We start from the raw sequence: 230686 nt of genomic DNA, 5'->3' as shown, positions 1-230686 counted from the left end.
GCAGGTAGTCAGTGCCTCCACGATCAATGAATATCCGGAAGAGCTGCTGAATTATGGAAAAGAAGTATTCGAGAGCCAGATTAAGACATATGCAGATTATTCCAGCCAGACGATTGATGAGTATATTGAGGCGCAGGGTGTCAGCAAGGAGGACTATGAGGCTCAGAAAGAGGCATATGGGCAGAATGTTGCCGCTCAGATGCTTGTCATGAAGGCGATTGCTGACAAAGAAGGCTTCAGCACAGATGACGATGAGTATAAAGAGGCTTTGGATAGATATCTGGAGCAGTACAGCATGACGGAGGATGAGCTTTACAAGCAGTATGGAGAAGAGAGCGTATACCAGTCTATTATGCTTCAGAGAGTAACCGACTTTATTGTAGATAATGCCAAGATTAAAGAAGTTGCTGCAGATGCAGGATCAGATTCAGAACAGGCAGATGACGGTGCAGCAGATGAGGGCGCTGAGGAAACACCGGAAGCTACGGAAGAAGCAGCCGAATAAGATGTACAGACAACCGTGTCGTGGAGAGAATCCATGACGCGGTTTTTTGTTCATCTAAGTACAAATACAGCATAAAATAGTAATAGTGCACAAAGAATTGTAAAAAGCAAGGAAAATTACCTGAATATTGACTGAACAATTTGCGTGTGCTAAGATATAGATACAGAATTATTGCGGAGGAACTTATTGAGTATCTGAAAGGAGGATGAATATGGGAAAACAGAGCGACAGTTTAGAGGGAAGAAAGAAACGGATTCGCGATGTGATAGAGCTGAGGGAGCCTGACCGCGTGCCGTTTGCGCCGAAGATCGGAAATTACTACGCCAGAGGCTATGGAATTTCCATGTATGATGCAATGAAAGATATCAGAAATGTTGCACCGGGCGTCATGGGATTTCTGGATGATTACGCACCCGATCTTGCATGGGCACCCGTTATGTATCCGACAGATCCGCCGGAGCTGATGGGCAGTACGTATTTGAAATGCCCGGGGCCTGAGAGCGGGCTGAAGTTGGATGCATCGTTTCAGATTCATGACAAATGCTATCTGATGGACGACGAATACCCGGAATTTCTGCACGATCCGAGCCACTTTTTTATGACGAAAGTATATCCCAGGAAATTTGCGGGATTAGCGGGGCTGTCAAAGATCAGCTTTAACAATCCTGTGGAATATGCGCTGTATATCGGACTGGCATCCTTTGCAGATCCGGAAGTGCAGTCGGCGCTGCAGACACTGATGCGGGGCGGGGAAGCGGCAGCCAAATGGTTTGGCGGTCTGAACCAGATCGTAGGTGCGATTGCGGCGAGAGGATTCCCGCTGGGGGCGGCGGGCGCGCAGACATGTCCGTTTGATATGTTCGGTGATAATATCCGCGGATTCATGAATACGGTAAACGATATCTACGATAATCCGGATGAGCTGCTGGCGGCACTGGAGTACATGACGCCTCTCTGCGTGGAAGGTGCCGTTGCTTCTGCGAAAGCCGCAAATCTTGAGTTTATGTTTATTCCGCTGCATGCAGGAATCGACGCATTTATGAGCCCCGACAATTACCGGAAGTTTTACTGGCCGGGTCTGAAGGCATTGATCATGGCGCTCATCGATATCGGTGTGACACCGTACGTATTCTGCGAGGGTGCATACAATCACCGGCTGGATATCATAGCGGATGTTCCGAAGGGGAAAGTAATCTACATGTTCGAGGATGTAGACCTGGCGGAGGCGAAACGTATTGTGGGACAGACTTCGTGTATCTGCGGAAATGTACCCACACCGCTGCTGGCTTACGGCAGCAGAGAACGTGTGATAGAGGAAACCAAGAAGGTCATGGACATCGGGGCTCCGGGAGGCGGATTCATCATGGACTGTTCCATCGTGCTGGATGAGGCGAAAAAGGAGAATATGGATGCCTGGGCGGAGACGACCTGGGAAATTGGAAAATACTAGTCAGTTTCTGGAACAAAGTATAAAAAACTGGCCTTCAGCATGGTCTGAAGGTCAGTTTTTTGGGCGTGTATTATAACATTTTAATCATTTCTGCGGTTACTCAGAAGCACCAGCCGCAGCAGCTGAAGGATCGCAGAAGCTGCACTGGCTACATATGTGAGAGCGGCCGCGGAGAGTACTTTCCGTGTCATGGACAGTTCTTCGTTCTGGAGCATGCCGGTCTCGCCCAAGACAGCCAGTGCGCGGCTTGACGCGTTAAATTCCACGGGCAAAGTCACGATCTGAAACAATACAGCCAGAGAAAAGGCCACGATGCCGATATTGATCAGAAGGTTGGAAGTCTGGTTGTTGAACAAAAAACCAATGATAATCAGAGGCCATGCAATCGTCGAACCGAAATTAGCGACAGGGACCAGTGCACTTCTCAGGCTCAGCGGGGCATACCCTTTCGCGTGCTGTACAGCATGCCCGCACTCATGCGCTGCTACGCCGATCGCTGCGACGGACGGAGAACTGTATGTGGAATCAGACAGGCGCAGTACTTTGGAACGCGGGTCATAGTGATCGGTCAGATTTCCAGAGACATGTTCGACGCGCACATCATGGATACCTGAATAATAGAGAATACGCTGTGCCGCCTCACTTCCGGTCAATCCCGAAGCGCTCCGGACCCGCTGATACCTGGAGTAGGTGGAACGCACCTTGCCGGAGGCGAGAAGACAGAGGACAGCTCCGATGATCACTAAAAAATACGTTGGGTCAAAATAAAATGGATAAAACATATCACATCATCCTTCTTCCTTATATTATTGATAAAATATTTTCTTTCTGTGATTTCGATTATATACTATCTGTTACCAAAAGCCCAGCAATTCATTCTTTTTTCACATTTTCCAGGCGATAAAGTGAAAAGAGGATCCGCTGGCGAACCATCGGATGTTCCAACGGAACTTTTATGATGTCCAGAATCTTCTCCATGCGGTATTTTAAGGTGTTGCGGTGCAAAAAAAGCATCTGTGCCGTCCTGACTGAGTTCTGTTCACACAACAGATAAGTATACAGTGTGTGGCAGTAGTCAGAGTGGTTGTGCATATCGTAGTCCCGAAGGCCGGACACTGGCTTATATTCCGGCAGACTGTCCCCTGCAAGATGAACCAGATGCGCCATGAAATAGTCTTCATACAAAAAGAGGCGGCAGTCAGATATGCCGAGACTCCTGTGCTGAAGCGTAAACAGTATCTGCTGATAATAGAGGGACATATCTGTGAAATTTGAAAATGATTCGCTGAGCGAGGCATAGCGGTTTAAAAGCTTCAGAAAATGATGCAGGTGTTCGAGCAGTGCACTGTATTTGCGGGCGGGTTCATTGTAAACGACAATCAGGTAATCATCATATAAAAAGGCCTGGGCATTCCAGCCGTCGGTCAGAAGAGTGATGGCATTTCGCTTCAGTGCGTCTTCATCGTCAGGCATAAATACACCCAGCAGCCGGTAATCTCCTGTGAGCTGCCAGCCGAGCGGTTTAAGCTGATTTTTGATCAGTTTGGTATCGCGGAGCGTACTCTCCAGGATATCAATCATGAAGTGTTCATGATAAAGGGTACTCATCGTCAGGTAGTTATTATCCTCGTAAATGGCTGCGGAGACCAGGTTGCCAAGGTAATCGGCTATCTCAAGGTCACACTGATTCAGATGGCGGTAGGTCTGGATAATAAAAAAATGACCGTGGACTTTTCCTTTATAGCGGATGGCTTTACTGATAAATTTGCTGGTGAAGCTTTTTGTGTCTGCGTAGATGGCAGGAATGGCGTTATGCAGCATTTCGAGTTCCCCCGTCTCTACAAGATCCATCATGACATTAAAGGGCAGATAACCGTATCGCAGCTGATAGCGCCAGATGACGCTGAATTCTTCAAGATCCTGGCTCACCTGAGCCAGCATCTTGAAGCTGGGATCGGCAAAGTACATCGGGTTTTCTTCGACGGTTTGCGTAATATGCAGGATTTCCTGCAGGCTTTGATTCTTGAGGATCGCTTCCGTTACCTCCTGGCTCCAGCGGTCATAGCGGTAAAAAATGGCGAGCAGGTCATTCAGTATCTGGCTGCGTGAATAACTGGCTGGAAAAAGAAGACACGGGTAAGCCAGATCCTCTGGCGGTGCGTCATCAAACAGGATGAGGCGTGTCGAAAGAGGCAGTGCGCTCTTCTTCAGTTCTTCCCGGGAACAATCCATGATATACAGGGTGTCACGTGCGGGTATCCAGATGGATTCCGGCTTCAGTCTGACGGAAGAACAGAGGGGATTGTCGTTGTCCGGGAGATTGAGACTGACAACATCGTAATGTTTTTTGAGCTGCAGATATAAAAACTTCATGGACAGGTCCATCGGTGTATTCCTCCTGTAATTAATTGTGCATTAAGCATAAAAATGAAAGTGCAATTATGATAGTTTGCGCCGTTGAAAAATGAAGGGAATCCGTATATCCTTGTAAAAGAGAGGACTCTTGAACGTTAAACTTAATTGTACAGTTGCGACAATGTGCTATGTCAAAGTGTAACATGAAGTCGTATCTGTATGCAAGAAACAGGGGGTGTAAACTTGAAAAAAATCAATACGAGTATCAAAAGGTTCTGGGGAACCAGTGAACTTGGTTTCTCCTTCATGGCAACGATGGAGACATCCTTTTTCATCCTGTTCCTGACGGATGTCGCAAGGCTTCCGCTTGCGATGGTAGCTGTGATCACCGGATTTTCGGGAATTGCGGATGCGGTGACGGCGGTGCTCGCCGGTGCAATCATCGACAAGACAACATTTAAAAATGGTAAATACAGGCCGTGGCTGATCTACTGCCCTCCGGTTGTAGTTATTTTCTTCATTTTAATGTTTACTAAGATAGGAACGAATTTATCGGCGGCTATTATATGCAGTATCGGCTATATTGTGAGTCACGGCGTATGGAATATCGCATGGACTGCGAACCGTGCGATGATCGGAAGTCTTTCTGACGATGCGAAAGAACGTGCATTCCTTTCCGGTAGAATTGCAGCAGGTTCAAGCGGCGGTAAGATTATCGCTTCTTATCTGGTTCCGGTGCTGACTACAGCATTTCTCGGACTGTTCATGGGAGCGGGCGAGAGCTGGGGCTACACCATTACGGCAGCGATTGCATCACTGGTATTTCTGGTTACATATTTTGTACATTATCAGATCACAAAAGGTTATGACCGTCCGGAAGAATATGCCGGTGTCAGTAAAAAAAGTGTTACCTTGCTGGATATGTTAAAAGCGATCGTCACAAATCCTCAGCTATTGATTCTGCTGCTGGCAGATGCACTGCGTCTGATCGGTTTCTATATGATCGCGGCATGTGCAGCATATTATACGAAGATTGTACTGGAGAATCCATCGGCGACCTCGATTATCCTGGTAATCTTCAATGCAGGTACTCTTGTGGGTTCCCTGATGTCAAAACAAATCGTGGCAAAACTGGGCACCAAAAAGGCATCTATCCTTGGGACCGGCGGTCTTGCAGTCTTTCTGGTACTGCTGTACTTCCTGCCGAGTTCACAGGCGCTTGTATTTGTCATTCTGTTCGTAGCGCAGACGATTTTCGGTGTTGCCTATGGACTTACCACGAGTATGTACTCCATGTGCGGTACAGACAGCGAATACCGGACCGGAAAGGACACGAAAGGCATTATTATGGCATGTTCATCGCTTGCGATTAAGATTGCGATTGCACTGCGTGGAATCGTTATCTCCGCGGCACTTGCGGCGATTGCCTATGATCCGGATGCGGCTGTCACAGCTTCCGCTCAGGGCGGAATCAAAATGGTATTTCTCATCATTCCGGCAGTATTTTCGATCGCATCCGTTGTGATGTTCCTGCTTTACAGGATCAAGGACAGCGATATCGAAAAGATGGAACAGGAAATCGCGAAACGCAGAGCATAGAGTTAGGAGGCGTTGTTTATGTATACACCAAAAGAAAACTTCATCCGTACTGTCAATAAAGATAATCCTGACCGGCTGGTCAATGACTATGAGGCATTTGCGGTGATCCGAAATGATCCGATTACGGATCTGGACCGCGGTATCCGAATCCAGGGGCAGGAAATCAAAGACATCTACGGTACGACAATCATCTGGCCGGAAAATCAGCCGGGCGGGATGCCGCATGTGACGGAAGAAAATAAAGTGATCAAAGACATCACGAACTGGAGAAACGAATTGAAACTGCCAGACTATGCGGCGATGGATCTGGACTGGACACTGAACGCGGAAATGGTGGCACAGGTTGACCGAAATGAAAAGCTGGTGACCAGCATTATGGCGACAGGTCTCTTTGAACGACTTCATTTCCTTATGGGGTTCGAAGATACCCTGATCAATCTTCTGGAAGAGCCGGAGGCTATGCATGATCTTCTTGATGCACTTCTGGAAGTGCGTATGACGTATGTGAGACTGCTGATCGAAAATATGAAGCCGGAAGTGATCATCCATCATGACGACTGGGGAACAAAACACAGTCTGTTTGTCAACTATGATACCTGGTGCGAATTCTTCAAAGAGCGCTACCGCAAACTGTACGGTTATCTGCGGGAGCAGGGAGTGACGGTGATTCATCATGCTGACTGCTACTGCGCAAATATCGTAAAAGATATGGCTGAAATCGGTGTTCAGATCTGGCAGGGAGTGATCCCGGATAATGATCTGTGTGTCCTCCAGAAAGAGCTGGATGGCTCCATGATTCTGATGGGCGGCATCAATGCAGAGATTGACCGTTCAGACTGGACAGAAGAGAGCGTGCGCCGCGAAGTGCGCCGCGCCTGCGACACGTATGCACCCGGTGGTTCCTTTATCCCCTGCCTGACATACGGCGGACCGGGAAGCATCTATCCGGGAGTGATAGAAACAATCCGTGATGAGATTGCACAGTATAACAAGGAACATTATCATATCTAAGGCTTGCCATGCAGCATGCATTTTTTGCACAGGAGTGCTCCTGTGCGGTTCCGGAAGACGAGTATTAGTATTCCGTCCGTCCGGAACAATACCCTCCAGACCCCGAAGCATTTTCTTCGGGGTCTATTTGTTTTCAGCTTGTTTTTTATAGAAATCACACAATATTTTCAGGAAAAAAGCGTTTGTGTGACTGACTTGTGACGTCGCATGATTATAATTCAAGTATATAGTAAACTTAGTGTACAGTGACCCTGGCCGAATCTGAATAAGGAGAGAGGAATATAGATATATGAAGAAGAAAATGAATCCGAAGAAAATTGCAGTAGTCGGAGCTGCAGTCCTCATCGCAGGAATGGCGACAGCAGGGATCGTAGCAGCCCCGAGATATTCAACAACAGCCGTTACCAGGATGAATACGAACGATATGGGCATCGAGCTTAATGCAGAAGAGCATGTCAAGAAAGCTATGCCCGGCGACGAATTCGCTTACCCGGTTACCGTAACGAATACGGGAGATTATATTTCATATCTGAGGGTGCGGATAAATAAAAGCTGGTATAATGGGGAAGAAAAGATGCCTGACGGCGATGTTTCATACATTATGCTGAAGAAGGACGGACAGGAAATTAAATCAGGAACAGGCAGCGACTGGATCATACAGGCGGATGATAATGGGGAAGATGTTTACTTCTATTATAGAACTCCGGTAGATGCGCACGAAGAAACTACAGAGTTAATGGATGCATATACGATCGCAAATATTTCTAATAGCGAACAGGACACTTATGCAGGGAAAAAAGTACGTATTGATGTGGATACTGAAGAAGTTCAGGTTCCTAAGCTGGAGAGCGGGGCGGTTGATACAGAGAAAGCGGCGGACGCGATTATGTCTGAGTGGGGTCTTGGTGTAGACATTGATGCGTCAAGCGGAACGATCGTATCGATAGAAGAGGAGTAGAGGAGGTTAATTATGAGAAAGAAAATAACAGCAATTCTTACAATGCTGACCCTGCTGCTGTCTATGAATACAATTGTTTTCGCAGAAGACTTTAACGTAAGCTATGAAGGAGATGCTGAAAAATTTATATTTGTTGATGGAAACAGCAGTATCTTCGAGAATTTTAAAGATATTGCTCCAGGTGAGGTAAGAACTCAGAAAATCACGCTCACGAACAATGACAGTGAGAGGATGCGGTTCTTCATGAAGACAACAGCTACCGACGAGCTGGGCGATGCCGATGCGGTATTCATCATTACCATCTCGCGTGACGGGACAGAACTTTACAGCGGTACGATTCAGGGACTCAGGGAACTGAGTAGCGGTGCGATGGAAGACAGCCTGATGCTGGCTGATCTCTCTAAAGGAGAATCGGCAAATGTAGAGATGACACTTGAGGTCGATGAGACACTTCCAAGCGATGTGGGGTATGAAAATCAGCAGACAGATATTCAATTCATTTTTGCGGTAGATAATCCGCCGGAAAATGAAGGCACGACGACAACCGAAACAAAAAAAGGGGAAGATAAAACAGTTTACAAAAAGGGAGCGACTACTGTTCAGCGTGTAGTCTCCAACATTGCATCAAAAGTCAAGACGGGAGATACAACGACACTTGGCTTATATGCGGGTATCCTGGTGCTGGGAGCAGCAGTTATCATCGGACTGGTTGTCTATCGGAAACGGAAAGGCAGTAAGGAGGAATAGAGATGAAAAAAATGAAAAAAATCATTGCCGCGTCGATCAGCCTCTGCCTGATGTTTATGATGTGTCTGGCGAGTGTGGAAGCTGCCGCATCCTACGAAGTGGTGTTCAGGGCAGGGTCACATGGTACGTTCAATACAGCAGGTGCAGAAACGGATGGCCTGGTATCAGCGGAGGGCGATAAAGTTGTTTACGAACTGGGCTTGAATGATCCGGGCAGTAAAGTTGGTGCACGAGCTGCTTCTCTGGATATTGCAGTAGATGAAGGATACATATTTTCGGGATGGGAAATTGATCTTAACACACCGGTAACAGAGAAAACGACATACGTAGCAAAATATAGAAGAATAGCCGACGGTATTGAGTACACGGTGCGTTACATGGATGATGAAGGAAATGATGTTTCCTCGCCGATAGTTGGAATAACGAATGCAGGAACCGAGATTCCTTTATATGCGAGAGAAGTAGAAGGATATGCGCTGCAGAGTGCTCCGAGCGCAAGAGTGACTGTTACAGAAGACGGACAGGAAATTATCTTCCTGTACACCTCTACGGCAGAAGATATAACAAATACCGTTACGATTCCGGGAATAACGACAACTGTGACAGTGCCGGGCGGTACAACAACAGTAACAGTACCGGGAGCGACCGCCACAACAGGAACTACTGGTACGGCAGGAACCGGAACCACCGGCACAACGGGAACAACAGACACAGCAGGAACCGGAACTACTGATACAACCGGAACCACAGATACAGCCGGGACAACAAATGAAGGAACTGGCACGGATGAAGGCACAACGACGATTCCGGATGAAGATGTACCATTAGCAGAAAATCCGCAGGGAGCTGATGAAGGCGGCGATGACACGACAACGATTCAGGATGAAGAGGTTCCTCTTGCGGATAAGCCTTCGGAGGACGACAGCAGAATTTCACCTGTGGTATATGGACTGGGCGGAGCCGGAATTGTATGTCTGATCGGAGCGGCAGCATTGATATATCTGAAGAAAAAGAATAAATTGTTTTAGAAATTCATGACGCTTATTGTACTGCAGCCTGCCTGGAATTACTGCTTGCATCCTTGCGCTGGTTATTATATATTATTATAGAGAGAGTATGTTGATGAAGCAGTAAATAAGGGGTCTTACTGAAATGGGAAAAACAACGATTCAGGTTACGATGTTTGGCGGATTCCAGATGACTGGTCCGAAAGGGGTTCTGGATGATGATATTATACGTTCGGATCAGATTACAAAATTATTAACGTACATACTGTTGAATCATAAAAAGAACATAACGATACAGGAATTGGGTGATGCGCTCTGGGACGATGATGAGAGTGACAACCGCGCCGGTGCATTGAAAAATCTGATGTACCGGCTGCGCAACACCCTGAAGAAGAACCTTGGCGAGGAGGATTACATTCTAACAGGAAGAGGAACATACTACTGGAACCCGGATATACCGATCTGGCTCGACTGTGAAGAATTTGACTCCTGGTATACAAAGGGAAAGATGGCATCCGGCGAGGAACAGATGGAATGTTACCAAAATGCAGTGCAGATGTATAAAGGCACACTTCTTCCCAAAATGTCTTTGGAACACTGGACAATATCGTTATCGACATACTATCATTCCCATTATCTGAGCCTGGTAAAAATCGTTGCTGAGATTCATTATAAAAACAAACAGTATGAAGAGATGGAAGCGGCCTGTAAAAGGGCTATTTCTTTGGATTCTCTTGACGAAGAGCTTCATTATCTGATGATCCAGTCACTGGAGGCGCAGGGTAAGAACAAACTTGCCCTGGAACACTATTCCAAGGCTGTGGATATTCTGTATGAGAATCTGGGTGTGAGACCATCCAGAAAACTGCAGGAGGCGTATGAAAGACTTCTGAAGGAGACAAATGAGCAGGAGCTTGATCTCGGAACCATACAGCAGGACCTTTTGGAGGCAAGCAGGCCGGAGGGAGTTTTTGTCTGCGAATATGGTATTTTCCGTGAGATTTACCGGCTTCAGGCACGGCAGGCACAGCGTTTTGGCATGTCTGTCTATGTGGCGCTTGTCACGCTGGAACCGCCGGGGAAACTGGAGCCCGGAAGTGAGGAATATCTGCTTTCTTTAAAAAAAGGGATGGAACATCTTGGAGTTACGCTCAGGTGCCTTCGTGCAGGGGATGTTGCATCGAAATACAGCGGGGCACAGTATGTGATTCTGCTTCCGACCTGTACCTATGAGACTGGAAAAATGGTGATCGAACGCCTGCTGACCAGGTTTTTTGATACCCAAAAGTGGAGCCGTTACAGCGTTCACTACAGTTTAAGTGAAATTGGAATGGCAGGTATGACGGTTTAGAGAGGAGAATGACGAGTGGAGCCGAGGCAGGACTATATGTTGAATTCTCTGCGTGTATGCATTGACCGATACGATGATGTGAAGATGGGAGGGCGTGCATATTCTCCTCTGCAGAGCGAAGTGATAGAGTTTGAGGACTTTATGGAGATGATTGCGCAGGCGGATAAGCTTTTCGATGAAAAAGGGTACCCGCAGTCTTACCAGAACAAAAGAATGTTTGACGGTGAAAGCCAACGTTCCTCTTTTGTGATGAAACCGCCGGTTTTAAGAGAGACAGAAGATATTATCGGACAACAGGGGAAAATTGGAACATTTGATATCCTGATCGTCAGCAGAAGGCATGCGACGTGGCAGGGAATCTTAAAAGACAAGAAGGGAAATATGATCGGAAATTTTGAAGATATTCTTCAGATCATTTCCTGCATGGAAAAATACAGATCTTAAGATAACAGGAGCTTTTTTTATGAGCTTCTGTTTTTTTATTTGAGAATTCAGGATATTGTGACCGCTCTGTGACTTGGGCTTGCTATAGTATAAACATAAACTGAGTGTATAGGATGCTTATGTCGTCCTGGAGATCATAGATAGCAGAAGTTGAAGGAGGATTACCAATGAAATGGAAAACAAGTAAGAGATGGATGGCCTTGATCTTAAGTTTGCTGATGGTACTTTCCGCTATACCGCTCGATGTATTCGGAAGTGCAGAAGAAGCGGCGGATGTTGAGACTATTCCCGAAGAAATTACGGAGGAAGCTGTAGAAGAACCTGTGGAAGCACCTGCAGAGGAACCGGCAGCGGTGCCATCTGCTGAAGAAGAAACGGTAATTCAGGGAGCGGATACGGCGATAGTAGATAATGACGAGTCTCCCTATTCTGCGGAGGAGCCTCAGGTCCTGGAAAGTGTTGAGGAGACAGAGGGTCCTGTTACAGGTCAGACGAATTATACATTTGAAAATGATGTTATGTCCGTACAGCTTCAGCTGGCACAGGAAGACGCTCTTCCTGAGGGAGTGCAGCTTCAGGTAACGCCGATTGACGATTATGTGATCGATGAAAATACGTCTGATGAAGTTAGAGCATTGAAAGCCAAGTATGATGATATTGTTAACCTTCTGAAGGATGTAAAAGATGAAGATGGTAATCCGGTAGACGGGTTTTATGCATATCATGCGGAACTGATCAGTAATGGGGAAGTTTATCAGCCGCAGGGCGAAGTCAATATGCTGATGACTTACAAAGAGGCTGCTCTTCCGGAGGCTTTCAAAGGTGAATCCAAGTTGAGAGCAATGAATGTGAAAATGCTCCAGTACACAACGGCACAGGATGAGGCCGGAAACATGATTACCGTACTGGATGACAGAGAAGAGCATCTTACAGCGTTTAACTTTGCGGATAATACAAAGGGTTCAGTAAGTGAATATGGATTTAATGCCTATAATCTTTCTGATTTTGTGATCGCATGGACCGGGCAGGATCAGACAACGGAATTTACATGTACGGATGACAATCAGGAAGTTACAGTAACAGCAACATTATCTCAGCCCGGAATTTTGCCGAGGGGTGTTGAGCTGAAAGCCACGAAAGTAGTCGATGAGAATGAACTTGCAGCAGTCGAGAGCATGATGGCAGACCAGACGGAGGAAGACAAAGAACTTGCAGGCTTTGTTACATATGACATTCGCTTTGAAAAAGACGGTGTGGAAGTAGAGCCGACTGGAGAAGTCAATGTTTCCCTTCAGTTTAATGAGACAGCGAAACCGGAAACCACAGATGGTGAGGTAACAGAACTTCCAGACGATGCTTCAGCAGATGATATCGAGGTTTACCACCTGAAAGAAAGTGCTGACACGAATGAAATCGAAGTGCAGAAGCTGGACAATGCAGTTGTTGAAACAGTCGGTAATGCAGAGGTTAGCAAAACGGAATTCGCAACAGACAGTTTCTCGTACTTTGTGATTAAATGGAGCAGCAATACAAAATATGTATACTGTGTGGATGAAGAGGGCAATACGATAGGCGAAAACATTTCTCTTGGAAGCCTTTCGGTAACGAACGATTCTGATGATGGTACTAACATAAGCTCCCTGGCAAATGAAATTGACGGATACACTTTCCTAAGGGCTTACAAAGCATCCAGCGCTTCCAGTTCAAGTAAATCGGAAGTAGTAAAGCTGTATTATAAGAGCAGCGGCAAAAACAAAGGATTTTATTATAAGACCAGCAATTATAGCAGCTGGACTCGTTTCGGCAGTAATGATAATCTGTATTTCGAATATCGGGCAGAAGGGGCGGTTAAGGAATACTGTTCAGAAGAAATTATTAAATTTTCCGAGAGCAATCAGAGAGTTCAGATCTTTGGTTCTAAAGATGATGTCAATTCCGGAGGAACAGAAATCAGATTTTATGTTTTTGTCGATGATACGAATAAAGGGTATTATACCAGGCGGTTTCAAGACTCAGATGTTGCATTTTATGTAAATCCTTCAGCCGGATACTCTCTGGAAAGCATTCAGTTAAACAGTAAAAAGGATTTGAGTGGAGTGGGTCGTGGAACATACGCCAATCAGAATCCTAACGATACAATCAATCTTTCTGATGTTCGGGGAATTCAGATAAACCTCAAATCGAAGGAAGCAAATGTATCTAAAATTGATACCGTAGACGGAAGAGCAGACGGAATCAGCATGGGACTGTATAACTACAGCAGTGCAATCAACAGCCCATCTGTTGCTGCTGACGGGTTTTATTTCCATAACAATGTTGGCGGTGTAGATGGACCTAATAATGCAGGGACTGCCACCTATACACATACCAGCAACCAGCGTGTGCATCAGGAATATTTGAAGAATAATTTGAGTGAGAACGGATATCCGCTGTTGACGAGCGGGGATTCCCTGGAGTATCTGTTTGAATCGGGCACGGCGGTTACAGCTTATAATGGTTTAAGCGGTCTGTTCCAAAAGGATGAGAATGGTTATTATTACTACGACAGCAGTAATCACCACGCACAGCTGAATCAAGAAAATAACTGGCTAGATGTTTACAATGCAAGACTGTCACCGCTTCAGAGCTCATTTAATTACGGGAACTTTTTACCGTTTAATAGTCTGCCGGCTACCGCACGCGACAATACATTATCGTCAGTGGATGGAGGCAGGGCGGCGACTGACTACTGGTTCGGCATGAACATCGGTATGAACTTCTATCAGCCTAAGAATGGTGAAATCAATGGCGAAGACATGGTATTTGATTTCAGGGGTGATGATGATGTATGGGTATTTATTGACGGCATCAAGGTGCTTGACCTCGGCGGTATCCATGACAAAAAAGAAGGAAGCATCAACTTTAAGACTGGTGTTGTTAAAGCGGAAGGTATTGACGATACGACAATTGCAGCGCGTTATGAAGCTGCCTACAGGGAAGCAAATCCAAGAGCAAATCAGGCCAAAGTGACGGAATATCTGGATGGCATCTTTAACAAGGACAGAGACGGAAGCTATACTTCTTTTAAGAACTTCAGTTCTCACAGTATGGAATTTTTCTATCTGGAACGAGGAGGCGGAGCTGCAAACTGTAAGATCAGTTTCAATATGAGACCGCTTCCCACAGATTCGGTTACTGTCAGCAAAGAGATATCTAACTATGACGATGGTGCCTACAGTGATGTGGAATTTGCATTTAAACTGTATGCAGAGACAGAAGCCGGAAACGGCAGTTTTGAGGCAGTAATGCCGGGAACCGAGTATACTCTGCGAAAAGCTGATGACACAACAGAAATAAAAACAGTTGACGGCGACGGAACATTTAAACTGAGACATGGTGAACAGGCCCAGTTTAGCGGAATGACGCAAGGCCAGAAGTATTATGTGGAAGAAGTCGGTCTCAGCAGCGAAGCTTATGATGAAGTTGTGATTGAATCTGCCGGAATTGTAAACCAGGATGGCGACAGTGTAGTCGGAGAGGATCAGACTACAATTAGAAGTGAAGAGCTTACAATCGGAACAGACACAATCGTAAACTTCAAGAACAGATGTGCAGCCACGAATATGAAACATCTTTTAATTCAAAAGACTGTGGCTGGCGGTGTTACAGACGATACTTATACGATGCGGGTTACTCTTGGCGGTGAGCTGTACAGAGGAACTTACAAAGTAGGTGCGACTTATGATGCGGCGCTTGCAGGAGAGTCTCTCACAACAAATAATGGAAGGATCAGCCTGAAGTCCGGCCAGATTGCAGTAATTATTGGTAATGCAGCAGTCAGCGCCGGAGGTGAAACCACTCGTGGAATTCCATCGGGAACTTCATTCAAGGTGGAGGAGATCAATCTGGACCCGGATAATTATCTGGCGCCGGAATTCACAGTAGTCAACAGTGTCTCTTATACGGCAGACTCAATTTCCAGCCAAAATGGATATGATGGATATGCATCAGGCGTAATTAATATTAATAAAAATGCAAAAGCAGTGGTAACCAATAAAACTTCCTCCGTTGATCTTTCTTTTGTAAAAACGGACAGTGGGGATAACATTCTCCCGGGAGCGACCTTTACACTGACGAACAGCAGCAATACTGTGATCGGGACAGAAACTTCAGGTAGAAATGGTATGGTGACGTTCTCTGGCGTTTCTACCGGGACATATACGTTGACTGAGACTCAGTCTCCGGATGGCTATGTTACGCCAGACAGTGTATGGACAGTAACAATTGCGGTTGAAGATGATGGAACAGGCAGTGTTTATCTGAAAGATGCCGAAGGCAATGAAGTTGGAAAGCTGGATGTTTCGGGAGAGGAGTTTTATCAAATCCATAACTTTACAGAAGATGAATATCTGGAAAAGAATCTGGATTATGATAAACAGGTAGAACTTCTGGACTGGAATGAAAGAACGTATGGAATTACATTATCCGCAACTTCGAAGATAACAGAACAGGTGAAAACAACACCGTACGATATCGTGTTGGTTCTGGATGCATCAGGAAGTATGGACAATAACTTTTATACATTTACCCCATATTCGGGAAGCGGTACTCCCACCAGTGGAAGCTATTATGTGAAAACGACCAGCGGTATCTATCAACAGGCATCCCGGGATAAAAACAGAAACCAGTATTACTATTATGATACTGCATCCGAGCGAAATATTTATGTGACGAATGCACAGTTGTATAGCCGCAGCTACGGCGGTGATAAAAAAAATGATGCATTAGAAAATGCAGCAACACTGTTCCTCGATATGGTCAGGGAAAGCAGTCCGGACAGCCGGATGGGAGTGGTATATTTTGCAGGAAGTGCGACAACAAAGAGAAGCGACGGAAATGAGCTGCTCAGAGTTGGCAACGATTCTTCGTATACTACATTAAACAGCTGGGTGAACAATGTGCCTAAGAGTGGAGCCACCAATGCGTCCGCAGGAATGGGAAATGCAAAGGCCATTTATGATGGTACGAAAAACCGGGAGACGGTTGACCAGGTAGAGGGAAGAAAGAATCTTGTGATTTTCCTAACAGATGGTGTTCCTACTACGGGCAATACTTTTAATAATGACGTGGCAAGCGGTGCTGTTGCAAATGCTCGCGCGATCAAGACAACTCATAATGCTACAATTTATTCACTGGGAATATTTGACTCGGCTAATACATCCGGTCAAATCAGCAGCGGCAGCATAAAGCAGATTGATGATTACATGACGGGTGTAGCGAGCAGTTCTGACTATTATATGACGGCAGACAGTGTGGAATCTCTGGAAAACCTGTTTGAAAGTATTGGATCAAGCCTTGGCAAGACGATAACAGCGGATATTGTGGATACCATCGATAAACGTTTTGAACTTGCTGAGGGAGAAGAAGCAAGACTCACAGCAGCAGGAGTGACAGTGACACATAATGCAGACGGATCAACAACGCTTACCTGGCCGAATGCGGCAATTCAGGCGGCTAAGGGAGAAGAACCGGGTTGGAAGAGCGGAGAGACTCCGATCGTTATCCGGGCAAAGGATGGGTATATTGGCGGGAATGACGTGACTACTAACGGTTCTGATTCCAGGATTGACAGCGAAATTGGTACGGTATATTTTGAACAGCCGACGGTCAATGTAAAAGCAGAACTTAAAATCAACAATGCTGAAACAACCATTTTCCTGGGAGACACGGTTCCGACAGATGAGGCCATTCTTAAGCGGCTGTTTGACAGCGGCTACACGATAGGAAGAGACGGCGGTGAGCTGAAGGCGTCTGACTTTGTAAAAGAGTGGTATAAAGATGAAGCATGCAGCCAGCCGGTTACGCTGGAAGACATGGCTCGGATTGCTCCGACGGACACGCAGAAATTCTATCTGAAGGTCACCTACGATGCCGGAGCACCGACAGAGGAGAGTACAGGACGTACTGATGGCAACATTGCCGGAGGTGATGACCATATTGTCACAGCTGTGAACAGCGATACGAAGAACTATAAAGACAAAGAGTATGGCGTTTATACGGTCTATGTGGTGGACGGTCAGCTGACGATTACCAAAAAGATTGATGAGCAGTACACACATATTAAACCGATCAACGCAAATCAGAGTTTTGTTTTCAAAATTCAGAAATATGCGGTGAATGCAGACGGCAGCAGGGGCGACCTGGTAAACACATTCTATGAAGTGATCAACTTCAATGCAAACGAGAGCGGTACCGAGAAGACAAAGACAATTTCCGGATTGTCCAAAGGGTATTACACAGTGACGGAAGAGACCGAGTGGTCAGCCAAGTATGATCTGGTTTCCCAGGTGGACAATTTCGAAGAAAACACGGACGAATGTGTAGATCTTTATATCGGAAAGAAGTTAGAATCTTCTAATGATAAGCTGAGTTTCTACGGAGTTGGAAATACTGAAGAAAATGAGAAGCATGCAAACGTTCTTGTAGCGTCAACGGAGTTTACGAACAACGTTGACAGAGAGTGGAAATGGCTCAGTGACACGGCTGCAGCGGTAAACAAATTTAATCAGTAATTTTTGGAAAAGATGCAGTGAAAACTGCATCTTTTCTTATATAAATCAAAACATTGTGACCGGAGTGTGACTTGCGATTGATATAGTATCAATATAAGATAAAAAGTTTGCACGGAAATGGAAGGGCAGAGTGATGAAAAAGATATATAAAGCAGTTACAACCATTTTACTTGTGGCGTTGATTGCGTTAGTGGCGGCGTTGTTTCTGCCAAGGGTATTTGGCCTTCAGCCGCTGGCGGTACTGAGCGGCAGTATGGAGCCGACATACCATGTGGGGAGCCTGATCTACGTACAGGACGTGGATCCCGCGGATATTGAGGTGGGTGATCCGATGACATATACGATAGGTGAGGGGACCATGGTCACTCACCGTGTGGTAGAAAAAGACGAGGAGAATCAGACATTTCAAACCAAGGGTGATGCCAATGAAAATGTGGACGGCGGGGCAGTCGCATATTCGGAAGTGGTTGGAAGACCGGCATTCAGTATTCCGCTTTTAGGGTATGTTGCTGTATATGCCGCTACAAGAACCGGGATGATCATCATGATAACGGCAATTCTGGTGGTGTTGATTCTGACATTCCTGCCGGATATGCTGATGGGCAAGGATGAAAAAGAAGACGGAGGTGCAAAATGAGGCAAATGAGTAAGAAAGGTAAAATTGTAATCGCCGGGGTTTTAGGCCTGCTGGTGATTGCCATAGTCGGAACAACAATTGCGATGCTGCAGAAGAAAACGGATCCGGTTCAGAATGATTTCGCCGGAGCAGCTGTCAATATCGGAGTCATAGAGAATGGCAAAGATACACCTCTGGAAGACGGTGATAACACCAATATTTACGATTCGATTGTAAAGGACCAGCCGGTCGGAAAAGAAGTCAGCATTAAAAATATCGACAGTGCGGAATATCCGACAACTGATACGTTTGTAAGGGTCAGGCTGGTTCCGATTTTCAGAAATGAAGCAGGCGAGACAGTTCCGGCTGATATGAGTAAAGTTTCATACACATACGGTGATGACGGTAACTGGAAAAAGGAAGAAACTGCGGGCGGAGAAACTTACTATTACTATACCAGGGCGCTGGCTCCGGATGATGTGTCCGGTATGCTCATTACATCTGTGACTTATACCGGAGAGGTACCGGAAGGCACTACATTTGAACTGCAGGTTCTCACAGAAGGCATTGCGGCAAATCAAAAAGATTCTTTAAGTGCATGGGGATTATCTAATTTCAATGGTTTAGAGGCATTAGTATAGCGGAAGAAATAAATCAGAAAAAATCGGGAATACCTGTTGATGTGACTGAGTTGTGACTTGCATCATTCATAATATACTTATAGCATTGATGATTCGGAAAAACATGGAAAGGAAGGGGAAATATGGTTGATAAAAATAGAAAAGCAAAAGTTATCACGGCGCTTGCGGTTGTAGCTGCTTTGGGAATCGGTGGTACACTGGCTTACCTGCACCAGGTTACAGAGACGGCGACTAACGTGTTTGCTTCTGATAAAAGTATTAATCTGGAGCTGAGAGAACCTGACTGGGATGGATATGAATTTGGAGAAGAAGGCTTTCAGTACGGAGCAGGAGTGGATGAGGCCGATAAAGATAACATGGATTTGGGCTTTAATCTGGCGCAGAGGTATACACCGGGAACAGATATTCCGAAGGACCCGCAGGTTAAAAACACAAGTAAAGACGAACCGATTTATACAGCTCTGAAGGTCCAGTATTTTAAAGTGGATGGAAGTACTGAAACACAGGTAACATATGATGAATTCAAAACTGCTTATCTGAAGGAAACAGGAATTGTATTTGATAAGACTGCATGGATAAAGATTGATGATGGTACAGGAATGGATCAGATCTATATGTATGGCAGCGGTGAGGGAGCTGCAGAACTGGCTGTTAACGGAATTACAACCCCGGCATTATTTGGAGAGGTTCCATTAAGCCTGGATCTGGAAGCGGATGAGGACGGACTGTTACCGAAATTCAATATCAAAGTTACTGCTTATGCAATTCAGTCTACAAATGTGGATGCGGCGGATGCAGATGACATGTTGTTAAACTTTATCAACGGTTAAAGCTAAAAATGAATTAAAAAAGGAAGCTTTTTTAAGATACATGCAAAACGGACAGAAAATATAAGACGCAATGACTTTTAAATTTATAATCAAATGGAGGAGAGATACTATGGCAAACAAAAAAAGAATCGCTACAACAATCGGTGCAATGGCACTTACGGCTGTTCTGGCAGTTGGGGGAACACTGGCTTATCTGTCAAGCGTGACGGAGACGGAAACGAACGTATTTACGAGTTCGAAATCCATTACGACGGAGTTGACTGAGGAGTTTGATCCTGAAGTGGCTGGCAGCTATACACCGGGTCAGGTAATTACGAAAGCACCGACAATGTCAAACACCAGTACTTCTAATGAGTCTATCTGGGTTGCAGTATCACTTGACTATACAAATGGTGCAGACAGCATAACTTATGAAGAATTTAAACAGTATGCAGAGCTTCAGGGACTGGATACAACAGGTTGGGAAAAAATCGGTACAGCAGCTGATGGTCAGGAATTATATGCATTTAAAACCACATTGGCGCCAGGCAAGAGTACCAGTGCAATCTTCTCATCTGTAAAAGTAAATGCAGGTATTCAGAAAGTATGGAAATACGGCACAGAAGGTAAAATTGTTTACACAATGGACGGAGAGGGTAACTTGATCGATGTAAAAGACAGCACCACCTTAGTTGATGAAACCCAGTATTACGATGAAAAAGGAAATCCGATGGATCCTAAGGACGCAGTTGCAGGACTTCCGACATATACAATTGAAGTAAAGGGTTACGCGGTTCAGGCGTCTGATGTGAATTATGATCTTGCGAAAACCGAACTTACGAAACTTGCAAATACTGCTTTGGGCGTTACTTTCCAGTAAGCAATCAATCATAAAGGAGATTAAATTATGGCAAACAAAAAATTAAGAAATACCCTGATTGCTCTGTCACTGGTAGCGGTTGTGGGCATCGGCGGAACGTTAGCATATCTGACGCACATTACAAATACAGAAACTAACACTTTCACAATGGGTAAGGGCATCACCGGTGAAACAGATGAGCCGAAATGGGATGAAAAAGAAGCTCAGAATTTCACACCAGGTAAAGTGATTGCAAAAGACCCGTTGATCAGAAACCTTTCTGATGAAAGCACAGACCCGGTATTTGCAGCGGCGACGATCCAGTATCAGGTTAAGAATGAAACGGGAGAGTGGGTTGACACTACATACGCTGAGTTAGATAAATTTATTAACGTGAAAATTATTACTGGTGAGGATAATGAGAACAAACCAATTTATGGTGATGGATTTAATACCACTGATTGGACGATGGCAAAAGATAATACGATTGCTTACTACACAAAGGAAAAAGTTGCACCGAACGGCGGTGAAACTACCAGAATCTTTGATGCAGTAGAAATCGATCAGCTGGCACTGACACCGGATCAGATCGAATCTGCGATTGATACCGGAGCAATTACACAGTTTGACATTACAAAATACGAAGTAAAAGATGAAGACGGAAACGTTACAAAGTACACATACAAAGATTACAAGATGCAGGATTTCCAGATCGTCATCACCGGTTATCTTGTACAGGGATCTTCTGAATTTACAACCTGCCAGCAAGCAATGCAGACAGCATTCCCAAGCATTTTTAACTAAAATATGATAACTCTCAGGCGCCTTGCAAAGGCGCCTGACAGAAGAAAAGGAGACAAATATGAGTAAGAAGAAAAAAATAGCGCTGCTTGTAACCTCACTTGCGCTGATTGCTACATTACTGATCGGCGGAACACTGGCTTATTTTACTGATTCGGATGATGCAACGAACGTTATCACACTCGGTAAAGTTGATGGTGAGCTGGATGAGCCATTATGGGATGATAATAATCCGGAGAGTGAAATCGGAAATGTAGTACCGGGTGATAAGATTGTGAAAGATCCAACACTTACGTTGGCTTCTGATTCTGAAGATGCGTATGCCAGATTTTTAGTAACCTATTCCGGAGATCTTACAGAGTCACAGTTTGAAGAACTTAAATTCTTGAAAATAACAGGAACAGATAGTGACGGAAATGAAACGACAGAAGAAGTTAATTTAACTGCAGGCGGATATTTCTACGTACAGGATATATTATCTGCTGGTGGTTCTTACAAATTGTTTGATTATGTAGTGATCCCTAATACATGGGGCAATAATATGGCAGAAAAGACATTCAACATTAACGTAGTTGTAGAGCTGATTCAGGCTGACAACTTTACACCGGGCACAGATGCCAACGGCAATATCGACAGCTGGGGCACTGTTACGATTGAGAAGTATAATGGCTGATCATCAGTAAATTTATAGGAGTCCAAAACTATGAGCGAAAAAGTACACATGACCGAATTTAAAGGCCAGTCTTTTCTGATAAAGATTAAGAGCACGCAAAATCATACGTGGCAGGGAACGGTGCAGTGGATTGAAGAGAACAAAACCATACCGTTTCGAAGCGCACTGGAGCTGCTGCGGCTGTTGGATTCCGCTGTGGGTACCGATAAAGAAGACGAATAATCCTATAAAAAAGAACCGAAAGTCGAAAAACTTTCGGTTCTTTTTCTAATGTTCTTTATTCTTATACGCGGATAGCTTATAATAAAAGGTAACAGTTCAGGGCGACGGGGAAATTGGTGCAGAAAGCCGCGTCGTCCTGAGCAGTTACAATAAAAAATAGAAACCGCCGTTCCAGAAGAAGAGGGGGAGATGCCCATGAAAGCATATCAGTTAAAGGTTGCAATTAAGAATTCGAAGCCGCCCATCTGGCGGAGAGTCGTTGTGCCGGCGGGAATTACATTTTCTCAGTTCAGCATTATCTTGAATCAGACAATGGGATGGTCTGGATATCATCTGTTTCGTTTTGAAATGCGAAGTTCCTTTGCCATGATTCAGGAGGGCGACGAAGAGTTTACGGAATTTATGCTGTGGAATGACGAGTATTGTCTGGATGCTTCAAAGACGTATATAGATACATTGATTGAGCAGGAGGACTGGTTTACCTATTATTATGATTTTGGGGACGACTGGAGGCATAAGATTACAGTGGAGGCAGTGCTTCCGGACTATGAGAAGAGTGCTCCGTGTGTACTGAAATACAAGGGCAACTGCCCGATCGAAGACAGCGGCGGCCTGAACGGTTATTACGATTATCTTGAAATTATGAGCGACCCGCATCATCCGCATCATGATGAGACGCGGGAGTGGGCCCTGGAGCAGGGGTATGAAGAATATGATATGGACGCCGTCAACAAAGAGTTCAAGGCTAACTTCCATGTTGTCTATGGAGAGGGAGAAAACAGACTCCAGGAGGAGATATACGAGGCGATGGCTGAGGGAGAGACCGGATTGATGGTGACACGGAATCCAGAGGCCGCCAGTCTCCGCAAACCGGACTGGAATCATCAGGAGGAATCCCTTGCGGATATATTCGAATGCTATCAGACGCGTGATATTCTGGATATCGCACGGATACATGGGATGGGGGAAGATCTGCCGAAAGGCCGGGATGACCTGATTGCCTGCACGGTTTCCCATATTCTCAAACCAGAGGTGATGCGCCGTTTTTTTCTGTGTCTACGTGACGATGAGATATCGGAGTATGAGGAGGCGATTGCAGCAAAGGGTCCATACGAGGCGGAGGATCCGGATGTATTCGAACGTCTGCAGTGTGCCGGATACTGCGGCATTCTGGAAGGTGACTACGTGATGGTGCCGGATGATGCGGCGGCAGCTTACCGCATTCTGAAAGATGAAGGAGCCTTAAAAGGGCGTTCCCGCAGAAGTTTCCTGTATGACTGTCTGGAGGCTGCCGGCTATCTGTACGGCGTAGCGGAGCTGGGCGCTATTGTGAGGATCTATAACCAGAACTGCGGCGACCGGATTTCTGAGCAGGATATAATAGATGCCTGTGAACAGCTGCCGAAGGGTTACAAAAATTTTGTACTGTCAGGCGGGCTCTATATTCAGATGCCTTTGTATACGGATGCCACATATAAAAAGCTGTGGGAGATACAGGATGGAAAAGAATACTATATTCCCAGCAGGGAAGAGATATTCGATATCGTGGTGCATGGCTATCTGCCGCAGGGTGATGGAATACGCAAATTTGCAGAATATCTGGTGAGTGAAAAGGAACTTCCGGGCATCGATGCGGAGTTTATCGGAGCGAGGGTGCAGTGGGAGATCTGCTCAGGCTGCAGTGTACGGGAGATCTTTGATTTTATTGAGGAACATGGGGTTGAGATTGAGAGCAATGAGGAATTACAGGAACTTGCAGATGTTCTGATGCTGTTATGGAATGACACCAGAATGATTGTGAACAGAGGGGCTAAACCGGGTGAACTGTTAAAAGGCAGGAGCAGAGAGATGAAGAATTCATCCGGGGGCAAGATTGTGGATTTCAGGGACTGGAAAGGAGATCGGCATGACAACTGATAATTGTCTTGGCAGTATGCAGGGGTACAACTGTATTATGATTTTCAATGCAGAGCGTACAAAACTTCTGATGTGCAAAAGGACGGAAGATCCTTACAGGGGGCTTTATAACCTTGTAGGAGGTAAGATAGAAACCGGGGAGGATGGCTTTTGTGCAGCTTACCGAGAACTGCGGGAAGAGACGGGAATTGAGCGGGAACAGACGGAGCTGTTTCATATGATGGATTTCACATACTACAATCAACTGAATTATGTGGAGGTATATGTGGGCATCCTGAAAGAAAATGTGGATGTCCGAAGTGAAAAGCATCCTCTCGTGTGGATGGAACTGGATGAGGATTTTTTTGACGAAGATAAATTTGCCGGCGAGGGGAATATCGGCCATATGCTGGAACAGGTCAGGCGGTTTGGCGTGGGAATGGAAGACAGAAACGCGGTTGTGTACAGCGACTGATGTGAAATGAAACATGGCGGAAGGGATGTGATGATTTCCCTCCGCTATGTTTTTTATCAGGCTTTCTTTCTGACAAACTGTAAAATAAAGTGTATGATAAACGGTATGCCGACTGCTATCAGGGTTGCGTATCCGAGATAGGAATACCCCACCTTTACGAGCGGCAGCAGGCCGAACTGTGCGATCGCGAATGCGAGCAGTGTGAACAGCAGAGATGCAAGCGTGCTGCGCTTCATGCGTCTGGTGCGAGCCGTATCCCTGGACTCGTTTTTCTCCAGCTGTCTGACCACACGTGTCACGATGCCGGCGATCATGTTGACACCGGTGGATACCGAACCCAGAATGATCAGGATGGAGATGATCGGAGTCAGTACTTTGGCGCCCACGCCGCTGTTCACGAAAAGAAGCATCGGTACGGAGGCTTCCGCAAGCCCGTCGTTAAATGCGATTGCAAGCATTCCGACGATCGAGAGCATGATAGTCGCGGTATTGACCACGAACATATAGATCATGGAACGCGTCACCTGCTTCTCCTCGGATAGGGGTTCCACGTGCTGGTACATCAGCCCGATGGATGCCAGCTGGAACAGTGCATACACGACGGCGCTCCACAGAGCGCTGCCGAAGCTGCCGCTTTCTTTGGACGCGACAGGGACGAGTCCCGAGGCCAGCTGACCGAATGCGTCACAGATACTGTCCCACTGTGCGATGATATTCGGGACAAGCACCACGAGAAGTCCGATAATGATGATGACTGAAAGTGTGGAAGCACATTTTCTGACGATAGCGGTACCGAACATGGCGACGAGAAAAATAAAAATTCCGATCACCAGTGTACAGAGCCAATAGGGGATGCCGGTCAGTGTGTTGAGTGTTGAGCCTCCGGTAGCGAATGCCACAGCAGGAGCCAGAAAGATCAGCATCAGATAGACGATTTCGTACAGGTTAGAGAATACCGGACTCAGTTTTCCGTAGAAATGGTTGGAAAAGCTGCGGTAGTCATAGGTACGGTTACGGAACGCGTAGCGAAGCCCATACCAGAAAAACAGCGACAGCAGAAGCTGTGCGAGAATCGGCATGAAGACGCCCCAGAGACCGTAATTGATAAAATACTGGTAAAGCTGTGCACCGGAGGCGAAACCGCCGCCGAACTGTGTGGTAAATGCTACGAATGCGATGCCGACAGCAAGCGGCATCCTGTCTTTGCTTATCATAAGGTGTCCTCCCTCTTGGGAAGCTGCGCGATGGCAGCCCCGTATCTTATTATTTGTATTCAATGATCTTGCCTGGATTCAGTATCAGCCTGTCGTCGAATGCCAGTTTGACGGACTGGTACAGCTGATACATCCGGCTGCCGACAAAGTCTTCGAGAAATTCCAGGCGTCCGCTGCCGATCCCGTGTTCTCCCGACAGCTGTCCTCCGAGCTCCTTACTCTTGGCATACAGCTCTTTCAGGCAGGACCTGGTATTGGATTTCCACTCCTCATCCGAGAGATTGTTGCGCAGCATTTCAGTGTGGATGTTGCCGTCACCGGCATGGCCGCAGACGATGACCCGGATCTTGTATTTCCTGCCGATGTCCTGCGCTGCCCTGACGAAGTCCGCGATACGCGCACGCGGCACGACCACGTCACACTCCTCCTGAGCGTCGCTGTCGGCCTTCATCCCCTCAAGGATAGCGGCACGGGCAGACCATACGGAGCCGATGCGCTCCGGTGAATCGCAGATCTTGACGTCGATGGCATTCATTTCCATCGCGATCTCACACGCCATTTCACAGGCGGCGTCAACCTCATCGACGGAAGAGCCGTCGTACATCACGATCAGGAAGTCAGAACCCTCCTGTACCGGGAACGGTTTGTTCAGGCGCCTGTCCACGATGTCCGTCAGCTCCCGTTCCAGAAATTCGATGGCGGTGGGGACGTAGGGCGTCTGCAGAAGTTTCGGGACGGTTTCGATACACGGTTTGATGGACGAAAATGTCATGACAAGCGTGCGTGTGGAGTTTGGTGCCGGTATCAGGCGAAGCGTTACCTTTGTCACAATGCACAGCGTCCCTTCAGAGCCGATGATCAGATCTTTGATATCATATCCGGTTGTATTCTTCGCCACATTCGATGAAAACTCTACGATGGAGCCGTCCGGAAGTACTGCCTCGACACAGCGCACATAATCCCGGGTGACGCCGTAGCGCACGGCCCTCATGCCGCCGGCATTGGTGATGACGGTACCGCCGATTGAAGCTGTACGCTCTCCCGGATCCGGAGGATAGAAAAGGCCGGCCGCTGCTGCCTTATCGGCAACATCGGTGAGCAGAGCGCCGGATTCGGCGGTGATCGTCAGGTTTTGTGTGTCTGCATCTTCGATGTGATTCATGCGCATCAGCGAGAGCATGATGCCGCCGTATCTGCAGGTTGCACCACCCGCCAGACCGGTTCCGGCGCCCCTTGCGGTCACCGGAATGTTGTGTTCATAGGCATACGCCATTACGGCTGATATTTCTTCTTTTGAGATGGCTTCAATGTAGATATCCGGCTGGTAGCATCCGTACTCCGGCATTTCGTCATGGTAGTATTCTGTGGGGATTTCATCTCCGATGCAGACACGGTCGCGCGACACCGCACGGATCAGATGTGCCATGTCTTCTTCGGTTATTTTGTGATAGGGATACGGCATGGTCAGGCCTCCTTTCCTGCGCGAATCTGCGCGGTCAGTGACGGGATGACTTCGTACAGGTCATCGACGATACAGTAGTTGGCGACACTGAAGATCTGAGCTTCCGGGTCGCTGTTGATGGCGACGATACATTCAGAACCGTTCATGCAGGAGGTGAACTGGATTGCTCCTGATACGCCGCAGGTGATTATCAGTTTCGGTTTTACTGTCCGCCCCGAGAGGCCGATCTGGTGTGTGCTGTCGCCGTATCCCGCCTCCACCATCGGACGTGTGAAGCAGAGCTGTCCGCCTAGCAGGGCGGCCAGTTCCCGAAGCATCCCGAGGTCTTTATCACTTTTTACGCCGCGTCCGGCAACGACAAGGACTTCCTCCTCCTCGATGGATTTCGTTCTTCTGATGGTACTGCGCTCGGTGACTGTGATGCGTGAGCGGACCATGGCATCCGTCACCTCGCAGTGTATGATGTTTCCTGTGGGATACGGCGTTTTTTCTGCCCGGTCCATGACTTTGTAGCGCACCGTGGCAAACTGCGGACGGGACTGGCTGATCAGGATCTGAGCCATGATGTTTCCTCCGAACGCGGGGCGGATCTGAACCAGGTCAGAATCGTCCCGCATCTCGAGCTGCGTGCAGTCGGCAGTCAGTCCGGTGTGGAAGCGCGTGGAAAGGCGCGGCGCAAGGGACCGCCCGAGTGCCGTAGCACCGATCAACACGACGGATGGTTTAGTGGATGCGATGCAGTCGGCGAACGCATCCGTGTAGCAGTCGGTCTTAAATGCGGAAAGCCCTTCGTGCTCGTATACGTAGATGTTATGTACTCCATAGGACAACAGTTTTTCAGCATTTTCCGTGGTCCCCGGGCCTCCCAGCAGAATGCAGTTCACATGATAGCCAACGCGCCCGGCAAGTTTTCCGGCTTCTCCGATCAGCTCATAGGCGACGGGATGAATGCCGCATTCCTCCTGTTCCGCGTAGATTAAAATATCCCGCCATTCCTTTTTATTCACGGTACCGGCTTTCTGTTCAAAACGGATCGCCTGCTGCGGACAGCATTTGATGCAGACGCCGCACATCCGGCAGGTTTCACCGACCCGGATGCCGGAGGCCTCCATGGTGAGCGCCTGGAAGGGACAGCTTCTGATGCATTCCTCGCACAGATCACACCGTGCGGCGTTAAAAGTTAGCAGATCCATATGCGCTCCTTTCTAAATTAAATATTTTTTCTTTCTCAGCAGATCATACAGCTGCCTGGATTTCTGAGCAGCGTCTCCGGCGATATAAACCTGTTTCTCTGCCCCTGGTGGTGCAAAGATCCGCTCCACGGTCGTAGGAGAACCCACGAGTCCATAGCGTGTCAGATCTTTGTCTGGCATATCGTCGAAGGACAGGTATCTGACCGGCCGGTCAGCGGTGGCCTTTTTCAGGCGGTAGGATGGCAGACGGGGTACGAAGATATCTTTATCCACGGTGATCAGACACGGATAATTCATGGAAGAAACCTGTGTAATACTGAACAGATCCTGACGGACGGATATGGTTTTCTCTGATACATAGCAGATCTCGCTGACCCATGCAGTGTGCGGGATTCCGAGGTGTTCTGCAATAGCAGGCCCGATCTGAGCAGTGTCTCCGTCCGTTGTCTGCCTTCCGCAGATGATCAGGTCGTAGCCTCCGAGCGCGTGAATTCCCTGGGCCAGAGTGTAGGAAGTGGCGAGTACATCAGAACCCGCAAACTTCTTGTCTGACAGAATAACAGCGTCGTCAGCGCCCATGGAATAGGCGTCTTTCATCATCTGTTCTGCCTGAGGAGGTCCCATGGTCACGACAGTCACCGTTCCGCCGGCCTGTTCTTTCAGACGGAGAGCAGTCTCCAGTGCGAACAGATCGTAAGGGTTCGTCTTGGTCTGCGACCCGAGTCTTTTCAACGTGCCGTTTTCAGGATCAACCTCCACTTCACTGGTTGCCGGCACCTGCTTGATACATACAATTATTTTCATGCTGTGTCCTCTCTTCTTTGCTTTAAAGCTTTAGTGCATTGAATAACAAGATTATAGCATAAGTAAGGAGAGATGTCACTTGCAATTGTCATTAGGGAAGCGCTATAAAAGGCATGGCTGATAAACAAAAAAATTCCGCTCAACTGTGTGAGCGGAATATTCTCTGAATGGTTTATAATAATTCTCTTTCTGCCGCAGCCAGTATTTTTTCGACTTCAGCTGTGATCTCGGGTTTCGTTTCCGGAACTTCGTCGTTCTGGATCAATTCGAGTGCGCGGTCAGCGGCGCGTTCGGTCAGCGGGATTTCTCCGCACTTGATCCAGTCTGCCCATACACTGTCAAAGCCGATAGACGGCTGGAATACCTCTCCGTGGAGGTGATCGATGGTGTGCTCCTGTTCGAGGAAGGTTTCCCCGTCGTTGATCACGTACTCCAGTGACTCAAAGCCGAGTTCTTCCTCCGTGATTGTAAATGGTTTCTTGGCTTTGCGGATCATGGCGATGATCTCGTTGTCCAGTACGAGCTGGCTTAAGGAACAGCACATTACGCTTGCGGTGCTTCCGAAACCTGTGATCAGGGTTGCACCCGCAAGTCCGGGCAGCATTGCATTGATCATCTTTTCGTAGCCCGCCTGTTCGTCCATTGCACAGCTTGTGCAGGAAAGACCATAGACGTCTGACAGGAAACCGCAGTGGTTTGCGAGCTGTACTGCCAGGGCACTGGAGATGCCGGTCTCAGGCAGGCCGAGGATGCTCTGGCTGTTCTTCATATTTGCAAAGAATGTTCTGGAGCCGTAGAACAGCACGCAGTCCGGATTCATAAGATAAGAAACGCAGGCAAATGCCAGGATCTCCGCGTGTGCCTGTGCGACCGTTCCGGCAACGGACAGCGGAGAAGTCAGTCCGCCCATCGGTGCAGCCAGTATGCTGACCGGGATACCGGCACGCACGATGTGGCTCATGGTGTCAGTGATTTCTTTTGGCAGGAACAACGGTGATTCCGGGGAGATGCCCACCATACCGATCGGATTGTCTGCCAGTGAGCTGCCTCCGTAGACTTTGAAAAGTTCTGCAATATATTTTGCGTTGCTGGCGACAGAGATCCCGGGTCCGTAAATCGGCTTATGGGAATATTTCAGCATCGTGGCCGTCTGTTTCAGCTGAGTGACTGCGGAGGGGATTTCACTCGGATAAACCAGGGCGCACGGAAGATCCAGCTCAGGAAGCTGATTCATCACGCGGATGGTATCAATCAGGTCTGTGAGCATTCCGTTGCGGCGTTTTCCAGTCTTCATATCCGCGATCCAAGGCGCTCCTCCGGTACTGTGTACGAATGTTTTTCCGATTTCCATCTCTTTTTTCATGCCGGTCACAGCCGAGGTCATGGTTACACGGCCTTTCTGTGCTTTCAGCATGTCTCCGATTAATGTATCTGTAAAGAGGATGCGGTCGCCGTTCTCGGTACAGCCATGCTCACAGAGTAATTTCCGGATCATGGGATCCTCAACGCGCATACCGAGTTTTTTCAGTATTCCCATACCATACTGATGCAGCTTTTCAATCTGTTCTTCACTGACATAATTTAACTGTGGTACAAAGTTCATAAATAGCCCTCCAGGAATTTGTTTGTTTTTACAAGAATCATGTGCGAAATGAAAATGATCTTGTGCATAATCACGTCTTTCATTTAAATTCATGATATCCCGTTAAATGCATTTTGTCAACAGGGTTGTGAAAAAATGTAAAACATTTTCATTTATATAAAAAAGTGATTAATTTATTGAGAATGCATTTATTTTTATACTGTTATGGTGTATAATAGACAAAAAGTAACACGATCACAAATACAGGAAGGGGGGAAAACAGTGGGCAATCTTGACAGAATTGGAAGCAGTATCCGGAGCCTGCGAAAATCCAGGAAAATGACACTGCAGAAACTGGCGAAGGAGACTGGATTGTCTACCGGTTATCTGAGCAACATTGAAAGAAACATAACCAGCCCGACGCTGATGAATATACAGAAGATATGCGAGGTATTTCACAGTTCACTGGGGGACCTGCTGGAGCGAAACGCCGAAGAAAAAATTATTATCCGCAGAGAAGACCGTGATATCACGATCGATGAAGAGCACAGCATGCGCATCGAGATGATCGATTTCGGTATTGAGCATGCAAGTTTTCTGGTTACAGAACTGCCGCCGATGTCAGAGACCAGCGGTGAGTGGTGGACACATGAGTTCGGAGAGGTCGGAACAGTGATAAACGGGGAACTTACCATTGATATTGATGGAGAAGTGTTTGAGCTGAAGACCGGTGACAGTGTATATGTGAAAGCGCATACGAGGCACTGCTATTATAATAAAAGCGAGACAGATCCAAGCGTGTCCTACTGGTCCCGGATATGGGATATTAAGGAAGAAGATTAAAAGGAAATGCCATTCGGCTGTGAGAGAAATCTCACAGCCTTTTTTGTGCAGTTTTTATAAGAATTCATTTTCTTTTGAAATAAATTGACTTTACACGTTCAAAATTATATAATTTTATTATAAATTATTTGTACGTGAAAAAGTAAATAAAAATTTCACAAAAGTATATGGGAGGTATTTATGGAACGGGCAATGGAAAAAATTAAAACGAAACCAGTGGTAGGATTGGAAGTCTTTGTGTTTCTGGCATTGTTTGCGGGGGTTTTTGTGTATCTGGGCAGTCAGATGGGGGCGGTCAACATGATTAACACCATGATGAATACCGGGTATCAGCTTCTGATCGATACGGTATTGTATATCATGGCGATTGCAGTGCTGGCGGGGGCGATATCGGGGCTTTTTACAGAATTCGGGGTCGTGGCGCTGATCAATAAAATCCTTTCTCCGCTGATGAAACCGCTGTACGGACTTCCGGGAGCCAGCATCATCGGTGTGCTTGCAACGTATCTGTCCGATAATCCTGCGATTCTGACGCTTGCAGACCAGAGCGGATTTCGCCGGTATTTTAAAAAATATCAGCTTCCTGCGCTCACCAATATCGGTACGGCATTCGGTATGGGACTGATTATCACCACGTTCATGATCGGAATCAAGAATCCCGGGGGAGGAACCTTTATCCTTCCGGCGCTGATAGGGAATCTTGGGGCTGTCGTGGGAAGCATTATCAGTGTCCGCATCATGCTGATCTTTACGTCTAAGCTTTTTGGAAAACAGGAAATGTGTGATTGTTCTGTCAATGGACAGACGCTGATGGCGGATGAGAGGGAAGTGCGCCCGGGCTCCATCGGCAACCGTGTGCTCGGAGCGATCCTGGACGGAGGAAAGGCAGGAGTGGAAATGGGAGTTGCCATCATTCCGGGCGTAATCATCATCTGTACACTGGTATTGATGCTCACGAACGGACCTGCCGCTTCCGGCGTGTATACGGGAGCGGCTTATGAAGGCGTGGCACTGCTGCCGGCGATCGGGGATAAGCTGCAGTTTATTCTGGAACCGCTGTTTGGATTCACGAATTCCATGTGCGTAGCGGTTCCGGTTACAGCTCTTGGCGCAGCAGGAGCCGCCATCGGTCTGGTGCCTAAGATGGTGCAGGATGGGATTGCAACAGGAAATGATATCGCGGTGTTTACGGCGATGTGTATGTGCTGGAGCGGCTATCTCAGTACACATGTCGCGATGATGGATTCGCTCGGATGTAAAAAACTGACCGGAAAAGCCATTTTCAGTCATACGATCGGAGGCCTGTGCGCAGGTGTTGCTGCGCATTGGTTTTATCAGTTATTCATGATGATTTTTTGAAAAATCATAAAATAGATATAAAAACGGTTGATAAAAACTAAAAAACATGATAAAGTAATTAACAAGAATCATGTGTGTGAAAAAAATTAATAAAATTTAATAAGGAGAAAAATATGGATGTATTAAGAGTGAGACAGTTAAAAGCCTGTGAAATTCTGAAAAAATCCGGATACGATAAAGCGATCATAGGAGACCCCATGTCGATCAACTATCTGACAGGGATACATATCATTCCTTACGAGAGATATTATGGGCTGGTGCTGGATGCCGGAACTCAGGAACTCACCATGGTTAATCCGAGCGTGGACACGGGGTGTATGAAGGGTGCCGTTCCGGAAAAAACGTATCTGGATGAAGACGGTCCTGCGGATACGATACGTGAGGTTGTGGGGGAATGCACGGTACTTGCGGTGGACAAAAAGTATTTTTCCATGCGGATCGGGGAGATCTTCCATTCGCTGGATTGTCAGATTGAAGATCTGGGAGACTGCATTGCACAGCTTCGGATGTTTAAGGATGAAACAGAGATAGAGACGATGCAGTTTGCAGCGAAGATCGTCGACGAAGCTGTCGCCTATGTATCTGATAAGATCAGACCGGGGATGACAGAGAAAGAACTGAATATGATGCTGTATACATATATGGCTTCCTATCCTGGATTTATCACGGATGAATTCATCATTCTGGTACTGGCAGCTGCAAACTCCGCAAACCCGCACGGTGTCAGCGGTGATTATGCATTTCAGGAGGGGGACATTGTATTGATGGACTTCTGTGCATACTACAACTATTACTGGTCAGATATCACACGCTGTCTGTTTGTGGGGAAGGTCGGAAATCCAAAGCTTGCGGAGATCTATGACATTGTACTCAGGGCAAACCTGACGGCTATCGAGTCAGTGAAGCCGGGTGTAAAGGCATCGGATGTTGACAGGGCGGCAAGAGATGTGATCACAAATGCCGGATACGGCGAATTATTCCTGCACAGGACGGGTCATGGACTGGGACTCGACGTCCACGAGGAGCCGTACATTACATCCGCCAGTGATCTGGTGCTGGAGGAAGGGATGACGTTTACGATTGAACCGGGTATTTACATAGAAGGCGTAGGCGGTGTGAGGATCGAGGATGATATTCTTGTGACGAAGGATGGCTGCCGGACGCTGACGTTAAGAACGAAGAAGCTGGAAGACCAGATCGTGAGGTACTGATACATGATCGAGAGGGAGCAAAGGGAAAGAGCAAAAGTGATTGGGAGGAAGCTATGGGACAAGTAACTACGGGAAGTAAACTGAAAAAGAATATGCCGACACTGATAATTCTTATCATATCGGGGGCATTGATTTATGCACTGCCTTATTTCAGAAGCTATTATTATGATGCGTTTGTGGAGTGCTTTGGAATTACGAATACGCAGATGGGCGCGCTGGGAAGTGCGTTCGGCGGGTTCAGTGTGTTTGCATATTTCCTCGGCGGTTTCTGTGCGGACCGCTGGCCGGCAAGACATCTGATGACCATTTCGCTGGTGACGACAGGCATCTGCGGATTTGTACTGCTGTTATTTCCGCCGTATCCTGTGGTGTTTGCGATACACTGTATCTGGGGAATTACGTCTATTTTGACATTCTGGAGTGCACTCGTAAAGGCAATCCGTTCCCTGGCGAATTCTGATGAGCAGGGAAAGGCGTTCGGATTTTTTGAAGGCGGACGCGGAATCGTTAACATGGTGCAGTCTGCCATTGTACTGGCACTGTTTGGATACCTCGCGAAAGTCAGTACGGATAAGACGGCTCTTTCGGCGGTCATTATCATTTATTCGGTGATCTGTGTTCTCCTCGGTATTCTGGTTTTCTTTATGTTTAAAGAGCCGGCGCGTTCGGAGGGAGAAGAAGGACCGAAGAAACTTTTCGATATGAAGATTCTGAAACGTGTGGCAAAAATGCCGACGACCTGGCTGCAGATATTAATTATTTTCTGCTCTTATGCCATGATCATCAGTTATTTTTATATCACACCGTATGCGACTTCCGTGTTCGGAACATCCGCCGTTATCGCTGCGGCGCTTGGATATTTCTCACAGTACTGCCGCCCGGTCGGATGCTTTGCATCGGGGATTTTTGCGGATAAATTTGGCTCTTCCAAGATCCTGTCCATCTCCTACGTGGTCATGATCATCGGCATTTTCGGTATTATCTTTACACCGGGACAGCCGTCTATGATCTGGATGCTGCTGGTATTTATCGCGGCGATTTATGCATCGATGTATGCGATTCAGTCCATGCATTTTGCAATCATGGAAGAGGGAAACTATCCGCTGGAGATCACGGGTACGGCAACTGCTATTATCACACCAATCGGTTACAGCGCGGAGTTCTTCATGCCGGTCATCGGCGGTATGTGCCTGGACCGCTGAGCAGGTGCGATGGGATACAAAGTATTCTTTGGTATCCTGGCAGGACTCGCCATCGTGGGTCTGATCGCAAGTATCGCATGGATGGGACTTACGAAAGAAAAGAGAATGAAGATTCAGGCGGAGAAAAGAAGCAGAAAAGCATAATGAATTATGGATCAGTATGATAAGTTTGTATTGGATACCGCGGTAAAAGCGGGGAGGATCCTGCTGGCATCCGGGGCGGAAATATATCGTGTGGAGGAAACCATAAAAAGGATTTCCCGGTATTACGGAATGGACGCCAGCAGTTCCTTTGTGCTCAGCAGCGGGATTTTTCTCACTGCTGAGAATCAGCAGAATGAGATTTATGCCCAGGTGAAACATATTCCACTTGCAGGTGTGCAGCTGTGCAAGGTCGCAGAGGTCAACAAATTGTCCAGAGAGATTGAAGAGGGACGGTGGACGGTGGAAGAAGCCTGGGTGCACCTGGAAGAGATTGAGCACATGGCAGGAAAACGTGCGTATACCAGGATGGCGGCCTCCGGTCTGGGAGCCGCCTGTTTCTGCTATGTAGCGGGAGGAAACATCTGGGACAGCCTGGCGGCGTTTGCAGCCGGTCTGCTGCTGTATGTGTTCATCCTCTGGGCGGAAAAACGGGAACGTCCTATGTCTAAGATTGTACTCAACATCGCAGGCGGTTTTCTGGCGACATTTTTATCTGTTGTTTTGTACAAGATCGGGCTGGGCAGCAACCTGAGTGCGATTGTTATAGGGGCCATCATGCCGCTGCTGCCCGGGGTATCCTTTGTTACATCGATCAGAGAGCTGGCGGATTCCAATTATATTGCAGGATCTGTCAGGATGCTGGACACGCTGATCGTGACGTGCGGCATCGCCATAGGGGTAGGTCTCGTCTATATCCTGTATCACAGGCTGACAGGAGGGATCATGCTATGATCATGACCGTGTTGTTTCAGTTTATTGCCGCCTGTTTCGGGACGGTCGCTTTTTCAATCATGTTTTATGTGCCGAGAGAGTATTACCTGTACTGCGGGCTGATCGGCGGGGGCGGCTGGGTAATCTGCTGGAGTATCGTGAATTATCTGAATTTTTCGAATATTACGGGGACTTTTATAGCCACTGCTTGTGTGGTGTTTTTGTCGAGAGTCTGCGGAACCGCACTGAAATGTCCGGCGACTCTGTTTATGCTCTCGGGGATCTTTCCGCTGGTGCCCGGAGTAGGGATCTACTGGACGGTGTATTCGATGATCATGGGCGATATGCAGGAGTGCTCCCGGTACGGGCGGCAGACGTTATGCCTTGCGGCAGCAATCGTCCTTGGCATTATCTTTGTGTTTGAGATTCCGCAGAAGGCGATCGCCAGGATTGCGGGCGTATTCAGAGGGAAAAGAAAGAGAAGATGAACGAATGGGGCTGCCGCGGTTCAATACAGGGACCGCGGCGGTCCTTTTGTGTCTGAGCGGTCTGGAAACTGGTGGAGAAAAGAACCTGAGGGTGATAATATAGAGATAGCCGATAACAGTCAGAACAGGTGAGAGAAAGGAAGTGTCGGATCTATGAAACTGAATATCATTTTGGGAGATATCACGGAGATGGCGAGTGATGCGATTGTAAATGCTGCGAATACGTCTCTCCTCGGCGGGGGAGGTGTGGATGGAGCGATCCACCGTGCGGCGGGCCCGGAGCTTTTAAAAGAATGCAGGGCCCTGAACGGGTGTGAGACGGGAAAGGCGAAACTTACCGGGGGTTACCGCCTTTTGGCAAAGTATATCATACATACGCCGGGACCGGTATGGCGCGGAGGGAATCACCGGGAGAAGGAGCTACTGGAGAGCTGTTACAAAAGCTGTCTTTCGCTGGCGTCGGAGTACGGGTGCAGAAGCATAGCATTTCCATCGATCAGCACGGGGATATACGGATTTCCTCTGGCAAAAGCGGCCGAAATCGCGGTGCGGGTGATCCTGGAATACTGTGCGCTGCATCCGAGACCGGAACAGGTGACGATGGTCTGCTTTGATGAGGGGACGAAACAGTGGTATGAGGCAGCATTAAGGGAATGGGAAAAAGAGATCGGTCTATCGGGAGTAGAAAATGCCAGGCAGCTTGGCGGCTACCGGTGTGCCGGCGGAAAGAAGATCAGAGACGGTGTGCTGCTGAGAAGCGGGAAACTGTCTGGCGCGACACAGGAGGACATCCGGCTGCTTACCCGGAAGTATCGTCTGACAAAAGTGATAGACCTGCGAATGTCAGACGAATGCAGGGAGGCGCCGGACCCCGATATTCCTGGAGTGGAGTATATCCCCATTGGTCTGATGCAGGAAGACAGGAATGACCATGAAGTGAATGAGATGACCGGCATGTACACAAGAGATCCTGCCCAGGCGGTGCTGCAGATGGCACTTTCCGGTCTGATGGATGGAAATATGTATCTGGGACTTGCCTTTGATCCGTACTCGCAGGAGGGTTTTAAAAAGTTTTTTCAGGTTCTTTTAAATCATGAGGATGGTGCAGTTCTGTTTCACTGTACCGGAGGAAAAGACCGCGCCGGGACTGCGGCGGTGCTGCTGCTGTCGGCACTGGGTGCGGATCGAGAGGTGATACTCAGAGATTTTGCACTGACGAATATTGTAGAGAGTGACAGGATCGCGGGTATTATGAAGGAAGCACGAAAACATACAGATGATCGGAATGTACTCGGTATGGTGCGGTCTCTGGCAGGGGTGAACCCTGAATATATGGAACGCATGCTGGACGCGGTTCTGGAACGCTATGGTTCGATAGAGCAGTATCTGCTGGAAGCATTTGCGCTGGGAACGGAAGAGATACAGCGGCTCAGGGAACATTACCTGGAGGAGTGACAGCCATGATAGAAAAGTCTTCTGTTGACAAAAGAAGACTATTGTGATAGTCTGAAATAAAGAAAAGACTATCGCAATAGTCTGGAAAGGAGGCTTTATGGATGTAAAGCTATTTGACTCCGAATTGAAGGTGATGGAGGTACTCTGGGAGCGGGGGAGACTATCTGCCAGGGACATTGTTTCCGTACTGTCAGAGCGTATTGGGTGGAACAAAAACACAACGTATACCGTTATCAAAAAATGTATTGAAAAAGGTGCAGTTCGGCGGGAGGAACCCGGATTCATGTGCAGCCCGCTTGTCACGAGGGACGAAGTTCAGCAAAGTGAGACAGAGCAGCTGATTGACAAGATGTTCGGCGGTTCCAGTGAACTGTTTTTCTCTGCATTTTTAAAAAATCAGGGCATATCTGAGGAGGAAGCCAGGAAGCTTGCCAGAATGATAAAGGAGGCGAAGTAGGATGCTGCATTTTAGAATGGATATGCCTCTGTATTTGATGGCATTTTATGGAAGTATCATGATTTTGGCGGTCCTTCTGATTCGGGTGCTGTTTAAAAAGCGTCTGCCTCAGTTCGTGTTTCCTGTTCTCTGGGGGCTCGTGCTGGTTCGCCTTTTGATCCCATTTTCCCTGTCCAGCCCGATCAGTGCGCCTGTTTTGGAGCTGCAGATGCCATACACAGAAAGCGAAGCGATTGCAGTGGAGGACAGCGTGGGGACCCGAACGGATGTTTCAAATGCAACAGAGTATAGTGTGGCTGAGGGAACAGGACCGTTTTCTTTCAGCTTGCGGCAGCTTCTTGTGGTTCTCTTTTGGGCGGGTATGGCGGCGACGGCGGGAGTGTTGATTTATCAGAAAAGAAGCTGTTCCCAAAAGCTGAAGAACAGTCTGCTGGTGGAGCACAATGAGACAATCAATGCAATTCTCCGCGGGATGGAGATGGGTGATGTGCTGGTGTTTACCAATGACGGGATAGCATCGCCCCTGGTATGCGGCATCCTGAATCAGCGAATCTACCTGCCCACAGGAATGGACTTTGGCAATACCGTTATGCTGCGCCATATTCTTACGCATGAGACGATGCATATCAGGCGTCGGGACAACTGGGTGAAGACCGTTATGCTGGCCGCCGTCTGTGTGAACTGGTACAATCCGCTGGTGTGGGTCATGGCGAAATACCTTTCAGCTGATCTGGAAGCGGCATGTGATGCCGCAGTGCTGGGGACAATGGACGCCGAAGAACGGCAGGGTTATGCATATAGCCTGCTTGCCATGGCAGTTACAGGAAACAGAACAGCACTGCTCTACAGTGCATTTTCCAAAACAGAGGTAGAGCGGCGGATCAAGAGTATTCTGCGTTATAAGAAAGCTACGGTCTTCACACTGGCAGCTGCTGTCTGCCTGCTTCTCTGTACGACTGCAGTATTTGCGACTGTAGGGCAGGCACCGTTTTCCTCATATCTTAGCAGTTATTGTGCAAGTTCGGACTGCCGGTGGGGAGTGGAGGCACAAATTTCAAGGGATATCGTTCTGGGGGAGAATGCCCGTAAACGAGCGGACCGCGTGATTTTAGATGTTTTGAAGACGGACAGTTCAAACGACCCTGATATCATAGCAAGCCGGGTACGGGAGAAGCTTTCCGGAGAATTTGGCGTGGAAAAAGCTGCGTTTAAGCTTACCGTGAACCTGTTTCTGAATGATAAAGAGCTCGAGGAAGAGTATAAAGGACACGGAATTACAAAGGACAGTTCCGGGATGTATCTCTACAATGGAGAGACCGTGCGCGTCTATACCGATGAGATGATCGGGTCTGTACAGACCAGAGATGAGGGGACTGTGGATATCGATGTGATCCGGGACCGCATGGGACAGATCACATCGGTTGCAGCTCTTCACAGGGGAGACAGTGAGTTTGACCGGCGCACGAAAGAACGTGAGCAGGCAAGCGATTACTGGGATGGCAATACGGCAGAGGAGGGCGGTACTGCAGTGGTACAGGAGACTGTGGCAGATACGGAATTTACGGATTAAATAAACCGGACAGGGGTTCTTAACAGAAAGTACGCCTGTCCGGTTCATTTGATTAGAAATTAAATTCGTCTTCCCAGTTAAAATCAGCGGAGTCCTCGACACTGCGCGGCCAGTGGCGGCACCAGTCGGGAAGGCCCGGATTCTCTATCCGGTCGAGACTCGGCGTATATGGCTTGATGTCGAGCACCGGACTTCCGTCTTCGGCGTCAATGTAAGCAATCTGAATACGCGCCTGCTCTTCGTCGATATGAATGACCTCTGCGGCAGACAGGGCAATGGGATTCGGACGTACGGGTGACCTTGTGGCAAAGATGCCCATCACATCAGGCGATTGCCTGTACGGCTTTGGCGCTTCCAGCATGCGGCGCAGCTCTTTCTTATCGCAGTGACTGAACCACCAGAGTACATTGATGTGGCTGAATCCCTCAAGCGCCTGAAGAGCAGGGCGGTATGAGGGAGCCAGATCAATGAAAAAACCTTCCTCATCCATATGAACCTCTCCGATCGGGTATACCTTATATTCTTCCATGTGTTTTTTCCTCCCATGTGTGATTGATATATCCAGCGTATACCCTGACACTGTGTGAGAGTCAACAAGAATCTTATGATTTTGTATGATCCTTCAGCGGAATCTGTAATTCGACCAGGTAATGTTCCGGGTTTTCCTCATTCCACGGACCGCGGTGGACGATCTGACGGCTCGTCCCAAGCATTTGAAACTGACTGTTTTCCTGAAGCCACTGTGCAAACGTAAGATATGCGCCTGCGATATTACTGAATGGACCGTATACCATGGTGCTCGCCATGCAGGGGACTGCTTCGGTATTCCGAAAGAGAAACCCATCTTTGGAGTCTTCCATACGTGATACGAGCGCGCACAGCTCAACATCCACATCCGTTTCTTTGTATTCTGCGTCGTGATAGATGGAAAATGTATCACCGGTTATCTGGATATGGCGGCTGGCCGCAAACGCGGACATCTCTTTCCAGAGCCGGCCTTCTGCATAATAGTCGGGAATAATCTTCCGAAGAGAGAGTACCTGACAGCTGGGAACGGACTTGATCGTGATGCTGCAGGGCATATCGCTTTTTTCCTGCATAAGATCCGCCAGGGCAAGTTCGATCCTGGAAATTTTCTGCTGCTGTTCCTGAATGTTTTGTTCAAGTTGGATGCGTTTGTTCTCGAGCAGCTGTATGACTTTGCCGTCATCCCAGCTGTTCAGGGATTCTGTGATTTCGGCGACGTTAAAACCGCTGTCTCGCAGGAAAACTATGCGGTTGAGCCGGGGAATCTGATCGACGGAATACAGGCGGTATCCCGTATAGGGATCCACCTGCGCAGGCTTCAGAAGATTATTTTCGTCGTAATACCGCAGCATTCTTATAGACACTTGTGTCAGTTTTGAAAATTCACCGATTTTGAACATGGGACCTCCGTGTTTTATTCGTCCCACCCGTCGGTGAGCCTTACATGAACGGAAATGTTCCGTACGATATCGCCGTCCTTCAGCGGGATATCGGTGATATCGGTAACTGCGGGAAGCTGTCCGTCAAACTCTGACAGCTCCACGTAGATCCAGTCATAAGCGGCGCTGTTTGCATTCTCAATGCAGTCTTCCAGGGTATCGCCTTCGGCGCGGCACATCTCCAGGTCCGGAAAAACAGCGGTAAAACGCCCTGTCTCTGTCTTGTGAAAAATAGCGGGATATATAAAATTCATGAGAAATCTCCTTTGAAAAGTTATAGTAATCATATGATAATGTCTGAAAGAAGTATACAATGTCAGAGGGAGAATTGTAAAGAAAGTGCGGGAAGAAAAAGATGGAAAACCTATTGACCCTCACGCTGCGTCATACGTTATGATGGACATATCAGGAACAGGAGGAAGCAGTGATGAAGACTGTAAAAGAAGTAGCGAAACTGACAGGTATCAGCGTGCGTACGCTGCACTATTATGATGAGATCGGCTTATTGAAACCGACACAAACAAGTGAGGCGGGATACCGGCTTTATGACGATAAGGCACTGGAAGTTTTGCAGCAGATACTGTTTTTCAGGGAATTTGATATGCCGCTTGGGGATATCAAATCCATCATGGAAGATCCTGAACTTGACAGAGATCAGTTATTAAACAGTCAGAGAGAGATGCTGGTATTAAAAAAGGAAAGACTCGAGCGTATCATTGCCAGCATTGACGGGATTCTGAAAGGAGATCATAAGATGGATTTTGAGGTTTTCAGTAAAACAGATATTGAAGAAATGTACAGCACAATGGTTAAAAACATGTCGGAAGAACAAAAAGATATTTTTGTCAGGCAGTATGGGAGCATGGAGGGATTTCAGAAACATTTTATGGAACAGGCGTCGGGTGAGCAGGCACAGAAAAATTTTGCCAAAGTCGTGGAGTGGTACGGGGATAAAGACAGTGCGCTGAAGGCCGCAGAGAACCCGGACAATCCTAAAATCATGGAGGCATACGGACAGAGGCTTGAAAATATCACAAAAAAGCTGGCAGCAAAATCTGGGACCGATGTAAATTCCTTTGAAGTAAGGGAGATTGCAGGGGAGATGGATTTTGTTTCCAGACAGCTTTATCAGATGAAAGATGTGTCGGCATTTATGCTGGATATGGCGCGAAAGTATCAAACTGACAGGGAGTTTCAGATGCGAATGGATGAGATCTACGGTGCGGGGGCCACGGAGTACATCGGACGTGCACTGGAGGCGTTTTATAACCGCTAATTTAGATAGCTTTAAAACAAGAGATTATTGGGGTAAACCGACATAACCGTCTGAGCCCCCGCATACACTGTAAAAACAGCGTCTTCGGGGGCTTATCCTTGAAAGATTATATAGAAGAACGGGCAGTGGAAATTGCCAATTATATTATTGAAACAAAAGCAACTGTGAGGCAGACAGCAAAGAGATTTGGAATCAGCAAGAGTACGGTACATAAAGATGTTACGGATCGGCTGCTGCAGATTAACCCGGGACTTGCGCAGGAAGCAAGAAAAGTGTTGGATATCAATAAACAGGAGAGGCATATTCGTGGAGGACTTGCCACGAAGGAAAAGTACCTCCACAAGACTCAGGCGCCCATTTAGGGCGCTTTTTTTTCGAGCAAAAGATCCGCGTATGTTAGTAAACATATATTGTCAAACCTATCAGGCGAGAAACGAAATTTTAAAAGAAGAAGCCTCAAACCAAACATCTGTCGAATTAGATATAAATAAAAAGGTAAAAGATGGCTATATTTAATTTGTAGTATATGATATACTTTTTGCAGAAAAGGGCGATAAGATGAATATAAAAGAGATTAGCTTTGGAAACTTCAAGTCATGATATAATACTTCATTTGAAACCGGAAAAGTGAATGTATTTGTATGTGCTCTTCATGCTCTGCCTTGCCATGCATCCACAGGCTCCATCTATATTTGCCATGGACAGCTTTGATCATGCTTTGAATCCACGATTGGCTAAAAAAATCACACAGGTTTTCTGTGAAGAGGCTATAAAGAATAACAAGCATGTTTTTTTGACAACCATGAAGATTACTCCACTGAAAGCAACGGGGTATCTAATACTCGTGGCAGTTGTTTCAGAATGGGGCGATGAAGAGAACTTTCTTGAATTAAATGTGGCGGCAAGTTATGCGGAAAGGAAGATTATATGACACTTAAAAACAAGTTAAACATAACTGATTCAGCGGAACTAGCCCGGCAGGAAGAAAAATTAAGTAAGAAAAGAGCAGTTGAGTTATTTGAAAATGGTTATTTAGACAAACTGGAACCGGGGACGCTTGAGGCGCTTTGTGAAATTCATAAATATTTATTTCAAGATGTTTATGATCATGCGGGGAAAATCCGTGATGTAAACATAGCAAAAGGTAATTTTAGATTTGCTCCGGTCATGTATTTGGAGGCGGCATTAGAGAATGTTGAAAAAATGCCACAGTCTACATTTGATGGAATCATTGAAAAATATGTTGAGATGAATGTAGCGCATCCATTCAGAGAAGGAAACGGGCGAAGTACAAGGATCTGGTTGGATCAAATCTTAAAAAAAGAATTAAATTTCATAATAGACTGGAGTAGGGTTGACAAGGAGGACTATTTGCTTGCTATGGAGCGAAGTCCAATCAAAGATATTGAGATTAAGTATATTTTAAAACAGGCACTGACAGATCAGATCAATAATCGTGAGATTTATATGAAAGGCATTGATCACAGTTACTATTATGAGGGTTATACGGTCTACAGAGCCGAAGATTTGTAAATATGTTTGTTATAAGTAAAGATGAGGAGCACTTTGTTCTTCATCTTTTTTTTACACAAAAGACGCTTCAGGCGGATCGCGCTGCAGTGGTGTGGAATTATGTCGTAAAATGATATTTCTTGAAATAACGGGCATGAGGCGAAAGAAAGTTATAAAACAATAAAAATATATAAAAAATCTCAATATAAACGATAAAAAATAGACAAAGTTGACAAAATATGAAAAATATGGTATTGTTAGATAAATTAGAAGTGAGAACTACATATTGAGTGCCAATTACGTGCAAAAATATTAAGTGTCTTGGTTTTTCTGGCTGACGTGAAAAACTAAGCACTTTTTTCTTTTCTGAAAATGTGTACAGGAGGGTGCTGTGAATAACTATTATGTAAAGTCAAGAATTTATACGGACAAGTCGGGATTAAGGGAAGTATTAAAGCAAGCAGGGCGTGCATTTATTGTCACAGACCGCTTTATGTATGAGAGCGGTAAGGTGAGTTACCTGACAGAGCCGCTGGAGGAGATGGGGATTGCTTATCAGGTTTTTTCGGAGGTGAAGCCCGATCCGGACATAGCGACCGTGACGAAAGGCATATCCATCATGCTGGATTTTCATCCACAGATACTGCTGGCGTTGGGCGGGGGATCGGCGATCGACGCAGCCAAGGCGATGAACTACCTGGCAGCACGTCAGGGACTCGCCGAAAAATGCCTGTTCGTGGCGATACCGACGACCAGCGGGACAGGATCCGAGGTGAGTAAATTTTCTGTGATCAGCGATCCGGAAAAATCGGCGAAATATCCGCTGGTGGACGATGACATGCTGCCCGACGCAGCCATATTGGATGCGGAGCTTGTGAGGTCTGTTCCGCCGGCTGTGACGGCGGATACGGGGATCGATGTGCTGACGCATGCGATCGAGGCGTTTGTGTCGACAGAGGCCAACGATTTTACCGACGCTGCAGCGGAGAAAGCGATCAAGCTGGTCAGGAGCAATCTGCTCAGAGTCTATCACGAGCCGGACAACCTGGAGGCAAGACAGAAGATGCATCATGCATCGTGTCTTGCAGGCATGGCCTTCAGCAATGCAGGACTGGGGCTGAACCACAGTATGGCACATACGCTGGGTGCTCACTTTCACATTCCGCATGGACGGGCAAACGGTATACTGCTGCCTTATGTGATGGCGTTTAACGCGGGATGCCTCGATAAACTGACGGCCGCTGCCAGGCGGTACGCGGTCATTGCCAGACTGGTGAAAATTGACGGCCCGAGTATCAGGCAGAGCGCGTTCAGCGTCGTGCGGTCGACGAAACAGATGATCCGCCGGCTGGGGATTCCGGAGAGCATCAAAGCTGCGGGGATTGAAAAGGAGGATTTTGAGCGGGTGCTGGATGATATGGCTGAGGCGGCGTATAAGGACAGCTGCACGAGGACTAATCCAAGGACATGTTCGAAAGAAGAGATCCGGGAACTGTTCATGAGGGTCTACACGGGAAAACTGAACTGAGATGCGATAACAGAAAGAGGCGACGGTTATGTTTGATGGTAAGAAAGAGCGTATCATACAGGAATTTGTGCCGGGCAAGCAGGTGACACTGGCTCATGTGATTCCACACCCGGTAAAAGAGCTGTATGCAAAAATGGGACTTATCGATGCCAGCGGTGCCATCGGGATCTTTACGATCACACCGAGTGAGGCGGCAATTATCGCCGCAGACGTAGCGAGCAAGGCGGCGGGGATAAAAATTGGATTTGTGGACAGGTTTAATGGTTCACTGATTATTACGGGAGAGGTTTCGGAGGTGGAGGCGGCGCTGCAGGATGTGATGAAAGTGCTCTGTGACGTGATGGGATTTGCCCCCGCACCTGTAACCCGTTCATAGAGGAAGGCAAAATGACAGCAAAAAAAAGGATTATCCTGATCGGGCGGTCGATGGCAGGTAAGACGACGCTGTGCCAGTATATCAATCAGGAAGATTTGAAGTATCACAAAACACAGACCATAGAGATCATTAACGACAACATCATCGACACACCGGGAGAGTATCTCGAGAGGACTCACCTCAGGGGGGCGCTGATTGTGACGGCGGCGGATGCCGATCTGATCGTTCTGGTCCAGCAGGCGGATGAGGAGGGAACGATGTTTCCGCCGGGATACTCCAGCACATTTGCCAAGCCCTGTATCGGTGTTGTCACGAAGAATGACCTTGCGACTCCGGAACAGGTGGAGGATGCAAAACAGTATCTTCAGATGGCGGGAGCGCGGGACATCTTCGTGACCAGCAGCTATGACGGGACCGGTTTTGAGGAGCTGATACGGTTTTTTAAGGGGGAAGAGAAAGAGTAGGGTTACATAAGGGAGGCGATTCCCATGCGGGAGACAATTTTAAGTGTTGGAATAGATATCGGAACTTCGACCACGCAGCTGATCTTCAGCAGGCTGACCATTGAGAACAGGGCCAGCAGTTACATGGTGCCCCGCATCAGCATTGTGGAAAAGGAAGTGACTTACCGCAGCCGGATTTATTTTACGCCGCTTCTGTCCCAGACGGAGATTGATGCGGCCAGAGTGAAAGAGATCATTCAGATGGAATACCAAAATGCCGGCATGAAGCCGGAGGATCTGCATACAGGGGCAGTCATCATCACCGGCGAGACTGCCAGGAAGCAGAACGCCAACAGTGTTCTGAACTCTCTGAGTGATATGGCGGGCGACTTCGTGGTTGCCACTGCCGGGCCGGACCTGGAGGCTGTACTTTCTGCCAGAGGCGCCGGTACGGATCAGTTGTCAGAGGAACATCGGGAGGTGATAGCCAATGTGGATATTGGAGGAGGAACCAGTAACATAGCGCTGTTCCAGAAGGGAAAACTAAAAGGCACCTGCTGCCTGGATATCGGGGGACGGCTGATCAGGATTGAGGGCGGAAAGATCCGTTATATCTTTCCCGGAATTTTAAGACTGGCGGAAGCGTATGAGATTCCCCTCCGGGAGGGGGATACGGCGGATGAACGGATCCTGTACCGTATCTGTGAGCGGATGGCGGAACAGCTTGCCATGGCGCTGCACTTGAGTCCGGCTGACCGCGTACACCGGGGACTTTATACCAATCAGGGAAACATGCTGCCGGATACGCCGGGGATCATGGCGCTTACCTATTCCGGCGGAGTCGCCAGCTGCATTTATGAGGATGAGCCGAAAGACGTATTCCAGTATGGGGATATCGGCGTACTGCTGGCAAGGGCAGTGAGGCAAAACAGGGCGCTGCAGGCAGTCAGGCGGTATCCGGCCGCCGAGACGATCCGGGCGACGGTGGTCGGCGCAGGCACACACACAACAAATGTTAGCGGCAGTACCATCAGCTATACAAGCGGAAAGCTGCCGATTAAAAACATTCCGGTTCTGAAGGTTCCGGCGGAGGAGGAACGGGAACCGGCAGGGTTTCAGGATACCATTCGAAAAAAGCTGCCTCTTTATGGGACGGATGGTGTGCTGGGACAGGTTGCCATCGTTTTTTCCGGCGATTATCATACCACGTTTGCACAGATTCAGGAACTTGCCCGCTGCATAGCGCAGGGGGCGGAGGAGATCATCAAGGGTCCCCATCCGCTGATTCTGGTGATAGAGAATGATATCGCCAAGGCACTCGGAAATGCGCTGAACGTACTTCTTGAAAACGGGAAGGACATCATCTGCATTGACGGGATATACGCGAATGACGGCGACTACATTGACATCGGGGAACCCGTAGCCATGGGGCGCGTGGTTCCGGTCGTGACCAAAACCTTAATATTTAACTCATGAAAAAGGAGGGTGAAAGGATTGATATTAAAGACAAAATTATTTGGCAGGGTATATGAATTTAAATCTCTTCGCGAAGTCATGGCAAAAGCCAATGAAGAAAAGTCCGGCGATAAGCTGGCAGGAATTGCCGCAGAATCTGCAGAGGAAAGAGTAGCTGCGAAAGTTGTGCTTTCACATATCACATTGGAAGACCTCCGCAACAATCCGGCAGTTCCCTATGAGGAGGATGAGGTGACCAGGATCATCCAGGATTCCGTCAACGAGACCATCTACGGGGAGATCAAGAACAAGACGGTAGCCGAGTTCCGCGAGTGGATCCTGGATACAGAGACCACGGGAGATATGGTCCGCAGGGCATCCAGGGGCATCACCAGTGAGATGGTGGCAGCTGTCTGCAAATTGATGAGCAATCTGGATCTGATCTATGCAGCGAAGAAGATCAGGGTATCGGCACACTGCAACACAACGATCGGTCTGCCGGGAACATTTTCCTCACGTCTGCAGCCCAACCATACGACAGATGATCCGAAAGGCATCATGGCATCCGTAATGGAAGGCTTAAGTCTTGGCTGCGGTGACGCGGTGATCGGACTGAATCCGGTGGATGACTCGGTGGAAAGTGTTGCAAGAATCCTGAGAAACTTTGACGAGTTCAAAAACGAGTGGGATGTGCCGACACAGATCTGTGTACTCGCACATGTCACCACGCAGATGGAGGCGGCTGACAGGCTGGGGGCTCCGATCGATCTGATGTTCCAGTCCATCGCGGGATCTCAGATGGGAAATGAGGCATTCGGACTGACGGCATCCATGCTGGATGAGGGACGTGATATGATGCTTCACAAAGGCACCAGCACGGGTCCGAACGTGATGTACTTTGAGACGGGGCAGGGTTCTGAGCTGTCATCCGAGGCACATAACGGCTGGGATCAGGTGACCATGGAAGCAAGATGTTATGGATTTGCCAAACGGTATCAGCCATTCCTGGTTAACACGGTCGTAGGATTTATCGGACCCGAGTATCTGTATGATTCCAAGCAGGTAATCCGTGCAGGCCTTGAGGATCATTTCATGGGCAAGCTGACAGGCATCCCGATGGGCTGTGATGCATGTTATACGAATCATATGAAGGCTGACCAGAATGATATCGAGAACCTGGCGACTCTGCTGGTGGCGGCAGGCTGCAACTACGTCATGGGTGTGCCGCAGGGCGACGACTGTATGCTGATGTACCAGTGTACCGGTTACCATGAAGCAGCAGGACTCCGCGAAGTATTCGGACTTCGTCCGATTAAAGAATTCGATGCGTGGCTGGAAAAGATGGGATTCTCCGAGAATGGAAAACTGACGCCGCTGGCAGGCGATGCATCCGTATTTTTGAGCAAATAGGAGGTGGAAAGTTTGGTTAATGAAAAGGATTTGAGAAGTATTATTGAACAGGTTTTGGTGGAAATGAATCTGAATCAAACGGACGGTTCCCCTGCAGCTGCAGCAAAATCTTCCGATGCCGGCGCACCTGTGATTGAAGAAGGCTGTATTCCGGACGTGACGGAAGTAGATATCAAAATGCAGTATCTCGTTGAACATCCGGTGAACGGGGAGGCATACTACGACCTGAAACAGTACGCTCCCTGCCGCCTGGGAATCGGAAAGGCAGGCGCCCGCTATAAGACGGATCCGGTCCTTCAGTTTCGGGCAGCTCATTCGGCGGCGCAGGACGCAGTGTTCTCAGACGTTGACCAGGATTTCATCGATAACATGGGACTGTTCACAGTGCAGACGTGCTGTGACAACAAAGATACATATCTGACGAGGCCGGACCTCGGAAGAAGACTGAATGACGAAGCGGTGCAGACCATCAAAGAAAAATGCAGGATGAACCCGAAGGTTCAGATCTACGTGTCAGACGGACTGAGTTCAGCGGCTGTTGCGGCAAACATCGGGGATGTGCTGCCGGCGATCCAGCAGGGACTTAAGAGCGCGGGGATCGAGTGCGGAACCCCGTTTTTCGTAAAATACGGGCGTGTAGGGGCGATGGATCAGATCTCGGAGATCACCGGAGCGGAAGTGACCTGTGTGCTGATCGGAGAACGGCCGGGACTGATCACGGCAAAGTCCATGTCCGCATATATTGCCTACAGGGCAACGGTCGGAATGCCTGAGGCCAGGAGAACGGTAGTTTCCAATATTCACAAGGACGGCACGATTCCGGCTGAGGCAGGGGCACATATCGCCGATATTATAAAGAAAATTTTGGAGATGAAAGCCAGCGGAACTGATCTGAAACTCTAAGTACGATAGGAGGGAATCAAATGAAACGAGATCCAATCAAAGCGAATGTACTTGCAACCAAAATCATATCGAATGTCAGCCCGGATATGGCGAAGGAACTGAATCTGGCGCCGGACCAGAAATCCGTGGCTCTGATCACCTCGAACTGTGATGATGTTACGTATACGGCTCTTGATGAGGCAACCAAGAAGGCGGACGTAAAGGTCGTCTATGCAAAAAGCTTCTACGGGGGCGCTGACAATGCCAACACGAAGCTGGCGGGTGAGATCATCGGCATTCTGGCAGGACCGAATCCGGCGGAAGTGAGAAGCGGACTGGAAGCCTGCGTGGATGTGATTGAAAATGAGGCTCATTTTGTCTCTGCTAACGAAGACGACACCATCGTCTATTATGCACACTGTATCTCCCGCACCGGCTCTTATCTGTCTGATGGAGCAGGAATCGCGGAAGGCGAAGCGCTGGCTTATCTGATCGCGCCTCCTCTTGAGGCTATGTACGGGGTTGATGCGGCTCTGAAGGCGGCTGACGTAAGAATGTGCGTACTGTACGCGCCCCCGTCAGAGACAAACTTCGGCGGCGCGCTGCTCACGGGCAGCCAGTCTGCATGCAAAGCGGCCTGTGATGCATTTGCCCAGGCAGTGGAATTCGTAGCGGAAAATCCAAAAGAGTAGAGCAGGCGGCATCGTGATAGCAGCGGAGGTACTATATGAAAGCATTGGGAATGATCGAAGTATATGGCTACCTTGCAGCGGTGGAAGCTTTGGATAGTGCGCTTAAGGCGGCAAATGTGTCTCTGACGGATGTCGTAAAGGTGAGAGGCGGACTGGTGACGGTCATGGTCGAGGGTGATGTGGGCGCGGTGAAGGCGGCTGTCGATGCATCGGCGGCTGCAGCGGGCCGTGTGGGTACTGTCGTATCGGTACACGTGATCCCGCGTCCCGCAAAAGATGTCGGCAGGATGATTTCAAAGGCAGGCAGTGACAGCAAAGCTTCGGTTGAGACCGGACAGGTGCAGGCGGAGGCGGCGGAAGTCATCGAGGATGCCAGAGTCACCCAATCGCCGGAAATCGTCAATGAACCGGAAGCGGGACAGCTGGAGGAACAGCAGCCTGCCGGGGTGGAGGACGACGGGCAGGAATTAAGCCCCGAGAAGCTGCAGAAGATGACGGTTGACGCTCTTCGCAGACTCGCCAGGGAGCTGGAAGTTACCAATATGACATCACCGGAGATCCGTTTTGCCAAGAAACAGGAACTGATTCAAAAGATATTGGAATTTGTGAGACAGGAGAATTAAAATATGCAGTTATACGATAAAGATCTTTTGTCAGTGCAGGAAGTACGCGAGCTTGTGGAAAAAGCCAAGGCTGCCCAGAATGAATTGTGTACAAAGAATCAGAAAGAGGTAGACGCGATCGTAAAATCAATCGCGTATGCCGGCGTGCGGAATGCAAAGCGCCTGGCCAGGATGGCCCGCGAAGAAACGGGATTCGGCGTGGAAGCTGATAAAATCATTAAAAATGTATTCGCCAGCAACGGCGTATATGAACATATCAAAGACATGAAGACCATAGGTGAAATAGGCAGGGATGAGGAACGAAAGGTGCGGACTCTGGCAGTTCCGGTCGGCGTGATCGCCGGGCTGATACCGTCCACCAACCCGACGTCGACGGCATTGTACAAGGCTGAGATTGCGGTCAAGGCTGGAAATGCCATCGTATTTTCCCCACATCCAAATGCCAGGAACTGTATCCTGGAGACGGTGAAGGTGATCCGCCAGGCGATTGCGGAGATGGGCGGCAATGAGGATCTCGTATCCTGCATTACCATTCCTACCGTGCAGGCCACCGACAATCTGATGCGCCACCCGGACATTGCGATGATCCTGGCGACGGGCGGATCGGCCATGGTACGGGCGGCATATTCATCGGGCACACCGGCGATCGGAGTAGGCCCCGGAAACGGACCCGCCTACATAGAGAAGACGGCTGACCTGCCGCTGGCAGTCAAACGGATCATGGACTCCAAGACGTTCGACAACGGCACGATCTGTGCATCGGAGCAGTCTGTCGTCTGCGATGAGGGTATGGAGGAAGCAGTCCGAAACGAGATGGAACGGCAGGGGGCGTATTTCCTGGACAGTGAACAGATCAGGAAACTGGGAACTTTTATCCTCCGTGCCAACGGTACCATGAATCCGATGATCGTGGGAAAAAACGCGGCAGTGATCGCAGAGATGGCGGATATCACGATTCCGGAGGGAACCAGGGTCCTGGTAGCCAGGGAAGATGGTATTGGCAGAGGACACCCTTATTCCAATGAAAAACTGGCGCCGATTCTCGCATTTTACACGGCACCGTCCTATGTGGAGATCTGTGAGCTCTGTCAGGAGATCCTTCACTATGAGGGAGCGGGGCATACTTTCTCCATCCACACGAAGGATGACGGTATGGTCGAATATTTTGCAAAGCGGATTCCGGCATCCAGGATCGTAGTAAATACACCGAGTGCGCTGGGCGGCATCGGCGGAACCACGGGTCTGATGCCGGCGCTGACATTGGGCTGCGGCGCTGTCGGCGGAAGTGCCACATCGGAAAATGTAGGTCCGGAGAATCTGCTGAACCTGCGCTATGTGGCGGAGGGCATTCAGGAGATTGAAGATGTACAGGCGAGCCTGCCTGACTGTTCCGAGGGTGTCTGCAGGCCGCAGAGTTATGAAGATATTGATATTGATGCAGTAGTGAGCGAGATTATCAAGCGGCTTCGCTTGGCTTAACAGAAGGAGGAATTGATTATGGCAGCAATGCAGGCATTGGGAATGATAGAGACAAAAGGACTTGTAGCGTCCATCGAGGCAGCGGATGCGATGGTAAAGGCGGCCAACGTGACTTTGATCGGAAAAGAGCATGTGGGCGGCGGACTGGTGACGGTCATGGTGCGCGGTGATGTGGGAGCTGTCAAGGCGGCAACTGACGCGGGGGCAGCAGCAGCAGAGCGCGTAGGGGAACTGATATCCGTCCATGTGATCCCGAGACCGCATGATGAAGTGGAGTCCATCCTTCCGCATTTAGAATAACGACTTTTAAAAGGAGGAATTGATTATGGCAGTTATGCAGGCATTAGGAATGATAGAGACCAGGGGCCTTGTGGCATCTATTGAAGCGGCAGATGCGATGGTAAAGGCGGCCAACGTGACGCTGATCGGGAAAGAACACGTGGGAGGCGGTCTGGTAACGGTAATGGTGCGCGGTGATGTGGGAGCCGTCAAGGCAGCTACAGATGCAGGAGCGGCTGCGGCAGAGCGCGTGGGTGAACTGATATCCATCCATGTGATTCCGAGACCGCATGATGAAGTGGAAGCAATTCTGCCATCTCTGTCCAGATAACCGCGGGCTGGCCGCCGGACAGAAGAGAGCCCGGCGGCAGGCGGTGTGGAATGATAAGGAGGTGGCTTCGCAAAAATGAAAGTCATAACAGAAGCAATACTGCGCGACGAACTGAGGGCATCCCGGCCGGAGGTCTATACGGTTCCGGAAGGGAAGATTCTCTCACCGGCTGCCAGAGAATATCTGCAGCAGTGCAGGATCAGGATTGACAGCGGAGCCGGGAAAAAAACGCAGAAAGAAAAGGTGCAGATTACGGCTTCGGAAGTGCCGCCAATGCCGGAGGTAACTGTGCAGGCACAGGAAAAGCCGAAGTTCGTGGATGATGCCACGGGAGCATTTTATTACGAGAAGCCGGAGCATATGACGCACCTGCACGGAAATGTGCTGGTGCCTAAGGACAACAAACGAATTGTATTCCGGGGAAAACTGGACAGCCTGGAGGCAGTGTTCGTGCTGAATCAGACACTGATTAAGGAGGCAGGCGGGGACCAGGAAGTGATCGATGATCTGGAAGACATTCTGAACGGACTTCGTGAGATGATGCGCTGTGACGTGCTGAATGAGCCGTTTATCAGGGACAGCATCATAGGCCTGACTCATAAAGAGCTGAGGGAGCGTTCGCATAACCCTGCAAAATTTTATGGTATCAGGCAGATGATCCTGCCCAGTTATGCTCTGGGGAAAACGTATGCACTGCTGAATCAGCTCCGGACGGCAGTCAGGGAAACGGAGGTCGCCGCAGTGTCGGCATACTACAACGGCAAAACGTATGAGCACAGGGATATTATCCAGGAACTGAACCGTATGTCCAGTGCCATGCATATTGTCATGTGCAAATATCTCGCTGCACACAGCAGAGAATAGGGGGGCGACGGATGGAACAGCTTGTTGACAAAGTTGTGGATACCATCATCAGAGCCGGACTGGTGGAGGTTGAGGTCTCGGCCCGGCACGTCCACCTGACGGAACAGGACATGGAAGTCCTGTTCGGGAAAGGAGCGGTACTCCATGAAAAGAGGCCGCTGTCTCAGAAGGGACAGTTTCTGTGTGAGGAGCGTGTGAATCTCGTGGGACCGAGAGGCAGAAAAGAGCGTGTGGCCGTGCTGGGACCTGAGAGAAAAGAGACCCAGGTGGAATTGTCGGTGAGTGACTGCGTGGCGCTGGGAATCAAGGCTCCCGTCAGAGAGTCGGGGAATCTGGACGGCGCCGCCCCGGTCATCATCGAAGGGCCGAAAGGAGTGCTGCATGCGGAACATGCAGTGATCGTGGCACACAATCATATTCATGTGCCGGATGATGTGGCGCGAAAGCTGAAGCTGCAGGACAGGGAACGGGTCAGTGTCCAGATCCTGAGCCAGAGACCGGTCACGTTTGATAATGTGATTATCCGTGTCAGCAGCCAGTTCCGGTTTAAGATGCACATCGATTTTGATGAGGCAAATGCGGCTACAATCAGCGGGTTTACGCTGGGGAAGATATTGCCCGGTGAAAAAGTCAGGTAAGGAGCAGATAGGATGGACATAAAACGTGTTGAGGAATTGATGAAACGGGTGGAGGAATCCGAACGGGAGACATTTCGGCCGGTGGGAGAGAAACTGAAGGTTGGAGTGGATCTGGGGACGGCATATATCGTTATCGTAGTGCTGGACGAGGAGAACAATCCCGTCGCCTGTGAAAAGCAGGCGGCAGATGTCCTGAGGGACGGTGTGGTGATAGATTATGCGGGCGCACTGCAGACGGTGAAGCAGCTGAAGGAAAAGCTGGAGAAGCGGCTGGGAACGGAACTGCAAAACTGTGCCATCGCCATGCCGGCAGGCACCGAGAGCAGCATCAGGACGCATCAGTATGTGGCGGAGGGCGCCGGTTTTGAGGTGACCGGGGTGCTGGATGAGCCGTCTGCAGCGAATGCCGTGTATCAGATCGAAGACGGTGTGATCGTGGATATCGGCGGCGGGACCACAGGGCTTGCCATACTGCAGGGCGGGAAAGTCGTTCAGATCGAGGACGAACCCACCGGAGGGACTCATCTGACGCTGGTGCTTGCGGGGAATTACCACATTCCGTTTTCAGAGGCCGAGGTCATCAAGCAGGATTACAAAAGACATCGTGAAATTCTGCCCGTCCTCAAGGCGGTGGTGGAGAAAATAGCGACCATAATCAAACGTTATGTAAATACAGATGTGATCGATACGATTTATCTCTGCGGCGGTACGTGCTGCCTGACAGGAATTGAAGAAATTATTGAGAAAGAAACCAGAATCAAGACAATAAAACCGGAAAATCCGTTTCTGGTGACTCCGACAGGAATCGCCATGAACTGCAGAGTGTGACTGCAAAACATTTTGAGTATCGCAGATCTAAAATTAAGAGAAAGGAGGAGAGTACGTGGATATCGATGCTTTAATCAATGCAATATATGACAAAGTACAGGAGCGGATCACCGCTCAGGAAAGCAGCGGTGCCTGTGAGACGGACGGCTGCAATCATGAAAAACCAAAGTTTTTGATTCTGGCAGACGCTCACGGAGACATTTGCCATCAGGCTCTGGAGTGCCCGATGTTAGGCAGATATTATCAGATGGAATGCGCACTGCTGATGGACTGCCGCTGTGAGATCACAGATTATGAAGCGGTCCTGGCATATACAATGACCAATGAAAATCTGGGAAAGATCGCATGCGGAATCATCGACAGCGATTACACCAGGCTGTTTTCACAGGCATTGCTGGCGGGCAGAAAGATCTTTGTCCCGGAGGAGGAAATCGAGCTGTTTGGCTACAGGGAAACGGCGCCGGAAGCCTACTATGCAAAAATGGAAGCCAATGTAAAACTGCTGCGGGACAGCGGCGTCATCATCGCTCCGAACCGTGAACTGCAGGCATGTATCCTGGACGGAAAAACTCCATCTTCGGAACCGTCATATTCGCCTGAGAAACCCGGGCAGGAAGGAAGGGAGTTCGTGATCTCCAAAAAGGTAATCACAGAGCGTGACCTGATCGCAGCAAAAGAACAGAAAGTCTGCTGTGTGGTGGTGGATCAGAAGGCAATCCTCACTGATCTGGCCAGAGAGTATGCGGGCAAACAAAAGATTACAATCCAGAGAGGCTGTCTCGGTTCATCTAAGGGGAGGCAGGACGTATGAAGACAGGAAAAGTGATTGGAAACATATGGGCGACAAGAAAGGAAGAGCGTCTGGCAGGTCTGAAGCTTCTGGTCATACAGCCGATCGATCTGCTGGATGACAGCCCGATCGAATACCCTATCGTGGCGGCCGATATCATCGGCGCCGGCGTTGGGGAAAAGGTAATCTATGTAGGCGGAAGCTCTGCCAGGGGCGCCGCAGGATCCGCGGATATTCCTGTGGATGCCACAGTAGTCGGGATCGTGGACGGGCAGGAAATCGAGGAGAGCCTGGTCGAAAGAAGGCGGTGATCATATGCAGATGACAGAGGCTGTAAAGAATGCCGGCGTGGTAGGTGCGGGCGGAGCCGGTTTCCCCACACATGTAAAACTGAATACCAAGGCAGAGTATTTTCTGATAAATGCTGCGGAGTGTGAACCTCTGATCGAGACGGATAAATATTTATGCCGGACGTACGCGCGGCAGATCGTCCGCACCGCAGTCAGGATAGCCGGTCATCTGGAGGCTAAACACGCGGTAATCGCTCTTAAAGAGAAATATACCAGAGAGATCAGCGCTCTCACGGAGGCGATCGCGGAAGAGAAGGCGGATCTTGGCATCTACCGGATGCGTTCTTTTTATCCGGCGGGTGATGAGCAGGTGCTGGTGCAGCAGGTGACAGGGAGAAGCGTACCCGAACGGGGGCTCCCGCTCGACGTGGGCTGTGTGGTTGAAAACGTCGGGACGGTACTTGCCGTGTCGGACGCTCTGGAGGGTATACCGGTGACAGAGAAATTTCTTTCTGTCACAGGAGCGGTAAAGTCCCCGGTCATGTTCCGGGTACCCATCGGTACACCGGTCAGGGATGTGCTGCAGAAGGCAGGAACTCTGCCCGGACAGTATGCAGTGATACTGGGCGGTCCGATGATGGGGAAGATACTGGCAGATGAGCAGGATATCAGCCGGGCTGTCGTGACTAAGACTACAGGGAACCTTTTGGTGCTGCCGAAAGATCATTATCTGGTGAGGCGTACGCTGATGCCGCGGGAGAAAATGGTCCGCCGGGCAACAGCCGCCTGTATTCAGTGCCGGATGTGCACAGACCTGTGTCCCAGATACCTGATCGGACATGAGGTGTATCCGCACCGGATCATGCGGAATCTGTGGAGGCAGTCAGCCATCACGGATGAAAAAGAATTTGAACAGTGTTTTGGAAGCGCTGCCAACTGCTGTAACTGCGGGGTATGCGAGATGTTTGCCTGCCCGATGGGACTCTCGCCGAGAAAGATGAACGAGTACGCGAAGGAACTCCTGCGGGAGAGAGGGATCAATCCCGCGCGAAGTCTGAGCCCCGCCGCGAGACGGGCGGCCGATTACCACAGGATACCGACAGAGCGGCTGATCGCCAGGCTGGGCCTTATGCAGTATGTATCGCACGGCCTGCCGGAACTGGTCCGGCTGGTACCGGAGGAAATCTTTGTTCCGCTGTCGCAGCATATCGGGAAACCAGCCGTTCCGGCTGTATCTGCAGGGGACAGGGTTGAAAAAGGTAATCTGATCGCGGGAGCGGCAGAAGGACTTTCCGCCAATATCCATGCCGGAGTGGACGGCGTGGTGGAGGAAGTCACGGCAAGAAGCATCAGAATCAGCAGGAGGGAGGAGTAAAGAATGGGAAAAGCAATCGGCATGGTGGAGCTGTCCAGCATCGCACGGGGTATCGAGACAAGCGACTATATGGTAAAAGCTGCCCGGGTGGACCTGATCCGTTCTTCTACCGTCTGTCCTGGAAAATATATCGTAATCGTCAGCGGAGACACGGGGGATGTAAAAGCATCCATGGAGTCAGGGCTGGCAAGAGGAGAGGGATTCGTGGTGGATTCCCTGCTAATCTCCAATGTGCATGAGCAGCTGTTTCCGGCGCTTGCCGGGGCAGTGGAGGTAACAAAGCCCCAGGCGGTAGCGGTGGTTGAGTTTTATTCTGTGGCGTCAGCAATCCTTGCTGCGGACAGAGCCGCAAAGGCAGCACAAATTACATTGATAGAAGTGCGTATCGGATATGCAATCGGGGGGAAAGGGTTTGTCACTCTTACGGGAGACGTAGGAGCTGTACGGGCAGCGGTGGAAGCTGCCAGAGGGCAGGACGAACTGTATGTGGAAAGTACGGTCATTCCGCGTCCTTCACCTCAGGTGTTCCAGGCACTTTTGTAACCGAATCAAAACTTGGACCGTGATCTGAGAGAGGAGGCGTGTGTATGTTTAATGAGTTAATTGATAATATTACGAACGTGGAAGTTTTTACAGAAAGTATTAAGGAATGGGTAAGCGGCATATCGATCAATTCCGTTATCATTTTTATCATGATGATCTTCATGATCGTAGGAGCGATCGATAAGATACGCGGAAATAAAAAAGGGTATGGCGAGCAGTTCGATGAGGGCTTCAATGCGATGGGACCGCTGGCGATCGCCATGGCAGGTGTTGTTGCGGCAGCTCCGGTCCTCGCAATTATCCTGAAGCCGATCATTGTTCCGATCTATACGCTGCTGGGCGCAGACCCGTCGATGTTCGCGACGACCCTGCTGGCATGTGACATGGGAGGATATCCACTGGCAATGCAGCTCGCAGAGACGGAAGCAGTCGGCAATTTCTCCGGCCTGATTCTGGGAACCATGATGGGCCCGACACTCGTATTTACCATCCCTGTTGCGCTGTCCATCATCAAAAAGAAAGACCGTCCGTTCCTGGGCGCAGGTATTCTGGCAGGTATGATCACCATACCGATCGGCTGTATCGTCGGCGGTCTGGTCATGAATCTGACACAGTACAAAATGGACTTCCTGGGAATCCTTGTCAATCTGATTCCGGTTATCATTATCGCCGCCCTGATCGTGCTTGGGCTGTGGTTCATTCCGGATAAGATGATCAGCGGGTTTAATAAATTCGGTACGGGCGTTACCATTGTCATCACATTTTTCACTGCAGTTGCGGTCTTCGAGTATCAGACAGGAATCAAGTTTCCGCTGATGAACATCATGGTGGAGGCTGATGCTGACGGGGTGATCCCTCTGGAATCCGGTCTTCTGGTCTGCGGACAGATCGCCATCGTATTGATCGGTGCGTTCCCGATGGTACTCTGGATCACACGTACGTTCGGCAAGGCGCTGAACGCGATCGGCAAGAAGTTCGGCATGGATGAAAATGGCTCCGCTGGCCTCGTGGCAACACTTGCTAATAATATTGCAATGTTCAACATCATGGATCAGATGAACGCAAAGGGCAAGCTGTTAAACGTTGCCTTTGCAGTCAGTGCGGCATTTGTATTCGGTGATCATCTGGGCTTTACCGCCGGCGTGAATTCTGAAATGATCTTCCCGGTTATCGTCGGCAAGCTGGTAGCCGGTATCACGGCACTTATACTGGCGAATATCCTGGCACCGAAGCTTTTGTCCAAGGTTCAGGATTCTGTTAACAAGGTGAAGGATGAAGAATAGAGAAAGGAATTGCAGCCTATGAATGTCAGTGAAGAGTTAATCCGGGAAATTGTCATGAAGGTTTTGCAGGAGTCCTCAAAACCAGCCGTTCAGGAGGACTTTGTGAAAGAAAAAGATCCGAGCGGCATTATCAGGATTCAGACGGACACCGTCAAATGTGAACCGTTCAAACAGGAAGGCGTGGCGCTGAAAGATGTTGTGACGCTTGACGAGGCGCCCAGAATGGGCTGCGGGATCATGGAACTGGATCACACCAGCTTTGAATGGACATTGACGTATGATGAGTATGACATGGTCATCGACGGCATCCTGGAGATCGAGATTGACGGCAGGGTGGTGTCCGCGGGCCCCGGAGAGATCATCTATATTCCGAAGAACAGCCACATTCATTTTCAGACGCCGTCAAAGGCGAGATATGCTTATTTTGTATATCCGGCAGACTGGCAATAGTACTTCTGCCGTATTACATAAACGCTGAGTCAGCGAAAGGACAGGTGAGAAGCAAATGAGATACTGCACTGAGACTGCCGTTCGGCGAGTTTCCAAAGAACTTCTCCTGTCATGCTACAGCAATTCCGGACAGGTGCAGCAGTCATGCTGCGCCTGCCCGCACTATGGAAAGGTCTGGTCATGCCCTCCGGGGATACCGGATGCGGCGTGTTATCTGGAGCCTTATGATGAGGCCTTTCTGACTGCGGTGAAAGTCATCTATCCGCAGGAGCAAAGAGACGCGGCAGCGACCGCCAGGCAGACTGAACGGATCCGCCGGGAGACTTATGAGAAGGTGAAAAGAGAGCTGCTGCTTACCCTGCTGGAACTGGAGAAAAGGCTGCCCGGCAGCAAATGCATGGGGGCGGGGCGCTGTATCCTATGCGGGAAGTGTGCGAGGGAAACAGGAGGTAACTGTCGTCATCCGCAGGACAGGCGATATTCCTTGACAGCCTTCGGGTTTGATTTCGGAAAAATGCTTGGGGAGTTGATGGACATCCGGCTGTTGTGGAGTCCTGATGGTCTTCCCGAGTATGATGTGGCTGTTGCAGCGTTGTTTGTGAGGACGGGGCTGGTCTGATTTTGTTAAAACTGCATAAATAAAAGAAGATTACGGGTGTTCCGCTATGCGGAACACCCGTTTCGCGTGGCGGGATTCGGAGATTGTATTGAAAATCCAATAAACTATAATGGAAAATATAGAATGTATTGGTAGTTTTTAAAAACAGGAGGAGGTATTTACGATGAAAGCAACGACGGGTTCAAGTACAAATGCATGTGCAAAAACGGCAGGCGCCGAGGCGGCAAAAAAAGTAAAAAACGGGTTGGAACAAATAAAAATGGCATTCGTATACGCGAGCTGTGATTATGATCTGGACGATATGCTGGCAGGCATCGCCGATGAGCTTCCGGGAGTTCCGGTTATCGGGAACACATCATTCACCGGCGTTATCACCCCGGAGGGGTTTGTCGGCGGCGATGACGGATTTGTCGGGATCATGGGGATGACGGACGAGAATCTGTGTGTCGGAGTGGCGGCGGTCGAAAAAACGGATGGTCCGGAGGCGGCAGGTGAGAAGGCGGCGGCTCTTGCGATGGAGCGGGCAGGAAAGACGGGAGCGCCGGATTATTTTTACATGGTGGCACCTCCGGGAGAGGAGGAGTTCTATCTGAAAGGAATCACGAACGTGATTGGCAGGGTCCCGTTCTTCGGCGGGAGCGCCGCAGACAACACGATCTCCGGCAACTGGAAATTATTTACCGACAGGGGCGTATTTGCAGACGGCGTGGCGGTTGCATTCTTCTATACGGCAAAAGGCATGGAAAATAAATTTACCGGCGCATACCGTGAGACGAAGGACATCGGGATCATCACGAAAGTGGATGGAAAGCGCACACTGGCTGAGATCGACGGGATACCGGCGCTGGAGAAATATGCCGCGTGGAGAGGCATGGATGCGGAACAGCTGAAGGGCGGAGCGCTTCTGGCAGAGACGATCGTCTCACCGCTCGGGGTCAAGGACAGACTCGGTGACCTGGTGGCGATCCGTCATCCGATGAACGGCAATGACGACGGTTCCATGGCGATCGGCAACAACCTGGCAGAGGGCACGGCGATCATTCGTATGGAGGCTGACGTGAATGAACTGATCGACTCCACCGGTAAGACGCTGAATGAACTGAAAGAGCGGATGAAACGGCCGGCAGGCGCTTACCATCTGGTACACTGCGGCGGGCGGCGGGCAGGAATCGACGGACGGATCGATGAGGTTGCCAGACAGATCAAAGAGGCGGCGGGGGATGTGCCGTTTATCGTGGAATTCACTTTTGGTGAATATGGTTTCGAAGCAGATGGTTTAAATACATGCGGCGGCCTGATGCTTTCATTTACAGGATTTGAACAGTAGAGATCAGAAAGGGGATATTTATTATGAAAATGATCATTAACGGAAAAGAAGTGGATGCGGCTGACGGTAAGGTGATTGAGGTGACGAATCCGGCAACGGGAGAGGTGATCGACACCGTTCCGGCCGCGACGAAGGAAGATATCGACCTTGCGGTAGCGGAGGCGGTCAGGGCACAGAAGACCTGGGCAAAGGTTCCGGTGCATGAGAAGGCTGACATCATGTACAGATTTCTGGATATGGTTGACGCTGAAAAAGAAGATCTTGCGCAGACACTCTCGGCGGAGACCGGAAAACCCATCGTGGAAGCGCGGGGGGAGATCGGGAATATTCCGATCGCGTTCAGAGCATTTTCCGAACGGGCGAAACATCTCTACGGAGAGACGATCCCCGCCGGCATGGAGGCAGGGCAGGAAAAACATGTACTGATCACGAAGCGCGAGCCGATCGGTGTGATCGCCTGCGTGATCCCGTTCAACTTCCCGTGCGACCTCTTTGACCAGAAGATTGCTCCGACGCTGCTCGCCGGAAATGCGGCGATTGTAAAACCATCCACCGACAATCCGCTGACTTTATGTAAACTTACGGCACTTCTGGTAAAAGCAGGGGTCACGGACGGCGCGATTCAGATCGTGACCGGGCGCGGCTCAACAGTGGGTGGATGGCTGTGCGGTAATCCGGACGTTCATGCGATCACCCTGACAGGCTCCACCGAGGTGGGTATCGAGACGGCGAAGACAGCCGCAGACCATCTGGCGCACATCGCACTGGAACTCGGCGGCAACGATGCATTCATCGTGCTGGAGGACGGAGACGTCGACCTTGCCGCTGAGGAACTGATCTGGGGACGTATGTACAACACGGGACAGGTGTGCTGTGCATCCAAGCGGTTCCTGATCCATGAAAGTCTTGCAGAAGCATTTACAGAGAAGGCAGTCGCAAAGATCAAAGCCTTGAGACAGGGCATGCCTTCCGATGAGAGTACTCAGATCGGCTGCCTCATCAGTGAAAAGGCGGCGATTGAAGTGGAGAAACAGATTCAGCTCACAGTCCGGCAGGGCGGCGAGATCGTACTGGGGGGCGGACGAAAGGGAGCATTTGTTGAGCCCACCGTGATCAGAAATGTGCCGAAGACCGCCGATGTGGCGACCGATATGGAAATCTTCGGACCGGTTGTTCCGGTCATCACATTCAAGACGACGGAGGAGGCGATCGATATCGCGAACAGCTCCAGGTTCGGTCTCTGCGGATGTGTGTTCACCGAAAATATGAAGAAGGCAATGTACGTATGCAACGCACTGGAGTGCGGCGGGACCGTCATCAACGGCGCCAGCTTCTTCCGAAGCTTCGAGATGCCGTTCGGAGGCTACAAATATTCCGGCATCGGCACAGAAGGCGTGATGTCGACGTTCGACGAGGTGACCAGGACTAAGACCATCGTGCTGAAAAATATTATCTAAAGCCCCCTCATAACTTCTTTTATATCATATGTTTTTACGCGAAAAGTGCTTTCGCGCAGGGAAATACCTGTGTGGAAAGCACTTTTTGTGTTGTTATGATATATATGTTACTGGACATAACCCATCCGGCGGGAGATATTGGCGGCCGCCTGTTTGACCTGAGAGATCACCATTTCCAGCTTGTCATCGGACAGGCTTTTGATGGAACCGCTTGCACTGATTGCCGCCACGGGAGCACCCCGGTAATCAAAGATCGGGGCTCCGACACAGCGGTGTCCCATCTGATACTCCTAGTTATCCATGGCCCAGCCCTGTTTGCGCACGATCTTCAGATACCGTTTAAATTCTCGGACATCCGTAATCGTATTCTGGGTATACTGTTTAAAATCGCACAGGTAGAGAGCATCATCCAGCTCATCTCCGGACAGACAGGCGAGCAGGCATTTTCCCATGGAAGAGCAGAATGCCGGAGACCGATACCCAACCTGGGTGTAGAGGCGTGTGCTGGGGTAGATATCCATACGCTCCAGATATACGACATCGCAGCCGTCCAGAATTCCAAGGTGTGAGGTCAGCCCCAGGTCCCGCAGCATGTCATTTAAAAATGGCTTCGCCTCGGTCAGAAGCTCCAGACTGTTGATGTGATAACTGACAGTCTCTATCATTTTATAGCCGATCGAATACGTATTGTCCGGATGCTTCTCCACATACTGCCGTGCACACATGGAGGAGAGCAGCCGGTGCACCGTACTCTTGCTCATCCCTGTCGCCCTGCAGATGGCGGAGAGGCTCATCGGCGCACTCGAACATGCCAGTTCCTCAATGATATCAAACACCCTGTCCACAACTCTTACATTATCGTCCAACAGCAACACCCCCGTTTTGCGTACCGCCTGTCAATCTGTTTCTTCTATTGTAAAAGCATGTAATTTTCGTGTCAATAAAAAGCGTAAATTCTCCTTGTCAGGATATCTGCTTTCCTCTATAATGTATTATGTTCAAGAAAAGGCAAAAGATTATGAACAGGAAACGAAGCGGACACCATACCCCTCAGGGTGGTGAAGTTCGTTTTGTGAGATAAAACGGCGGGCAGATCTGCCTGCCATCCTTGAAACATTCAGTGAGTTCGGGGTGCCCGGAGCATTCCAATGAAAAAAATTCAGGAGGAACACACGTGGAAAAAGAGATGATCATCGTCCTGGACTTCGGCGGACAGTACAATCAGCTGATCGCGAGAAGAGTCAGAGAATGTCACGTGTATGCGGAAGTTCATCCGTATACCATAAGTATTGATAAGATAAAAGAGATAAATCCGAAAGGGATCATTTTCACAGGGGGACCCAACAGCGTCTATGCCGGGGATTCGCCGAGATACAGCAGAGAAATCTTTGATCTGGGGATTCCGATTCTTGGGATCTGCTACGGTTCACAGCTGATGTCCTATCTGCTGGACGGTGCGGTCGAGACCGCACCAGTCAGTGAATATGGTAAAACCGAGGTTGATGTAGATAAGAATTCCGTGCTGTTTAAAGACGTTTCTCCGCGGACAATCTGCTGGATGAGTCATACGGATTATATTTCCGCTGCTCCCGAAGGATTCCGGGTGACGGCCCATACGCCCGTCTGTCCGGTGGCTGCGATGGAAAATCCGGAGCGCAGGTTATATGCGACGCAGTTTCACCCGGAAGTCATGCACACGCAGGAAGGCATGAAGATGCTTTCAAGCTTTGTGTATGATGTCTGCGGCTGTGAGGGCACCTGGAAAATGGATTCTTTCGTGGAAGATTCCATCAAAAGCATCCGTGAGAGAGTGGGTACCGGTAAGGTACTGTGCGCGCTGTCCGGAGGCGTTGACTCCTCGGTGGCGGCTGTCATGCTGTCGAAAGCCATCGGCAGACAGCTGACCTGTGTCTTCGTAGACCACGGTCTGCTCCGCAAAAATGAGGGCGACGAGGTGGAAGCTGTCTTCGGACCGGAAGGCGACTATGATCTGAATTTCATTCGCGTCAATGTACAGGACCGCTTCTATGAAAAACTTGCCGGTGTAACCGAACCGGAGAAGAAGCGGAAAATCATCGGCGAAGAGTTTATCCGCGTGTTTGAGGAAGAGGCGAAGAAGATCGGCTCCGTGGATTTTCTGGTGCAGGGCACCATTTATCCGGATGTGATCGAGTCCGGTCTCGGAAAATCGGCGGTCATCAAGAGCCATCACAACGTCGGCGGTCTCCCGGACTATGTGGATTTTAAAGAGATTATCGAGCCGCTGCGCCTGCTTTTTAAGGATGAGGTGCGCAAGGCAGGTTTAGAGCTTGGCATTCCGGAATACCTGGTATTCCGCCAGCCATTCCCGGGCCCCGGACTCGGCGTACGCATCGTGGGTGAAGTCACGGCGGAGAAGGTCAGAATCGTGCAGGATGCCGATGCCATCTATCGCGAGGAAGTGGCGAAGGCAGGCATCGACAAGGATCTGGGACAGTATTTTGCAGGACTCACCAACATGCGCTCGGTCGGCGTCATGGGCGATGAGCGGACGTACGATCACGCGGTGGCGCTGCGCGCCGTTATGACGAGTGACTTTATGACGGCTGAGGCTGCAGAGATTCCTTATAAGGTGTTGTTTAAGGTGACGAGCAGGATTATCAATGAGGTGAAGGGTGTGAATCGGGTATTTTATGATTTGACGAGTAAGCCGCCTGGGACGATTGAGTTTGAGTAGAGGGTTAAAACCCCGCAAGCCAGTAATTACAAGGCTTGCGGGGTTTTCTTCTGCCCGAAAAGTAAGATTTTAGTAAGATAATCTGTAATATGTTTATCCGGCTTTCTCTATTCTATTCTTTTCCAGTGTAATTGTTACATAAATGCAGAGGCTAAATGCCCCAGAACAAAGTACATGACTACTTCCGGGCATCGTCGAATTAATGATTCCAGTAAAGAAGTTAATTAATGTTGCAATAAGCAAGCAAATGCATACCGCTATAATAATCTTAGAAAATACTCGATAATCTTTCAAATTTGTTACCTCCATGAAAACTGTGATTTTTCACCCCGTCAAATGAGGGATGCAATATTTTATTTCCCTTGTTATCCACAAGCTAGAATTTACAGATTGGCAATTGTAAAAAATATCATTTACTAAAATCAAGCGCCTTACCAAGCCATTCTTTCATAGGTTTGCTTGTATATGGTTGAATTCTACCATCAAACTTTAGATATCTACAATCATCAGCATTAAATGAAATGGATTCTATATTTTTAAATTTGGCGTATTTTTTTTCTCCACCATACTTTATAAAATTAGGATCATTTGCAGCTGTATCTAGAAAAGCTAACACGCTAATCAAAATATGCCATTTTTGACTTAATATATCTTTATCGGATAGTGGTTCCCATACATTTAGTTTTGCAACAATGTTTTTATCCCATAAAAAAACATATTCATTTTCTATATTTCTTTTTTTTAAACATATATAAAAACTCAAATTATTTTTTACATCATACAATTTAATTGGCTCTCTATTATTTTCAATCTTTCTATTTATTTTTTCCCATTCTGAAATATTTCTAAAATCGAGTGCTAATTTTTTAGAGGCGTCTTTTGGTGATTTTTCAGCCTCATAAGTACAGGTGTTACAAATATTAACAAAATCCTTTAAATTTTTGGTTATCTCCATTTACTACCGCCTTTTATTGACTTCTACCTTTTCTAGCCGTTCATTATCTTTATAAACTGGAATTTTCATAGCTCTATAAGCTGAAAGTTATTACTTATTTAAACTCCATCAATCACTAAGGTATTGCGAGAGGAGATATGTAATTATTTTTCTATAATGTGTGCGTTATGACATCTTTAATGGAGTATTTATTTTGCTGAACGATTTTTTGCTTGTTTTAATGCTTTCTCAGCTTCGCTTCTTCGCAAATCATAATGTTTTTGAAGAAGTAAAATGATTTTTTCATCTGTCTGTTTGGCTTCAAGTAATGCGTCAGTAGTATGAATAATAGAAATATTACGCATATGCGCTATAACTTCATTTTCGTGGTTTTCGATAACCTGAGTAATTACATCTAAAAATTCACTCGGAATATTCCTAAGTTCTTGCATAAGATTTTTTTTTGTATTTTCCATAATGGCATCCTTTCTTGATCTATTTATATAAATCTCAATTTGCTATTTCTTATTATATTCACTTACGCCTATTTAAAGCGATGCTTTCGGGAAATGTATTTTTCCATTTAGCATACTCTTCCTCAGTTATTTCTCCAGCTTGATACTTCTTATTTGCTTCTCCCCATTCAATAACAAGGTCTGATATGCTGGCTTGTCCGCTCTTTTTGGGAGCAGCCTGTAAGTAATATATTCCGTTTTCTTCCACCACTTTCAGATTGTAGTTTTCTTCCATTTCAAACAAAGCGTGCATGACACCGAGTTCACTGTTTAAATTTGGTTCAGAAATAGCGAAAACACTCACCCCAAGAGCAGAAGCAATAACCTCAAGGTGTTTCGGGCTGGGGGTACGGTTGCCTAATTCATAGTTTCTTATGGCGGATTCGCTCATGCGGCATTTTTGCGCCAAATCTTTTTGTAGTAGATTCTGTTCCGTTCTGAATTTTCTGATTTTCTCACCAACAGTCATCACTTATCATCCTTTCAAGATATATGTACATTTCCTAAGTATAACCAGTATACCACACACATTTCAAAAATGAAATGAAAACTATTGACATTTCATAAATGAAATCTTATAATACAGATATACATTTCAATAATGAAATGTTAGCGAATAAAATGAAAGGTGGATAATGTATGGACAAAAACTTATTTATTAATGCAAGTGAAGTGGTGGATATGCTGGATGTGTCGAAACCTTATGCCTATAAGCTAATCCAGCAATTCAACAAAGAACTTGCCGAAAAAGGCTATCAGATTATTCCCGGCAGAGTCAGCAGGAAATATTTCAAGGAAAGGATGTACGGATTGAATGAGTAGGGGGTGTGGAAATGTCGGTTCATAAAAATAAAGTGACGGGTAAGTGGGATGCATATAGCTATTACTACGATTACACCGGGAAACGAAAACAGAAGCACAAAAGCGGTTTTGAGAAGAAGAGAGATGCACAGGAATGGGAACGGCAGTTTGATCTAAAGAAAGACCGTAATCTGGATATGAGTTTTGGCGTGTTTGTAGAAATGTATATGGCAAATGAAGAAAAAAGAGTAAAGAAAAGTACATTCCTGACAAAACAGCATATTGTCGAGAAAAAGATTCTCCCTTATTTCAAGGATAGAAAACTCAAAGAGATTACAGCAGTAGACGTTATAGAATGGCAGAATGAAATGATTTCTTGCAAAAATGGAAAAGGGAAAGGTCACTCACAGGATTATCTTCGCACCATTCATGCACAGTTAAGCGCAATCTTTAACCATGCGGTAAACCTTTACGGTCTTTCCGCTAACCCAGCCAGACAGGCGGGAACAATGGGAAAGCAGTTTGGCAAAGAGATGAAATTCTGGACAAAGGAAGAGTTTCAGCGATTTATTGAAGCGGTAGCAAATAAACCGAGGTCATACTATGCGTTTGAAATGCTTTACTGGTGTGGAATAAGAGAGGGGGAATTGCTGGCTCTTACAAGAGAAGATTTCGATTTCGTAAAACAGACGGTACGAATTAATAAGACATTTCAGAAGTTAGAGGGAAAAGACCACATAGGAACACCAAAAACGCAAAAAAGTAACCGAACAATTTTTATGCCGGATTTTCTGGCAGAAGAAATGGAGATGTATATTGACAGTTTGTATGGGTATCGCCCCACAGACAGGATATTCCAGATTAGCAAGAGTTTTCTCCACCATGAGATGGATAGGGGAGCAAAAGCGGCAGGAGTGCCGGAAATCCGCATACACGACTTGCGGCATTCCCACGTTTCGCTGCTGATTAATATGGGATATTCCGCATTGGCAATTGGAGAGAGGTTAGGGCATGAAAGCATAAAGGTCACATACCGCTATGCACATCTTTTCCCAACAGTACAGACAGAGATGGCAAAAAAATTAGGAGCAGAAAGAGAGGAAATATTAGATGTCCCAAAAGAAGAAAGATGATAAAAACAGGTGGCGCAATCTTACTGTAGCTTTCCGGGTATCACCCGAAGAAAATGAAGAATTGAATATGAGAGTGAAGTTATCCGGTGCAGAGACTAAGCTGGAATATATTATTCAAAGCGTTCTCCATCAACAGGTAATTGCAAAGGGGAATCCACTCATGCTTGTGACGTTCCGAAGAGAACTGCAGCATATTGAAAAAGAACTGGAACGGCTGACATCTATTGACGAGATGGATTCTGAACTTTTGACACCGATCAGGAGTATGTTAGAAATATTAGAGGGTTTTCGTAAAAATAGTACAGGGGAAAAGAACAATGAGCGTTAAAAAAGCCCTTGCATCCGTAAATACAAGAGCCTTAGAAATGCATGATGCATCTCTGGACAAGAGTATTGTAGCACGAAGAAAAGGCAGATACAATCGAAAATTCAAAACAGAAAGGGGGCGGTGACTTGGCAATCTGTTCCTCTCAGAATACTATCGTAGATCAAATGGCTGGCATTGTAATTACAGGAAATGTGATTCCACAGAATTGGTATAGGGCAATCGTCAAGCCAACTGGTAAACCATATGTAGAAGCAATTATGATATTAGCAGATATTGTATATTGGTATCGCCCCACAGAGGTCAGAGATGAAATGACCGGGCAGACAACAAGGTTACAGAAGAAGTTTCATGGAGATTTACTGCAAAGAAGCTATCAGCAAATATCAGACCAGTTTGGAATCTCAAAGAGACAAGCGGCAAGAGCAATCGTTGCACTAGAAGAATTGGGAGTTATACGAAGAGAATTTCGTGATCTAAAAATCAATGGGCGAAGTGTGAATAATGTAATGTATCTGGAATTGATACCGGGGAGATTGCAGGAATTAACAAACCCAATACAAGGTGATAATGAATCCATGTCACCAATTTTGGGGAGACCTGCTGCCAAAAACAATGATAGAACCATAGGAAAAATGGAGACAGGTCGTGCCGGGGCGTGTGATACAAATACAAAGATTTATCCAGAGATTATCAACAAAGAATATTCAATCTTATCGTATCAGGAAGAATTGGAACAATTTAAAAAGCAGATTGATTACGATGCGATACGATTGGATATGCCATATCAGGCAGAGCAGTTAGATGAAATTGTCTCTCTGGCAGTAGAGGTTTTGACAACAACAAAGGAAACCATACGTGTAAACAAAGAGGAACGGCAGACTTATCTGGTTCAAGCACAGTTTCGGAAATTGAATATAGGGCATATACGCTATGTATTAGACTGTCTGGCTCATAATATAACCGAGGTAAGGAATATTAAAGCAATGCTGATAACAAGCCTATATAACGCTGTATCGACTATGGGCAGCTATTATATGGCAAGGGTGCAGCATGATATGTATGGAGATTGAATTTTGCCCGGTTACGGGCAAATAAAGCGGCGGACCCGCCGAAAAAAGAAATAAGTCGTGGCATCTCTCAGCAATAAGAAACTACTTTCTTTAAGCCCTCGGCGTTTGAGAGCGAAATACACCCTACGCACAAAACTTCGTTTTGTACTTCGGGTATTTCGCCCTGCTGGGAGCTAGCCGCCGATAGGCGGGAAGGTTCGTAAACGGGTGCCTATGCACCCACTCACAGTGGCAGTTGAACCACGATGCAGTGCAGGAAAGAGGTGTTGCTTATAGCAAGAAATTCATTTATACAGATGTCGAAATTGACAAATCTGAAAGGTAGAATTAACTATATATCCAGCCATGCCAGACAGGAAAATCTGTATGCTGTTTATGAAACTACAGACCGAAAATTTTGGAGTGAATTGGCAAAGTGCAATCAAGAAGAATTTAATAAAAGTGGGACGGAGGGAAAGTGTATTGAGTCCAGAGAATTGATTATTGCTCTGCCAGAGAGTTTTGTAGAGTATGTCCCGAGTGGACTATTGGAAATATTTACAAATCATTTCAAACGGAATTATGGTGTGGAGTGCATCGCAGCATTGCACCATAATAAACGTAAAACAAATTATCATATCCATCTTATTTTTTCTGAACGTAAGCTGTTGGGTATGCCAAAGGAGAAAGTTGCTACCAGAAATATGCTCTATGATGAAAATGGAAAGCACGTTAGAACCAAAAAGGAAATATTGGACGATAGCGGTCAGATGCGGGCAGGATGCAAAATTATTCCTAAAGGTGAGGTATACGAACAGAAGATTTTTACAATCAAGGACAGCCGATTTAAAAGTGAGGGGTTTTTGGATGAAGTAAAGAAGTCCTATACGGATCTCGTCAATATCTATGTGAGAGATGATAAAGAAAAATTAAAGATGTTTGACCGCAATGGGGCGTATCTTCCGATGAAAAAGATTGGAAAGAATAATCCGAAAGCAGAACAGGTAAAAGCTGATAATTTACAGAGAAAAAGGTGGAATCAGACTGTTGATAGGGCATTGGTAAGTGGGGTGCCAGAACAGAAGATTATAGAGGTCAGAAAGGTTGAGATTGGCAGGAAAGCCAATCAATCTATCCGACAGTCTGGTTGTCAGCCAGATTTGTTTGCAAATATTGTTTTGATGGCAATTAGGGTGTTGGAACTTCTGATCACACAGGTAATTAACTTGCCCAAGAAGTTTGTAAAGAAAGTGGAGGAGGAATCAACGAAGCCGGAGCAGATATCATCTGTAAATTGGTCAGAGCAAACAGAGAAGGTTACGGAAGTGGTAGAGGAGGAAATCCCGGCTAGACCGAAGAAGTCTGCTCGTGTGGAGGAATATCCAAGATTGGAAAAAATCCATGTGAAGCTACAACAGCAGAATAAGGCAATCTTCCAGAAAGAGCAAAACCTCAGAAATCTGGAAACGGAATTGCAGGAATGTAAAGGGATTTTCAAAGAAAAAAGACGCAAAGAACTGCAGGGAGAAATTGAACAGGCAAAGGAGCAACTAGAATTAATGAAGCAGAGATTGACTGATATTGTCACATCTCATGGTTATCAGAATGTGAGGGCATTTCTGGTAGAATATGAAAAATCAAGAGCTGAATATGAATGGTATAAGTGCAATGTTAGTGATTGGGAACGGACATATGGTGAGGGGAGAGAACAACAGCCGAGAAGCATACGTGCAAGGCTAAAACAACATGAAGAACAGATAAAACAAAGAGAACGTAACCGCCCCTCTGTACAGAAGCGAGACAGAGGGGCAAGATAAGGGAATAATGAATATTATTAGACACTCGGCAGAGAAAGATGTGTTGGAGGAAATTATGTATTAGTAATGTAGGCGTGGAGTGGTGGAATGTTACACATTTTTGTTTTTGAAAGTGATAGTAAAACAAAATGGGGTATGGTAAAATATTACTATTATAGTAAGCAAAAAATTTGAACGAGGTATATGTTAAATTTCAGTTTCGATATGGAATTTTAGACATTAGAACTTATGAAATATAATAATCTATTGTGTAAATTAAATTTTGTACATTATTCAGAAAAGGAAATTATAAAATTGAAGCAAGACTATTTTAGGGCGGCTTCAATAGAAATTTAAGATCACCTACGCTATAATTACTTACTGTATGCTATGAGCAGGAGACTTTGAAATGCCAATAGAATCGTCTTGATAAGGTGGCGAAGATGGTTCGCTACAGAGTGTGTAAATGAGCAATAGGAAGAGTATTTAAAAGTTTTGCTATGAAGGAAGAATAATTAGTACACAAAAACATAAAATATTAAGGAGAAGATTAGTATGAAAATTAGTAAGGATGCATTTTTTGAAGATGAAGCCTATGCTGAAGGGGAGGATATAGTGGAATACGACATTACAACAAGTCCTCGTGATTTAACGCCAGCTAATATAGTGGACATGATTGACTCGGGAATTATTGAAATACCGATGTTCCAACGCAATTTTGTTTGGGATATAAAAAAAGCTTCTAGGCTAGTTGAGTCTCTTATTCTCGGATTACCAGTACCTGAATTGTTTTTCTATTCAGATGGTGATGAGAATACAACATATAAAATCATTGATGGGCAGCAAAGGCTATTATCAATATACTTTTTTGTAAAGGGGAGATTTCCTAAAAATTCAGATTCCCGACTAGTGGTTCGCGATAGTATAAAAAGTAGTGAGTTAGATGGTCTATTAGCTAATAATAATATATTTAAAGACTTCGTTTTGGATTTAAATGAAAAGGATGACAAGAATAAAAGCAGATATCATGGTAGTAAGTTTTTAACACTCGATAAAGATTCACAGATCAAGTTTCGTTTACGCAGATATCTTCGTACAGTTGTTGTGCGACAAAATAAACCGGACGACAATAGTTCTTCAATGTTTGAGATTTTTAATCGACTTAATACTGGTGGAACACCATTGAACCATCAAGAAATAAGGGCATCTTTGTATTATTGTGAATTTTACAAAATGATTACGGAATTAAACGATGAGGATTGCTGGAGAAAACTGTTTGGAAAAGCATCACAAGACTTACGAAGTAATGATATTGAATTGATTTTGAGATCGCTTGCTCTTTTGCAAGATGGGGATGAATACTCTCCCAAAATGGTTTCTTTTCTTAATAATTTTTCGAGAAAGAGTAAGAATTTTAAAGATGAGCATATAATTTATTTGCGTAATATCTTTCTTTCTTTTATTGAAGCTTGTTCGGAATTAGGAGACAAGGCTTTTTTCAGAAACAACAGATTTTCAAAAACATTATTTGAGTCGGTTTTTGTTGCGGTCTGTAAAAAAAGTTTTCATAACAACTCATTGGTAAGGGGGAAAATAGAGAAAGCTAGTTTTGAAGAATTGAAGAATGATGAAGAGTTTGTTGGATATCTGCTATCCGGTTCGTCATCAAAGGAAAGTATTTTGAGTCGTATTAAACGAGCAGAGAAGATAATTGTGATGAATGAGGAGAAGGGCGATGAGTAATTCTGCATACCACCAATTGGACAAGTTTATTGATGAGTATGAAGAAGATTCAAGGATAATAAAAACAGACAAACTTATCATGCAAAACTATCCAAAAGTATATGTGATGTCAATTGCAAGTACGTTTGAACGGGATATAAAAGAGCGATGTCAAAACTTTATTGATTTTCCGCTATCTCCGCTCACCTCATTTCCGCAAATTAATTCGCTAATGCAAATTTGTGCTAGAAAAAATAAACCTATAACAGATGGAATGTTTGCAAAGTTTCACACAAAAGATCCAGCTACAGGGATGGTCAATTTAGATGCAACTGGGTTTTATGATTTGTTTGGAGGAGCTGTTTTTAAATGCGGTTTGGAAACACTTTTCAATAATGAACAGGCAAGTCGTCTAGAGAGTTATCAAAGTATTGTTGACGGATTAACACCATTGCTTAGTAGTGGCGAGCAATATGAACGTGAATATGCAAAAAATGTAGATATACGAGATAGGCTTTTAAGCGAGACGTTCAACTCAGGAGAAACTGCTTTTTTAAATTTGAAATTGCGTAGGAATAAAATAGCACATGATTACATAAATGGTCTCTCGGATACTTTTGAAAATATACGTGACTTTTATTTAGATGCGGTAGTGTATGTAATAGCGTTAGAAAAAGCAATTGATAATCTTACCGATATTGCTGTGATACATCCACAGTAACAGCGTTGTTCAATAAGGCGAGAAATCAAATATTCACATATTTAGCCATGCGACATGGTTATAAAGGCCTTCATTTTTCTTTGTGCACTGGCTCTATTTTGGCTCTAATAATTCTATACCAGAGAAAATTGACAAAAAATATAGACAATATGGTAATAAAAGAACGTAAAGATGTAATGAAAATTTAACAGCCACACCATCCGCACCAGAGTTTGAATAATCCACACAATCACAAGAACGCAGTATTTATGCGGGTTACAAACAAATTTGTTTAGCGATTGACAACAAAATGGCAACATTTTGTGGTTATTCCCAAAATAAAAATTTTATTTCATAACGTATATAAAGAAACCTTACTGATTTTCAGAAGTAAAAACTGAATATCGGTAAGGTTTTTCTTTTCTCTTCTTTTATTTTTCTTTTTTAGTCAATTCTTTTACGAGGTAATCACTCAGTTCCTGAGATGGTACCTTGGCACGTTTCTGGTAAGTATCCAGCTCAGGGTACCTATATCTCCATTCATCATATTCTTCCTTGCTGATTTCACCGTTTTCCAATTTGTCAGCCTGTTCCATCCATGCATGAAGCATTTCATCGACAGATGAGCCAGGAGTAGATATGGAAGAGTCAAGGCAGAAATGAGGCTGTCCATCTACATTTTTTACCTTCAGACCATACATATCTTCCAGTGCAAATAGTGTGTGCATCAGACCTATATGAGTATCAATATCTGGCACTGTTAAAGCATGAGTATTGACATCAAAGATCTGAGACATTTGTTTTACAAGATCAATCTTAGGAACTCTGGCTTCAGATTCATACTGAGCCATGCGGACATCTGAGGTTTTTCCCTTGAATCCTAGTTGTTCTCCGAGTTGCTTTTGTGTCATGCCGATACGGTTACGAAAATATTTGATACGTTGTCCGATTGCCATTCTTGTTTGCCTCCTTATAGTGGTCATTCGTGTTGCCATAATTAATGGTGACAGAAAATAAAACAATTCTGTTTAGGTTCAGTATAGCATGAGCGATTTTAGATAGCAAGAAGAACTTAAACAAAAAAATTTAATATTCTCATCAAACCACTTGGCTTAAATAAAAATGTTTAGTATCATGCAAATGTAGTAACCTAAACAAATTGGGTTAAGACAGAAAGGAGAGATGCGATGTGAAGAACAGAAGTTTTATGACAGTAGAAGAAGTTGCAGAGGAAATGGGAGTTTCAAAGTCTTATGCTTATAAGGTCGTCAAACAGCTGAATGAAGAATTACAGCAGATGGGTTATCTTACAGTAGCAGGCAGAGTGAATATTAATTATTTCCGCAAAAGAATATGCTACAGCGAAGCGTAAGAGAAAGGAGAACTTGTATGAGCATTCATAAAGATAATGCCACTGGAAAGTGGCGAGTGGTCTATCGTTATACCGATTGGACAGGAAAAACAAAACAAACTTCCAAACGAGGATTCTCGACAAAACGAGAAGCTCAAATGTGAGAACGAACAGATGTTAAAGCATGATGTAAAGTTGGATATGACATTTGCAAGTTTTTATGAAATCTATGTGGAAGATAAGCAAGAACGCATCCGGGATAACACCTGGGGAACTAAGAATAATATCGTCAGAACGAAAATCCTTCGGTATTTTGGGGAGAGAAAGATAGGAGAGATTGAGCCCAGAGATGTGATTGCATGGCAGAATCATTTGCTGGCATTTAAAAGAGAGAACGGAAAAGGGTATTCCTCTTCGTATCTGCGGAAAATCCACAGCCAGTTAAGTGCTATTTTCAATCATGCAGTCGATTTTTATCATCTTCCTTCCAATCCGGCACAGAAAGCCGGAAATATAGCATCAAAGGAATATAAGGAAATGTTGTTCTGGACGAAAGAAGAGTATTTGAAATTTGCAGATGTGATGATGGATAAACCAGTTTCCTACTATGCGTTTGAGATGCTTTACTGGTGCGGAATCCGAATGGGAGAATTACTTGCATTGACACCGGCAGATTTTGATTTTACAACGCATACACTGCGGATTAACAAGTCTTATCAAAGATTAAACAGGGAAGATGTGATCACACCTCCAAAGACATTTAAAAGTAACAGAACCATTAAGATGCCACAATTTATCTGTGATGAAATGCAGGATTATGTGGGAATGCTTTACGGACTGAAGGAAGATGAAAGAATTTTTACGATTTCCAAATCTTATCTGCATCATGAAATGAACAGAGGATCAAAAGTATCCGGAGTGAAACGAATTCGCGTGCATGATTTGAGGCACCCATATGTCAAGGTCACGACAAAAAATAATTTATTGCAAAAGGACTTTGGACGTGTATTTATCCAAAGTCCTTTTGCTTATTTACTTTATAAACAAACTGTGCAATTTAAAGTGGTTTCCGTATTCCTGCGTTATATGAATCACAGCAAAATTTTGAATTATATAGATACCAGACACCGTTCAGTGTAACTCTTTTTTTAAAGATAAAATTCTAAGCAATAAGAGCATTCTCTTTTATAAGGTTAACCAGAGCTACCAGCTTCGCTTGCTCAGGCGGAGCAAAAAGCTTGATAAAACTCTGTGGCTTATCGAAAGGCGGTTTCATCAACTCTGTGGCATTTTCAATATACCCATTTTGCACCACATAGTCCACCACTTTATGAACAAATACAATTTGCTGCTGATTCAGTCCTTGCTCATTGATAAACCCAGAAAATACCTGCATAGCGGCTTCATACTCCAGCTTTGCAATCTTGCGGATGAGCAGTCCAAAAGGCGTGTCACCAAACTCTTTTTTGTAGTCGTCTTTGTTGCCAAGTTCTTTGGTTAGAATATCAGACAGTGTTTGATAGTCAAGCTCTGTCAGCTTTACATTATTACGTAGTTTCCAGATAGCGGTAGCATCTTTGTGCTGTTCAATATAACGATTGACCTTAAGGCGGTAATCTTCAAAGGTATAAGCTTCCCCGATGCTTTCGCCTTCCTTTGCAGCAAGCACCACATCTGTCAGATCAGTATAAACCGTTCGTTGCCCGCTGCCCTCATCAATAGTAAATTTGATAAGCCCACGAAGTTCTGCGCGCACTTGTTCTAAATTCAACAGGTCACAGTTTGTCCAAAACTCATCTGTGGATATCGTGGTAATCAATGGAAGTTTAGCCTTCACCTGCGGGATGGCAGTACGCCCCGCAAGGTCATTGGCTAAATTGCAAAGCTGAGCCTTTAGCTTTTTAAACATAGATGCCGATTCACATGCTGCCAACATCAGCCCATACATAAAATTGTCAAAACGCTTTGCATACTCGTCCTGTTCCTCGTTATAGACAAGCGGCGCTAGGCGGTGAATCAAGTCATGCTTGTCTTGTTCGCTGATTTTCTCAAATACAGCTAAAACTTTAAATTTCTCCACTGTTCCCAACTGCAAGCGAACAGATACCAGTTCCGTATTGAGTGTAGCCACCTGATTACAGAGAATTTGCGCCAGTTCTTTTCGCAAAGCACCATGCTTCTCATCCCCGAAACTCGCTTCTTGCAGAAGGGCAATCAGCCGTACTTGTTTTGCAAAAATTGCTTCCGAAAGGGTCTGGTTTTCCCTGCCCTCTATGCCATTGGCGTTGGTACGGAAAAACTCGAAATTCTGGCAATAATCAAAAATATAAAAGCGCCGCTTATCACTATAAGCACCATCTATTGAGTCCATGCAAGAAAGGCTTTTACACAGTCTGGTGCCTCGTCCAATCATCTGCCAAAACTTCGTCTTTGATCGCACCTTTTTGAAAAACACCAGATTGACCACCTCCGGCACATCAATACCGGTGTCCATCATATCCACCGAAACAGCAATCTGCGGCGGCTTATGGGGCTGCTTAAAATCATCAATCAGCGTTTGTGCAAAGGTATCCTCACAAACAATGCGGCGGGCAAAATCCCCCTTGTACTGAGGGTAGAGCACATCAAAGCGGTCAAGGATAAACTGAGCATGCTTCTTGTTCTGGGCAAAAATAATAGTCTTGCCAATGCGGTCGCCGCCCTCCACTTTGATGCCTTTAGTCATAAGGTCTTGCAGTACCATATCAACCGTGTGCTCATTAAATACAAATTCATTGAGCTTTGGTGAGGGAATAAAGTCAGGCAATCCACCGTCATCTTCGGCAAAATCCTCCTCATACCGCCGCTTGTCCTCATCAGACAGCTCTTCGTATACAATACCTTCCTCCAAAAACTTGGTGGTGACCTCAATGTTATAAAAAGGAACCAGTACATGGTCAGTCTGCACGGCGGTTTCATAGTCGTAAGCGTAGGTTGGCACACCTGCTTCCATCTCAAAAAAATCGTAGGTGTTGCGGTCTACATCGGTTTTCGGTGTGGCTGTCAGCCCCACCACAAGAGAATCAAAATAGGCGAAAATCGCACGATACTTTTTGAATATACTGCGGTGCGCTTCATCCACGATGATTAAGTCAAAATGAGCAGGGGTAAAAAGCCGCTGATCATCTTCGGTTTTGGCGGTGTCAATGGCATTTAAAATGGTGGGATAGGTGGAAAACACAATCCTTGCGTTTTTATCATCTTTGTTTGACAGCAAATTACAAAGTGACATATCAGGCAAATAGTTCTTGAAATCGTTCTTTGCCTGCTTCACCAGCGCTGTACGGTCTGCCAAAAAAAGAATATTTGTGATATACCCGCCACGAGAAAGCACATCGGTGAGGCTGGATGCCGTTCTGGTTTTTCCTGTGCCGGTTGCCATTACCAAAAGGCTTTTTCGGTGTCCCGTGGCAATATTATCGCAAACCGCACGGATTGCTTCTTTCTGGTAATAGCGGTCGGTGATGCGGTCGTCAATGACAATGCTGCTAAGCTCCCGGCGTTCGTCCCGGCGGTTGATAAGCTTTTCCAAGTCGCTTTTAGAGAATAAACCGCTGACCAAGCGTTGCGGATAGCTCTGGTCATCCCAAAAGTAGGTTTCAAAGCCGTTGGTGCAAAACATCAGAGGTCTTCTCTTACACTTGCGCTCAATGGCGTCAGCATACAGCTTGCACTGTTGGCGGCCAATATTAGGGTCTTTGCTGGTGCGCTTGGCTTCCACCACCGCAAGGGGCTTCCCGTCCTTGCCAAGGAGCACATAATCCACAAAGCCAAGCTGACCGTCCACGCCTGCCATATCTTCTACTGGATATTCCTCGATACAATCCTTGTTTTCACCCTCGAAAATCCATCCCAACAGCTTCAAATCTACATCTATATATTTCTTGCGTGTGGCAAACTCGGAAAGATCATCCGGCGTAAAGTTTCGCTGGGGCATTTCAGTTGTTTTAAGTTCCATGAACTGCGGGGAGTGTGCGGCAATCTGTGCCTGTAAGCGGGCAATTTCCTCATCCTTTTGGGCGATGATACTCTGCTGTTCTTTGATTGCCTTCTCATTTACTAAAATTTTTTCACTTGGAATAAGTGCCTCGGAAAATTTTCGCTCCTCATAGTTTGCACCATAGCAATAGTCAATCCACTGGACAAACTCAAACAGCCCGGAAAGCGAAAGCATGGCGTCACTTTTGGATACCTGTTTTTCGGTATGTACCGCCAAATTTCCCAGCTTTATGATAAATGGCAGCTTGCCCCATGTCTGATGATCGAGGGCAGAACGGAAAGTCGGCTCATGGATAAGAGATTGCAGATTGTCCTTGTAGGGCGTCTGCATGGTGCTGTCGGCGGAGTATACCCACTTAACGCCAAGCTCCAAGGCTTTTCGCGCGCCTACCGCCGCCATAGCGGGAGAGGTTGACAGTACTCGCTCGGCCTCTATGCAGGCAGCAGCAAAGAGGGTGTATTCTTTTTGAGTTGCTAGAAAACTGAAGTTTGACATGGTATCACCTCGCACATATATCTTTTTTTAGTCTTGCATTGCTTCAATTAATCCAAAAAAGCTGCGTGTAATTGGGTAGTCAATCGACAAAACATATTTCAGTGGCTCTTGGCCGTCTTTAAAAACAGGAATTGTTTACTCCGGTCATCACTAGCCGGAGTATTTCTATGTAAGCAAACAAAGTTATCTAACAGAAGTTGCTCTTGTAGGTCTTGCCTCTCATATGCTTTCGTAATTTTTTTGTATTTGTAACCAAAGTATTCAAACAAGGTGCTCTTTGCAATATTAGTCCGATATGCGAAAAGTGCTAATTTAATGTGCTCTGTTTCTGTATATTTCTTAAAAAATTGGTTTTTAGTAATTGTGTCTCTAAATTCTGTTGTGGATAAATTCCCTTTTACTTCAATAGTCATTAAACAATCTCTTGGATTGACAAGAAACAGCCCCCCGTCTAACTGCCTGCGATGCATTGTTTTTCTACAAACCAGAATATCACATTGCGGGCTTTGTATTCCCCGCACAACGACAAAACCAGTGACAAACTCAAGCATCTGAAATCGGCCACGCAATTCACTGATTAGAATTTTTTTTCCACAACGTCCCATTTCTGCATTATGGTTTAGCTTATTCGCGATAAAATATTTACAGAATAGGAGTTGCTCGGTATACTCATCAAACACTAAGGTGATATCGTCTGGCATAACTATCACCTCACTCGAAATATTTCTGCATTAAACTGCTTAACAGATTCTCTGCCTCAGTTAGTGCCTGTTGTATTTGTACTTTTTGGGCTTCGATTTCGGTGGCAATAGAAGAAAAATGAGCTTGTAGGGAGAGGGGAGGAACAATAAAAACAAGCTTTTCAAGTTTTCCTTTTGATAAAATTCCTTTCAAACTCATATTAATAGTGCTTTGAATGTACCTTGGGGTCATTCTAAATAGCCAATACAAAAAAAGTGTGTCATACTCATTAGCAATAACCGCATTTATTTGTTGGTTAAATGCCACCGTCCTATTTGCTATTGCTACACGACCAATACTTCTTATGCTTCCTGCAATGCACGCCATTAAAATAGCATCTGCATTAACAAGGCGTCCAATTTCTGCGCCGCGCTCAGATAGATATTCGGATGCTTGAGTAACATATAATGCATCTGTAATATTATCTGTTTTAATCCATTCAATGCAATGTCCATAGTTATCTTTGCAGTTGCGTGGCGGTGTGTTTCCGGTAACAATTTGAGTCGTTTTTGACAATGGCTTTCTATCCCACCCCTTTTCATTGATCACCGGGTCTCCAAACATTTCATAAAACACCGACTGCAGTAGCTTGTCCAACTCGGTAAGTTGCTCCTTGTAACCTTTGACTATTTCGCTGGCAAGATCAAGGTTTTTGGCAATACGTTTTTGCTCGTCTAAGGGCGGAAGGGGGATTTTAACTTGGTCTAAAAAATCATTTAGTCTAAGATTGTGGATTCCTGTTGTTTTGTTTTGAAATCGAGCAGTAATTCCACTTTTGTAGTAACAAAACAGAAATAAAAATACATAATGATTGTCTACAGCATCAGTATTTACTCTAAGGGATGCCGTAAAATTATTATAAATATACTGTCTAGGAGCACCATCATAATAAACCACTCGCCCGACGGGTTTTGTATCACTCCCCCCTGATTTTTCAATAATAATATCACCATATTTAAGTGCTTTTTTTTCAAATTTTTTTGGAGAAATTTCTCGATATACAACATTCGTATAATCAATGATTCCTTCATCTGTAAAGTTAGTTGTGCGTAAAACAGGAACTCCAGTCCCAGTTTTATCTTCATTTCCCCATTCGCCGCTCAGAGGTTTTTCAACAACATCCCCCAGCCTTACCATTTTCCATTTACTCATTAATCCGCCCCCTTAACTCCTCGGTTTTGGCGGCGATATCTGCGTTCAGCGTGGCAAGCCTATCTAAAATCACAGACGGCGCATCATACTCTACCTTCTCATAGACCACCTCTTTATAGCGGTTGATGGAAAGATCATATTGATTGTCTGCAATTTCCTCTTTATTCACAAAAAAGCTCTGCTCGGTTCTGGCTCTGTCCGCCTCTCCCTCCAAGTTTGTAAAACGGGTGAGAATATCAGGAATATCGTTTTCAGTGATTTCGCTGCGCTTATCGTCCAAGGAGAAACCGTCGGCCTTCATATCATAGAACCAAACCTTGTCCGTGCCGCCTGCCCCAGTTTTGGTAAATACCAAAACGGCGGTGGAAACCCCCGCATAGGGCTTAAACACACCGCTGGGCATGGACACTACCGCCCGCAGGTGATGGTTTTCCACCAGCTCCTTACGGATGGCAATATGCGCTTTAGAGGTGCCAAACAGCACCCCATCGGGAACGATACAGGCACAGCGACCGCCTTTTTTCAGCATACGGATAAAGAGCGCCAAAAACAGCAGTTCAGTCTTTTTGGTATTGCAAACGGCTTTTAGATTGTCGTTGATACTCTCCGCGTCCACCGTGCCGGTAAAGGGCGGATTGGCTAAAATCACATCATAGCGTGAGGAAATCTCATTTTGCTTGGATACGCTGTCCCGATAGTCCACATCAGGGTTAGTAATAGAGTGGAGCATCAGGTTCATTGCTGAAATACGCAGCATGGTATTGTCGGAATCAAAACCGGTAAAAGCCTTGCCTGCAAAATGCTCCCACTGTTCGGTAGTCATATCGCTCTCAAAATGCTTACGAATATATTCCGCAGAGGACACCAAGAAACCCGCAGTGCCGCAGGCAGGATCACAGATATGGTCATCGGGGGTAGGAGCCACCAGTGCCACCATCATTTCACGAATGTGTTTGGGGGTACGAAACTGCCCATTTTGTCCGGCAGTGGCCAGCTTACCCAACATATACTCGTAGAGGTCGCCCAGCATATCCTTGTCTTTTATATCATGCTCATACAGTTCGTCCAATGCCGTGACAACCTTCTGTAAAAGCTGTTTTTTCCCTTCGGGGAACAGGAACATGGCATCTTTCATGTAACGGGAAAAGGCAGTTTGCTCTTCGGTTTCATTATCGCCAATGGCTTTAATAAAGGGGAACACCTTTTGCCCAACAATTTCATAGATTTCACGAGGGTCGCGGTTTTTAAATTTGCTCCAACGCATTGCCTGTCCTTCGTCATCCTGTGGGAAAATCTTAGGCATTTTCTCGCCGCTGATGGCTTCAAACTGCTCGGCCTCTAAATCCTTTTCGTCCAAGGAACGAATGAACATTAAATATGTAAGTTGCTCAATAACGGTAAGCGGGTTGGTGATACCTCCCGCCCACATATCCGTCCAAATTCTGTCTATCTTGTTGCGAATTTCTCCTGTAATCATTTCAATGCTCCTAACCTATCATTCAATCAATAAAGTTATTTTTTCTTCATGCAAGTACTCATTATAGTACTAATACTTTCCCCACATAAGTTACGTGTTATTGCTATTGCTAGATGTAGATAATTTATCACTTAGATTCGAATGATATCCACAAAGCTAATTGAAAAGCAAAGTCTTTATGGGCCTAAGTTATGCAGTATTTTTATAATTCAGTTAATTCAACTGCACCACGTTTTTCATCCAATTATGGCTTCTGTCTAGTCTTCACTTTTATGTCTCGTTATATCTGAAAGTAAATGTAATTTTCACAATCTCCATTAGAGCAGCGGAGATTTATATTTTCTTTATTATATCAAATTTTTCTTCAAAAGTCCTCTTGTTTCCAACTCATTTACTAAAAAACTCACATCAGATGCAGAATTCCACCACAATTTGCTTGTCATCATATACCTTGACGGTCGAAAGATAACGAGTAATCACATCTTTAAGATCGCATTCTCCAGCTTCCACATTGCAGAATTGTTGCCGTATTCTCACCTTAATCTCTATCTGTTCAAGCTGTTGTCTCTTTTTCAGCAGTTCAGATTTTAGATTAGGCAGCACGGATTTTAAATCATTGTATTCTGTAGTGTTAATTTTACCAAGAACCATATCCTCATAAATTTTTTGGTGCTCCTTATTTTGAGTCTCTAAATCCCTTTCCAAACAGTCGATTTGCAGCTTTGACTCAAGCTGTTCTTTACTGCGCTTGTCCGCTTCGTCCTCCCATGAACAGATGCGGTTGGATAATTCAGCACAAACCGCATCTATTACCGCCTTTTCCCTGACATACATCCCTGAACAATGTTCCACACCCATACGGTTTTTCGTAATGCAAGTAAAGAAATACCAATCGGCATTTCTAGCGCCACGTTTACGTTGGAGCTTGCCACCACAATTTCCGCAGATAACCTTACCTTTTAACGGATTATCCTCTATAGATGATTTTACTGTAGTTTCCAGTCTATGCGGCTTACCAGAAAGCAAACACTGAACCTTATCAAAAACAATTTTACTCACAATCGCTTCATGAGTATTTTCTATAAGAATGTTTTCTTTACCCTGAACCAATATGCCAGTGTAAGTGATGTTGGTTAGAGTTTTCTTGACGCTTCTGGTATTCCAAAGACCGTTCCCCTTATCATAATTTCCTTTCAATCCATTTGCTATCGCGTAGCTAATCGGTGTGAATATTTTCTCTTGATTGAGTGTACGGACAATTTTAGTTAATCCCATTTGCCTAACAGCCATGTCAAATATGCGTCGTACCACACCAGCAGCAATGCTATCTACAATGAGCTGATGGCAATTATCTGGTGCTTTTGATAACCGAACGGCGCTCTCGGAGCAACAAATCCGCCTTGCTTAATGCAAAGATCTATACTGCTTTGTGTTTTCTGACGAATGTCTTTTACAAATGCCTCATTCATCAAATTAGTCAGGGGAATAGGAGCCCCTTTCATTTTTAGATTGTTCTTGTTTGTTACTCCGTCAACACTATCCCAATTTTCATTAATGGAAATAAATCTGACACCCTTTACTGGAAAGTATTTTTCAAGATAGAATCCGACATCGATATGTTCCCTACCAAACCGAGACAAGTCTTTAACAATTACACAATTGATCTTTTCATCAGCGATATCCTGAAGCATACGCTGAAATTCATGGCGGTTAAAAGTCGTGCCGCTGGCATTTATGTCAATATAATAATCCTCTAGTTGAATATCATCTTGCAGTAAAACAAAATCCTCAATGATTCTTAACTGATTTTCAATAGAATCTGATGGAATATTTTCTTTTACCACGGAAAGCCGCATATAGGCTGCCGCCCGATACATCTTAGATTTTTGTTTAATCTCTGCAACACTATTCTTTCTGCTTCTCCTGGCCATTGTATAGCCCTCCTTAAAATATTAAGGACTATGGTACTTTTTATCATACCACAGTCCTAAAGTTTTCGCATTATTCTGTTTATTATCAATCAATTCGACATTTTTGTCTATCGTATAAAGGGCCGTTTTATCGTGTTTTGTCGAAATTCTGCTTCCACGACCTTAGGCATTCCCATGTATCGTTATTGATCAATATGGGATTCACAGTACTGGCAATCGCAGACCGAATGGGACATGAAAGTATTGATATCACTTACCGATATGCTCATCTGTTTCCAAGTGAGCAGGTACAAATGGCAGAACAGCTGGATATTGAACGGATGGTAAAATCGAATGGAGAAGAACTTGGACAGTAAAGGAAGATGGAGAAACAAGACGGTAGCATTCCGGGTATCACCAGAAGAAGCAGAGCAGATTGATGCATGTGTCCGATTGTCAGGACTCAGCAAACAGGACTATATCACAAAACGATTAACCTGTCGTGAAATCGTAGTACAGGGAAATCCAAGAGTGTATAAAGCATTGCGAAATCAGATGGCAGAGATTTATGGCGAATTGAAACGTCTGGAAAAATGCAGTGAGGAAAATGAAGAGTTGCTGAGTATCTTGAGACTGGTCGCAGAGACGTTGAACGGATTGAAAGGGGAAAATGAATGACAGCAAAAGAAAAAATGACTGCTCCAGTTGCATCTGTTGGCGCAGATGCGGAACAGCCATTAAGTAATAAATTAACCAACCAAAGTATAGCAGATTTGCCCGGTAAGGGCAATCTGCAAGCCACAAATAATGCGGAAAATACAGTGAAATCAGCAAATAAAAAGAATACGGATGAATTAGAAACAGTTTCTATGATGGAATTATACGATACCGCATATCCACCTAAACTGCCGATTGTAGATGGATTGTTGTACAACGGAATGTATCTATTTGTCGGTTCACCGAAAATAGGAAAGTCATTTTTTATGGCACAGATTGGGTATCACATCAGTAAAGGACTTCCGTTGTGGGGATTTTCAATCAGACAGGGAACTGTTTTATATTTGGCATTGGAAGATGATTATGCAAGATTACAGAAGCGATTATCACAGATGTTTGGAATGGAAGGCAGTGAGAATTTTTATTTTGCTATAAAATCAAAATCGCTCAATGACGGACTGGAAAGGCAGCTTGTAACGTTTGTGACAGAGCATAAAGATGCAAGATTGATTATTATTGATACTCTTCAGAAGGTTCGAGAGGTCGGTGGAGATAAAATCAGTTATGCCAGTGATTATGAGATTGTAACGAAGTTAAAAAAATTCAGTGATGAATATGGTGTTTGTCTTTTAGCAGTTCATCATACAAGAAAATTGGACTCTTCAGATACTTTTGAAACTATTTCCGGCACGAATGGTCTGCTGGGAGCGGCAGATGGAGCGTTTGTTATGCAGAAAGAAAAGCGTACAGATAATAAGGCTGTTCTGGAAGTGGCAGGACGTGATCAACAGGATCAGAAATTATGGTTGAACTTTAACCGGGAGAGATGTGTCTGGGAGCTTACAAAGACAGAAACAGAACTCTGGAAAGAACCAGAAGATCCATTGTTAGAGAAAATCAAAGAACTTGTAACAGAAACTACGCCAGAGTGGGCAGGCACAGCGACAGAGCTTGTGGAAGTATTACAGGTGGAAATGCAACCGAACGCATTATCGCGAAAATTAAATGTCAGCCTGGAACGACTGATTCTGGAATATGGAATCCAGTATAAAACGGAGCGTGGGCATGACGGAAGAAAGAACTATCAGAAGTCAAGGGATGGTTTAAAGGAAGAAAGAAAAAAGAATTGCAGAAAGAAATTGATGAACTGAAAAGCCAGATCAGAGATATGAAAGATTATCTTCCAAGAATTGTGCAGAAAATCGGTTATAGAAGTGTACAGGAATTTTTAAAAGATTTTAAAGTTTCTCAAATTGAGTATAGCCAGTATCGAACTGCAATAGAAAAATGGAAGAAAGAAACGGGCAAAGATCCGGTAGCACATGGTATTAGAGCGAAGCCGGAAGAAAAGAAACAGGAAATACAGAATGAACAGAAAAATAAACAGCATACCCGTAGTCAGAATAAAGATCGGGGAACAAGATAGGAGGACAATCATGGAAAAACACATTATGGGAGAAAACGGAGTCAGTTACACTTTAGGAGAGGACGGTCTGTACTATCCAGACCTGTACCTTTCGGAAGAGACAGAGTATCCGATTGGAAAGTATGGAATGTTGAGAAAAACTTACTTGAAAGAGCATCGGAAAGGATTGTATCTGGAGTTGGTGGTTGCAGGAAAATTAAATGAGCATTTGTATCAGATTGACGAAGAATGTAATCAAATGATGGACAGACTGGTGGAGGAGATAAAAGAAAGGCAGGGAGTGACAGAAGAACTGAAGATGCAGGATCAGATGGCATGGGTCGGGAGAATGAATAATATTCGGGCTTGTGCGGAGGAGAGAAATAATGTTATACTAGACAGAACGTATATTCGAAAGGTGGAGAGAGGTAAAAGATGGCAATTTCATATAATGGACTGTGGAAAATTCTAATTCATAATGGAATGAAAAAAGGGGATTTAAAACGAAGAACAGGGATTAGTAGTGGAACAATTGCTAAAATGACAAATGGGGAAGCAGTAACTTTGACGGTTTTAGAAAAGATATGTAATGAATTAAATTGCGATATTGGGGATCTGGTTGAAATTGACGCTTTTAATGATAAAAAAGTAGGGGAGGAAAAGAATGGAAAAAGATAGATTACTTAAACTTGTAGAAGCTTATCAAGAACATTTTAAACAATATAATAGACCGGATTACAATGAAACAGAAGTTCGTAACGATTTTGTAAATCCATTTTTTGAAATATTAGGATGGGACGTACAAAATAAAAAGAATTTGCCGCAGCATTTAAGAGAAGTAAAGCATGAAGCATCAGTCTTTGTAGAGGAAAACGGAAAACAAGTAAAAAAGAAGCCGGATTATGAATTTCATGTGGGGTCTACACCGTATTTTTTTCTAGAAACTAAAAACCTAATGTAGATATTATGACAAGTAAAGAGGCAGCATTTCAAACCAGACGATATGGTTGGAATGGAAATCTTGAAATATCTGTATTATCAAATTTTACAGATTTGGTTATCTATGATACGTCAGTAAGACCAGATGAGAATGATAAACCTTCGGTTGCACAAGTTGCTCATTTCCATTTTACGGAATATTTGGATAAATTTGATGAGATATCCAGATTACTTTCATATGAGACTGTAATTTCAGGAGATTTTGAAAAGACATTTGCAAATATATCTAGCTCATTAAAGAAAGAACCGTTTGATAAATATTTTTTATCCCAAATAAAAAAATGGAGATTGGTATTAAGCAAAAATATTATTAAGAATAATTCTATGGTTAAGCAGGGGACATTAAATATTTTTGTCCAGAAACTGATTAATCGAATTGTATTTTTAAGAATATGTGAAGATCGAGAATTAGAAAAATATGAAAGCCTTAAAAATATAGGTACATATACAGAGTTAAAAAGAGTCTTTGTAGCAGCAGATAAAAAGTATGACTCTGGATTATTTGAATTGATTGAGGCAGAACAATTTGAAATATCTGATAGCATACTCGTTGATATTTTTAAAGAATTATACTATCCAAATAGCTGCTACGAATTTAGTATAGTAGATCCATTTATTATTGGTCAAATTTATGAATTATTTTTGGAAGAAGAAATAGTAATTAATAATGAAACGGTGGTTGCAGAAAGAAAGCCAGAAATCGTGGATTCGCAGGGTGTGGTAAATACGCCTAAAAATATTGCAGATATTATTGTGAAAACTACATTGATGCCATTGTTTTCTGATGAAAGATTTATGGAATAGGATAGTTATAAAATAGCAGATATTTGTTGTGGTTCTGGAAACTTTTTGCTTTCAGCATATGAGTTCATTATAAATCGTTATATAGAATATTATATGGAGAATGATTTAGATATGGCGATACAAAAAGGATTACTTGTTAGAAATATAGGAAATAACTTCAAATTGTCATATGAAAAAAAGAGAGAGATTTTACAGAAGAACATATGGGGAGTAGATATTGATATTTTGGCTGTTGAAGTTGCTAAGTTTAGTTTGCTTATAAAACTTATAGAAGATAGTTCACTATATGAAATGGAAAGTTTTATAAAAAATAATAGCTGTCGGATTTTACCTAGCTTAGATAACAATATTAAAAATGGCAATAGCCTTGTAGATGAGAAATATATAGAGTTTAATTCTAATATATTGAATGATCCAGAAATGGTTGAAAAAATTAAAATTTTTAATTGGGAAAACGAATTTGCTGGGGGGGAATTTGATGCAATTGTAGGAAATCCACCATTTATCCGTTACCAAGATTTTGATGAAAAATCGAGAGATATTGCATTTTCTTACATGAAAGAAAAATTAACTAATATCTGGTTGCCCTTTTTGGTTTTGTCGTGTTTGGCATTAAGTGAAAATGGAAGATTAGGAATGGTTATTCCAGCAGAGCTCTTTCAAGTGAATTATGCAGGAGAGACGCGAGAATTTTTAGCACGATATTTTGACAGATTAACATTAATTACTTTTCAGAAATTAGTTTTTGAAGAGATTCAACAAGAATTTATTTTGTTATTAGGAGAGAAAAAATCTGAGGATAAGGGAATTCAAGTAATTGAGTTAACTGATCTGGATGATTTAAAAGAACTTGATCTTAATAATTTTTATAACTATGAAATAAAAGAACTTAATCATAGTACAGAAAAATGGATTAAATATTATTTGGCTAATAAGGAAATAAAATTAATTAGACGATTAAGAGAGTGTGAAGAGATACCGTTTACCACAGGGTTATTTGAAATAAATGTGGGATTAGTAAGCGGAGAAAATGCTTTCTTTTTGTTGAACAGGAATACAGTGGATGAATACCAACTTGCTAATTTGACTCGTATGGTTATCGGGAGAACAGAGCAATTAAAAGGTGTTATTTTGTCAGAACGTGATTTTAAGACACTGATTGAAAATGGGAAAAAAGTGTATATGTTTATGCCTAAAAATTTACCGTTTTCAGAACTTAGTAAAGTAGAACAAGAATACATTAATTATGGTGTAGAATAAGGATATAATAAAGGATATAAATGTCGGATAAGAAAAAATTGGTATTGTGTTCCGCAATCTTGGGAACCAGATGCTTTTATCTTAAGGCAGGTTAATCGTTATCCGCGAATTATATTAAATCATGTAAATGCTGTAAGCACAGATACAATTCATAAAGTACGTTTCTTAGACGGAGTTAATCCTGAGTTCGTAGCAGCAGCTTTTTTGAATTCTTTTCATTGGCATTAGCAGAAATAACAGGAAGAAGTTATGGTGGTGGAGTATTAACATTTGAACCGGGAGAAATACGTCAGTTAAAAATTCCGATGAAGAATGCAGAAATGCTAGATGTTAATAAAATAGACACACTAATTCGAGATGACAGGATAGTTGAAGTATTGGATTATACAGATCAGATATTGCTGATAGAAGGTTTAGTATTAACAAAATATGAAGTTGGCACATTAAGAAATATATGGACAAAATTAAGTGAACGCCGGATTGGAAGAAAAGAAAAAAGAATTTCGTAATATTTATATAGTAGGATATTAAAATTCAATGGTGCTGGTGTTGAGTATATGATGATTAAAACGATTTAGAATTTAAGCAATTATGATGTACGAAAAGAGGAATTGAAATGGATTTTTTACCAGATATAGAAAAGTTTAAAAACTTTTTTGATGGAACTGACTCAAAAAATGAAATTTCCATTGCTGTTGAAGAAGCAAAAAAATATGATATATTTAATTTGATTTCAAGGGTATCTGCTTTGAACTTATTTCATCAGAATCAAACGAAATCGGTTATTCTTGATACGTATATAAAGGGGGTATTATGTCAAACAAGAGATCAATTTCCATCTAAATATACCATTAGTTCTGGAAAGTTTCGAAAAATAATTAATCAGATATCAGATACTAACTTAAAGTATTCGATTGATCCTCCAGAAAATATGTTTGTACAGAACATTATGTTTTATGGAAATTATAGGGTCTTAAATGGAATTGATCAAACACCAGCATTTAATCTTCAACACATGATTTCGGTTCTATTTGCAAAAGGGATCGAATATCCAAAAGAATTTTTGGATGAAACATATATATTAGTTAATGGTATGCTTAAAATCTCTGAAAAAATTGCAGGAGGTATTTTAAATACTGAAAATAATCATAATACGGATGAAGAAAAAAGCATAATAATACCTTCGGCCATGGAGTTAAATAAATATACTGAACTAGTCATTACAGATGGAGCGGATTTTCGGAAACTTTTTCTGAATCGAATAGAATTGCTTGATTTAGTTACGATAGAATTTGGAGTTAGATTTGAAGGTGATTTTGATAATAAATCATTTTATACTCGCCCGTTTCTATATAACGAAGAGAAAGATCAGTATATTCTTTTAAATGCCGGCTTACTTCCAACAGCTATTGTATTTTGGATTACTTGTTTGGCAAAAAAATATGGCATATTTGAAGAAGTTCTGGAAAATTATAATGATTATATTTTTCATGAGTGCCAAAAATATTTGCGTAACCTGGGACATAAAAAAGTGCTTGAATCTCAGATGGGTATAGATTTATTTAGCAGTAGTGGATATAAGGAATATATTGCGTCTGTACAAAATAATCAGTTAGTGATTGTTCAGTACTTGTACGATGATGGAAAGAATTATAATGCATGTACATTGCATTCCACTATTGAGAAAAAAGTATTTAATGATGTGGTGTCTAAGCGATTGTCTTATCACTATTCAAAAATAATTGAATATGGTGTGGAGAAGGAAGACATTTTTGTTATCATTATTATTAATTCACTTGGGCGCGGGATGGGCTATGGAATAAAAAAATATGACTATTGTTATCCACCGCTAAGAATTCATCCATTCGAGCTTATGTGTATTAGTATTAATGAGAAAGCTGAAAGCGTATTTATACCAAGATATTTGAAAGCAAAGAATAATTTGCAAACATTTGAAACGGGTATACTTAGTGAATTAAATCAGATAGAAATATATTGTAATAATAATTATTCTTTTTATATGAATGATGAATTTGCACCAGGAGAGGTTACAACATATTTTGCACCAGGTGATTCGCTTGATTATATCATTCGTGCCATCCAAAAGGAGGATAGACGACTTGTTGAAGATGCCTATGGTACTAGGTTTGTTGAAGTTGTTCTTAACGATGAAAAAAGAAAAATATATGTAGATCCCAACTGCGTAAAGAGTCAAGAAATTTGCTACTATATTGAGTTTAAAACCTTCAATATATGGATTGTTGCGAAAGAAATTTCAAATGTAAGAAAAATCGATTTGTGTTATTCGTTAGTGGATTTGATATCATATTGGTTATCTGAATGCAGGCCCGTTCTTGATCAAATAGACGGTTGTGGGCATACTTATGAAATTCAAATTCTTTTATCGGACGGAGCGGATCAGTACTATTATTATAAAGAAAATCCTAAATCATTTAGTGAAACATTAGAAATATGTAATTTGTTTCCGGTGATGGAAATATGTGTTTCACCAGAAGCATTTCAATATTTGAATTATTGCGATAATTCGAGAGAAAAAGAATTTATTACTATAATAATTGATCATATTTACAAGTTAACGGGAAAAATTGATAAAATTAATTATGATTTGAATGTGTTATTTCCCAACCCAATACAGAAAAAAATATTTTCTTTGGATTATCAAGAATATCATTATTTTGAGCCTACTGAAAATCGAGAAAATCATTTTGTACATGGTGAGGATGAAGATATATTATTGAATGAAATAGGGGAAGAGCTTCTTGAAATAGAAAATTGGAATATTGGGATAGTAGATGACGAAGATAGAACAAAAATTGTACATGAAGTGGTTGGAATTCTTTATAAAAAACTTCAGCAAGAAGTAAGCGTATTAAGTTCAAGAAATCTTATAGAAGTATTATATGATGATTTGGAAAAAGTTCTATTTAAACTTATGTTATCGCAAAAAAGATATGCAGAAGATATCGCTTGTTATCCTGAAAGGGAACAAGAAATATTTGAGCGGACAAACAGAGATAATAAATCTTCTATCGCATTAAAATTTCTCATAGAATATATTGCTGCTGTTCCTCCTAAAGGAAATATAAATATTGGTGAGAATCAATATGAGCGATTGATTGCAATATGTTCATTGATAATTGATTGGTCATATAAAAATGATTTATTTTACTATCAGATATTTAATACACCAATAGAAATATTGAAATCACATCGCATTGGAATGAAACAACAAGAATTTCAGCACATGTTTAGTGTTAATGAGGCAATTAGAAAAGAACAACTTATTGCGTCTTCTGTTCTTGATAATTCAGGTGATTTAATTGAATACAAAAGTTATTGGGAAGAAATTAATGATGCTTTTGAAAAAGAATATGGGTATTCACTTTATCAACTTAAACTTTTTGCAGAGGGATTAAGAGAATATAGTAAAAGGCAAAGTGGTGATACAGTTTATGTTGCAAAAATAACGGATATTATTGAATTTATGAGCAAATATGATGCAAGTTTCAACGAAGAAGTAGTAGGTTTGATTATTGATTCAATAGCATTAAGGCAGAGAGAAGATTTTCTTGTGCCACCAGAGCCATTTAGAAAAGAGGATGTATATCCGTGGAGATTTAATAGAGAGTTATCATTTACTAGACGTCCAATTATTATTCGTGGAGATGAAATAATTTGGGGAAATAGACAACTAGATCATATGATAAGATTTACTTTGGGACTAATTAATAATGGTAAATTAAAAGCACATTCTTCTAAAATGAGTTCGCTAGTAGGAAGAATAAGTGATGAAAGAGGAGCTGAATTCAATTATTTTATATACAAGATATTAGTCAATTTCAATGTATTTGAAGTATATCCTAATATTAGTAAAGTTAATGGTGTTTATATATCGGAAAATAATAATATACTGGGTGATATAGATGTGCTGATTATTGATAGAGAGTATCATAAAATAATTGCGGCTGAGGTGAAAAACTTTAATTTTTCTAAAAATCCATATGAGATGCATTTAGAATACAAAAAGATGTTTGAAAATACCAAAAAGAAAAAGGGATATTATACAAAACATTGTCGCCGTGTTGAGTGGTGTAACAAACATATAGATGATTTCAAAAAACAATATGGATTAGATGATGGTGATTGGGGGGCGATAGGGGTGTTTATTTTAAGTCAACCATTGGTAAGTACAGAAATTTATCATAAAGAGATAAAAATGCTCACAGAAAAAGAATTGTCTGTAAGTTCTATTAGAAATATTTATTAGTTATAAAGTATATATTAATTGCAAAAGCTGCGAGGATTGTTTCGAGAATTATAGGAATTTCTAAAAGCAAAAAAATAATAAAAGCAGCTTTATAAAACACGTATCTTGGTGCAATAAATCGATTAAAAGATTGTGAGGTGAAGGCAAGATAAATAAGTAAATTGTTTTCAGAAGAATGTAAGATAACGGATATAAAGTTATTTTAAAAGGTAAAAAGTAAATGATTATATGAAATAAAGATTGCCAAACATTTCCGTTCCATTTATAATGAATTGGCAACAAATTGGCAACAGAAAATCAGCTAGCCAAAATAATATATGTAATAGAGATAAAATAGCGGCGGAAAAGAGATAAGAACTAAACAAATACGTTTAATGGCATCTCTGGATTTGCCGAATTCGAATAACGGACAGAACCCCGGGAATGCTGATAAAATGGGCATTTCCGGGGGTTATTTTATGTCGTTTGACTCCTAAAGCAATCTATTTGTCAGAGGTTCTTATATTTCAAGAGTTTGTCATCGGTCTGACTGATGCTATTGGGCAGTTAGCCGGACTTGCCTGTAAACACCATACTAATAGCAGATTGTTCCGTATTTTATTCTGAAAATAATAGTAAAGAAAACAGCGTTATGATAAAATTTGATTGTTGCAACAGGCGATAAAATTGAAACTGAAAAGGAGAACACTTAATATGGTGAATATTCTTGTGCGGTGGGTTCTTCCGCAATTATCCGTTTTTTGCCTTTCCATATTATCTGATATGTAGTATACTTATCAGATAAAAAGATACGAGGAGATTGACAGATGCCAGGCTCAAAAGGTACGTTATGTATAGATAGTTTTTATCATGCAACCGAATTAAAGATAACAGAGATACAACAATATGAGGATAAAATTTTAATACGAATGAAATCTATATCTAGGAATTGTAAATGTCCGAAATGTGGTTGTATAACAGATAAATACCATGGAACCTATCTTCGTAAAGTACAGGATCTTCCTATTTTGGGGAAAGGAGTCCAACTTGAGATTTGTTCTCATGAGTATAAATGTATGAACAATGACTGTGAAGTAACAACTATTGCTGAAACATTTGATGGATTACTTAATAATTATAGCCGCATGACAGAAAGATGTGCTGACTTTATCTGCACGTTAGCCATGGAAACCAGTTGTGAAGGTTGTGCACGTATTTGTAAGGCGCTTGGAATTAAGATTAGCGGTGATACCGTTATAAGATTACTTTTAAGAAAGTATGAATCTCTCCCCATACCAGAGGTTGGTGATGTAATCGGTGTGGATGATTTTGCATATAAGAAACGTCATACATACGGAACTATTATTGTAAGCCAAAAAACACACGAACCAATTACGTTACTGGATGGAAGAAATGGAAACACGCTAAGAGATTGGCTTAAGAATAATAAAAATATTAAAGTTGTTACACGTGACCGGGCAAGCGCATATGCAAAAGTAATATCGGAAGAATTGCCCGATGCTATGCAAGTGGCAGATAGATTTCATTTACATCAGAACTTATTGGAGGCAATCAAAAAAGCGTTGAATCATGAACTTCCTGCAACGGTAAGTATTCCTCATGTTGAACAGTCCACAGCTATAGAAAAGCCGTGTAAAAAAAATCGAAACTGATGTGGATAACTCTCCTATTTTTTCAGAAAAACGGTATAAAATGATCTGCCAGATACAGAAATTTTTAAATGAAGGCTGTAGTTATCGTGAAATTGCAAAACGAATGGGAGTGGGACGAAATACGATTGCAAAATATCGTGAAGGAGATCCTAAAGAATTAAGTATGTACGGAACCCGACAGAGTAAATTGGACCCGTTTTATCATTTCATTATTCAATGTTTGAATTCTGGATGGAGCAAAAGCAAAGCAGTAAAAGCAATCTATGAAAAAGGATACACAGGTTCAACAAGTAATGCTTTTGAATATTTGTGTAAAATAGAGCAAAAAGAAAACAAATACTTTGATCCTCAGCCATATGTCCGAACAATGACAGAGGGATTGAAATACAGAACAGGCAGTATCGGAAAAGAAAAAGACTATATCACACGTGAAGGAGTATTCCGTTATATGTGGATGAATGCAGAATTAACAGCAGCACATAAAAGCTTTATTTATGATTGTTATCCGGAAGTTTGGGAACTTCATTGCTGTATAAAAGAGTTCCGAAACATTTTCAAAAAACGAAATGTTCCTCTACTTTACCTATTTATAGAAAAATATTGCAAGAGCAAGATTAAAGCACTAAAGAGTTTTGCTGAAGGAATAAAAAGAGACATAGATGCTGTTGAGAACGCTGTAGCCTATGATTACAGTAATGGTTTTGTTGAGGGAACAAATAGCCGGTTGAAGATGATAAAGCGGACAATGTATGGTCGATGTGGAAAACGTTTGCTGGAGGCAAAACTGAGATATGTGGGGAATTGCGGAAACGGATAATTGCGGAAGAACCCCTATCACTGGACAGCAGGGACACGGAAGCCGGAATATTCATATGGAGACAACGGCATGGATATTTTCATACAAACTTAAGAAAAATGTGAGCGAGGAACAGTTTATCGATCGAACAAAAAAGTTACACGATGAGGTCATCTCCAAAGCGAAAGGATTTATCTCCTGGGAACATTATTTACAGGATAAAATGTGGACTGACTTTGTTCTTTGGGAAACGGAGGAAGATGCACATAACGCGACAACGGTGGGACAAGGAAAAGAAGTTACTGAAAATTTTTATGCTTGTATTCAAATGAATACTTGCAGAACATTGATTTCACAACTTGTTAAAAAATACTAGAGACTTCTAGCTTAGAAGAAAATGATAATAAAAATAAGATGATTTATGGTAAATGGATTAATGAGTGGAGAACATGCGGTCAGGTGAAAGGATTCAGATGAATGTACAGATTTTTGGAACAAAGAAGAGTTTTGACAGCAAGAAGGCAGAGCGATACTTTAAGGAACGGGGCATAAAATATCAGTTTATTGATATGAAAGAAAAAGGGCTGAGTAAAGGAGAATTCGGGTCAGTTTGCCAGGCAGTGGGGGGATACGAAAAGCTGATCGATCAGAATTGCAAAGATAAGGATTTACTCGCTCTTGTTACCTATCTTTCGGAGGAGGATCGTGCTGAAAAGATTTGGGAAAATCAGAAGATTATAAAAACACCGATTGTCCGGAACGGAAAGCAGGCGACTGTCGGTTATCAGCCGGATGTATGGAAGATGTGGAATTAAAGATAAAAATCCGGAATGCCTGCAATCTACCGATGATTTAGAAGGAGGAGATGGCGCCATGCGCTATCTCCTCTGCTTATACGCAGGGATCAATATTTGTTTTTGTAAGAGCTGAATATAGTTGGATGGAAATGATTGCGTTTTTTGGGTGTATTGTGTAATATGGATCTATGGATAATTTGCTGAATATTAGGAAAATTTCATAATGAGGAGGAGACATGATGAGGAAGAGGAATAGGCTGCGGCGGACGCTGGCACTATTGATGACTGTGCTGCTGCTGGTGACTATGAGTACCGGAGTTTTGGCGGCGGAGGCTGCCCCGGGCACAATGCCGGTGGACAAACCGGCTGCCAGCGGTGTTCCGACGGAGGATGCAAAGACGGAGATCCCGGAGGTGACAGAGACGCCGGAGATCACGAAGACGCAGGAAGCGACAGAGACCCCGGAGCCCACCAAAACCCCGGAAGCGACAGAGACGCCGGCTCCCGCCGGGACCCCGGAAGAAAAGGGGACACAGGAGACAGAAGCGGCGGAAGATATATTAGATTTGTTTAAGGACGCTGAATCCAGGGGCAATGGCAATGCACGCGCTTCGGCAGAGGGACTTGCAGTAGAGGGCGGTGTGTCGGGTCAGGATTATACCTATGAAAATGGGGTATTGAAGATATTGACGGAAACACCGATGACGGTCTCAAATGTTGGAGCGGAGACAAGTGACCGCATTGAAGTGGCTTTGGATGCTGACGGGACAGCGAACCTGACACTGGCAGGTGTGAGTATCGATGTGCGCCCTTCAGGTGAAGCTGCCGCGATGAAAGTCATTTCCGGCAGACTGAACCTTACCCTGGCAGAAGATTCTGTGAATATGCTGGTGAGCGGAAAGAATTACGCTGGTCTGCAGAACGGTGAACATGAACTGCTGATCCAGTGTGAGAATGAGACGCAGGGGCATGTGTGTGATCTTGAAAGCTGCGGCAAGCTCATGGCAGTGGGCGGAGAGAACGGTGCGGGAATCGGCGGCGGTGCCGGAGAAGACGGCAGTAATATTACGATCTCAGGGGGATGTGTTGGTTCGGTCAGCTACAATCTCGGTGCAGGAATCGGCGGCGGCTATCAAGGGGATGCCGATCATATCGTCATCTCAGGAGGTACGGTATCCGCCTACCCTTTCTATGAAGGTGCAGGAATCGGCGGCGGTACGGAAGGCAGCACCGGAAGTATCAGAATTGTTCCTCCAAACGGCATGCAGATGAAAGTACTGACGGGAGCTGATAACAACAATATGGAGCCGCTTGACGGGTCGCCCTTTGTATCCGATACAGAGATCTCCGGTCTCATAAATGGAGCAAAGGCAGTTTCAATCGAAACTGAAAGTATATCCCCACAGGAGCTTCATGTCGAAGGCGGGATACCGGGTACAGACTATACATACAGAGGGAGTGAACTGACCGTATTAACAGAGACTCCGATGACGATCTCCAATTTGGAGGGTGTGGTGACAGCTGATCACATTGAAGTGGATCTGGATCCTGAAAAGACAGCGAATATCACACTTGCGGGTGTGAATATTGATACGAGTGATGCATATGAAGTTGCTGCACTGCAGGTGATATCCGGGAAACTGAACCTTACTCTGGCAGATGGTTCTGCCAATACATTGCAGTCCGGAGAGGAGTGTGCAGGCCTGCAAAATGATGAACATGAACTGATGATTCAGTGTGAAGGCGCCGGGACCGAAGGTCACAGCTGTGATGCGAATTGCGGAGCGCTGACGGCAGCTGGCGGAGACGGGGCAGCCGGAATTGGCGGCGGTAATTGGATGAATGGCGAAAATATCACCATCCGGGGAGGTGCAGTTACAGCTACCGGAGGCCTGAGCGGAGCAGGAATCGGCGGTGGTGATCGCAGAGGAAACGGAAATAATATCACAATTCTGGGCGGCACGGTGACGGCTTCGGCGGGATACGGAGCAGGAATCGGCGGCGGCTCGGAACGTGACGCGAGCAATATCGTGATCTCAGGAGGCACGGTAACCGCCATGAGCAGGGACGGAGCGGGAATCGGCGGCGGCCACTGGGGCAAGGCAGATGGTATCCACATCTCGGGCGGCACGGTGACTGCCAGCGGTGGCGAAGCAAGTGCAGGGATCGGCAGCAGCGCATGGAGTGACGGAAGCGACATTACCATCTCAGGGGGCACGGTGACAGCTGCCGGCGGTGAAAACGGAGCAGGAATCGGTGGCGGTCAATATGGCAATGGAGTTAATATTACGATATCCGGAGGCATGGTGACTGCAAATCGTGGTGAAAATGCCGCGTCAATCGGCGGCGGCGAATCAGCGGAGAGCGTTGACATTATCATCTCCGGCGGACTCTTTGGCGAGGGGGATGCAGCGGCCAATACGGTGTACGGCATCACACCGACTGACGGGCATCGAGTTATTGCAAACCCGGATGCAGATACCTCCACGGATTACCCTGTCGGTGTGTACACAGAAGGCAATGCCGCGGTTACTCTGAAAGATGCGGTGGTTGTATTTGACGGGGCTGCCGTGGAGGCCGGTGATCTTACTTTTACCGCCCAATATGGCAGTACTGCAGCAGAAACAGAAGACTATGAGTGGCACTATTCCACGGACGGCGAGGAATGGACCGATGGTCTGCCGGTCAATGTGGGAAGCTACACGATGCGTCTGACGGTTAAAGAGAAGCTGTCAGAGGGAGTTCTCTATCTAAAGGCTTCCGCAACAGCCAATCTGACTGTGGAGAAGGGAGAACAGAAGAAACCTGAGGGAGTAAAGGCGGTCAATGTGTCCGGACCGGGGAAGAAGGACGGCAAGCTTACCGGCCTTACCAGCGGGATGGAATATAAACGGAAGACAGATAAGGAATGGACATCGGTGCAGGGCAGTGAGGTGACCGGCCTAGGCGAAGGCACCTATCTGGTGCGCTATAAGGAGACAGAGAATTATAAGGCGGGCGCAACGCTTGAGCTTGTGATCAAGTCCGGCACAGCGGCTCCGACACCGGCAGATCCAAAACCGCCAAAGACACCTTCGAAGGTGACGTCATCAAAGGCTCCCTGGACAGGTGACAATACGGCCGTTTCATTCTGGCTGGCACTCGCAGGCGTCTCAGCCCTTGGTGTGATAACCATGCTCTCCAGACGCAGGAAAAACAAGTAAAGAAGGCTGTTTATCCATACGGATAAACGACATTTAATAAAATAAAGCCTTACTGATTTTCAGAACAATGATGTGAACTGAAAGTTGGTAAGGTTTTTTGTACTCCTTGAACGGATGGAAAACGAAAAAGCACCGGTAAAATCTATTGACAAATAATGTAAACACGTTTATAATTAAGAAAAAGTAAACGTGTTTGCAAATTAAACGTAAGACTTAATACATACATCCGGAGGATCTTCTTGACGGGCGTTTCAAAATAAGATAGTATTTTTATTAGTTAATGTGTTCACAAAATTAATGATATGTCTGCGATTATCGAATAAGAAGATATGGCTGTTTATGAAAAAGGTTATGAGACAAAACGACGTTTAATTATGTCAATGTACAATAAATTAAAAGTGCAGGATGCATCAGAGATTACGGTACGGGAGCTGGCGAAGGAAAATAGCTGTTCACCGGCAGCGCTGTACCGCCATTTTGAAAGTCTGGAATATCTGATTATCATCGGCTCAATCAGGTTTTTTATTGATTACATGGTTGAATACGGCCGGCTGATGGATTCCGGCAACAATCTGATGGAATCGTATATCAAAGGATGGCAATTATTTAACAAGTATGCATTTGAAAGGCCGGATCTGTATTACCGGCTCTTCTGGGGACAGTATCATACCATGTTCTCAGACGCACTGGAAGAGTATTTTGAGCTGTTTCCCGTGACAGGATCGGAACTGTATCCGGCATATTTTTATACGCTGCTGTTCACGGATGACGTCATAAAACGGGATTTTCTGATCCTGAGGCGTGCTGTGAACTACAACATGCTATCTGACGAGGATGCCGCCTATTTCAGCAAAACCAACACGTTTATCGTTAAGGGAATGCTTGAAATGTATATGGGGCGTGATCTGGAAGAAAGAAGACAGGGAGAGCGGGAGTGTAATGAACTGCTGCTGAAGAATGTTGAAAAAGTTTATGTTCCGTCTGAATGTGAGCTTTGAATGCGGGGAGGGGTAAAGGTATTTGATTCAATTTGCAGAGTGTGGGCACATTGACTGATTTTTTTGCCACAAAAAGTGAACGAGTTTACTAATTGGAATTTTGAAGCAGACACATGAGAAGAAGGGCAACTTTTCCATTGTAATCACAGTACTTGCCGCCATGATTCCGGTCTTCAGGATCAGGGTTGGAAATAAAACAAAATGAAAAAGGAGCAAAAACTATGAATGACAAAAACAGACCTCTCAGACTCGGAATGCACACATATACGCTGCATTTCTTTGGCCTCGGTGAAAGCTGGGGCTTCGGCAAAGATTACTATTTCGAGCAGACGATGTCACTGTATGAACTGATGGACAGGGCTAGGAAGTGGGAGCTTGACGGTCTCCAGATTACAAAGGTGGATCTCCTGACGACTGCGCAGGATGATCCGTTCGGAACAGAAAATCTGAAGAAGGTTGCACAGGCAGCCAAAGAGCACGGCTTATTCCTGGAATTCAATTCATCCTTCCAGGCAGGCAGCGACTCCCGTGTGAACTGTACGGCAAAGGAGGCACTGCAGATCGGTCATGATCTGGACGCTGAACTCGTGAAGTTCAGTCTCGATATCAAACGTCCGAGGAAACTCTACGGCTCCTGCATGCATCCGGATGTCATGCGCCAGATGGCCGACAGATACGATGAATTCAAGGCAGTCATCCCTATGATTGAAGAGTTCGGCATGCAGATTGCGATTGAAAACCACACCGATACCTTTGCCGATGAGATCCTGTGGATCGTAGAGAAGCTGAATCATCCGCTGATCGGTACGTGTGTGGACACCATGAATCCGCTGCAGGTGATCGAAAATCCCTATGACGTGATGGAGCGCATGCTTCCCAGGGCATACTGCTGCCACTTCAGCGATGACGTGATCGTCGTGGATCCCCTCGGTGTGCATGATATCGGCGCGCCCCATGGACAGGGTTCCATGGACTGTCCGAAGATGGTCGCACAGATCCGTGAGAAATCCCCGATGGATAAGATTATTTTTGAAAATGAAATCGCCTTTAAGAGTCTGGACGAGCCAATCGAGGAAGCCAGAGCCAGAGAACTTCAGGCGTGTGAGGAGAGCGTGCGTTACCTGCGTGACGTATTGAAACTGGGCGTCAGAAACCGATAATTTTATGGCAGCAGTTCAGGACGGCGGAAAAAATTGATACAAGCCGCTTTTTCGTACCAACTTCCACATTGGATAAACATCCGATGCTTCCTGACCGTTTTTTTGGCCGGGAAGATGAGCCGTCCTGAACAGTTACATTTTTGAAATATTTAAATCCAGGAGGAAACGAATTATGTCAAGAGAACAGATGATTCATGACGCAGCGATGGAGATCATGCGCGATGTAGGTGTCAATATCCATAATGAAAAAGCGATTGAAATTTACCGGGCAAACGGCATCAAGGTAGAGGGAAATACCGCATATTTTACAGAAGAACAGGTGATGCACTGGGTGAAGATGGCGCCTGAGTCCTTCACGATCCATGCGAGAAATCCCAAATACAATATGGTGGTCGGAGGAGAACATACGAATCCTGCCCCGACCTATGGATGCGCGTTTATCGACGACTGGGAAGGCAAGCGCCGCCGCGGTACCATGGAAGACTATATCAAATGCCTGAAGCTTGTTCACGCAGAGGACAGTTATTCGATCAACGGCGGTATTATGATCCAGCCCGGCGACATCCCGGAAGAGGCAGGCGCCATTCAGATGTTCTACGCCACACTTTTGCACTCTGACAAAGCGATCATGCTGCCCACCGGTTTCAAAGACGAGATGGCACTGATGCTGGAAGCCGGCTGTGAGCTCTTCGGCGGAAAAGAAGGAATGATCGAAAAGCCGAGAATGATCGCACTGATCAACACGGTTTCTCCGCTGTCACTGGATGAGAGAATGCTGGACTGCCTGATGCTGCTTGCCGAGTATGGACAGGCCGCAATCCTTTGCCCGGCCGCGATGCTCGGTGCAACGGGCTCGCTCTCCATGGCGGGAACACTTGCCAGCGGCGCAGCAGAAAGCCTTGCGGGCATTGTGCTGGCTCAGATGATCCGTCCGGGAACACCGGTTGTCTTCGGCGTTCAGTCTACGGCGGCAGACATGAGAGGCGGAATCACCTTCGCATGCGCTGCTCCTGAGGGGACACTGATGCAGGGATTCGGAGCAAATCTTGCGAGATTCTACGGACTGCCGTCCAGAGGCGGCGGATGCCAGACCGATGCGCCGGTCATCAACTGCCAGGCTGGCTACGAGTCCATGCTGACCTTTTCATCCGCGTACCGTCACGGCATCAACTTTGTGATGGAAGCCGGCGGCGTCATGGACAGTGTCAATGCTACTTCATTTGAGAAAATGATCATTGATTTTGAAATCATCCGCCAGGTGAAAGCTGCCTTCACACCGATTGAGGTGACGGCGGAGACACTGAATCTGGAAGAAATCAAGGAGATCGGACACGACGGCAGCTTTGTGACATCTGATTATACACTGGACAACTTTGAGGATCTGTATTCTCCTCATATCGGCGAGCGTAACGCCAAGGGCAGCGATTACTTTAAAGACAGCATCGAACGGGAGATGCACCGACTCCTGAAAACGTACGATGAAAACCGTCCGGAACTGGATGCTGATATGAGGGATAAGGTAAAAGCGGTACTCTCGAAATCAGGACTTGAAATGAAATATTTTGAAAATATCGAGCAATAAAAAATACAGTCAGCAGGAATATTAGACATATGGGAGAGTGGTCCGAACGATAGTTCGGGCTGCTTTTCCTTTTGCTTTTCTCAGACAATGCGGATTTGCAAATTTCTTCTACCATAACCTGCCGCGCCTGTGCTATGCTAAGAATGCAGGGACAATAGCATATCCGGATCGATACAGGAATGTAGAGACCGGCCGGGCGGCGAGTCGCCGTCTGGTGAGGAAAATCAGGCCATCAGACTTCCAGATGCTGCGAGGTACTTCAGCACACCGGCGGTGTGCATACGGGCGCTGCCCTGGTACGTCTTCGCATCTTACAGAATCATCTTATTGTATTGTCCCTGTTTGTAAAAAGAGAAATGAAGGAGAAACGATGTCCGGCAATGATTTGTGGAAATACTGTACAGCTGAACAGGAAAAAGAAATGCTGATATCTTTCCGGCTCCTGGATGGGATCCAGATGAAAGAGGAGAAGTATCTGGCATGCCTTTATGCCCTCAGCAACCATGCAGATGAGCATTACCATGCAGCCGCCGTAAAAAAGCGGGGCGGCGGTGTGAGAAGGCTGATGGTGCCGGATGCATTGCTTGGCGCTGTTCAGAGGAACATTCTGCATCATATACTGGACGGCATTACACCAGCGAATGCGTCGAAAGCATACCGGCGGGGCGTCACCATCGCGGACAATGCGCTGCCGCACGTGGGTGCAAAACAGATCGTGAAGCTGGATATCAGGGACTTCTTCGAAAATATTACGTATCTGCTGGTCTATCAGTATGCCTTTCCGGCGGTTTACTTTCCTCCTGCAGTGAGAACGATGCTCACGGCGCTCTGCTGCTGCCGGGAATGTCTTCCACAGGGAGCTCCGACATCGCCCGCCGTCTCCAATCTGGTCATGAAATCTTTTGACCAGTATATGGAATCCTGGTGCTGCAGGCGTGGGATCCGGTATACGCGGTATTGCGACGATATGACATTTTCCGGGAGCTTTGATGCGAAAGAGCTCAAAAATAAAGTGAAAAGTTATCTTCAGGTGATGGGGTTTCAGCTGAATGAGAAAAAGACGAGGGTTTTGAAAAGGCACTGCCGGCAGACTGTGACGGGGATCGTCGTCAATGAAAAGCCGCAGGTGAGCCGTGATTACAGAAGAAACCTGCGCTCAGAGATCTATTACTGCCTGCGCTATGGGGCGAAAGAACACCTGAGCCGTCTCGGAAACTCAAAATGGATGACGGAGGAGGGACCCGATACGGAGCGATATCTCCGGCACTTACTCGGGAAGATCAATCATGTTCTGCAGGTGAATCCGGAGGATGAGTATTTCCTGTGGGCGAGGGAGAAAGTACGGGAAATAAGCAGTCGGGCAACTAAAGATGAGATACGGTGAAGAGTAACCTGACGAAAAAGCAGAAATACAGGTAAAAAGTATGGATAAAACAGAAAAAGTTGTAAACATCTGTGAAAATGTACTGGAAGGAATTGAAACGAAAACATTGCCTGCGTCGTCAGCACTGCTGAAATGCCTGCAGATCGCCCGTCTGTTAAATGACGCAGATGCAGTCATCTGGCTGCAGTATGAGTACGGAGGATATCCCAGAGATAAAAACGGGGAAATTGAAAAGAGTGCACGGGAGATCGGCTACACCAACGGGCGAGGATATATACGAAATGGGGAAAGAAAAATATTTCTGACGCTGGCGGCAGAACTGGAGAAAAGAGTAAGCGCCAGGCAGTATGCAGCCGGTAACTTTTCCACGCAGGGAATCTCCGTTTCCGGAGAACGCGCGGACTCTGCAATGCGTCAGCTGACGGATTTAGTCAATCATTATACGAAGGATCTGATAGATAATATTGCGCTGGATGAAAAGAAATTATCTATTTTAAAGGCGCAGTATTATGATTACGCACTCCGAAAATACAGCGAGCTCGCATTCGGCAACGCCGCTGCCGATGTATTTGCGGTATACAGAGAACGCGTTGATCATTATTTTTCGAAATTATCACACGGCACGGTACTGCAGCTGAAGGCAATCGAGGATAAAATCACCTCCGATAATCCGGAAGTATATTCACAGGCAGTGACGACCTGCCGCAGGCTGTTCCAAAACACTGCCGAAGAATTATTTAACAGATATTTCCCTGACTATTCGGACAGTACCTATAAGACAAAATCGGGAAAATTCATTGATATCAGCGGGAATCACTACATCAATAAGTTATCGGCTGTAATCGAAAAGCTCCAGAGTAAATCTGCGGCAAAAAGCGCAGCGGGAAGCAGCATTTTATATACCCTGGACTGGATCGGCAATCTGAATTCCCTACAGTGTGAGGGTGTACATGCCAAGATAACGAGACAGGATGCCATGCAGTGCATCATACACACGTATATCTGTCTGGGTGATATCCTGAATCTGCAGGATGATTATAAAGGATGAGTCTCAGTTGATGCTGTAAATTTTTCATGGAAAAACTTATGTAATTAGGGTATAATAACTGCACAGAGTGCAGTCCACAGCAACGGTGTTGCTGTGCCGCTGCTGCACAGCGGATGATACCCGGCAAGCCACGGCTGGAAAAACAAATATCCCATTGGTCTGCTTGTTTTTCTGCGCGCGAGGTATAATGACTGCAGGAGAGTCGACATGTTTACATATTGACAAACGGCGAATGTGAAATATTCGCCGCTACATTTTACAAAAAGGGAGAAGATAAAGTGAAACAGGACATGATTGTAATTTTAGACCTTGGAAGTACCGAGAATACAGTTGTCGCAAGAGCGATCCGTGATATGGGTGTATACAGTGAGATTCATCCTCACGACATTACTGTGGCTGAACTGCAGGCACTTCAGAATGTAAAAGGGATCATTCTGAACGGCGGGGAAAACAGGATCGTCGACGGTGCGGCTGTGGATGTTGCACCGGAACTGTATGACTGCGGCTATCCGATTATCGCTATCGACCATCCGACCGCAAAATGCCCGCAGCAGTATGACGCGGTCCCGGAAGAAGACGTGCTGAAAAACTTTGTATTTAACGAGTGCAAAGCAGAAGCAAACTGGAATATGAAGAATTTTGTTGCGGATCAGGTGGAGCTTGTGAAACAGCAGGTCGGTGACCGCAAGGTATTGCTGGCACTCTCAGGCGGTGTGGATTCTTCTGTTGTAGCTGCACTTCTTCTGAAGGCCATTGGACAGCAGCTGGTATGTGTTCATGTAAATCACGGGTTAATGAGGAAGAATGAATCGGAAAATGTTGTTGAAGTCTTCCGCGACCAGCTCAGTGCAAATCTGATCTATGTTGATGCGACAGAACGTTTCCTGGGCAAGCTGGAAAATGTGTCCGATCCGGAACAGAAACGTAAGATTATTGGCGGAGAATTTATCGAGGTATTCCAGGAAGAAGCCAGAAAGCTGGAAGGAATTGATTTCCTGGGTCAGGGAACCATCTATCCGGATATCATTGAGAGTGGAACGAAAACGGCAAAGATGGTGAAATCCCACCATAATGTAGGCGGACTTCCGGAGGATATGAAGTTTGAACTGGTGGAACCGCTCAAACAGCTCTTCAAGGATGAAGTGCGCGCATGCGGTATCGAACTGGGACTGCCGGATTATATGGTATACCGCCAGCCATTCCCGGGACCGGGACTTGGCGTTCGCTGTCTCGGCGCGATAACACGCGACCGTCTGGAGGCAGTCCGCGAGTCCGATGCGATTCTCAGAGAGGAATTCGAGAAAGCCGGCCTGGACAAGAAGGTCTGGCAGTACTTTACCGTGGTACCGGATTTTAAATCTGTCGGGATGAGGAATCATGCGAGATGCTTCGAGTACATGGTGATCATCCGTGCGATCAACACCATCGATGCCATGACGGCCAGCATTGAGAATGTGGATTGGGATGTACTTGAGGTGATCACAAACCGGATTCTGAATGAGGTTGCGAATGTGAACAGAGTTTGTTATGATATGTCGCCGAAGCCTCCGGCTACGATAGAATTTGAGTAAAAAAATAAAGCCCGTAAACCCAGTGTTTAAGCTGGTTTCCGGGCTCCTGTTTTGGGTTTGAGTACACTTTTTGGTAATTGTTAGCATGTCTTTTAATTGTTCGTTAGGACTCTATAAAGTTCAAGGATTAATTCTACTTAAATAAAAAGGAGCGAAAATATGCAGATATCTCATATGGAATTAGAAAAAATTTTTAATGATGTATTACCAGAAGAAGTAAAGACTTGTGTGAATAAATTTATTATGAATGAGTTAGATTTACATAAAAAATATTATGATTCAAAAAATCTTTGGATAATAGATCAAAAAATTGGTGGTGTCGGAGCGTATTGTTTGCCTTCAGATCCATTGAAAAATCCTTTTCCAGCAGGGGAATTGCGAGGATTGTATCGCCCATTGCAGTATGTACGTTCGGAGATTGATATTTGTGATATGAGGCAACATGCAAGGTATATTGTACAGATGTGTGGGATGCATCTTGAAAATGCATGTAGATTATATTTGAAAAATCAGAAATATATTAAAGCTTATTTGTTAAGAAAAAATACATTAGGAAATGCAGTTAGGGAAATTGAAAAGATTTCTAGTTTTAACAAATCTACTATTGAAAGTCTATATAATTTTGTTGTAATATATAACTTATCAAAGCATGAAGTCAATCAGGCTGATTGTAGACAACGTCTTTTTAATGGGTTTGATGCAATTGTTGCATATTTTTCAGCTAGAATCTTGGGATTACATATTTTACAAAAAATAAATATAAAAGAAAGTCATAGTCATTTTGAAGTAGAATGGTGATAAACCGGCATGTGATGTTTACAAATAAGAGAGTGTGAAGAAAAGTCTGTAAATGCTGATCTTCTATGGTAATAACTGGGCTGAAAATTCCTTGCTGGGCTTTCAGCCCTTGTTTTATATATAGTAGTAACTATTGTTGCATGACAAGAACAGGCGGATCATCCGTCTGTGGAAAATAAGACAGATTGGCTTATTCCGGCAGCCGCCCTTCGTACATGATGCTCAGTTCCCCATAAACCTGTCCCCGATTCCTGAGTGGTATCGTCCATTTCTTTGCGGCTTCAAACGTAGACAGGTACAACGCTTTCAGTAGCGCGGTATCGCTTGGAAACACGCTTCTCTGGTGGTTTAGCTTGCGATAAGTGGCGTTCAGGCTCTCAATGGCGTTGGTCGTATAAATGACCTTTCTGACTTCTGTAGAAAACTTGAAAATCGGGGATATAGCATTCCAGTTCTGTTTCCAGCTCCTCATGGAATTGGGATATTTTTCACTCCATTTTTCTGTGACCCGTTCCAGAGCGTCCAGAGCTTTTTCTTCCGTTGGTGCCTGATAGATTGTTTTAAGATCCGCACAGAAGGGCTTTCTATCTTTGTCTGACACGTATTTCATGGTATTACGTACCTGATGCACGATACAGCGTTGATATTCGGTCTTCGGATACGCTGCTGTGATTGCCTCTTTGATGCCGCTGAGTCCATCTGCACAGAGGATTAAAATATCTTTCACTCCCCGATTTTTTAAGCCATTTAGTGCAGACAGCCAATATTTAGAACTTTCGTTTTCTCCAACCTCGATGGTCAGGACTTCTTTGCGTCCCTCCTGATTGATACCAAGAATCACGTAAGCCGCAAGTTTGCGGATGACTCCATTATCACGAACTGAGTAATGAATGGCGTCTATGTAGAGAACCGGATATACCTCTGAGAGTGGCCGGTTCTGCCAGTCTTCAATCTGTGGCATGATTTTATCGGTAACATCTGAAATAAAGCCTTCCGATGTTTCAAAGCCATAAATGTCCTCCAGCGTATCAGAGATCTGTCTTGTGGTCATGCCCTTGGCATACATGGAAATGATCTTCTGGTCGATGTCGGAGATATCTTTCTGGCGTTTTTTGACCACCTGCGGCTGGAATGTGGACTTGCGGTCCTGCGGTACCTGAATGTTCATAGTGCCATAGCTGCTATTGATGCGCTTGGATTTATAACCGTTACGGTAATCATCTGTGTCCGAACGTTCTGATTTCTCATAGCCCAGATGCTCATCCATCTCTGTTTCCATCATTTCTTTGATGGTACCGCCAAGCAGGTCCTTGAGTGCATCCTGAATATTCTCGGCCGACTGGATGTCGTACTCCTGAAGGAGCTGCTGGATGATGTTTCTTTTCTCTTGCCATAATAAAAGGCCTCCTACTACAATAAGTTTATAGTTAATAACCCTTACAGCCAGTAAGGAATTATCCAACTTATTGCTGGCTGTATAATGATGGAGCAATTGGGATATCGGAGGCCTCCTTGGACTTCACGTTCGTATTATAGTCTGATATCCAGCTTCTCATTTGCAGCATTCGTTTTATGCAGGTGGTACGTTCGTGTCATCCCACAGTAGATAGAATAGGCAATGAGTAAAACTGGTGCTTATCCATTGCAATACTATTTTTAAGGAGTGGCAAATATATGAACGCAGTAGGTATCGATGTTTCTAAAGGCAAAAGTATGGTTGTTATCTTGCGCTCATTCGGTGAGATTGTTAAATCTCCATTTGAAATCAAGAATTCCTCCAGTGACATAAGTTCATTAGTAAATCTGATTAAGTCCGTAGACGGTGAATCTCGTGTTGTGATGGAACATACAGGACGCTATTATGAAGCCTTGGCTCATCAGCTTTCAAATGCCGGTATTTTCACTTGTGCTATAAATCCTAAACTTATCAAAGACTTCGTCTATGCAAGATTGCTTGTTCAGCTGCAGTTCGGGGCTTTCACGGTAAATCAATCACCCAAAACCACCGCTCGAATCGCCCCGAACACTTCTCGTGGTCGCTTCTTAAAAGCATCAATGATAAAACGATGATCACACCCATCTGGAGTAAGCACAACGATTTCTTCGCCTATTATCCGGATAAAGCTGCCATTAAATTGGAAACTTTTTACCTCATCCTTGGATGTATCAATATCAATTGACTTAGAAAGACGTTTCAGCTCCTGATAAAGTCTCAATTCTTCCGTGGAGCGGATGAGTAACTCAGGCACAGACTCACTGACCTTTAACAGAAACAAATTTGTATAAATCTGAACACGCAACCCGGATTCCAAAACCCTTATTGGAGTGTCTAAAGATATCCAATCTTTAACAAAAAATTGATAATACTCATCGTTTGGATTGCCGTGATGTGGAATCGCAGTAATCTGTCTACGAGTGGTCTTTTCGGTGCGAATAACTTCACCGTAAACGAAAATTCCAGAATTATGTTTTCCGAAGACATTGTCAGGTTGGTACAATGCTACATAATGTATTGGTAATCGATTCACAGCAACTCTTTTAACGGGTATATGATAAAATCGATGAGCAAGGTTAATAGTTAATTGGGTCTCGTTGCGGACAATCCCTACCATTACATCGCGATTGTCAAGATCGATCTGAGCAAGTTTTTCCGCAATGCCAGTCGGTAGGGTTGCACGTTCTAAGGCAGAGTCGGGCGAATCCCCAATCAGTTTGTCTAACATTTTTGCAACTAGCGCTGTGGCACTTGGAAGGAAGGGGAGACCGCCAACATTTACTGTTTCAATGCTCTCGTAGAATTTATGTTGTTGATATTCCTCCTCATTGTGATAAGGAAAGAGAACATATGCACCGAACATGGTACGTTCAAATTCGGGACTTGTACTGTTATTGCGGACAATTGCGTCGCGATAGCGATGCATTGTATTGATATCCTCCTCCTCTGGACCGGGCGTTTGATAGGTTGCCCGGTAAGGCGTTGCATTAAGCGCCGGGTTGATACGATATTTGGCGTCAAAGATATATTGATACTTTGTATTGGAACCCTTCTTTTTTAGGGAAAGCACATTGTCGGGCCTCTGTGTGACGGTTGGCAGACTGGATGCTTTGGGATTATAGGCAAGATGGATCCGTTCGCCGGTTTGTGGATTTACATAAGTGATAGAAGAACCGGAACCTTTACGCAAGGTGATGAATAAGTTATTGCCATCTGTTTTGATAATATCTTGTTTTATGAGATGATACCGTTCCTTCAAAATGCTGTTTAATTTGATAAAACACCAGTATTCGTAGAGTAATGCAACGTCTTTCACGGAAATACTAAAAATATCACTGTCCAGTGATAGACCGTGTTGCATCATGATGTAATATTTATAAAGTTCGCGGTATCCGGGAGCCATGGTAAAAACCATAGATATCTGCGTTGAGGCATTAAAGTCCGATACATTGTTAAAGAAAGTATGGCTGACGCGACGATCAATACCTTTACCCATCGTGTTGACTATGTCTACGACGTCAGAGTCTTTTTGTCGTTTTAGGTTTTGATAATGTGAAAGCAGTGTCTCCAATCGTTTGATGGTGGTACACAGAATAAATTTTGCAAATTGGTTTTCTGGTGTGTCATATGTTACACGTTTTTGTGTTGCCAAAGCGCAATCGACCCGAAACTGTCCCTGGTCATTTTGAATGTGCTCTGGATGTTTTTCAAGCCAACGTAATGTTTTTGTGTTGGATCGTCTGATCTTGTGAGCAGGGAGGATCTCTGGCTGCGTATATAGGGTGTGGTGTGGGTGGGCTATCACAACATCGGCGGCCGTGATAAATAAATCATAAATGTGACGGATAACGCTAAAAAATTCTGTGGAGCTGTTACCGACCATGTCATTTAAATTACCTGAAAAGTAAGTCTTTTTTAGAAACTCAAAAGAAAGATTATAGATTTCGTCGGTGACATCTGCCATCAATTGTAGATAATCGGCTCGATATTGTAACTTGGTTGGAAAAACCTCTACGCTAATCGTGAGATATGGGGTCCCATTGAGGCGTATTATAAGATCACTTTTACCAATTTCATTGCCGAAGTTAATGATGCCGGATAGCATTTTACCTGAGCGGCCGACAGGGCTGATTTTATTTCGAAGTCCCAGGTTTTCGTGCCAAAATTCTATGACATCTGCACTGTTATTTTCAATAATTATTTCATAATTTTGTTGTTCGTAGAATATAGGATAGGTATGATGTAATATACGATGGCCATCTGAATTTGTGTGCACAAAAGACACCTCTGCATCGAGGTCTGGAGCAACCTCCAAATGGAAGCTGTCCAGACATGTAATTCGAAAATCAGAAGTCTCTTTTTGGTGAGCAGAAACACCGATACGGGGATGTACGGCAATTCCCTTGAACGTAACGCTTATTTTTTCAGTTGAGATAAAAATCAGCTCTTCGCGATTAGAGCCAGTAGGAAGTGTAGCCATCCTCCTCAAATCTCCTTGTCATAAATGCAATTTTTTCAGCACTTCTGCGGTAAGGCACAGTGTCCTGAGTTTTCAGATAGTTAAACATGTTCTCACTAACCGTATGATTGGCATCCTGTGTTAATTCCGACTGGTTAGCAACACAGATTTTAAATAAAGTAAGCAACAGATTTTTAATCGACTGGCTGCTCCCATGGATGCGAGGCAAAATCTTTTGTAGTACTGCAAGATCCATAGCGACAGCTGCATCCAGTAAAGAGTATTTTTCATTGTATAGTAAATAGAAACAAATTTCGTCACGCACACGGTATCCAATCTGTGCGTTTGCATTTTTTAAGGCTTCATTCATTTGTTTCAAGATGGAAATGGCAGTTAATATCGTATCTTCACCCTCGGGACATTCTGCCAACACTAGGTAGTCGCTTCTTAAAAAGCGATTATCTAACACCGAAATATCGATGTTTCCAAGATTTTGACGGAGATCCAGATTAACATAAGAAAATTCTATCGTATTAGCACGGTCCAAAACCTTTTTACTAAACGGGAATGTGGTTTCGTCCATGTTCACAGTTCCGATGATATAGAGGTTTTCTGGAAGAAAAAGTTTACCGTGTGATGCAACTGCAATGTCACTCTCCGCTATCGTATCTGTGGTAATCTGATCATTATCAAAATGACGTGTCTCAATAATTGATAGAATATCACTCAAATAATATTCTACTCTGGCTAGGTTCATTTCATCTAAACAGAGAAAGTAAGGTTTCGTCTGGTCTGATATGGCAGTTATAATAAATTCAGTGAGCGCACCCGGAATATATTGTCCGTTGAGATCGACATAGCCAAAAAGGTCTGTGGAGTCAGACCAATCTGGGCGTACAGGTACTAATTTATATCTGCCGTTGTCCACAGTGGCACCTATGGCTTCCGCAAATAGTTTGACAAGCTTTGTCTTCCCCGTTCCCGAAGTACCTGCCAATATGACAAAAGGCTTCGCTTTAAGGCTTAAATAGAAATTCTCAATAAACCCGTCTTCATAAGAGAAACCTTTGGCGGAAATATACTGAGAAATCCGAGTGAGTTCATCCGAGATATTGTATTCTTCTATAGATTCATCGGTATCTGTCATATCTAAATACTCTTCCAGTGTTATTTGATGCCAGAGGTCATGCAACGCATATACATATTCTTCTTGTATTTCAATACCAGAAGCCTGTGGACTCCATCGTTGCAAGGGGAATTGCTCTTCCAATAGCGCTAAAGGTAACAAGTGTTCATAATGAAAATTCAAAATTCGGTCAAAATTCACATCAACAAATCTTGCCGTGATGTTTTGGGAACGTTTTTCTAAATTCCAATGCAAATCCTTGTAGCTTTTCTGAATAATAGTTCCAGAAGCTATGATTCCTCTAGGTTCATCGCCAAGTTTCATGAGGAAGATAGAATCCCCAATTTCGGGGGCGGTATTGTTACAGCTCCACGGTGTGTCTACTTTATACCCATCTTTAGTCTGTTGGGCAAGACTTTCGTAACCATCCCATACCCAGTTGTTAGCATTCCAAGTTAATAACCATGCTTTCTTTTTAGTCCTATGTTGTGCTTGCGTCTCCACATATTCTTGATAGAGGCTAATCATGTTAAAAAGATCATCGGTCAATATATCAGTTGATGGGACCTGCCCTTTGTGATAAGCTTTATAAAAAATACAACCATGTTCATAAAATTCATTCCCTAGGTTTAGGTCCGTCCCAGTAGAAAATGGTCCTGGGGGAATAGTCGCCTGTATGTTTGCGGCTATCTCATGTAATTTCAGAATGGTTTTTCGTTTTCCTAATGAGTTTATGTAGTTAGTACAACCTTGGTTTAATGTTAAATAAAGGGTATTACCATCTTCCGATAACAGATATACAATATAGACACCACGCTGAGCGGATGTCGTCACTCGCTTATCAAAGATACAGATCCAGGGAACAGCTGCCCAGTTTCCCTGACCGATACTACCTTTTACGAGATATGTTTCATTATTTAAAAATGGGAATGTCAATATGGCTTCAGGGATAACTTGACGTATTAGTTTACCAATACGATTGTTCCTAAACGTCTCATGTTCTCGGCAATCCTTATAGTGTTCTAGCATATAGTCAAAAAAGTTTTTTAAATCTGTTTGCATATTAGCACCATCAATTCTATCAAAATATTTCTGTATCTTTAAGTCTAAAAGCTCTTTCAGCTTTTTAAAATCTGCATCCTTCATGTCTGCCATAAGTTCCTGTGAGAATATCAGGTAATCGGTATTCTCGATCTTTTTGATCTGAAGAAACCCCTTGTGACTAATTGCTTTAAACGGGTTATCTAAGATTACCCTGAGGACATCCTGAATAGAACTCGACTCAATATTAGCAATCCGCTGGTCAACATCGACATCAGGAGCCTTTCCTTGGCTTTTTCGGTCCTGATAGAAATGTTTAAAGCGCTCCACAACTTGATATAGTGAGCACTTACCGGTATGATCCATAAGTGCCAACATACAGTCCAAAAGAATTAGTTTATACGATCTCTGATATCCGGCAAGGCTGTCAGTCGGTCCAATATATTGAAAAAATTTAGATTTCAATTTTGCTTTTTGAGGATGACACTCAAAACGTATGGCTCCATCTTCAGTGATATAGATATCAATAAACTCTTTCTGGGACTCTGGAATGGTAATGGCGTGTCCTTTTTGTGTGTTGCTCTTTTGCTCATCAAGAATAGAAGCGCTGGAAATAAATAGTTCTTGTAGTTTGGACGCAATTAGCGAAGCAGAGGAGTAGCGAATTTGCACAACCTCACTTCTAGGATATTTAGTAGGGTCAATAGCTATATTTGTAAGTCTCGCCTCATAGCGTTTTCCATCGAGTAGAATGCTTATAGTTCTCTTTTCACCTTTTGTTAAAGTATATCCCAACTCCTCAAATAATTTAGCTTGAATATTTACGGGGATAGTGATTCCGTAATTTAAAGTAGATTGATCAACTTCTTTCTGGTAGATATACGTATCGGACATACTGTCACCTCATTTTTGAAATCTGCGGTTACATAAGATATATGTACGCTCATGCTATTTTTCTATAGTATACCAAATATTACCGAAAAAGTCATTTTTATACACAATATTTGTTTTGTCTTATGGACAAAAAAAGTTTACGAAAACGTGGCTAAATCAATCACCATAACAAACTCCTCCCCCCGCTCCTCCACAACCCGGAATCCAACCCGCAGGTACATCTTCACGGCATAATTTGCCTTCTGGACCGCCAGGGAAGCACGCTCATATCCTCTGTTCTTCAAAAGTGTGAGCATTGCCCGCATCATGGCCGTTCCAATCCCAAGTCCCCGATATTCCTTATAGAGCGAAATGGCAAAAGACGGCGTTCGGTCATCAACATGGCCGTAGTCGTCCATAATGCGCACCCAGACGGCGCCCACAATCTTCTCATCGACTTCGGCAACCAGCCCGATATCGTCCTTCGATTCACCGAAATGATCAACATAAACCTGAAGATCAGGGGACTTGAGGATGGAACGGGGAGGGGGATCAACGCCGTCCGGTATAAAAATGGCCTCATACAGAAAATTATTTAATAAAGGATACTCGGATTTCCGGATATGCCGTATGGTATATGTCATATTAAACCTCTTTCAATTCTGTTTTTTGCTTCACCTTATCTTACCACACCGTACAAGATATATCAGAAAAACCTAATAATACCGCCCAAAATATAAACAACAGTTAGTTTTCCTGAACGAACATTAACGCTTGTTCAGTTGTGAAACACATGAATGTCTGCTATGCTGAAAATAATAAGGACCAGTGCGATATTTGTGAAGGAGACGATTCTATGCAGATAGGTGAAGTAATAAGAAAATACAGAAAAAGTAAAAACATGACGCAGGAGGACATGGCGAAACGTCTCGGGGTCACGGGACCGGCGGTCAACAAATGGGAAAATGGAAATTCATTCCCGGATATTTCACTGCTGGCTCCGATTGCCAGGCTTCTGGGTATTTCTCTCGATACCCTGTTGTCGTTTCGGGAGGAGCTTACGATGGAAGAAATCAATCATTTCGTGTTGGAAATGGATGCGAAACTCAAAAAGGAGTCTTATGAGCAAGTTTTTCATTGGACAAAAGGGATTCTGGAGAAGTATCCGAACTGTCCGCGGCTGATCTGGTAAATGGCACTCATCCTGGACTCGTGGCGACTGACGAAGGGGATTCCGGATACAGAAAACTATGAAGGTTATATCCTGGAGTGCTATGTCCGGGCGCTGGAAAGTGAAGACGAGGATATTCGATCCGGTGCCGCCGATTCTCTGTTTGGGTTTTATTTGCGAAAAGAAGAGTATGGAAAGGCAGAAGAGTATCTGGCATATTTTGCAAAGCAGAATCCGGAGAGAAAGAGAAAGCAGGCGGTTATCTGTAGTAAGACCAATCGCGTGGGTGAGGCGTATAAGGCATATGAAGAACTGTTATTTTCAGGACACCAGATGATGAATATGGTATTTCAAAGCCTCTACATGCTGGCTATGGAGGATGGAGACAGGGAAAAGGCGCATATGCTGGTGGAAAAACAGCGGGTATTGGCGGGGGTCTTTGATATGGGAAAATATCATGAGACTTCCTGCAGGCTTGATCTGGCGACGGCGGAGAAAGACGCGGATACGGTGATTGACACGATGGAGGAGATGATGGCCAGTGTCGGCACAATGGGAGAATTTTGCGGATCTCCCCTCTATGAACATGTAGCATTCAGGGAATTACGACCAGAATTTCTTGAGGATATGAAGCAAAGTTTGAAAAAGTGCTTCCGTGATGAGGAAACATATGGTTTTCTGATGGATGATGAACGATGGCAGGAATTAGTAAGATAATGTGCCTCTTCCAGAATATTTTTAATACGAAAGTTCGGACAGTATGCTGACGGTGTGCCTGAAAAGATCATGGAAAACCAAACAGAAATGCGGTATAATGATGACATATAAATCGTATGTCATCCACAGCAACAAAAGTTGCTGTGCCGCTGCTGTGCAGCGGAAGATACCTGGAAGCCACGGCTGGCCCAGAAAATGCCGCTGCGCGTCGCTTTATGGTCTGCGCACGTGGTATAATGATGACATATAAATCGTATGTCATCCACAGCAACAAAAGTTACTGTGCCGCTGCGCGTCGCTGCTGCGCAGCGGATGATACAGGACAGTCTGCGGTTTGAAAAGAAAAACGGAAGGGTCATGTGAAAGGTACCAAGGACAGATGAAAAAGGTATTTGTTACGTATGCCTGGGGGACACAAGAAGAAAATGAGAGAGTTTATTCTTTTGTGAAAATGCTTCGCGAGAATGGTTATGATGCAACCTGTGACCAAAAGGAGATGCAGGAGAGCACAGCACCTTCATTTACACAGATGATGTCCCGGGGATTACAGTCTGATAAAGTCATTGTTATCCTGTCGGCGGCATATAAGCACAAAGCGGATGAGCCAATGACAGGTGTCAGCAGGGAATATGAGATCATAGCCTCCGAATGGCGGAAGCCTGAGAACAACAGGAAATTTATTTTCGTCTCATTCGAGGGATGCAGTCAGGAGAGGCTGGACAGCATTGTGCCGATAATGTTCACCGGTATTAAGCTGATAGATCTGGCGGAAGATGAAAAGAAAGGTTTTCGGGAATTATATTCCTGCTTAAATGAAGTTTTGCAGATCGAATTTGGAGAGGTAAAAGAAAAAACGCCTGATCTGCAGCCGAGAGAGCTGCCGAAGTTTTCCCTCGGCCACGTGAAGACGCTCACTGTTTACAAACAGAGCGATGATGCTTCTGTGTCCAGGGATGATCTTCATCTTATATATGAATGGCTTGTGGATGAGACCATGTCTTTCAAAGTGAAGATCAGGGATTGTGATATAGAGGAGAAAAAAGCTCAGCGGGAGAAGCTGCAGGGAAGGGCTGTTCTGGGAGAACGGCTTAGTAAGGAAGAAGAGCAGTGGTTTGCTGCACTTAATGCGCAGATTAAGCGCGAGGAAGCGAGCCTCAGGAACAAAGAAAAAGCCCTGGAGATATTTTTCTCACACAGGGAATTTGTTCAATATATGGGATACAAAACGGCAGAAAATTTGTGCCGGATTGTGAAGGCCGTAGTCCAGCCTTCAGGGGAGGAAGAAGGGACTGTCACTCCGGTCTCTGTTGAACTGTTTTATGACGGGGAAGATAAAGAAAAGATAGTGCCGGGATTCTTTGGCGCTGCGATCGAGGGCGCATTTCTGGATGAAATATTCTTTACAGCGCTGCAAAGGCGGGAGGCAGGAATATGGGATGTGGGAACGGACAATGTTTCCTTTCGGATTCTCCCGAAGATGTTATATTTCCTGGCGGAACACGGATATGAGGCGCAGGAGGAATTGCGAAGGCTTGAGGACTATCGGATGGGCCTGGCATAATGCTACGAAAGAGAGAGATGTGAGATGTACGAAATCAGACCGGAGACGGTAAAAACGTTTATAACGGATCGGAATGTCAAGCTGCCGAGGTTCCAGAGAAAGCAAACCTGGGACGAAAAAAAGAATTTTCAGCTATGTATCAGCCTGTTCAAGGAATACCCGATCGGTGTATGTATACTCAGTGTTGATGAAAGCAAGGGAAAGACGGTAAGATGGCTGCTTGACGGACGGCAGAGAAAAAATGCACTTACGATGATTCACGATGACCCGGAAAACATTTATAACTGGGCAAAAAAGTTTATCCGATTTAAAAATTCCGATCAGCCGAATGAGCTGGAGGAAAAGTACTGGGAGAAAATAAATGAATACATTGAAGCGGATGCGGATGAGGAATTCGAGGCGGTTACACGGGAGAATGGTGATGACGACAGTGAAGTAAACGAGATAAATGCAGAAGAGAATATCGATGAATCTACCTATGGGTTAGAGCTTTTGCTGGAGATCATAAAGATTATTCACAACAAACAAAAAAAGAACACCGGTTTTACGAAACCTTTTGACTTTACAAAGTATGTAAACAGATTACCGTACGTAGAGACCGAAAACGGAGATGTGAAACTCTCATCACGCAAGGTGAAAACATTTATTGATGAGTATACAAAGTACTGTGATGACGAGGATATCGAGAGCCGGGAGGAATCTTCATTCTACCAGTTTATTGAATTAAGGTGTGATATAAAAGATGCCAGACAGCTAAAGGCACTGATTCATGAGAAGTGGGATATGATAACAGAGCGAATGCTGATCGTTGATAAAATGGATTTTCAGCTTGCCAACAGCAAAATTGGCATGATAGAAGTTAAGAATCTGTCTCCCTCAGATTCGCAGAAGATTTTTAACATTATTAATTCAGAGGGCGAAAAATTGACTGCAGTAGAAATTTTGTCTGCAAAGCCCCATTGGAATATATCTGTGGATCATCCGTCTCAGGCGACTGTAAATGCCATAAAAAAGCTGTATACAAAGATCGGAACAGTTCAGACAGATGTTGTGCGCTGGGATCTGCCGGCGACGCTGTTGGACAGGCTCGGCAGAAATATTGTGATAAAACAGTTTACGGACTCAAAAACGGATTTTGAAAAGGAGCTTACGTGTGGATTTAAGATACTTGCGGGCATTTATGCCGGCGGTGTGAAAAAAGAAGATATTGAAAAATTGAGTAAAAGAGAAGACATTGACTGGAGTTCCGATATTGAGAAGCTGATTTATGAGCTTGAGTCTATGCTGAAACTCATTTCTTCCTTTGAGTATTTCAAATACTTTAAGTCATGGAATGCTTCTGTTATGGAGCTGACAAGTGATTCGATTGCATTAAACTTCATGATTCTTACATACAAAGACTGGATCAGAAAAGGGAAGCCGGTGGGTGACTCCAGGGCAAAACAATTTCAGAAGAATTGCTTTATTTTATGGGACAAATTGATATTTGAATATATTAACAGACAATGGAGGGGGTCCAGTGATTCTAAAATAGCCGGTAATATTTTGAATCTGGAAAGGGAACCTGATTTATATGAACCCGTTCCGGCTTATAAATGGGAAGGTTTGCTGCGGGATCAGATTTTTGCAGAGAGTGTCATTGAGTCAGTGGATATTACGCTGGCGCTTATGAAACCGCTGCTTTATCATTTTTACTGCCTCAAATGCATACAGGGTCCCGATACGGATTATGGGTTAGAGGTGGATCATATCATTCCACAGACGTTGTTTAATGAATCTTCTATTGAGCGCAAAGATGTCATACAAAACAATCTGCTTAATTTGGGCCTGCTGCCTAAAAATGAGAATATTGCGAAAGGCAATAAAAAGCTGATTCTCATCGACAGCCAATGGCTGAAAGACCAGATCGTAAAGTATGAATTCATACCGGAAGAGATGTTTCTGGAATATTCCAATGTCAATAATTATCAGAAAATGTTTGACGCACGTGAACAAATATTTCTTGAAGCATACACCGAAAAAAGAGATAATATGCTGAATAATTAATATTATCCGAGAGGCAAAGGGAAAGCGTATGAGAATATTAGTAGATGCGGATGCATGTCCCGTGACACATATCGTAGAAGAGGCAGCTCAAAAAAATGAGATTGAGGTCATTCTTTTCTGCGATACCAATCACATCTTACACTCTGACTACAGCGAGATCAAGGTCATCGGCGCCGGTGCTGACGCCGTGGATTTTGCACTGGTCTCTGCCTGCAGAAAAGGGGATATCGTCGTGACGCAGGATTACGGCGTGGCGGCGATGGCTCTGGGGAAAGGCGCCTGCGGCATCCATCAGAGCGGCAGATGGTATACCGAAGAGAACATCGATCAGATGCTGATGGAGCGGCATCTGGCGAAAAAGGCGAGACGCACCGGGGCGAAACATCATCTCAAAGGCCCGGCAAAAAGAACAGAAGAGGACGATGAGAATTTTTTCTGTTCCTTATCTAAGCTGATTGATGAGGTTTCTGACAGTCAGTGATGGTGCTGATGGACTCGTGTTAAACGTCTGATAATATGCTGACATAAAGTACAGAACACACAGTGAGGTTGAATAACATGATAGAAGAAATACTCAGGTACAACAAAGAATTCGTAAAGTCCAGGGCGTACGAGCCTTATGTGACTAATAAATATCCGGACAAGAAACTGGCGGTTCTCACCTGTATGGATACCAGGCTGATTGAGCTTCTTCCGGCGGCACTGGGGATCCGCAACGGGGATGCCAAAATCATCAAGAATGCGGGGGGCGTGATCACCCACCCATACGGGAGTGTGATGAGGAGCCTTCTGGTGGCAATATTGGAACTGGGAGTGGAAGAGGCATGGTGATCGGACATACGGACTGCGGAGTGCAGGGCATGGACGGCGGTGAACTTCTGAAAAAGCTGGAGGAGCGCGGGATACCAAAGGATCGCATGGATGTTATCTGCCACAGCGGGATAAAACTGGAGGAATGGCTCAGCGGCTTCGGCAGTGTCGAAGATTCTGTAAAAGAGACTGTGCTGAACTTAAAGCAGCATCCGCTGATGCCGCAGGATATCACGGTCCGTGGATTTATCATGGATTCTGTGACGGGAGCATTATCGGCAGTATAATAACATTCTATGGAATGTGGCAAGAAAGAAGGGATCGGATGAAGAAGAGAAATCAGGTTTTTCTCCATGCAAAGCCGGCGGGCAGCGACATTTGCATGGAGTAGCCTGAAAGTCGCTGCGTAATTATGCTGGCTTTGCTGCTTGACCAAAATTGATCAGGGAGGAGCCCGCATGAAATATGTAAATGCAAAAGCTGTGCTTCCAGAGAAACTGGTTAAGGAACTGCAGGGTTACATACAGGGCGGATATCTCTATGTGCCCGCAGACCCTGGCCGGCAGAAGAAGGGCTGGGGCGAGCTGACCGGTTACCGGAGGGAACTGCAGCAGAGAAATCAAAGGATTACAGAAGCTTATCGCGGCGGATGGTCCGCGGAAGAACTGGCGGAAGAATATAATCTGTCTGTTCATGCCATTCGTAAAATTATCTACGGGGCATAAAAATAAGAGACCGGGAATGGTCTGTGTTTGATAAACCGGAGGACAGCGCAATGTCGGATATGACAGTGCGCTGTCCTTTTTGTTTGAAGGTTTCATAATATAAGCGCCATGCCGAAGCTATCATTTCACCGCAGCCGTTTTCGGCCTGCAGTTTACAAAATAGATACCGGCGCATACGAGGACAAGAGAGGCAAAGTTCCGCAGGGATACGACCTTCTCACCCAGGATGATTCCGCTCAGCAGCGTTCCGAAGACAGGGACCAAGAAGTTGTAAACGGCCACGCTGCTGGTGGAATATTTTTTGAGCAGGATACTCCATACGGAGAAGGCGGCGGCAGACAGCAGTATCATATAAGTTAAGAGACCGATTCCCTGAGGGGTGATAGTGGTGAGAGAGCCGCCGCCGCAGTATCCGAGCGCCAGCAGCATGAACCCGCCGAGCAGCATCTGCCATCCGGTGATCATCATGGGGGCGAGGCCGTTGTCCGTCAGGCGTTTGCATACGGGAGCTGCGAGGCCTGTGCAGATCGCAGACAGCAGCATCAGGCCCTCGCCCATAAAGTGCACACCCGCTTCCGTGGTACCCGCGCCGTTTAAGTTGATCAGGATGACGCCGGCGAAACCGATGAAGCAGCCGATGCCTTTTAACTTTGTCATCTTATCATTTTTAAATAAGAAGTGAGCGCCGATCACAGAAAAAAAGACTGCGGATCCGGTGATGACAGAGCCTCTCGTGCCTGTGGTGTGAGACATGGCGATATAAAATAACGCATACTGTACGCCGGTCTGCAGGAGCGCCATGACAATCACGCCGCCCCACTGTTCCCTGCGGGGAATGATATTCTGCCGCCCGATCACGCGGGCAGTGATCAGAACCAGGAGCCCGGCGAGGCTAAAACGCCATCCGGCAAAAACCAGTTTCTGAAAGGTGGCATCACTGCTGATCTGAAACAGCTGATACCCCATCTTGACGCAGGGAAATGCGCTTCCCCACAGTAAGGTACACAGAAGCGCCGGGAAAAATATCCCGGCGTTAAATTTTTTTTGCGTCGGTTTCATAACTTGTACTCCTTTTAAAAATGTCTGGAACGGTACGCATTCGGCGTCGTTCCTGTTTTTTTCTTAAAGACATTCAGAAAATAATTGAAATTCTGATAGCCCGTCATTTTCGCGACCTGCCTTACGGAATAATCCGTATCGCGGAGCAGCATCTGGGCTTCGCTGATACGCAGCTGGATCACGTACTGCATCATGGAAATATTCCTCTGGTCTTTTAAAAGATGAGAGAGGTAGTAGGGACTGATATAAAAATTGTCAGCCACGGACTGCAGACTGATTTTCTCACAGTAATGCGTATGTATATAGGCGATAATATCATCCGCCAGCTGCTGGACCCGCGTGCTGGATTCAGGGATGTTCTGTACGGGCTGGGCATTTCGGCGGATGAGCTGAAACAGTGTTTCCAACGTGTTTGTACAGATGAGTTCCCAGCCCGCTTCGCGTGACAGGTACTCGCGTTCGATCAGCTGGAACAGGGAGGTCAGGATGCGGGGAGTATCGAGGCTGATCACCGGATGATATTCCGGCGGCAGCAGCCGGTCAGTATTTCTTAATTTTAATACATATCGCTCCGTTTTGCCACATCGTTCCAGCGCCTGATAAGATCCCTCATGAGCGACAGCCTTCTCCAGGAAGATAAGTGCGCCGCTTTGTGCCTGAATGGACTGACCGCCTATGTTCAGAGCAGCCCTGCCCTTCTGCAGGTAAACTAATTCACAGTATTCTTCATGGGAATGGAGCGGGACCTCCTTAGCCTGAAATTCATGATGAAATTTGCATATATTTACAGATGAAGTGTCGTTGTAAGTCTGAAAGTTTTGTTCTCTGATTTCCTGCATAGTCTTTCACCTACTGTCGTTGTGATTTCCGAATGCCGGTTAAAACATCGGGTCAATGCGGTGCAATGATAACGCATATATTTTCAATGCGTTCAGAAGATCCTGAATACGTACTGCTTCATTTGCCATATGGCCGCGTCCCCATCCGAGGGGTGTCGGCAGGTCGTCCCTGTTTGGCCCGAACGATATGGCGTTGGGAAGCTTCTGCGCATAGGTAACGCCGCCCATCGTATATTCATGAAGACTGGTTCCGAGAACGTGATTGACAATGGAAGTCAGTACGGGCGTCAATGGCTTCAGACAGGGTTCCGGCGTATGGGGGGGCGTGTCGGAGAGAAGCCGGCAGCTGATGCCCGCCCTGCCGGCAGTCTCCTGCACTCTCCTTGATACTTCTGCTCCCGTCAGCTGTGAAATATACCGGACATTGATGACCTGCCGCATACTGCCGTGCTGAATGCCGATCGTGCCGCAGATATGGGTTGTATAGCCGAACGTCTCATCGCGCTCATTCAGACCAAAAGGGACACCGTCGTATGTCTGGTATGTGTCTCTTAAAAAGCGGATATAAGGTGCAGATGTACCGACAGGCTGATGGGAGAGCAGGATATCCGCCAGCAGCGGAATGGGGGAACGGCTTCCTTCAGGGAAGGCCGCATGGCCGCCCAATCCGCCGATATCGATTTTCACATAGGAATCCACCGGGATGACGACACATCGGGTGTCTTGATCTAAGCGTTCCATCACCTCCTCGAAGGTAAAATCTTTCAGCAGCGCGAAGGCACAGCCCGGTATCATGTTGGCGGCGAGGCCGGAGCGGAAATCAACCAGATGCTCATCGTGGATCGGGCAGGTCAGTTCGAAGTTTGCACTTCCCTTCTCACCGATGCACACGGGAAAACTTGCATCTGCGACCAGAGAGAGATCCGGTGCTTTTTCATGCCTGAGAAAATGGTCCATATCCTCCATCTTGGCTTTTTTGCCGCAGCCGAAAACTACCAGTATCGTGTGGTCAAGTGTAATCTCCAGATCTTTCAGGCAGCGCAGCAGATACAGCATGGATACGGCTGCGCCCTTATTATCTTCTGAGCCGATGCCAATGATGTAACCATTTCTTTCCACCGCCTCAAAGGGATCCTGAAGCCACATATCCGAAACAGGCGTGGTATCCAGGTGTACGAAGATACCGATCGTCCGGTCTGTGCGGCCCTGCAAAACTGCGCTTCCGCAGTAATAATCATAATTTCTCGTTGCAAGCCCGAGATCACCGGCAAGCTGAAGCATGTAATCCAGGGCGCTGGCGCATCCGGATCCAAAAGGATATTCCTGAAAAGTACAAGGCGTTGAAATACTTTGCAGATGGATCAGCTGTTTGATATGAACCACAATTTCCTCTTTGTGGTCTGAGATCCACGCATCGATTTTATTTTCTGACGAATACACTTGTACTACCCCCTTCTTTATGTAATATTTGCAAATAAAAAATAAGGACTGTATTATCTAAGAGATTAAATGAAATAGTGAGTAATGTCAATTACTTCGCGAATATGACAACAAGAATTGTGAATTATCACGGTAAGTCGGCATGATTTTTATTTTTATTAATGCTAGAATAAAGCCAATTAAGAGGCGTCAGCCTCTGGAAGCACGGTGTTATGAAAAAAAGGAGGACGAATAATGAAAAAACTTGTAGCATTTGCCTTGATTGGTACCCTGGCGGTTTCCCTGCTGACCGGATGCGGCCAAAGCGGATCTGAAAAAGATTCCGGGAGCAGTGCAAACGAAAGCGGAAGCGATGAGAATTCCGGTGACGGCTCGGAGAGTAAGAGCGGCGGTTCATCCGGTAAACACACGATTGCTGCGTCTATTCCGCTGACCGGCAACCTGATGCAGTACGGTATCAGCTATCAGAATGCTCTGAAAATGGCAGTGGAGGATTTTAATGCGGCAGGAGGACTGAACGGAGAAGATGTGATTCTTGAGATCAATGATGATAAGGGCGATCAAAAAGAAGCGATTAACCTGGCAAACAAGATTATTGAAGAAGATGATGTATTTGCAGTCGTCGGTTCATTTGGATCATCCGTTTCCATGGCGGCAGCTCCGGTATACCAGAAGGCTTCCATGCCGATGATCTCCCCGAATACTTCTCATCCGGACTTCCCGGGGATGGGGGATATGCTGATTCCCGTCTCGCCGATTGCGGATATCGAGAGAACAGCTACCGCTAAAATGCTTTACGATCAGTTTGACGGAAAAGATCTTGCGATCCTGCACCAGAATACAGACCTTGGTGTGACAGGCGCCCAGATTCTGACAGAGGTATACGAGGAGCTTGGCGGCAAGGTTGTTATGACGGATAACTTTGTACCCCAGCAGACTAAGGACTTTACGCCGCTGATCTCCAAGATCAAGGAAGCAAAACCGGGGATCCTTTATATAGACGGTGAGTATAATGATGTGGCTAACATCCTGATCCAGATTGACAATATCGGTCTCGACGGCGTACAGATCGCGGGTCCGGGCAACGTATTCAAGCAGGAATTTCTGGATATTGCGGGTGAAAAGGCAAACGGCATCGTGCTGGCGGGCACGACACCGGTATACCTGGACTCTATCATGCAGGTTGCGGATTACACCGATTATCTGAAGGATTTCACAACACGCTACAACGAGAAATATCCGGACACCCCCTGCGACGGGTTTGCCGCCTCTGCATACGATTCGGCAATGCTTGCCATGACGGCAGCAAAGAATGTCGGAACTGATGATCCGAAGGCGCTGGTTGAAGAGATGCTCACTGTTCCGATCGAGATTACATCGGGAAAAAATATGTCGTTTGAAAACGGAAACAACGTGGTGAAAGACGTATTTGTATATACCGTGATTGACGGAGAATTTGCTCCATATGATTACTGATGAAAGGAATATAAATAGATTGATGACTAAGAAAGAACGAATTCGGGCAATGATTGACAACAGGCCTGCCGACAGGATTGGCGTGTCAGGCTGGCTGCACATGCCGATGGTAGACCGTCATGTAAAAGACTTTGTAAAAGCGACGATCGATTTTACGGACAATAATGGCTGGGACTTTGTAAAGCTGATGAGCAACGGACATTATTTTGCCGAGGCATACGGTGCGAAGATCCGCTGGAGAAACGATCCCGGGGAGTGGTCCGGGGAATTCCTGGAATATCCGGTGAAAACACCGGAGGATCTGGCTGCTCTTCCGGTCCTTGATCCGGATGAAAACCCGGTGTTCCAAAGAGAAATCGAGATTGCAAAGGGTGTCTGTGAACACTACAGAGGCGAGGTCCCCGTATTGGCGACGATCTTTACACCATTGACGTGGATGCAGGAGATGATGCACTCATGCAACCCTGCGCCGGCTATGCAGATGATGGCGGAACATCCAAAAGAAGTGCACAGGGCGCTGGAAGCGCTGCTGGAAACCAATAAAAAGCTGCTGGACCGTATGATCGCGGCAGGTGTGGACGGAATTTTCCTCTCAACACAGTGGGCGAGCAGGGCGCTTGTCACAGACGAACAGATCGCGGAATTCTGCCGGCCGTATGATAAAGAGTTATTGAGATATATCAAGGACCGTACCTGGTTTAATATGATGCACCTGCATTACTGTGAGAAGCTTCAGTTTGAAGAATTCCTGGACTACGAGGGTATTCAGGCATTTAACTGGGAGAACTGTACTAAGATTGCAGATATGTCCAGGCTGACATCCATTAAAACGGTTCGTGATATGTATCCGGATAAGGTGCTGATCGGAGGCATTGATCAGCATAATGACTTTGTGAATGCAGACAACGACAGAGAGGCCATCAAAGACGTACTGCGCCGAAGGCTCCTGACGGCTCTGGAAGAATGCGGGGATTATCGTTTTATTTTCGCTCCAGGCTGTGCGCTGCCGCTGGATGTGGACCGGTATGTGTTCACTCTGATGCAGGAGGTAGTACAGGAGGAAGGACTTGTAAAGTAACTGTTCATATTTATCTACTAAGGATGGTGCACAAAGATGCTGTTGGAACAGATATTAAACGGATTGACCATTGGCAGCACTTATGCGTTGGTAGCGATCGGATTCTCGATGGTGTTTGGCGTGTTGGAGCTGGTGAATTTTGCAAATGGATCGGTATATATGCTGGGCGGCTATATCACCCTGATGGTCTATCTTGGCCTGGAAGGTCATTTCCTGCTGGCGTTTACGATCAGTATCATAGCGACAGGCGCAGTGGGATTTTGCCTGGACCGCTTTGGCCTTCGGCGCCTTCGTATTAAGAAGGCACCAAAACTGACCGGTCTGATTACGACGATGGGGATAGCGACGGTCATAGACAATGTAATCTTACTATTTTTCGGAAGCCAGACGAAACCATATCCCAACATTATTGACTTTGGCAAAATCAAAATCGGAAATACCACGGTCAACTCCAGTCAGCTGATTATCCTGGCTGTTGCGCTGGTATTGATGGTGCTGCTTTCAGCAGTCACCTATAAAACAAAGTTTGGAAAAGCGATGAGGTGCACGGCACAGAATGCGGATGCGGCAAAACTGATGGGGATTAATGTGAATCTTATCATCTCCCTGACATTTGTCATCGCTTCGATGCTGGCGTCCATTGCCGGTACTCTGGTAGGCATGTATTACCAGTCCATTGATATCAATACGGGATTTGCCGTGGGAATGAAAACAATGGCATCCGCTGTTCTGGGCGGTGTCGGGATTCTCCCGGGGGCGATGGTGGGCGGCCTTCTGGTCGGCCTGTTCGAAACGCTGGGTGCAAGTTATATCAGCTCGGGTTACCGGGATGCCATTGCGTTTGCGATTTTGATTCTTGTGATCCTGATCAAACCTGCCGGTTTATTTGGGCGGAAAAAAATCAATAAAGTATAAGGAGGGGGCGGCTGACATGAATCAAATACTTAACTTTTTTGCAAAACATATGAATAAGCTGGCTGTGCTGCTGGTGGCGGTACTGGCTGTCTTCCCGCTGATGACTGATTCCTCCTACATGCTGCGTATCGTGACCATCTGTATGATGTATGTCATGATCGCGCTGAGCCTTAATCTTTTAACCGGCTTTCTGGGACTGATGACGATGGGACATGCGGCTTTCTGGGGAATCGGTGCTTATGCGGCAGCGATCCTCTCAACGCGTGCCGGACTCGGCATGGGAACCTGTATGATTGTCTCGGCGGTTGTCGCCGGGCTGTTCAGTCTTCTGCTTGGACTGCCGACGCTGCGGCTGAAGGGGTATTATCTGACGGTCGTGACACTGGGATTCTGTGAGATCGTGAGACTTGTGGAGATGAATTCCATGAACCTGACGAGAGGCCCGCTCGGCATTGCGGGTATCCCGTCGCCCAACCTGTTCGGCATCCAGTTTACCAGCAACCGTTCAATTTTTTATGTGATGCTGGTTCTGGTCGTGATCGCGGCAGTGATCGTGTACCGCATCGTCCATTCACGAATCGGACTTGCGGTCATGTCGATTCGCGAGGATGATCTGGCGGCGTCTGCCATGGGTGTCAATGTGTTTCGCTATAAGATCATGGTATTTATCATATCGTCCATGATCGTAGGCGTGGCTGGCGCGTTTTATGCGCATTATATCAACTTTATCGACCCGTCAAGCTTTACGACGGCGGCATCCATGGACATGCTGATCATGGCAATCTTCGGAGGATTGGGCTCGATTCCGGGCACGATCCTGGGGGCGTCCGTGCTGACGATCCTGCCGGAGACGATCCGTGCGATGGCGCAGTACCGAAACCTGGTCTATGGAATCATCATTGTCGTGCTGATGATGATAAAGCCGGATGGCATTCTGGGAAATGTAAACTTTAAATATATCAAACAGCGTTTGACGCTGAATCACACTGAGAAAAAGGCGGGTGAAGGTGCAGATGAGTAGTGTATTGAAAGTAACCGGCGTCACTCAGAAGTTCGGAGGACTGAAAGCGCTTTCCAATATCAATATGCAGATCGAACCCGGAGAGATTGTCGGCATCATCGGACCAAACGGTGCCGGAAAGACGACGCTTTTCAATATTGTCACCGGAATTTATACGCCGACGGAGGGAAGAGTCGAGCTGGACGGCGAGGACATCACAGGGGTAAAGCCGTATCTGATCGCCCGCCGGGGTTTTGCGCGCACCTTTCAGAACATCCGGCTGTTCGCAAAACTGAGTGCGATGGATAATGTGATTCTCGGGATGCACGGCCATACGAAGGTCAATCTCGCCGATGCGATCTTTCATACGCCGAAGAAGCGCAGGGAAGAAGAAGCGTGCAGCAGACGTGCAGAGGAATACCTGAAACTGATGAATCTGTGGGATGACCGTTTCGCACTCGCGTCCTCGCTTCCGTACGGCAAACAGCGCCGGCTGGAGATCGCCCGCGCCCTTGCCACGAATCCCAAGCTGCTGCTGCTGGATGAGCCTGCGGCAGGCATGAACGAGCAGGAGACGGAGGAACTGCTGCATATGGTGAGGGAACTGCGTGATCTGGGCTATACGATCCTTCTGATTGAGCATGACATGAAATTTGTCATGAACGTATGTGAGCGGATCTATGTTCTGAACTACGGCGAACTGCTCGCGGAGGGGGACCCCACTGCGGTGCGCAATAATCCGATGGTGATTGAGGCATATCTCGGAAAGGAGGATGACTGACATATGGCAATGCTGCGACTGGAACATGTCAGGTCAAATTATGGCAGCATCAACGCCCTGCGGAATATCTCCTTTGAAGTCAATGAAGGCGAGATCGTAACGCTGATAGGCGCGAACGGCGCAGGAAAGACCACGACGATGCACAGCATTGCAGGTCTTAAAAATATCAACGGCGGAAAGATTTATTATGAGGACAAGGATATTTCCAAATGGGAGGCGCAGACTAAAGTAAAAAACGGAATCGTGCTCTCACCGGAGGGACGTCAGGTATTTCCGGATTTTACGGTGCTTGATAACCTGCTGATGGGCGGATATCTTCAGAACAGTGAGACGAATGAGGAGACGCTGAAGACCGTGTATGAGTTGTTCCCGCGTCTCAAAGAGCGGGAAGCGCAGGCTGCAGGGACCTTGTCCGGAGGCGAACAGCAGATGCTGGCCGTCGGCCGTGCCCTGATGGGCAAACCCCGGCTTTTGATGCTGGATGAGCCCTCTATGGGACTTGCCCCGCTGGTGGTGAAAGAAATCTTTTCACTGATCCGGCGGATCCGTGATATGGGTACAACGGTTCTGCTGGTTGAACAGAATGCCAGGGTGGCGCTGAAGATTTCGGACCGCGCTTATGTGCTGGAGACAGGAAAAATCGTACTGAGTGGTATGGCGGAGGAACTTCTCCATTCGGAGGAGGTTCAGAAGGCATACCTCGGTATCTGATCAGGAGGAAATAAGATGGTAAATGTTTTGATTATCGGATGCGGCGGCATCGCCGGGTTCCGTCACATACCGGCTCTGAGACAGAATCCCGACGCGGTGTTATCTGGATTTTTTGACGGGACGCCGGGGAGGGCGGCTCAGAAAGCAGCCGAGTTTGGCGGAAAGGCTTTCGACACTTTGGATGAGGCTCTCGCAGATCCTGGGATTGATGCAGCTGTTATCTGCACGCCCACACGTTCACACTGTGACCTGGCTGTCCGGGCACTTGCGGCGGGCAAACATGTCCTATGTGAAAAACCGATGGCAGTCAGTGCCGATGACGCGAGAAAGATGATTGCCGCATCTGAAAAAGCAAATAAAAAACTGATGATTTCCCACAACCAGCGCCGGTATCATCCGCATATAAAGGCAAAAGAGCTTCTCGACAGGGGAGAGATCGGACGGCTGCTGACTTACCGCACCTTCCTTGGCATACAGGGACCGGAGTATGCATCTGTGGACGGTATCAACAATGCGTATTTCAGCCGTGCAATGAGCGGACGCGGGGTTATGAGCGACGTCGGCTCACACAGAATTGATCTTATGCATTATATTGTGGGCTCGCGCTATCAACGGGTGCTGTCCTATACACCGACACTTGCAAAAGTGAAGCCTGACGGGACGACGATCGATGTGGATGACAATTCCATGTCGATTGTTGAGATGGAAAATGGTGTGGTCGGGCTGATTGTAAACAGCTGGACCAGTATGAGCGGAAATGACCGCATGACACAGTTCTTCGGAACAGAAGGTGTGATCACGCTGTACCGCGAAGACCATCCGGTGGTGGTTGAGTATAAGGATGGAACGACGGCGTATTATGATTTTCCGGAGAATCCGGATCAGAGCGTCACCCTGCTGACAGACATCGACGAGTTGTTTATTCGCTGTATCGAAGAAAATACGGAGCCGTTTGTGACGGGGGAAGACGGTCTGGAAGTGGTCCTGACTCTGGATGCGATCGAGGAGTCAAATGCGTCCGGAACGTGGGCAAAGATTCGGCGGTAAATGATGCGGGAATTAAAAATTGGCGTGATAGGAACAGGGAGAATCGGGGCAGAGCATATACGCCGGATACAGAGACATCTGTCCGGCGCAGGTGTTGCCGCGGTGGCTTCCTCGTCACCAAAGCGGGCGGAAAAAGCGGCTGAGTTATACGGCATCCCGGAGGTCATGACGGCGGAGAAACTGATCAGAGATCCCGGCATTGATGCCGTCCTGATCGCGGCGCCCGGCTCTGTGCATGAACAGTATCTGCTGGCCTGTCTGGAATGTGAAAAGCCGGTATTCTGTGAAAAACCGCTGGCTGATACGGGAGAGAGCAGCAGGATAATACTGGAGGCTGAAGCGGATGCGGGCAGACGGCTGATCCAGCTGGGGTTCATGCGGCGGTTTGACCGGCATCACAGGGAGCTGCGGGAACTGGTCTGTTCCGGGAGCATGGGACATCCGCTGATGGTACACGCGGTTCACCGGAATCCGCGGGCTGGCGAGGATTTTGACGACCGGATGGAGATCATGGATGCCGCGATTCATGAGATCGATGTGGTTCCGTGGCTGCTCGGAGGGGATCCCCTGGCTGCCTGCCGGGTGCTTCATGGAAGAACGGCTTCCTGTGCTGAAGGAAAACTGTACGATCCGCAGCTTATGATACTGGAGACAGTTTCCGGAGTGTTGATCGATCTGGAGGTTTTTACACACTGTGATTATGGGTATGATATAAGCTGTGAGGTGGTATGTGAACAGGGGACGGTTTCACTCCCGGCATCCGTCTCGAATATCGTCAGGCAGGGATCTTATCGGCGGGTACGGGAGTATGATTTCTGGAAAGAACGCTACCAGGCGGCATTTGACATGGAGCTGCAGCACTTTATCGACGGCGCTCGGGCGGGGGCCCTGGAGGGGCCGACAGCCTGGGACGGTTATATGGCGGCGGCAGCGGGTGAGGCATGCCTGCTGGCACAGAAGAGCGGTAAAAGACAGGAGATTTGTTATATGGAACAGCCGGCACTGTATCAGGACGCCGAAGGTTTTGGCAGATGAGAGGATGAAAGTATGAAAAAGAGCATTTATGACGGATATATCCAGGTATTAAATGAGGAGCTGATCACGGCGCTCGGCTGTACGGAACCGATTGCGATCGCCTATGCGAGTGCGACGGCACGAAAATATCTGGGATGTATGCCGCAGCGCATGATCGCTCACTGCAGCGGTAACATCATTAAAAACGTAAAAGGTGTGACGGTACCGAATTCCGGCGGACAGAAAGGCGTGGAGGCTGCAGCGATTCTCGGGGCGCTGGGAGGAAATGCCGAAAGACAGCTGGAGGTGCTGTCCACAGTCACGCAGGCAGATATTGACCAGTCAAAGGTTCTGGCAGGCGAGGGATTATGTGAGGTGGAACTGGTAGAAGGAGTCGCCAATCTTTATATTCGCCTGGAGGCTTTCTGCGGAGACGATACCGTGGTTGTTGAAATTGTGGATAAACACACGAATATTGTAAGAATTTCTAAAAACGGTGAAAATCTTCTGGATAAAGAATACTTACTGGACCGGGGAAATGCAGACCGCAAAAGAGATTTTATGAGTGTCAACGGTATCCTTGACTTTGCCGAAACGGTGCAGACCGCTGAGGTCAGGCAATTGCTGGATCATCAGATCGCTTGCAATATGACGATCGCCAGGGAGGGCATGAAGAACCCCTATGGGGCTAATATCGGCAAGAATATCCTGAACCTGTACGGCAGTCAAAATGTGGAGGTGAGGGCAAAGGCCTATGCGGCGGCAGGGTCAGATGCGCGTATGAGCGGATGCGACCTGGCTGTTGTGGCAAACTCCGGCAGCGGGAACCAGGGAATCACCGCCAGCGTACCGGTGTATCAGTATGCCAGGGAATTAAAGGTATCAGATGAAAAGATGTATCGCGCACTGGTGATCAGTAACCTGATTGCCGCCCATCTGAAGACGGGTATCGGTTCGCTCTCTGCATTCTGCGGTGCGGTGAGTGCAGCCACCGGAAGCGGGGCGGGCATCACCTATCTGCGGGGCGGCAGCCGGGAGCAGATCATGTTTACGATCAGCAATACCCTGGGAATTGTTTCCGGTATTGTGTGTGACGGCGCGAAACCATCCTGTGCGGCCAAGATTGCGGCGGCGCTTGATGCGGCGATACTTGCCGACAAAATGGCATTTAACAATGATTATTTCAAAGGAGGAGAAGGAATTCTCACAGACGATATCGAGGGCACCATCCACAACATTGGGCGGCTGGGCCGGGAAGGCATGCAGAATACGGATATGGAAATATTGAATATGATGGTGGGAAAATAAACCGCCTGCAGATCACAAGCACTTGCGCGCCGGCATAAACTGCCGGACAGCAGGTGCTTTTCTCTTCTAATGGTGTTTGGAGCGGTACGCCTTCGGTGTCACTCCATACTGTTCTTTAAATTTCTTTGAAAAATAACTCGTATTATTAAATCCGGTGGTATAACAGATATCCACCATGCTTTTATCGGTGGTGAGCAGCAGCTGGGATGCCTGCAGCAGGCGAAATTTGTTGATGTATTCCACGGGAGTTATCTTTGACAGTTCGGAAAAGCAGCGGAAACATTCGCTCTTACTGATATTTGCAGATGCAGATACGTCCTGTATCGTTATCGGCTGCGAATAATTCTGATGGATATAGTCGAGCATGTTTTTCATGCGCCGCTTTCTCATGTTTGGTGGGTCCCAAGGTAAAATGCCTTATCATGCAAGCATGAACGGAATTTTACCTTATGACCCTGGCATCAGTACAATTAAATGGAAACCGCTGGACAAAATTTGAAGGATAAGGTTATAATTGTGTCCAAATGAACAGGCAGGCCAGGCGGTCTCCAAAAACAGCAGGACAGATTTTAGGGGGGATAGTATGTACAAAGCAATCATAGTTGATGATGAACCATGGACCATGATCGATATTTCAAATAATGTCGGCTGGGGCGCCAATGGTTTTACACTGGCGGGGAGTTACCAGTCTCCCAGAGCTGCCCTGGCGGATCTGGAACATGTGAATCCCGACCTTATTATAACAGACATCAAGATGCCCGGGATGGATGGTTTTGAGTTTATTAAAAAATGCAAGGCATCTGGCAGCGACGCCGCATTTATCATACTAAGTGGGTATTCGGACTTTGAGCTGGCGAAAAAGGCGATCCAGGCGTCGGTTTTAGATTATTGTGTAAAGCCTGTGAATCCGGAAGCGCTGGAGAAGACGATTCAGTATGCGGTCGAATATCTGGATAAGAAGAGAAACCGCCGTGCCATTGTACATCTGGACCTGAAAGAGCAGGAAAGCCCCTACAGTTTTGAAAAAATTTTGAACTTTATTGAAAAAAATATCGATAAAAAACTTACTCTTAATGAGGTCGCAAAAGAATTCTCCTTTAACCGCAACTACATCTGTGACCTGTTCAACAAAAATATCGGAAAAACCTTTGTCGCCTACCTGACGGAACGACGGATAGAAAGGGCAAAGATACTGCTTGCCGATACGAACTATAATCTGGAAGAAATCTCTGCGATGGCTGGATTTGGTGATTATTTTTACTTTAACAAGGTTTTTAAAAAGGAAATGGGAATAACCCCCAGTGTTTACCGGCGGTCCCGCAGGGAAGGAGAGCGGTTTTGAAGAAGAAGATCAGACTGCGCAAAAGAATGACAACGGTTGTCATCGGTTCGATGATCGCTTTGCTGATCCTTCAGTCTATTCCGATTTTGTATTATTTAGATCAAAATGAGAGGAAGAAACAGGAATATCTGGATAAGCTGTGCCAGACGCAGGCGGCGTCTCTGGATAATCTGGGAGAAAGTCTTGAGAGCATCGGCAGCTACCTGAGCGTATTCAGTGCATTTAATGATCTGTACAGCGTTGGCTATAATGACCGCAGAAGTGATGCGGTGGTCAATGCATTTAACTCAATACGTCTGATTGAATTGAACTATCCCATTATCAAGGATGTGATGGTTGTTGAACGTTCCGGGATCACTTCAAGTTTCCTGTACGGGGAAAGCACCAGTGTGGAAATTATCGAGCGGATAAAGGATGATTTAAAAATAGAGGATCCGACGTACATAGAAAAAAACTTTTTTTATTTTGATGATATGCCTTGCTTTGCCTACACGGTTCCCATCGCCGGAATCTATGCCACCACAAAGGATTATGAGAAGATCGCCACAGCAGTGATCTTCTGTGATGTGAATTATGTCCGCAATCTTATGGGAATCGATGACTTAAAGGTCAGTCTTTTCGATCAGCATGGTCGGCTGTTCACGGAAACCGTCAGTACGGTGAAGGGGGCGTATGAATCCGTCGCATTCTCTAATGTCATGGGACTTGAGGTCAGACTATACGGAAATCCAACCGAAGGCGCAAGCGAAACGCAGTTTATCATACAGTTTTACCTCTTGTCAATCGCAGGCCTGATCATCACGCTTCTTTTGACCTGGAGACTGCTGCAGCAGACGGTTGCCAAACCCATCTCCATACTGGTCGGCGAAACGCAGAATTTTCCGCGGGATGGTCTGAGAAAGCGTTTGAGTTATGGGGAAATCGATGAGATCAACAGTATCGTCTTCAGCTTTAACAGTATGCTGGGTCAGCTGGAGACGATGACCAGAAACGCTTTTAAAACACAGGAGCAGCTCTATGAAAATGAGATCCGCACGAACGAAGCGGAGCTGTATGCCCTTCAAAGCCAGATCAATCCTCACTTTTTATTTAATACGCTGCAGTGCGTCAGAAGTATTGCGATCATGAAGGGGGTCGATGAGATTGCCGATATCTCTCTGGCGATGTCGGAGTTGTTCCGCTATTCCATTGGCGGAGGGGAATTTGCACTGCTGCAGGAGGAGATCAATATTTTAAACCGCTATATTACCATCATGAAGATCCGATTTATGGGACGGGTGGAATTTCGGGTCGACTATGACGACAGGCTGCTGCCGTGCAGGTGTATCAAGATGCTGATTCAGCCGCTGGTGGAAAATGCGGTCTACCACGGAGTCTCGCAGCTGGAGGAAGGAGGCGTGATTGCTGTCCGGATTCGGGAGGAGCAGAAAGTCATATACGTATCGGTAAGTGATAACGGTCTGGGGATGACAGAAGAGAGGCAGAAGGAGATAGAAACGGTGCTTAACCAGGATTTTGAGACTTCGATAGCGACGAAAAAGCAGGGCGGATATGGCGTATATAATATTCACCGCCGTCTGAAACTGAAATACGGGAATGAGTACGGTCTTGTATTTAAACGGGAGAATGATCTGACGATCGTTACGATTTCTTTCCCGATGGAATCATAAAAACTTCAGCATCTGAACATTTTACAAAAATACTCGAACATCTTACATTTGAATAACCTCTTTGTTTTTATATAATAAGCTTACTAAGCAACAGTTGAGAGAAGGGCCTTTACTTTTCAACAAAGCATATAAAAACAGGGAGGTTTTTTACATGAAAAAGTTTCTAAGCCTGCTTTTGGTATGTGCGATGGGAATGTCCATCATGGCATGTGGCAAAAGCGATCAGCCGACACCAAACGCGTCCCCGGGGACCGCGGACCAGCAGGAGACAAAAGAAGCCAATCCGGAAGCAGCCGGTGAATCAGGAGAAACAGCTGATGATACATCCGGCAAGAGCGGAGGCACACTGCACCTTGGCGAGACGGCGATGGACACAGACCTGGCTTCTAAGAATCCATTTTTACCGCAGAATACCAAAAAGGAACTGCTGCCGCTGATGTATGACAGACTGCTGTATTTTAACCCGGTATCGACAGAACTGGAACCGGCACTGGCGTCTGAATATGAGTGGAACGAAGACTTTACGGAACTGACCTTCACGATGAACACGGATGCCAAATGGCAGGACGGCACAGACTTTACAGCGAAAGACGTTGTGTATACCTACACGGCATTAAAAGATTATCCGACACTGGATACGTACAGTCTGTGGGAGAAGCTTGACAGTATCACGGAGGCTGAGGAGAAGGTAACCTTTAAGTTTAAAGCGCCGTTTACCGCATTTGTACGTTATGCAGCGGAGATCTTCATCGTTCCGGAGCATATCTGGTCGGCAGCAGGGGCTCCGGATCAGAACCTGAACGAACAGCCGGTCGGAACCGGTCCGTTTATCTACAAAACGTACAACACAGGAACCGATATCCAGTTTGATGCAAACAAAGATTACTGGATGGGCGCTCCGAAGGTGGACAACCTGATCGTACATATCTACAATTCGTCACCGAACCTGACGCTGGCACTGTTAAAAGGCGAGATTGCCGCGACATTCAACACGATCGCGATGGCAAATGTTCCTGAATTTTTGACAAAAGAAGGCGCCGAGATGCAGGTGTACGCCGGAACCAGCAACTACTCTGTCGTAGTGAACCATACGAATGAACTGTTATCAGATAAGAACATCAGAAAAGCACTTTCCATGGCGATCAACCAGGATGACCTGATCACCAGAGGAGAGTACAACGGTGTATTCCCGTTAAGCCCGGGATGGCTGCCGGATATCTTCGGTGAGATGGTGAGTGAAAATGCGAAGAGCTCTCACGTGTTTGACGTGGAAGCGGCTACGAAGATTTTAGAAGATGCCGGATATACAAAAGGCAAAGACGGAATTTATGAAAAAGACGGACAGCGTCTATCCTTTACTTACTACAATCAGTCCGGCGCCCCGGCACAGCAGATGGAAGCAGGAATGATCCAGCAGTGGCTCTTAAACATCGGTGTTGAGATCGTGCCGAAACTGGCGACCAGAGCAGAGCTGATCCAGATCCTGCAGACAGGAGAATTCGATCTGCTGCAGTTCGGCATCGACTTCCCGCCTGATCCATATGCGCTGCTGAATACTTCCTTTAACTCGGCGATGACAGCGCCGGTCGGAACTGCAACACCGGGAACCAACTACTTCCGCTATGAGAATCCTGAAGTAGATGAACTTCTTGCTCAGGTTGCAGAAGAGACAGATGAAGAAAAAGCAAAAGAACTCTATATCAAGATTCAGGACATCCTGGCTGAAGATGTGGTATTCCTGCCGATGTACAATCTTGGTGCACACATTCCATACTACGATGGAATCCAGTATGAAGGGTGGCTTACCGACAGACCGATCATAAGCGCAAAGAGCCTCATCAACGTATCAGTAAAATAAAAGCGGTAACTTATGTTGTTGCACAGCGGCTGGCTAAGCAATTAGTCAGCCCAATTTGTAGTAACAGTTCATCCGATGCTTCTTGCACGGCATATGCCGGGCAAGAAGATGCACTGTCTGAACTGTTACAATTTGTATAAAGGTGGTATGAAATATGCGAAATTTCACGTTGAAATATCTTTTAAAGCGTATTCTCAGTGCGGCGTTTACTCTGTGGGTTGCGCTGACGATCAATTTTTTGCTGCCGCGTTTAATGGGCGGAAATCCGGTAGAACTGATGGCAAGCAAAAGCGGCGTGGCATCTGCGGAGTATACAGCACTGCTGACACAGCAGTTCGGGCTGGATAAAGGAATCTTTGAGCAGTATTGGCATTATCTTACTCAGCTTTTCCGGGGGAATATGGGGATTTCTTTCAGTACGTTCCCCGTTCCTGTCAATGATATTATCACTCGGGCTATCCCGTGGACGCTGCTGATCGTTGTCTCTTCTATTTTGATCTCTTTTGCACTGGCATGGCTGTTAGGCGTTTTGTCAGCACTCAAAAAGGGAAGTGCCTTCGACAATGTGGCGGTCGGCCTTTCATTTTACATTCAGTCAATGCCGTATTTTTTCATCGGTATGCTGATACTGATGGGACTGGGATATTATCTGGACTGGTTCCCGCTGGGGCATGCGCTGCCGGTGGGCGTGGCGGAAGGAACGAAATGGTATCAGATGATCGGTTCGATTATCTATCATGCATTTTTACCGGTTCTCTCACTGGTAATCGTCAATCTGGCCGGCAGGATGATCATGATGCGGAGCAATATTCTGCAGATATTTTCTGAAGATTATATCACCCTTGCCCAGGCGAAGGGCTTAAAGAAACGGACAATTCTGACTAAATATGCTTTTCGCAATGCGCTGCTGCCTTCCTTTACCGGGCTGATGTTAAGCCTGGGAGCGGCCGTGGGCGGAGCGATCACGACAGAAATTGTTTTTTCGTATCCGGGAATCGGACTGACGATCATGAATGCGATTATGAGTCAGGATTATCCGCTGATCCAGGGCTGCTTTGCGATCATCGCGATCAGCATCGTGGTCGTCAATCTGGCTGCGGATCTGATCTATCCGTTCCTTGACCCACGGGTAGCACTGAAATAGGAGGAAGCACAATGAAAAGAAAACATTCGGAAACGTATGCTGTGCTGCAAAAGTATATTCTGAGAAATACCAAGGCAAAGATCGGCATCGGAATACTGATTTTCTTCGCTCTTGTAGCGATTTTTGCGCCGGTGATCGCACCTTATGATCCGAACTCCATCGAGTTCATACCGTGGGAGGCGCCGTCGATGAAGCACCTGCTGGGCGTAAACAGCTACGGGCAGGACATCTTTTCCCAGGTGGTATATGGTACCAGGATCACCATGATGGTAGGTATCCTGGCGGGACTTCTGACCAGTCTGGTCGGTATCTTTGTCGGACTGTTGTCCGGGTACAAGGGCGGCGGAGTCAGCGAAGTGCTGATGCGGTTTGTCGACGTGCTGCTGGTTATCCCGACTCTTGCATTGATGATTGTCATCGCTTCACTGCTTGACGGAATGACGGTGTGGAGTACGATCGTCGTGATCGGAGGGCTCAGCTGGCTGTGGATGGCCCGAAGCATCAGAAGCCAGACCCTCTCAGAGGCTAAAAGAGACTATGTGGATGCAGCGAAATCCCTGGGGATGGGAGATTTCGAGATTATGATACGGGAAATCCTGCCAAATATCCTGCCGGTAGTCACGGCAAATATGGTTATGGTTATCACAACGTCAATGCTGACGGAGGCCTCTTTGAGCTTCCTGGGAATCGGCGCACCGGATGTGATCAGCTGGGGGCGTATGCTGTCAGTGGCCTTTGACAATGCGGCAATGATCTATAACGCCTGGTGGTGGATGATACCGCCGGGACTCTGCATCGGCACTCTGGGATATAGCTTTATGCTGATCGGAAATTCATTCCTTGATATCTATGCCGGGGACAGAGGCGGTTCCGTAAAACTGTAAAGGAGTTAATGCTATGAGTAACGAACATGTACTTTCAGTCAAAAATCTGAGTATCGAATATAAGGCGGACAGGGGACAGGTCCACGCGGTGACTGACGTCAGCTTTCACATAAGAAGAGGTGAGTTTTTTGGACTGGCGGGGGAAAGCGGCTGCGGAAAATCCACGGTGGCATTCTCGATTATGCAGCTTTTAAAAGGCGCCGCGACGATTCCTCAGGGCGAGATTAATTTTAACGGAAAAAATGTGCTGATGTTCCAGCCGGAGGAGCTGCGGCTGTTTCGCTGGGAAAAGACATCGATGGTACTCCAGAGTGCGATGAACAACCTGAATCCGGTGGTAACCATAAAAAGCCAGCTCGCCGATGCAATCCTGGCTCACGAGAAAGTAACAAAACCAGAGCTGGAGGCGAGGCTGAAAGAGCTTGTGGCGATGGTAAACATCAACGCGGACCGGCTGAATGCATATCCTCACGAACTTTCCGGCGGGATGAGGCAAAGGGTCGTGATTGCGATGGCGCTGGCGCTGCGTCCGGACCTGATCATCTTTGATGAGCCGACGACTGCCCTTGACGTCGTAGTGCAGTACAATATTATCCGAAAGATCACAGAACTGAAAGAAAAGATGGGATTTTCCATTATGTTTATCACACATGACTTGCCTCTGATGCTGGAAATGTGCGACCGGATCGGTATCATGTATGCCGGCAGGATGATGGAGGTATCTCCGGTCGAAAACCTGCTGCACCATGCGGCACATCCCTACACAAGAGGGCTGCTGAAAGCATTCCCGTCACTGCTGGGTGAAAAAGTGCGGCTTACCGGGATTCCGGGCAGTGTTCCGGATCTGATTACACCGCCAGAAGGGTGTCTTTTTTATGAGCGGTGTGCCGAAAAGTGTGATAAGTGCCGGCAGGAACAGCCGGAATTTAAGGAAATCGGCGCGCACTGGTTTTGTGCCTGCCACAATGCCGAAAAAGAAGTCAGCGGGAAAGGGGCCCAAAAAGCATGATAGAATTTAAAAATGTAAAAAAGCATTTTTTGCTGCCGGGAAAAATGTTTGAGAAAAAATATTTAAAAGCGGTCAATGACGTCAGCTTTACCATCGAACAGGGGACGACCCTGGCGGTTGTGGGCGAATCCGGGTGCGGCAAGACGACGCTGGCAAAGCTTCTGATGGGACTTTACGACCTGACGGACGGTGAGGTGCTCATTGACGGCGTTAATTTATCCTCTTATAAAAGTGTACAGGACAAAAAGAAGCTGCGAAGCAAGATACAGATGATCTTCCAGGATCCGTTTGGTTCCCTGAATCCGGCGCACACGATCAAGAACATCATCGGGCGCTCGATCACTCTGCACAACAGCAGCCTGTCCGGCGAGCAGGTCACGGATAAAGTAGTGGAGCTGATGGAGCTTGTCGGACTGACGCCCGCCAGGGACTTCATGGAAAAACATCCTTCCCAGCTCTCAGGCGGACAGCGCCAGAGAATTGTTATTGCCAGAGCGCTGGCGGTCGATCCGTCCATTATCGTCGCCGATGAACCGACATCGATGCTGGATGTATCCATCGGTATCGACATTATGAACCTGCTTCTTGAGCTGAAGGAAAAGAAGGCGCTGACCATGCTGTATATCACGCATAACCTTGCCTCCGCCAGGTATATGGCGGATCACATCGCGGTCATGTACGCCGGAAACTGTGTGGAGTACGGCGCGATCGACGAGATTATCAGAGAACCGTACCATCCGTATACGGTGCTTTTGCTCGGCAGTACACCGGAACCATTCCGGGAGGAGATCGTGGATATCTATGCGAAAGAGGAGCTGCCGGATCTGACATCGACCAAAGAATGCTGCATGTTCGCAGGAAGATGCCCAAAGGCAACTGAAAAATGCAGAACACAGCAGCCGGATAACATTCAGATAGGGGGACGGCAGGTCAAATGCTTCCTCTACGAGGGAGAACATGACCGGGCAAAAGCCCTTTGTGATATCAAGATGTATCAGGCAGAAGGAGGAGAAGAGTAATGAATCAGTCTGTAAAGAAACGTCCCAATGTGATCATGATCATGACGGATGACCAGGGATACGGTGATTTATCCTGCATGGGAAGCACGGATTTTGTCACTCCGAATATCGACAGCCTCGCATCGGAAGGGGCATTATTTAAAAGCATGTATGCGGGCAGTCCGGTGTGCTCTCCGTCCAGAGCGTCCCTGCTGACGGGAAGATATCCGGGAAATGCAGGCGTAAGGGCGATCCTCGCCGGACACCGGAAAGCTACCGGGCTGACGAAGGAGACACCGACGATCGCAGCGGCACTGAAAGAATCCGGATACAGCACGGCTCTGATCGGAAAGTGGCATCTGGGATTAAAAGAAGGTTGCCGTCCGTGGGATAACGGATTCGACTATTTTTACGGCTTTATGGCGGGGTGCATCGACTATTATTCACACATTTTTTACTATGGCATGAGTGACGGGGGGTGTGATCCTACACATGATCTCTGGGAAAATGACCGGGAAGTGTATCAAAACGGCGAATATTTTACGGAGATGGCAACCAGGAAAACCGTAAAATATATTCGGGAGCACGCATCCGACACCGACCCGTTTATGATCTATCTTGGCTACAATGCCCCGCATTATCCGATGCATGCGCCGCAGGAGTACATGGACAGATTTGCCCATCTTCCGTGGGACAGGCAGGTGATGGCGGCGATGATCGCGGCAGTCGACGACGGCATCGGTGATATTGTAAATGAATTGAAGCGCCAGGGCATCTATGAAGATACGATCATTTATTTCCAAAGTGACAACGGTCCGTCGAGAGAATCGAGAAACTTCATGGACGGCTGCGGCGATCCCTACTACGGCGGGCAGACAGGAGGCTTCAAGGGACACAAATTCAGCCTCTTTGAGGGCGGCATCAGGGTTCCGGCGCTTATCTCGTATCCGGCAGGAATCAAAAGAAACCAGATTATCGAGGAGCCGGTGGCGGCGATGGATCTGTTCCCGACGCTGCTGAATCTGGCAGGCGGCGATGCGGCGGAGTATACGCTGGACGGGTCGGACCTGACAACGCTTCTCACGACCGGTGCAGACCACGTCCATGACCAGATCTTCTGGGAGATGGAGGGACAGACTGCCGTCCGGGAAGGGAACTATAAACTGGTATTAAACGGGCAGCTGGTGGAATCGGAAGCGCCGCAGGATGAAATCTTCCTGTCAGATCTGGCCGGTGATCCGGGAGAGACACACAACATTGCCGGGCAGTATCCGGAAATCACAGAAAGGCTGAAAAACGCAGCCATTTCATGGCGGGAGAATCTGGAGCGTAACTGGGATGAAAAGTTTGCCGGCCGTTATAAGAGTCTGACGTAACGAAAGGTTCAGGCGTGACTGGAGGAGAAAAGGATGTTTTTTACTGTTGAAAAGCTGGAGGCAAGGACCCGGCAGCTGGAGGCGTTCCGGTATCGGGACATGGTTTCGTTAGACACCATGTCGGCGATGGAAGGCCATCTGGATAAAGATGATGTATACAAAACACCGCCGGAAGAGATCCGGGGATTTGAACTTCATATCGGCGATGATTTTATCGGCCGCGACCGTTATCTGTGGATGCAGAAGGTGGTTCGGCTTCCGCGGGCGAAGGCAGACTGTCAGGTTGCAGGTGTATTTGACTTTGGAATCACCGGCGAGGGGCACAACAGCGGGTTCGAATCACTGTTGTATGTGAATGGTGAGCGGTACCAGGGCGTTGATTCCAACCACAAGGATGTGATTTTCGATTCCCTGGCGGGACAGGAGGCAAAGCTTACCTTCTTACTGTGGACCGGGCTTGAAGGCGGAGGCCCGAAAAAGGAGCAGTTCCACAAGGTCAGGCGCGCCGAGATCGGCTACCTTCATCTGCCCACCGACGAATTTTATTATTATTCCAAGGCGATCTACAAGACGCTGAAGCTGCTTCCTGATACAGATACGGAAAAGCATCAGCTGATGGCGGCGCTCGACCATGCGTACCGGTTTATCAACTGGGACGACGATAAATTCTACGACACCATCGGGACAGCACTCTCACAGCTTATGGAATCTCTTGAAAAAATGGAGAAGCACAGCGATGTGACCGTAAATGCAGTGGGACATACGCATATCGATGTGGCATGGCTGTGGCGGCTAAAGCATACCCGCGAGAAGGCACAGCGTTCCTTTGCCACGGTGCTGCGTCTGATGGAAGAATTTGACGATTTTCTGTTTCTGCAGACGCAGGCGCAGTTATATCAATACATAAAAAATGATGCACCGGAGCTTTACGAGAGCATTAAAGAGCGGGTGAAGGAAAAGAAATGGGAAGTAGACGGCGCGATGTGGGTGGAGGCCGACTGCAATATTTCCTCGGGAGAGGCGCTTGTGCGTCAGCTGACCGAAGGGATTTTATTTTTCAAAGAAGAATTCGGTGTTTCCTGCCGGCATTTATGGCTGCCGGATGTCTTTGGGTACAGTAGCGCGCTGCCGCAGATTTTAAAGCAGTGCAATATCAAAACATTTATGACCACCAAGATCAGCTGGAACCAATATAATGCAATTCCGCATGATTTGTTCAAATGGCGCGGACTGGACGGCAGCGAAATCCTGACGTATTTTATCACGACGCCGAATGAAGGACATTCATTTGACCGGTTGTATTCCACATACAACGGTCTGCTGTCTCCGCGGACAGTGATCGGCAGCTGGTATAAATTCAAGGATAAAGCGCTCAGCAACGAGACGCTGATCAGCTATGGTTACGGCGACGGCGGCGGCGGAGTTAACCGCAATATGCTGAAAATGCGGCGGGTTATGGATAAGCTGCCGGGATTGCCGAATGTAAAGAATTCCACGGCGGGAGCTTTTTTCGACCGTCTCCACGAGAAGGTGGATACGGCCGACCAGTATGTACATACCTGGGACGGGGAGCTGTATTTTGAATATCACAGAGGAACCTATACCTCTCAGGCGGCGAATAAGAAGTTCAACCGAAAACTGGAATTTGGATTATTTAACAGCGAATGGCTTTCGGCGCTTGCCTTTTTAAAGGGAGGGGAATATCCGCAGCGGGAGCTGAAACAGATATGGCGATGTGTGCTGCTGCATCAGTTTCATGATATTATTCCCGGTTCTTCCATCAGGGAAGTCTATGAAGATTCGATCGCGGCGTACGAAAAAGCGGCGGCAAGTCTTCGGGAAATCAATGCCCCGGCACTTGACATGCTGGTGAACGGAGAAGACGGAGCCTTCACCTGCTTGAATCCCTGCAGCTTTTGGCGCAGGGATCTCACACCGCTGCCGGTGTCCGAAGAAGGAAGCTTCTATGACAGTGACGGACAAAAGCTTCCGGCTCAGAGGACAGAAGGCGGGTGGCTGATCGAGACCAAGCTTGCGCCGCTGTCGGCACGGACGATTACTTTTTGTCCGGATGGGGAGGCAGATTTGGAGCCGGAGACCTTTGCGGTTGACCTGAAACAGGGGCGTGTGGAAACACCGTTCTATCAGGTTGCGTGGAATGAGGAAGGATACCTGTCCTACGTCTATGACAAAGAGAACGAACGTGAGGTCCTTGCCGGGACAGGAAATGTCCTGGAGCTATATGAAGACAAGCCGATGAATCATGACAACTGGGATATTGATATTTATTACATGCAAAAAAGGGAGACAGCGGTACTGGCGGAGGAACCGAAACTGGTGGAATGCGGGGCGCTGCGCTGTGTGATCCGCTTTGTGCATACGTACAACAAGTCGGTATTCGTCCGGGAGATGATCGTCTACCGTGACAGCCGCAGGATTGATTTTTGGACGAAAGCAGACTGGCATGAGAAGGACCGTCTGCTCAAGGTTTCATTTCCGCTGAATGTCAGAAGCCAGAAGGCGTCTTATGACATCCAGTTCGGACATGTGGAGCGGCCGACACACTTTAACACAAGCTGGGATTGGGCACGGTTTGAAGTGGTTGGGCATAAATGGGGCGATATCTCAGAAGCAAATTACGGCGTCAGCATTTTAAATGACTGTAAATATGGCTACAGCGCCAAAGACAGCACGCTGAAGCTGACGATGTTAAAGAGCACAAAATTTCCGGATACCGAGTGCGACATGGGATCTCATGAGTTTACCTACGCTTTGCTGCCGCACAGCGGTACGGTTTCCGAAGGAGATACGATCGAGGAGAGCGTCAGACTGAACCAGCCGGTGGAAGTGGCTGTGGGCAGAAAGGCGGAAGGTCTCGGAAATATTCTTAACTTTGACTCGGATTCCATCTGCATCGACGCCGTGAAGAAGGCTGAGCAGGAGAACTGCATCGTGGTTCGGATGCATGAGTGCAGGGGCGGAAGCACCAGGCTTTCTCTCACCTCAGACTACGGCATCCGGAAGTATGCCCTCTGTAATCTGCTGGAAGAAAATCTGGCAGAGCCGGTGGCAGATGACACCGTCCCGGTATCGCTGAAGCCATTCGAGCTGTGTACCGTGAAGTTATGGTTTTAATATCCAGAAGGGAGTGTGCGGGCGATGGAAAAATATGATACCATGAGATATGTCGGAAGCATGCAGCAGATGGCATTTGTGCGGCCGGTCACGTATGAAGAAGGACGTGCCGCCGGGATGAAGGCTTATGATGTAAAAAGCGGCGATCTGCGATTTACCCTTCTGGCGGACAAATGCCTGGACATTGCGGAATTTTCTTATAAAGGAATGAACCTTAACTTTCTCTCAAAGCCGGGGCTGCAAGGCAGGGGGCATTATGACACCAACGGCGCGGAGGCGCTGCGAAGCATCATGGGAGGAATGCTTTTCACCAGCGGTCTGGACAATATCTGTGCGCCCGCCTGCGTGGACGGCAAAGAATACCCCATGCATGGGAGGATCCGCACGACCCCTGCCGAGCATCTGGCAGCAGATGCCGGGTGGGAAGGCGGTCGGTACGTGCAGCGGATCAGCGCCGAGATGAGACAGGCAGAGCTTTTCGGGGAAAATCTGGTTCTTCGCAGGAAGATCAGCACCTGCCTGGGGGAGAATTGTGTGACGATTGAAGATGAGATCGAGAACCAGTCGTTCCGGGATGAACCGATGATGATCCTGTACCATTTTAACATGGGGTATCCGCTGGTGGATGAATCGGCACGAATTTACCTGCCGGTGAAAAACACCACTCCCCGCGACGGGATAGCCGCCTGTCACATGGATGACTGGGATCAAATGGAGGCGCCCCGGGATCATCAGGAGGAACGCGTATACATCCATGCGCTGTATGGCGATCAGGAACAAAAGACCATGGCGATGCTGGTAAATGAAGGACGGCAGATCGCGGTCTGCTGTGAATATGATCAGAAGGTGCTTCCATACTTTATGGAATGGAAGTCGACGGCACCCGGTGATTATGTGGTCGGATTTGAGCCCGCTAATGCCAGCGTGTACGGCAGGGAGCATCATGCCAAAAAACGGGATTTTCGTATCCTGAAGCCTTTTGAAAAGGAGAAGATCACTATAAGGTTCAGAGTTCTGGAAAATCCTTCGGAGATCGAAGGATACAAGACAATGATTCAAAGGTCAGGAAGAAATGAGTGAAAGGAAGGACTGCCATGAAACGATCAAAAATTAACCAATGTATCAGGGAAATGGAAGACTTGATCAGAGAACATAAATTTGAACTCCCGCCTTTTTGCCACTGGACACCGGAAGACTGGGCTTGTAAAAATGAGGAGTATGATGAGATCAGAGATAACATGATGGGGTGGGATATTACAGACTACGGTCTTGGCGACTGGGATAAGGTGGGATTTGCACTGATCACACTGCGCAACGGCAATCAGAACAATCCCAAATACGAAAAGGTGTACGCGGAAAAGCTGCTGATGTTAAAGGAAGGGCAGCATTCGCCGATGCATTACCACTGGCAAAAGAGTGAGGATATTATCAACCGCGGCGGCGGCACGCTGATTATCCATCTGTATAACAGCAGGGAAGACGACTCTTTCGACACCACGGACGTTCTGATCAACGCAGACGGACGCTCTTATTACGTTCCGGCAGGCACAGGCGTGGAGCTAAAACCCGGGGAAAGTATTACCCTGTGGCCGCGCCAATACCATGATTTTGATGTGAAACCGGGCACAGGAGCCGTTTTGATCGGGGAAGTGTCCATGTGTAATGATGACAACACCGACAACCGGTTTTATGAGGAGATGGGGCGTTTTCCCAAGATCGAAGAGGACGAACCACCTTATCGGCTGTTATGTAATGAGTATCCGACAGCATAAGCAAAGCAGCGCAATGCCAATCGCGGCAATGCGCTGCTTTGCTGTCAGCAGAAGTTCCAGAAAAAGGCTTGCTCGTGACGCGGCGTCATATATTATAATGGATTTAATCAAAGGGAAGGAGAGCTGCTATGAGCAAATATAAAGCGATCCCCGAGGGATATATGACCGTGGGAGAACTCGCAAAAAAGATGGATGTTACCGTGCGCACCCTGCAGTATTACGACAGGGAAGGCGTACTTTCACCGTCGGCGGAGAGCGCGGGAGGACGCAGGCTTTATACGGATAAAGATCTGGTCAGGCTTCACCAGATTTTATCTCTGAAGTCTCTGGGATTCTCATTGGATGATATTAAAAACCATCTGATTTCTCTCGAGACGCCTGAAGATGTTGCGGGGGCACTGGCTGATCAGGCGGCCGCCATACGGAAAAAGATCGAAACTCTGTCAGAATCCTTAAAAGAGATCGAGATACTGAGGGAGGAAGCCCTGCAGATGCAGTCGGTGGATTTTAAGAAATATGCGGATATCATCACGAATCTTCGGATGAAAAATGAGTACTACTGGATGATCAAGCATTTAGACGACCAGGTACTTGATCATTTTCACGGGCTTTTCAATATGGACAGCGGCCTTGCGATGCTGGAGACACTTACCCGCCTGTTCGATGAAGCAGTACAGTTTCAAAAAGACGGGGTGCCTCCCGGGAGTGAAAAGGGGCAGCGCTTTGCGGGGGAATACTGGGATATGATCATGAAATTCACAGGCGGTGATGCTGCCATGCTGTCAAAGCTTATGGAGATGAACGAATCTATGGAAACGGATCATGTCATGACCGGGGACATGGGATGGAAACAAAAACAGGCGATCGCCAATGAGTTTATCATACCGGCGTTGGAGGAGTATTTTGATAAAAAAGGGCTGGACCCTTTTCAGGGGGTGACAAAATGAGATACGCGATTGAGATTGACAGGCTGAAGAAAAGTTATGGTGATCATACGGTGCTGAAAGACCTGACGTTTGGCGTCAGGGAAGGCGAGATATTTGCCGTGCTTGGAGTAAATGGTGCAGGGAAGACCACAGCCCTTGAATGTATCGAAGGATTGCGCAGGTATGACAGCGGAAAGATTGCGGTGAACGGGAGAATGGGCATTCAGCTGCAGTCGGCGTCGCTCCCGGCATGTATCAGACCGATGGAGGCAGTGCGGCTGTTTGCGAAATGGAATAAGACTCAGATAGATCATTCGATGATAACCGATCTGGGGATACAGGAACTGGCGAAGAATCAATATGCAGAACTGTCCACCGGGCAAAAGCGGCGTCTGCACCTGGCACTTGCCCTGATCGGCGATCCGGATATCGTGTTTCTTGACGAGCCGACCGCCGGACTGGACGTTGAGGGAAGAGTCAAACTTCATAGTCAGATACGCAGGCTGAAAGCACAGGGGAAGACCATTATCCTTGCGAGCCATGATATGGCGGAGGTTGAAAATCTGTGTGACCGTATCGCGATTTTGAATGACGGTGATATTGCATTCCTGGGGACTGTTGAAGAACTGTCAGCTAAAACAGGCAGCCGCTATATCATCGACATTAAAACAGGAGAAGGGGATCAACGTTTTGAGGCTGACGATATCGGGGAAACCATGCTGACGCTGCTGGAAGATTTTAAACGGCGCGGGATTGAGATATCAGATATCAAAATAGACAGAGGAACACTGGAACAGCATTTTATCGACTTAGCGGGGAGGAATGGGGAATGAGCGCATTTTTATACGGACTGGCACTGCAGTGGAAACTGGATATGAGAAGCAGGACACTCTTGATCACCTGTTATGTGGTTCCGCTCTTGTTCTTTGCTGTCATGGGCGGAATATTTACATCCATAACCCCCGATACCAGAAACACGCTGATTCAGTCTATGACTGTGCTGGGGGTATCAACGGGTGCGCTGATCGGCCTGCCTCCCTCTCTTTTGGAAGTCTATGGAAATGACATCAGGAAGGTATACAAGGCGAATGGGGTCCCGATGTATCTCGGGCTGGTTTCCATGTTCTTATCAGCGCTGCTCCATCTGATGCTGATGAGCGCTGTCATATACATGGCTGCCCCCATCGCTTTTGATGCAAAGCTGCCCGAAAGCCCGCCATTATATTTTGTCTCACTCTTAATATTTACTGCGGTGACCTTAAGTATAGGAAGCGTGTTGGGGCTGCTGATCAAAAATCAGGCAAAACTCACCATGATCTCACAGATGATTTTTCTCCCGTCTATTATGCTGTCGGGAATCATGTTTCCTGCAGATTTACTTCCGCATGCTTTTGCGGTTGTGGGAGATATATGCCCTGCGGCATGGGGATATCGACTGATGGCAGACGGGGGCTTTGTTTTCACAAATCTGTGGCCTCTGCTGGTGATCTTTCTGGCTGCGGCAGTGATATGCGGCTTGCTGCTGAAACGGCTGCAGGCGGAATCTTAAGCGAAAACCTGCTTACAATTAATTTTTTGTTATAAGCAGGTTTTTTAATGCCAGCTTTTTTAGTTGCATCGCCTCTTATACCGTCAGTGGCAATACCGGCACCACAAAAATTATTGGCGTGAATCTGTCCTGCCTGCCTCCCCATCCTCCTGATTAGTGCAATACAATGCACAATGTATCCTGTCAATCTGTTTATCGAATAAAAAGAGAAATTCCATCGTAAGAGTCAGAAAACTGGTTTGCCGCGTTTACATAAAAATTTATCATTACTGTGCATCAGTAATATTGATACAAAACATTACCGAACCATTCTTTATCTTGAGCCGATAAGAATAAGTGCGTACAATAAAGTCAAAGCTATAAGAAAAAAGAGGTGACTGCCATGTGCTACAAACGAATTTATCCCCGCACCGGGGATAAGGATACTGTTTATCTGAAAAATGTGGTGACAAGCCCCAATATATCGGTTGGCGATTTCACGATGTACAATGACTTTGTCCATGATCCGGTACTGTTCGAAAAGCAGAATGTATTGTATCATTATCCGGTGAACCGCGATAAGCTTGTGATCGGGAAATTCTGTTCTATTGCCTGCGGGGCAAAGTTCCTGATGAACAGCGGCAACCACTCGATGCGTTCGTTGGCTGCATACCCTTTTCCGCTTTTCTATGAGGAATGGGGACTGGACCGCAGGGACGTCGCGGATGCGTGGGATAACCGGGGGGATATTGTGATCGGGAATGATGTCTGGATCGGATATGAGGCGGTGATAATGGCGGGTGTGACTGTGGGTGACGGAGCGATTATTGGAACACGCGCTGTCGTCACACGCGATGTGGCGCCGTACACGATTGTCGGAGGCATTCCCGCCAAACCGATCAGGAAACGCTTTACGGAGGATACAATCGCCAGATTACAGGATATCCGCTGGTGGGACTGGCCGGCTGAGCGGATCAGGAAAAATATCGGCGCCATTCAGTCCGGAAGCCTGAATGAATTACAGTAGAGAAAAGGAAAAAAGAGATGTGCACACGGTTTGTTTACAACGGCGATGATATGATCACGGGTTTTAATTTTGACATTGATCTTGCAGTGTGGGATCATAAAGTGATAACAGAGAGGGAACGGTTCTATATCGGCATTCGGATGCCTGATCACAGGTACCATTCGTTTCATGGGGTGAATGCTAATGGAAATGCGGGAACACTGCTCTATGTGCATGGAAATGAGAAAGGACAGTATTGTGGCGGTGACCAATGCTGTTCGATCGCAGATCTTACGGAGGCTTTTGTAAGAGCGGAGATTTCCCTGGATGATGCACTCGACATTGTGAGGAGCAGAAACATCGTCTATGCCCCGGATGCCACCATGCAGTCTATGCTTTCGGATAAAAGCGGGCGCGTACTGATGATTGAGCCGGGTATCGGCTACAGGCTGGAAAAAGAAAGGTATTCTCTCGTAACGAACTATTCTCTGCTTATGCCGGAGGAAACGCGGCCATATATTGTTACCGGAGATGACAGGTATGAACGGGCAGCAGAACTGCTGGAATCGTTCGGCAGCAGTTTTTCTGCTGCCGATGCAATGTCAGTACTCGAATCTGTGAGGCAGGAGGGCGTATGGGCTACCCGTGTTACTTTTGTGTACTCGGTGAAAGAACAGAAAGTTTACTATGTACTGAATAATAATTTCGACCGAATCTTAGAATACCAGTTCCATTGATGACAACGGCTGTTAGTCCAATGTGTTCACTGGTGCCTGCATGCTCTCAGTTTATCTGCGATGCTCAGAAAATCCTGGCGGGTCTCTTCACGTTTTCCGGGGTCACGCAGGATGGCAGACGGGTGATAGACTGCGGTGAGGTCATAATTTTTCCGTTGAATCCACTGTCCATGCTGTCTTGTGATCCGATAATCGGAAGACAGGATGCGCTGGGCGGCAACCCTGCCGAGACAGACGATGATCTTCGGCCGTACCAGAAGTATTTCATATTTAAGATAAGGGATACAGCTTTCTTTTTCGCTGTCCTGCGGGTCACGGTTGCGCGGCGGATGGCACTTTAGTATGTTGGTGATATAAATCTCTTCCCGGCTGATGCCGCAGTCGCCGAGAAGCTGGTCAAACAGCTGCCCGGCAGGACCGATGAATGGGATGCCTGCTTTGTCCTCTTCGGCGCCCGGTGCCTCTGCGATAAACATAAGATCGGACTGAAGATTGCCTCTTCCCATAACGGGACAGATTCTGGAGCGGGACAGACCGCAGCGGCTGCAGGAATTGACGAAGGTATTTAATTCTTCCCAGGTATACATGGAAACTCCTTTCACAGACTCTCGCTGGTTTTTATGAATATTATACCACGTGCGCAGAAAAACAAGCAGCCCGCAGGGATATTTGTTTTTCAAGCCGTGGCTTGACACTCACTCCGCGATAAACTATAATTTATGTCAAACGTAGAAGAGAAGAGTACGGTATGCAAAGTTCTCAGAGAGAGATACCAGATGGCGTATTACCAGGGGCTGTGAGTATCTTGGCGGAACATACCAGGAAGACCATCTCGGAGTGGCCCTAATCCGGTCCGGTGATTCCGTTATCATCAAAGATGAGATATTCCATGTTTTTTGCATGAAATAATGAGGGTGGAACCGCGAATGATACTATTCGCCCCTTGCGCCAGATAGAAAGCGCAGGGGGCGTTTTCTATTGGAAAAATTTCTGAAAGGAGAAAATAGACATGAAAGTAACGTTAAAAGATGGTTCCGTCAGGGAATATACGGAGGCAAAGAGCATTTTAGACATCGCAAAGGACTTGAGTGAAGGTCTTGCACGGGCAGCATGTGCAGGAGAGGTAGATGGAGAGCGGGTGGATCTGCGCACGGTTGTTGACAGGGATTGCTGCGTCAGTGTTCTTACCTTTGCGGATAAAGGAGGAAAAGATGCGTTTCGTCATACCGCGGCACATATCATGGCACAGGCGGTCAAACGGCTTTACCCGAATGCAAAGCTGGCGATCGGTCCGTCCATTGATGATGGATTTTATTATGATATTGACAGTGACAAGACGTTAACTTCGGAAGATTTTCCGGCGATCGAAGCGGAGATGAAAAAGATTGTGAAGGAGAACCTTGCGCTTGAACGATTTGAACTCTCAAGGGAAGAAGCCATTTGTTTTTTTGAAAAAAAGGATGAACCATACAAAGTAGAACTGATCCGTGACCTGCCGGAGGACGCTGTGATCAGTCTGTACCGCCAGGGTGATTTTACAGATCTCTGTGCGGGCCCGCATCTGATGTCGACGAAATCGGTGAAAGCGTTCAGGCTCATGAAGATTGCCGGGGCATATTGGCGGGGCAATGAGAAAAATAAGATGCTGACCAGGATCTATGGAACCGCATACACGAAGAATGCTGATCTGGAGGCATATGTGACTATGCTTGAGGAGGCAAAGAAAAGGGATCACAGAAAACTGGGTAAGGAGCTTAACCTGTTCATGTTTTCGGAAGAAGGACCTGGTTTTCCGTTCTTTTTGCCGAAGGGAATGGTACTAAAGAACACCTTGATGCAGTATTGGCGCGAGATTCATGAACGTGAAGGGTATGTGGAGATTTCAACCCCGGTAATGCTGAACCGTCATTTATGGGAAACGTCCGGACATTGGGACCATTATAAAGAAAATATGTATACAACGGTGATCGATGATGAGGATTTCGCCATTAAACCCATGAACTGTCCAGGGGGTATGCTTGTTTACAAATCACAGCCGCATTCCTACCGGGAACTGCCCCTCCGGCTGGCTGAGGTTGGACTGGTGCACCGCCATGAGAAATCCGGCGCGCTTCACGGATTGATGCGTGTCAGATGTTTTAATCAGGATGATGCCCATATATTCATGACACCGGAGCAGATACGTGATGAGATTAAAGGGGTTGTCCGGCTGATTTCTGAAGTATATCAGCTGTTTGGCTTCAGATACCTGATTGAATTGTCCACACGTCCGGAAGACTCCATGGGGAGTGACGAGGACTGGGACATGGCGACAAATGGTCTGCGTGAGGCGCTGGAGGAGATGAATCTTGAATATATTGTCAATGAAGGGGACGGCGCTTTCTACGGTCCGAAGATAGATTTCCATCTGGTGGATGCCATCGGAAGAACGTGGCAGTGCGGCACGATTCAGCTGGATTTTCAGCTACCGCAGCGGTTTGAGGCGGAATACATCGGAGCCGACGGAGAGATGCATCGGCCGATTATGATCCACCGCGTATGCTTCGGCTCCATTGAGCGGTTTATCGGTATACTGACAGAACACTTTGCGGGGAAATTTCCCACATGGCTGGCACCGGTGCAGGTTAAGGTTCTGCCTATCTCTGACAAATACTCGGAGTATGGTTATCATGTACTGAATCGTCTGAAAGAGGCGGGGATCCGCTGCGAAATTGATGAACGTGCTGAGAAAATCGGATATAAGATCCGTGAAGCCCGCAATGAAAGGGTGCCTTATATGCTTGTTGTCGGGCAGAAGGAGGAAGAGAACGGTCTTATTTCGGTGAGAAGCAGGTTTGAAGGGGATGAAGGACAGAAAGAGCTGAATAGCTTTATTGATGATGTGAAAGATGAAATCAGGACGAGAGCGCGCAGAGAAGAGAATATAGAATAAATGTTGAGATGGGAGGTGACTTTTTAGATTGCTTGCCATCTTTACGTCTAGTATGCCAATTGCTGTGGCTATAGAAAAACCGCGTATATGAATTAGTTGTACTATAAATAATAGAAGCGATATGATATAATTTGTGTATGATTCGCGGACAGGGCATGCAGAAAATACTGCTTTTGCAGAAAAATAGAAATAACTGGAGGTTGAAAATGGCTATAGTAGAGGTGGTAAAGTATAATGGTGGATCCGATGTATTTGCGTGGAAATATCCCAGCGAGGAATTGGGAACCTGGACACAGCTGATTGTAAATGAGTCGCAGGAAGCAGTGCTGTTTAAGGGCGGAAAAGCATTGGATATATTTGGGAGTGGTCGTCATACACTTGAGACGGCCAATATACCGTTTCTAAATAAAATTGTTAATCTGCCGTTTGGAGGCCGTTCGCCGTTCACGGCTGAAATATGGTACATAAACAAAGCTTTTTCACTTGATGTTAAATGGGGAACCGCAAGCCCGATTCAAATTCAAGATCAGAAATATGGGGTTTTTGTACCGATACGTTCCAACGGAATATTCGGGATACAGATTGATGATTCACAAAAATTTTTGGTAAAATTAGTTGGTACTCTTCCAGTGTTTGACAAGCAAAATCTTATAAAATATTTCAGGGGATTATATATAACAAAAGTTAAAGATGCTATCTCTTCTTATGTAATACACGAACAAATTTCTGTTCTCGAAATAAATGCGTATATTGATCAATTATCAATATATCTGAAGGAACGAATTGAACCGACAATGGATGAGTATGGTATCAAACTGGCCAACTTTTATGTAAATGATATCAGCGTACCCGAGGATGATCCTGCAGTTATGACACTGAAAGATGCCCTTGCAAAAAAGGCCGAGATGAATATTATTGGTTACAGTTATCAGCAGGAAAGATCCTTTGATACATTAGAAGGTGCGGCTGTCAATCCCGGATCGAATTCTGCGTCTTTTATGGGAGCTGGTATGGGACTTGGCATGGGAGTTGGATTAGGAGGAGCCGTTGGAAATGTATTTGGATCTGTGGCGCAGGAAATAAAAACTGTAGATGATATGATAGAGTGCCCTAAATGCCATACGAATGTGGATAAACAGTATAGATTTTGCGGAATGTGTGGTTTTGATCTACGAGCGAACGTGAAAGAGTCGCCTGCATCAGGAAATATTGTATGTTTTAAGTGTGGAAATAAGCTTAACGGAAAATCTAAATTTTGCCCGGAATGTGGCAAGCGTTATAATCCTTGTCCGGAATGTGGTGCCGATCTTGAAGATAACGCTGAAGTTTGTGGGATATGTGGTTATCATCTTCCAAAGCGCTGCCCTAAATGTGAAGCTGAAATACCGGGCAATGTTAAATTTTGTCCGGAGTGCGGTGAAGCACTGGTTGAACATTGTCCAGAATGTAATACGATAATAGAAGGAAAACCAAAATTCTGCCCTGATTGTGGAATAAAATTGTAAGAAGGGAGGGCGTTTATGGACTATAATAAACGATCAAAACTATTGCTGAGCCTGGGGAGTGTGCTTGTTATTGCTACAGTTCTGAGCTTTTTGCTGATTGGGAAAGAGTCAATGAATACTAAAAAATGGATTAGTTTTACATTTGTATTATTTGCTGAAATTATATTTTTTTCAGGTATGATAATGATTGAAAGGTTGGCAGATAAATCAGAGCAAATTATCTTAAGAGCCGGCGGGGGAAGTGTAATTGCTGCTTATTCAGCAGTCGTTATTGTAATTTCACTAATATATATGAATTTTTCTAATGCAGGATTAAAAGGCTTTTTAATAATTCAGATTATTTTGTTCGCTGTTGCATTGATACTGGAAATATTATTTGTTCATATTGCGAAAGAAATAATGAAAAAGAATTGAAGAAGCAATAGAAGAAGGGAAAACTTAGGAAATGAATAAATCACAAATGGCTATTATGATAAGTAAAAGCATACAAATAATACAGCTGATATGTGGATGCTTTATTACATTTCTGTTTGGTCTGACAGCGATATATAGTATGTTTGATATGGAAAAAGACGGGGCTGGTACAATTATTATTATGTGGATACTGACGTTGATCGGCGCTGCCATTATTTTTTTCGGATTAAAGAGAAAAAAAATTCTAAAAGAGTATAAACGGTATGCAGCACAGTTATCTACGGACCCGACAGGGTCTATTGAAAATTTAGCGTCTGCATCTGGATCATCGCAGGATGAAGTATATAAAAATTTGAATTATATGATTAAGAAAAAATACTTTGCGGATGCCTATATCGATAAACAGAAAAATCGGATTGTGATTTGCTCAAAGAGATCCGGTCAGTATGATAAACCTTTAGTTAATAAGAATATCGAATATACTACAGTTACCTGTAAAAATTGCGGAGGGATCAATAAAATTCCCAAGGGACAGGTTTGTGAATGTGAGTACTGTGGCTCACCAATACAATAAAAGGGGGGAGGCTTTATGGTGAAAAAGAAATCGGTATCATGGTTAGTGGTTATACTGTTATTAATTGTGTTTTGGCCAGTTGGATTGTACTTTCTATATAAAAAAATCAGTACAGATAAAGCGGCTGCGATGAAAAATAGTAAGGTTCTGAGTGTTATTGGCTGGATCTTTGTCGCTATTGGTATTATTGGTTCGATGGGAAGCATATCGGATAAAACCGTAACAGCAGGGGATCTTGCAATTGGTTTGGTTTTCTTTGTCGGTGGGGGTATTTTAATGCTATACTCTGCTAAGAAAGTTAAAATGTCCGGTGAAAAATATAAAAAGTATATTAATATTGTGATTAATAATCAGCAGACCTCCATTGAAAATATAGCTTCAGCGATGAGTATGAACCAGAAACAAGTTGTCAAAGATCTTGAGGCAATGATCGATAGAGGGTATTTTAGCAACGCTTATATTGATCATGGAAATAGTGAAATTGTTTTGCCGCATAACGAACGGAAGAATAAGGATGTTGTATATGCTGAGACTAGTCAGACGTTACAGCAAGAAGTTGTAGTTTGTAAAAATTGTGGGGCGAATAATCTGGTTACAGTTGGAACGATAAGTGAGTGCGAATACTGTGGTTCGCCCATTATAATTGAATAGGGTATATCTATGATGTACTGTGTTAAAATACATATATGAGTACAATAAAAAGAGGCGGCAGTCCACACGATACCCGGGAATTTAGTCCGCAATCAATCGAGACATTAAATAAAGCATCAAAACACGTATGCTACCTGCTAAATGAAGGATATCGGATGAAAAATGCATCAGTTTTTGTGGGAAATCATTTTCTGCTGTCAGAGCGTCAGCGCCTGGCTGTCGTACGCAGTACTGCATCCGATGATCAGCTCAGGCGGCGCAGAGATAAAGAATGCGTGAAAGAATCTATGGCGGGCAGGACAGTTCATATTGATGGGTTTAACAGCGTTATCACACTTGAGATCGCATTGTGTGAGTCACTGCTTTTGCACTGCATGGATGGAACGATCCGGGATCTGGCAGGGCTGCGCGGAACTTACCGGCTGATCGAAGAGACTCCGAAAGCTATAAGGCTGATCGCTGATACGCTGGATGATTTAGGGATCAGGAAAGCAGTGTTCTATCTGGATGCACCGGTATCCAATTCCGGCCGGCTGAAAAGTCTCATCGCTGAAGTCTGGGAAGATTACAGGGCAGAGCTCGATATTCAGGTGGTTCATGATGTGGACCGGTTACTTCAGAATCAGGAATGTGTGATGACTTCAGATTCTGTAATACTGGATCGGTGTAAGAGCTGGTTTAACCTGAGCAGCATATGTGTTGAAAAAACGGAGGCGGTACCGATTAGGGTGTGGAAATAATATTTATCCCACATCATTCACCGCGCCGCGCCCCTGGGAAACACCGCTGATCCAGGACTGTACACGCTGTATCATGCTGTTGAAAATCAGAGAATACAGCGAAGCGAATACGTTTGCGGAAATTCTCAGCAGGATCGCCGCGCCTAAGCCGAATACATCGGAGGCAATCGCAAGTGCACCGAATGTATTAAACACTGTCTGCCACGAATAGCCTGCGGAATAGCCGACGCCGATACCGCCTATCAGTCCGATAAAGGCATACATGCTTTTGGGCAGGAGTGTGTAAAGCAGCAAAAAGATGGCACAGCCCAGTATATTAAAGGGTGCGCGGCGCCTGACACGGTATTTCAGGTCCTCTGCAAATGGAAGCAGGACTGACATAGAGGCAATTCCCACCCACATGACACGAGGGATATGAAGCAGCGAGGCGATCAGCATTGCGGAAGATACGCCGAGCGTCAGGCGGATATACCACTGTGTTCTTGCCGAGCATAAGGAAAATTCCCTGAACAGATGTGAGAAACTTCTTTTATAGACCCGGCCGCGGTGCCGGATGTGAAAGACCAGAGCGCAGACGGCAGCACCCAGGGCAAGCCCGGTAATTCTCGTCATATAAGAATGACCGGTTACATCGTACCCCTGAAGCAGCAGGTAGGCCAGCACAAAGGTCGATTGATTGGACATCAGCACATTGTGACAGCCGAGCACCATGATACCCAAAATGCAGATAACATTAACACAAAACGCAGGGACAGGACTCAGCATATTGGAAAGCCGGGGGCCTGCCGCCAGAATTCCGAAAATCAGGAATATCACCCCAACACCGTGAGAGGTCTTGATTCCGAAATCCACCTGCCGCAGTACCATAAGCGCGAGCAGTACCACAACTCCGGCCACACTGTTGTCGGAGCCGAAGATCATACTGTAGATGGAAACTACCGCAAAGCAAAATGCCACCACGAGGTATACTTTGAAATTATAGATCAGTATGTGCCTCCACTTTTCTTTCTTATCCTGTGCTTGCCGGATTAACTCTTTTGAACCGGCTGAATTTAATTGAAGCTCTTGATAAAATGTCAAAAAAACTCCTCCTTTTTCAATTTAAAATGATGCTTTATCGATATGTCCGGTATTTCCGCTGCCATTCTGAAGTTTGGAAACCATGGATTCATTGGCTTTTTGAATCAAACGTATCAGTTCTTCATAATCTTCATTTCCCAGATGTTCCTGCAGGTCATACAGTGGTCCGAGATAATAGTAATACATGGTGTCTAATTCCTGTTTTCCTGTTTCGGTGATCTTCAGATAATAACTTCGTTTATCATCTGCGCTGTAGATTTTTTTGACCAGATGTTTTCCGGTCAGATGTTCAATGAGTCTGCTGACGATGGTTTTGCTGATTCCCATCTGCAAGCTCAATTCCAGCGGTGTGATTGAGCCTGCTGCAAGTGCGGTGCGAAACAGCAGATCTACTTCCTGTGCAGACGTAACGGCTCCTTTTCTGGATTTTCTCAGATACAGGCTGCAAAACAGCCGGATGGCGCCGAGATTTTTCATGGAATCAATCCAGTTTTTATCTTTCATAACGAATATCCTCTCAATTTTAAGTTAATATAAGAACATCTTAACAAAAGTATAAGGCAGCTGTTTTGTAAATAGTATACTTTGTAAACTATATAAAAGCATACTACCGCAGATTAAAGAAGTCAAGTGTGTTTCGTAAAACGTCTGGAAACGCAGGACAGTTACAAAAAGGGCGGTGAAAAAATTTTTGAAAATAATCGCGGATTAAAATGTAAGGTTGACATTACAAGGCCGACGATATATACTGAATGTAAGGTCAACATTACAGGGAGGAGAAAGCATGAAAAACCGGATTCGAGAGTTAAGAGAAGAAAGAGGCATGACCCAGGAGCAGCTGGGAGAAATGATCGGCACGTCAAGACAGGCCATTAACGCGATTGAGACAGAGAAATTTGAACCGTCTATCTGGATTGCCTATGATTTATCGCAGGTGTTTGGATGTTCTATTGAGGAAATTTTTCTATTTGATGAGAGTCAGAGAAGATCGCGTGCAGACTGCAGCAGGGGGAGCGGCAATGGCAATAAGAAATCTTTGTTATCATGACAGTGCTGTTTTAAGAAAAAAATGCAGAGAGGTAAAAGCAGTTGACGACAGGATCCATACGATCCTTGATGATATGCTGGATACACTGCGCAACACTGAAAACGGGGCGGCAATAGCTGCCAATCAAATTGGAATATTAAAACGGCTTGTAGTTATTGACTACTGTGGCTGTTGTTATAAACTGGCAATCCCCGGATAATTGGTTACAGCGGGGTTCAGGAATGTATGGAAGGGTGTCTCAGTTTTCCGGGCTGCTTTGTAAAGACGATCCGTCCTCAGAAAAGCAATTGAATGATACCCAGAGTTGCATAAATGCAACCACAGGTTGGTGGAAATGGATAAAAGACTTATATTAGCATATAAGATAACAGAAAGAGAGGTATGCATATGAGTTTTGCAGATAATTTGAAACAGATCAGAAAAGAAAAGGGGTTATCTCAGGAAGAACTGGCAGAATTGCTGGAGGTCAGCAGACAGGCAGTTTCTAAATGGGAGCAGGGTGCGGGGTATCCGGAGACTGAAAAACTGCTGTTGCTGTCTAATAGATTGAATGTTTCTCTGGATATCCTGATGGGTACAGAAATCGTCGCAGATAACCGTGTCGGTAATGCTGGTGTGACTGGAACTATAGTGATAACCTCCCCGCATGAAAACGTAATTGCCAATTGCTGCAGGGTGATAGCCTCACAAAAAATGAGAACAGGCAAAGGTTCGCCCAAATATGCACTGTTTGGTGCCAGCAGGGGAGAGGGCTCTTTCTGGGGGGAGCCCACGACTTTTTTAAGCTGGTATGCTGACGAAAAACAGATTGCAGAAGAAATCAGCGAGATCCATGATGCGATAGTCAAAGGGCTGCCCACGTATGAGTTAAAGTATAGTGTGAAAGTTAAAAGACACTGGTTGAGTGTAAAAATCGTGAAAGACTGAAACGCCTGCGGGCGATCAAAGCTTATCCATCCACTGCTTCCGGATCTCGCATATTTCCAGCACTTCATCAATTTGCTTTCTGATATCCTGCAGTTCTTTTATGTTATAAGAAAATTCATCCCAGTCACCTTTCACGCAGGCGGCATAAATGCTATGAATATCTTCCTGCATTCGTTCAAGCGGAGAGGGTTCCGGCTTTTGCGAAGGAGGGGCTGCGGGAAGGTCTTTTTCTGCATAATATAAAACAGGAAAATCATAGTTTACCCGCTGTATGATACGGGGATATGTACTGCCGGAGTCCATGAGCTGAAAGGACTCTTTTTCTGACGCCTCACAGATCTGGTTTACACAGTCGATAAACTGGTCCAGATGTTGGATATCAATCGAGATATCCTGTTTCTCATCTGAAACGATCTCCTGTTTGATCAGACAGTCCAGGAGCAGACGGTAATATCCGCTGAATCGGTCGCCTCTCGGGCCGCGGTATTCATCAAGCCCGATATTGCCGTTTTCAATCTTGAGATAACAGATCCTGTGTAGTCCGCCGATATTTTCAGCTGAGGGAATGTGAAGGTTCATGCGGTTTCTTGGCTTATTGTTGTGTTTAGGAAGTGCGATTTTAGCCTTAAGATTCAACAATCGTTTTTTTATCCAGTCCTCCAGCTCCAGCTTCGCTACATTTTTTTCCAGTGTATAGTTTAAACTGAAGTTTTCATTTGCCGTATTTAGCAGCACTAACTTATCCTGCATTTCAACTGCGTTAAACACCGTCCAGTTTTCCATCAGCATTTAGTCCTCCTCTTCGTCGTATAAATCATCAATTGAAATCCCAAGTATTTTGGCCACTTTGCGCTGATACCTGGGACCGATGGTGCATATACCATTTTCCCACCTCCAGACGGATTTTGGGGAGCAGCCGATCAGTTCTGCAAATTCTTCTATGGAAAGGTGATGAGCCTCCCGAAACGCGTTGATTACCTTACACTTCATGTATCTTCTCCTTTTTTTCTCGATAAACTATCTGAATTATATAGTCGGGACTTCCTATTTTCAAGGACATTCATGACTATTTTTGCATTTTGGTGTCTTTTTTTGAAATAGATTGGTCTATCTGGAGACCATAGGGAACCTTCATGAAAGATTAAAACGCTGAAATGAAACGTATTGCGGTCAGGAAGTCCGTGAGCTATAATAAATCCAGAATTACGTGTAAAAGGAACCGGACTTATGATGCAGATCGCCGTTTGTGATGACGAAAAATTTTACAGAGACCGGATCAGGGAACTGCTCGAACAGTATCTTGGAGGCAGAAGAATAGAATTTGCCGTTACCCTGTTTACTTCGGGAGAAGAGTTTCTGCGCCAAAGCGGGAATCTGGTCAAATATGACATTGTCTTTATGGATATCAACATGGATGAGATGGACGGAATTAAAACTGCGATGCAGATCCGAGAGTTTCATTCAGAGACGTATATTGTCTTTGTGACGGCATTTATCAATTACGTGCTGGAGGGTTACAAAGTAAATGCGGTCCGCTATATCATGAAGGATACCCTGGAGTCGGGAATGCCGGAGTGTATGGACGCCATACTGCAGAAAATGAAGGTTCAGCAGGTCTCGTTTGCCTTCGTGGAAGGTGTGCAGAAACTGTACACGGATAATATAATCTACGTGGAGAGCAACAGGCATAAGTCAGTGTTCTTTTATCTGGAATCTGAGATTGTGAACTACCGGATATATGATAAACTCGACCACATCGAACAGCAGCTGTCCGGGTACGGGTTTCTGCGCATACATAAGAGCTATCTGGTGAATATGAAACATATACGGAAGATCAGCAACTATACAATAGCACTGGATATCGGAGAAGAACTGCCCGTTCCGCGACTCAGATACCGGGAAGTGAAGGAAGCGTATGTAGCATACAGGGGATTATTATGATCGAACAGGTAATAAAGAGTCTTATATTATCAGTAATACTGGCTGCAGGCTGCAGGCTGTTCTTTGAGACCCTGGTACCAGTACGGATATGGAGACACGGATGGATGAAATATACCGCCTTACCTGCTTTTACACTCGGCATCATGGCCATTGCCTTTACGGAAATTCCGCCGTATGTATTTCAGCCGGTCCGCCTGATCGTCGTGTTCTTTACCGTGGCTCAGATATACTATCAGATCAGCGTGCTGCAGAATCTGGTGCTGTCAGTATCGTTATGTTCGGCATTCTGGGTGCTTTCTGCCGTGGTTGCTGCGGTTTTCTATGCGCTGCCAGCCGGGTATTCAGAATATGCAGACATGGTTGAAGGGATAACGGATCTGATACTGCTGTGCCTCCTGTTGTTTTTTAGGGGCTGGTACAGAAGTCATAATCTTGACAGGCTGAATGGGAGCAGATGGCTTCGTTATTGGTATGTCCCTGTTTTCAGTATGGTTGTTATTATGGCTTTGACGATGGCAACATGGCAGGAGGATCCTTTTAATCAGAAGATGCGTGTGCTCGTTGTGCTGGCATTCGCAGCAATCAATGCGGCCGTACTGGTTTTTACAGGAAATCTGCTGGAAAAAGAGGCTGAGATGCAGAATATGAGGCTGATGCAGGAGCGCACGCAGAATCAAATGAGCATGTATCAGAGTATGCAGAAGAGCTACGAACAGCAGAGGCGGTATCTGCATGATTACAAGAACCAGCTGAACTGTATCCAGGGGCTTCTGGCCGAAGGCAAGACAAAGGAGAGCATTGACTATATTGCACAGCTGACAGGGGGACTGCATAAGAGTGGAGATTATGTAAACACAAACAATACGGTTGTCAATGTGGTGCTGAATCAGAAGTATCAGCATGCACTGGAAAAGGATATTATGATGACGTTGCTTGTCAACGACCTGTCGGGGCTTGCATTCAGTGAAGAGGACATCGTGATCATACTTGTGAATCTGCTGGATAATGCCATCGAAGCCTGTGAGAAACTGGACAGCCGCAGAGTGATACAGTTTAAGATGACGCTGGAGACAGAGCAGCTGATTCTCTCGATTCGCAATCCTGTGAAAGAGCCGGTGGATATTAAAAATAATAAGGTTCTGACCACGAAAAGAGAATCAGCGGAGCATGGAATCGGACTTCAGAATGTAGATGCTGTTATCAGCAGACATAGGGGCAGCAGTGTTCTGCAGTGTGAGGACGGCTGGTTCTATTTTTCTGCTGTGATACCTGCCGCAAAATGAGACGCCTGGAGGCGTCTTTTTTTGATCCCGGGCCGTTGATTTATGCCGCGCTGGTTGCCCCGGTATATGGGGCTAAAGTAGAATAAGGGATGAAACATATAAAAGTTCAAAGGAGATGATATTTATGGGGAGATTTCTCAAAACAGTTCTGGCAATAGTGTCTGTTTGCCTCTGTCTGACCGCGTGTGCTGACAGGACAAAAGGTGAAATGCCTGAGACACCGGAAAGTGCAGCTGAAACTGCAATGTATGCGTTGAAAACAATAGATCTGGACACATTTAATGCGGTGAGTGACAACTATGTTCGTACCTGTACAAACTGGATCGGCATACCAACGGAGAGAGAATACCGGGTGTTTCATGAGCTGCAGCAGCCCATGCTGTTTAAAGGCAGGAAATATAGGGCTAATAAAAAGTTTGCAGAAAAAATCGTGGAGAATCTCAGCTGGGAAATCGGCGATGTTCAGAAAGATGGAGATCAGGCGGAAATTAAGATGAAGATCACGAACACGGATATGTCCGATGTCATGGGCTACTACATGATCGGTATCCTGGAACGGATGATCAAAGCAGAAGGGAGCGGCCTGAAACAGATGATCGGGGATTTGTCCAACATCGATTATGATAAAGAAGGTGTCCTTTCGTATATGGACCAGACTGAGGAAACCTGTTTTGCAGAGGTGACGGTCAGGGCTTACCAGGAAGATGGCGGATGGAAGGTGCATATCAGCGATTCCTTTACCAATGCGTTTATGGGTAATTTCGACTCTGAACACTTCTCTGAGGATGTGGAAAAACGTCTGTGCGAGCTTGAAGACGAGTATGAACAGAAAATTGAGCAGAAATGGGAACAGTGGGGGGATGATCTGGGAGATAAGATTGAATGGTGGGCGGAACATATATCTGGGTGAATGGGTGATTGTAAAAACAGATGGTAAACATAATAAGGACTCGGTGGGAACGTGATATCCCACCGGGTCCTTTTGGTTCTCGGATATCTTGGCATATTAAAAATTTATTTCACAATATGATTTATATTGCGCAAAACACAGATTCACCCATATATTAAGCCTTTTTCCAAATATGACCGGACCACTATTGACGGCTTATTTTTAAAGAGCAGGTTCCATGCGCTCCATGCTCTGTCTTATCCGCTCAGGCGTACAATGTGAATAATGTCTCAGGGTAATCTGGGGTGACGAGTGTCCGAGCACTTCGCAGAGAACCTCATGTCCAATATTATTTTCCAGGCAGCGGGTTGCGAAAGTATGCCGGAGTGTATGCATATGAACACCCCGGATCTTCAGTTCCTCGCAGATCCTTGCGAGCCTGAGCTGCATGGTACGGGTATCCCGGTAACTCCCATGCAATCCCGTGAACAAAAAATCACAGGCTTTTGCGTCTTCCTCCTGCCGTCTTTCCCCGAGTATGGCAATCAGAAAACGCGGAAGCGGAATCTCCCGGACAGAATGTTCAGATTTTGGACTGCCCAGAACAAGCCTCGTCCTGCGTCTGCCGTATTCAGTCGGAATCCTCTGTATCGAATGTTTTACACAGAGGCAGCCATTTTCCAGATCGATATCCTCCCACCTGAGCGCACAGATCTCCCCCACCCGAAGTCCCGTGTAGAGCCCCAGCAGATATTCCAGCTCCCCCGTCTCAAGAAGCTTTTTTTCCAGTCGTTTCTGCTCTTTGCGGTTCAGGACACGCGGCGAACGAATACCGGTCTTCGGTATTTTGATATTCTGATACGGACTGCCGGAGATCAGACCTTTCTGGCATGCCGCAGCTAAAACCGCTTTCATCAGCCTGCAGACGCCATGCAGCGTACTCGGCGCCAGCTGCTCCTTCAGACGTAAGACTGCATCCTGTATTTGCTCTGGTGTAATCCCGGAAATTTTCAGCTTACCAATCGCGGGATTGATGTGATTGTCAAGACTGCGCCTGTATCCTGCGTATGTCCCCGGCTTGATATGAGGACGAACGTATACTTCCAGCCAGAATTCTGCCCAGTCAGAAAAACTGCCGTTGCCGTAGACCGACAGAGAAGAGTGATCCTGATAAATCTCCGATTTAATTAAGACAAGGCGTTTTTTTACCTGTCCATACTGTTTCCCATAGATAGAGCCAAACACCGGCTTTCCGTCCGGTCTGCGCCCTTTGATATAACGCCCTTCCCATCGCCCATCTTTTCTCAGATAAATGTTTTCACCTTTTCTCGGCATTTCAAATTCCTCCTTTTTTATGACGGCTTATCTGACGGCTTAAAAATCCTTCCTCCGCAGTCCTCTGATATTCGACTTCTGAGGTTCGGAAGGACCTTAAGGCCAGTTGCTTAAGTTGACAAACTGCCTTTTTGATGGTACATTTTTATTAAAATTATTACATTTCGGGTGTTTTGCGCAATATAAATCATATTGCGAAAATCTTCTGCAGCTGTTAGTAAACATAGTATATCGCAAATACCCTCAAAAATATGTGTGGGAGGCAATGAATGTTAAGAGAAAATATAGTACCGGACAAGTGTGACATGTACAGTGCAGCAGATGCTATGGTAGTTGTTAGATTTCGTAAGCCGGATGGAACTAATATTGAAGGAATAATCTCAAATATACATATTCCGGACGAAATTTCTTTTTCAAACTATGGGGATATGCTGTTGAAGATAGAACAAATCTATGATTTGCTTGGAATGAGGACGGATTCGAATAAGCTGCGCGGAAATGTCACAGCACAAAAATGGCAGAAAAGTGTTTTGAAATCGGCGGAAGATCGGAAAAAGGGCGTGGATGTATGGCAGTATTCCCATGATCTTCAGGTGAGCGGTGATCCTGTTATCTATATACACACATTATACTGGCAGAATTACAGCTGGCAGGGTTTTATACTGGCAAGAAAATATAAGGACAGAATTTATTACCGCAGTGCTCTCGAATTACTGCATATTATTGATGGCTTAATACGGGGAAAACAGGATTTTGACTGTGGGGGATAATATGATGAAGGAGAAAAAGCTGCTGGATGATCTGTGGGCTTCGGTTGGAAGCCCATATTTATCCGATCTCAAATACAGCCCGTGGAGGCAGGCGGCACAGAAATATATTGCAGACCTGGAGGAGACGGTGTATCCTCTCAGAGAGTGGAATGATACGGTATATTATTTGTCAGGAAAAAACATACAATTTGCGGATGCCGCTGCGGCTAAGAATTATCTGCTGAATATTCGTCCGGACAGGACGGAAAAGTGATAGGACATCCGGAGGCTTTCTGGTATACTGTTTATGTTAACGGTAATGAAGGTTTATATGGAACATGATAGTGTGGGAGAACAGGATGAATTTGAAGTGTATAATCGGGAAATGTGTGAGAAGCAAGTGTCCCCCTGCTCTACGTTTAAGATCATTTCAGCACTGATGGGGCTGAAAAATCATGTGATAGAAGATGAAAATTCAACAATGAACTATGACATGACGGCACACAGTATCCGTCAGCGGACTGGAACGGTCATCTGACTCTGCAGCAAGCCTGGTTTGTGGGGTTTGAAGAGCGGGGTGATCGAAATGTATATTTTGCAGTCTATCTGAATGATGCGCAGAACAGGGAACGGGTTTCCGGTGTCAGGGCGAAGGAGATTGCACAGAGTATTGTAAGCCAGGCGGCATAAGCCAGGATGAAAGACAGGCAAACGAAATGTTTATACATTCGGCTGCCTGTCTTTTTCCTGTAAGGCGAACGTTACAAATAACTTTTAAGAACAGTATGGTTGAAACTGGCATGTTCGAGCCGGTCGGCCTGCTGCCGTTCAATCTCCGGTACCCACCATCCAGAATAGCCGGATCTTATGAGATATTCAGCGATCGCGCGATTGTCAATCACACCGTGTTCCAGGTCTGTATAGGTCGAAGCGAGATGCGCCAGGTCTCCCCAGCGCCACATGTCGGGCGGCAGTGTCTCATACTGTACCCTGCGCGGTTTCGTCATATCCTTTAAATGTACGTACCTGATAAAGGGCAGTAAGGGCTCCAGATGAAGGTGGATATCGTCATCGTACAGGGCAAAATGTACGGAATCCAGACATAGGCCAAAATTTTTCCGGACGATTGCAGAACAGATGTCCACTGCCTCGGCTATAGACTCCATACATGTGCCGGCATGATTGTGAAGTACGAGGGTCAGGCCATGATTTTCCAGCAGGCCGCAGGTACGGCTGATGATACGGAGGCACTGATCTCTGTCCACGCTGTTTTTTACCGGGGGAACGGCAAAGACATATTTTGCGCCGAGGAGTTTGGCTGCGCTGATGGCAGACGTTATTTGCTGTTCAGAAGCAGAGAGCACATCTCCGAAAACAGCGCTTACAACAAGGCCTGCGTCCTTGAACAGGCGGGAAAATGTTTCCCGGCCCAAGTGTTCTATCCCCCATTCCCAGTCCTTCGGATAGAGCTCGATGCCGTCGTATCCGGCACTCGCGATATCACGGACTGCCGTTTCTATGTCACATCCGTCATAAATCAGGGTACAGTAACTGATCTTGTTTTCCATTCTTTTATTCCCCCATAAAAATTGTGCGCTTTTTTGCGGCGGATTCATAGGCTCTCAGCGCAATGCTGACGGTTTTTAAGTTGTCCTCGAAACAGGTGTCAGGCGTCAGACCCTGGTCTATACAGTGAAGAAAATGTGCCTGAAGCTTTGCGAAGCTTTGATTATAGTAATCAGCGGCTTCCATCTCTATCTGCCGGGAACTGCCGTCGAAAAAGGTGATCGTAAGAGATCCGCATTCTTCCGTGCGATGGGGAGCGATACCATCCGTTCCTCCGAAATAAATACTGCCTTTTTCACCCTGGATATAGGTGACACTGGTTTTCTGCTGGCCGCAGGAACACCAGACGTCTTCCAGGACTGCCGTGAGTCCGGGAAACACGACGGTGACGACAGCCAGGTCATCTCCTTTGACAAACGGACTGATACGTCCGACGGTGCCGGTGACAGCCTGCGGTTCGCCGAAAAGACTTCGGAACACATCAAAATAATGACAGCCCTGCTCTAAAAGCATCAGACGCTCAGCATGTTCATAAAATGGCTGATCTTCCGTGAGCGGAATACGGTTTTCTTTGCCGTAAGGTATGTCAAAACTGATGCGCTGCATGATATTGACATAGTAAGGAGACCCGATTACATCGTTTTTTAATTCCTTCTTTATCTGCTCGTACCATGGATGCCATCGGTAAGACTGGCAAACCATGGTACGGCAGCCGTATTTTTTACATTCACGTACCAGATATTCTCCATTCTCCATATTGTCTACAAAAGGTTTTTCGCACAGGATATTTGAAACTCTCGAACAGCAGTAACTGATCAGCGCGCGATGAGTGGAGACGGGGGTGGCGATATCTACGATATCCAGGTTTTCACGTTCCAGCATTTCTTTGTAGTCGGTATATTTGTTCTGTACACCAAATTCTTCCGCCCTTGCGTTCAGGCGGCCGGCCGACAGGTCGCAAAGCGCGGCGACTTCACATCCATTGGCTTTCCAGCCTCTGATATGTGCATATGAGATATAACCACATCCGATTACTCCAACTTTTAATGTCATAACGATTCCTCCTTAGATTTGATGCCGTCGGTAAATGTTTCAGACGGTATGTTTTCTTTTCGCAGTCCGCCTGCATTGATCCAGTCTTTAATGTAGCAGACAGAGTCGTCCAGGGTGTAGACCGGTGTAAAGTCCAGGATTTCCCGGGCCTTTTTCATGCTGAATTCTATTTTGTCTCCCTGCGCCATACTCCAGGGAAATCCACATCGGACTTCGATCCATGGGAAGTGCCTGTGGATAATTTCCTCAAATTCATACCCGGTTGTGGAATTTAGCGCACAGCAGTTAAAAATCTCCCCCTCTGCGTTTTTGCAGTGGCTGGCGTGAATGATCATTCTTGATACGTCACGAATATCGACATAATGACATTGTTCTTCAAAAGAAAAATGAGGGATCTGCACATACTCCGAAGTCGCCAGCTGTTCTGCGATCGTCCGCCATCCGCGTCCGCCGCCCCTGCCGTCCGGTCCGATGACTGCACAGAGACGCAGGCAGGTCACCGGTACGTGATATTCATGATAGTATACGGACGCCAGAAGCTCCTGCATCCGTTTTGTGGCCGCATACATATCTTTGGGGCGGCACGGATGCTCTTCATCTACAGGCATGTAATCGGGCGGACAAAAGGGGGTCGCCGGATACCATCCATACGCAGAGGTGCTGCTGACCAGAACCATGCGCTGTATCTTCATGGTTCGGGCCGTTTCCAGCATGTTCAGGGCGCCTGTGACGTTGACGTTCATCATTTCCGCGGGAATTCCGGTATCACCGGGGAGTGAAGCGATATGAAGAATATAATCAAATTCCAGCCCTGCGGTCACACCGGCAAGGGCGTCTGCGTCTGTGATATCGGCTTTCAGGAATCTGACGCCCGGCATGTCCGGTGAATGTCTTCCGAGTACGGTTATGTCCGCGCCCATGGCAGTAAGCTGCTTCAGCAATTCCTGCCCCACAAATCCGGTTGCACCTGTCATTAAATACCGTTCCATATGTATTCCTCCATAAATGTGGATAAACAGCAGTTACACTTAAAAGCATAACGCCGTCTTACCGTACAAAAAACAGAAAAACCTGCACGGCATCATTAATATTTTGCTTTGTGTCAGCAGAAAAAAGAGGGATTTTCAAAACAGAAAGTCTCTGAAAATGCGTTAATTTATGGTTAAAACCGGAGGGTATTTGAAATATTTTGAAAACCAATAAAAGAAACATGAAAATATATGTTTTCTAGAAAATAATTAATTGTACATGAAACAAATCTTTAATGGTTGATAAATAAATAAAAATCTAAAAATAAAAGGAAAATAATAGCAATATTACCATTGATATTGAAAAAATACTCTAAAAACAAAATATATAGGGAATTAAACAAGAATTATAGTGGATTTATGGAAATTAAATATGTAAACTGAATACATTGAAATGAAAGTTGTATAAAATGACGAAAAATAAGATGATTCATGGAGGATGTCGGACATGCAGAAAACGATGAAAGCGTTGGTAAAAGCCCGGAAAGGGTATGGGAATATGGAGGTTTGGGATGTTCCGGTTCCAAAGACAGGGGATGACGATGTTTTGATGCGTGTATGGGGATCTGGCATCTGCGGAACGGATGTACATATTTATCAGGATGACTACAGGGCATATGAAGAGGGACTGATCATCGGACATGAATTTTCTGCGGTAGTCGAAGCGGTCGGCAAAAATGTAAGGAGAGTAAAGCCCGGAGACCGGGTGGTGAGCTGCCTTGAGACGAGGGAGGGGACGATGGGAAATGACCACGTGAACGGGTGTCATGCAGAATACGTGGTGATGCCCGAAAATCAGGTTTTCAGGATACCGGATAATATTTCCATGAAGGAAGCCATTATGATAGAGATCGTTGCGGGTGTCATCTATCAGGGACTGACGGAGACGCTGGACATTCAGCCCGGGGACTTTGTGGTCATTCTGGGAAGCGGTCCGATCGGCCTGATGCTCCTGCAGGGAGTGAAGTTGAGATCCCCGGGGGCGACAGTGATCACGGGACTTAAAGACGACGGTGTCAGGGTGGAAATGGCAAAAAAAATCGGGCCGACATACTTCTTTTATAACGATGAGGAGGTGACCGGCAGGGTGATGGAACTGACGAACGGAATCGGAGCGGATGTGGTGATTGAATGTACAGGCTCGGAGGAAGGGATCAACCAGGCGATAGCCATGGTTAAGAAGAGCGGTCAGATCGGAAATTTTGCGGTATACAATCAGGAGAAAGTGAGTGTGAACCTCAGTGAGGTGACTTTAAAATGTCTGAACATCAAAGGGCTCTGGGGATTTCATGAGTACAGTGACCCGGATCTGCGGCCGTACGGGGGAGCTGTTTCCTACAGAAATGCCCTGAGGATCGCATCACTCGGAGCATTAAGTCTGGATGAAATGATCACCCATGAATTCCGTCTGGAGGAGTTTGAGAAAGCTTTTGAGGTCTGCCGGAACCGGGAGGGGATCAAGGTGATTTTCAGGCATGGGTGGACTTATGAGGGAGACAGCTGAGAGCGTCTGTGCTGACAGCTGTGAAAAATAGAAAGGAAGTGAGGGCCAGGTGACAGAAAAAGAATGCATTTTAACGATGGAGAACATCACGGTAGAATTTCCGGGGGTGTTGGCGCTGAACAAGGTTTCCTTTTCTGCGAACAGCGGGGAGGTGCATGTGCTGCTGGGAGAAAACGGCGCCGGTAAATCGACGATTATGAAGGTATTGGTCGGCGTGAACACGAATTATACCGGCCGTGTGGTACTGAAAGGGGAGGAGATCGTTTGCGCAGACATCGAGGAACAGCGGCGCAGGGGTGTGAGCATCGTGTTTCAGGAGATGAACCTGCTCGGCAACATCTCTGTTGCTGAAAACATCTTTCTCGGCCGCCAGCCGAGAAAAAGAGGAGGGACTGTTGACTGGAACAGGATGAACAAGGAGGCGAGGCGGCTGCTTGATTCCATCAACTCCACGATTTCAGAAAAGGCGGAAGTCTCCGCGCTCAGCGTGGGTGAGATGCAGATGGTCGAGATTGCAAAGGCTGTCTCATTCGACTCAGACATACTGATATTGGATGAACCCACCTCAGCCCTGACCAAAAGGGAGGTTGACAGCCTGTTTCGCCTGATCGGGGAACTGAAGAGCCGCGGGATGGCGATCATCTATATTTCACACAGGCTGGAGGAGATCATGCGCATCGGAGACCGGATCACGATCCTGCGCGACGGTGAGAATGTCACAACGCGGGAGATCAGGGATACCAGCATCGATGAGATCATCAAACTGATGGTAGGCCGTGACCTGCCGGAATATTATCCGAGAGTACAGGCCGAACCGGGAGAAAAATTTCTTGAAGTAAAGAATCTCTGTCAGGGCAGCCGGCTAAAACATATCTCCTTTTTCGCCAGAAGCGGGGAGATTACGGGAATGTACGGGTTGATGGGGGCCGGAAGGACGGAGCTGATGCGTGCCGTTTTTGGCGCCGATCCTTATGATTCCGGGGAGATCTATGTAAAGGGGAAGAAAGTACGTCTTGGGAACTGCAAGCGTGCGTGTGATGCAGGCATCGCATTTCTGACGGAGGACAGGAAGAGTCAGGGGTTAATTCAGTGGTTTGGTCTCAGGGACAATATTGCGCTGGTAAACCTCGATAAAACGATGAGCTGGTTTGGAATTGACTATAAAAAAGAAAAGCAGAATGCGAAGGAGCTGGCTGACAGTATGCATGTTAAAACACCGTCCATCGAACAGAAGGCGAAGAATCTTTCCGGAGGGAACCAGCAGAAAGTTGTCATCGCAAAGTGGCTGAACAAGAATGCGGATATTATTATTTTTGATGAGCCGACCAGGGGGATCGATGTGGGGGCGAAAGTTGAGATTTATAAGATTATGAATGAATTGAAAAGGCAGGGTAAGGCGATCATCATGGTATCTTCGGAGCTTACGGAGTGTATGGGCGTCAGCGACAGGCTGTATGTGATGTACGAGGGGGAGCTGACGGCGTGTCTTGACAACGTACCGGATCGTACCGATGAGGAAATTTTAAAGTATGCCAGCGGAAGATAGGAGTGAACATATGAAGAAAGCAGCATTTAATAAGAAATTTGACTGGAGCCGTCTGTCAACCCTGTTTGTTTTGATCGGAATGTGCGTGATACTGGCGTTCACATCGAAAGTATTTCTGACGGTTGGCAATGTCGTCAACGTACTGCAGCAGATCAGTATCAATGCTATCATTGCAATCGGTATGACATTCGTTATCATAACGGCGGGTATCGATCTGTCGGTGGGATCTGTGCTAGCACTGTCCTCCACGACGATGGGGGTCGTGTATGTGTCAACCGGAAGTGTGTTTCTGAGTATTCTTACCTGTCTGCTGGTCGGCATCATCTGCGGGATCATCAATGGGATTATTATCACCAAGGGCGGACTGCCTCCGTTTATCAGTACACTCGGCATGATGAATATGGCAAGAGGAATTGCGCTGACTCTGACAGCAGGAAAAACCATCAACGGTTTTAACGGAACATTCCGCTGGATCGGGACCAAAACCATCACCGGCGCGGGATTTCCCGTTCAGGTTATATTCATGCTGATCTTGATGGCGGCTGCATTTTACATACTCCGTTACCGGAAACTGGGCCGTTATATCTATGCGATTGGAGGCAATGAGGAGGTCACCAGGCTTACCGGGATCAATGTATATCGCTATAAAATCATTGCCTACGCGATAAGCGGACTGACGGCTGCGATCGCGGGCTATGTCCTGACGGCGAAACTGAATGCAGCCCAGCCGATATCCGGAGACGGATATGAACTGGATGCGATCGCTGCGTGCGTAATCGGAGGTGTCAGCCAGGAGGGAGGCGTCGGCTCTGTCTGGGGAACCCTCATCGGAGCCATTATCGTCGGGGTCATCAACAATGGGATGACGCTGCTGAACGTATCCTCGTATTTCCAGGAGTTTGTGATAGGGCTCGTGATCGTCATATCGGTTCTCATCGACGTTCAGAAAAACAGAAAAACAAGGTAACCGGCCGGGAAGGCTTAAATTTAAAAATCCAAAGAAAAGGAGAAATGAAAATGAAGAAAATGATTGCACTGTTACTTGCGCTGTTACTGGGATTTAGCTGCATGGCATGTTCGGCGGAGAAGGCTCCTGCGGGGGACGATGCTGCAAAGACAGACCAGCCCGAGGAAACTCCAAAGACAGAGGATGATAAGAATGCGGACGAACAGAAGAAAGCCGACGGCGGTGATTCCGGAGTGGATGCGGCATCCGGCGAAAAGCTGACAATTGGGTTTGCGACAAAGGGTATGTTCAGCCCATTCTTTGGCAAGATGGAAGTTGCGGCGAAAGAGTACTGTCAGGAGAAGGGGATAGAGCTGGTATTCCAGGCACCGGATGTTGAGACGAACGTGACACGCCAGATTGAGATTCTGGAGAACTTCATCGTTTCCGGTGTGGATGCGATCGTATTTGCACCGTGTGACGACATTATGCTGAATTCTACGATCAAAAAGGCAAACGATGCCGGGATTCCGGTGGTGCTGACGAATGATACGCTCAATGACGAGGACCTTGAGGCCCAGGGAGGCTCCTACTATTCTTATGTCGGAACGGCACAGTATGATGCCGGTAAACTGGGCGGAGAATGGCTGGCGAAAAAATTTCCGGAAGGCGGCCAGATCGCGACACTCGGACTGGTGGAAGGAGTTTCTGCCGGCGTCGACCGTGTCAACGGATTTATGGATCAGCTGCCGGACACCTTTGAGTATGTATCTCATCAGCCCGCAGATGCGGAGCGGTCCAAGGCCTATAACGTGACGCAGGATTTCCTCACGGCATATCCGGACCTGAAGTTCGTGTTTGCAGCGTGCGACGAGATGGCGCTCGGAGCGGTAGAGGCAATTGAGGAAGCAGGAAAGAGCGGCGAGATCATTGTCGTCGGACTCGATGGTAACGATGATGCGGTAGAGGCGGTAGAGGCAGGAAGATTATCGGCAACGATCGTTCAGGACCCGGCGGGAATGGCAACGACAGCGCTCGACACGGCGATTGCGGTTTTGAATGGCGAGGAAGTGGAAAAGACCATCTACACACCGTGTACAATGGCGATCAGTCCTGAGCTTGCGGATTAATTGAGAAATTACCGTGAGGCTTCTTAAAACAGGCATCACGATAAAAATTTAACATTATAATTAGGAGGAATGAATATGCCTGAAAATGTAAGAGCGATGGTTTTGAAGGAGCCTGGAAAGTACGAACTGCGCAGCTTTCCGTATCCAAAACCACAAAAGGGTGCAGCTGTTGTGAAGATGATCATGTCCGGTATCTGCGGGACAGACAAACACTCGTACAAGGGGGAGGACACCCAGTACGGAGGAACGAAGAATGAGGTTCACGTACCGTATCCGATTATCCAGGGGCATGAAAATGTGGGCATCATCGAAGAAATCGATGAAGAAGGAGCGAAAAACCTCGAGTTTAACGGTGAAATCTTAAAGGTCGGAGATAGAGTCACCTGGTCGCCCGATGTGATCTGCGGCAAATGCTATGAGTGCAGGTATGTATCCGGCTATTCCTGGTGCCAGCATATGCAGGGACTCTATGGGAACGGACTTTCCTGCGAAGCCTACCCGCATCTGTTTGGGGGATTTTCGGAATACTGCTATATTATGCCGGGGGCACACGTGTTCAAGGTACCGGAAGAGCTGTCTGATGAGTGTGCGATGCTGGCGGAGATTATGTCCTGCTCATGGAATGTCGACAAGGCAAAAGAATTCTATTCATTCAGCGGTGAGGGATTCCAGGTAAATGATACCGTCGTTGTCATCGGTGTTGGTCCCTTAGGCATGTCACACCTGATCAAGGCTCACATCCTGGGTGCAGGAAAACTCATTGCCATGGATACTTCGGACTGGAAACTTAATCTGGCGAAGGAATTCGGCGCCACGCATACATACAATGTGTCTGGAACGACGGTCGAAGAACGCGTGGAATTTATCGAGCAGATCACAAAGGGCAGAGGCGCCGATGTCGTGATCGAATGTGTGGGAAGGCCGCAGATGTTTGCTGACTGCCTGAAATACGTCCGCAAGGGCGGTATGGTACTGGAGCCCGGAAACTTTGTGGATGCGGGAGACATTTCCATCAGCCCGCACCTGATCTGTGCTAAAAACATCAGGATCATCGGACAGAGCAGCCTGGTGTACAATGCATTTACACCGGCGATGGATATGATGGTAAACTTTGCAGACAGGATTCCGTTTGAGCGGATGGTCAGCCATCACTACGGGCTGGAACAGACAGAGGAAGCGATCGTGAAATCTATGGCACCTGATTCTATGAAAGTAGTAGTATGCGGAAATAAATAATCATCTGTGTGAGAGCTGCCGAAGGCATGGCACCATATATTTTGGGCTGTGTCTTCGGCTGCTGCCAAAATGTTGGAGGGACGCAAATGATACATATCCCGATGAATCAATACGAAAAGTACCAGTATGATTTCAGATCCTATTCAATGTTTAAAAATGTTGAAGTGCCGAAGGTTGCATGGATATTTATCGCAGATCAGGAGCATGACTGGGAGCATACATTCCATATGTATGAAAATATTGGAGTGTTGTCTTTTATCCTGGAGGGAGAGAACCAGATCAAGATTGAAAATAAAAACTTCCGGGCCGGCAGGAATCATCTGACGGTGTTCAACCCTAAGATCGTGAGGGCCGAGCGGCAGAGCAAAATTCCCTTTTCGGAGGTGTCGATCGGTCTTACCGACATATGCCTGTCGCCGTTTGACAGGGATATTATATTGCCCACTCCGATCACACCGGTATTTAACTGTTTTGATTACAGCGAGATGCTGCGGAAGTGCTTTGAGCTGATCGGAGCGGAGGCGGTAAAGGGCGATTTTGAATCAGGCATGCGCTGTTTTGACACCATCATGTTTGTCCTGCGCGTGATCCTGAACTATATCTATCCCCTGAATCTGCAAAAGTACACCGATGAAAACAAGGCTGGAGAGAGCAGTGAGAACCTTGTGCCGTATATGGTAAAGGATTACATTGACCAGCACTATGCGGAAAATATAAGACTGGAGACGATTGCAGCCGATCTGTATTTCAGTACGCATTACATCTCTCATGAGTTTAAAAACTTCTTCGGGATGGCGCCCATACAGTATCTGATTTCCAGGAGAATCGGAGAGGCACATGCACTCCTGCTTCAGACGGATATGCCGGTCAGTGCCATTGCGAGGAAAGTAGGGTATACCAATATCAATAACTTTTATATTCAGTTTAAAAAGGCCAAGGGCATTTCGCCCAGTGAATTCCGGGTGTCCTCCAAAGGAGGCGCCGAAGCGGCCTATTAACTTGACGGAAAGAGAGGCAAATATGGAAAGAACAGTAAAAGCAGCGGTCCTTGAAGAACCGGGGAAAATGAATATACGAGAATTTCCTTATCCGAAGCTGGGAAAGGGCGCTGCCATAGGCAGAATGGTCATGGCGGGAATCTGCGGCACGGACAAACACAGCTACAAGGGTGAGAGTGTCCAGTATAAAGGGACCAAAAATGAAATTGATATTCCGTACCCGATTATTCAGGGACATGAGAATGTATTTGTCATCGAGGAGATTGACGAACTGGGTTCCAGAACCCTTGATTTTGACGGCAATATTTTAAAGCCGGGAGACAGAGTCACGATGTGCCCGGATGTTGTGTGCGGGACATGCTGGTACTGTAAAAATTTCCCCACATATCCATGGTGTGAACATATGCTGTTCAGCTACGGAAATATGCGTTCCTGTAACTACGGACAGCATTTGTACGGGGGATGCTCCGAATACATCTATATCGAACCGGGTACCCGGTTATACAAAGTGCCGGACGGACTGCCGGATAATATGGCGGTTCTCTCTGAGGTCATGTGTGTGACGTCGGCCCTTGACAAGGCTAAGGAATTTAACTCATTTTCGCTGGAAGGTTTCAACTACAATGATACGGTTGTGATCCAGGGCGTAGGCCCAATCGGTCTGGCACATGTTATCAAGGCGCGGATGATGGGGGCGGGTAAGATTATTGTCACGGATATCTCCGATTATAAACTAAACCTCGCAAAAGAATTTGGTGCAGACATCGGGTTGAACGTGGAGCAAACGACAGAGGAGGAGCGCGTCGATATTGTAATGCAGGAGACGCATGGCAGAGGCGCTGATATCGGCGTTGAATGTGTGGGGAATCCGTATGTGGTAAATGAGGGACTGAGAATGCTGCGCAAGGCAGCCATGTATCTGGAAGTGGGGAATTTCGTGGACTGCGGTTCTGTGCCCGTCAACATTCATGAAATCTGTTCTAAGAATTTAAGGATCGTCGGCATGTGTAACCACAATCATGTCGCCTACAAGGCACACATGGAGATGATGGAACGCACGATGGAGCTGTTCCCGTGGGCCAGATTTGTGAGTCATCAGTTTCCGGTTGAGAAGGCGGAAGAGGCAGTGTTGACGAGCATGTCGAAAGACAGTATGAAGGTTGTGATAAGGTTTTAAAAATGTGTTGTACATGTTATAATGGGGCAAAATGACAGGAGGAATGTGTGAAAATGAAATTATGCATTGCTGCAGCTCTGTGCAAAGTCTGAAGTGGGCATTTTGCATAGAGTGATCCGATAAATTTCGCCCATAAGACTTTGCTGTTTCCTGCTGATTTAATGAAACAAAGGAGCAAAGTCAAAATGAAAAATTTTAAATCTACATTTCATGAACTGAAAAGTTTTCTGCTGCTATGGTCAACGCAGTCATTATCAACTCTGGGAAGCTCAATGACGAATTTCGCACTGGTCATCTGGTCTTATCAGGATAAGGGGTCGGCGCTTACGACCGCTCTGCTGTCCGTCTGCTCTTATGCGCCCTATGTGCTGATGAGTATTTTTGCAGGCGCTTTCAGTGACCGCTGGAACAAAAAAGTCATCATGCTGGCAAGCGATACTTTTGCAGCAGGATGTACAGTGGCAGTACTGGTACTGCTGCAGACCGGCAATCTGGAAATCTGGCATTTATACGTTCTGAATGCGTTGAATGGTCTGATGAATACTTTCCAGCAGCCGGCAGCTGATGTGACAGTCAGCCTGCTGACGCCTAAGAAGCACTATCAGAAGGTAAGCGGAATGCGGACGTTTTCCAGTTCGCTGACCAGCATTTTAACTCCGGTCATTGCAACCGGGCTGCTGGCATTTACGAATATTCAGACGGTGATCGCGGTTGATTTGACCACTTTTGGCCTGGCCTTCGGTACACTGCTGTTTGGAATAAAGGTTCCGGATATGAAACCTGCGGAAGAGGGAAAAGAGAAGGTGCTGCAGGCGGCAAAGTCCGGACTGCGGTATTTAAAACATAACCGGGGTATTCTGGATCTGATTCTATTTCTGGCGGCGATCAACCTCACTGCCTCCATGTATAACGCGGCGCTTCCTGCGATGCTGTTATCGGTAGATGGAGGAGGTGAAAATGCCTATGGCATGGTAAATATGGTCTCAGGTCTTGCCATGTTGGCAGGGAGTATTGTGGCAACAATACTTCCGATACCTAAGAGCCGCGTCAGAGTCATCTGCAATACACTGCTGCTGGCTATGAGCACAGAGAATTTTTTTCTGTCTTTCGGCAAGAGTCTTCCCGTCTGGTGTGTGGGTGCTGTCCTTGGGTGGATCAGTATTCCGGTAATGAATGCCAATATGGATGTGCTGTTCCGAAACTACATTCCATTGACGATGCAGGGAAGGGTGTATGCGGCAAGGAACACGTTTCAGTTTTTTTCAATTCCTGTGGGATATGCTCTGGGCGGTTTTTTAGTAGACCGGGTATTTGAGCCGTTTATGATAGGACAACCGGCGGATTCATTTTGGGCAGAGGCGTTTGGCCGGGGAAAGGGAGCCGGTGCGGCGATGCTGTTTTTTGCGCTTGGAGTCCTCGGCGTGGTAACGTGTCTTGTATTCAGAAGGGATCCTCATATCTGGAAACTGGAACAAAAAAAGAGAGATTAATTGATATAAAACCCTGTGAAGGATTTTCGCCTTCATGGGGTTTGCTGATTTTACAGAAAAACATTGCCGCCATCGGTTTTTCTTGACTCTGCGACAGAAATGCCGCATAATAAAAGAGACACATATGTCGCAAAAGGAGGAGGCATGGGAAACAAGGGACTTAAAACGAAAGAAGTGATCAGACAACAGGCGTATCGGCTATTTGCAGAGAAGGGATTTTCTGCGATTTCGATGAAGGACCTCTGCGACGCGTGCGGCCTGAGCAGGGGAGGGTTATACCGGCATTACGGCAGCACGCAGCAGGTATTCGAGGATATTTTGGAGGAGACTTTAAAGGCGGATGAGGGAATGGTGCAGGAGTCCATGAAAGAAGGGATATCTGCGGGAGAAATACTGGAAGGTCTGCTGGAACGTATGAGGCAGGAGATGCTGGATGAGAAGCATTCACTGAGTTATGCGCTCTATGAGTATTCCGTTAAATGTGACAACCGTTTTATGACCGAACAAAACCGCAGGGCAAAGCAGAGATGGCAAAAACTTATCGAATACGGAATCCAAAGAGGTGAGTTTGCCCCTGTGAATGTGGAACAGATCACAGATATGATTCTTTATGCGTATCAGGGCGTCCGTATGTGGAGCCGGATGGTAAGGCTGGAGGAAAAGACAGCACAAAATATTGTAGATAAGATCAGAACAGATCTGGAAGGGAAAGGTTTATGAATTTTGAACTGCGAAAATGGAAACTGGAATACATCGCCGATGTGGCGCGGTATGCGGACAATGAGAAAATTGCGGCTAATCTTCGAAATGTATTTCCGTATCCCTATACACGGCAGGACGCAGAGAATTATGTGCGTTCCTGTGCGGAAAATACTGAAGAGAGGCAGCTGTGCCGGGCGATCGTGGCAGAGGGCCACACAATTGGAAGTATAGGGATCTTCTGCGGCAGCGATGTGTATGAGAAAAGCGCAGAACTGGGATACTGGCTGGCGGAAGATTTCTGGGGTAAAGGGATCATGACTGAGGCGGTAAGGAGAATCTGCCGGGAAGCGTTTGCTGCATTTGACATTGTGCGGATTTATGCCGAGCCTTTTGCACACAATGCCGGTTCTCGGGGAGTGCTTGAGAAGGCAGGATTCACGCTGGAAGGGATTATGAGAAAGGGTGTGTTTAAAAATGGAGAGCTGTGTGATTATTGCATGTATTCACTGCTAAAAGGAGAATGCTGAGAGAATTTTAAAGTGGTGTTAAACAGCAAATTGCGGTATAATCATTACAGGCACCGTAAGCCTGTGAGCTGTGCGCAGCCAGCAGGAAAAACGGTCAGGCAAAGATAAAAACACAACGTATGGTGTTACCATACAGACCCGGTAGGTAGTCCGGGCGTAAACAGATTCTCACGGATGCTGTTTATAAGTAACCTTCCTCCTTAGGTCGTCCATTCTTTGTCCGTTATGAAAACATTTAAGGAGGAATCATTATGGACAGAGTATCGGTAACAGTCAGTGTGTTTTTTGAGGAACCATTCTGGATAGGAATCGTTGAACGGACCACGGATGGTAAGTTGACTGTCTGCAAGGTAACATTCGGAGCAGAACCCAGAGACTACGATGTGAACAGGTTTTTGCAGGAAAACTACTACAGGCTGCGATTCAGTCCGGCTGTGGAAAATGCTGTAAAGGATTTTCACGTAAACCCGAAGCGGATGCAGCGTAAGGTTCGGAAACAATTGAAGGATGTTGGGATGGGAACGAAATCCCAGCAGGCGCTGAAATTGCAGCGGGAGCAGTCCAGAACGGAAAGAAAAGTATCTGGAAGAGAGCGAAAAGAAGCCGAACAGCTTCGTAAGTTTGCGTTAAAACAGCAAAAGAAGAAAGAGAAGCACAGGGGCAGATGAACTGCCCCCTTTTTCTTGCGCATGATTTATTAACGATTCATCAGAAAACGGAATGTAATGTCAGGAGCATGGATATTGTGAACGAGAACGAGTATCATCCAATTTTATATTTATATGAACATCAATATGCACCACAGGATATTGTGTTGTGGAAAAATGATGAGGATTTGCAGGCAGCTGATTTGCCGCATATGGAAACATCAGTTAAAAGAAACATGCCTCAGAGAGTATGTGTGGGAATCGGGACGTATAAGACCGTCAGGGATGGAGAGATATATCTGTGTGTATTGCTGGATCCGGTGACGAAAAAGCTGGAGGCCTATTCCATTGGCGTCTACCGATCAGGGGAACTGGTCGGAAAAGCACTTCAAAATTTGTTTCAGTCTCATGAACAGTCGGAACAACCGGTGATCATTCGAAGCAGCAAGAACCCATTATACCGCACTGAAGTATATAAGAAGATTCTGTTGAAATATCCCGTGATACCGGAGATGACAGAAAAGGGGACGAGAGGGGGCGTCGCGGTAGTGAGTACATTTTTTTCTCAATTGATGCGCAAAAAGGGAGGATATGTGTTTCAGACGTGGCAGGAGGCGGTGGATTGGTTGATGGGGTGTGTGGAGGCAGGTGATTTAGGGAGTTGATTGCATGAATACATTGTGAGCCTATTATGTTATTATAGCCGTGACTCAAAGTGGAAATATTTTAATATTATTTTGCTAGTTAAGGATATATTTTCGTTAGAGAAAGAATAGATTAAGGCGTTCAAAGTTTTGTGTAAACTGATATAAGATAGGTAAAAGATACGTTAGGGCAGATCCGGATTTTGGTTTCTGCCCTTATTTGTATTATATAGCCAATTTCAGGCATGGGAGAATCCTAAGAAGTTGCTAATTTCGATTCACGCTTCCGCAAAGGAGCGACGACTGCCGAATGGGAAAACAAACTGCTTCTGATAATTTCAATCCACGCTCCCGCAAAGGAGCGACGATTCATATAATTATCATAAGCGGTCTTATTATAATTTCAATCCACGCTCCCGCAAAGGAGCGACCACAATTTCATATCTTCGGTATAACGTTCCATATATTTCAATCCACGCTCCCGCAAAGGAGCGACATAATCCCGGATATGGCAAGTCCAACAGCTAAAGATTTCAATCCACGCTCCCGCAAAGGAGCGACATAATCCCGGATATGGCAAGTCCAACAGCTAAAGATTTCAATCCACGCTCCCGCAAAGGAGCGACCGCTTCATTATCAAAAACAGGCATGTTAGTAGAATTTCAATCCACGCTCCCGCAAAGGAGCGACATCTGTTCTGCAGCAAAAGTGAATGACATAAACCTATTTCAATCCACGCTCCCGCAAAGGAGCGACTGCACTAAGCATGTTTATGGGATATATGACAAGAATTTCAATCCACGCTCCCGCAAAGGAGCGACTCATGGATTTTCCTTTATAGGCAGATACTACTTTATTTCAATCCACGCTCCCGCAAAGGAGCGACGGAAGTTTTTTCAGTTCTTTTAATTTTTCTCCAAATTTCAATCCACGCTCCCGCAAAGGAGCGACCGAGTGATGTAATAGAAATCAACACAGCACAAGGATTTCAATCCACGCTCCCGCAAAGGAGCGACAGCAATTTTACACAAAAATTCCGGTTAAGTTTATTACTTTTTAACATGTTCTTTAGTAATAGCTTTAAATTTAATCACAAAATTAATTAAGTATCAGATTTTATACTTGTTTTTCGACATTATTGTGGTGCGAATCAACCGGGTAATTTATGTTTGCTTCATATTCGCACTAAACTGTTTTTATACTTAATGATATACTAATAGATGATTTAAAAAGTGTTAGCTCTTATTATATTAGTAACAGAGCTGAGAATCTATCCAGTTGTGTAAGATTAATTTTAATTACAAATTTTATACTAATATTATATCATAAATTTATTAGAAAAAGAGAATTTTTTGGAATTATTTGCCAAAATGTGCTATAATTAGTTAATAAAAAGTGTGCAAATTTACATGCAATTCGAAATTTAGGGGAGAAAATATTGAAGTGATGTATTTAGCCCATATCAGTGAAGATGGATCCAGAGAACAAACGTTAAAAGATCATTTAGAAGAGACTGCAAAATTGGCGGGAGATTTTGCGTCAGTTTTCGAATGTAAAGAATGGGGAGAAGGATGCGGACTGTTTCACGATGTAGGAAAATATTCGGACAGTTTTCAAAAGCGGCTGCACGGCGGTCCAATCACAGACCATGCCACTGCAGGTGCCGTGGAGCTAAATGAAAAAGCGCATAATTTGATAGGAGCGTACTGTATCTCAGGGCATCATTCTGGTCTTTTAGACGGTGGAACAGTTGGTGATGCAGGAGGTGAAGCGACTCTTTGCGGAAGACTACGAAAAAAAGTTGATGCATACCAAATATACAGTGAGGAGATTTCTATGCCGTCCTTTCCCGCGATATCGTTGCGTCCGTTGGGGAAGGGCGGTTTTAGTATGTCTTTTTTTATTCGAATGTTGTTTTCATGTGTGGTAGATGCTGATTTTTTGAATACAGAGGAATTTATGAAAGGGGAATCCCGTTGTATTCAGTACGATGCTATTGATATTTTGTTTGAAAGATTACAAAAATACATAGCTCCATGGCTTAATAATGCAGATAAGGAAACTGTAAATGGAAGGCGGACGGATATTTTAAAAGCATGCCTGGAAATGGGAGCAGAAAAGCAGGGACTTTTTCAGCTGACGGTACCAACAGGCGGAGGAAAAACAGTATCTTCTTTGGCATTTGCATTGCGGCACGCGATGGAACATCATTTGGACCGTATTATTTATGTCATTCCGTTTACCAGCATTATTGAACAGAATGCACAGGTATTTAAAAAAATCTTAGGAAGAGAAAATGTATTGGAGCATCACAGCAACGTGGTTTGTGAGAGTTCGGAGGAATTGCAGTTATGGCAGCTGGCAACGGAAAATTGGGACAGCCCTGTGGTGGTAACAACCAATGTACAGTTTTTTGAATCCCTGTTTGCCAATCGCACATCGCAATGCCGGAAACTGCACAATATTGCAAACAGCGTAATTATATTTGATGAGGCACAGATGCTTCCGGTACCGTATTTAAAACCATGTCTGCAGGCAATTAGTGAATTATTGTACAACTATCACAGCAGCGCTGTGATCTGCACAGCGACTCAGCCAAGTTTGCAGACGTTTTTTCCGGCACAGCTTCCGATACGCGAGATATGTCCGGACGTAAAAGGGCAGTATGAGTTCTTTCGCCGCACTACGATTCAAAATGTCGGAGAGCTATCAGAGGAGGAATTAACCAGACAACTGCGAGAGTTTACACAGGTGCTTTGTATTTTAAACAGCAGGAAGCGGGTACAACGGATTTATGAGATCATAAAAGAGCCGGGGACGTATCATCTATCCACGTTTATGTATCCCAACCATAGGAAAGAAATTTTAAGGGAAATAAAAGAAGGGCTTAGGGATGGATTACCATGCCGTCTGGTCGCCACCAGTCTGGTGGAGGCAGGGGTGGATTTTGATTTCCCGATGGTATATCGGGAAATGGCCGGCGTGGATTCTGTGATACAGGCGGCTGGTCGGTGTAACAGGGAGGGCAAAAAAGAGAGAGACAAATGCAGGACCATGGTGTTTACTATGGAAAAAAGTGAAGATATTCATATTCCCAATGAGTTGAAACTGCCCATTGCTGTGGGTAATGAGATAGCCGGGGCGTATGAGGATATTGCTTCGCTGGAAGCTATTTCTGAATATTTCAGAAGGTTGTATTATTATAAAGGTGAGTCTTTGGATCAGAAAAAAATTATCGATCAGTTTGAGCAGGGGGCACGCTCCTGTATGTATCCCTTCGCTACCGTTGCAAAAAGTTTTCATTTAATTGAAAAGAAAACAAAGACTATTTTAATTGATGTCGAGCCGGAAGCGGAAAAAATTGCGGAACGTATCCGATGGGGGGAACGCTCCAGGCAGCTGATGCGGGATGCGGGGCAATATTGTGTCAACATATATGAACAGGATTTTCAATCTTTAAATGGTGCTGGACTGCTGGAACAGATAGAAGAAAAAGAATCATTAGAACTATATGTGCTGAGAGATCGGGGGATGTATACTTGGGAAAAGGGTTTGACCATCAATGTAAGCCGGGGTGAGGCAGTGATATTTTAACCTCATCAAGTATATGGAAGGAGGAAGGTATGGGCCGAGGAGTTAAAGTTAGGGTTTGGGGAGATATGGCTTTGTTTTCCAGACCGGAGATGAAAGTGGAACGGTGCAGCTATGACGTGATCACACCGTCTGCGGCGAGAGGGGTACTGGAAGCAATCTATTGGCATCCGGGTTTGATTTGGAAAATTGACCGGATTCATGTCAGAAAGCCAATCCAGTTTACCAGTGTCCGCAGGAATGAAGTGAAAAGTAAGGTTCAGGCAAGCAGCGTTTTAAATGTGATGAATGGAGGGAATAAGGAGTTATACATATGCAGCAAAGATGACATCGTGCAGCGGGCGGCAGTATTGCTCAAAGATGTGGAGTATGTGATCGAAGCACATTTTGATATGTCGGCTCAGGCTAACGATAGCGATAATCCGGGAAAATTCAAAGATATTATTATGCGAAGACTGCGGCGGGGAGAATGCTATCATACACCATATTTGGGGTGCCGGGAATTTCCTGCTAATTTCGAACTCTTTGAGGAAGATCCGGTTACTACAGCATATGAAGGACAGGAAAAAGATTTGGGATACATGCTGTATGATTTTGATTATTCCAATCCAGAAGATATTCAGCCAATGTTTTTCAGAGCGGTATTGAGAGATGGAGTACTCGATGTGAGAGATTGTGAGGTGGTACGATGATCCTGCAATCTTTGGTGCAGTATTATGAAGCTTTAGTAGAAAGAGGAGAGGTGACAAAGCCGGGATGGTGCAGGGCAAAGGTATCTTTTGCACTGAATCTTTCGGCGGAAGGGGATTTGACCGGAGTTCTTCCGTTAAGAGTTTCAGAAGAGCGTGGAAAAAAGACGGTTATGATACCTCAACAGATGGTGGTTCCGGAGATGATATCCCGATCGTCAGGGGTAGCGGCTAACTTTCTATGTGACAACTCCAGCTATTTTCTGGGGATTGACAACAAAGGAAAACCAGATCGTTCGAAGGAATGCTTCTTATGTGCTGCGCAGAAACATCAGGATGTTCTGGGGCAGGCAGACAGCAAAGCGGCGCAGGCGGTAATACAGTATTTTGAAAAGTGGCAGCCGGAAAAAGCAGCTGAGAGTGATGTGCTGAAAGAAGAACTGGAAGATATTATGGCGGGCGCCAATCTGATTTTTTCTGTTGAAGGTCGGTTTGCACATGAGGAACCAGGGGTAAGACGAGCGTGGGAAGAATATGAAGATCACGATGAACATGTGAGATCGGGGACATGTCTGGTGACAGGAGAGAAAACACAGATTGCCAGAACTCATGGGTTGATTAAAGGGGTTCCGGGAGCACAGTCTAGCGGGGCCTCCCTGGTATCTTTTAATGCGCCAGCCTTTGAGTCTTATGGAAAAGAGCAGAGTTACAATGCCCCGGTTGGAAATTATGCGGTCTATGCGTATACAACAGCATTAAATTATCTTCTGGCTGATCGGCAGCATGCCACTGCCATAGGAGATACGATGATCGTGTATTGGTCGGAAGACGGCGAGGAGGCTTACCAAAATGTATTTGCCTGTGCCACAGAGCCGACAATGGATAATCAGGAAATTGTCGACGGCGTATTTAAAAATCTGACGATGGGCCGTGCGATCGTAGTGGACGAGGTTGAAAAGGCATTATCTCCCAATCAGAGGTTTTATATCTTAGGCGTGTCTCCCAATGCTGCCAGAATCGCGGTTCGCTTTTTCTATCAGGATAGTTTTGGAAATATTATGAAAAATATTAAAGCGCACTATGGGAGGATGGAAATTGCGAGACCGGAGGCGGACCAACTGGAGTATCTGGGTATTTGGCGGATGCTTCAGGAGACGGTAAATAAAAAGTCTAGGGATAAAAAACCTGTTCTCAGTCTGCCTGGAGCAGTCTATCAGGCAGTTATATCAGGCGGTCGTTATCCGGCGTCCTTGTACCAGGCGGTTTTGGGAAGAATTCGTGCAGAACAGGATGACAGCGACAGTCGTATTTATAAAATCACACGGGGGCGAGCAGCGATCATAAAGGCATACCTGCTGAAAAACGGGCATCAGAATAAGGAGGAAATTACAATGGCACTTAATGAAAACAGTACAAATGTAGCCTATACGCTGGGCAGGACGTTTGCAGTGCTGGAAGCAATCCAGGAGGAGGCAAATCCAGGAATTAATGCCACGATTAAGGATCGGTATTTTAATTCGGCATGTGCTACACCGGCATCGATTTTTCCAGTGCTATTTAAGTTGGAAAACAGTCATATTAAAAAGATAAGCAGTCCAGGTACAAAAATCCATTATGAAAAAATGCTGGGGGAACTTCAGGAAAAAATTTATGTCAGTGATGAGCAAAGGGATGCTTATCCCAGACGTTTATCTTTGGAAGAACAGGGAATGTTTGTTCTCGGATACTACCACCAGACACGAAAACGCTATGAAAAGAAAGCGAAGGAGGATTAAGATATGGCAGAAGCGATTAAAAACAGGTATGAATTTGTAGTATTATTTGATGTGGAAAATGGAAACCCCAACGGGGATCCGGATGCGGGAAATTTGCCCAGAATTGATCCGGAGAGCGGATATGGCCTGGTGACTGATGTTTGCTTAAAGAGAAAAATCAGAAATTACGTAGAAACGGTGAAAGAGGATGCACAAGGATATAAAATTTACATTAAAGAAGATGTTCCGTTGAATCGCAGCGATAGTTCAGCATATGAATACCTCGGAACAGATGAAAAGGGAATAAAGGATCTAAAGAAAAAAGACCCTCAGGTTGATAGTAAAATCCGTGATTTCATGTGCAGCAATTTCTTTGATATCCGGACCTTTGGTGCAGTTATGACCACATTTGTAAAAGCGGCGCTGAACTGTGGGCAGGTGAGGGGCCCGGTACAGCTTGGTTTTGCGCGGAGCATTGATCCGATTATCAGTCAGGAAGTAACAATAACCCGTGTGGCGATTACGACAGAGAAAGACGCGGAAAATAAGAAAACTGAGATGGGAAGAAAGAATATTGTACCTTATGCATTATATCGTGTAGAGGGATATATCTCTGCAAATCTTGCACGCAAGGTGACCGGATTTTCGGAAGAGGATTTAGAGCTCCTGTGGGAAGCTATCATCAATATGTTTGAGATTGACCATTCTGCTGCCAGAGGAAAGATGTCTGTTCGAGAGTTAATCGTATTTAAGCACAGTAAAGAACTGGGCGATTGCCCGGCATACAGATTATTCGATGCAATTGAAGTGAAAAGAAAAGAAGATGTGATTTATCCGAGAAAATACTCAGATTATACAGTCGCTGTCCATGAGGAGCAAATTCCGGACAGTGTGGAAGTTTCAAGAAAGATGTGAGATTGATGGCAGAGTACAAGGAAGATGATTTTCTAATGCTTTCGGGAATTCAACATTTCGCTTTTTGCAGGAGGCAGTGGGCGTTGATTCATATTGAACAGCAGTGGCAGGAGAATGAGTATACGGTCGAGGGCGAATTGCTGCACAGACGGGCGCATGATTCTTATTTGACCGAGAAACGCAGTGACATCATTGTCAGTCGTGGAGTTCCAATTCACTCCAGAGTGTTAGGAATCAGCGGAGTGTGTGATATTGTGGAATTTCATAGGGCAGATGATGGTGTACAGCTCTACGGGCACCGTGGCCTGTTTCGTGTCTATCCGATAGAATATAAAAAAGGAAAGCCTAAAGATACAGACATTGATATTTTGCAGCTGACGGCACAGGCCATGTGTTTGGAAGAGATGTTTTCTACTGCGGTTTCAGAAGGGGCACTCTATTATGGGGAAACAAAGCGCAGGGAAAAAATCGAGTTTACAGATGACCTGAGGTTACAGGTAAAAAATAGTTTTGAAGAAATGCATCAGCTCTATCAAAAGGGATATACTCCGCGGGTAAAATGGTCAAAAAGCTGCAGTGCATGTTCTTTGAAGGACATCTGCATACCCAAACTTGGAAAAGCTGTTTCGGTTCATACATATATCCATAACATAATCACGGAGGATGAAAAATGAAAAAGTTACTGAATACATTATATGTGACTTCTCCGGAAAGTTATCTATCTTTAGATGGAGAGAATATTGTTGTGTTGGACAGAGATATAGAAATCGGGAGGGTACCATTACATAATTTAGAAGCAGTGGTATCCTTCGGTTACCGAGGAGTAAGCCCTGCTTTAATGGGAGGATGTGCCGACAGAAACATTGCGCTCTGCTTTTTGTCACCACAGGGCAGATTTTTGGCACACGTCACAGGCAGTGTGAAAGGAAATGTGTTACTTAGAAAAAGACAGTATGAGGTATCAAAAGATAAGAACTTCAGTCTGAAAATTGCCGAGAATTGTATTTTAGGTAAGGTCTATAATTCGCGATGGGTACTGGAACGCGCCATCAGAGATCATGGACTTCAGATCGACTTGGATAAAATGAAAAATGCATCTGCCATTTTGAGACAATCACTTGAATATATAATGGGTTCTCAAACAATTGATCAGTTACGCGGTTATGAGGGAGAAGCGGCCAGCGTTTATTTTGGAGTGTTCAATGAATTAATTCTCCAGCAGAAGAAGGAGTTTATTTTCAATGGGAGGAATAAAAGACCACCCATGGATAATGTTAATGCGATGCTGTCTTTTGCATACACTTTGCTGACCAATATGGTGGCTTCGGCGTTGGAAAGTGTTGGATTGGATCCATATGTGGGTTTTATGCACACAGACAGGCCAGGGAGGGTTTCTCTGGCGTTGGATTTGGTTGAAGAACTCCGAGCTGTTTTCGCTGACCGATTTGTTTTAACCTTGATTAATCGTAAGATGGTAAGTGGCAAAGATTTTACCAGAAAAGAGGATGGGGCGGTTATCATGAACGACAAAACCAGAAAAATGTTCCTTTCAGAGTGGCAGAATAAGAAAAAGGAGATTATAACACACCCTTATCTCAAGGAAAAGGTGGAATGGGGAATGGTTCCGTTTGTCCAAAGCATGCTGTTGGCCAGGCATTTGCGGGGAGACTTGGATGCCTATCCACCGTTTTTCTGGAAGTAAAATAGTTATAGAAAAAGAATGTATTGCAAGGTCAGTGTAGTAGTTGTCCAGCTTTGAAGATAAGTTGAGTAACAACTATTGCATAATGGTATAAAATGTAACAATACAAATAGGAGGCCATATGCTTATATTGATTACTTATGATGTCAGTACTGAAACGGAAACAGGTAAACGTCGTTTGCGAAAAGTGGCAAAACAATGTGTAAACTATGGGACAAGAGTACAGAACTCGGTTTTTGAATGTATACTTGATAATGCGCAATATGTTATGCTTAAATCTGCTTTGTCGGAGATTATAGACAAAAATGTAGACAGTCTGAGATTTTATAATTTAGGGAATAAACATAAGACAAAGGTTGAGCATATTGGTGTTGATAAAGGAATCGATGTGGAAGTACCGTTGATTTTATGAGTGCGAACAGTGAGTAATCATGAAATTTCATGGGGATTCGCACTGCAAAAATAAGCTGGTTGTTGTAAACATACAGCATTATAGCTTAGTTTTTATGCTGGTTTTATGATAAATGTCTTGGCGTTGTATAAATGTTTTGATTTTAAATGATTTTTTTGTGCATTATTGCTGTCGCTCCCGCGTGGAGCGTGGATTGAAATCGGAAGGCTCTACAGCACGCGTCTGGGCAATGAGTCGCTCCCGCGTGGAGCGTGGATTGAAATTTGTTTATTGGTTACTATCTGCATGTCCGATGACTGTCGCTCCCGCGTGGAGCGTGGATTGAAATAGACAATAACTATTTTACCGCGCCCGATCGGATGCGTCGCTCCCGCGTGGAGCGTGGATTGAAATTGTTGCTGTCATATGGCATCCCCCTTTTTAAACCGTCGCTCCCGCGTGGAGCGTGGATTGAAATCCCGGATACATATGCACTCTCCGTCCAGACCAGCGTCGCTCCCGCGTGGAGCGTGGATTGAAATAAAAAGGTAATGAAAACCCTGGAAATGAATCACTGTCGCTCCCGCGTGGAGCGTGGATTGAAATTATGAGGTGCAGCGTCGAACCTTATTGACGGACGTCGCTCCCGCGTGGAGCATGAATTGATTTTTTTAGGGGAGGGATAAAGTACAGGAACATCCGAACTGTGAAAAAATGATTCTTTCAGTTGCACAGACATTAGATGGTATCGGTTACTTTTTGGGAAAAAAGAGGCGAAGCAGTACGATGATAAACTATGAGAATGTATGAATGTTTGGTTAAAAGCCAGGATTTAGACATTGTACAGGCAGCGTTGAATTTTTTGTTTACACTTTTTTAAACAGAAAAGATTATGCCAAAGCGCAGGAATATCTTAATCAGATTCCAGGATGGAGTTTTAACGAGGAAAGGTTTCAGGCGACACTTTACAGAAAACAGGGAAATATACAGGAGGCATACGAGTGCCACGAGAAATTAATCTTCAATGGATATGCAGATATATCCTGGGCGTTACAGGGAATCTATGTGATGGCTATGGAAGAGGGAGATATCGAAAAGGCACGCTGGATCGTTGGAAAACAAAAAAGTCTGGCACACTTGCTGGAAATGGGGCTATACATGGAAGCTTCACCGGAATGGGATCTGGCTGTGACGAACAAGGATAAAGACAAGGCGCTTGACATTCTCGCTGAAATGGTATACGGCGTAAAAAGCATAGATGCCTATAAAGACTCCGGACTTTACTGCCATATGAAGTTTGCAAAAAACGATACGGATGGGATTGCACTCATGTTGAAAAAAGCATTTGAAAATGATACCAGCATTCAATTTTTAAAAAAAGACAGCCGCTATCAGGAACTGATGCGGGAACTTGAAGGATATGAAAATTTATAGCCATTGGTTTGGCAATAGGTATTAGTAGAAAAGGATATGCCAGAACGAGGAGGCATATCCTTTCTCAAAGCATTTAGTGCACGAGTCCAGTGATAATATCTGTACACTTGTCAATTCCCAGTCTGCTGCTGTCCAGAGTCAGGTGGTAGTTCTGGGATTTGCCCCATTCCTGATCAGTGTAATATTTATAATTAACAGAGCGCTTTTTATCTTTGTCGCGCAGGCGTTTTTCCGGGGACGTATCGCGTTCACCGTATTTCTCAACAATTCTTCTGGCACGGTCTTCCAGTGGCGCATGAATGAAAATATTCCACACATGTTCCATATCTCTCAGAATATAGTCTGCGCAGCGGCCCACAATAACGCAGGGCTCTCGTTTTGCGATATCCAGGATCAGTTTTTGCTGTGCGATCCACAGATAGTCAGCGGCAGAGATGCCTGACTGGTCCCGGCCCACGAATGCATAGGAAAAGATGTTTCCGGTAGGTGAATATTCACCGGCTTCGGCGATATATTCCGGAGTGTATCCGGTGCTTTGCGCAACCTCTTCAATGATCTCCTTGTCATAATAAGCATATTCCAGTTCCTCTGCGACTTTTTTGGCAATTGTACGGCCGCCGCTTCCGAACTCTCTGCTGATTGTAATAATACTGTTTGCCATATCATTTTCCTCCCTGTCATTTTGTTTTTATTATACACCTGATGTCTTGATTTTTCTTACATATATTTTTTTCATAAAGATGCAGGCAATTCCCGCGGTCAATGCTTCGGCAATGATAAATGTAATCCATACGATATCGGGAGCCCAGACGGCTAAAGCCCATGCTACCGGAAGCACAAAGATCAATTGTCTGAGCAGAGATAAAACCAATGATTCGATGCCGCCCCCAAGAGCCTGGAAAATCCCCTGGAATGCAATATTTGCGCCTGCAAATATAAAGCTGACAGAGACGACGCGCATAGCCGTTATGCACAGGTCCTTTGTCTGATCAGACAATGAGAAAAAACCTGTCAGCGGTGCAGCAAATACTTCAAGAGCAGCCAGACATACGATCATGATCACGAATGTATACAGCAGACCAAACCTCATCCCGTCCTTTATGCGTTTGGGATCTTTCAGCCCATAATTAAAGGAGATGACTGGAGTAATGGCATCGCGGAGACCAAACGCAGCGAATAGCACAAACTGTTGTATTTTATAAAAGATGCCGTATGCGGTTACGTAGGAGCTTCCGATTCTTCCAAAAATAATATTAATACCATAATTCATAACAGACATGACGCCCTGGGCAATAATGGCGGGGATTCCAATGGCATAGATTTCTCCGACAATTCGTCCGCGCAGTTTCAGATGCTTGAGGTGAAATGGAATTTCTCTGTTTAATTTGAAATGAAACAAGGCGGCGAGAATAAGGGATACGATCTGTCCAATGACGGTTGCGTAAGCCGCGCCGCTGATACCAAAAGCAGGACAGCCCAACAGACCGTAGATCATAATTGGATCCAGAATAATGTTGGTTACCGCGCCTGCAATCTGGGCAATGGTGGAGAACAGGGATTTACCGGTAGCCTGTAATACCTTTTCAAAAACAGAGAAAAATACAATACCGAAAGAAATCTTGCAGCATATCCCCAGATACTGGTCAGCCATTTCTTTGACAAGTGGATCTTCTGTCTGCGTTGAAATAAAAGCCTCAGTGCCGAAAATACCAAAGATCAAAAATATTGCGTAGATGATACTTGCCAAGGTTATTGCATTCCCTGCAATCGTGCCTGCTTTCTCACGGTTTCCCTGTCCCAGTGTTCGCGCGAGCAGTGCATTTGTCCCGACACCAGTTCCAATACCGATGGCTACGATCAGCATTTGAACTGGAAACGCAAGCGTCAAAGCAGTGACTGCTGCTTCACCGATGCCCGAGGCGGCTGCGGTATCCGCCATGTTGGATACAAAATAGCTGTCTACGATATTATAGACTGCCTGCAGTACCATAGATAAAATCATGGGGATACCCATATTTAACATCAGTTTTCCGACCGGTAACGTACCCATTTTGCTTTGTGAAATTTTTTGTTCCATAATTGACCTCCTCGTTATAAAAACAAAAAAAGTACGTAAACCCATCTGGATTTACGCACTTTCTGCTACTCGATATTGTAATTTTAGCAACGTGTTTTTGAAATGTCAACTCTTTTTTTATAGAGAAAACGGCTGGTTTGCGTTATAATAATTATAGGAAGTAATAAAAAAGAAATTTGAACTCATGTAGATTCATGGAGGGCGTACAGTATGCCGAATAACATACCGCGATATTTTGAAATGCATAAACCTTTTCTGGAGGTTTTGAAAGACGGCGAATGCCATGAACTGAAAGAAATTAAAAAATATGTAGCTGAACTTTTCGAACTTACAGAGGAGGATATGGCAGTGCTGTTGCCGAGCGGCAGGCAGAAGGTGTTCGCTAGCCGTATCAGCTGGGCAGGGACCTATCTGAAGAAAGCCGGTTTGATCAGCAGTTCCAGACGGGCGGTATTCTCTATCACAGCAGAAGGAAAGCGAGTGCTGCAGGAGAATCCTGAGGTAATTGACAATACATATCTTTTGAGATACGAAAGTTTTCGGGAATTCTGGCGTGGATCCGTATCTCAGACTGAAGTTTCGGATGAAATTGCGGAAGAGGGGACAGAAACACCTGATGACATTTTTGAAGGAGCATTTCAAAAAATAAGGGAAAATCTGGCTGATGAGGTGCTGAATGAGGTTATGAAGCTCTCCCCCGTGATGTTCGAAAAGATGGTTCTTGATTTGCTTTTAAAGATGGGGTATGGTGCATTTGAAAATGCAGGACAGCTGACGCCGGCAACCGGAGATGAAGGGATTGATGGAATCATCATGGAGGATAAACTTGGGTTTGATCTGATTTACATTCAGGCAAAACAGTGGGATCCAAGCAGGACTGTGGGTAGACCAGAGCTCCATACATTTGCCGGGGCACTTGCCGGTAAGGGTGGGAAAGGTTTATTTGTCACGACCACTAAGTTTTCTGCTCCGGCTAAGGAATATGCCGGTCAGCAGCATATTGTATTGATTGATGGAAAAAAACTGGCGGAATTGATGATAGAATATAATTTTGGCGTGAGTATAAAAAAGGTATTTGAAGTCAAAACGCTGGACACAGATGTATTTAATGAATACCTGGAATAATAGAGTTGCATATGAAAATGATAGTCTGCTTTTTCGGATGCAGGAAAAAAGGTGAAAATAATGTTATTAAGACAGGAAGTCATCAGATATTGTATGACATTTGATAAAGTTTATGAGGATTATCCGTTTAAGGACCATACCTGGACATGTATGAGGATTCGTGACACGGGCAGAATATTTGCCTGGATTTATGAACGTAATGATCATATCTGGGTTAACGTGAAATGTGATCCGCAGTGGAGGGACTTTTGGAGGGATGCTTTTTCTTCTGTCGTCCCTGCGTATCATATGAACAAAGAGCATTGGAACTCCATTATTCTGGACGGAACTGTACCAGTGGAAGATATAAAACGGATGATAGCAGAGAGTTATGAACTTTGCGGCAGGAGAAAAAGATAGTATGGAAACAATCAATGTTGTGGCGGCGATCATTATAAAAAATGGTAAAATTTTTACTACGCAGAGGGGCTATGGAAAATTCAAAGACGGATGGGAATTTCCAGGCGGAAAAATTGAAGAGGGTGAGACTCCCCAAGAGGCGTTAAAGCGCGAAATGAAAGAGGAATTGGATACAGTTATTGAAGTACACAAACTGCTTGATACGATTGAATATGATTATCCTGAATTCCATCTGAGTATGAGATGCTACTTATGCAGCGTGATACATGGAACACTGAAACTCTGTGAGCATAAAGACGCAAAATGGCTGGGCAAAGACGAACTGAACAGTGTGGATTGGCTTCCGGCAGACATCGCATTGATTGAGCGTTTGAAGCGATTGCTTTAATAAGCCAGATTTCATTATATGCATATATTTGAGGACAATGCACATAATAAATCAAAAATCAGAAAGAAGGCACCAAGTATGGAGGAACAAACAAAGAGACTTCTGAAGGAATGCAACAGGGGCTGTAAAATGGCGATCGACAGTATGGATCAGATCAGTGCGTACGTGGAGGATGAAAATCTCGGAAGAGTCATTGATAATTACAAAACTGAACACGAAAAGATCGAGGGAGAATCCGCAAAACTTTTGGGACAGTATGGAGAGCAGGAACAAGAACCGGGTGCTATGGCATCGACCTTTGCATGGGCTACAACAGAGATGAAAATGCTGGTAAAGGATGACAGTAATCAGATTGCAAAGATTATGATGAATGGCTGTAATATGGGAATTCAGTCTATCAGTGAAGCCATGGCTCAGAATAAAGAGGCATCGGAGGACAGCCAGGTAGTTGCCAAAAACCTGGTGCGGATGGAAGAAGAATTTATGGGAGAGCTGAAAGAATTTTTATAAGATTTGTCAAAATAAGAGCTATGTTGTCTACTTGCATATGTTGTGATAAGATAGTTGCATGGGACATAGGGAAAGCCGATAATTGAGCGAAGAATCTGTTCATAAAATGGTGAACAGGCGCGTTCCATTATTCGGCTTTTATTTTATAATTCATCGATACGACGGGAGGTACATATGACAAAAGAGAAACTGGCAATAGAAGTAGTAGAACGCCTGAAAAAGGAATATCCAGATGCCGGATGTACTCTGGATTATGATCAGGCGTGGAAACTGCTGGTCAGCGTGCGGCTGGCAGCACAGTGTACGGATGCAAGAGTCAATGTAGTTGTTGAGGATTTGTATGCAGAATATCCGGATGTAGATTCATTAGCAGCTGCAGATGTGGAGGATATTGAGCGAATCGTCCGCCCATGCGGGTTGGGCAAAAGTAAGGCACGTGATATCAGCGCATGTATGAAAATACTGAAAGACGAGTATGGCGGTAAGATACCAAAAGATTTTAATGCTCTGTTAAAACTTCCGGGAGTGGGACGCAAAAGTGCAAATCTGATCATGGGAGATGTGTTCGGAGAACCTGCGATCGTGACGGATACGCACTGTATTCGCCTGGTGAACAGGATCGGTCTTGTTGATGGCATAAAAGATCCTAAAAAGGTTGAGATGGAACTTTGGAAGATCATTCCGCCTGAGGAGGGCAGTGACTTTTGTCACCGTTTGGTTTTCCATGGAAGAGACATTTGTACGGCAAGGACGAAACCCCACTGTGAAAGGTGCTGTCTGTCTGAAATCTGTAAGAAGAACGGGGTGGAACAGGGGTAATAAAAGGCAGCTTAAAGGTATACAGTGAAAACAGACACAGAAGATGAAGAGAGGCGGAACAAGATGTTTGAATCGAGATGCGGAGTCAGGTGTAATTCCTGCGAACGTAAGGAGCAGGTGCATTGTACTGGTTGTATTACGATGGAAAAGCCATTTTGGGGTGGGGAGTGTCAGGTGAAATTCTGCTGTGAAGAAAAAACGCTGGACCACTGTGGAGTATGTCCAGATTTTCCATGTAAGATGCTTTCCTCAATGGGAGCAGCGCAGGGTTTTGACCCTGCTCAAAAATTGGAGCAGTGCAGACAGTGGGCCAAGGAATCTGAAAGCAGATAGGGGAATGCGGATGATGTATTGTGTATTCGTGAGTGGCAGAAATGCGGATTTCTAGGATCTGTGTTGTGAATGGAATGGTTTTCTAAATGGATTGTGTGTCCGATGAGAATGAAACTTATGTGCCAGCTGGGTTGGTAAACCCTGGAATTATAGAGATAAAGATAAAATATTAGAAGTGCGAATTTGAAGTACACATAAAAAACCGGGGAGATTCGCACCTTAAAAACGGTGATTTTTTCGCCGGAAACGTGTTCCATTTATTGATTTAAGAAAAGAATGACGAAAAAACAGACAAATATTACATTATGTAAGGGAAATGTGATAAGATATTTGTGCATAATTGCTGTCTTCCTTCTCACGAAGGAAGTGGATTGAAATCATGGACTGATCGCGAACTGTGAAGGTTTGCAGAGTCTTCCTTCTCACGAAGGAAGTGGATTGAAATTGTGTCAGATACGTTTCATCCGTCAGAAGTTTTGCGTCTTCCTTCTCACGAAGGAAGTGGATTGAAATTCTATCTTTGAATATAATCATCTGCATTTTGCAGTCTTCCTTCTCACGAAGGAAGTGGATTGAAATTGATTCAGGGGTTGATGTTGAGCGCTGGATCCGTGTCTTCCTTCTCACGAAGGAAGTGGATTGAAATCCCGGATGAACAACAATCACAGAATGGAAAGGAGTCTTCCTTCTCACGAAGGAAGTGGATTGAAATATTTTAGGTGTACCATACATTAAGAATATTGATGGTCTTCCTTCTCACGAAGGAAGTGGATTGAAATCGCACGGTCGAGGAGGCGAAAGAGGTGATCCGCAGTCTTCCTTCTCACGAAGGAAGTGGATTGAAATCGTTTCAGGTTTCCTTCTTCGTCTATATGCTCCAGTCTTCCTTCTCACGAAGGAAGTGGATTGAAATTCAAACATGATATCAGAAAGCTTCAGATTGATTACGTCTTCCTTCTCACGAAGGAAATGGATTGAAATGTTACATAGGACAGCTGTGTGGGGGAGATATTCATGTCTTCCTTCTCACGAAGGCAGAGGATTGAAATTTTATGATGACCTGTGTTGGTATTTATGCGGCATTGCCTGCTTTCGTGAGAATGAGGGGGATAATCGGACGTTTTGAAGTGAGCACGGAATCCAAGAGATTTTATTTATCATAAGGCAGTCAATTAATACAGGAGTATACATGTTACTTTGGAGTATAAACGTCTTTTCATGAAAAGAAATGCAGCGAAGCATCAATACACAAATCCAGACATCTTCTCCTTTAGATGAAAAAGTCAGGGTGTTAATTGTATATGTTACAGAATTTTGAACAAGTCTATTCCCAGATTGAGAACACACAATGTCACTAATTAAAATATCCAAATAAGTTTACATAATGGCAACAGGATACCATTACAGCATCTGATAACGTTACATTGGAGGGATATCATGGGCGAACTGTCAAAACTGCCAAACATAGGAAAAGTAGTAGAAGAACAATTAAATCAGGTCGGAATCACCACTTTTGAAGAACTGAAAGCGCTTGGCAGTCAGCAGGCTTGGCTGAAGATCAAAGCAATCGATGATTCCGCATGCATCCACAGACTGTATGGGATCGAAGGTGCCATACAGGGGATAAAGAAAACACAGCTGTCGGAAGAGAAGAAAAAGGAGCTGAAGGAATTTTATAACAAGTTTAAAGGTTAAATGAAAGGTCGTGAAGTAATGGGCTTTGCAATATGGATGATCTCGACCTGGGGATGTGCGGCACTCTTTCTGGGGATTGGTGTTTTTGCGGGCAGCCGCGAAGAACCGATGTGGTTCTGGTCGGGTTCTACTGTTCCTTCTGAGAAAGTGCGTGACATTCCGGAATATAATAAGGCAAATGCACGAATGTGGAAGATATACTCCGTTCCATACTGGATTTGTGGACCGATTTTTTACTGGTCTGAAATAATGGCAGCCGCAATTTTGATATTGGCATGCCTGGTGGGAACCGTATGGCTGATATGGCGGTATCGCCAAATTGAAAAGGAATATGTCACGAAATAGTGGTAAAGAACGCATTTTTACTACAGACAGATATCCGCACGGAAAGTCAGGAAACAGAGATGAAACTCCTATATACTGAAGTCAGGAAAGAGGAGGAGAAACAGATGGAATGGATTTCAGGGCTTCAAAAGGCGATCGATTACATTGAAGAGCACTTGACAGAAGATCTCGATTTTGCGGAAATTGCAGCGCAGGCGTATTCGTCAAATTTTCATTTTCAGCGGGTGTTTTCGATTCTCTGTGGGTTTACACTTGGAGAATACATTCGCTGCAGGCGGTTGACGCAGGCAGGCAGTGAACTTGCATCAACAGACAGCCGTGTGATTGACACGGCGCTGAAGTATGGGTATGACAGCCCGGAAAGCTTCAGCCGTGCTTTTGTGAAGTTCCACGGCATCAAACCCACTCAGGCTCGTTTAATGAAAGCAGAACTGAAGTCTTTCTCCCGTCTTTCTATAAAACTTATATTAGAAGGAGGAACAAAGATGGACTACAGGATTGAGAAAAGAGATGCGTTTTCAGTGGTGGCGAAAAGAAAAAGGTTTAGCGGAGGCAGTGAGATCACACAGCAGAGTATCCACAAGGCATGGGAAGAGTGCAACACAGACGGAACAATTGACAAGCTTTGCCGGTACGTAAAACCGGACGGTGTTTTTGGAGACGCGATTGTTGGAATCTGTTTCGATAATCCGCATGAGGGAGATTTCGACTATGCAATCGGTACTGCCTGTGAGGAGAGTGAAGTGGCAGAAGGACTGACCATAGAGACGATTCCGGCAAACACATGGGTTGTGTTTAAAGGACAAGGCAGGATGCCGGAAGCGTTCCAGGAACTCTATAAACAGCTTTACACGGAATTCTTTCCAACCAGTAATTATCAGCCGTCAAGAGGCATGTGTATCGAGGTGTATCCGAGTGCTGAAGTGCATTCTGAGGATTTCTCATTTGAAATCTGGTTCTCGGTTGCACCGAAATAAATGAAAAAGATGCGCAGGGACTATGGAAGCTCCTGCGCATTTGTATGCTGTGGATATCATGAGATCTGTTTTTGGGCATTATTTGCCAGATTATATACGTTGTTGCTGGCTGCGGTATGTTTGACAGGGGTTACGCCGGCTTTTTCCATCAGGGGACGATTGTATTCATCCAGGCAGTCCAGCCAGATTTGCTCACGCTCCGGGAAACGGTCCAGGAAACCACAGAGTGCGATCCATTTGCCGCCCGGTGCCATAATGTTCAGGGTCTCGTTGATGGAATCTTTGATCTGCTCTGCCGTGGCGGAGGGGTTATCCAGAACTGCCTGGTTGCTGAAACCGCCGCATACCGTCAGATGGTCTCCGAACTGCTGCTTGATCTCAAGAGGGTTGTTCTGAATCTGTACCGGATTGAGGGCATCAATTCCCATATCAACGAGCTCCGGAATGAGATCATGGATTTTACCGCAGGAGTGATGCTGATAGATCATTCCAAGTCCTTTGACTGCGTCTATGACGCGCTGCAGATGAGGCTTGATGATGCGCTGCCATTTATCGATCGGCATAAACAGGCCGGTGTTGGTGGAATAATCATCATGGAACTGCAGCATATCAGGCTTATAGTATTTTGCAATGCGCTCGATGAGTGCAATCTTATAATCGGCTATTGCACCCATAAAATCAGAACTGGCTTCCTCATCCGTCATGATATTGACAAGGGCCTCCTCGAATCCGCAGAACATGTGCAGGCTCTCGAAGCATCCGTTGATCAGAATAATATTGGAGAGTTTGTTTTCACGGTCCCAGCCTGCGGTGTCTTTGGCGGCCCAGCCTTCCCAGTCATACTTATCAAGATCTGGAAACGTAACGACCTCTCTCCAGCACTCAATGTCCTTGATTTTCGGGTCTGTCTCTACGGGCATAGGGCCGGGCTGGTCTTCGCGGTAAATATATTTTACCCCGAACCAGTCGGTTGTAATACCGTATCCACGGGCGCCTTCTTCGATCACGGTCGGAATACAGGTGTCCTGTCCCGTGGATGGCGATGGTACCCACGGGGTTTCCTGATGATTAAATGCGAGTAAATGACATTCTCTTTCTGTGATTTTCATAATGATACCTCCAATTTTCTATAAGATTCGTGTCAGTTTAAATGAGTTCATTTTGGTGTCCTGCGTTTTTCAACAATGGCTGTCAGCTCTGCTACCTTTTTCTCAGTAAGATTATATCCGAAGAATATGATCAGACAGGAAAGTATCACGCAGATGCCGGATGCAAGACACATAATGCCAGAGATACCCCTGGTCACGGATGCACTTGCCGCCTGTCCGGCTGTATAGCCGATGGCGGACAGACCAACCGGGAGGATGACACTCTTGATCATAGAGCCGAACTTGATCGGGATATTCAACATACTCATGATAAAGCCGCGCGCATTTTTACCGTCTTTCCACATGGTGTAGATAACCGTATCAGTGGTCATTGCGGTTACGACAGTTCCGATCATGCTTCCGAAGAAAAAGGCGACGGCCATACAGACGATGAACAGTGTTGTTCTGCCTTCATCTGCGACAAAAAACATGGCGACTAAGATTGCCCCGTAAATGAGATTGCACAGACAGTACGTTGTCTTTTTTCCGAGACGTCTGGAAACCTGATTGACAACAATTGCCCCAACGACTCCGGTCACTGTCTGGATCGTCATGTAGACTGACATGGACCCGGAGTCTTTTAATACATTCTCAAAGAAGTATGCAGCGGTTGAGCTTACCAGGAAGACAGCCGTATAGCGAAGCAGGTCTCCGAAAGAAACGACCAGAAGCGGCCGGTTCGTAAACAGAATACGGAACATTTCTCCGATAGAGAGCTTACTGCCCTGTGAAATCTGTTCGGTTGCCGCGATGGGGGCATCTTTTGTCAGCACAAACATGATGTAATGAGTGATGGCATTGACCAGACAGAAGAAGAATGCTGCTCCCGTATATCCTGCTGCGGTGTTACCAAAGAGTTTACCGAACAGTGTGATACACGGAATTCCAAGCAGGGAGAACAGCAGCTGTCCGATGACTGCGCCTTGATTTCTTCTGGCGCTTAACAGTGTTCTTGTATCAGAATCGTCGGTGATCTGGGAAATATGCCCGGTTACAGCGGCACTGACAACGTCCTGAAATAATGTCTTGATACAGAAAGCGATGATGACGATTGCCGCAGCCCCCATGGAATCACCCATATCAAAAAACATTAATGTAAAGAATACGAGGATGATCGGTGTACAGATGACATACCATGCCCTGTATTTACCCAGTTTTTTGAATTCACATTTTTCCAGCATGATACCGGTCACAAACACCCAGACAAGATCCACAGCGGCAGTGCTGGTGAGAATGAAAGTGACGACACTGAGTGAAAAGCCACAGATATCGGTCAGGAAATAGGACATATAGAACAGTTCCAGGTAAATGAACAGGTTCAGGCCGATGTTTGGTACGATAAATGCATTGACAAGCTTACCAGGAAGTTTTTGATGTGTTTTTTGATTCATAGTGATTCCCCTCTTTCGTTGATTTGTGGTTCGGAAATCCTGATTTATAATCAGCGGATTTCCGTTGATACAGCCGTCCTGCGGCAATTCCGGCGATGACGATTGCCGTATACACGATAATGATGATGTTGGACCATGCCGGGTTGCTTGCGAACAGTGAGATAACCTGTGTGGAAAGAACCAGGTAGGTAATGATGACCATGAGCTTCAGACGCCATTCCGGGTATTTTCCGGCGTATCTGGAAGTTCTCCACAGTTCAGGATACTTTTTCGGCAGCCTCAGGATTCCCGCCATCGGAATGCAGGTGCCCAGAATCGTCAGTCCGACAGCCATCTTGGACAGAATGGTCAGATCTATTCCGGCGACAGTGGGAACGGCGCCAAAGCAATAGAAGATAGTCATCAGAATATAAGGTGCGCCGAAACGGTTGGTTTTTGCCCAGCTTCTGGGAAAACATCCCTTTTCACATGCCTCGATCAGGGAATTTGAATACCAGATGAAACTTGAATTCAGTGTTGTGATCAAAGCTCCGAGGCAGGCACCGATGATAAAAAATGCATACAGCCCCCCGCTGCCGAGTACCACGGATGCAGCGGCCGTCAGGGGCTTTCCCGCCACCTCTGAGACAGGCATCACTCCGCTTGCCACAATACCCATCAGCATATATAGGAGACAGACGCAAAGTGTCACTCCGGTGATGACCTTCACCATGATTTTTGAGGCATTTCTAATCTTCGGTGCAAAGTCCGTGATGATGTAAGAACCGCCTACCGCAAAGTATAAAAGTGAGACCGCCGAGTAGAACCCGCCGGGGCCTCCGGTAAATAAGGATTCGCCGGAAAAAAACTCACGAAAATTGACCTTGCCCAGCCCGCACAGAACGAAACACAGAATTCCCGCAATCAGAATCACGCATAGAACATTCTGAAACCGCGCGGCTGCTTTGACACCAAACAGATTTATGATATAAAACAGTGTCAGAACAGAGAGGGCGGTGAGCTTCAGACCTGTGGGATGATTCAGGTCCGGGACCAGGCTCGCCAGATATTGGGCGAAGGAGATTCCGAAGATGGCAATCGTCATACGGCCCAGAAAGTAAATGTAGGCGTAAAATTTCCCCACATCCTCATGAATAAGCTCACTGGAATAAGAAAATGCAGCACTTGTGCGGGGCAGCAGTGTACTCATAATGAAAACCGGGCGAAATGAGATCAAAAATAACAGTGCGCTTACAAGAAACGCCAGCACGATACTTCTTCCCGTCATGGCAATACCGATGCCGGTCTGAGTGATGATACCGGAGCCTATGGTAAAACCAACGGCCAGACCTGTCGTCTCAAGACAGGAAAGTTTTTTTTCCTGGGAATTCATGCAGATACCCTCCTTTTTGTCAGACTGATTTGCGGGCGGTGATCTCTTTTGTCATTTGCGCTACCTTCTGTTCATTCAGTCGGTATCCGAGACCGAAGATCAGGATTGTTAAAAGAAGAAAAACAGCGGGGTACAGATTCATGAGCATGGAAATACCGCTGATCTGTGACGCGGTTGGAGCAGTGTTGGCCACGTAGCCGGCAACGGCAAGTCCAGCACCCAGTACGGTACTGCGGAGCACCGCCCCCACCTTGATTGGGACATTCAGCATACTCATGATGAATCCTCGGGCGTCCACGCTGCTTTTCCACTCATAGTAGATAACCGTATCCGCCAGGATAGCTGTCAGTGTCGACATCGTAATCTGCATGAAGAAGTTTACAAAAATATGGAAGGTTATAAAGCCTGCCACTTGTCTGCCGAAAAAGAAACAGAGTACCAGAGACAAAGTCATAATGCACAGGGAACCGAGATAAGCTGGTTTCTTGCCAAACTTTTTAGCCGCTGTGTTGGCAAACATGGATCCGATGAACCCGATGATACGCGTGATTACAAGGTATGTTGTCATAGCTGCCAGATTCTGAAGCACCACAACAAAATAATAGTAGGCTGCTGCGGACATAAGAAAATAAGCGAGATAGCGGAATGAATCAGCCACGATCAGTACCAGAAGAGGCGGATTGTGAAAGACAGCCGCAAGCATTTGTGAGAGCGGAAGTTTTTGCCGTGCTATGTCTGCACCATCATTTTCAGAGCCGCCGCTGCCGGATACGGAGTGTCCTTTTGTAACGGTGAAGGCAAGGAAATAGCACAGAAAGTTTATGATTCCGAACAGGATGGCTGTCAGAGAATATCCCAGGATCTCATTGCCACCAAGTGCAGTCAGCCAGGTAATTAGCGGCAGTGCGATGATAGAAAATACGATATTGCCAAGAGACAGAAACTGCCCTCTTCTTGAGGCAAGGACCATTCGCTCATTCTGGTCATTGGACAGGTCGCTCACAAGGCTCACTGAGGCGGAGTATGCAAGATCCTGTGCAAGGGTCTTGATAGAAAATGCAGCGATTACGATACCCGCAGCCAGGGCTTCGGAAGAACCTATCTTTGAAAACTCCAGAGCATAGGTGAAAATCATGACCGGAGGTCCGATCACGAGCCATGACCGGTATTTGCCCCATTTAAAGCTGCTGCGTTCGATGAGCCAGCCTGTCAGCGGTACCCAGATACAGTCTATGACGGAAGTCAGGGTAAGGATAAAAGTAGCTGTGCCGATCGAGAATTTTGCGCAGTCCGTGAGAAAGGCCGCCCAGTAATACAGTTCCACATTTACAAACAGTGTAAAGCCAAAGTCCCCGATTCCGCTCAGGTTAAGGACTGTCCGGCTCAATTTTTTTTCGCTCATATACACTTCCTCCCTCTTTTGTGTGGTGCGAACCGCCGATGATCTTTGTTATACCCAGTATAGCATTAGAGAATATGACGAACTACGGTCTGGGAATACGAGAAAAGTGTAAAAAAAGGGGGAATATTCGTATCGAAAATACAAACGTATCAGGGATATGGGTTATGGGGAATTAAATAATCTGTTTTGAAGGGCTGCCGGTATGACAGCCCCCCATGAGTCATGGCAGAAAGGGAGAATTGATTCCGTTGAGATAGTACAGCCGCAGTACGCGGATAGACATTTTAATATAATCTCTGGAGTAAATGTCATCGATATTGCAGGTCAGAGATTCCGTTATTCTGTGTATACGATAGACTAGTGTGTTGCGGTGTATATATAATTCGCCGGCTGTATTCTGAAGTGAGCGATCGTTGTTGAGATAGGTGAAGAGGGTCTTTATCTTTTCCCCCCCATCTTCCGAGGCAGGGTTCCAGAGTTTACGGACGTCGGGATGACAGAGGCAGACTGCTTCATCCAGTGACTGGGTCCTTATCAGATGTTCCAGAGCGTAGTTATAAAAGCGATGCAGTGTTTCAGCAGGGGCCAGCAGACTGCCATAGTAGATGGCAGCAATGGCCTGGCCATAATAATAGTGGAGTTTTTGAGTTCCGGTAAATGGAAGGCTCAGACCAGTGTTTATGCGGTATTTCTGTGAAATATCACACAGTGCATCGGCAATGTCGTTTTTTCTTCCGGGTGTGGTACGGTACATGACAATTATTTTCTTGCTGCAGGTAGTGACTACGCTGTCGGGAAAAAGTGACTGTAGAAGCCTGTAGATGATCATCATCTTCTCGGATGAAGTCTCTTCAGGGGATGAGAGGACGGCGATATGAAATGAATCTGTTTCGTTCCACTTCATATAGAGCATCCAGTTTTGCAGTTCAGACGGATTGGTCTCCTGCTGAAGCATCATTTTAAGAAAAATATTCTGTGTTGCCGGAAAGGCATGTTCCTGATTGATGCGGCCAAGTACGTAGGAGAGCAGTCTGACGATGTAATTCAGGCAAATGACATCACCGCTGTTGATCTCACGGTCTTTTGCGATGACATTGATTCGGCCGCAGCAGTCATTACCGCTGTAGATGGCGGCTGACAACATATCTGTGTCGATGATTTTGCCGGAAAAATGATATAGCTGCGCATCGCCGCTCAGGTAATAATTATTCTTCTGGCCTTCTGCGAGCAGATACTGTATGGCTTCCACAGAACTGTGGCCGTGTCGGCAGAGATACTTCCAGTCTTCATTCACTTCATTTTCGCCGTATTGCTCACTCATGAAAAGCACCCTGTAACTTCCGTCCAGCAGAATGACAGGGTTGTGGAACACAGGCCAGCTATCATCCACGATCGAACGGTAATCCAGTTTTTGAGAAGCATCTTCCAGGGAATCCTGCCATTCACGGTAAAAGTCAAACGTACACTGGACCATTTCGAAAACAACTTCGCAGTTCATATCGTGAAACAGCAGATAATCATTTTCTGCGGCACAGACAGTATCCGTTCCTTTTTGATAGACATGAACGCAGTTTGTGGCGTATGCACGTCGTGCGCTGGAAAGGACAGCAGGGGCATTTCCGGAAATATGAAGTTCAGGTTCCAATGCGCTCAGACGGTTGGCGATCATCCAGAGGTTCAGTTTCATAATATTTCAACACATCCTTTGTTTTTGTCTGGATCTTAACATGTGGGAACGAAAAAGTCAAAACAGATATAGGAGATATTCCAAGAGAAAGCAACCAGAGATGGGGTCAGACCCATCCCTTCATTGCCAGCATAAGAAAGACGATTGTGATCAGCAGAACCGCGGAGACAATAACGATCCCCATATGCCGTTCACGTACCGCAGGGGCACCGGAGGACTCCAGAAGTCCGGCTTTGCGCAGTGCTGTTACGACCGGTTTATAGATCAGCAGTGTGATGACTGTATTCAGCCCCCCCTTTAACAGATTGAATGGCAGAAATGCCGGAAGGAGAAGTTTGACGACTGCCTCTCTCGGATAGCCCATATAGAGGGGGGCAATCAGATAGTTCCAGAGCAGGATGATCCCGGTTGTCAGAAGGCATCCTGCGATCAGTCCCGTGACAGCGCCTTTTAATGTATGTTTCTTTTTGTAAATAAATGCCGCGGTACATGCGAAACAGCAGCTGGACAGGATATTCATGATGCAGCCGATGGGACCTGTTTCACTGACGGTGATCATTTCCAGGAAGGCGACAATCACGGAGATGATAAGGGATGCCATCGGGCCGAAGATAAAGCCGCCGATGGTGATGATAACGTCTTTCGGGTCATATTTCAGAAATAGTACGACGGGAAACCGCCCGATTACCATGACGGCGTATGCGATTGCACAGAACATGCCGATCATGGTGATTTTTTTAGCTTTTGTATTCATTTTCACAAGCCTCCTCATTTACTGATTTTTATACTAGCGGACGGCAGGCGGGAAGTCAAGATTAAGATTCTTTCTTGTGACTTCAGGAAGCATGTGCTAAACTGAGGGAAACTGCTGAAAGGAACAGGTAAACAATATGTATGAAGATATCGTAAAGGCCCTGAATCAGGATATTGCGCAGATTCTGAAGAAGAAAGAAGAGCCGGGTAAGACATTTGAGGAGCTTTCAAAAGTCAGGGACAAAGCAGAAAAATCCCTTCCTTCAGACAGTACGGAACAGGGTAAGATTCTGGCAGTACTGCATGAGATCATGGGGAATCTGCAGTTTTCGATGAAAAATCCCCAGGAGGCAGAAAAGCAGTACCGGATCATGGTGGGGATCGGTGCGGAGATGTACCGGAAGGACAAACAGCAGCATGATATTTTGTTTGCCCAGACGAATCTGCGTATGGCAGTGTTTTATAAAGACCTGATCAATATGGGAATTGTAACGCCGCAGCCAAGAAAACTAAATGAGGCGCAGCAGAAGGCTTACGATGCGAGTGAAAAATTTTTCAGAAATGCCATAGCGGCATGCCTTGAAAAGATAAAAGCGGGAAATCGCGTGGCGCTGGAACTTCAGGGAAAATGTATGGGGAATCTGATGGTTTTAAAAGGAGCAGTCGGAGAATATGAGGAGGCCATACGGATCGGAGAACAGCTTATTAAGCTGGAAAAGGCTATTTTTCAGGTGACGGATGACGCACCGCATGCCATAGAACTGGCACAGTGGATGAATACTCTGGCATCCATCTATTCTTTCCATAAAGATCATGTGAAAGCTCTGGAGATGATGGAGGACTGTATCTATGTCCTGGAAGACAAGGAGCAGGAAAATCCTGTGGCATTCGGTGTACGCCTTGCTAGCTGTTATGTAAACCTCGGGAATGCCCGTTATCTGGTGCCTGAGGAGCAGGAACATGCTGAGGAGGCCTATCTGACAGGGCTTGAAAAGTACAGGAAGTTGAATGAGCAGACGAACGGGCAGTTTGAAAGCGATGAGCAGCAGGCCTGCTCAGTCATTGGCAGTTACTATCAGAGGACAGGTCAGAAAGACATAGCGGAAAAATATCTGGAGAGAGGGAAGCGGTGACCTGGTATTTGCTGTCAGGGCCGGCGCAGGTTTTTCCGCTGCTCCTGAACCAGCCGCAGCAATTCATCCAGTGCATCAATATCCTGCTCCTTTCTGATCAGATCAGTTAAAAGGCGGCCGGGGGTAAGTGATGTACCTTCAATCTGTGAATGCATATAATCTTCATGAGTCAATACTGGCCGGTAGGCACGTGTCAGTACGGTTCTATGGTACACGATATCTGCTATCCGGATATAAGAATTCTCGAGGAGCCTTTTTAATACTGCCTGAACGGTATTGGGCTTTAACTCCGGATTGATGGAGGGTATCTCGGTCGCGGTGAGCGCTTTGTCGGTGCTCCACAGGACGTGCATAACTTCTAATTCTCGGCGGGTTAATTTGATTTTTGGCATAATCTACCTCCTTTAGATTCATTATGTCACTAAAATGGAAATAAAACAATAGAAAAATGTTTACAAAATGATGACAAATAAAAAAACAACACCGTAATGAAACAGGAGCGTGAAAGATGACATCAGAATATACAACAGACATCGCTTTGGGACGGGCAAAAAAGGTACTGAAAAAATATTTCGGATATGAAGATTTCCGTGAGGGGCAGGAAGCACTGGTGAAAGCAGTGATAAGCGGACGGGATGTACTCGGGATCATGCCGACGGGGGCGGGAAAATCACTTTGCTTTCAGATCCCCGCACTTATGATGGAGGGGATTACACTGGTAGTCTCACCGCTGATCTCACTTATGAAAGATCAGGTGAGTGCGTTGAACCAGGCGGGTGTTCATGCCGCATTTTTAAACAGTTCTCTGACGCCGGGACAGTACAGAAAAGCACTTGAACGTGCCAAAGCCGGATGTTACGAGATCGTCTATGTGGCGCCGGAGCGGCTCGAGACTGAAAGCTTTCTGAATTTCGCGCTGGCACCCCAGGTTAAGATACCGTTTGTGGCGGTAGATGAAGCGCACTGCGTATCCCAGTGGGGTCAGGATTTTCGCCCAAGCTATCTCAAAGTATTGGACTTTCTGGACAGGCTGCCTGACCGTCCGGTACTGGGGGCATATACGGCTACTGCCACACAGGAGGTTCGGAACGACATCCTGAAGATTCTGAGTCTGAGAGATCCGATGGTTATGGTAACTGGTTTTGACAGAAAGAACCTGTTTTTTTCTGTCAGGAAGCCGGCGGATAAATACAGTGAGCTGCTAGCGGAACTGAAACGCCAGGAGACGAAGACGTATAAGCCCAGTGGAATCATCTATTGTCTGACAAGGAAGACAGTGGAGGAGCTGTGCTGGAAACTCAGGGAAGAAGGATTCTCGGTCACGCGTTACCATGCGGGCTTGGCTGATGAAGAGCGAAGACAGAATCAGGAAGATTTCATCTATGACCGCAGCAGCATTATGATCGCAACAAATGCATTTGGAATGGGGATTGATAAATCAGACGTGCGTTATGTGATTCATTATCAGATGCCTAAAAACATGGAGAGCTATTACCAGGAAGCGGGCCGCGCCGGCAGGGATCAGGAGCCGTCGGAGTGCATCCTCTATTACGGTGCGATGGATGTGCAGACGAACCGTTATTTCATCGAGCATAATGAAGACAACCAGGAACTTGATGAGCCGGCGAGACAGAGAGTGCAGGAAAGAGACAGGGAGCGGCTGAAGGCAATGGAACTGTACTGTTTTACAAGCGAATGCCTGCGCAAATATATACTGAATTATTTCGGGGAGACCGGCGGGGAGAACTGCGGCAACTGCCAGAACTGTCTGACGAACTATGATATCCTTGATATCACCAGGGAAGCACAGGCAGTGATCCGATGTATCGCGGGAAACCGCCAGCATTTTGGCATGATGATGGTCATCGATATCCTGCGGGGAGCTAAAAATCAGAAGATCCTGAGCCGCCATCTGGATGAGCATCCGGAATATGGGGTGCTGTCAGACGTTTCTGTTTTGTTGCTGAAACAGATGATACAGGAACTGATTCTGAAAGGATATATCAAAATGTCTGAAGAGAAATATCCGGTTCTGCAACCGGTTCCGTCAGCGCAGAGCTGTCTGTCCCCGGGATCATGCATAGAGATGCGGGTGGCACCGGCGGAAAAAACAGCGCCGAAGGTGTCAAAGAAGGGCAAAAAAGCAGGGGCGGCAGCAGCACTCGCTGAGAAGGATGTGCCTTTGTTTGAAGCCCTTCGAGAGCTAAGAAGACAGATTTCCCAGCACGAACACGTGCCGCCGTATATGGTTTTTTCAGATAAGACGCTGGTGCAGATGAGTATTTTACGACCGGCGGATAAAGATGAAATGCTGGAAGTCAGCGGAGTAGGTGAATTTAAGTTTGATAAGTACGGAGAACAGTTTTTGAAGCTGATTTCTTCCAGGGAATCATTTACGGATACCAACTGAAGTGTTATAATTTAATATGAAAGTCCCGGCAAGATCCGTTTAGAAAAACAGTCCGGCATATAATTCAGAACAGGAGGATAAGAGATGAAATATTCAATGTTTTATGCATCAGCTACAGGCAATACTAAGCAGCTCGCCGAGGCGGCGGAAGAAGTATTTGCACAGGAGACAAAAGTCGAAGACCCGGCGGACGCGGACCTGGTCTGTGTGGGTTTTTGGACAAATGAGGGGAATGCAGGAGAAGAAGTCAGAAAATATCTTAAAACGCTGCATAACCGAAAAGTATTTCTTTTCGGAACGGCGGGATTCGGTGACAGCAAGACGTATCTCGACGGCATCCTGAGAAATGTGGAAGACAGCCTGAATGATACGAATGAAGTGGTCGGAGGATTTATGTGTCAGGGCAGAATGCCGCAGGAATTACGCGACAGATATAATAAACTGAAAGAAGAAGTACCAAATCAGGGAGCACATTATGATCTGATGATATCTAATTTTGACAAAGCGCTGTCACATCCGGACGAGAATGATATCCGCGGACTGAAAGCGGCAGTTCAGGCGGCGGCAGAAAAACTGGCATAGCACTGACGGGCAGGACCGAAAGGTTCTGCCTTTTTTCTTGCGGGCATATACTGCCATTAAGACCAGAAATATGGGCTTGTTTTTATGAAAAAACGAAAATGTTGGAAAGGTGTTGTCTTTACGGTTGCGGCACTGCTTGTCTTTTCTGCTGCCAGCCGGATCATGAGGAATCAGCAGCAGTATGAGAGCATGCAGGCAAATTCAGAGTCCGAAGAGCAGTTCATCAAATGGGTAGAATTTGACGTCCCTTACGAAGCGCTGGATGCGGCATATCAGCTGGATGTTAAGACGGAGAAGGAACAGGTCCATTTGAACTGGGTAGAGCTGCTGGCTTATCTCGGGGCAAAATACGGCGGAGATTTTTCCGGTTATAAGCAGGCTCACTTGACGGAACTGGCGGAGAAACTCGTATCGGGAGAAACGACGATGCAGGATGCGGTGAAAGATATGAAATACTATTCCTATTACCGGGAAGCTTATGGGGCCGTGCTGGACGGATGGGTCGGGGAGTATCAGATCGAGCAGGAGGGAGAGAACGGACAGAAGGAATGGGCGGATGTATACGGTCTGAAGGCGTTTAGTCCGATTGCGAGAGATTTTCCGTACCAGGATTATGATGATTTCGGCGCATCCCGAAGCTATGGATACCGCAGGAACCACCTGGGGCATGATCTGCTGGGACAGGTAGGGACGCCGGTCATTGCAGTCGAATCCGGATACGTGGAGGCGCTGGGCTGGAATCAGTACGGCGGCTGGCGCATCGGTATCCGAAGCTTTGACAGAAAAAGGTATTACTATTACGCCCACCTGCGGCAGAACATCCCCTATGCGGAAGATCTGGAAGAAGGATCTGTTGTACAGGCGGGAGACGTGATCGGATATCTGGGAAGGACGGGATACAGTGCCACGGAAAATGTCAATAACATCGATTCTTACCATCTGCACTTTGGCATTCAGCTGATCTTTGACGAATCTCAAAAAGAAGGAAACAATGAGATATGGATCGACTGTTACCAGCTGGTCCGGTTTCTGTATAAAAACCGTTCGGCTGTACAGCGGAACGATGAGACGAAGATGTGGACCAGGATATATCAGATAAAAGATCCGGCGGTGAGTGAGTATCTGATAGCAAAAGAACAGAGGTAATATGCCTGTTCTTCTGCTATCGGTCATTCGTAAGATCACCGTTTCCGGTGATGGGTATCACCGGTCCCAGATATTTTGGCTTTGGTTTCAGGAAGGTCATAACAACTGCCTTATCACGGGAAAGGAGTTCACGGATGTTTCGGTGCAGGCGCTTTGTATACGGGCGTCTGTCGGCACAGACGCCGTATGCCGCAAGGCCGAGACGGCGGGCTGTGTAGAGTGAGCGGTAGAGATGATAGCGCTGGGTGACAACGATAAGGCGTTCTGCCTGAAAGACCTCTCTGGCCCGGTACATACTGTCATACGTGTTGAATCCTGCGTGGTCCATAAAAATATCTTCTGAGGGAACGCCGCAGCGCATGGCAAAGTCTTTCATGACATTGACTTCGTCATAGTCTGGCCTGCCGTGGTCACCGCTGACGATGATCTTGGGCGCTGCACCTCGCCGGTAAAGACTGATCCCGGTCAGCAGCCGGTCGTGCAGCATGTGACTTGGTTTCTGACCCTCCCATACAGCGGCTCCCAAAATGAGAATACCATCGGCGCCCGTTTTTTTGGCAGCCAAATCTTCTGTCAGTATGAAGTTTTTTGACGTGGCTGTGATATACAGGCTCACGGCGATGGTCAGCAGTAGTATCAGGACAGCCGGGATTACTGGTATCATTAATAGATTCATAATATCGTATTATAGCATATATTCAGGGAAAAGAAAGGAGAAATAAAGCAAGAATCAAATATCATTCTGAAAACAGATGCTGTATAATGAAAGGTACGAAACATTTGGGGTGTTTTTGTTTAAAATACGGATAAGAGAGGGTGACAGAATGAAAAAATTCAAAGTAGGAGTTATCGGAGTCGGGGATATCAGTCGTGCTTACCTGAACAATCTGAAGAAATATTCAGACGTCGTGGAACTGTATGCGTGTGCGACCAGAAGCCTGGAGAAATCCAGAAGGAAAGCAGAAGAGTATGGATTTAAAAAGCCATATGGATCGGGAGAGGAACTGATTGCGGATCCGGAGGTCGATATTGTTTTAAACCTGACGACACCGGATGTGCATTATTATTACAACCTGGAAGCCTTGAAAGCCGGTAAACACGTGTATTCCGAAAAGCCGCTTGCAGCGACATTTGCACAGGGTCAGGAGATCATGACCCTCGCGAAAGAAAAAAAACTCTATGTCGGCTGTGCCCCGGACACGTTTATGGGAGGCAGACTGCAGGAGTACAGGAGTGTTCTGGATAACGGGACGATCGGAAATGTCATCGGCGGTATGGCCAGTATGGTGTGTCGCGGATGGGAATGGTTCCATCCCAATCCGGGATTCTATTATCAGCCGGGGTCAGGACCGCTGTTTGATATGGGACCGTATTATCTGACGGCCCTTGTGTCACTGCTCGGGCCGGTGGAGAGCATCTGTGCCATGGGCACCCGTGCTGAAGATGTGCGGATCATTCAAAGCGAAGCCCAAAAGGGCAGGGAGGTTCCGGTAAATGTGGACACGCATATTGCTGCGAATCTGAAATTTAAAAGCGGAGCGCTGATCAATCTGTGCGTGAGCTTCGATGTCTGGGAGTCGGAGATGCCGCGCATGGAACTCTACGGGACAAAGGGGACGCTGTGCATGCTGGAACCGGACCCGTGTGACGGGCCGAACCTGTTCGGAGGAAAAGTACTGCTGAGGACTCAGAAGAACTGCCGGTGGCTTGCCATGCCGCGCTCCGAAGAGATGTTAAAGACTCCATGGGAAGAGATTGAGGTCAGACATCAGTACAATTCCATCAGCCAGGCAGAAAACAGCCGGGGTATCGGTATGGTCGATATGGCTTATGCCATTGAAGAAGGGCGGAGCAACCGTGCTTCCGGAGATATGGCGCTGCACGTTCTGGAAGTGATGGAAGGGATCCTGCGTTCTGCAGAAGAAAATGTATTTGTCCGCACGTCTACAGATTTTATGCTGCCGGAGGCAATTCCGGAGGATGGCAGTTTTCAGACTGTATGCAATAAAAAATAGCAGATAGAATAGTCTGCTAAACTCAACGATAATTTTTGCTTTACAAACGCCGTAAAGCCGCATGAACATTACGTTTGTGCGGCTTTGCTGCTTATGCGGCAGGTAATGCTTTATATTGCTTGTGATATATCAGTTTCTATTGCCGGACGGCAAAGTTTGCATGAGTGCAAAGAAATATTCAGGCTTACCAGTACTGAAATAGTCGTACCACGCTTCCAGTGTTTTTGTTTCAAAAACGCCTAAACGCTCAATAATTTGTTTTGCCCACAGCAAAGCTCCTGTGGGATTTGCAGTAATCAGGTTGTTATCAGCTACTGACGGCCTGTCTATATAAAAACTTTGCCCTTGATAGCAAGGAGAAAACATTTCGAGAAATCCCGCCCCATTACTGGTATGCGGACGATTGTCCAATAGTCCAAAGTCCGCAAGGGCGGCGGTTGCACCGCAAATTGCACAGACCGTAGCTCCTAAAGAGAGAAACTCGCTTGCTTTTTCCAGGACAGCCCTATGCTTTGGGTCATTCCATGTATCTGCACCCGGTAAAAGCAATACACTTGTTTCACTCACAACAATATCATCAATTAAGCAATCAGGCATGATTGTAAGACCACCCATTGTATGGATTGGATCCTTCGTAAAGCTGACTGTTTTGAGCAATACACGCTGCGCGTCTTTTTTGAAAAATCGACCAGAATTAAGCTCCGAAATAACGTGCCCCAACTCCCAGTCAGCTAAAGTATCAAGTACATAAACATAGATTGTAAACATGATTTTCCTCCGTCTTCATTGTCTTATTGATTTACTTTTATTTTTATTGTACCATGTAATTGTTGACAACAGTATGGCAGCAATTTAATTGAAAGGCGGCTATCAGATGAAAGTAGACAGGCTTGTTAGCATTATTATGATACTTCTTGATAAAAAGCGGGTAGGCGCACAGGAGTTAGCAGATATGTTTGAAGTTTCACCCCGCACAATCTACCGCGATATAGACGCAATCAACATGGCGGGTATTCCTGTCCGCTCGACAGCGGGAGTAGGCGGAGGCTTTGAAATCATGCAGGAATACAAGATTGATAAAAAGGTTTTTTCGGCTGATGACCTTTCTGCTCTTTTGATGGGCCTTTCCAGTCTTTCGGGCATGATACGAGGTGACGAACTGGTACACGCCCTCGCGAAAGTCAGGAGTTTTATCCCTGCCGACAGAGCGAAAGAAATTGAATTAAAAGTCAGTCAAATATGTATAGATTTACGTCCGTGGACAGGCAACAGCAATATACAACCATATTTAGAGATTATTAAATCAGCTTTGCAGGAGAATAAGCTGCTGGACTTTGAATATATCGCTCACCACGGAAATAAAACCGCACGAACAGTTGAGCCGTATCAGCTTGTATTAAAAGGCAATCATTGGTACTTACAAGGGTATTGCCGCAAAAGAAATGATTTTCGGTTATTTCGATTATCCCGCATGTCAAACCTGAAAATGAAAGAGGGAATTTTCGTACCGCGAGATTATCAAAAACCGCAGTTGGATTTTGATGATATTTGGGCAACTATGCAAACAAGAATTAGAATCCGTATTCATAAATCTGTCATGGACAGAGTGCTTGATTTTTGCACTTATGAAGATTTTTCGTCAGACGGGGACGAGCATTACATGGTTAATTTTCCTTTTGCAGAGAACGATTACTATTACGGTATTCTTTTGAGCTTTGGAGATAAATGTGAGTGTTTAGAGCCGTTACATATCCGCGCAGAAATAAAACGCAGAATACATGATATAGCTACGATATACGATGTTCGTCTGTTAAATCAATAAAAAATGAGGCACTGCTTCACGATAGAGTGGAACCGTGCCTTATTTATGCATATATTTGTACGGAATGGTATCGAGGTGGAGTACAAAAAAATGTCAGAAGCCTGTTTATATGAATGGTTAAAAGAAAAACTGAATCAGCTTGCATACCGCTATCCTGAGAGACTGAGGGTGGCAGTACGTGCCGTGACGGCGGATGGACGGGAGATTCTGGAGGCAGTGCTTGGCAGCACGCGGTCCGAATATCATGTACTGATCCAGGCGTCAATCCATGGAAGAGAGTATATGAATACTCTTCTGGCGGTACAGCAGCTGGAGGATGCACTGAAATATTACCATGGACTGACGGAGCGGGTGTGCTTTCACGTATTGCCGATGACAAATCCGGACGGAGTGGTCATCAGCCGGCAGGGAATCGGGGGAATCCGGCATGCCGGACTTCGAAAAGAGCTGGAACAGTGTTACCTGAATGACCTGTGTGCAGGAAAAGCAGACAAAGACAGGGGGGAATACTGGAAAAGATGGAAAGCCAATGCGCGCGGTGTGGACCTGAACCGGAACTTTGATTCCGGATGGAGATCCTTTCAGGGAGCCTCAATGCCGTCTGCGGATCACTATAAGGGACCGTATCCGGGATCTGAGCCTGAAGTGGAGGCAATCCTCTCGGTAGCCGAGGAGTATCCGCTGGCCTGCACCCTGTCCTATCACTCTTCGGGAAATGTCATTTACTGGGACTATGGATGCGGCGGTGAGCTGCTGGAACGGGAACGTAAGCTGGCGCGGCTGGCCGGCCGTGTGACAGGATATGAACAGGTATCCAGCATACAGGATGCACAGGATGCCGCTGGCTGCAGTGATTACTTTGTGCTTGAACGGGGGATTCCGTCGGTGACGATTGAGAATGGGGCGGGCGAGTGTCCGCTGTCCATGGAAGAGTATCCTGCCATCTGGTCTGCCAACAGGTTCTTGTGGCCGGCGCTTGCACGGTTTTTTGCCGGATAATGGCGCTGGCTTAACGGTCGGGTGCCCGTTTTACGGCAATTCGTTGACTTTTGTATACAGAATTGATATAACGGCTTTATCACTTGTTGAAGGGAGTCGCATGGATGAAAGAAAAAAGTACATTCGGAAAGTTTATCATTAAAAAGAGGAAGGAAAAAGGATTGACACAGAAGGAGCTGGCAGAACTGCTGTTTGTCACCGAGTCTGCCGTATCCAAGTGGGAAAGAGGGGTTTCCTACCCGGATATCTCACTGGTGTCTGATATCTGCGGTGTGCTGGAAATCACAGAACACGAACTGGTGACGGCGAGTGAAGATGTGAGACAGCGGGAAATAGAACGGCAGGCGCTGAAATTCCGCCATATGGTAAAGGCATACGCCTGGGTCTTCTATATTCTGTACGGAGCCGGGCTGCTGGCGTGCCTGATTACAAACCTTGCGGTCGATCACAGGCTGTCCTGGTTTTTTATTGTGTTGACGGCAGTGCTAACGGCCTTTTCACTGACGAGCCTTCCGATGATTTTAAAAAAGAACAGGGCACTGTGGACGCTGGCGGCTTTCTATGTATCACTGAACCTGCTGCTGTTCACCTGCTGTGTCTATACCGGAGGGGACTGGTTTGGTATCACGTTTGTCTCGATCTTATTTGCCGCTGTGGTGATCTTTCTGCCGTTTGTACTGCGTGCGCTGCCGCTGCCGGGAGGTCTTTACCGGCATAGGACACTGCTTTGCTTTACTGTGGACACAGTTTTTCTATTTCTGCTGGTTCTGGCGGCATGCTGGTACAACAAAACAGCCGGTCAGTTCCTTAAGACAGCGTGTCCGATAACAGCCGCAGGCCTGCTGCTGCCGTGGATATTTATGCTGGTGATCCGGTACGTCAGATTAAATCCGCTGTTCCGTACAGGAATCTGCTGTCTGGCTGCAGGGATCTACAGTTATCTGATTAATGGCGTGATAAACAGCATCCTGGAAGGGACACCGCCTGCACTTCCGGTACATAACTTTGCCAGGTGGTCAGGAACTTACATTGACGGTAATATCAAACTGATACTTTTGATCTCCTGTGTCTGTATGGGGGCTGCGTTTGTCATCGGGGGCATTGTGGTGGAGGTCAAAAAACAGAAATAAAAAGACAGCAGTATTGTAACCGTGTCAAAATCGAAGTATAATCGGTATATGAGAATTTCATTCAGACAGGAGGATGATTATGACAGAACTTCAGAAGATGGCAGTGGAAGTGGGATTTGACCATACGGCAGAGATTCATGTATCCGATCTTGAGTTTAACCCGGATTACCGAAAATACTGTGAAGATAATTTGTGCGGGAATTACAATGTACTTCCTGCGTGTCCTCCGATATGCGGAAGTGTGCAGGAGATGAAAGAAAAAGCGCAGCAGTATGAGAAGGCGCTGATTCTGCAGACTGTATGGGAGGCAGAAGATTTCAATGAAGAGAGAACGCTCAAAAAAAAGAAGCAGAAACATAATGAGATGACAAAAAAACTGGTCAGTCGGTTCAAAGAACAGGGGATCGAGGGTCTTACCATGGCAGCCGGTCCGATGGGAAAAGACTCCTGTCTGTCTGCATACTGTATTGACGCCAGAAAGATGGCGGAGACGGCCGGCATGGAATACTGGATGGGGAATGACAGAATCGCTTATTTTACGTTATTTTTACACCAAAGACAAAAAGGAGAAGACTGATGACTTCACAGATTACGAGAGAACAGGCATGGAAGCTTTTGACAACATATAACCAGGATACATTTCATATCCGCCATGCGCTGACCGTGGAGGGCGTGATGCGCTGGTATGCGTCTGAACTGGGATTTGAAGAAGAAGAGGAGTACTGGGGAATTACCGGGCTGCTCCATGATATTGATTTTGAACAGTGGCCCGGAGAACACTGTAAAAAAGCGCCGGAACTTCTGCGGGAAGGCGGTGTGGGTGAGGATATGATCCACTCTGTATGTTCACACGGGTATGGACTGTGCACCGATGTGAAGCCGGAGCATCAGATGGAGAAGGTGTTGTTTGCTGCGGATGAACTGACGGGACTGATCGGGGCCGCCGCCCTGATGCGCCCATCCGGGAGCGTGATGGATATGGAAGTAAAAAGCCTGAAAAAGAAATTTAAGGATAAGAGATTTGCAGCCGGATGTTCCAGGGATGTGATCGAAAAAGGAGCGGACATGCTGGGCTGGGAACTGAATGAGCTGTTTGAAAGGACCATTCTGGCGATGCGCGCCTGTGAACAGGCAGTAAATGATGCGATGAAACAGTACGAATAATGCGAAGGAGAAACATTTATGTCTACAAATCTGTCAAAACAAAGGCGGGAGGAGCTGATGGAGAAGATTCAGGATATCCGAACATTTCTCGCCGCGACGAATGAAGGAGAAGACACAGGCAGGTTTCTGACGTACTTGAGTGAACTCGAGAAACATGTGAAAAGCCAGAAGTATGGGATGGTGTTTGAACGTCATCTGGAACATGTGGAAGAGAAGCTTCGCAGCCATGTGCCGTATCTGGAGGAGGAGAAAGAACTGCGGATCAGCCGCGGGAAGAGATCGAATTA

Annotated in this window: 221 protein-coding genes, 6 pseudogenes and 3 CRISPR repeat arrays (2 of these 230 cut by a window edge); of the genes and pseudogenes, 178 read left to right on the top strand and 49 right to left on the bottom strand. The window is 45.9% G+C overall.

Annotated elements, in window-relative coordinates:
- On the top strand, positions 1–505 hold the end of the coding sequence (gene tig / locus NQ502_RS07845; protein WP_169579906.1) for a trigger factor. The gene continues 701 nt to the left of window position 1, outside the view; 505 of the gene's 1206 nt are visible here — the last part of the coding sequence; the start codon falls outside the window, past its left edge; the stop codon is at positions 503–505.
- A gap of 211 nt (positions 506–716) precedes the next feature.
- A complete protein-coding gene (locus NQ502_RS07840) occupies positions 717–1955 on the top strand; it encodes a uroporphyrinogen decarboxylase family protein (RefSeq protein ID WP_028527627.1) in 1239 nt (412 codons plus the stop codon).
- A gap of 80 nt (positions 1956–2035) precedes the next feature.
- Here the strand turns inward: NQ502_RS07840 and NQ502_RS07835 are convergent, their stop codons facing one another.
- Both NQ502_RS07835 and NQ502_RS07830 read right to left on the bottom strand, forming a co-directional pair.
- Complete coding sequence (locus tag NQ502_RS07835) at positions 2036–2737, bottom strand: zinc metallopeptidase (protein WP_028527626.1); 702 nt, start codon at positions 2735–2737, stop codon at positions 2036–2038.
- Positions 2738–2828: 91 nt separating this feature from the next.
- On the bottom strand, positions 2829–4340 hold the full coding sequence (locus NQ502_RS07830) for a PucR family transcriptional regulator (RefSeq protein WP_028527625.1): 1512 nt from the start codon (positions 4338–4340) through the stop codon (positions 2829–2831).
- Between the two features lie 213 nt (positions 4341–4553).
- Here NQ502_RS07830 and NQ502_RS07825 point away from each other — a divergent pair, with 213 nt between their 5' ends.
- From NQ502_RS07825 to NQ502_RS07745, 17 genes are all read left to right on the top strand, one after another.
- On the top strand, positions 4554–5909 hold the full coding sequence (locus NQ502_RS07825; protein ID WP_028527624.1) for an MFS transporter: 1356 nt from the start codon (positions 4554–4556) through the stop codon (positions 5907–5909).
- Between the two features lie 18 nt (positions 5910–5927).
- A complete protein-coding gene (locus NQ502_RS07820) occupies positions 5928–6920 on the top strand; it encodes a uroporphyrinogen decarboxylase family protein (protein WP_028527623.1) in 993 nt (330 codons plus the stop codon).
- Positions 6921–7209: 289 nt separating this feature from the next.
- Complete coding sequence (locus tag NQ502_RS07815; protein ID WP_028527622.1) at positions 7210–7878, top strand: hypothetical protein; 669 nt, start codon at positions 7210–7212, stop codon at positions 7876–7878.
- A gap of 12 nt (positions 7879–7890) precedes the next feature.
- Entirely contained in the window at positions 7891–8625 is a 735-nt protein-coding gene (locus NQ502_RS07810) for a hypothetical protein (RefSeq protein WP_028527621.1), read from the top strand.
- Between the two features lie 2 nt (positions 8626–8627).
- Complete coding sequence (locus NQ502_RS07805; RefSeq protein ID WP_028527620.1) at positions 8628–9653, top strand: MucBP domain-containing protein; 1026 nt, start codon at positions 8628–8630, stop codon at positions 9651–9653.
- Positions 9654–9777: 124 nt separating this feature from the next.
- The gene (locus NQ502_RS07800; RefSeq protein ID WP_044982981.1) at positions 9778–10983 is read left to right on the top strand and encodes a BTAD domain-containing putative transcriptional regulator; all 1206 of its coding nucleotides are present in this window, start codon (positions 9778–9780) and stop codon (positions 10981–10983) included.
- Between the two features lie 15 nt (positions 10984–10998).
- Positions 10999–11427 carry a hypothetical protein gene (locus NQ502_RS07795; protein ID WP_028527618.1) on the top strand — a complete coding sequence of 143 codons (429 nt, stop codon included), beginning with the start codon at positions 10999–11001 and terminating at the stop codon, positions 11425–11427.
- A 167-nt stretch (positions 11428–11594) separates the two neighbouring features.
- Entirely contained in the window at positions 11595–17978 is a 6384-nt protein-coding gene (locus NQ502_RS07790) for a SpaA isopeptide-forming pilin-related protein (RefSeq protein WP_028527617.1), read from the top strand.
- A 133-nt stretch (positions 17979–18111) separates the two neighbouring features.
- Complete coding sequence (locus NQ502_RS07785) at positions 18112–18615, top strand: signal peptidase I (protein ID WP_028527616.1); 504 nt, start codon at positions 18112–18114, stop codon at positions 18613–18615.
- Positions 18612–19235 carry a hypothetical protein gene (locus NQ502_RS07780; protein WP_028527615.1) on the top strand — a complete coding sequence of 208 codons (624 nt, stop codon included), beginning with the start codon at positions 18612–18614 and terminating at the stop codon, positions 19233–19235. The genes NQ502_RS07785 and NQ502_RS07780 overlap by 4 nt, the downstream gene beginning before the upstream one ends.
- Before the next feature lie 122 nt (positions 19236–19357).
- Positions 19358–20065, top strand: coding sequence for a SipW-dependent-type signal peptide-containing protein (locus NQ502_RS07775; RefSeq protein WP_028527614.1), 708 nt, complete (start codon positions 19358–19360; stop codon positions 20063–20065).
- A 109-nt stretch (positions 20066–20174) separates the two neighbouring features.
- On the top strand, positions 20175–20924 hold the full coding sequence (locus NQ502_RS07770) for a SipW-dependent-type signal peptide-containing protein (RefSeq protein WP_028527613.1): 750 nt from the start codon (positions 20175–20177) through the stop codon (positions 20922–20924).
- A 27-nt stretch (positions 20925–20951) separates the two neighbouring features.
- Complete coding sequence (locus tag NQ502_RS07765) at positions 20952–21707, top strand: SipW-dependent-type signal peptide-containing protein (protein WP_028527612.1); 756 nt, start codon at positions 20952–20954, stop codon at positions 21705–21707.
- Between the two features lie 58 nt (positions 21708–21765).
- On the top strand, positions 21766–22377 hold the full coding sequence (locus tag NQ502_RS07760) for a TasA family protein (protein WP_049898039.1): 612 nt from the start codon (positions 21766–21768) through the stop codon (positions 22375–22377).
- 30 nt (positions 22378–22407) lie between these two features.
- Positions 22408–22599 (top strand): hypothetical protein, encoded by a 192-nt coding sequence (locus NQ502_RS07755; RefSeq protein ID WP_028527611.1) that lies wholly within the window; start codon positions 22408–22410, stop codon positions 22597–22599.
- 195 nt (positions 22600–22794) lie between these two features.
- Positions 22795–24516 carry a plasmid pRiA4b ORF-3 family protein gene (locus tag NQ502_RS07750; RefSeq protein ID WP_028527610.1) on the top strand — a complete coding sequence of 574 codons (1722 nt, stop codon included), beginning with the start codon at positions 22795–22797 and terminating at the stop codon, positions 24514–24516.
- A complete protein-coding gene (locus tag NQ502_RS07745) occupies positions 24506–24970 on the top strand; it encodes an NUDIX hydrolase (RefSeq protein WP_242830218.1) in 465 nt (154 codons plus the stop codon). The genes NQ502_RS07750 and NQ502_RS07745 overlap by 11 nt, the downstream gene beginning before the upstream one ends.
- Positions 24971–25026: 56 nt before the next feature.
- On the opposite strand, the gene NQ502_RS07740 is transcribed toward NQ502_RS07745, so the two are convergent.
- The 5 genes from NQ502_RS07740 to NQ502_RS07720 all read right to left on the bottom strand — a co-directional run bounded on the left by NQ502_RS07740 (position 25027) and on the right by NQ502_RS07720 (position 31246).
- The gene (locus NQ502_RS07740; protein ID WP_028527608.1) at positions 25027–26184 is read right to left on the bottom strand and encodes a YkvI family membrane protein; all 1158 of its coding nucleotides are present in this window, start codon (positions 26182–26184) and stop codon (positions 25027–25029) included.
- A gap of 49 nt (positions 26185–26233) precedes the next feature.
- The gene (locus NQ502_RS07735; protein WP_028527607.1) at positions 26234–27646 is read right to left on the bottom strand and encodes an FAD-binding oxidoreductase; all 1413 of its coding nucleotides are present in this window, start codon (positions 27644–27646) and stop codon (positions 26234–26236) included.
- Positions 27647–27648: 2 nt separating this feature from the next.
- Positions 27649–28839 (bottom strand): electron transfer flavoprotein subunit alpha, encoded by a 1191-nt coding sequence (locus NQ502_RS07730; RefSeq protein WP_028527606.1) that lies wholly within the window; start codon positions 28837–28839, stop codon positions 27649–27651.
- A 12-nt stretch (positions 28840–28851) separates the two neighbouring features.
- Positions 28852–29643, bottom strand: a complete 792-nt coding sequence (locus NQ502_RS07725; protein WP_028527605.1) for an electron transfer flavoprotein subunit beta/FixA family protein — start codon at positions 29641–29643, stop codon at positions 28852–28854.
- A 172-nt stretch (positions 29644–29815) separates the two neighbouring features.
- Positions 29816–31246 carry a trimethylamine methyltransferase family protein gene (locus NQ502_RS07720; RefSeq protein ID WP_028527604.1) on the bottom strand — a complete coding sequence of 477 codons (1431 nt, stop codon included), beginning with the start codon at positions 31244–31246 and terminating at the stop codon, positions 29816–29818.
- A 261-nt stretch (positions 31247–31507) separates the two neighbouring features.
- Between NQ502_RS07720 and NQ502_RS07715 the strand changes: the two genes are divergently transcribed.
- The 11 genes and pseudogenes from NQ502_RS07715 (at position 31508) to NQ502_RS07665 (ending at position 40725) form a co-directional block, all read left to right on the top strand.
- Positions 31508–32068 carry a helix-turn-helix domain-containing protein gene (locus NQ502_RS07715; protein ID WP_242830217.1) on the top strand — a complete coding sequence of 187 codons (561 nt, stop codon included), beginning with the start codon at positions 31508–31510 and terminating at the stop codon, positions 32066–32068.
- A gap of 180 nt (positions 32069–32248) precedes the next feature.
- Entirely contained in the window at positions 32249–33427 is a 1179-nt protein-coding gene (locus tag NQ502_RS07710; protein ID WP_242830215.1) for a CD0519/CD1768 family membrane protein, read from the top strand.
- Between the two features lie 113 nt (positions 33428–33540).
- A complete protein-coding gene (locus NQ502_RS07705) occupies positions 33541–34638 on the top strand; it encodes a M24 family metallopeptidase (RefSeq protein WP_049898038.1) in 1098 nt (365 codons plus the stop codon).
- A gap of 53 nt (positions 34639–34691) precedes the next feature.
- On the top strand, positions 34692–35840 hold the full coding sequence (locus NQ502_RS07700; protein ID WP_028527600.1) for an MFS transporter: 1149 nt from the start codon (positions 34692–34694) through the stop codon (positions 35838–35840).
- A gap of 9 nt (positions 35841–35849) precedes the next feature.
- On the top strand, positions 35850–35984 hold the full coding sequence (locus NQ502_RS07695; protein WP_260046695.1) for a hypothetical protein: 135 nt from the start codon (positions 35850–35852) through the stop codon (positions 35982–35984).
- Positions 35985–35990: 6 nt separating this feature from the next.
- Complete coding sequence (locus NQ502_RS07690) at positions 35991–36776, top strand: threonine/serine exporter family protein (RefSeq protein ID WP_044982980.1); 786 nt, start codon at positions 35991–35993, stop codon at positions 36774–36776.
- On the top strand, positions 36773–37243 hold the full coding sequence (locus NQ502_RS07685; protein WP_044982979.1) for a threonine/serine exporter family protein: 471 nt from the start codon (positions 36773–36775) through the stop codon (positions 37241–37243). The genes NQ502_RS07690 and NQ502_RS07685 overlap by 4 nt, the downstream gene beginning before the upstream one ends.
- A 153-nt stretch (positions 37244–37396) precedes the next feature.
- Positions 37397–37903 (top strand): annotated as a pseudogene (locus NQ502_RS07680) (O-acetyl-ADP-ribose deacetylase); the annotation flags it as partial.
- A gap of 6 nt (positions 37904–37909) precedes the next feature.
- Positions 37910–38698 carry a tyrosine-protein phosphatase gene (locus tag NQ502_RS07675; protein ID WP_242830224.1) on the top strand — a complete coding sequence of 263 codons (789 nt, stop codon included), beginning with the start codon at positions 37910–37912 and terminating at the stop codon, positions 38696–38698.
- 97 nt (positions 38699–38795) lie between these two features.
- Positions 38796–39155 carry a BlaI/MecI/CopY family transcriptional regulator gene (locus NQ502_RS07670; RefSeq protein ID WP_028527597.1) on the top strand — a complete coding sequence of 120 codons (360 nt, stop codon included), beginning with the start codon at positions 38796–38798 and terminating at the stop codon, positions 39153–39155.
- Position 39156: 1 nt separating this feature from the next.
- Positions 39157–40725, top strand: coding sequence for a M56 family metallopeptidase (locus NQ502_RS07665; protein ID WP_028527596.1), 1569 nt, complete (start codon positions 39157–39159; stop codon positions 40723–40725).
- 52 nt (positions 40726–40777) lie between these two features.
- Here the strand turns inward: NQ502_RS07665 and NQ502_RS07660 are convergent, their stop codons facing one another.
- The 3 genes from NQ502_RS07660 to NQ502_RS07650 all read right to left on the bottom strand — a co-directional run bounded on the left by NQ502_RS07660 (position 40778) and on the right by NQ502_RS07650 (position 42445).
- The gene (locus NQ502_RS07660) at positions 40778–41254 is read right to left on the bottom strand and encodes an SAM-dependent methyltransferase (protein WP_028527595.1); all 477 of its coding nucleotides are present in this window, start codon (positions 41252–41254) and stop codon (positions 40778–40780) included.
- Between the two features lie 73 nt (positions 41255–41327).
- A complete protein-coding gene (locus NQ502_RS07655; protein WP_028527594.1) occupies positions 41328–42152 on the bottom strand; it encodes a MerR family transcriptional regulator in 825 nt (274 codons plus the stop codon).
- Between the two features lie 14 nt (positions 42153–42166).
- Entirely contained in the window at positions 42167–42445 is a 279-nt protein-coding gene (locus NQ502_RS07650; protein WP_028527593.1) for a type II toxin-antitoxin system HicB family antitoxin, read from the bottom strand.
- A gap of 173 nt (positions 42446–42618) precedes the next feature.
- Between NQ502_RS07650 and NQ502_RS07645 the strand changes: the two genes are divergently transcribed.
- From NQ502_RS07645 to NQ502_RS07515, 27 genes are all read left to right on the top strand, one after another.
- Complete coding sequence (locus NQ502_RS07645) at positions 42619–43467, top strand: MerR family transcriptional regulator (RefSeq protein ID WP_028527592.1); 849 nt, start codon at positions 42619–42621, stop codon at positions 43465–43467.
- Between the two features lie 98 nt (positions 43468–43565).
- Entirely contained in the window at positions 43566–43829 is a 264-nt protein-coding gene (gene spoIIID, locus NQ502_RS07640) for a sporulation transcriptional regulator SpoIIID (protein WP_028527591.1), read from the top strand.
- Between the two features lie 269 nt (positions 43830–44098).
- On the top strand, positions 44099–44398 hold the full coding sequence (locus NQ502_RS07635; protein ID WP_028527590.1) for a hypothetical protein: 300 nt from the start codon (positions 44099–44101) through the stop codon (positions 44396–44398).
- Positions 44395–45000, top strand: a complete 606-nt coding sequence (gene fic / locus NQ502_RS07630; protein ID WP_028527589.1) for a protein adenylyltransferase Fic — start codon at positions 44395–44397, stop codon at positions 44998–45000. Before NQ502_RS07635 ends, fic begins: the two co-directional genes overlap by 4 nt.
- 370 nt (positions 45001–45370) lie before the next feature.
- Positions 45371–46507 carry a 1-propanol dehydrogenase PduQ gene (locus tag NQ502_RS07625; protein ID WP_028527588.1) on the top strand — a complete coding sequence of 379 codons (1137 nt, stop codon included), beginning with the start codon at positions 45371–45373 and terminating at the stop codon, positions 46505–46507.
- Between the two features lie 28 nt (positions 46508–46535).
- Positions 46536–46883 carry an ethanolamine utilization microcompartment protein EutS gene (gene eutS, locus NQ502_RS07620; RefSeq protein WP_028527587.1) on the top strand — a complete coding sequence of 116 codons (348 nt, stop codon included), beginning with the start codon at positions 46536–46538 and terminating at the stop codon, positions 46881–46883.
- Positions 46884–46894: 11 nt separating this feature from the next.
- Complete coding sequence (locus tag NQ502_RS07615) at positions 46895–47347, top strand: EutP/PduV family microcompartment system protein (RefSeq protein ID WP_028527586.1); 453 nt, start codon at positions 46895–46897, stop codon at positions 47345–47347.
- A gap of 24 nt (positions 47348–47371) precedes the next feature.
- Positions 47372–48802, top strand: a complete 1431-nt coding sequence (gene eutA, locus NQ502_RS07610) for an ethanolamine ammonia-lyase reactivating factor EutA (protein ID WP_028527585.1) — start codon at positions 47372–47374, stop codon at positions 48800–48802.
- A gap of 18 nt (positions 48803–48820) precedes the next feature.
- Positions 48821–50191, top strand: a complete 1371-nt coding sequence (locus NQ502_RS07605) for an ethanolamine ammonia-lyase subunit EutB (RefSeq protein WP_028527584.1) — start codon at positions 48821–48823, stop codon at positions 50189–50191.
- 63 nt (positions 50192–50254) lie between these two features.
- Positions 50255–51094: an ethanolamine ammonia-lyase subunit EutC gene (eutC, locus tag NQ502_RS07600; protein WP_083963148.1), complete on the top strand. Its 840-nt coding sequence runs from the start codon at positions 50255–50257 to the stop codon at positions 51092–51094.
- A gap of 20 nt (positions 51095–51114) precedes the next feature.
- The gene (eutL, locus tag NQ502_RS07595) at positions 51115–51765 is read left to right on the top strand and encodes an ethanolamine utilization microcompartment protein EutL (protein WP_028527582.1); all 651 of its coding nucleotides are present in this window, start codon (positions 51115–51117) and stop codon (positions 51763–51765) included.
- A gap of 35 nt (positions 51766–51800) precedes the next feature.
- Positions 51801–52388, top strand: coding sequence for a BMC domain-containing protein (locus tag NQ502_RS19385; protein WP_028527581.1), 588 nt, complete (start codon positions 51801–51803; stop codon positions 52386–52388).
- Positions 52389–52391: 3 nt separating this feature from the next.
- Positions 52392–53867: an acetaldehyde dehydrogenase (acetylating) gene (locus NQ502_RS07585; RefSeq protein WP_083963140.1), complete on the top strand. Its 1476-nt coding sequence runs from the start codon at positions 52392–52394 to the stop codon at positions 53865–53867.
- A gap of 18 nt (positions 53868–53885) precedes the next feature.
- A complete protein-coding gene (gene eutM / locus NQ502_RS07580) occupies positions 53886–54167 on the top strand; it encodes an ethanolamine utilization microcompartment protein EutM (RefSeq protein WP_028527580.1) in 282 nt (93 codons plus the stop codon).
- 25 nt (positions 54168–54192) lie between these two features.
- The gene (gene eutM, locus NQ502_RS07575) at positions 54193–54477 is read left to right on the top strand and encodes an ethanolamine utilization microcompartment protein EutM (protein ID WP_028527579.1); all 285 of its coding nucleotides are present in this window, start codon (positions 54193–54195) and stop codon (positions 54475–54477) included.
- Between the two features lie 75 nt (positions 54478–54552).
- Positions 54553–55341, top strand: a complete 789-nt coding sequence (locus NQ502_RS07570) for an ATP-binding protein (protein WP_028527578.1) — start codon at positions 54553–54555, stop codon at positions 55339–55341.
- Positions 55342–55352: 11 nt separating this feature from the next.
- Positions 55353–55979, top strand: coding sequence for a phosphate propanoyltransferase (gene pduL / locus NQ502_RS07565; protein ID WP_028527577.1), 627 nt, complete (start codon positions 55353–55355; stop codon positions 55977–55979).
- 12 nt (positions 55980–55991) lie between these two features.
- Positions 55992–56807, top strand: coding sequence for an ethanolamine utilization protein EutJ (gene eutJ, locus NQ502_RS07560; protein WP_028527576.1), 816 nt, complete (start codon positions 55992–55994; stop codon positions 56805–56807).
- A 55-nt stretch (positions 56808–56862) separates the two neighbouring features.
- Positions 56863–57618: a hypothetical protein gene (locus tag NQ502_RS07555; protein ID WP_028527575.1), complete on the top strand. Its 756-nt coding sequence runs from the start codon at positions 56863–56865 to the stop codon at positions 57616–57618.
- Positions 57615–57908: a EutN/CcmL family microcompartment protein gene (locus NQ502_RS07550; RefSeq protein ID WP_028527574.1), complete on the top strand. Its 294-nt coding sequence runs from the start codon at positions 57615–57617 to the stop codon at positions 57906–57908. The genes NQ502_RS07555 and NQ502_RS07550 overlap by 4 nt, the downstream gene beginning before the upstream one ends.
- A gap of 4 nt (positions 57909–57912) precedes the next feature.
- Positions 57913–59262, top strand: a complete 1350-nt coding sequence (locus NQ502_RS07545) for a 4Fe-4S dicluster domain-containing protein (protein ID WP_028527573.1) — start codon at positions 57913–57915, stop codon at positions 59260–59262.
- Positions 59263–59265: 3 nt separating this feature from the next.
- On the top strand, positions 59266–59805 hold the full coding sequence (locus NQ502_RS07540) for a BMC domain-containing protein (RefSeq protein WP_028527572.1): 540 nt from the start codon (positions 59266–59268) through the stop codon (positions 59803–59805).
- Between the two features lie 119 nt (positions 59806–59924).
- A complete protein-coding gene (locus tag NQ502_RS07535) occupies positions 59925–61088 on the top strand; it encodes an ethanolamine utilization protein EutH (protein ID WP_341349388.1) in 1164 nt (387 codons plus the stop codon).
- 18 nt (positions 61089–61106) lie between these two features.
- The gene (locus NQ502_RS07530; protein ID WP_028527570.1) at positions 61107–61538 is read left to right on the top strand and encodes a cupin domain-containing protein; all 432 of its coding nucleotides are present in this window, start codon (positions 61107–61109) and stop codon (positions 61536–61538) included.
- Positions 61539–61593: 55 nt separating this feature from the next.
- Positions 61594–62157 carry a DUF2284 domain-containing protein gene (locus NQ502_RS07525; RefSeq protein ID WP_049898037.1) on the top strand — a complete coding sequence of 188 codons (564 nt, stop codon included), beginning with the start codon at positions 61594–61596 and terminating at the stop codon, positions 62155–62157.
- Between the two features lie 163 nt (positions 62158–62320).
- Positions 62321–63484: an FIST signal transduction protein gene (locus tag NQ502_RS07520; protein ID WP_028527569.1), complete on the top strand. Its 1164-nt coding sequence runs from the start codon at positions 62321–62323 to the stop codon at positions 63482–63484.
- Positions 63485–63507: 23 nt separating this feature from the next.
- Positions 63508–64941 carry an aldehyde dehydrogenase family protein gene (locus tag NQ502_RS07515; protein WP_028527568.1) on the top strand — a complete coding sequence of 478 codons (1434 nt, stop codon included), beginning with the start codon at positions 63508–63510 and terminating at the stop codon, positions 64939–64941.
- 107 nt (positions 64942–65048) lie between these two features.
- Here the strand turns inward: NQ502_RS07515 and NQ502_RS07510 are convergent.
- A pseudogene (locus NQ502_RS07510) lies at positions 65049–65777 on the bottom strand (IclR family transcriptional regulator).
- A gap of 350 nt (positions 65778–66127) precedes the next feature.
- Here NQ502_RS07510 and guaA (NQ502_RS07505) point away from each other — a divergent pair.
- Positions 66128–67657 carry a glutamine-hydrolyzing GMP synthase gene (gene guaA, locus NQ502_RS07505; protein ID WP_187374511.1) on the top strand — a complete coding sequence of 510 codons (1530 nt, stop codon included), beginning with the start codon at positions 66128–66130 and terminating at the stop codon, positions 67655–67657.
- 409 nt (positions 67658–68066) lie between these two features.
- Here guaA (NQ502_RS07505) and NQ502_RS07500 read toward each other — a convergent pair whose 3' ends face one another.
- The 3 genes from NQ502_RS07500 to NQ502_RS07490 form a co-directional block, all read right to left on the bottom strand.
- Positions 68067–68612 carry a hypothetical protein gene (locus NQ502_RS07500; protein WP_028527566.1) on the bottom strand — a complete coding sequence of 182 codons (546 nt, stop codon included), beginning with the start codon at positions 68610–68612 and terminating at the stop codon, positions 68067–68069.
- A 188-nt stretch (positions 68613–68800) separates the two neighbouring features.
- The gene (locus NQ502_RS07495; protein WP_028527565.1) at positions 68801–69067 is read right to left on the bottom strand and encodes a hypothetical protein; all 267 of its coding nucleotides are present in this window, start codon (positions 69065–69067) and stop codon (positions 68801–68803) included.
- Between the two features lie 58 nt (positions 69068–69125).
- On the bottom strand, positions 69126–69575 hold the full coding sequence (locus tag NQ502_RS07490; RefSeq protein ID WP_028527564.1) for a helix-turn-helix domain-containing protein: 450 nt from the start codon (positions 69573–69575) through the stop codon (positions 69126–69128).
- A 170-nt stretch (positions 69576–69745) separates the two neighbouring features.
- On the opposite strand from NQ502_RS07490, the gene NQ502_RS07485 reads away from it, so the two are divergent.
- The 7 genes from NQ502_RS07485 (at position 69746) to NQ502_RS07455 (ending at position 76656) form a co-directional block, all read left to right on the top strand.
- Positions 69746–69928 carry a hypothetical protein gene (locus tag NQ502_RS07485; protein WP_028527563.1) on the top strand — a complete coding sequence of 61 codons (183 nt, stop codon included), beginning with the start codon at positions 69746–69748 and terminating at the stop codon, positions 69926–69928.
- 11 nt (positions 69929–69939) lie between these two features.
- Positions 69940–71040: a site-specific integrase gene (locus NQ502_RS07480; RefSeq protein ID WP_028527562.1), complete on the top strand. Its 1101-nt coding sequence runs from the start codon at positions 69940–69942 to the stop codon at positions 71038–71040.
- The gene (locus tag NQ502_RS07475; protein ID WP_028527561.1) at positions 71018–71368 is read left to right on the top strand and encodes a plasmid mobilization protein; all 351 of its coding nucleotides are present in this window, start codon (positions 71018–71020) and stop codon (positions 71366–71368) included. The genes NQ502_RS07480 and NQ502_RS07475 overlap by 23 nt, the downstream gene beginning before the upstream one ends.
- Positions 71369–71493: 125 nt before the next feature.
- Complete coding sequence (locus NQ502_RS07470) at positions 71494–72438, top strand: DUF6017 domain-containing protein (RefSeq protein WP_028527560.1); 945 nt, start codon at positions 71494–71496, stop codon at positions 72436–72438.
- Positions 72439–72683: 245 nt separating this feature from the next.
- A complete protein-coding gene (locus tag NQ502_RS07465) occupies positions 72684–74234 on the top strand; it encodes a MobA/MobL family protein (RefSeq protein WP_242830214.1) in 1551 nt (516 codons plus the stop codon).
- Positions 74235–74768: 534 nt separating this feature from the next.
- On the top strand, positions 74769–75956 hold the full coding sequence (locus tag NQ502_RS07460) for a DUF262 domain-containing protein (RefSeq protein WP_044982978.1): 1188 nt from the start codon (positions 74769–74771) through the stop codon (positions 75954–75956).
- Complete coding sequence (locus tag NQ502_RS07455; protein ID WP_028527557.1) at positions 75949–76656, top strand: hypothetical protein; 708 nt, start codon at positions 75949–75951, stop codon at positions 76654–76656. Before NQ502_RS07460 ends, NQ502_RS07455 begins: the two co-directional genes overlap by 8 nt.
- A 410-nt stretch (positions 76657–77066) precedes the next feature.
- Here NQ502_RS07455 and NQ502_RS07450 read toward each other — a convergent pair whose 3' ends face one another.
- A complete protein-coding gene (locus tag NQ502_RS07450; protein WP_028527556.1) occupies positions 77067–77591 on the bottom strand; it encodes a helix-turn-helix domain-containing protein in 525 nt (174 codons plus the stop codon).
- A 233-nt stretch (positions 77592–77824) separates the two neighbouring features.
- On the opposite strand from NQ502_RS07450, the gene NQ502_RS07445 reads away from it, so the two are divergent.
- Positions 77825–78007 carry a helix-turn-helix domain-containing protein gene (locus tag NQ502_RS07445; RefSeq protein ID WP_028527555.1) on the top strand — a complete coding sequence of 61 codons (183 nt, stop codon included), beginning with the start codon at positions 77825–77827 and terminating at the stop codon, positions 78005–78007.
- A 17-nt stretch (positions 78008–78024) separates the two neighbouring features.
- Positions 78025–79126, top strand: a pseudogene (locus NQ502_RS07440) (site-specific integrase).
- A gap of 22 nt (positions 79127–79148) precedes the next feature.
- On the opposite strand, the gene NQ502_RS07435 reads toward NQ502_RS07440, so the two are convergent.
- The 6 genes from NQ502_RS07435 to NQ502_RS07410 all read right to left on the bottom strand — a co-directional run bounded on the left by NQ502_RS07435 (position 79149) and on the right by NQ502_RS07410 (position 87821).
- Positions 79149–82520, bottom strand: a complete 3372-nt coding sequence (locus tag NQ502_RS07435) for a DEAD/DEAH box helicase family protein (protein ID WP_028527554.1) — start codon at positions 82518–82520, stop codon at positions 79149–79151.
- 98 nt (positions 82521–82618) lie between these two features.
- Entirely contained in the window at positions 82619–83221 is a 603-nt protein-coding gene (locus tag NQ502_RS07430) for a DUF6602 domain-containing protein (protein WP_028527553.1), read from the bottom strand.
- Positions 83222–83231: 10 nt separating this feature from the next.
- The gene (locus NQ502_RS07425) at positions 83232–84413 is read right to left on the bottom strand and encodes a restriction endonuclease subunit S (protein WP_049898035.1); all 1182 of its coding nucleotides are present in this window, start codon (positions 84411–84413) and stop codon (positions 83232–83234) included.
- Positions 84406–85890: a type I restriction-modification system subunit M gene (locus NQ502_RS07420; RefSeq protein WP_028527552.1), complete on the bottom strand. Its 1485-nt coding sequence runs from the start codon at positions 85888–85890 to the stop codon at positions 84406–84408. Before NQ502_RS07420 ends, NQ502_RS07425 begins: the two co-directional genes overlap by 8 nt.
- A gap of 408 nt (positions 85891–86298) precedes the next feature.
- On the bottom strand, positions 86299–87201 hold the full coding sequence (locus NQ502_RS07415; protein ID WP_260046691.1) for a recombinase family protein: 903 nt from the start codon (positions 87199–87201) through the stop codon (positions 86299–86301).
- A gap of 17 nt (positions 87202–87218) precedes the next feature.
- Entirely contained in the window at positions 87219–87821 is a 603-nt protein-coding gene (locus NQ502_RS07410) for a recombinase family protein (RefSeq protein ID WP_049898033.1), read from the bottom strand.
- Positions 87822–87970: 149 nt separating this feature from the next.
- Here NQ502_RS07410 and NQ502_RS19470 point away from each other — a divergent pair.
- The 22 genes and pseudogenes from NQ502_RS19470 to NQ502_RS07295 all read left to right on the top strand — a co-directional run.
- Positions 87971–88177 (top strand): annotated as a pseudogene (locus NQ502_RS19470) (tyrosine-type recombinase/integrase); the annotation flags it as partial.
- Positions 88155–88478 (top strand): plasmid mobilization protein, encoded by a 324-nt coding sequence (locus NQ502_RS07400; RefSeq protein WP_028527551.1) that lies wholly within the window; start codon positions 88155–88157, stop codon positions 88476–88478. The pseudogene NQ502_RS19470 and the gene NQ502_RS07400, both read left to right, overlap by 23 nt.
- Positions 88475–89668 carry an AAA family ATPase gene (locus NQ502_RS07395; RefSeq protein WP_028527550.1) on the top strand — a complete coding sequence of 398 codons (1194 nt, stop codon included), beginning with the start codon at positions 88475–88477 and terminating at the stop codon, positions 89666–89668. The genes NQ502_RS07400 and NQ502_RS07395 overlap by 4 nt, the downstream gene beginning before the upstream one ends.
- On the top strand, positions 89644–89943 hold the full coding sequence (locus tag NQ502_RS07390) for a hypothetical protein (RefSeq protein ID WP_028527549.1): 300 nt from the start codon (positions 89644–89646) through the stop codon (positions 89941–89943). Before NQ502_RS07395 ends, NQ502_RS07390 begins: the two co-directional genes overlap by 25 nt.
- Positions 89885–90394 (top strand): TnpV protein, encoded by a 510-nt coding sequence (locus tag NQ502_RS07385; protein WP_407691152.1) that lies wholly within the window; start codon positions 89885–89887, stop codon positions 90392–90394. The genes NQ502_RS07390 and NQ502_RS07385 overlap by 59 nt, the downstream gene beginning before the upstream one ends.
- A complete protein-coding gene (locus NQ502_RS07380; RefSeq protein ID WP_028527548.1) occupies positions 90358–90600 on the top strand; it encodes a helix-turn-helix domain-containing protein in 243 nt (80 codons plus the stop codon). The genes NQ502_RS07385 and NQ502_RS07380 overlap by 37 nt, the downstream gene beginning before the upstream one ends.
- The gene (locus NQ502_RS07375; protein ID WP_028527547.1) at positions 90587–90883 is read left to right on the top strand and encodes a hypothetical protein; all 297 of its coding nucleotides are present in this window, start codon (positions 90587–90589) and stop codon (positions 90881–90883) included. Before NQ502_RS07380 ends, NQ502_RS07375 begins: the two co-directional genes overlap by 14 nt.
- A 5-nt stretch (positions 90884–90888) precedes the next feature.
- Positions 90889–91725 (top strand): hypothetical protein, encoded by an 837-nt coding sequence (locus tag NQ502_RS07370; protein WP_028527546.1) that lies wholly within the window; start codon positions 90889–90891, stop codon positions 91723–91725.
- A gap of 12 nt (positions 91726–91737) precedes the next feature.
- Positions 91738–93494, top strand: a pseudogene (locus NQ502_RS07365) (Eco57I restriction-modification methylase domain-containing protein).
- Between the two features lie 107 nt (positions 93495–93601).
- Entirely contained in the window at positions 93602–97273 is a 3672-nt protein-coding gene (locus NQ502_RS07355) for a hypothetical protein (RefSeq protein WP_028527545.1), read from the top strand.
- Positions 97274–98079: 806 nt separating this feature from the next.
- Positions 98080–98925, top strand: a complete 846-nt coding sequence (locus NQ502_RS07350) for a transposase (RefSeq protein WP_028527544.1) — start codon at positions 98080–98082, stop codon at positions 98923–98925.
- A 40-nt stretch (positions 98926–98965) separates the two neighbouring features.
- The gene (locus NQ502_RS07345; RefSeq protein WP_044982976.1) at positions 98966–99742 is read left to right on the top strand and encodes a transposase; all 777 of its coding nucleotides are present in this window, start codon (positions 98966–98968) and stop codon (positions 99740–99742) included.
- Positions 99717–100097, top strand: a complete 381-nt coding sequence (locus tag NQ502_RS07340; protein ID WP_242830211.1) for a hypothetical protein — start codon at positions 99717–99719, stop codon at positions 100095–100097. Before NQ502_RS07345 ends, NQ502_RS07340 begins: the two co-directional genes overlap by 26 nt.
- A gap of 97 nt (positions 100098–100194) precedes the next feature.
- A complete protein-coding gene (locus NQ502_RS07335) occupies positions 100195–100536 on the top strand; it encodes an arsenate reductase family protein (RefSeq protein WP_028527541.1) in 342 nt (113 codons plus the stop codon).
- Between the two features lie 221 nt (positions 100537–100757).
- Positions 100758–103721: an energy transducer TonB gene (locus tag NQ502_RS07330; protein WP_028527540.1), complete on the top strand. Its 2964-nt coding sequence runs from the start codon at positions 100758–100760 to the stop codon at positions 103719–103721.
- Positions 103722–104095: 374 nt separating this feature from the next.
- Entirely contained in the window at positions 104096–104719 is a 624-nt protein-coding gene (locus NQ502_RS07325; RefSeq protein WP_148511889.1) for a TetR/AcrR family transcriptional regulator, read from the top strand.
- A gap of 221 nt (positions 104720–104940) precedes the next feature.
- The gene (locus NQ502_RS07320; RefSeq protein WP_028527538.1) at positions 104941–105879 is read left to right on the top strand and encodes a sugar phosphate isomerase/epimerase family protein; all 939 of its coding nucleotides are present in this window, start codon (positions 104941–104943) and stop codon (positions 105877–105879) included.
- A 172-nt stretch (positions 105880–106051) separates the two neighbouring features.
- Positions 106052–107461, top strand: coding sequence for a trimethylamine methyltransferase family protein (locus NQ502_RS07315; RefSeq protein WP_044982975.1), 1410 nt, complete (start codon positions 106052–106054; stop codon positions 107459–107461).
- A 370-nt stretch (positions 107462–107831) separates the two neighbouring features.
- Positions 107832–108845, top strand: a complete 1014-nt coding sequence (locus NQ502_RS07310) for a reverse transcriptase family protein (protein ID WP_028527536.1) — start codon at positions 107832–107834, stop codon at positions 108843–108845.
- Positions 108846–108885: 40 nt separating this feature from the next.
- Complete coding sequence (locus tag NQ502_RS07305) at positions 108886–109893, top strand: hypothetical protein (protein ID WP_028527535.1); 1008 nt, start codon at positions 108886–108888, stop codon at positions 109891–109893.
- 278 nt (positions 109894–110171) lie between these two features.
- Entirely contained in the window at positions 110172–111464 is a 1293-nt protein-coding gene (guaA, locus tag NQ502_RS07300) for a glutamine-hydrolyzing GMP synthase (protein WP_028527534.1), read from the top strand.
- Positions 111465–111638: 174 nt separating this feature from the next.
- The gene (locus NQ502_RS07295; protein WP_148511888.1) at positions 111639–112262 is read left to right on the top strand and encodes a hypothetical protein; all 624 of its coding nucleotides are present in this window, start codon (positions 111639–111641) and stop codon (positions 112260–112262) included.
- Positions 112263–112452: 190 nt separating this feature from the next.
- Here NQ502_RS07295 and NQ502_RS07290 read toward each other — a convergent pair whose 3' ends face one another.
- Positions 112453–113679 carry an IS256 family transposase gene (locus NQ502_RS07290; RefSeq protein ID WP_028527532.1) on the bottom strand — a complete coding sequence of 409 codons (1227 nt, stop codon included), beginning with the start codon at positions 113677–113679 and terminating at the stop codon, positions 112453–112455.
- 257 nt (positions 113680–113936) lie between these two features.
- Between NQ502_RS07290 and NQ502_RS07285 the strand changes: the two genes are divergently transcribed.
- A complete protein-coding gene (locus NQ502_RS07285) occupies positions 113937–114332 on the top strand; it encodes an IS110 family transposase (RefSeq protein ID WP_407691151.1) in 396 nt (131 codons plus the stop codon).
- Here NQ502_RS07285 and NQ502_RS07280 read toward each other — a convergent pair.
- The 3 genes from NQ502_RS07280 to NQ502_RS07270 form a co-directional block, all read right to left on the bottom strand.
- Entirely contained in the window at positions 114251–116737 is a 2487-nt protein-coding gene (locus tag NQ502_RS07280; RefSeq protein ID WP_028527531.1) for a restriction endonuclease-like protein, read from the bottom strand. The two genes, NQ502_RS07285 and NQ502_RS07280, sit on opposite strands and share 82 nt — an antisense overlap.
- The gene (locus NQ502_RS07275; protein ID WP_049898030.1) at positions 116712–119777 is read right to left on the bottom strand and encodes an MrcB family domain-containing protein; all 3066 of its coding nucleotides are present in this window, start codon (positions 119775–119777) and stop codon (positions 116712–116714) included. The genes NQ502_RS07280 and NQ502_RS07275 overlap by 26 nt, the downstream gene beginning before the upstream one ends.
- A 137-nt stretch (positions 119778–119914) precedes the next feature.
- Positions 119915–120400 (bottom strand): GNAT family N-acetyltransferase, encoded by a 486-nt coding sequence (locus NQ502_RS07270; protein WP_028527529.1) that lies wholly within the window; start codon positions 120398–120400, stop codon positions 119915–119917.
- Between the two features lie 212 nt (positions 120401–120612).
- Between NQ502_RS07270 and NQ502_RS07265 the strand changes: the two genes are divergently transcribed.
- The 7 genes and pseudogenes from NQ502_RS07265 to NQ502_RS07235 all read left to right on the top strand — a co-directional run bounded on the left by NQ502_RS07265 (position 120613) and on the right by NQ502_RS07235 (position 126786).
- Positions 120613–120948 carry a helix-turn-helix domain-containing protein gene (locus tag NQ502_RS07265; RefSeq protein ID WP_242830210.1) on the top strand — a complete coding sequence of 112 codons (336 nt, stop codon included), beginning with the start codon at positions 120613–120615 and terminating at the stop codon, positions 120946–120948.
- Positions 120949–121644: a hypothetical protein gene (locus NQ502_RS07260; RefSeq protein WP_242830208.1), complete on the top strand. Its 696-nt coding sequence runs from the start codon at positions 120949–120951 to the stop codon at positions 121642–121644.
- A gap of 379 nt (positions 121645–122023) precedes the next feature.
- Positions 122024–123205 carry a toll/interleukin-1 receptor domain-containing protein gene (locus tag NQ502_RS07255; RefSeq protein ID WP_028527527.1) on the top strand — a complete coding sequence of 394 codons (1182 nt, stop codon included), beginning with the start codon at positions 122024–122026 and terminating at the stop codon, positions 123203–123205.
- Positions 123206–123229: 24 nt separating this feature from the next.
- Complete coding sequence (locus NQ502_RS07250; protein WP_028527526.1) at positions 123230–125251, top strand: DUF262 domain-containing protein; 2022 nt, start codon at positions 123230–123232, stop codon at positions 125249–125251.
- A gap of 28 nt (positions 125252–125279) precedes the next feature.
- Complete coding sequence (locus tag NQ502_RS07245; protein ID WP_028527525.1) at positions 125280–125732, top strand: YaiI/YqxD family protein; 453 nt, start codon at positions 125280–125282, stop codon at positions 125730–125732.
- A 77-nt stretch (positions 125733–125809) separates the two neighbouring features.
- A pseudogene (locus tag NQ502_RS07240) lies at positions 125810–126348 on the top strand (beta-class carbonic anhydrase).
- A gap of 171 nt (positions 126349–126519) precedes the next feature.
- Positions 126520–126786: a CD3324 family protein gene (locus NQ502_RS07235; protein ID WP_028527524.1), complete on the top strand. Its 267-nt coding sequence runs from the start codon at positions 126520–126522 to the stop codon at positions 126784–126786.
- Positions 126787–126906: 120 nt separating this feature from the next.
- On the opposite strand, the gene NQ502_RS07230 is transcribed toward NQ502_RS07235, so the two are convergent.
- From NQ502_RS07230 to NQ502_RS07220, 3 genes are read right to left on the bottom strand one after another with little or no spacing between them, the layout of a single operon-like run.
- Positions 126907–127845 carry a DMT family transporter gene (locus NQ502_RS07230; RefSeq protein ID WP_028527523.1) on the bottom strand — a complete coding sequence of 313 codons (939 nt, stop codon included), beginning with the start codon at positions 127843–127845 and terminating at the stop codon, positions 126907–126909.
- Positions 127846–127859: 14 nt separating this feature from the next.
- Entirely contained in the window at positions 127860–128684 is an 825-nt protein-coding gene (locus tag NQ502_RS07225; protein WP_028527522.1) for an AraC family transcriptional regulator, read from the bottom strand.
- 39 nt (positions 128685–128723) lie between these two features.
- Positions 128724–130124: a Sapep family Mn(2+)-dependent dipeptidase gene (locus tag NQ502_RS07220; protein WP_260046686.1), complete on the bottom strand. Its 1401-nt coding sequence runs from the start codon at positions 130122–130124 to the stop codon at positions 128724–128726.
- A gap of 234 nt (positions 130125–130358) precedes the next feature.
- Here NQ502_RS07220 and NQ502_RS07215 point away from each other — a divergent pair, with 234 nt between their 5' ends.
- Genes NQ502_RS07215 through NQ502_RS07175 form a run of 9 tightly spaced genes read left to right on the top strand, consistent with a single transcriptional unit; the run spans position 130359 to position 139454 of the window.
- Positions 130359–131600 (top strand): ABC transporter substrate-binding protein, encoded by a 1242-nt coding sequence (locus NQ502_RS07215; RefSeq protein ID WP_028527520.1) that lies wholly within the window; start codon positions 130359–130361, stop codon positions 131598–131600.
- 22 nt (positions 131601–131622) lie between these two features.
- Positions 131623–132678: a uroporphyrinogen decarboxylase family protein gene (locus NQ502_RS07210; protein ID WP_242830221.1), complete on the top strand. Its 1056-nt coding sequence runs from the start codon at positions 131623–131625 to the stop codon at positions 132676–132678.
- 36 nt (positions 132679–132714) lie between these two features.
- On the top strand, positions 132715–133593 hold the full coding sequence (locus NQ502_RS07205; protein ID WP_028527518.1) for a branched-chain amino acid ABC transporter permease: 879 nt from the start codon (positions 132715–132717) through the stop codon (positions 133591–133593).
- Between the two features lie 16 nt (positions 133594–133609).
- Positions 133610–134614 (top strand): branched-chain amino acid ABC transporter permease, encoded by a 1005-nt coding sequence (locus NQ502_RS07200; protein ID WP_044982973.1) that lies wholly within the window; start codon positions 133610–133612, stop codon positions 134612–134614.
- Positions 134607–135374 (top strand): ABC transporter ATP-binding protein, encoded by a 768-nt coding sequence (locus NQ502_RS07195; RefSeq protein WP_028527516.1) that lies wholly within the window; start codon positions 134607–134609, stop codon positions 135372–135374. Before NQ502_RS07200 ends, NQ502_RS07195 begins: the two co-directional genes overlap by 8 nt.
- Before the next feature lie 9 nt (positions 135375–135383).
- Positions 135384–136085 (top strand): ABC transporter ATP-binding protein, encoded by a 702-nt coding sequence (locus NQ502_RS07190; RefSeq protein WP_028527515.1) that lies wholly within the window; start codon positions 135384–135386, stop codon positions 136083–136085.
- A 15-nt stretch (positions 136086–136100) separates the two neighbouring features.
- Complete coding sequence (locus NQ502_RS07185; RefSeq protein WP_028527514.1) at positions 136101–137132, top strand: Gfo/Idh/MocA family protein; 1032 nt, start codon at positions 136101–136103, stop codon at positions 137130–137132.
- Between the two features lie 3 nt (positions 137133–137135).
- Complete coding sequence (locus tag NQ502_RS07180; protein ID WP_169579903.1) at positions 137136–138167, top strand: Gfo/Idh/MocA family oxidoreductase; 1032 nt, start codon at positions 137136–137138, stop codon at positions 138165–138167.
- Between the two features lie 12 nt (positions 138168–138179).
- Complete coding sequence (locus NQ502_RS07175; protein WP_028527512.1) at positions 138180–139454, top strand: L-cysteine desulfidase family protein; 1275 nt, start codon at positions 138180–138182, stop codon at positions 139452–139454.
- Positions 139455–139520: 66 nt separating this feature from the next.
- On the opposite strand, the gene NQ502_RS07170 is transcribed toward NQ502_RS07175, so the two are convergent.
- Positions 139521–139844: a helix-turn-helix transcriptional regulator gene (locus NQ502_RS07170; RefSeq protein ID WP_083963134.1), complete on the bottom strand. Its 324-nt coding sequence runs from the start codon at positions 139842–139844 to the stop codon at positions 139521–139523.
- A gap of 193 nt (positions 139845–140037) precedes the next feature.
- Here NQ502_RS07170 and NQ502_RS07165 point away from each other — a divergent pair, with 193 nt between their 5' ends.
- The 16 genes from NQ502_RS07165 to NQ502_RS07090 all read left to right on the top strand — a co-directional run bounded on the left by NQ502_RS07165 (position 140038) and on the right by NQ502_RS07090 (position 158839).
- On the top strand, positions 140038–140796 hold the full coding sequence (locus NQ502_RS07165; protein WP_028527510.1) for a response regulator transcription factor: 759 nt from the start codon (positions 140038–140040) through the stop codon (positions 140794–140796).
- Positions 140793–142466: a sensor histidine kinase gene (locus NQ502_RS07160; protein ID WP_028527509.1), complete on the top strand. Its 1674-nt coding sequence runs from the start codon at positions 140793–140795 to the stop codon at positions 142464–142466. Before NQ502_RS07165 ends, NQ502_RS07160 begins: the two co-directional genes overlap by 4 nt.
- Positions 142467–142617: 151 nt before the next feature.
- A complete protein-coding gene (locus tag NQ502_RS07155) occupies positions 142618–144324 on the top strand; it encodes an ABC transporter substrate-binding protein (protein WP_028527508.1) in 1707 nt (568 codons plus the stop codon).
- Positions 144325–144478: 154 nt separating this feature from the next.
- Entirely contained in the window at positions 144479–145468 is a 990-nt protein-coding gene (locus tag NQ502_RS07150) for an ABC transporter permease (protein ID WP_049898029.1), read from the top strand.
- Positions 145469–145479: 11 nt separating this feature from the next.
- Complete coding sequence (locus NQ502_RS07145) at positions 145480–146352, top strand: ABC transporter permease (RefSeq protein ID WP_049898028.1); 873 nt, start codon at positions 145480–145482, stop codon at positions 146350–146352.
- Positions 146353–146365: 13 nt separating this feature from the next.
- Positions 146366–147361 (top strand): ABC transporter ATP-binding protein, encoded by a 996-nt coding sequence (locus NQ502_RS07140; RefSeq protein ID WP_028527506.1) that lies wholly within the window; start codon positions 146366–146368, stop codon positions 147359–147361.
- Positions 147358–148380: an ABC transporter ATP-binding protein gene (locus NQ502_RS07135; RefSeq protein ID WP_044982972.1), complete on the top strand. Its 1023-nt coding sequence runs from the start codon at positions 147358–147360 to the stop codon at positions 148378–148380. Before NQ502_RS07140 ends, NQ502_RS07135 begins: the two co-directional genes overlap by 4 nt.
- Positions 148380–149735 carry a sulfatase family protein gene (locus NQ502_RS07130; RefSeq protein ID WP_044982971.1) on the top strand — a complete coding sequence of 452 codons (1356 nt, stop codon included), beginning with the start codon at positions 148380–148382 and terminating at the stop codon, positions 149733–149735. The genes NQ502_RS07135 and NQ502_RS07130 overlap by 1 nt, the downstream gene beginning before the upstream one ends.
- A 33-nt stretch (positions 149736–149768) precedes the next feature.
- Positions 149769–152870 (top strand): alpha-mannosidase, encoded by a 3102-nt coding sequence (locus NQ502_RS07125; protein ID WP_028527505.1) that lies wholly within the window; start codon positions 149769–149771, stop codon positions 152868–152870.
- Positions 152871–152894: 24 nt separating this feature from the next.
- Positions 152895–153950, top strand: coding sequence for an aldose 1-epimerase family protein (locus NQ502_RS07120; protein WP_028527504.1), 1056 nt, complete (start codon positions 152895–152897; stop codon positions 153948–153950).
- A gap of 14 nt (positions 153951–153964) precedes the next feature.
- Entirely contained in the window at positions 153965–154642 is a 678-nt protein-coding gene (locus tag NQ502_RS07115; protein ID WP_028527503.1) for a D-lyxose/D-mannose family sugar isomerase, read from the top strand.
- Between the two features lie 128 nt (positions 154643–154770).
- Positions 154771–155589, top strand: a complete 819-nt coding sequence (locus tag NQ502_RS07110) for a MerR family transcriptional regulator (protein WP_028527502.1) — start codon at positions 154771–154773, stop codon at positions 155587–155589.
- Positions 155586–156401, top strand: coding sequence for an ABC transporter ATP-binding protein (locus NQ502_RS07105; protein WP_028527501.1), 816 nt, complete (start codon positions 155586–155588; stop codon positions 156399–156401). Before NQ502_RS07110 ends, NQ502_RS07105 begins: the two co-directional genes overlap by 4 nt.
- Positions 156398–157117, top strand: a complete 720-nt coding sequence (locus tag NQ502_RS07100; RefSeq protein ID WP_028527500.1) for an ABC transporter permease — start codon at positions 156398–156400, stop codon at positions 157115–157117. The genes NQ502_RS07105 and NQ502_RS07100 overlap by 4 nt, the downstream gene beginning before the upstream one ends.
- Before the next feature lie 382 nt (positions 157118–157499).
- The gene (locus NQ502_RS07095; protein WP_028527499.1) at positions 157500–158123 is read left to right on the top strand and encodes a CatB-related O-acetyltransferase; all 624 of its coding nucleotides are present in this window, start codon (positions 157500–157502) and stop codon (positions 158121–158123) included.
- 17 nt (positions 158124–158140) lie between these two features.
- On the top strand, positions 158141–158839 hold the full coding sequence (locus NQ502_RS07090; protein WP_028527498.1) for a C45 family peptidase: 699 nt from the start codon (positions 158141–158143) through the stop codon (positions 158837–158839).
- Between the two features lie 26 nt (positions 158840–158865).
- On the opposite strand, the gene NQ502_RS07085 is transcribed toward NQ502_RS07090, so the two are convergent.
- Positions 158866–159426 (bottom strand): uracil-DNA glycosylase, encoded by a 561-nt coding sequence (locus NQ502_RS07085; protein ID WP_028527497.1) that lies wholly within the window; start codon positions 159424–159426, stop codon positions 158866–158868.
- A 422-nt stretch (positions 159427–159848) separates the two neighbouring features.
- Here NQ502_RS07085 and thrS point away from each other — a divergent pair, with 422 nt between their 5' ends.
- The 6 genes from thrS (at position 159849) to NQ502_RS07055 (ending at position 165655) form a co-directional block, all read left to right on the top strand.
- Positions 159849–161771 carry a threonine--tRNA ligase gene (thrS, locus tag NQ502_RS07080; protein WP_028527496.1) on the top strand — a complete coding sequence of 641 codons (1923 nt, stop codon included), beginning with the start codon at positions 159849–159851 and terminating at the stop codon, positions 161769–161771.
- Positions 161772–161977: 206 nt separating this feature from the next.
- Positions 161978–163276 (top strand): SPFH domain-containing protein, encoded by a 1299-nt coding sequence (locus NQ502_RS07075; RefSeq protein ID WP_028527495.1) that lies wholly within the window; start codon positions 161978–161980, stop codon positions 163274–163276.
- A gap of 15 nt (positions 163277–163291) precedes the next feature.
- Entirely contained in the window at positions 163292–163690 is a 399-nt protein-coding gene (locus NQ502_RS07070; RefSeq protein ID WP_028527494.1) for a hypothetical protein, read from the top strand.
- A 31-nt stretch (positions 163691–163721) separates the two neighbouring features.
- Entirely contained in the window at positions 163722–164264 is a 543-nt protein-coding gene (locus NQ502_RS07065) for a hypothetical protein (RefSeq protein ID WP_044982970.1), read from the top strand.
- A 15-nt stretch (positions 164265–164279) separates the two neighbouring features.
- Complete coding sequence (locus NQ502_RS07060; protein ID WP_028527492.1) at positions 164280–164915, top strand: hypothetical protein; 636 nt, start codon at positions 164280–164282, stop codon at positions 164913–164915.
- A 35-nt stretch (positions 164916–164950) separates the two neighbouring features.
- Positions 164951–165655 (top strand): DUF434 domain-containing protein, encoded by a 705-nt coding sequence (locus tag NQ502_RS07055; RefSeq protein ID WP_028527491.1) that lies wholly within the window; start codon positions 164951–164953, stop codon positions 165653–165655.
- 3 nt (positions 165656–165658) lie between these two features.
- Here NQ502_RS07055 and NQ502_RS07050 read toward each other — a convergent pair whose 3' ends face one another.
- Both NQ502_RS07050 and NQ502_RS07045 read right to left on the bottom strand, forming a co-directional pair.
- Positions 165659–166735, bottom strand: a complete 1077-nt coding sequence (locus NQ502_RS07050) for an FUSC family protein (RefSeq protein ID WP_028527490.1) — start codon at positions 166733–166735, stop codon at positions 165659–165661.
- Between the two features lie 21 nt (positions 166736–166756).
- Complete coding sequence (locus tag NQ502_RS07045; protein ID WP_044982969.1) at positions 166757–167239, bottom strand: MarR family winged helix-turn-helix transcriptional regulator; 483 nt, start codon at positions 167237–167239, stop codon at positions 166757–166759.
- Between the two features lie 280 nt (positions 167240–167519).
- Here NQ502_RS07045 and NQ502_RS07040 point away from each other — a divergent pair, with 280 nt between their 5' ends.
- The 3 genes from NQ502_RS07040 (at position 167520) to NQ502_RS07030 (ending at position 168710) form a co-directional block, all read left to right on the top strand.
- Complete coding sequence (locus NQ502_RS07040) at positions 167520–167783, top strand: helix-turn-helix transcriptional regulator (protein ID WP_028527489.1); 264 nt, start codon at positions 167520–167522, stop codon at positions 167781–167783.
- Positions 167755–167982: a peptide deformylase gene (locus tag NQ502_RS07035; protein WP_341349386.1), complete on the top strand. Its 228-nt coding sequence runs from the start codon at positions 167755–167757 to the stop codon at positions 167980–167982. Before NQ502_RS07040 ends, NQ502_RS07035 begins: the two co-directional genes overlap by 29 nt.
- A 188-nt stretch (positions 167983–168170) precedes the next feature.
- On the top strand, positions 168171–168710 hold the full coding sequence (locus tag NQ502_RS07030) for a helix-turn-helix domain-containing protein (RefSeq protein ID WP_028527488.1): 540 nt from the start codon (positions 168171–168173) through the stop codon (positions 168708–168710).
- Positions 168711–168725: 15 nt separating this feature from the next.
- On the opposite strand, the gene NQ502_RS07025 is transcribed toward NQ502_RS07030, so the two are convergent.
- Positions 168726–169499, bottom strand: a complete 774-nt coding sequence (locus tag NQ502_RS07025) for a hypothetical protein (RefSeq protein ID WP_028527487.1) — start codon at positions 169497–169499, stop codon at positions 168726–168728.
- Positions 169500–169700, bottom strand: a complete 201-nt coding sequence (locus tag NQ502_RS07020; RefSeq protein WP_028527486.1) for a helix-turn-helix domain-containing protein — start codon at positions 169698–169700, stop codon at positions 169500–169502.
- 237 nt (positions 169701–169937) lie between these two features.
- On the opposite strand from NQ502_RS07020, the gene NQ502_RS07015 reads away from it, so the two are divergent.
- From NQ502_RS07015 to NQ502_RS07005, 3 genes are all read left to right on the top strand, one after another.
- A complete protein-coding gene (locus NQ502_RS07015; protein WP_028527485.1) occupies positions 169938–170651 on the top strand; it encodes a LytR/AlgR family response regulator transcription factor in 714 nt (237 codons plus the stop codon).
- Positions 170648–171934 carry a sensor histidine kinase gene (locus NQ502_RS07010; RefSeq protein ID WP_049898027.1) on the top strand — a complete coding sequence of 429 codons (1287 nt, stop codon included), beginning with the start codon at positions 170648–170650 and terminating at the stop codon, positions 171932–171934. Before NQ502_RS07015 ends, NQ502_RS07010 begins: the two co-directional genes overlap by 4 nt.
- 124 nt (positions 171935–172058) lie before the next feature.
- A complete protein-coding gene (locus NQ502_RS07005; protein ID WP_044982968.1) occupies positions 172059–172844 on the top strand; it encodes a hypothetical protein in 786 nt (261 codons plus the stop codon).
- A gap of 201 nt (positions 172845–173045) precedes the next feature.
- On the opposite strand, the gene NQ502_RS07000 is transcribed toward NQ502_RS07005, so the two are convergent.
- Positions 173046–174158, bottom strand: coding sequence for a tyrosine-type recombinase/integrase (locus tag NQ502_RS07000; protein WP_028530330.1), 1113 nt, complete (start codon positions 174156–174158; stop codon positions 173046–173048).
- Positions 174159–174427: 269 nt separating this feature from the next.
- On the opposite strand from NQ502_RS07000, the gene NQ502_RS06995 reads away from it, so the two are divergent.
- Genes NQ502_RS06995 through NQ502_RS06980 form a run of 4 tightly spaced genes read left to right on the top strand, consistent with a single transcriptional unit; the run spans position 174428 to position 175597 of the window.
- Positions 174428–174928, top strand: coding sequence for a hypothetical protein (locus tag NQ502_RS06995; RefSeq protein ID WP_028530209.1), 501 nt, complete (start codon positions 174428–174430; stop codon positions 174926–174928).
- Between the two features lies 1 nt (position 174929).
- A complete protein-coding gene (locus NQ502_RS06990) occupies positions 174930–175181 on the top strand; it encodes a hypothetical protein (protein ID WP_044983630.1) in 252 nt (83 codons plus the stop codon).
- Positions 175182–175238: 57 nt separating this feature from the next.
- Positions 175239–175445, top strand: coding sequence for a penicillin-binding transpeptidase domain-containing protein (locus NQ502_RS06985; RefSeq protein ID WP_169579936.1), 207 nt, complete (start codon positions 175239–175241; stop codon positions 175443–175445).
- A gap of 20 nt (positions 175446–175465) precedes the next feature.
- Positions 175466–175597 (top strand): hypothetical protein, encoded by a 132-nt coding sequence (locus NQ502_RS06980; protein ID WP_260046683.1) that lies wholly within the window; start codon positions 175466–175468, stop codon positions 175595–175597.
- 71 nt (positions 175598–175668) lie between these two features.
- On the opposite strand, the gene NQ502_RS06975 is transcribed toward NQ502_RS06980, so the two are convergent.
- From NQ502_RS06975 to NQ502_RS06965, 3 genes are read right to left on the bottom strand one after another with little or no spacing between them, the layout of a single operon-like run.
- Positions 175669–176475: a sugar phosphate isomerase/epimerase family protein gene (locus tag NQ502_RS06975; protein WP_028530211.1), complete on the bottom strand. Its 807-nt coding sequence runs from the start codon at positions 176473–176475 to the stop codon at positions 175669–175671.
- A gap of 4 nt (positions 176476–176479) precedes the next feature.
- Positions 176480–177526, bottom strand: coding sequence for a Gfo/Idh/MocA family protein (locus NQ502_RS06970; protein WP_028530212.1), 1047 nt, complete (start codon positions 177524–177526; stop codon positions 176480–176482).
- A complete protein-coding gene (locus NQ502_RS06965; RefSeq protein ID WP_028530213.1) occupies positions 177523–178515 on the bottom strand; it encodes an NAD-dependent epimerase/dehydratase family protein in 993 nt (330 codons plus the stop codon). The genes NQ502_RS06970 and NQ502_RS06965 overlap by 4 nt, the downstream gene beginning before the upstream one ends.
- Before the next feature lie 487 nt (positions 178516–179002).
- Between NQ502_RS06965 and NQ502_RS06960 the strand changes: the two genes are divergently transcribed.
- The 20 genes from NQ502_RS06960 (at position 179003) to NQ502_RS06865 (ending at position 201577) form a co-directional block, all read left to right on the top strand.
- Positions 179003–180058: a zinc-dependent alcohol dehydrogenase gene (locus NQ502_RS06960; RefSeq protein ID WP_028530214.1), complete on the top strand. Its 1056-nt coding sequence runs from the start codon at positions 179003–179005 to the stop codon at positions 180056–180058.
- 49 nt (positions 180059–180107) lie between these two features.
- Entirely contained in the window at positions 180108–181604 is a 1497-nt protein-coding gene (locus tag NQ502_RS06955) for a sugar ABC transporter ATP-binding protein (RefSeq protein ID WP_207637669.1), read from the top strand.
- A 10-nt stretch (positions 181605–181614) separates the two neighbouring features.
- Positions 181615–182571 (top strand): ABC transporter permease, encoded by a 957-nt coding sequence (locus tag NQ502_RS06950; RefSeq protein WP_028530216.1) that lies wholly within the window; start codon positions 181615–181617, stop codon positions 182569–182571.
- Positions 182572–182621: 50 nt separating this feature from the next.
- Positions 182622–183680 carry a sugar ABC transporter substrate-binding protein gene (locus NQ502_RS06945; RefSeq protein WP_028530217.1) on the top strand — a complete coding sequence of 353 codons (1059 nt, stop codon included), beginning with the start codon at positions 182622–182624 and terminating at the stop codon, positions 183678–183680.
- A gap of 75 nt (positions 183681–183755) precedes the next feature.
- Positions 183756–184916 carry a zinc-dependent alcohol dehydrogenase gene (locus NQ502_RS06940; protein WP_028530218.1) on the top strand — a complete coding sequence of 387 codons (1161 nt, stop codon included), beginning with the start codon at positions 183756–183758 and terminating at the stop codon, positions 184914–184916.
- Between the two features lie 86 nt (positions 184917–185002).
- Entirely contained in the window at positions 185003–185914 is a 912-nt protein-coding gene (locus NQ502_RS06935) for a helix-turn-helix transcriptional regulator (RefSeq protein ID WP_028530219.1), read from the top strand.
- Between the two features lie 22 nt (positions 185915–185936).
- The gene (locus tag NQ502_RS06930) at positions 185937–187091 is read left to right on the top strand and encodes a zinc-binding dehydrogenase (protein ID WP_148511987.1); all 1155 of its coding nucleotides are present in this window, start codon (positions 185937–185939) and stop codon (positions 187089–187091) included.
- 185 nt (positions 187092–187276) lie between these two features.
- Complete coding sequence (locus tag NQ502_RS06925) at positions 187277–188581, top strand: MFS transporter (protein WP_028530221.1); 1305 nt, start codon at positions 187277–187279, stop codon at positions 188579–188581.
- A 144-nt stretch (positions 188582–188725) separates the two neighbouring features.
- The gene (locus NQ502_RS06920) at positions 188726–189301 is read left to right on the top strand and encodes a TetR/AcrR family transcriptional regulator (protein ID WP_028530222.1); all 576 of its coding nucleotides are present in this window, start codon (positions 188726–188728) and stop codon (positions 189299–189301) included.
- Entirely contained in the window at positions 189298–189810 is a 513-nt protein-coding gene (locus tag NQ502_RS06915) for a GNAT family N-acetyltransferase (protein WP_028530223.1), read from the top strand. Before NQ502_RS06920 ends, NQ502_RS06915 begins: the two co-directional genes overlap by 4 nt.
- A gap of 251 nt (positions 189811–190061) precedes the next feature.
- A complete protein-coding gene (locus tag NQ502_RS06910) occupies positions 190062–190478 on the top strand; it encodes a YjdF family protein (protein ID WP_028530224.1) in 417 nt (138 codons plus the stop codon).
- 77 nt (positions 190479–190555) lie between these two features.
- Positions 190556–191122, top strand: a complete 567-nt coding sequence (locus tag NQ502_RS06905; protein ID WP_148511989.1) for a hypothetical protein — start codon at positions 190556–190558, stop codon at positions 191120–191122.
- A 249-nt stretch (positions 191123–191371) separates the two neighbouring features.
- A CRISPR array of direct repeats spans positions 191372–192117; the repeat unit is 31 nt; unit sequence ATTTCAATCCACGCTCCCGCAAAGGAGCGAC.
- A 430-nt stretch (positions 192118–192547) separates the two neighbouring features.
- Complete coding sequence (gene cas3 / locus NQ502_RS06900; RefSeq protein WP_341349447.1) at positions 192548–194695, top strand: CRISPR-associated helicase Cas3'; 2148 nt, start codon at positions 192548–192550, stop codon at positions 194693–194695.
- 29 nt (positions 194696–194724) lie between these two features.
- Positions 194725–195384 carry a type I-C CRISPR-associated protein Cas5c gene (gene cas5c, locus NQ502_RS06895; protein WP_028530335.1) on the top strand — a complete coding sequence of 220 codons (660 nt, stop codon included), beginning with the start codon at positions 194725–194727 and terminating at the stop codon, positions 195382–195384.
- Positions 195381–197156, top strand: coding sequence for a type I-C CRISPR-associated protein Cas8c/Csd1 (gene cas8c / locus NQ502_RS06890; RefSeq protein ID WP_028530336.1), 1776 nt, complete (start codon positions 195381–195383; stop codon positions 197154–197156). Before cas5c ends, cas8c begins: the two co-directional genes overlap by 4 nt.
- Positions 197157–197159: 3 nt before the next feature.
- On the top strand, positions 197160–198050 hold the full coding sequence (gene cas7c, locus NQ502_RS06885) for a type I-C CRISPR-associated protein Cas7/Csd2 (protein ID WP_028530337.1): 891 nt from the start codon (positions 197160–197162) through the stop codon (positions 198048–198050).
- Positions 198051–198055: 5 nt separating this feature from the next.
- Positions 198056–198724, top strand: coding sequence for a CRISPR-associated protein Cas4 (gene cas4, locus NQ502_RS06880; protein ID WP_028530338.1), 669 nt, complete (start codon positions 198056–198058; stop codon positions 198722–198724).
- Complete coding sequence (gene cas1c, locus NQ502_RS06875) at positions 198721–199752, top strand: type I-C CRISPR-associated endonuclease Cas1c (protein ID WP_028530339.1); 1032 nt, start codon at positions 198721–198723, stop codon at positions 199750–199752. The genes cas4 and cas1c overlap by 4 nt, the downstream gene beginning before the upstream one ends.
- A gap of 121 nt (positions 199753–199873) precedes the next feature.
- Positions 199874–200164, top strand: a complete 291-nt coding sequence (cas2, locus tag NQ502_RS06870) for a CRISPR-associated endonuclease Cas2 (protein ID WP_028530340.1) — start codon at positions 199874–199876, stop codon at positions 200162–200164.
- Positions 200165–200334: 170 nt separating this feature from the next.
- Positions 200335–200812: direct repeats of the CRISPR family, unit length 30 nt; unit sequence GTCGCTCCCGCGTGGAGCGTGGATTGAAAT.
- Between the two features lie 399 nt (positions 200813–201211).
- The gene (locus NQ502_RS06865) at positions 201212–201577 is read left to right on the top strand and encodes a hypothetical protein (protein ID WP_028530341.1); all 366 of its coding nucleotides are present in this window, start codon (positions 201212–201214) and stop codon (positions 201575–201577) included.
- A 73-nt stretch (positions 201578–201650) separates the two neighbouring features.
- Here the strand turns inward: NQ502_RS06865 and NQ502_RS06860 are convergent, their stop codons facing one another.
- Complete coding sequence (locus tag NQ502_RS06860; protein ID WP_028530342.1) at positions 201651–202238, bottom strand: cytidylate kinase-like family protein; 588 nt, start codon at positions 202236–202238, stop codon at positions 201651–201653.
- Positions 202239–202268: 30 nt separating this feature from the next.
- Positions 202269–203654 (bottom strand): MATE family efflux transporter, encoded by a 1386-nt coding sequence (locus tag NQ502_RS06855; RefSeq protein ID WP_028530343.1) that lies wholly within the window; start codon positions 203652–203654, stop codon positions 202269–202271.
- Positions 203655–203864: 210 nt separating this feature from the next.
- Between NQ502_RS06855 and NQ502_RS06850 the strand changes: the two genes are divergently transcribed.
- From NQ502_RS06850 to NQ502_RS06810, 9 genes are all read left to right on the top strand, one after another.
- Positions 203865–204779: a restriction endonuclease gene (locus NQ502_RS06850; RefSeq protein WP_028530344.1), complete on the top strand. Its 915-nt coding sequence runs from the start codon at positions 203865–203867 to the stop codon at positions 204777–204779.
- Between the two features lie 60 nt (positions 204780–204839).
- On the top strand, positions 204840–205178 hold the full coding sequence (locus NQ502_RS06845) for an MmcQ/YjbR family DNA-binding protein (RefSeq protein WP_028530345.1): 339 nt from the start codon (positions 204840–204842) through the stop codon (positions 205176–205178).
- Position 205179: 1 nt separating this feature from the next.
- Positions 205180–205566: a (deoxy)nucleoside triphosphate pyrophosphohydrolase gene (locus NQ502_RS06840; protein WP_028530346.1), complete on the top strand. Its 387-nt coding sequence runs from the start codon at positions 205180–205182 to the stop codon at positions 205564–205566.
- A gap of 78 nt (positions 205567–205644) precedes the next feature.
- A complete protein-coding gene (locus NQ502_RS06835) occupies positions 205645–206076 on the top strand; it encodes a hypothetical protein (protein ID WP_028530347.1) in 432 nt (143 codons plus the stop codon).
- A 174-nt stretch (positions 206077–206250) separates the two neighbouring features.
- Positions 206251–206895 (top strand): endonuclease III domain-containing protein, encoded by a 645-nt coding sequence (locus NQ502_RS06830; RefSeq protein ID WP_028530348.1) that lies wholly within the window; start codon positions 206251–206253, stop codon positions 206893–206895.
- Between the two features lie 63 nt (positions 206896–206958).
- Positions 206959–207228, top strand: a complete 270-nt coding sequence (locus tag NQ502_RS06825; RefSeq protein ID WP_028530349.1) for a DUF3795 domain-containing protein — start codon at positions 206959–206961, stop codon at positions 207226–207228.
- 345 nt (positions 207229–207573) lie between these two features.
- Positions 207574–208277: direct repeats of the CRISPR family, unit length 33 nt; unit sequence GTCTTCCTTCTCACGAAGGAAGTGGATTGAAAT.
- 388 nt (positions 208278–208665) lie between these two features.
- On the top strand, positions 208666–208923 hold the full coding sequence (locus tag NQ502_RS06820) for a TfoX/Sxy family protein (RefSeq protein ID WP_028530350.1): 258 nt from the start codon (positions 208666–208668) through the stop codon (positions 208921–208923).
- Between the two features lie 18 nt (positions 208924–208941).
- Complete coding sequence (locus tag NQ502_RS06815; protein WP_148511879.1) at positions 208942–209268, top strand: hypothetical protein; 327 nt, start codon at positions 208942–208944, stop codon at positions 209266–209268.
- Between the two features lie 104 nt (positions 209269–209372).
- On the top strand, positions 209373–210245 hold the full coding sequence (locus NQ502_RS06810; protein WP_028530352.1) for an AraC family transcriptional regulator: 873 nt from the start codon (positions 209373–209375) through the stop codon (positions 210243–210245).
- A 56-nt stretch (positions 210246–210301) separates the two neighbouring features.
- On the opposite strand, the gene NQ502_RS06805 is transcribed toward NQ502_RS06810, so the two are convergent.
- The 6 genes from NQ502_RS06805 to NQ502_RS06780 all read right to left on the bottom strand — a co-directional run bounded on the left by NQ502_RS06805 (position 210302) and on the right by NQ502_RS06780 (position 217999).
- A complete protein-coding gene (locus tag NQ502_RS06805) occupies positions 210302–211354 on the bottom strand; it encodes a uroporphyrinogen decarboxylase family protein (RefSeq protein WP_028530353.1) in 1053 nt (350 codons plus the stop codon).
- 47 nt (positions 211355–211401) lie between these two features.
- Positions 211402–212784, bottom strand: a complete 1383-nt coding sequence (locus tag NQ502_RS06800) for an MFS transporter (RefSeq protein WP_028530354.1) — start codon at positions 212782–212784, stop codon at positions 211402–211404.
- Positions 212750–214156, bottom strand: a complete 1407-nt coding sequence (locus NQ502_RS06795) for an APC family permease (protein ID WP_083963540.1) — start codon at positions 214154–214156, stop codon at positions 212750–212752. Before NQ502_RS06795 ends, NQ502_RS06800 begins: the two co-directional genes overlap by 35 nt.
- Before the next feature lie 19 nt (positions 214157–214175).
- Entirely contained in the window at positions 214176–215558 is a 1383-nt protein-coding gene (locus NQ502_RS06790; protein ID WP_028530355.1) for an MFS transporter, read from the bottom strand.
- A gap of 220 nt (positions 215559–215778) precedes the next feature.
- On the bottom strand, positions 215779–217245 hold the full coding sequence (locus tag NQ502_RS06785) for a PucR family transcriptional regulator (protein WP_028530356.1): 1467 nt from the start codon (positions 217243–217245) through the stop codon (positions 215779–215781).
- 106 nt (positions 217246–217351) lie between these two features.
- Positions 217352–217999: an ECF transporter S component gene (locus NQ502_RS06780; protein WP_028530357.1), complete on the bottom strand. Its 648-nt coding sequence runs from the start codon at positions 217997–217999 to the stop codon at positions 217352–217354.
- A 136-nt stretch (positions 218000–218135) separates the two neighbouring features.
- Here NQ502_RS06780 and NQ502_RS06775 point away from each other — a divergent pair, with 136 nt between their 5' ends.
- On the top strand, positions 218136–219131 hold the full coding sequence (locus tag NQ502_RS06775; RefSeq protein ID WP_028530358.1) for a hypothetical protein: 996 nt from the start codon (positions 218136–218138) through the stop codon (positions 219129–219131).
- A 14-nt stretch (positions 219132–219145) separates the two neighbouring features.
- Here the strand turns inward: NQ502_RS06775 and NQ502_RS06770 are convergent, their stop codons facing one another.
- Positions 219146–219523, bottom strand: coding sequence for a BlaI/MecI/CopY family transcriptional regulator (locus NQ502_RS06770; RefSeq protein WP_049898531.1), 378 nt, complete (start codon positions 219521–219523; stop codon positions 219146–219148).
- Positions 219524–219639: 116 nt separating this feature from the next.
- Here NQ502_RS06770 and recQ point away from each other — a divergent pair, with 116 nt between their 5' ends.
- From recQ to NQ502_RS06755, 3 genes are all read left to right on the top strand, one after another.
- Positions 219640–221541 (top strand): DNA helicase RecQ, encoded by a 1902-nt coding sequence (gene recQ, locus NQ502_RS06765; protein ID WP_044983682.1) that lies wholly within the window; start codon positions 219640–219642, stop codon positions 221539–221541.
- 84 nt (positions 221542–221625) lie between these two features.
- Positions 221626–222123, top strand: a complete 498-nt coding sequence (gene bilS / locus NQ502_RS06760) for a flavodoxin family protein BilS (protein WP_028530360.1) — start codon at positions 221626–221628, stop codon at positions 222121–222123.
- Positions 222124–222207: 84 nt separating this feature from the next.
- Complete coding sequence (locus NQ502_RS06755) at positions 222208–223269, top strand: M23 family metallopeptidase (protein ID WP_044983683.1); 1062 nt, start codon at positions 222208–222210, stop codon at positions 223267–223269.
- Positions 223270–223285: 16 nt separating this feature from the next.
- On the opposite strand, the gene NQ502_RS06750 is transcribed toward NQ502_RS06755, so the two are convergent.
- A complete protein-coding gene (locus tag NQ502_RS06750) occupies positions 223286–223933 on the bottom strand; it encodes a SanA/YdcF family protein (protein ID WP_242830314.1) in 648 nt (215 codons plus the stop codon).
- 160 nt (positions 223934–224093) lie between these two features.
- Between NQ502_RS06750 and NQ502_RS06745 the strand changes: the two genes are divergently transcribed.
- Positions 224094–225284 carry a Gfo/Idh/MocA family protein gene (locus NQ502_RS06745; protein ID WP_028530361.1) on the top strand — a complete coding sequence of 397 codons (1191 nt, stop codon included), beginning with the start codon at positions 224094–224096 and terminating at the stop codon, positions 225282–225284.
- A gap of 129 nt (positions 225285–225413) precedes the next feature.
- Here the strand turns inward: NQ502_RS06745 and NQ502_RS06740 are convergent, their stop codons facing one another.
- Positions 225414–226052: a type 1 glutamine amidotransferase family protein gene (locus NQ502_RS06740; RefSeq protein ID WP_028530362.1), complete on the bottom strand. Its 639-nt coding sequence runs from the start codon at positions 226050–226052 to the stop codon at positions 225414–225416.
- Between the two features lie 106 nt (positions 226053–226158).
- On the opposite strand from NQ502_RS06740, the gene NQ502_RS06735 reads away from it, so the two are divergent.
- The 6 genes from NQ502_RS06735 to NQ502_RS06710 all read left to right on the top strand — a co-directional run.
- A complete protein-coding gene (locus tag NQ502_RS06735; RefSeq protein ID WP_028530363.1) occupies positions 226159–227106 on the top strand; it encodes a helix-turn-helix transcriptional regulator in 948 nt (315 codons plus the stop codon).
- 90 nt (positions 227107–227196) lie between these two features.
- Positions 227197–228105, top strand: coding sequence for a M14 family zinc carboxypeptidase (locus NQ502_RS06730; protein WP_044983685.1), 909 nt, complete (start codon positions 227197–227199; stop codon positions 228103–228105).
- Between the two features lie 104 nt (positions 228106–228209).
- Complete coding sequence (locus tag NQ502_RS06725; protein WP_028530365.1) at positions 228210–229235, top strand: helix-turn-helix domain-containing protein; 1026 nt, start codon at positions 228210–228212, stop codon at positions 229233–229235.
- Positions 229236–229314: 79 nt separating this feature from the next.
- Positions 229315–229812, top strand: coding sequence for a DUF2284 domain-containing protein (locus tag NQ502_RS06720; RefSeq protein WP_044983686.1), 498 nt, complete (start codon positions 229315–229317; stop codon positions 229810–229812).
- The gene (locus NQ502_RS06715; RefSeq protein ID WP_028530366.1) at positions 229812–230399 is read left to right on the top strand and encodes a hydrolase; all 588 of its coding nucleotides are present in this window, start codon (positions 229812–229814) and stop codon (positions 230397–230399) included. The genes NQ502_RS06720 and NQ502_RS06715 overlap by 1 nt, the downstream gene beginning before the upstream one ends.
- Before the next feature lie 18 nt (positions 230400–230417).
- Positions 230418–230686, top strand: the beginning of a protein-coding gene (locus tag NQ502_RS06710) for a site-specific DNA-methyltransferase (protein ID WP_049898534.1). The gene runs 1393 nt beyond the window's last position; only the first 269 of its 1662 coding nucleotides appear in the window; the start codon lies at positions 230418–230420; its stop codon lies beyond the right edge, outside the window.

The sequence above is a fragment of the Ruminococcus gauvreauii genome (genome assembly GCF_025151995.1).
In the GTDB taxonomy this organism is placed as follows: Bacteria; Bacillota; Clostridia; order Lachnospirales; family Lachnospiraceae; genus Ruminococcus_G; species Ruminococcus_G gauvreauii.
The sequence above is the reverse complement of the archived record's forward strand: the minus strand, read 5'-3'. Positions and strand labels throughout refer to the sequence as shown.

Coding starts and splice junctions, on each gene's coding strand:
- NQ502_RS07840 (WP_028527627.1), top strand. CDS start 717: ATGGGAAAACAGAGCGACAGTTTAGAGGGAAGAAAGAAACGGATTCGC.
- NQ502_RS07835 (WP_028527626.1), bottom strand. CDS start 2,737: ATGTTTTATCCATTTTATTTTGACCCAACGTATTTTTTAGTGATCATC.
- NQ502_RS07830 (WP_028527625.1), bottom strand. CDS start 4,340: ATGGACCTGTCCATGAAGTTTTTATATCTGCAGCTCAAAAAACATTAC.
- NQ502_RS07820 (WP_028527623.1), top strand. CDS start 5,928: ATGTATACACCAAAAGAAAACTTCATCCGTACTGTCAATAAAGATAAT.
- NQ502_RS07815 (WP_028527622.1), top strand. CDS start 7,210: ATGAAGAAGAAAATGAATCCGAAGAAAATTGCAGTAGTCGGAGCTGCA.
- NQ502_RS07810 (WP_028527621.1), top strand. CDS start 7,891: ATGAGAAAGAAAATAACAGCAATTCTTACAATGCTGACCCTGCTGCTG.
- NQ502_RS07805 (WP_028527620.1), top strand. CDS start 8,628: ATGAAAAAAATGAAAAAAATCATTGCCGCGTCGATCAGCCTCTGCCTG.
- NQ502_RS07800 (WP_044982981.1), top strand. CDS start 9,778: ATGGGAAAAACAACGATTCAGGTTACGATGTTTGGCGGATTCCAGATG.
- NQ502_RS07790 (WP_028527617.1), top strand. CDS start 11,595: ATGAAATGGAAAACAAGTAAGAGATGGATGGCCTTGATCTTAAGTTTG.
- NQ502_RS07785 (WP_028527616.1), top strand. CDS start 18,112: ATGAAAAAGATATATAAAGCAGTTACAACCATTTTACTTGTGGCGTTG.
- NQ502_RS07780 (WP_028527615.1), top strand. CDS start 18,612: ATGAGGCAAATGAGTAAGAAAGGTAAAATTGTAATCGCCGGGGTTTTA.
- NQ502_RS07775 (WP_028527614.1), top strand. CDS start 19,358: ATGGTTGATAAAAATAGAAAAGCAAAAGTTATCACGGCGCTTGCGGTT.
- NQ502_RS07770 (WP_028527613.1), top strand. CDS start 20,175: ATGGCAAACAAAAAAAGAATCGCTACAACAATCGGTGCAATGGCACTT.
- NQ502_RS07765 (WP_028527612.1), top strand. CDS start 20,952: ATGGCAAACAAAAAATTAAGAAATACCCTGATTGCTCTGTCACTGGTA.
- NQ502_RS07760 (WP_049898039.1), top strand. CDS start 21,766: ATGAGTAAGAAGAAAAAAATAGCGCTGCTTGTAACCTCACTTGCGCTG.
- NQ502_RS07755 (WP_028527611.1), top strand. CDS start 22,408: ATGAGCGAAAAAGTACACATGACCGAATTTAAAGGCCAGTCTTTTCTG.
- NQ502_RS07750 (WP_028527610.1), top strand. CDS start 22,795: ATGAAAGCATATCAGTTAAAGGTTGCAATTAAGAATTCGAAGCCGCCC.
- NQ502_RS07745 (WP_242830218.1), top strand. CDS start 24,506: ATGACAACTGATAATTGTCTTGGCAGTATGCAGGGGTACAACTGTATT.
- NQ502_RS07740 (WP_028527608.1), bottom strand. CDS start 26,184: ATGATAAGCAAAGACAGGATGCCGCTTGCTGTCGGCATCGCATTCGTA.
- NQ502_RS07735 (WP_028527607.1), bottom strand. CDS start 27,646: ATGCCGTATCCCTATCACAAAATAACCGAAGAAGACATGGCACATCTG.
- NQ502_RS07730 (WP_028527606.1), bottom strand. CDS start 28,839: ATGGATCTGCTAACTTTTAACGCCGCACGGTGTGATCTGTGCGAGGAA.
- NQ502_RS07725 (WP_028527605.1), bottom strand. CDS start 29,643: ATGAAAATAATTGTATGTATCAAGCAGGTGCCGGCAACCAGTGAAGTG.
- NQ502_RS07720 (WP_028527604.1), bottom strand. CDS start 31,246: ATGAACTTTGTACCACAGTTAAATTATGTCAGTGAAGAACAGATTGAA.
- NQ502_RS07710 (WP_242830215.1), top strand. CDS start 32,249: ATGGAACGGGCAATGGAAAAAATTAAAACGAAACCAGTGGTAGGATTG.
- NQ502_RS07705 (WP_049898038.1), top strand. CDS start 33,541: ATGGATGTATTAAGAGTGAGACAGTTAAAAGCCTGTGAAATTCTGAAA.
- NQ502_RS07700 (WP_028527600.1), top strand. CDS start 34,692: ATGGGACAAGTAACTACGGGAAGTAAACTGAAAAAGAATATGCCGACA.
- NQ502_RS07695 (WP_260046695.1), top strand. CDS start 35,850: ATGGGATACAAAGTATTCTTTGGTATCCTGGCAGGACTCGCCATCGTG.
- NQ502_RS07690 (WP_044982980.1), top strand. CDS start 35,991: ATGGATCAGTATGATAAGTTTGTATTGGATACCGCGGTAAAAGCGGGG.
- NQ502_RS07685 (WP_044982979.1), top strand. CDS start 36,773: ATGATCATGACCGTGTTGTTTCAGTTTATTGCCGCCTGTTTCGGGACG.
- NQ502_RS07670 (WP_028527597.1), top strand. CDS start 38,796: ATGGATGTAAAGCTATTTGACTCCGAATTGAAGGTGATGGAGGTACTC.
- NQ502_RS07665 (WP_028527596.1), top strand. CDS start 39,157: ATGCTGCATTTTAGAATGGATATGCCTCTGTATTTGATGGCATTTTAT.
- NQ502_RS07660 (WP_028527595.1), bottom strand. CDS start 41,254: ATGGAAGAATATAAGGTATACCCGATCGGAGAGGTTCATATGGATGAG.
- NQ502_RS07655 (WP_028527594.1), bottom strand. CDS start 42,152: ATGTTCAAAATCGGTGAATTTTCAAAACTGACACAAGTGTCTATAAGA.
- NQ502_RS07650 (WP_028527593.1), bottom strand. CDS start 42,445: ATGAATTTTATATATCCCGCTATTTTTCACAAGACAGAGACAGGGCGT.
- NQ502_RS07645 (WP_028527592.1), top strand. CDS start 42,619: ATGAAGACTGTAAAAGAAGTAGCGAAACTGACAGGTATCAGCGTGCGT.
- NQ502_RS07635 (WP_028527590.1), top strand. CDS start 44,099: ATGTATTTGTATGTGCTCTTCATGCTCTGCCTTGCCATGCATCCACAG.
- fic (WP_028527589.1), top strand. CDS start 44,395: ATGACACTTAAAAACAAGTTAAACATAACTGATTCAGCGGAACTAGCC.
- eutS (WP_028527587.1), top strand. CDS start 46,536: ATGTTTGATGGTAAGAAAGAGCGTATCATACAGGAATTTGTGCCGGGC.
- NQ502_RS07615 (WP_028527586.1), top strand. CDS start 46,895: ATGACAGCAAAAAAAAGGATTATCCTGATCGGGCGGTCGATGGCAGGT.
- eutA (WP_028527585.1), top strand. CDS start 47,372: ATGCGGGAGACAATTTTAAGTGTTGGAATAGATATCGGAACTTCGACC.
- eutC (WP_083963148.1), top strand. CDS start 50,255: ATGAATCTGAATCAAACGGACGGTTCCCCTGCAGCTGCAGCAAAATCT.
- eutL (WP_028527582.1), top strand. CDS start 51,115: ATGAAACGAGATCCAATCAAAGCGAATGTACTTGCAACCAAAATCATA.
- NQ502_RS19385 (WP_028527581.1), top strand. CDS start 51,801: ATGAAAGCATTGGGAATGATCGAAGTATATGGCTACCTTGCAGCGGTG.
- NQ502_RS07585 (WP_083963140.1), top strand. CDS start 52,392: ATGCAGTTATACGATAAAGATCTTTTGTCAGTGCAGGAAGTACGCGAG.
- eutM (WP_028527580.1), top strand. CDS start 53,886: ATGGCAGCAATGCAGGCATTGGGAATGATAGAGACAAAAGGACTTGTA.
- eutM (WP_028527579.1), top strand. CDS start 54,193: ATGGCAGTTATGCAGGCATTAGGAATGATAGAGACCAGGGGCCTTGTG.
- NQ502_RS07570 (WP_028527578.1), top strand. CDS start 54,553: ATGAAAGTCATAACAGAAGCAATACTGCGCGACGAACTGAGGGCATCC.
- pduL (WP_028527577.1), top strand. CDS start 55,353: ATGGAACAGCTTGTTGACAAAGTTGTGGATACCATCATCAGAGCCGGA.
- eutJ (WP_028527576.1), top strand. CDS start 55,992: ATGGACATAAAACGTGTTGAGGAATTGATGAAACGGGTGGAGGAATCC.
- NQ502_RS07550 (WP_028527574.1), top strand. CDS start 57,615: ATGAAGACAGGAAAAGTGATTGGAAACATATGGGCGACAAGAAAGGAA.
- NQ502_RS07545 (WP_028527573.1), top strand. CDS start 57,913: ATGCAGATGACAGAGGCTGTAAAGAATGCCGGCGTGGTAGGTGCGGGC.
- NQ502_RS07540 (WP_028527572.1), top strand. CDS start 59,266: ATGGGAAAAGCAATCGGCATGGTGGAGCTGTCCAGCATCGCACGGGGT.
- NQ502_RS07530 (WP_028527570.1), top strand. CDS start 61,107: ATGAATGTCAGTGAAGAGTTAATCCGGGAAATTGTCATGAAGGTTTTG.
- NQ502_RS07525 (WP_049898037.1), top strand. CDS start 61,594: ATGAGATACTGCACTGAGACTGCCGTTCGGCGAGTTTCCAAAGAACTT.
- NQ502_RS07520 (WP_028527569.1), top strand. CDS start 62,321: ATGAAAGCAACGACGGGTTCAAGTACAAATGCATGTGCAAAAACGGCA.
- NQ502_RS07515 (WP_028527568.1), top strand. CDS start 63,508: ATGAAAATGATCATTAACGGAAAAGAAGTGGATGCGGCTGACGGTAAG.
- guaA (WP_187374511.1), top strand. CDS start 66,128: ATGATCATCGTCCTGGACTTCGGCGGACAGTACAATCAGCTGATCGCG.
- NQ502_RS07500 (WP_028527566.1), bottom strand. CDS start 68,612: ATGGAGATAACCAAAAATTTAAAGGATTTTGTTAATATTTGTAACACC.
- NQ502_RS07495 (WP_028527565.1), bottom strand. CDS start 69,067: ATGGAAAATACAAAAAAAAATCTTATGCAAGAACTTAGGAATATTCCG.
- NQ502_RS07490 (WP_028527564.1), bottom strand. CDS start 69,575: ATGACTGTTGGTGAGAAAATCAGAAAATTCAGAACGGAACAGAATCTA.
- NQ502_RS07485 (WP_028527563.1), top strand. CDS start 69,746: ATGGACAAAAACTTATTTATTAATGCAAGTGAAGTGGTGGATATGCTG.
- NQ502_RS07480 (WP_028527562.1), top strand. CDS start 69,940: ATGTCGGTTCATAAAAATAAAGTGACGGGTAAGTGGGATGCATATAGC.
- NQ502_RS07475 (WP_028527561.1), top strand. CDS start 71,018: ATGTCCCAAAAGAAGAAAGATGATAAAAACAGGTGGCGCAATCTTACT.
- NQ502_RS07465 (WP_242830214.1), top strand. CDS start 72,684: ATGCAGTGCAGGAAAGAGGTGTTGCTTATAGCAAGAAATTCATTTATA.
- NQ502_RS07460 (WP_044982978.1), top strand. CDS start 74,769: ATGAAAATTAGTAAGGATGCATTTTTTGAAGATGAAGCCTATGCTGAA.
- NQ502_RS07455 (WP_028527557.1), top strand. CDS start 75,949: ATGAGTAATTCTGCATACCACCAATTGGACAAGTTTATTGATGAGTAT.
- NQ502_RS07450 (WP_028527556.1), bottom strand. CDS start 77,591: ATGGCAATCGGACAACGTATCAAATATTTTCGTAACCGTATCGGCATG.
- NQ502_RS07435 (WP_028527554.1), bottom strand. CDS start 82,520: ATGTCAAACTTCAGTTTTCTAGCAACTCAAAAAGAATACACCCTCTTT.
- NQ502_RS07430 (WP_028527553.1), bottom strand. CDS start 83,221: ATGCCAGACGATATCACCTTAGTGTTTGATGAGTATACCGAGCAACTC.
- NQ502_RS07425 (WP_049898035.1), bottom strand. CDS start 84,413: ATGAGTAAATGGAAAATGGTAAGGCTGGGGGATGTTGTTGAAAAACCT.
- NQ502_RS07420 (WP_028527552.1), bottom strand. CDS start 85,890: ATGATTACAGGAGAAATTCGCAACAAGATAGACAGAATTTGGACGGAT.
- NQ502_RS07410 (WP_049898033.1), bottom strand. CDS start 87,821: ATGGCCAGGAGAAGCAGAAAGAATAGTGTTGCAGAGATTAAACAAAAA.
- NQ502_RS07400 (WP_028527551.1), top strand. CDS start 88,155: ATGGAGAAGAACTTGGACAGTAAAGGAAGATGGAGAAACAAGACGGTA.
- NQ502_RS07395 (WP_028527550.1), top strand. CDS start 88,475: ATGACAGCAAAAGAAAAAATGACTGCTCCAGTTGCATCTGTTGGCGCA.
- NQ502_RS07385 (WP_407691152.1), top strand. CDS start 89,885: ATGAACAGAAAAATAAACAGCATACCCGTAGTCAGAATAAAGATCGGG.
- NQ502_RS07380 (WP_028527548.1), top strand. CDS start 90,358: ATGGCAATTTCATATAATGGACTGTGGAAAATTCTAATTCATAATGGA.
- NQ502_RS07375 (WP_028527547.1), top strand. CDS start 90,587: ATGGAAAAAGATAGATTACTTAAACTTGTAGAAGCTTATCAAGAACAT.
- NQ502_RS07370 (WP_028527546.1), top strand. CDS start 90,889: ATGACAAGTAAAGAGGCAGCATTTCAAACCAGACGATATGGTTGGAAT.
- NQ502_RS07355 (WP_028527545.1), top strand. CDS start 93,602: ATGGATTTTTTACCAGATATAGAAAAGTTTAAAAACTTTTTTGATGGA.
- NQ502_RS07350 (WP_028527544.1), top strand. CDS start 98,080: ATGCCAGGCTCAAAAGGTACGTTATGTATAGATAGTTTTTATCATGCA.
- NQ502_RS07345 (WP_044982976.1), top strand. CDS start 98,966: ATGATCTGCCAGATACAGAAATTTTTAAATGAAGGCTGTAGTTATCGT.
- NQ502_RS07340 (WP_242830211.1), top strand. CDS start 99,717: ATGTGGGGAATTGCGGAAACGGATAATTGCGGAAGAACCCCTATCACT.
- NQ502_RS07335 (WP_028527541.1), top strand. CDS start 100,195: ATGAATGTACAGATTTTTGGAACAAAGAAGAGTTTTGACAGCAAGAAG.
- NQ502_RS07330 (WP_028527540.1), top strand. CDS start 100,758: ATGAGGAAGAGGAATAGGCTGCGGCGGACGCTGGCACTATTGATGACT.
- NQ502_RS07325 (WP_148511889.1), top strand. CDS start 104,096: ATGTCAATGTACAATAAATTAAAAGTGCAGGATGCATCAGAGATTACG.
- NQ502_RS07320 (WP_028527538.1), top strand. CDS start 104,941: ATGAATGACAAAAACAGACCTCTCAGACTCGGAATGCACACATATACG.
- NQ502_RS07315 (WP_044982975.1), top strand. CDS start 106,052: ATGTCAAGAGAACAGATGATTCATGACGCAGCGATGGAGATCATGCGC.
- NQ502_RS07310 (WP_028527536.1), top strand. CDS start 107,832: ATGTCCGGCAATGATTTGTGGAAATACTGTACAGCTGAACAGGAAAAA.
- NQ502_RS07305 (WP_028527535.1), top strand. CDS start 108,886: ATGGATAAAACAGAAAAAGTTGTAAACATCTGTGAAAATGTACTGGAA.
- NQ502_RS07295 (WP_148511888.1), top strand. CDS start 111,639: ATGGAATTAGAAAAAATTTTTAATGATGTATTACCAGAAGAAGTAAAG.
- NQ502_RS07285 (WP_407691151.1), top strand. CDS start 113,937: ATGAACGCAGTAGGTATCGATGTTTCTAAAGGCAAAAGTATGGTTGTT.
- NQ502_RS07280 (WP_028527531.1), bottom strand. CDS start 116,737: ATGGCTACACTTCCTACTGGCTCTAATCGCGAAGAGCTGATTTTTATC.
- NQ502_RS07275 (WP_049898030.1), bottom strand. CDS start 119,777: ATGTCCGATACGTATATCTACCAGAAAGAAGTTGATCAATCTACTTTA.
- NQ502_RS07270 (WP_028527529.1), bottom strand. CDS start 120,400: ATGACATATACCATACGGCATATCCGGAAATCCGAGTATCCTTTATTA.
- NQ502_RS07265 (WP_242830210.1), top strand. CDS start 120,613: ATGCAGATAGGTGAAGTAATAAGAAAATACAGAAAAAGTAAAAACATG.
- NQ502_RS07260 (WP_242830208.1), top strand. CDS start 120,949: ATGGCACTCATCCTGGACTCGTGGCGACTGACGAAGGGGATTCCGGAT.
- NQ502_RS07255 (WP_028527527.1), top strand. CDS start 122,024: ATGAAAAAGGTATTTGTTACGTATGCCTGGGGGACACAAGAAGAAAAT.
- NQ502_RS07250 (WP_028527526.1), top strand. CDS start 123,230: ATGTACGAAATCAGACCGGAGACGGTAAAAACGTTTATAACGGATCGG.
- NQ502_RS07245 (WP_028527525.1), top strand. CDS start 125,280: ATGAGAATATTAGTAGATGCGGATGCATGTCCCGTGACACATATCGTA.
- NQ502_RS07235 (WP_028527524.1), top strand. CDS start 126,520: ATGAAATATGTAAATGCAAAAGCTGTGCTTCCAGAGAAACTGGTTAAG.
- NQ502_RS07230 (WP_028527523.1), bottom strand. CDS start 127,845: ATGAAACCGACGCAAAAAAAATTTAACGCCGGGATATTTTTCCCGGCG.
- NQ502_RS07225 (WP_028527522.1), bottom strand. CDS start 128,684: ATGCAGGAAATCAGAGAACAAAACTTTCAGACTTACAACGACACTTCA.
- NQ502_RS07215 (WP_028527520.1), top strand. CDS start 130,359: ATGAAAAAACTTGTAGCATTTGCCTTGATTGGTACCCTGGCGGTTTCC.
- NQ502_RS07210 (WP_242830221.1), top strand. CDS start 131,623: ATGACTAAGAAAGAACGAATTCGGGCAATGATTGACAACAGGCCTGCC.
- NQ502_RS07205 (WP_028527518.1), top strand. CDS start 132,715: ATGCTGTTGGAACAGATATTAAACGGATTGACCATTGGCAGCACTTAT.
- NQ502_RS07200 (WP_044982973.1), top strand. CDS start 133,610: ATGAATCAAATACTTAACTTTTTTGCAAAACATATGAATAAGCTGGCT.
- NQ502_RS07195 (WP_028527516.1), top strand. CDS start 134,607: ATGAGTAGTGTATTGAAAGTAACCGGCGTCACTCAGAAGTTCGGAGGA.
- NQ502_RS07190 (WP_028527515.1), top strand. CDS start 135,384: ATGCTGCGACTGGAACATGTCAGGTCAAATTATGGCAGCATCAACGCC.
- NQ502_RS07185 (WP_028527514.1), top strand. CDS start 136,101: ATGGTAAATGTTTTGATTATCGGATGCGGCGGCATCGCCGGGTTCCGT.
- NQ502_RS07180 (WP_169579903.1), top strand. CDS start 137,136: ATGCGGGAATTAAAAATTGGCGTGATAGGAACAGGGAGAATCGGGGCA.
- NQ502_RS07175 (WP_028527512.1), top strand. CDS start 138,180: ATGAAAAAGAGCATTTATGACGGATATATCCAGGTATTAAATGAGGAG.
- NQ502_RS07170 (WP_083963134.1), bottom strand. CDS start 139,844: ATGAGAAAGCGGCGCATGAAAAACATGCTCGACTATATCCATCAGAAT.
- NQ502_RS07165 (WP_028527510.1), top strand. CDS start 140,038: ATGTACAAAGCAATCATAGTTGATGATGAACCATGGACCATGATCGAT.
- NQ502_RS07155 (WP_028527508.1), top strand. CDS start 142,618: ATGAAAAAGTTTCTAAGCCTGCTTTTGGTATGTGCGATGGGAATGTCC.
- NQ502_RS07150 (WP_049898029.1), top strand. CDS start 144,479: ATGCGAAATTTCACGTTGAAATATCTTTTAAAGCGTATTCTCAGTGCG.
- NQ502_RS07145 (WP_049898028.1), top strand. CDS start 145,480: ATGAAAAGAAAACATTCGGAAACGTATGCTGTGCTGCAAAAGTATATT.
- NQ502_RS07140 (WP_028527506.1), top strand. CDS start 146,366: ATGAGTAACGAACATGTACTTTCAGTCAAAAATCTGAGTATCGAATAT.
- NQ502_RS07135 (WP_044982972.1), top strand. CDS start 147,358: ATGATAGAATTTAAAAATGTAAAAAAGCATTTTTTGCTGCCGGGAAAA.
- NQ502_RS07130 (WP_044982971.1), top strand. CDS start 148,380: ATGAATCAGTCTGTAAAGAAACGTCCCAATGTGATCATGATCATGACG.
- NQ502_RS07125 (WP_028527505.1), top strand. CDS start 149,769: ATGTTTTTTACTGTTGAAAAGCTGGAGGCAAGGACCCGGCAGCTGGAG.
- NQ502_RS07120 (WP_028527504.1), top strand. CDS start 152,895: ATGGAAAAATATGATACCATGAGATATGTCGGAAGCATGCAGCAGATG.
- NQ502_RS07115 (WP_028527503.1), top strand. CDS start 153,965: ATGAAACGATCAAAAATTAACCAATGTATCAGGGAAATGGAAGACTTG.
- NQ502_RS07110 (WP_028527502.1), top strand. CDS start 154,771: ATGAGCAAATATAAAGCGATCCCCGAGGGATATATGACCGTGGGAGAA.
- NQ502_RS07105 (WP_028527501.1), top strand. CDS start 155,586: ATGAGATACGCGATTGAGATTGACAGGCTGAAGAAAAGTTATGGTGAT.
- NQ502_RS07100 (WP_028527500.1), top strand. CDS start 156,398: ATGAGCGCATTTTTATACGGACTGGCACTGCAGTGGAAACTGGATATG.
- NQ502_RS07095 (WP_028527499.1), top strand. CDS start 157,500: ATGTGCTACAAACGAATTTATCCCCGCACCGGGGATAAGGATACTGTT.
- NQ502_RS07090 (WP_028527498.1), top strand. CDS start 158,141: ATGTGCACACGGTTTGTTTACAACGGCGATGATATGATCACGGGTTTT.
- NQ502_RS07085 (WP_028527497.1), bottom strand. CDS start 159,426: ATGTATACCTGGGAAGAATTAAATACCTTCGTCAATTCCTGCAGCCGC.
- thrS (WP_028527496.1), top strand. CDS start 159,849: ATGAAAGTAACGTTAAAAGATGGTTCCGTCAGGGAATATACGGAGGCA.
- NQ502_RS07075 (WP_028527495.1), top strand. CDS start 161,978: ATGGCTATAGTAGAGGTGGTAAAGTATAATGGTGGATCCGATGTATTT.
- NQ502_RS07070 (WP_028527494.1), top strand. CDS start 163,292: ATGGACTATAATAAACGATCAAAACTATTGCTGAGCCTGGGGAGTGTG.
- NQ502_RS07065 (WP_044982970.1), top strand. CDS start 163,722: ATGAATAAATCACAAATGGCTATTATGATAAGTAAAAGCATACAAATA.
- NQ502_RS07060 (WP_028527492.1), top strand. CDS start 164,280: ATGGTGAAAAAGAAATCGGTATCATGGTTAGTGGTTATACTGTTATTA.
- NQ502_RS07055 (WP_028527491.1), top strand. CDS start 164,951: ATGAGTACAATAAAAAGAGGCGGCAGTCCACACGATACCCGGGAATTT.
- NQ502_RS07045 (WP_044982969.1), bottom strand. CDS start 167,239: ATGAAAGATAAAAACTGGATTGATTCCATGAAAAATCTCGGCGCCATC.
- NQ502_RS07040 (WP_028527489.1), top strand. CDS start 167,520: ATGAAAAACCGGATTCGAGAGTTAAGAGAAGAAAGAGGCATGACCCAG.
- NQ502_RS07035 (WP_341349386.1), top strand. CDS start 167,755: ATGGCAATAAGAAATCTTTGTTATCATGACAGTGCTGTTTTAAGAAAA.
- NQ502_RS07030 (WP_028527488.1), top strand. CDS start 168,171: ATGAGTTTTGCAGATAATTTGAAACAGATCAGAAAAGAAAAGGGGTTA.
- NQ502_RS07025 (WP_028527487.1), bottom strand. CDS start 169,499: ATGCTGATGGAAAACTGGACGGTGTTTAACGCAGTTGAAATGCAGGAT.
- NQ502_RS07020 (WP_028527486.1), bottom strand. CDS start 169,700: ATGAAGTGTAAGGTAATCAACGCGTTTCGGGAGGCTCATCACCTTTCC.
- NQ502_RS07015 (WP_028527485.1), top strand. CDS start 169,938: ATGATGCAGATCGCCGTTTGTGATGACGAAAAATTTTACAGAGACCGG.
- NQ502_RS07010 (WP_049898027.1), top strand. CDS start 170,648: ATGATCGAACAGGTAATAAAGAGTCTTATATTATCAGTAATACTGGCT.
- NQ502_RS07005 (WP_044982968.1), top strand. CDS start 172,059: ATGGGGAGATTTCTCAAAACAGTTCTGGCAATAGTGTCTGTTTGCCTC.
- NQ502_RS07000 (WP_028530330.1), bottom strand. CDS start 174,158: ATGCCGAGAAAAGGTGAAAACATTTATCTGAGAAAAGATGGGCGATGG.
- NQ502_RS06995 (WP_028530209.1), top strand. CDS start 174,428: ATGTTAAGAGAAAATATAGTACCGGACAAGTGTGACATGTACAGTGCA.
- NQ502_RS06990 (WP_044983630.1), top strand. CDS start 174,930: ATGATGAAGGAGAAAAAGCTGCTGGATGATCTGTGGGCTTCGGTTGGA.
- NQ502_RS06985 (WP_169579936.1), top strand. CDS start 175,239: ATGGAACATGATAGTGTGGGAGAACAGGATGAATTTGAAGTGTATAAT.
- NQ502_RS06975 (WP_028530211.1), bottom strand. CDS start 176,475: ATGGAAAACAAGATCAGTTACTGTACCCTGATTTATGACGGATGTGAC.
- NQ502_RS06970 (WP_028530212.1), bottom strand. CDS start 177,526: ATGACATTAAAAGTTGGAGTAATCGGATGTGGTTATATCTCATATGCA.
- NQ502_RS06965 (WP_028530213.1), bottom strand. CDS start 178,515: ATGGAACGGTATTTAATGACAGGTGCAACCGGATTTGTGGGGCAGGAA.
- NQ502_RS06960 (WP_028530214.1), top strand. CDS start 179,003: ATGCAGAAAACGATGAAAGCGTTGGTAAAAGCCCGGAAAGGGTATGGG.
- NQ502_RS06950 (WP_028530216.1), top strand. CDS start 181,615: ATGAAGAAAGCAGCATTTAATAAGAAATTTGACTGGAGCCGTCTGTCA.
- NQ502_RS06945 (WP_028530217.1), top strand. CDS start 182,622: ATGAAGAAAATGATTGCACTGTTACTTGCGCTGTTACTGGGATTTAGC.
- NQ502_RS06940 (WP_028530218.1), top strand. CDS start 183,756: ATGCCTGAAAATGTAAGAGCGATGGTTTTGAAGGAGCCTGGAAAGTAC.
- NQ502_RS06935 (WP_028530219.1), top strand. CDS start 185,003: ATGATACATATCCCGATGAATCAATACGAAAAGTACCAGTATGATTTC.
- NQ502_RS06930 (WP_148511987.1), top strand. CDS start 185,937: ATGGAAAGAACAGTAAAAGCAGCGGTCCTTGAAGAACCGGGGAAAATG.
- NQ502_RS06925 (WP_028530221.1), top strand. CDS start 187,277: ATGAAAAATTTTAAATCTACATTTCATGAACTGAAAAGTTTTCTGCTG.
- NQ502_RS06920 (WP_028530222.1), top strand. CDS start 188,726: ATGGGAAACAAGGGACTTAAAACGAAAGAAGTGATCAGACAACAGGCG.
- NQ502_RS06915 (WP_028530223.1), top strand. CDS start 189,298: ATGAATTTTGAACTGCGAAAATGGAAACTGGAATACATCGCCGATGTG.
- NQ502_RS06910 (WP_028530224.1), top strand. CDS start 190,062: ATGGACAGAGTATCGGTAACAGTCAGTGTGTTTTTTGAGGAACCATTC.
- cas3 (WP_341349447.1), top strand. CDS start 192,548: ATGTATTTAGCCCATATCAGTGAAGATGGATCCAGAGAACAAACGTTA.
- cas5c (WP_028530335.1), top strand. CDS start 194,725: ATGGGCCGAGGAGTTAAAGTTAGGGTTTGGGGAGATATGGCTTTGTTT.
- cas8c (WP_028530336.1), top strand. CDS start 195,381: ATGATCCTGCAATCTTTGGTGCAGTATTATGAAGCTTTAGTAGAAAGA.
- cas7c (WP_028530337.1), top strand. CDS start 197,160: ATGGCAGAAGCGATTAAAAACAGGTATGAATTTGTAGTATTATTTGAT.
- cas4 (WP_028530338.1), top strand. CDS start 198,056: ATGGCAGAGTACAAGGAAGATGATTTTCTAATGCTTTCGGGAATTCAA.
- cas1c (WP_028530339.1), top strand. CDS start 198,721: ATGAAAAAGTTACTGAATACATTATATGTGACTTCTCCGGAAAGTTAT.
- cas2 (WP_028530340.1), top strand. CDS start 199,874: ATGCTTATATTGATTACTTATGATGTCAGTACTGAAACGGAAACAGGT.
- NQ502_RS06865 (WP_028530341.1), top strand. CDS start 201,212: ATGGCTATGGAAGAGGGAGATATCGAAAAGGCACGCTGGATCGTTGGA.
- NQ502_RS06860 (WP_028530342.1), bottom strand. CDS start 202,238: ATGGCAAACAGTATTATTACAATCAGCAGAGAGTTCGGAAGCGGCGGC.
- NQ502_RS06855 (WP_028530343.1), bottom strand. CDS start 203,654: ATGGAACAAAAAATTTCACAAAGCAAAATGGGTACGTTACCGGTCGGA.
- NQ502_RS06850 (WP_028530344.1), top strand. CDS start 203,865: ATGCCGAATAACATACCGCGATATTTTGAAATGCATAAACCTTTTCTG.
- NQ502_RS06845 (WP_028530345.1), top strand. CDS start 204,840: ATGTTATTAAGACAGGAAGTCATCAGATATTGTATGACATTTGATAAA.
- NQ502_RS06840 (WP_028530346.1), top strand. CDS start 205,180: ATGGAAACAATCAATGTTGTGGCGGCGATCATTATAAAAAATGGTAAA.
- NQ502_RS06835 (WP_028530347.1), top strand. CDS start 205,645: ATGGAGGAACAAACAAAGAGACTTCTGAAGGAATGCAACAGGGGCTGT.
- NQ502_RS06830 (WP_028530348.1), top strand. CDS start 206,251: ATGACAAAAGAGAAACTGGCAATAGAAGTAGTAGAACGCCTGAAAAAG.
- NQ502_RS06825 (WP_028530349.1), top strand. CDS start 206,959: ATGTTTGAATCGAGATGCGGAGTCAGGTGTAATTCCTGCGAACGTAAG.
- NQ502_RS06820 (WP_028530350.1), top strand. CDS start 208,666: ATGGGCGAACTGTCAAAACTGCCAAACATAGGAAAAGTAGTAGAAGAA.
- NQ502_RS06815 (WP_148511879.1), top strand. CDS start 208,942: ATGGGCTTTGCAATATGGATGATCTCGACCTGGGGATGTGCGGCACTC.
- NQ502_RS06810 (WP_028530352.1), top strand. CDS start 209,373: ATGGAATGGATTTCAGGGCTTCAAAAGGCGATCGATTACATTGAAGAG.
- NQ502_RS06805 (WP_028530353.1), bottom strand. CDS start 211,354: ATGAAAATCACAGAAAGAGAATGTCATTTACTCGCATTTAATCATCAG.
- NQ502_RS06800 (WP_028530354.1), bottom strand. CDS start 212,784: ATGAATCAAAAAACACATCAAAAACTTCCTGGTAAGCTTGTCAATGCA.
- NQ502_RS06795 (WP_083963540.1), bottom strand. CDS start 214,156: ATGAATTCCCAGGAAAAAAAACTTTCCTGTCTTGAGACGACAGGTCTG.
- NQ502_RS06790 (WP_028530355.1), bottom strand. CDS start 215,558: ATGAGCGAAAAAAAATTGAGCCGGACAGTCCTTAACCTGAGCGGAATC.
- NQ502_RS06785 (WP_028530356.1), bottom strand. CDS start 217,245: ATGAAACTGAACCTCTGGATGATCGCCAACCGTCTGAGCGCATTGGAA.
- NQ502_RS06780 (WP_028530357.1), bottom strand. CDS start 217,999: ATGAATACAAAAGCTAAAAAAATCACCATGATCGGCATGTTCTGTGCA.
- NQ502_RS06775 (WP_028530358.1), top strand. CDS start 218,136: ATGTATGAAGATATCGTAAAGGCCCTGAATCAGGATATTGCGCAGATT.
- NQ502_RS06770 (WP_049898531.1), bottom strand. CDS start 219,523: ATGCCAAAAATCAAATTAACCCGCCGAGAATTAGAAGTTATGCACGTC.
- recQ (WP_044983682.1), top strand. CDS start 219,640: ATGACATCAGAATATACAACAGACATCGCTTTGGGACGGGCAAAAAAG.
- bilS (WP_028530360.1), top strand. CDS start 221,626: ATGAAATATTCAATGTTTTATGCATCAGCTACAGGCAATACTAAGCAG.
- NQ502_RS06755 (WP_044983683.1), top strand. CDS start 222,208: ATGAAAAAACGAAAATGTTGGAAAGGTGTTGTCTTTACGGTTGCGGCA.
- NQ502_RS06750 (WP_242830314.1), bottom strand. CDS start 223,933: ATGATACCAGTAATCCCGGCTGTCCTGATACTACTGCTGACCATCGCC.
- NQ502_RS06745 (WP_028530361.1), top strand. CDS start 224,094: ATGAAAAAATTCAAAGTAGGAGTTATCGGAGTCGGGGATATCAGTCGT.
- NQ502_RS06740 (WP_028530362.1), bottom strand. CDS start 226,052: ATGTTTACAATCTATGTTTATGTACTTGATACTTTAGCTGACTGGGAG.
- NQ502_RS06735 (WP_028530363.1), top strand. CDS start 226,159: ATGAAAGTAGACAGGCTTGTTAGCATTATTATGATACTTCTTGATAAA.
- NQ502_RS06730 (WP_044983685.1), top strand. CDS start 227,197: ATGTCAGAAGCCTGTTTATATGAATGGTTAAAAGAAAAACTGAATCAG.
- NQ502_RS06725 (WP_028530365.1), top strand. CDS start 228,210: ATGAAAGAAAAAAGTACATTCGGAAAGTTTATCATTAAAAAGAGGAAG.
- NQ502_RS06720 (WP_044983686.1), top strand. CDS start 229,315: ATGACAGAACTTCAGAAGATGGCAGTGGAAGTGGGATTTGACCATACG.
- NQ502_RS06715 (WP_028530366.1), top strand. CDS start 229,812: ATGACTTCACAGATTACGAGAGAACAGGCATGGAAGCTTTTGACAACA.